The 226988-nt window shown below is 66.7% G+C and carries 202 protein-coding genes, 3 tRNA genes and 1 riboswitch (2 of these 206 cut by a window edge); of the genes, 81 read left to right on the forward strand and 124 right to left on the reverse strand.

Annotation, left to right across the window (positions count from 1 at the left end):
* From FHS82_RS11720 to FHS82_RS11730, 3 genes are all read right to left on the reverse strand, one after another.
* Positions 1 to 1181: the start of a DUF3772 domain-containing protein gene (locus FHS82_RS11720; RefSeq protein ID WP_166952918.1), read on the reverse strand. Its footprint begins 1363 nt before the window's first position; 1181 of the gene's 2544 nt are visible here — the first part of the coding sequence; its start codon is at positions 1179 to 1181; its stop codon lies off the left edge, out of view.
* Positions 1171 to 2337 (reverse strand): 3-dehydroquinate synthase, encoded by a 1167-nt coding sequence (gene aroB, locus FHS82_RS11725; RefSeq protein WP_166952921.1) that lies wholly within the window; start codon positions 2335 to 2337, stop codon positions 1171 to 1173. Before aroB ends, FHS82_RS11720 begins: the two co-directional genes overlap by 11 nt.
* 77 nt (positions 2338 to 2414) lie before the next feature.
* Positions 2415 to 3098 (reverse strand): shikimate kinase, encoded by a 684-nt coding sequence (locus FHS82_RS11730; RefSeq protein ID WP_377700241.1) that lies wholly within the window; start codon positions 3096 to 3098, stop codon positions 2415 to 2417.
* Positions 3099 to 3318: 220 nt separating this feature from the next.
* On the opposite strand from FHS82_RS11730, the gene FHS82_RS11735 reads away from it, so the two are divergent.
* The 3 genes from FHS82_RS11735 (at position 3319) to FHS82_RS11745 (ending at position 5990) form a co-directional block, all read left to right on the forward strand.
* The gene (locus tag FHS82_RS11735) at positions 3319 to 3462 is read left to right on the forward strand and encodes a histidine kinase (protein WP_166952925.1); all 144 of its coding nucleotides are present in this window, start codon (positions 3319 to 3321) and stop codon (positions 3460 to 3462) included.
* Positions 3463 to 3484: 22 nt separating this feature from the next.
* Positions 3485 to 4462 (forward strand): site-specific tyrosine recombinase XerD, encoded by a 978-nt coding sequence (xerD, locus tag FHS82_RS11740; RefSeq protein ID WP_166952928.1) that lies wholly within the window; start codon positions 3485 to 3487, stop codon positions 4460 to 4462.
* A 202-nt stretch (positions 4463 to 4664) separates the two neighbouring features.
* On the forward strand, positions 4665 to 5990 hold the full coding sequence (locus tag FHS82_RS11745) for a hemolysin family protein (protein ID WP_166952931.1): 1326 nt from the start codon (positions 4665 to 4667) through the stop codon (positions 5988 to 5990).
* Between the two features lie 17 nt (positions 5991 to 6007).
* On the opposite strand, the gene FHS82_RS11750 is transcribed toward FHS82_RS11745, so the two are convergent.
* Both FHS82_RS11750 and FHS82_RS11755 read right to left on the reverse strand, forming a co-directional pair.
* Entirely contained in the window at positions 6008 to 7210 is a 1203-nt protein-coding gene (locus FHS82_RS11750; protein ID WP_208394206.1) for an alpha/beta fold hydrolase, read from the reverse strand.
* A gap of 136 nt (positions 7211 to 7346) precedes the next feature.
* Positions 7347 to 8465, reverse strand: a complete 1119-nt coding sequence (locus FHS82_RS11755) for a coiled-coil domain-containing protein (protein WP_166952937.1) — start codon at positions 8463 to 8465, stop codon at positions 7347 to 7349.
* A 228-nt stretch (positions 8466 to 8693) separates the two neighbouring features.
* Between FHS82_RS11755 and FHS82_RS11760 the strand changes: the two genes are divergently transcribed.
* The 10 genes from FHS82_RS11760 (at position 8694) to FHS82_RS11805 (ending at position 16354) form a co-directional block, all read left to right on the forward strand.
* Positions 8694 to 9092, forward strand: a complete 399-nt coding sequence (locus tag FHS82_RS11760) for a hypothetical protein (protein ID WP_166952940.1) — start codon at positions 8694 to 8696, stop codon at positions 9090 to 9092.
* A 17-nt stretch (positions 9093 to 9109) separates the two neighbouring features.
* Positions 9110 to 10921, forward strand: coding sequence for a hypothetical protein (locus tag FHS82_RS11765; protein ID WP_166952942.1), 1812 nt, complete (start codon positions 9110 to 9112; stop codon positions 10919 to 10921).
* Between the two features lie 79 nt (positions 10922 to 11000).
* Complete coding sequence (gene sctX, locus FHS82_RS11770; protein ID WP_166952945.1) at positions 11001 to 11381, forward strand: type III secretion apparatus assembly protein SctX; 381 nt, start codon at positions 11001 to 11003, stop codon at positions 11379 to 11381.
* Positions 11378 to 11791, forward strand: a complete 414-nt coding sequence (locus tag FHS82_RS11775) for a hypothetical protein (protein WP_166952948.1) — start codon at positions 11378 to 11380, stop codon at positions 11789 to 11791. The genes sctX and FHS82_RS11775 overlap by 4 nt, the downstream gene beginning before the upstream one ends.
* A 153-nt stretch (positions 11792 to 11944) precedes the next feature.
* Positions 11945 to 12526: a hypothetical protein gene (locus FHS82_RS11780; RefSeq protein ID WP_166952951.1), complete on the forward strand. Its 582-nt coding sequence runs from the start codon at positions 11945 to 11947 to the stop codon at positions 12524 to 12526.
* Positions 12527 to 12603: 77 nt separating this feature from the next.
* The gene (gene sctE, locus FHS82_RS11785; protein WP_166952954.1) at positions 12604 to 13569 is read left to right on the forward strand and encodes a type III secretion system translocon subunit SseC family protein; all 966 of its coding nucleotides are present in this window, start codon (positions 12604 to 12606) and stop codon (positions 13567 to 13569) included.
* A gap of 120 nt (positions 13570 to 13689) precedes the next feature.
* The gene (locus FHS82_RS11790) at positions 13690 to 14634 is read left to right on the forward strand and encodes a hypothetical protein (RefSeq protein ID WP_166952957.1); all 945 of its coding nucleotides are present in this window, start codon (positions 13690 to 13692) and stop codon (positions 14632 to 14634) included.
* A 39-nt stretch (positions 14635 to 14673) separates the two neighbouring features.
* A complete protein-coding gene (locus FHS82_RS11795) occupies positions 14674 to 15156 on the forward strand; it encodes a hypothetical protein (protein ID WP_166952960.1) in 483 nt (160 codons plus the stop codon).
* A 42-nt stretch (positions 15157 to 15198) separates the two neighbouring features.
* The gene (locus FHS82_RS11800; RefSeq protein ID WP_166952963.1) at positions 15199 to 15684 is read left to right on the forward strand and encodes a hypothetical protein; all 486 of its coding nucleotides are present in this window, start codon (positions 15199 to 15201) and stop codon (positions 15682 to 15684) included.
* 58 nt (positions 15685 to 15742) lie between these two features.
* Positions 15743 to 16354: a hypothetical protein gene (locus FHS82_RS11805; RefSeq protein ID WP_166952966.1), complete on the forward strand. Its 612-nt coding sequence runs from the start codon at positions 15743 to 15745 to the stop codon at positions 16352 to 16354.
* A 14-nt stretch (positions 16355 to 16368) separates the two neighbouring features.
* On the opposite strand, the gene FHS82_RS11810 is transcribed toward FHS82_RS11805, so the two are convergent.
* The 5 genes from FHS82_RS11810 to FHS82_RS11830 form a co-directional block, all read right to left on the reverse strand.
* Entirely contained in the window at positions 16369 to 17154 is a 786-nt protein-coding gene (locus FHS82_RS11810; RefSeq protein ID WP_166952969.1) for an ABC transporter permease, read from the reverse strand.
* 3 nt (positions 17155 to 17157) lie between these two features.
* Complete coding sequence (locus tag FHS82_RS11815) at positions 17158 to 18351, reverse strand: ABC transporter permease (protein WP_246225311.1); 1194 nt, start codon at positions 18349 to 18351, stop codon at positions 17158 to 17160.
* A complete protein-coding gene (locus tag FHS82_RS11820; RefSeq protein ID WP_377591842.1) occupies positions 18348 to 19460 on the reverse strand; it encodes an ABC transporter ATP-binding protein in 1113 nt (370 codons plus the stop codon). The genes FHS82_RS11815 and FHS82_RS11820 overlap by 4 nt, the downstream gene beginning before the upstream one ends.
* 55 nt (positions 19461 to 19515) lie before the next feature.
* Entirely contained in the window at positions 19516 to 20550 is a 1035-nt protein-coding gene (locus tag FHS82_RS11825) for an ABC transporter substrate-binding protein (protein WP_246225325.1), read from the reverse strand.
* An 84-nt stretch (positions 20551 to 20634) separates the two neighbouring features.
* The gene (locus FHS82_RS11830; RefSeq protein ID WP_166952981.1) at positions 20635 to 22029 is read right to left on the reverse strand and encodes an aspartate aminotransferase family protein; all 1395 of its coding nucleotides are present in this window, start codon (positions 22027 to 22029) and stop codon (positions 20635 to 20637) included.
* Between the two features lie 465 nt (positions 22030 to 22494).
* Here FHS82_RS11830 and FHS82_RS11835 point away from each other — a divergent pair, with 465 nt between their 5' ends.
* Together FHS82_RS11835 and FHS82_RS21435 are read left to right on the forward strand one after the other, a co-directional pair.
* A complete protein-coding gene (locus FHS82_RS11835; RefSeq protein WP_377591848.1) occupies positions 22495 to 23058 on the forward strand; it encodes a cupin domain-containing protein in 564 nt (187 codons plus the stop codon).
* A 350-nt stretch (positions 23059 to 23408) separates the two neighbouring features.
* Positions 23409 to 24539 carry a LuxR C-terminal-related transcriptional regulator gene (locus FHS82_RS21435; RefSeq protein ID WP_166952987.1) on the forward strand — a complete coding sequence of 377 codons (1131 nt, stop codon included), beginning with the start codon at positions 23409 to 23411 and terminating at the stop codon, positions 24537 to 24539.
* A gap of 84 nt (positions 24540 to 24623) precedes the next feature.
* Here FHS82_RS21435 and FHS82_RS11845 read toward each other — a convergent pair whose 3' ends face one another.
* The 3 genes from FHS82_RS11845 to uvrC form a co-directional block, all read right to left on the reverse strand.
* Positions 24624 to 26051, reverse strand: a complete 1428-nt coding sequence (locus tag FHS82_RS11845; protein WP_166952990.1) for an MATE family efflux transporter — start codon at positions 26049 to 26051, stop codon at positions 24624 to 24626.
* 96 nt (positions 26052 to 26147) lie between these two features.
* Positions 26148 to 26792: a CDP-diacylglycerol--glycerol-3-phosphate 3-phosphatidyltransferase gene (gene pgsA / locus FHS82_RS11850; protein ID WP_166952993.1), complete on the reverse strand. Its 645-nt coding sequence runs from the start codon at positions 26790 to 26792 to the stop codon at positions 26148 to 26150.
* Between the two features lie 43 nt (positions 26793 to 26835).
* Positions 26836 to 28791, reverse strand: a complete 1956-nt coding sequence (gene uvrC / locus FHS82_RS11855; protein WP_246225327.1) for an excinuclease ABC subunit UvrC — start codon at positions 28789 to 28791, stop codon at positions 26836 to 26838.
* A gap of 192 nt (positions 28792 to 28983) precedes the next feature.
* Between uvrC and FHS82_RS11860 the strand changes: the two genes are divergently transcribed.
* Together FHS82_RS11860 and FHS82_RS11865 are read left to right on the forward strand one after the other, a co-directional pair.
* Positions 28984 to 30108 carry a metallophosphoesterase family protein gene (locus FHS82_RS11860; protein WP_166952996.1) on the forward strand — a complete coding sequence of 375 codons (1125 nt, stop codon included), beginning with the start codon at positions 28984 to 28986 and terminating at the stop codon, positions 30106 to 30108.
* The gene (locus FHS82_RS11865; protein ID WP_166952999.1) at positions 30105 to 32786 is read left to right on the forward strand and encodes an AAA family ATPase; all 2682 of its coding nucleotides are present in this window, start codon (positions 30105 to 30107) and stop codon (positions 32784 to 32786) included. The genes FHS82_RS11860 and FHS82_RS11865 overlap by 4 nt, the downstream gene beginning before the upstream one ends.
* Positions 32787 to 32792: 6 nt before the next feature.
* Here FHS82_RS11865 and FHS82_RS11870 read toward each other — a convergent pair whose 3' ends face one another.
* Both FHS82_RS11870 and FHS82_RS11875 read right to left on the reverse strand, forming a co-directional pair.
* Complete coding sequence (locus FHS82_RS11870) at positions 32793 to 34040, reverse strand: multidrug effflux MFS transporter (RefSeq protein ID WP_166953002.1); 1248 nt, start codon at positions 34038 to 34040, stop codon at positions 32793 to 32795.
* A gap of 160 nt (positions 34041 to 34200) precedes the next feature.
* Positions 34201 to 34842: a LysE family translocator gene (locus tag FHS82_RS11875; RefSeq protein ID WP_166953005.1), complete on the reverse strand. Its 642-nt coding sequence runs from the start codon at positions 34840 to 34842 to the stop codon at positions 34201 to 34203.
* Between the two features lie 350 nt (positions 34843 to 35192).
* Here FHS82_RS11875 and aztA point away from each other — a divergent pair, with 350 nt between their 5' ends.
* Complete coding sequence (gene aztA / locus FHS82_RS11880; protein WP_166953008.1) at positions 35193 to 36044, forward strand: zinc ABC transporter ATP-binding protein AztA; 852 nt, start codon at positions 35193 to 35195, stop codon at positions 36042 to 36044.
* A gap of 7 nt (positions 36045 to 36051) precedes the next feature.
* Positions 36052 to 36936 (forward strand): metal ABC transporter permease, encoded by an 885-nt coding sequence (locus FHS82_RS11885; RefSeq protein ID WP_166953011.1) that lies wholly within the window; start codon positions 36052 to 36054, stop codon positions 36934 to 36936.
* 22 nt (positions 36937 to 36958) lie between these two features.
* On the opposite strand, the gene FHS82_RS11890 is transcribed toward FHS82_RS11885, so the two are convergent.
* From FHS82_RS11890 to FHS82_RS11905, 4 genes are all read right to left on the reverse strand, one after another.
* On the reverse strand, positions 36959 to 37333 hold the full coding sequence (locus tag FHS82_RS11890; RefSeq protein WP_166953013.1) for a flagellar export protein FliJ: 375 nt from the start codon (positions 37331 to 37333) through the stop codon (positions 36959 to 36961).
* Positions 37334 to 37469: 136 nt separating this feature from the next.
* Positions 37470 to 38303 carry an exodeoxyribonuclease III gene (locus FHS82_RS11895; RefSeq protein WP_166953016.1) on the reverse strand — a complete coding sequence of 278 codons (834 nt, stop codon included), beginning with the start codon at positions 38301 to 38303 and terminating at the stop codon, positions 37470 to 37472.
* Between the two features lie 245 nt (positions 38304 to 38548).
* Positions 38549 to 39496, reverse strand: coding sequence for an outer-membrane lipoprotein carrier protein LolA (locus tag FHS82_RS11900; RefSeq protein ID WP_166953019.1), 948 nt, complete (start codon positions 39494 to 39496; stop codon positions 38549 to 38551).
* 146 nt (positions 39497 to 39642) lie between these two features.
* Positions 39643 to 42903: a DNA translocase FtsK gene (locus FHS82_RS11905; RefSeq protein ID WP_208394207.1), complete on the reverse strand. Its 3261-nt coding sequence runs from the start codon at positions 42901 to 42903 to the stop codon at positions 39643 to 39645.
* Positions 42904 to 43238: 335 nt separating this feature from the next.
* Positions 43239 to 43428: riboswitch (cobalamin riboswitch) on the forward strand.
* Between the two features lie 133 nt (positions 43429 to 43561).
* Here FHS82_RS11905 and FHS82_RS11910 point away from each other — a divergent pair.
* The 9 genes from FHS82_RS11910 to FHS82_RS11950 all read left to right on the forward strand — a co-directional run bounded on the left by FHS82_RS11910 (position 43562) and on the right by FHS82_RS11950 (position 55021).
* The gene (locus FHS82_RS11910) at positions 43562 to 45517 is read left to right on the forward strand and encodes a TonB-dependent receptor plug domain-containing protein (protein WP_166953025.1); all 1956 of its coding nucleotides are present in this window, start codon (positions 43562 to 43564) and stop codon (positions 45515 to 45517) included.
* 59 nt (positions 45518 to 45576) lie between these two features.
* The gene (locus FHS82_RS11915) at positions 45577 to 46443 is read left to right on the forward strand and encodes an ABC transporter substrate-binding protein (RefSeq protein ID WP_166953032.1); all 867 of its coding nucleotides are present in this window, start codon (positions 45577 to 45579) and stop codon (positions 46441 to 46443) included.
* Complete coding sequence (locus tag FHS82_RS11920) at positions 46440 to 47444, forward strand: FecCD family ABC transporter permease (protein ID WP_166953037.1); 1005 nt, start codon at positions 46440 to 46442, stop codon at positions 47442 to 47444. Before FHS82_RS11915 ends, FHS82_RS11920 begins: the two co-directional genes overlap by 4 nt.
* A 2-nt stretch (positions 47445 to 47446) precedes the next feature.
* Positions 47447 to 48202, forward strand: coding sequence for an ABC transporter ATP-binding protein (locus tag FHS82_RS11925; protein ID WP_166953040.1), 756 nt, complete (start codon positions 47447 to 47449; stop codon positions 48200 to 48202).
* A 186-nt stretch (positions 48203 to 48388) separates the two neighbouring features.
* Positions 48389 to 49351 carry a metal ABC transporter solute-binding protein, Zn/Mn family gene (locus FHS82_RS11930; protein ID WP_166953051.1) on the forward strand — a complete coding sequence of 321 codons (963 nt, stop codon included), beginning with the start codon at positions 48389 to 48391 and terminating at the stop codon, positions 49349 to 49351.
* 159 nt (positions 49352 to 49510) lie between these two features.
* Positions 49511 to 50185 carry a TetR/AcrR family transcriptional regulator gene (locus tag FHS82_RS11935; RefSeq protein ID WP_166953054.1) on the forward strand — a complete coding sequence of 225 codons (675 nt, stop codon included), beginning with the start codon at positions 49511 to 49513 and terminating at the stop codon, positions 50183 to 50185.
* Positions 50186 to 50392: 207 nt separating this feature from the next.
* Positions 50393 to 52093: an electron transfer flavoprotein-ubiquinone oxidoreductase gene (locus tag FHS82_RS11940; protein ID WP_377700240.1), complete on the forward strand. Its 1701-nt coding sequence runs from the start codon at positions 50393 to 50395 to the stop codon at positions 52091 to 52093.
* A gap of 207 nt (positions 52094 to 52300) precedes the next feature.
* Positions 52301 to 54064: an acyl-CoA dehydrogenase C-terminal domain-containing protein gene (locus FHS82_RS11945; protein ID WP_166953056.1), complete on the forward strand. Its 1764-nt coding sequence runs from the start codon at positions 52301 to 52303 to the stop codon at positions 54062 to 54064.
* A gap of 162 nt (positions 54065 to 54226) precedes the next feature.
* Complete coding sequence (locus FHS82_RS11950) at positions 54227 to 55021, forward strand: YdcF family protein (protein ID WP_166953058.1); 795 nt, start codon at positions 54227 to 54229, stop codon at positions 55019 to 55021.
* Between the two features lie 12 nt (positions 55022 to 55033).
* On the opposite strand, the gene FHS82_RS11955 is transcribed toward FHS82_RS11950, so the two are convergent.
* A complete protein-coding gene (locus FHS82_RS11955) occupies positions 55034 to 55486 on the reverse strand; it encodes a hypothetical protein (protein ID WP_166953060.1) in 453 nt (150 codons plus the stop codon).
* 245 nt (positions 55487 to 55731) lie between these two features.
* Here FHS82_RS11955 and FHS82_RS11960 point away from each other — a divergent pair, with 245 nt between their 5' ends.
* Positions 55732 to 56652: a glycosyltransferase family 8 protein gene (locus FHS82_RS11960; RefSeq protein WP_166953062.1), complete on the forward strand. Its 921-nt coding sequence runs from the start codon at positions 55732 to 55734 to the stop codon at positions 56650 to 56652.
* A 44-nt stretch (positions 56653 to 56696) separates the two neighbouring features.
* Here FHS82_RS11960 and FHS82_RS11965 read toward each other — a convergent pair whose 3' ends face one another.
* From FHS82_RS11965 to FHS82_RS11980, 4 genes are read right to left on the reverse strand one after another with little or no spacing between them, the layout of a single operon-like run.
* On the reverse strand, positions 56697 to 57494 hold the full coding sequence (locus tag FHS82_RS11965; RefSeq protein ID WP_166953064.1) for an ATP12 family chaperone protein: 798 nt from the start codon (positions 57492 to 57494) through the stop codon (positions 56697 to 56699).
* Position 57495: 1 nt separating this feature from the next.
* The gene (locus FHS82_RS11970; RefSeq protein ID WP_166953066.1) at positions 57496 to 57858 is read right to left on the reverse strand and encodes a lipid-A-disaccharide synthase N-terminal domain-containing protein; all 363 of its coding nucleotides are present in this window, start codon (positions 57856 to 57858) and stop codon (positions 57496 to 57498) included.
* Positions 57859 to 57863: 5 nt separating this feature from the next.
* Complete coding sequence (locus FHS82_RS11975) at positions 57864 to 58598, reverse strand: glycosyltransferase (RefSeq protein WP_166953068.1); 735 nt, start codon at positions 58596 to 58598, stop codon at positions 57864 to 57866.
* Positions 58599 to 58600: 2 nt separating this feature from the next.
* Positions 58601 to 60367 carry an ArnT family glycosyltransferase gene (locus FHS82_RS11980; protein WP_166953070.1) on the reverse strand — a complete coding sequence of 589 codons (1767 nt, stop codon included), beginning with the start codon at positions 60365 to 60367 and terminating at the stop codon, positions 58601 to 58603.
* A 171-nt stretch (positions 60368 to 60538) separates the two neighbouring features.
* Here FHS82_RS11980 and FHS82_RS11985 point away from each other — a divergent pair.
* The 3 genes from FHS82_RS11985 (at position 60539) to FHS82_RS11995 (ending at position 61185) form a co-directional block, all read left to right on the forward strand.
* A tRNA-Pro gene (locus FHS82_RS11985) sits at positions 60539 to 60615 on the forward strand.
* A gap of 98 nt (positions 60616 to 60713) precedes the next feature.
* Positions 60714 to 61022: an ETC complex I subunit gene (locus FHS82_RS11990; protein ID WP_166953072.1), complete on the forward strand. Its 309-nt coding sequence runs from the start codon at positions 60714 to 60716 to the stop codon at positions 61020 to 61022.
* Positions 61023 to 61108: 86 nt separating this feature from the next.
* Positions 61109 to 61185: transfer RNA gene (locus FHS82_RS11995), tRNA-Arg, on the forward strand.
* Positions 61186 to 61277: 92 nt separating this feature from the next.
* Here the strand turns inward: FHS82_RS11995 and FHS82_RS12000 are convergent.
* Entirely contained in the window at positions 61278 to 61511 is a 234-nt protein-coding gene (locus FHS82_RS12000) for a hypothetical protein (protein WP_166953074.1), read from the reverse strand.
* Positions 61512 to 61616: 105 nt separating this feature from the next.
* On the reverse strand, positions 61617 to 62102 hold the full coding sequence (gene ruvX, locus FHS82_RS12005) for a Holliday junction resolvase RuvX (RefSeq protein WP_166953076.1): 486 nt from the start codon (positions 62100 to 62102) through the stop codon (positions 61617 to 61619).
* A gap of 106 nt (positions 62103 to 62208) precedes the next feature.
* Here ruvX and FHS82_RS12010 point away from each other — a divergent pair, with 106 nt between their 5' ends.
* Positions 62209 to 62907, forward strand: a complete 699-nt coding sequence (locus tag FHS82_RS12010) for a metal-dependent hydrolase (RefSeq protein WP_166953078.1) — start codon at positions 62209 to 62211, stop codon at positions 62905 to 62907.
* A 38-nt stretch (positions 62908 to 62945) separates the two neighbouring features.
* On the opposite strand, the gene gatB is transcribed toward FHS82_RS12010, so the two are convergent.
* The 18 genes from gatB to FHS82_RS12100 form a co-directional block, all read right to left on the reverse strand.
* The gene (gene gatB / locus FHS82_RS12015) at positions 62946 to 64418 is read right to left on the reverse strand and encodes an Asp-tRNA(Asn)/Glu-tRNA(Gln) amidotransferase subunit GatB (protein WP_166953080.1); all 1473 of its coding nucleotides are present in this window, start codon (positions 64416 to 64418) and stop codon (positions 62946 to 62948) included.
* Positions 64419 to 64511: 93 nt separating this feature from the next.
* Positions 64512 to 64805, reverse strand: coding sequence for a chorismate mutase (locus tag FHS82_RS12020; RefSeq protein ID WP_166953082.1), 294 nt, complete (start codon positions 64803 to 64805; stop codon positions 64512 to 64514).
* Positions 64806 to 64809: 4 nt separating this feature from the next.
* Positions 64810 to 66288, reverse strand: coding sequence for an Asp-tRNA(Asn)/Glu-tRNA(Gln) amidotransferase subunit GatA (gene gatA / locus FHS82_RS12025; protein ID WP_166953084.1), 1479 nt, complete (start codon positions 66286 to 66288; stop codon positions 64810 to 64812).
* A complete protein-coding gene (gene gatC, locus FHS82_RS12030) occupies positions 66288 to 66575 on the reverse strand; it encodes an Asp-tRNA(Asn)/Glu-tRNA(Gln) amidotransferase subunit GatC (protein ID WP_166953086.1) in 288 nt (95 codons plus the stop codon). The genes gatA and gatC overlap by 1 nt, the downstream gene beginning before the upstream one ends.
* Positions 66576 to 66668: 93 nt before the next feature.
* Entirely contained in the window at positions 66669 to 67904 is a 1236-nt protein-coding gene (gene dprA, locus FHS82_RS12035; RefSeq protein ID WP_166953088.1) for a DNA-processing protein DprA, read from the reverse strand.
* A gap of 172 nt (positions 67905 to 68076) precedes the next feature.
* On the reverse strand, positions 68077 to 68694 hold the full coding sequence (gene plsY, locus FHS82_RS12040) for a glycerol-3-phosphate 1-O-acyltransferase PlsY (protein WP_166953090.1): 618 nt from the start codon (positions 68692 to 68694) through the stop codon (positions 68077 to 68079).
* A 12-nt stretch (positions 68695 to 68706) separates the two neighbouring features.
* Positions 68707 to 70014 (reverse strand): dihydroorotase, encoded by a 1308-nt coding sequence (locus FHS82_RS12045; RefSeq protein ID WP_166953092.1) that lies wholly within the window; start codon positions 70012 to 70014, stop codon positions 68707 to 68709.
* Positions 70011 to 70970, reverse strand: a complete 960-nt coding sequence (locus FHS82_RS12050) for an aspartate carbamoyltransferase catalytic subunit (protein WP_166953094.1) — start codon at positions 70968 to 70970, stop codon at positions 70011 to 70013. Before FHS82_RS12050 ends, FHS82_RS12045 begins: the two co-directional genes overlap by 4 nt.
* Positions 70971 to 71274: 304 nt before the next feature.
* Positions 71275 to 74220, reverse strand: a complete 2946-nt coding sequence (locus tag FHS82_RS12055) for a bifunctional [glutamine synthetase] adenylyltransferase/[glutamine synthetase]-adenylyl-L-tyrosine phosphorylase (RefSeq protein WP_343042562.1) — start codon at positions 74218 to 74220, stop codon at positions 71275 to 71277.
* On the reverse strand, positions 74217 to 75590 hold the full coding sequence (locus FHS82_RS12060; protein WP_166953417.1) for a sensor histidine kinase: 1374 nt from the start codon (positions 75588 to 75590) through the stop codon (positions 74217 to 74219). Before FHS82_RS12060 ends, FHS82_RS12055 begins: the two co-directional genes overlap by 4 nt.
* Positions 75591 to 75624: 34 nt before the next feature.
* Complete coding sequence (locus FHS82_RS12065) at positions 75625 to 76308, reverse strand: response regulator transcription factor (RefSeq protein ID WP_166953096.1); 684 nt, start codon at positions 76306 to 76308, stop codon at positions 75625 to 75627.
* Between the two features lie 142 nt (positions 76309 to 76450).
* On the reverse strand, positions 76451 to 77971 hold the full coding sequence (locus FHS82_RS12070) for a Do family serine endopeptidase (RefSeq protein ID WP_166953098.1): 1521 nt from the start codon (positions 77969 to 77971) through the stop codon (positions 76451 to 76453).
* 211 nt (positions 77972 to 78182) lie between these two features.
* Positions 78183 to 78635, reverse strand: a complete 453-nt coding sequence (locus tag FHS82_RS12075; RefSeq protein WP_166953100.1) for a cytochrome c-type biogenesis protein — start codon at positions 78633 to 78635, stop codon at positions 78183 to 78185.
* An 11-nt stretch (positions 78636 to 78646) separates the two neighbouring features.
* Positions 78647 to 80650, reverse strand: coding sequence for a heme lyase CcmF/NrfE family subunit (locus FHS82_RS12080; protein ID WP_166953102.1), 2004 nt, complete (start codon positions 80648 to 80650; stop codon positions 78647 to 78649).
* A gap of 30 nt (positions 80651 to 80680) precedes the next feature.
* Positions 80681 to 81148, reverse strand: a complete 468-nt coding sequence (gene ccmE, locus FHS82_RS12085; RefSeq protein ID WP_166953104.1) for a cytochrome c maturation protein CcmE — start codon at positions 81146 to 81148, stop codon at positions 80681 to 80683.
* Complete coding sequence (gene ccmI / locus FHS82_RS12090; protein WP_166953106.1) at positions 81145 to 82299, reverse strand: c-type cytochrome biogenesis protein CcmI; 1155 nt, start codon at positions 82297 to 82299, stop codon at positions 81145 to 81147. Before ccmI ends, ccmE begins: the two co-directional genes overlap by 4 nt.
* 68 nt (positions 82300 to 82367) lie before the next feature.
* The gene (locus FHS82_RS12095; protein WP_166953108.1) at positions 82368 to 86021 is read right to left on the reverse strand and encodes an AsmA family protein; all 3654 of its coding nucleotides are present in this window, start codon (positions 86019 to 86021) and stop codon (positions 82368 to 82370) included.
* 164 nt (positions 86022 to 86185) lie between these two features.
* Positions 86186 to 88138 carry an ABCB family ABC transporter ATP-binding protein/permease gene (locus FHS82_RS12100; RefSeq protein WP_166953110.1) on the reverse strand — a complete coding sequence of 651 codons (1953 nt, stop codon included), beginning with the start codon at positions 88136 to 88138 and terminating at the stop codon, positions 86186 to 86188.
* A gap of 274 nt (positions 88139 to 88412) precedes the next feature.
* On the opposite strand from FHS82_RS12100, the gene pepN reads away from it, so the two are divergent.
* Positions 88413 to 91052: an aminopeptidase N gene (pepN, locus tag FHS82_RS12105; protein ID WP_166953112.1), complete on the forward strand. Its 2640-nt coding sequence runs from the start codon at positions 88413 to 88415 to the stop codon at positions 91050 to 91052.
* A 12-nt stretch (positions 91053 to 91064) separates the two neighbouring features.
* Here the strand turns inward: pepN and FHS82_RS12110 are convergent, their stop codons facing one another.
* Positions 91065 to 92144, reverse strand: coding sequence for a quinone-dependent dihydroorotate dehydrogenase (locus tag FHS82_RS12110; RefSeq protein ID WP_166953114.1), 1080 nt, complete (start codon positions 92142 to 92144; stop codon positions 91065 to 91067).
* Positions 92145 to 92400: 256 nt separating this feature from the next.
* Between FHS82_RS12110 and FHS82_RS12115 the strand changes: the two genes are divergently transcribed.
* Together FHS82_RS12115 and rnhB are read left to right on the forward strand one after the other, a co-directional pair.
* On the forward strand, positions 92401 to 93033 hold the full coding sequence (locus tag FHS82_RS12115) for a S24 family peptidase (RefSeq protein WP_166953116.1): 633 nt from the start codon (positions 92401 to 92403) through the stop codon (positions 93031 to 93033).
* Positions 93018 to 93647 carry a ribonuclease HII gene (gene rnhB / locus FHS82_RS12120; RefSeq protein ID WP_166953118.1) on the forward strand — a complete coding sequence of 210 codons (630 nt, stop codon included), beginning with the start codon at positions 93018 to 93020 and terminating at the stop codon, positions 93645 to 93647. The genes FHS82_RS12115 and rnhB overlap by 16 nt, the downstream gene beginning before the upstream one ends.
* A 68-nt stretch (positions 93648 to 93715) precedes the next feature.
* On the opposite strand, the gene FHS82_RS12125 is transcribed toward rnhB, so the two are convergent.
* The 3 genes from FHS82_RS12125 to FHS82_RS12135 all read right to left on the reverse strand — a co-directional run bounded on the left by FHS82_RS12125 (position 93716) and on the right by FHS82_RS12135 (position 97732).
* Complete coding sequence (locus tag FHS82_RS12125; protein WP_166953120.1) at positions 93716 to 94201, reverse strand: peroxiredoxin; 486 nt, start codon at positions 94199 to 94201, stop codon at positions 93716 to 93718.
* A 70-nt stretch (positions 94202 to 94271) separates the two neighbouring features.
* Positions 94272 to 95864 (reverse strand): bifunctional phosphoribosylaminoimidazolecarboxamide formyltransferase/IMP cyclohydrolase, encoded by a 1593-nt coding sequence (purH, locus tag FHS82_RS12130; RefSeq protein ID WP_166953122.1) that lies wholly within the window; start codon positions 95862 to 95864, stop codon positions 94272 to 94274.
* A 143-nt stretch (positions 95865 to 96007) separates the two neighbouring features.
* The gene (locus FHS82_RS12135) at positions 96008 to 97732 is read right to left on the reverse strand and encodes a heparinase II/III family protein (RefSeq protein WP_343042563.1); all 1725 of its coding nucleotides are present in this window, start codon (positions 97730 to 97732) and stop codon (positions 96008 to 96010) included.
* 452 nt (positions 97733 to 98184) lie between these two features.
* On the opposite strand from FHS82_RS12135, the gene FHS82_RS12140 reads away from it, so the two are divergent.
* The gene (locus FHS82_RS12140; protein WP_166953124.1) at positions 98185 to 99219 is read left to right on the forward strand and encodes an aspartate-semialdehyde dehydrogenase; all 1035 of its coding nucleotides are present in this window, start codon (positions 98185 to 98187) and stop codon (positions 99217 to 99219) included.
* Between the two features lie 117 nt (positions 99220 to 99336).
* On the opposite strand, the gene FHS82_RS12145 is transcribed toward FHS82_RS12140, so the two are convergent.
* A complete protein-coding gene (locus FHS82_RS12145) occupies positions 99337 to 99699 on the reverse strand; it encodes a helix-turn-helix domain-containing protein (RefSeq protein ID WP_166953126.1) in 363 nt (120 codons plus the stop codon).
* Positions 99700 to 99797: 98 nt separating this feature from the next.
* On the opposite strand from FHS82_RS12145, the gene FHS82_RS12150 reads away from it, so the two are divergent.
* Entirely contained in the window at positions 99798 to 100133 is a 336-nt protein-coding gene (locus tag FHS82_RS12150) for a hypothetical protein (protein WP_166953128.1), read from the forward strand.
* A 23-nt stretch (positions 100134 to 100156) separates the two neighbouring features.
* Here the strand turns inward: FHS82_RS12150 and FHS82_RS12155 are convergent, their stop codons facing one another.
* The 12 genes from FHS82_RS12155 to rplU all read right to left on the reverse strand — a co-directional run bounded on the left by FHS82_RS12155 (position 100157) and on the right by rplU (position 111218).
* Entirely contained in the window at positions 100157 to 100708 is a 552-nt protein-coding gene (locus FHS82_RS12155) for an RNA pyrophosphohydrolase (RefSeq protein ID WP_166953130.1), read from the reverse strand.
* Positions 100709 to 100778: 70 nt separating this feature from the next.
* Positions 100779 to 102257, reverse strand: a complete 1479-nt coding sequence (locus FHS82_RS12160) for a S41 family peptidase (RefSeq protein WP_166953132.1) — start codon at positions 102255 to 102257, stop codon at positions 100779 to 100781.
* Positions 102257 to 103660: a murein hydrolase activator EnvC family protein gene (locus FHS82_RS12165; RefSeq protein ID WP_246225312.1), complete on the reverse strand. Its 1404-nt coding sequence runs from the start codon at positions 103658 to 103660 to the stop codon at positions 102257 to 102259. The genes FHS82_RS12160 and FHS82_RS12165 overlap by 1 nt, the downstream gene beginning before the upstream one ends.
* 49 nt (positions 103661 to 103709) lie before the next feature.
* Positions 103710 to 104189 (reverse strand): 23S rRNA (pseudouridine(1915)-N(3))-methyltransferase RlmH, encoded by a 480-nt coding sequence (gene rlmH / locus FHS82_RS12170; RefSeq protein WP_166953136.1) that lies wholly within the window; start codon positions 104187 to 104189, stop codon positions 103710 to 103712.
* A 6-nt stretch (positions 104190 to 104195) separates the two neighbouring features.
* A complete protein-coding gene (gene rsfS / locus FHS82_RS12175) occupies positions 104196 to 104645 on the reverse strand; it encodes a ribosome silencing factor (protein WP_246225313.1) in 450 nt (149 codons plus the stop codon).
* Between the two features lie 253 nt (positions 104646 to 104898).
* On the reverse strand, positions 104899 to 105540 hold the full coding sequence (locus FHS82_RS12180; protein ID WP_377592122.1) for a nicotinate-nucleotide adenylyltransferase: 642 nt from the start codon (positions 105538 to 105540) through the stop codon (positions 104899 to 104901).
* Positions 105541 to 105635: 95 nt separating this feature from the next.
* Positions 105636 to 106877 (reverse strand): glutamate-5-semialdehyde dehydrogenase, encoded by a 1242-nt coding sequence (locus FHS82_RS12185; RefSeq protein ID WP_166953425.1) that lies wholly within the window; start codon positions 106875 to 106877, stop codon positions 105636 to 105638.
* Between the two features lie 186 nt (positions 106878 to 107063).
* Complete coding sequence (gene proB / locus FHS82_RS12190; protein WP_166953138.1) at positions 107064 to 108239, reverse strand: glutamate 5-kinase; 1176 nt, start codon at positions 108237 to 108239, stop codon at positions 107064 to 107066.
* A 111-nt stretch (positions 108240 to 108350) separates the two neighbouring features.
* A complete protein-coding gene (gene obgE, locus FHS82_RS12195) occupies positions 108351 to 109385 on the reverse strand; it encodes a GTPase ObgE (protein WP_166953140.1) in 1035 nt (344 codons plus the stop codon).
* Positions 109386 to 109488: 103 nt separating this feature from the next.
* Positions 109489 to 110028, reverse strand: coding sequence for a GNAT family N-acetyltransferase (locus tag FHS82_RS12200; RefSeq protein ID WP_166953142.1), 540 nt, complete (start codon positions 110026 to 110028; stop codon positions 109489 to 109491).
* A 427-nt stretch (positions 110029 to 110455) separates the two neighbouring features.
* A complete protein-coding gene (gene rpmA / locus FHS82_RS12205; RefSeq protein ID WP_166953144.1) occupies positions 110456 to 110722 on the reverse strand; it encodes a 50S ribosomal protein L27 in 267 nt (88 codons plus the stop codon).
* A gap of 97 nt (positions 110723 to 110819) precedes the next feature.
* Entirely contained in the window at positions 110820 to 111218 is a 399-nt protein-coding gene (gene rplU, locus FHS82_RS12210; protein ID WP_166953146.1) for a 50S ribosomal protein L21, read from the reverse strand.
* Between the two features lie 268 nt (positions 111219 to 111486).
* Here rplU and FHS82_RS12215 point away from each other — a divergent pair.
* Positions 111487 to 111576 (forward strand) — tRNA-Ser (locus FHS82_RS12215).
* Positions 111577 to 111715: 139 nt separating this feature from the next.
* On the opposite strand, the gene FHS82_RS12220 is transcribed toward FHS82_RS12215, so the two are convergent.
* From FHS82_RS12220 to secA, 3 genes are all read right to left on the reverse strand, one after another.
* On the reverse strand, positions 111716 to 113146 hold the full coding sequence (locus FHS82_RS12220; RefSeq protein ID WP_281351125.1) for a putative bifunctional diguanylate cyclase/phosphodiesterase: 1431 nt from the start codon (positions 113144 to 113146) through the stop codon (positions 111716 to 111718).
* A gap of 283 nt (positions 113147 to 113429) precedes the next feature.
* Positions 113430 to 113849 carry a lysozyme family protein gene (locus tag FHS82_RS12225; RefSeq protein ID WP_166953151.1) on the reverse strand — a complete coding sequence of 140 codons (420 nt, stop codon included), beginning with the start codon at positions 113847 to 113849 and terminating at the stop codon, positions 113430 to 113432.
* Between the two features lie 5 nt (positions 113850 to 113854).
* Entirely contained in the window at positions 113855 to 116641 is a 2787-nt protein-coding gene (gene secA, locus FHS82_RS12230; protein WP_166953153.1) for a preprotein translocase subunit SecA, read from the reverse strand.
* Between the two features lie 418 nt (positions 116642 to 117059).
* On the opposite strand from secA, the gene FHS82_RS12235 reads away from it, so the two are divergent.
* The 3 genes from FHS82_RS12235 (at position 117060) to FHS82_RS12245 (ending at position 119835) form a co-directional block, all read left to right on the forward strand.
* A complete protein-coding gene (locus tag FHS82_RS12235) occupies positions 117060 to 117995 on the forward strand; it encodes a peptidylprolyl isomerase (RefSeq protein ID WP_166953155.1) in 936 nt (311 codons plus the stop codon).
* A gap of 172 nt (positions 117996 to 118167) precedes the next feature.
* Positions 118168 to 119409: a bifunctional glutamate N-acetyltransferase/amino-acid acetyltransferase ArgJ gene (argJ, locus tag FHS82_RS12240; RefSeq protein ID WP_166953156.1), complete on the forward strand. Its 1242-nt coding sequence runs from the start codon at positions 118168 to 118170 to the stop codon at positions 119407 to 119409.
* A gap of 9 nt (positions 119410 to 119418) precedes the next feature.
* Positions 119419 to 119835, forward strand: a complete 417-nt coding sequence (locus tag FHS82_RS12245; RefSeq protein ID WP_166953158.1) for a (deoxy)nucleoside triphosphate pyrophosphohydrolase — start codon at positions 119419 to 119421, stop codon at positions 119833 to 119835.
* A gap of 25 nt (positions 119836 to 119860) precedes the next feature.
* On the opposite strand, the gene FHS82_RS12250 is transcribed toward FHS82_RS12245, so the two are convergent.
* The 4 genes from FHS82_RS12250 to trxA form a co-directional block, all read right to left on the reverse strand.
* Positions 119861 to 120565, reverse strand: a complete 705-nt coding sequence (locus FHS82_RS12250; RefSeq protein ID WP_246225314.1) for a transglycosylase SLT domain-containing protein — start codon at positions 120563 to 120565, stop codon at positions 119861 to 119863.
* A gap of 99 nt (positions 120566 to 120664) precedes the next feature.
* Positions 120665 to 120874 carry a Trm112 family protein gene (locus FHS82_RS12255; RefSeq protein ID WP_166953160.1) on the reverse strand — a complete coding sequence of 70 codons (210 nt, stop codon included), beginning with the start codon at positions 120872 to 120874 and terminating at the stop codon, positions 120665 to 120667.
* A gap of 102 nt (positions 120875 to 120976) precedes the next feature.
* Complete coding sequence (locus FHS82_RS12260; RefSeq protein ID WP_166953162.1) at positions 120977 to 121657, reverse strand: LON peptidase substrate-binding domain-containing protein; 681 nt, start codon at positions 121655 to 121657, stop codon at positions 120977 to 120979.
* 188 nt (positions 121658 to 121845) lie between these two features.
* On the reverse strand, positions 121846 to 122736 hold the full coding sequence (trxA, locus tag FHS82_RS12265; protein ID WP_166953164.1) for a thioredoxin: 891 nt from the start codon (positions 122734 to 122736) through the stop codon (positions 121846 to 121848).
* A 343-nt stretch (positions 122737 to 123079) separates the two neighbouring features.
* Here trxA and FHS82_RS12270 point away from each other — a divergent pair, with 343 nt between their 5' ends.
* The 3 genes from FHS82_RS12270 to proC all read left to right on the forward strand — a co-directional run bounded on the left by FHS82_RS12270 (position 123080) and on the right by proC (position 125252).
* Entirely contained in the window at positions 123080 to 123385 is a 306-nt protein-coding gene (locus FHS82_RS12270; RefSeq protein WP_166953165.1) for an accessory factor UbiK family protein, read from the forward strand.
* A 429-nt stretch (positions 123386 to 123814) separates the two neighbouring features.
* Positions 123815 to 124321, forward strand: a complete 507-nt coding sequence (locus FHS82_RS12275) for a type III secretion system chaperone family protein (protein ID WP_166953167.1) — start codon at positions 123815 to 123817, stop codon at positions 124319 to 124321.
* 52 nt (positions 124322 to 124373) lie between these two features.
* Complete coding sequence (proC, locus tag FHS82_RS12280) at positions 124374 to 125252, forward strand: pyrroline-5-carboxylate reductase (protein WP_208394209.1); 879 nt, start codon at positions 124374 to 124376, stop codon at positions 125250 to 125252.
* Positions 125253 to 125264: 12 nt separating this feature from the next.
* Here the strand turns inward: proC and FHS82_RS12285 are convergent, their stop codons facing one another.
* From FHS82_RS12285 to FHS82_RS12295, 3 genes are read right to left on the reverse strand one after another with little or no spacing between them, the layout of a single operon-like run.
* Complete coding sequence (locus tag FHS82_RS12285; RefSeq protein WP_166953169.1) at positions 125265 to 126650, reverse strand: ATP-binding protein; 1386 nt, start codon at positions 126648 to 126650, stop codon at positions 125265 to 125267.
* 6 nt (positions 126651 to 126656) lie between these two features.
* Positions 126657 to 127439 carry a response regulator gene (locus FHS82_RS12290; RefSeq protein WP_166953171.1) on the reverse strand — a complete coding sequence of 261 codons (783 nt, stop codon included), beginning with the start codon at positions 127437 to 127439 and terminating at the stop codon, positions 126657 to 126659.
* 6 nt (positions 127440 to 127445) lie between these two features.
* A complete protein-coding gene (locus FHS82_RS12295) occupies positions 127446 to 128012 on the reverse strand; it encodes a MarR family winged helix-turn-helix transcriptional regulator (RefSeq protein ID WP_343042564.1) in 567 nt (188 codons plus the stop codon).
* A gap of 253 nt (positions 128013 to 128265) precedes the next feature.
* On the opposite strand from FHS82_RS12295, the gene FHS82_RS12300 reads away from it, so the two are divergent.
* Entirely contained in the window at positions 128266 to 129153 is an 888-nt protein-coding gene (locus FHS82_RS12300; protein ID WP_166953174.1) for a branched-chain amino acid aminotransferase, read from the forward strand.
* 319 nt (positions 129154 to 129472) lie between these two features.
* Entirely contained in the window at positions 129473 to 131167 is a 1695-nt protein-coding gene (locus FHS82_RS12305) for an Eco57I restriction-modification methylase domain-containing protein (protein WP_166953176.1), read from the forward strand.
* 119 nt (positions 131168 to 131286) lie between these two features.
* Here the strand turns inward: FHS82_RS12305 and FHS82_RS12310 are convergent, their stop codons facing one another.
* The 3 genes from FHS82_RS12310 to FHS82_RS12320 form a co-directional block, all read right to left on the reverse strand.
* Positions 131287 to 131580, reverse strand: a complete 294-nt coding sequence (locus FHS82_RS12310) for an ArsR/SmtB family transcription factor (RefSeq protein ID WP_166953431.1) — start codon at positions 131578 to 131580, stop codon at positions 131287 to 131289.
* A gap of 67 nt (positions 131581 to 131647) precedes the next feature.
* Positions 131648 to 131854 carry a YgaP family membrane protein gene (locus tag FHS82_RS12315; protein ID WP_166953178.1) on the reverse strand — a complete coding sequence of 69 codons (207 nt, stop codon included), beginning with the start codon at positions 131852 to 131854 and terminating at the stop codon, positions 131648 to 131650.
* A gap of 382 nt (positions 131855 to 132236) precedes the next feature.
* Complete coding sequence (locus tag FHS82_RS12320; protein WP_166953433.1) at positions 132237 to 133007, reverse strand: SDR family oxidoreductase; 771 nt, start codon at positions 133005 to 133007, stop codon at positions 132237 to 132239.
* Positions 133008 to 133164: 157 nt separating this feature from the next.
* On the opposite strand from FHS82_RS12320, the gene FHS82_RS12325 reads away from it, so the two are divergent.
* The gene (locus FHS82_RS12325; RefSeq protein ID WP_166953180.1) at positions 133165 to 134076 is read left to right on the forward strand and encodes a LysR substrate-binding domain-containing protein; all 912 of its coding nucleotides are present in this window, start codon (positions 133165 to 133167) and stop codon (positions 134074 to 134076) included.
* 43 nt (positions 134077 to 134119) lie between these two features.
* Here the strand turns inward: FHS82_RS12325 and FHS82_RS12330 are convergent, their stop codons facing one another.
* On the reverse strand, positions 134120 to 134902 hold the full coding sequence (locus FHS82_RS12330) for a VOC family protein (RefSeq protein ID WP_166953182.1): 783 nt from the start codon (positions 134900 to 134902) through the stop codon (positions 134120 to 134122).
* Between the two features lie 10 nt (positions 134903 to 134912).
* Positions 134913 to 135266, reverse strand: a complete 354-nt coding sequence (locus FHS82_RS12335; protein WP_166953184.1) for a DUF1428 domain-containing protein — start codon at positions 135264 to 135266, stop codon at positions 134913 to 134915.
* Between the two features lie 180 nt (positions 135267 to 135446).
* On the opposite strand from FHS82_RS12335, the gene FHS82_RS12340 reads away from it, so the two are divergent.
* A complete protein-coding gene (locus FHS82_RS12340) occupies positions 135447 to 135893 on the forward strand; it encodes a MarR family winged helix-turn-helix transcriptional regulator (RefSeq protein WP_166953186.1) in 447 nt (148 codons plus the stop codon).
* A gap of 18 nt (positions 135894 to 135911) precedes the next feature.
* On the opposite strand, the gene FHS82_RS12345 is transcribed toward FHS82_RS12340, so the two are convergent.
* The 5 genes from FHS82_RS12345 to glnH all read right to left on the reverse strand — a co-directional run bounded on the left by FHS82_RS12345 (position 135912) and on the right by glnH (position 139982).
* Positions 135912 to 136832, reverse strand: coding sequence for a MurR/RpiR family transcriptional regulator (locus tag FHS82_RS12345; RefSeq protein ID WP_166953188.1), 921 nt, complete (start codon positions 136830 to 136832; stop codon positions 135912 to 135914).
* Positions 136786 to 137808, reverse strand: a complete 1023-nt coding sequence (locus FHS82_RS12350) for a C45 family autoproteolytic acyltransferase/hydrolase (RefSeq protein WP_166953190.1) — start codon at positions 137806 to 137808, stop codon at positions 136786 to 136788. Before FHS82_RS12350 ends, FHS82_RS12345 begins: the two co-directional genes overlap by 47 nt.
* The gene (gene glnQ, locus FHS82_RS12355) at positions 137798 to 138526 is read right to left on the reverse strand and encodes a glutamine ABC transporter ATP-binding protein GlnQ (protein ID WP_166953192.1); all 729 of its coding nucleotides are present in this window, start codon (positions 138524 to 138526) and stop codon (positions 137798 to 137800) included. The genes FHS82_RS12350 and glnQ overlap by 11 nt, the downstream gene beginning before the upstream one ends.
* Positions 138523 to 139179, reverse strand: coding sequence for a glutamine ABC transporter permease GlnP (glnP, locus tag FHS82_RS12360; protein ID WP_166953194.1), 657 nt, complete (start codon positions 139177 to 139179; stop codon positions 138523 to 138525). The genes glnQ and glnP overlap by 4 nt, the downstream gene beginning before the upstream one ends.
* 65 nt (positions 139180 to 139244) lie before the next feature.
* Positions 139245 to 139982, reverse strand: a complete 738-nt coding sequence (glnH, locus tag FHS82_RS12365) for a glutamine ABC transporter substrate-binding protein GlnH (protein WP_166953196.1) — start codon at positions 139980 to 139982, stop codon at positions 139245 to 139247.
* 153 nt (positions 139983 to 140135) lie between these two features.
* On the opposite strand from glnH, the gene FHS82_RS12370 reads away from it, so the two are divergent.
* The 3 genes from FHS82_RS12370 (at position 140136) to FHS82_RS12380 (ending at position 144485) form a co-directional block, all read left to right on the forward strand.
* The gene (locus FHS82_RS12370) at positions 140136 to 141464 is read left to right on the forward strand and encodes an aspartate aminotransferase family protein (RefSeq protein WP_166953198.1); all 1329 of its coding nucleotides are present in this window, start codon (positions 140136 to 140138) and stop codon (positions 141462 to 141464) included.
* The gene (locus FHS82_RS12375) at positions 141461 to 142258 is read left to right on the forward strand and encodes a beta-keto acid cleavage family enzyme (RefSeq protein ID WP_166953200.1); all 798 of its coding nucleotides are present in this window, start codon (positions 141461 to 141463) and stop codon (positions 142256 to 142258) included. The genes FHS82_RS12370 and FHS82_RS12375 overlap by 4 nt, the downstream gene beginning before the upstream one ends.
* A gap of 271 nt (positions 142259 to 142529) precedes the next feature.
* The gene (locus tag FHS82_RS12380) at positions 142530 to 144485 is read left to right on the forward strand and encodes a DUF4214 domain-containing protein (protein WP_166953201.1); all 1956 of its coding nucleotides are present in this window, start codon (positions 142530 to 142532) and stop codon (positions 144483 to 144485) included.
* 102 nt (positions 144486 to 144587) lie between these two features.
* Here FHS82_RS12380 and FHS82_RS12385 read toward each other — a convergent pair whose 3' ends face one another.
* The gene (locus FHS82_RS12385; RefSeq protein ID WP_166953203.1) at positions 144588 to 145856 is read right to left on the reverse strand and encodes a DUF763 domain-containing protein; all 1269 of its coding nucleotides are present in this window, start codon (positions 145854 to 145856) and stop codon (positions 144588 to 144590) included.
* Between the two features lie 234 nt (positions 145857 to 146090).
* On the opposite strand from FHS82_RS12385, the gene FHS82_RS21355 reads away from it, so the two are divergent.
* From FHS82_RS21355 to FHS82_RS12400, 3 genes are all read left to right on the forward strand, one after another.
* Complete coding sequence (locus FHS82_RS21355) at positions 146091 to 146213, forward strand: hypothetical protein (protein WP_281351126.1); 123 nt, start codon at positions 146091 to 146093, stop codon at positions 146211 to 146213.
* Positions 146214 to 146415: 202 nt separating this feature from the next.
* Positions 146416 to 149517 carry a UvrD-helicase domain-containing protein gene (locus FHS82_RS12395; protein ID WP_166953205.1) on the forward strand — a complete coding sequence of 1034 codons (3102 nt, stop codon included), beginning with the start codon at positions 146416 to 146418 and terminating at the stop codon, positions 149515 to 149517.
* A gap of 113 nt (positions 149518 to 149630) precedes the next feature.
* On the forward strand, positions 149631 to 150065 hold the full coding sequence (locus FHS82_RS12400) for a YybH family protein (protein WP_166953207.1): 435 nt from the start codon (positions 149631 to 149633) through the stop codon (positions 150063 to 150065).
* A gap of 10 nt (positions 150066 to 150075) precedes the next feature.
* On the opposite strand, the gene nadC is transcribed toward FHS82_RS12400, so the two are convergent.
* Both nadC and FHS82_RS12410 read right to left on the reverse strand, forming a co-directional pair.
* Positions 150076 to 150912: a carboxylating nicotinate-nucleotide diphosphorylase gene (gene nadC, locus FHS82_RS12405; RefSeq protein WP_166953209.1), complete on the reverse strand. Its 837-nt coding sequence runs from the start codon at positions 150910 to 150912 to the stop codon at positions 150076 to 150078.
* A gap of 48 nt (positions 150913 to 150960) precedes the next feature.
* The gene (locus FHS82_RS12410; protein WP_166953211.1) at positions 150961 to 151797 is read right to left on the reverse strand and encodes an aldo/keto reductase; all 837 of its coding nucleotides are present in this window, start codon (positions 151795 to 151797) and stop codon (positions 150961 to 150963) included.
* A 108-nt stretch (positions 151798 to 151905) separates the two neighbouring features.
* On the opposite strand from FHS82_RS12410, the gene FHS82_RS12415 reads away from it, so the two are divergent.
* From FHS82_RS12415 to FHS82_RS12425, 3 genes are all read left to right on the forward strand, one after another.
* A complete protein-coding gene (locus tag FHS82_RS12415) occupies positions 151906 to 152877 on the forward strand; it encodes an NUDIX hydrolase (protein ID WP_166953212.1) in 972 nt (323 codons plus the stop codon).
* A 260-nt stretch (positions 152878 to 153137) separates the two neighbouring features.
* On the forward strand, positions 153138 to 154190 hold the full coding sequence (gene nadA / locus FHS82_RS12420) for a quinolinate synthase NadA (protein ID WP_166953435.1): 1053 nt from the start codon (positions 153138 to 153140) through the stop codon (positions 154188 to 154190).
* A 13-nt stretch (positions 154191 to 154203) separates the two neighbouring features.
* Complete coding sequence (locus tag FHS82_RS12425) at positions 154204 to 155712, forward strand: L-aspartate oxidase (protein WP_166953214.1); 1509 nt, start codon at positions 154204 to 154206, stop codon at positions 155710 to 155712.
* Positions 155713 to 155738: 26 nt separating this feature from the next.
* Here FHS82_RS12425 and FHS82_RS12430 read toward each other — a convergent pair whose 3' ends face one another.
* The 8 genes from FHS82_RS12430 to FHS82_RS12465 form a co-directional block, all read right to left on the reverse strand.
* Positions 155739 to 157841, reverse strand: a complete 2103-nt coding sequence (locus FHS82_RS12430) for an exonuclease domain-containing protein (RefSeq protein WP_166953216.1) — start codon at positions 157839 to 157841, stop codon at positions 155739 to 155741.
* The gene (locus FHS82_RS12435) at positions 157838 to 158203 is read right to left on the reverse strand and encodes a response regulator transcription factor (RefSeq protein WP_166953218.1); all 366 of its coding nucleotides are present in this window, start codon (positions 158201 to 158203) and stop codon (positions 157838 to 157840) included. Before FHS82_RS12435 ends, FHS82_RS12430 begins: the two co-directional genes overlap by 4 nt.
* Positions 158200 to 160881: an ATP-binding protein gene (locus FHS82_RS12440; RefSeq protein WP_166953220.1), complete on the reverse strand. Its 2682-nt coding sequence runs from the start codon at positions 160879 to 160881 to the stop codon at positions 158200 to 158202. Before FHS82_RS12440 ends, FHS82_RS12435 begins: the two co-directional genes overlap by 4 nt.
* 5 nt (positions 160882 to 160886) lie before the next feature.
* A complete protein-coding gene (locus tag FHS82_RS12445; RefSeq protein ID WP_166953222.1) occupies positions 160887 to 161096 on the reverse strand; it encodes a hypothetical protein in 210 nt (69 codons plus the stop codon).
* 8 nt (positions 161097 to 161104) lie between these two features.
* Entirely contained in the window at positions 161105 to 162634 is a 1530-nt protein-coding gene (locus FHS82_RS12450; RefSeq protein ID WP_343042567.1) for a DUF294 nucleotidyltransferase-like domain-containing protein, read from the reverse strand.
* Positions 162609 to 164336 (reverse strand): cation acetate symporter, encoded by a 1728-nt coding sequence (locus FHS82_RS12455; RefSeq protein WP_166953226.1) that lies wholly within the window; start codon positions 164334 to 164336, stop codon positions 162609 to 162611. Before FHS82_RS12455 ends, FHS82_RS12450 begins: the two co-directional genes overlap by 26 nt.
* Positions 164333 to 164641, reverse strand: a complete 309-nt coding sequence (locus tag FHS82_RS12460) for a DUF485 domain-containing protein (protein ID WP_166953228.1) — start codon at positions 164639 to 164641, stop codon at positions 164333 to 164335. The genes FHS82_RS12455 and FHS82_RS12460 overlap by 4 nt, the downstream gene beginning before the upstream one ends.
* Positions 164642 to 164896: 255 nt before the next feature.
* Positions 164897 to 165649, reverse strand: a complete 753-nt coding sequence (locus tag FHS82_RS12465) for a sulfite exporter TauE/SafE family protein (protein ID WP_166953230.1) — start codon at positions 165647 to 165649, stop codon at positions 164897 to 164899.
* Between the two features lie 100 nt (positions 165650 to 165749).
* Here FHS82_RS12465 and FHS82_RS12470 point away from each other — a divergent pair, with 100 nt between their 5' ends.
* A complete protein-coding gene (locus tag FHS82_RS12470) occupies positions 165750 to 166661 on the forward strand; it encodes a LysR family transcriptional regulator (protein WP_166953437.1) in 912 nt (303 codons plus the stop codon).
* A 107-nt stretch (positions 166662 to 166768) separates the two neighbouring features.
* On the opposite strand, the gene FHS82_RS12475 is transcribed toward FHS82_RS12470, so the two are convergent.
* From FHS82_RS12475 to FHS82_RS12485, 3 genes are read right to left on the reverse strand one after another with little or no spacing between them, the layout of a single operon-like run.
* Positions 166769 to 167653 (reverse strand): DMT family transporter, encoded by an 885-nt coding sequence (locus FHS82_RS12475; protein WP_166953232.1) that lies wholly within the window; start codon positions 167651 to 167653, stop codon positions 166769 to 166771.
* The gene (locus FHS82_RS12480; protein ID WP_166953234.1) at positions 167650 to 168297 is read right to left on the reverse strand and encodes a glutathione S-transferase N-terminal domain-containing protein; all 648 of its coding nucleotides are present in this window, start codon (positions 168295 to 168297) and stop codon (positions 167650 to 167652) included. Before FHS82_RS12480 ends, FHS82_RS12475 begins: the two co-directional genes overlap by 4 nt.
* Before the next feature lie 25 nt (positions 168298 to 168322).
* On the reverse strand, positions 168323 to 169246 hold the full coding sequence (locus FHS82_RS12485; protein ID WP_208394210.1) for an alpha/beta hydrolase family protein: 924 nt from the start codon (positions 169244 to 169246) through the stop codon (positions 168323 to 168325).
* A gap of 76 nt (positions 169247 to 169322) precedes the next feature.
* On the opposite strand from FHS82_RS12485, the gene FHS82_RS12490 reads away from it, so the two are divergent.
* The 4 genes from FHS82_RS12490 to bioB all read left to right on the forward strand — a co-directional run bounded on the left by FHS82_RS12490 (position 169323) and on the right by bioB (position 172328).
* Entirely contained in the window at positions 169323 to 169943 is a 621-nt protein-coding gene (locus FHS82_RS12490; RefSeq protein ID WP_166953237.1) for a TetR/AcrR family transcriptional regulator, read from the forward strand.
* Between the two features lie 3 nt (positions 169944 to 169946).
* Positions 169947 to 170630, forward strand: coding sequence for a GntR family transcriptional regulator (locus FHS82_RS12495; protein ID WP_166953240.1), 684 nt, complete (start codon positions 169947 to 169949; stop codon positions 170628 to 170630).
* Between the two features lie 94 nt (positions 170631 to 170724).
* The gene (locus FHS82_RS12500) at positions 170725 to 171291 is read left to right on the forward strand and encodes a biotin transporter BioY (protein ID WP_166953242.1); all 567 of its coding nucleotides are present in this window, start codon (positions 170725 to 170727) and stop codon (positions 171289 to 171291) included.
* Positions 171288 to 172328: a biotin synthase BioB gene (bioB, locus tag FHS82_RS12505; protein ID WP_166953244.1), complete on the forward strand. Its 1041-nt coding sequence runs from the start codon at positions 171288 to 171290 to the stop codon at positions 172326 to 172328. The genes FHS82_RS12500 and bioB overlap by 4 nt, the downstream gene beginning before the upstream one ends.
* On the opposite strand, the gene FHS82_RS12510 is transcribed toward bioB, so the two are convergent.
* Both FHS82_RS12510 and FHS82_RS12515 read right to left on the reverse strand, forming a co-directional pair.
* A complete protein-coding gene (locus FHS82_RS12510) occupies positions 172298 to 173044 on the reverse strand; it encodes a YggS family pyridoxal phosphate-dependent enzyme (RefSeq protein ID WP_246225315.1) in 747 nt (248 codons plus the stop codon). The genes bioB and FHS82_RS12510 overlap by 31 nt on opposite strands.
* 11 nt (positions 173045 to 173055) lie before the next feature.
* Entirely contained in the window at positions 173056 to 173760 is a 705-nt protein-coding gene (locus tag FHS82_RS12515) for a glutamine amidotransferase (RefSeq protein WP_166953248.1), read from the reverse strand.
* 117 nt (positions 173761 to 173877) lie between these two features.
* On the opposite strand from FHS82_RS12515, the gene pdxR reads away from it, so the two are divergent.
* Complete coding sequence (gene pdxR, locus FHS82_RS12520) at positions 173878 to 175332, forward strand: MocR-like pyridoxine biosynthesis transcription factor PdxR (RefSeq protein ID WP_166953250.1); 1455 nt, start codon at positions 173878 to 173880, stop codon at positions 175330 to 175332.
* A 10-nt stretch (positions 175333 to 175342) separates the two neighbouring features.
* Here pdxR and FHS82_RS12525 read toward each other — a convergent pair whose 3' ends face one another.
* Entirely contained in the window at positions 175343 to 175837 is a 495-nt protein-coding gene (locus FHS82_RS12525) for a cupin domain-containing protein (protein WP_166953252.1), read from the reverse strand.
* The gene (locus FHS82_RS12530) at positions 175834 to 176967 is read right to left on the reverse strand and encodes a GlxA family transcriptional regulator (protein ID WP_166953254.1); all 1134 of its coding nucleotides are present in this window, start codon (positions 176965 to 176967) and stop codon (positions 175834 to 175836) included. The genes FHS82_RS12525 and FHS82_RS12530 overlap by 4 nt, the downstream gene beginning before the upstream one ends.
* A gap of 113 nt (positions 176968 to 177080) precedes the next feature.
* On the opposite strand from FHS82_RS12530, the gene FHS82_RS12535 reads away from it, so the two are divergent.
* From FHS82_RS12535 to pstB, 5 genes are all read left to right on the forward strand, one after another.
* On the forward strand, positions 177081 to 177644 hold the full coding sequence (locus FHS82_RS12535) for a cysteine hydrolase family protein (RefSeq protein WP_166953256.1): 564 nt from the start codon (positions 177081 to 177083) through the stop codon (positions 177642 to 177644).
* Between the two features lie 432 nt (positions 177645 to 178076).
* The gene (locus tag FHS82_RS12540; RefSeq protein WP_166953258.1) at positions 178077 to 179108 is read left to right on the forward strand and encodes a substrate-binding domain-containing protein; all 1032 of its coding nucleotides are present in this window, start codon (positions 178077 to 178079) and stop codon (positions 179106 to 179108) included.
* 80 nt (positions 179109 to 179188) lie between these two features.
* On the forward strand, positions 179189 to 180559 hold the full coding sequence (pstC, locus tag FHS82_RS12545; RefSeq protein ID WP_166953441.1) for a phosphate ABC transporter permease subunit PstC: 1371 nt from the start codon (positions 179189 to 179191) through the stop codon (positions 180557 to 180559).
* 1 nt (position 180560) lies between these two features.
* Positions 180561 to 181925, forward strand: coding sequence for a phosphate ABC transporter permease PstA (pstA, locus tag FHS82_RS12550; protein ID WP_166953261.1), 1365 nt, complete (start codon positions 180561 to 180563; stop codon positions 181923 to 181925).
* Positions 181922 to 182791 (forward strand): phosphate ABC transporter ATP-binding protein PstB, encoded by an 870-nt coding sequence (gene pstB, locus FHS82_RS12555; protein ID WP_166953263.1) that lies wholly within the window; start codon positions 181922 to 181924, stop codon positions 182789 to 182791. Before pstA ends, pstB begins: the two co-directional genes overlap by 4 nt.
* 17 nt (positions 182792 to 182808) lie before the next feature.
* Here pstB and FHS82_RS12560 read toward each other — a convergent pair whose 3' ends face one another.
* Positions 182809 to 183249 (reverse strand): hypothetical protein, encoded by a 441-nt coding sequence (locus FHS82_RS12560; protein ID WP_166953266.1) that lies wholly within the window; start codon positions 183247 to 183249, stop codon positions 182809 to 182811.
* 142 nt (positions 183250 to 183391) lie between these two features.
* Here FHS82_RS12560 and FHS82_RS12565 point away from each other — a divergent pair, with 142 nt between their 5' ends.
* From FHS82_RS12565 to FHS82_RS12575, 3 genes are read left to right on the forward strand one after another with little or no spacing between them, the layout of a single operon-like run.
* Positions 183392 to 184957: a putative B6 ABC transporter ATP-binding protein gene (locus FHS82_RS12565; protein ID WP_166953269.1), complete on the forward strand. Its 1566-nt coding sequence runs from the start codon at positions 183392 to 183394 to the stop codon at positions 184955 to 184957.
* Positions 184954 to 186009 carry a putative B6 ABC transporter permease subunit 2 gene (locus FHS82_RS12570; RefSeq protein WP_166953273.1) on the forward strand — a complete coding sequence of 352 codons (1056 nt, stop codon included), beginning with the start codon at positions 184954 to 184956 and terminating at the stop codon, positions 186007 to 186009. Before FHS82_RS12565 ends, FHS82_RS12570 begins: the two co-directional genes overlap by 4 nt.
* Positions 186010 to 186011: 2 nt before the next feature.
* Complete coding sequence (locus FHS82_RS12575; protein ID WP_166953276.1) at positions 186012 to 186944, forward strand: putative B6 ABC transporter permease subunit 1; 933 nt, start codon at positions 186012 to 186014, stop codon at positions 186942 to 186944.
* A gap of 4 nt (positions 186945 to 186948) precedes the next feature.
* On the opposite strand, the gene msrA is transcribed toward FHS82_RS12575, so the two are convergent.
* From msrA to FHS82_RS12605, 6 genes are all read right to left on the reverse strand, one after another.
* Positions 186949 to 187650: a peptide-methionine (S)-S-oxide reductase MsrA gene (gene msrA / locus FHS82_RS12580; RefSeq protein ID WP_208394211.1), complete on the reverse strand. Its 702-nt coding sequence runs from the start codon at positions 187648 to 187650 to the stop codon at positions 186949 to 186951.
* A 14-nt stretch (positions 187651 to 187664) separates the two neighbouring features.
* Positions 187665 to 189539, reverse strand: a complete 1875-nt coding sequence (locus tag FHS82_RS12585; protein WP_166953295.1) for a cytochrome c biogenesis protein DipZ — start codon at positions 189537 to 189539, stop codon at positions 187665 to 187667.
* A gap of 10 nt (positions 189540 to 189549) precedes the next feature.
* Positions 189550 to 190050: a peptide-methionine (R)-S-oxide reductase MsrB gene (gene msrB, locus FHS82_RS12590; protein WP_166953298.1), complete on the reverse strand. Its 501-nt coding sequence runs from the start codon at positions 190048 to 190050 to the stop codon at positions 189550 to 189552.
* Between the two features lie 104 nt (positions 190051 to 190154).
* A complete protein-coding gene (locus tag FHS82_RS12595; protein WP_166953301.1) occupies positions 190155 to 191204 on the reverse strand; it encodes an amino acid ABC transporter substrate-binding protein in 1050 nt (349 codons plus the stop codon).
* A 43-nt stretch (positions 191205 to 191247) separates the two neighbouring features.
* The gene (locus FHS82_RS12600; protein ID WP_246225317.1) at positions 191248 to 191919 is read right to left on the reverse strand and encodes a L,D-transpeptidase; all 672 of its coding nucleotides are present in this window, start codon (positions 191917 to 191919) and stop codon (positions 191248 to 191250) included.
* A 16-nt stretch (positions 191920 to 191935) separates the two neighbouring features.
* Positions 191936 to 192424 carry a hypothetical protein gene (locus FHS82_RS12605; RefSeq protein ID WP_166953305.1) on the reverse strand — a complete coding sequence of 163 codons (489 nt, stop codon included), beginning with the start codon at positions 192422 to 192424 and terminating at the stop codon, positions 191936 to 191938.
* A gap of 344 nt (positions 192425 to 192768) precedes the next feature.
* Between FHS82_RS12605 and FHS82_RS12610 the strand changes: the two genes are divergently transcribed.
* Positions 192769 to 195048, forward strand: a complete 2280-nt coding sequence (locus FHS82_RS12610) for a mechanosensitive ion channel family protein (RefSeq protein ID WP_166953307.1) — start codon at positions 192769 to 192771, stop codon at positions 195046 to 195048.
* Between the two features lie 31 nt (positions 195049 to 195079).
* Here FHS82_RS12610 and FHS82_RS12615 read toward each other — a convergent pair whose 3' ends face one another.
* Together FHS82_RS12615 and FHS82_RS12620 are read right to left on the reverse strand one after the other, a co-directional pair.
* Complete coding sequence (locus FHS82_RS12615) at positions 195080 to 195481, reverse strand: VOC family protein (RefSeq protein WP_166953311.1); 402 nt, start codon at positions 195479 to 195481, stop codon at positions 195080 to 195082.
* Between the two features lie 66 nt (positions 195482 to 195547).
* Positions 195548 to 196765, reverse strand: a complete 1218-nt coding sequence (locus tag FHS82_RS12620; protein ID WP_166953314.1) for an MFS transporter — start codon at positions 196763 to 196765, stop codon at positions 195548 to 195550.
* 142 nt (positions 196766 to 196907) lie between these two features.
* Between FHS82_RS12620 and FHS82_RS12625 the strand changes: the two genes are divergently transcribed.
* The gene (locus tag FHS82_RS12625; RefSeq protein WP_166953318.1) at positions 196908 to 197873 is read left to right on the forward strand and encodes an AraC family transcriptional regulator; all 966 of its coding nucleotides are present in this window, start codon (positions 196908 to 196910) and stop codon (positions 197871 to 197873) included.
* Positions 197874 to 197912: 39 nt separating this feature from the next.
* On the opposite strand, the gene FHS82_RS12630 is transcribed toward FHS82_RS12625, so the two are convergent.
* A complete protein-coding gene (locus tag FHS82_RS12630) occupies positions 197913 to 198791 on the reverse strand; it encodes a LysR family transcriptional regulator (protein WP_166953322.1) in 879 nt (292 codons plus the stop codon).
* A 140-nt stretch (positions 198792 to 198931) separates the two neighbouring features.
* On the opposite strand from FHS82_RS12630, the gene FHS82_RS12635 reads away from it, so the two are divergent.
* Positions 198932 to 199369, forward strand: coding sequence for a CidA/LrgA family protein (locus tag FHS82_RS12635; protein ID WP_377592034.1), 438 nt, complete (start codon positions 198932 to 198934; stop codon positions 199367 to 199369).
* Positions 199341 to 200054 carry an LrgB family protein gene (locus FHS82_RS12640; protein ID WP_166953324.1) on the forward strand — a complete coding sequence of 238 codons (714 nt, stop codon included), beginning with the start codon at positions 199341 to 199343 and terminating at the stop codon, positions 200052 to 200054. The genes FHS82_RS12635 and FHS82_RS12640 overlap by 29 nt, the downstream gene beginning before the upstream one ends.
* A 42-nt stretch (positions 200055 to 200096) precedes the next feature.
* Here FHS82_RS12640 and dld read toward each other — a convergent pair whose 3' ends face one another.
* Together dld and FHS82_RS12650 are read right to left on the reverse strand one after the other, a co-directional pair.
* On the reverse strand, positions 200097 to 201824 hold the full coding sequence (dld, locus tag FHS82_RS12645) for a D-lactate dehydrogenase (RefSeq protein ID WP_166953326.1): 1728 nt from the start codon (positions 201822 to 201824) through the stop codon (positions 200097 to 200099).
* 172 nt (positions 201825 to 201996) lie between these two features.
* Complete coding sequence (locus FHS82_RS12650) at positions 201997 to 202728, reverse strand: UTRA domain-containing protein (RefSeq protein WP_166953328.1); 732 nt, start codon at positions 202726 to 202728, stop codon at positions 201997 to 201999.
* Between the two features lie 153 nt (positions 202729 to 202881).
* Between FHS82_RS12650 and FHS82_RS20920 the strand changes: the two genes are divergently transcribed.
* Entirely contained in the window at positions 202882 to 207729 is a 4848-nt protein-coding gene (locus tag FHS82_RS20920; protein WP_208394212.1) for a metallophosphoesterase, read from the forward strand.
* An 84-nt stretch (positions 207730 to 207813) separates the two neighbouring features.
* Here the strand turns inward: FHS82_RS20920 and FHS82_RS12665 are convergent, their stop codons facing one another.
* Positions 207814 to 209217, reverse strand: coding sequence for an aspartate aminotransferase family protein (locus tag FHS82_RS12665; RefSeq protein ID WP_166953330.1), 1404 nt, complete (start codon positions 209215 to 209217; stop codon positions 207814 to 207816).
* Between the two features lie 12 nt (positions 209218 to 209229).
* Entirely contained in the window at positions 209230 to 210708 is a 1479-nt protein-coding gene (locus FHS82_RS12670) for an NAD-dependent succinate-semialdehyde dehydrogenase (RefSeq protein WP_166953332.1), read from the reverse strand.
* Between the two features lie 133 nt (positions 210709 to 210841).
* Here FHS82_RS12670 and FHS82_RS12675 point away from each other — a divergent pair, with 133 nt between their 5' ends.
* Entirely contained in the window at positions 210842 to 211309 is a 468-nt protein-coding gene (locus FHS82_RS12675; protein WP_166953334.1) for an Lrp/AsnC family transcriptional regulator, read from the forward strand.
* Positions 211310 to 211321: 12 nt separating this feature from the next.
* Here FHS82_RS12675 and ehuA read toward each other — a convergent pair whose 3' ends face one another.
* The 11 genes from ehuA to FHS82_RS12730 form a co-directional block, all read right to left on the reverse strand.
* A complete protein-coding gene (ehuA, locus tag FHS82_RS12680; RefSeq protein ID WP_166953448.1) occupies positions 211322 to 212113 on the reverse strand; it encodes an ectoine/hydroxyectoine ABC transporter ATP-binding protein EhuA in 792 nt (263 codons plus the stop codon).
* Between the two features lie 71 nt (positions 212114 to 212184).
* Positions 212185 to 212877 (reverse strand): ectoine/hydroxyectoine ABC transporter permease subunit EhuD, encoded by a 693-nt coding sequence (gene ehuD / locus FHS82_RS12685; RefSeq protein WP_166953336.1) that lies wholly within the window; start codon positions 212875 to 212877, stop codon positions 212185 to 212187.
* Positions 212874 to 213539, reverse strand: coding sequence for an ectoine/hydroxyectoine ABC transporter permease subunit EhuC (gene ehuC, locus FHS82_RS12690; RefSeq protein ID WP_166953338.1), 666 nt, complete (start codon positions 213537 to 213539; stop codon positions 212874 to 212876). The genes ehuD and ehuC overlap by 4 nt, the downstream gene beginning before the upstream one ends.
* Before the next feature lie 168 nt (positions 213540 to 213707).
* On the reverse strand, positions 213708 to 214598 hold the full coding sequence (ehuB, locus tag FHS82_RS12695) for an ectoine/hydroxyectoine ABC transporter substrate-binding protein EhuB (protein ID WP_166953341.1): 891 nt from the start codon (positions 214596 to 214598) through the stop codon (positions 213708 to 213710).
* 85 nt (positions 214599 to 214683) lie between these two features.
* Positions 214684 to 215688, reverse strand: a complete 1005-nt coding sequence (doeB, locus tag FHS82_RS12700; protein ID WP_166953343.1) for a N(2)-acetyl-L-2,4-diaminobutanoate deacetylase DoeB — start codon at positions 215686 to 215688, stop codon at positions 214684 to 214686.
* Positions 215689 to 215692: 4 nt separating this feature from the next.
* The gene (gene doeA / locus FHS82_RS12705) at positions 215693 to 216871 is read right to left on the reverse strand and encodes an ectoine hydrolase DoeA (RefSeq protein WP_166953345.1); all 1179 of its coding nucleotides are present in this window, start codon (positions 216869 to 216871) and stop codon (positions 215693 to 215695) included.
* Between the two features lie 67 nt (positions 216872 to 216938).
* On the reverse strand, positions 216939 to 217937 hold the full coding sequence (eutC, locus tag FHS82_RS12710) for an ectoine utilization protein EutC (protein WP_166953347.1): 999 nt from the start codon (positions 217935 to 217937) through the stop codon (positions 216939 to 216941).
* Positions 217930 to 218931 (reverse strand): hydroxyectoine utilization dehydratase EutB, encoded by a 1002-nt coding sequence (eutB, locus tag FHS82_RS12715; RefSeq protein WP_208394213.1) that lies wholly within the window; start codon positions 218929 to 218931, stop codon positions 217930 to 217932. Before eutB ends, eutC begins: the two co-directional genes overlap by 8 nt.
* An 87-nt stretch (positions 218932 to 219018) precedes the next feature.
* The gene (ehuR, locus tag FHS82_RS12720; RefSeq protein WP_343042568.1) at positions 219019 to 220401 is read right to left on the reverse strand and encodes a MocR-like ectoine utilization transcription factor EhuR; all 1383 of its coding nucleotides are present in this window, start codon (positions 220399 to 220401) and stop codon (positions 219019 to 219021) included.
* Between the two features lie 236 nt (positions 220402 to 220637).
* A complete protein-coding gene (locus FHS82_RS12725) occupies positions 220638 to 221939 on the reverse strand; it encodes an NAD(P)/FAD-dependent oxidoreductase (RefSeq protein WP_166953353.1) in 1302 nt (433 codons plus the stop codon).
* Positions 221936 to 222622 (reverse strand): GntR family transcriptional regulator, encoded by a 687-nt coding sequence (locus FHS82_RS12730; protein WP_166953355.1) that lies wholly within the window; start codon positions 222620 to 222622, stop codon positions 221936 to 221938. The genes FHS82_RS12725 and FHS82_RS12730 overlap by 4 nt, the downstream gene beginning before the upstream one ends.
* A 756-nt stretch (positions 222623 to 223378) precedes the next feature.
* Between FHS82_RS12730 and FHS82_RS12735 the strand changes: the two genes are divergently transcribed.
* From FHS82_RS12735 to FHS82_RS12745, 3 genes are all read left to right on the forward strand, one after another.
* The gene (locus FHS82_RS12735) at positions 223379 to 224695 is read left to right on the forward strand and encodes an LLM class flavin-dependent oxidoreductase (RefSeq protein WP_166953357.1); all 1317 of its coding nucleotides are present in this window, start codon (positions 223379 to 223381) and stop codon (positions 224693 to 224695) included.
* Between the two features lie 153 nt (positions 224696 to 224848).
* Entirely contained in the window at positions 224849 to 226411 is a 1563-nt protein-coding gene (locus FHS82_RS12740) for an ABC transporter substrate-binding protein (RefSeq protein ID WP_166953360.1), read from the forward strand.
* Between the two features lie 2 nt (positions 226412 to 226413).
* Positions 226414 to 226988: the 5' portion of an ABC transporter permease gene (locus FHS82_RS12745; RefSeq protein WP_166953362.1), read on the forward strand. It continues 442 nt past the right edge of the window; the window shows 575 of its 1017 coding nt (coding positions 1-575); its start codon is at positions 226414 to 226416; the stop codon falls past the right edge of the window.

The raw sequence follows: 226988 nt of genomic DNA on the forward strand, positions 1-226988 counted from the left end.
TCGGCCAGCGCCACCAGCGCGAGATTGGAGTCGATCGCCGCGACGATGTCCTGCAGCAGATTGCCCACCACGAGCACGACGGTCAGCGTCGCACTGGCCCGATAGAGCCACATCGCAGTGTCGTCATCGAGGGCGAACAGCCGCCATGACGGCAGCCCTGGCGCGAGCAGAGCCCGTGTGAGGGCGCGCATGAAGAAGATGAAGCCGACGCTGAGCAGCAGGCCGACGACGATGGTTTCCATGCGCCCCTGGGTCAGGCCCTCGGCGTCGAGCGCCATGAACAGGGTGATGATCGCGGCAACGAACGGCAGCGTCACGCCGATGATGAGGCCGAGCGCCTTCATGACGCGCCGCAGCCGTTCCGGATTCTTCTCCTCCCGATCGCGATGCGTGAGCTGGGGCAGGAAGCGGCGCTGAAGCCGGTATAGGCCGGCCCAGACGGCGAGAGAGGCGAGCGTGGCCGCCGCCCTGCCGCTGCGCGTCCGCTCGACGGCCTGTCCCAGCCAGTTTCCGAACAGGCCGCGGGCCGTTTCCAGCGCCTCCGGCACACCGGCCATCGCCTCCTTCCACAGCCACGGGCTGAGCAGGCTCGGGCGCTGTTCGAACAGCTCGTTGGCGAAGACGAGGCGGCGGTGGTCGTTGATCGCGGTGGTCAATTGCGCTGTCTGGACGAGCAGGGCCTCCGCCAGGCTGATGCCCGCCTGCAGCTCCGCGAGGTTGCGCTCCCGCTCCTCGCGCTCGCGTGCCGTCGTTTCGGCCTCCGGCGGCGCGCCTTCCGCCGGGCGCGGCCCGAGCTGCGCGAGCTGGGCGTTGATGGCGGCCGCCCGGGGCGACAGGTCGTTGACGACGGCGCGGATGCGCGTTGCCGTTTCGCCCGCCTGGCCGCGCATTTCAAGCAGTTCGTCCTCCGACGGCGTTTCGGACGCGAGCCGGTTTTCCAGCCCTTCCAGCTGTGTGCGGGCGGCGTTCAGAACTTCGGCTGGAGCGGGCGCATTGACGGGCTTGGCGTCGGCCGCGGCCTTGCCGGAGGATGCCTTGGCCGGCGCCGCAGTGGGGCTACGGACGTCGTCGGCGATGACGGCGGAGAGTGCGCCGAAGGTCAGGAGCACCGCCAGCATGAGCATGCCGAGGACGCGGGACAGAAGCGCCCCCGGCGGTGGCGGCGTCCGTCTATCGCGCATTGGCGAACTCGTCCTCCAGGAAGGCGCGCACATCCTCCCGCGCCACATCCCGGGCGATGAAGCTCTCGCCGATGCCGCGCGCCAGAATGAAGGTGAGTGCGCCGCGCCGCACTTTCTTGTCCTGCGCCATGGCTTCCAGCAGGCTGTCGGCGTCCCCGATGTCGCCCGGCACGTCCTGCAGCAGTGTCGGCAGGCCGACGGCTTCGAGATGGCGGGCCACGCGCTGCGCGTCCTGCCCGTTGGCGAGGCCGAGCTTCACCGAGAAGCGGAACGCCAATGCCATGCCGATCGCCACCCCCTCGCCGTGCACGAGTCTGGCGCCGTCGTAGTTGCAGGCGCGCTCCAGCGCGTGGCCGAAGGTGTGGCCGAGGTTCAGCAGGGCGCGGTCGCCGTTCTCGTGCTCGTCACGCGCCACGACCGCCGCCTTCGCGGTGCAGCTTTTCGCCACCGCGCGGGCGCAGGCCTCCCCGGCCTGGAAGACGGCGCTGCCGTTCTGCTCGCACCAGGCGAAGAACGCCGGGTCGTCGATGAGTCCGTATTTGACCACCTCGGCATAGCCGGCGCGGAACTCGCGCTCACTCAGCGTATCGAGCAGCGCCATGTCCGCCACCACGAGCGAGGGCTGGTGGAAGGCACCGACGAGGTTCTTGCCGTGGGGCGAGTTAATGCCCGTCTTGCCGCCCACCGACGAATCGACCTGCGCCAGCAGCGTCGTCGGCCATTGCACGAAACGCACGCCCCGGCGCACAGAGGCGGCCGCGAAGCCCGCCAGGTCACCGACGACACCGCCGCCCAGCGCCAGCACAAGGTCGCCGCGCTCGATCTTCGCCGCGATGATCGCATCGCAGACGGCGGCGAACTGCGCGTAGGACTTGCTGCCCTCGCCCGGCGGCACCGTGACGCGCGCCACCCGCAGGCCCTGCTCTTCGAGGGCAGCCGCGATTCGTGCTCCATGCAGCGCGCCCACCGTCTCGTCCGTGACGATGGCGACCGCCCCGCCCGGCGCCAGCGCCGCGACGCGACGCACCGCGAAGGCGGAGATGTCGCGGCCGATCAGGATGTCGTAGGAGCGCTCCCCCAGCGCCACCGGCACCGTCGTGACGGCGGCCGCGCCGGCACCGGGCTGCGATACGGGCGGAACGGGGGCATCGGTCATGGTCGCTGTGTCTCCAGTAGGGGCCGGTCTGCCGGGCAGCGATACGACGCAAACGCCTGTACCGCCGGCCCCGGTTATTACAGACTGGCGTCCAAAAGCGCCACAAGTTCGTCGACGATCACTTCGTGCGCCACCTCGCGCGAGACGACCGTGAATTCGGCGAGCGCATAGATCGGGTAACGCTCGTCCATCAGCCGCCGCAAGGTTGCCTCCGGATCGTCGGTCTGGAGCAGCGGCCGGGTCGGGCGCTTGCGCACGCGGCGCATCAGCGTCTCGGCGTCGGCCTTCAGCCAGATGGCGGGCCCCGATTCCGCGATCCGCGCGCGCGTCTGCGGGTTGAGATAGGCGCCGCCGCCCGTCGCCAGCACCTGCGGCCCTTCCTGCAGCAGCCGGTCGATCACCCGTTTCTCGCCCTCGCGGAAATGGGCCTCGCCGTGGGTGGCGAAGATATCCGGAATGGACATGCCGGCGGCGGTCTCGATCTCCGTATCCGCGTCCACGAACGGCAGGTCGAGGCGCTGGGCGAGGCGACGGCCGATGGTGCTTTTCCCCGCCCCCATCATGCCGATCAGCGTGATTGTCCGCTTGCCGAGCCGGTCGCGGATCTGCCGGGCAACCTGCGCCTCCTCCGGCGCCATCGGCCGGGCGGCCTGTTCGGAAGACGCCGGCTCCCGTCCGGGGTCGTCGCGAGAGGAACCTGCGTCCGCCGCGTCCTCTGTTTCCGGATCGGAGAGGCCTTCCCGTGATTCCTCTGCTGTCATTTCCGGACGCCCCCGTCCGGGCCCCTGTGCGCCCTCACCCGACTGTCCTTTCTCCCTCCAGCAAGCCATGCCGGCAAATATCCCGCACGGGAGAATGCGTCAGATGGCGATGTTTGTCGATCATCGCTTGTTTACTAACATGGGATAAAAGCAGCCTGGCGTCCCGTGGGGCTGCGATCCCCGGACCCGTCGTCATCGCCGTGTTGGGCCAGGAGCGACCATGCCGACACTCTTTCGTCTTCTCGTCACCCTGGGGATCCTCGCCGGCCTCGGCTATGCGGGCATGTTCGCGCTGGCGACGTTCGTCACCCCGCAGCAGCGCGAGATGTCGGTCTCGATTCCCGCCGAACGCCTCAACCGCTGATTCCATTGCCCGGCCGTTCCTCATGCGCGCAGACCCCCTCGCCCCCCTTTCGACCGCAGCGGCCGTTGCGCTCTACCTCGACATGCTCGCCTCCGAACGGGGCGCCTCGCGCAACACGCTGGACGCCTATCGCCGCGACCTCGACGACTATACCGCCTTCCTCAAGGCGCATCGCCGCTCTCCGGACGACGCTGCCGCCGACACGATTCGCGCCTTCCTCGCCGAACTGGACGATCGCGGCCTGAAGGCGACGTCGGCGGCGCGCAAGCTTTCCGCCGTGCGCCAGTTCCACCGCTTCCTCTACAGCGAGGGCCATTGCCGCACGGACCCCTCCGCCGCAATCGACGGGCCGAAGCGCGGGCAGGCGTTGCCGAAGGTGCTGTCCGTGGCGGAGGTCGACCGGCTGCTGGCGCGCGCGCACGACGGCGTGGACGACGAGGCGCTGCCGCCGGCCCGGCGGCTGACCCGCGCCCGGATGGCCTGCCTGCTGGAAATGCTCTACGCGACGGGCCTGCGCGTGTCGGAACTCGTCTCCCTGCCCATCGCGGCCGCCCGCACACGCGAGCGTTTCCTGATCGTACGCGGCAAGGGCGACAAGGAGCGCCTCGTGCCGCTCACCGATGCGGCGCGTGACGCGGCGCGAATCTACCTCGCGCTGCTCGAGAGCGTGCATGGCGGAGCGCGCGCCGGCTGGCTGTTCCCCGCCGACAGCGCCTCCGGCCACCTCACGCGCCAGGCCTTTGCCCGCGACCTCAAGGACCTTGCCGCGCAGGCGGGGCTTTCGCCCGAGCGTGTCAGCCCGCACGTCCTGCGCCATGCCTTCGCCAGCCATCTCCTGCACAACGGCGCGGACCTGCGCGTGGTGCAGGAATTGCTCGGCCACGCTGACATCGCCACGACGCAGATCTATACGCATGTTCTGGACGAGCGCATGAAGGCGATGGTGCGGGACCTGCACCCGCTGGCCGACGAATTATCAACCTCCACCGGCCAAGCTTGATATTGCGCGCCACCCTGCGCGCGTGCAATGCTGCCGCCGGCACGTGAGCGACGACTGTCATCTGTTCGGGATATTTGTGGGTCCATAAACATCCGGCGGCGGCAGCGTAGGCTGCGAGCCTCGCATGATGGTTGGACGGCCGGCGTCCGCGATCCCTCCGATCGCGTCCCCGCCGCCGACGCAGGACAGGCCCGAGGAGATTATGGCAGGCGTTGAAGCTGGCTGGACCGATGTCATCAGACTTGCCGCGGTCTTTTTTCTCGTCCTCGCCAACGGATTTTTCGTCGCCGCAGAGTTCTCACTCGTCGCCGTCCGGCGCAGCCGGGTCGCGGAACTCGTGGCGTCAGGCCAGCGTAATGCCGCTGCGCTGCAGAAGGCCATCGATCACCTCGACGGCAATCTCGCCGCTACGCAGCTCGGCATCACCATATCGTCGCTGGCGCTGGGGTGGATCGGCGAACCGGCGCTGGCGCACCTGATCGAGCCGCTGCTCGCCTTCCTGCCCGGCAACCTCGCCTCCATCGGCTCCCACACGCTGGCCGTGGTCATCGCCTTCACCATCATTACCGCGCTGCATATCGTGCTCGGCGAGTTGGCGCCCAAGAGCCTCGCACTCCAGCGCAGTGAGGCGACTGCGCTCGCCGTGGTGCAGCCCCTCGCCATCTTCCAGCTCATCTTCCGCCCGGCCATCGTCACGCTGAACGGCATGGGCAACCTGGTGCTCAGGCTCGTCGGGCTGCACGCCGGCGAGGGGCCGGCATCGAACTATTCGCCGGAGGAACTGAAGCTGCTCATGGCCGCGAGCCAGCGCGCGGGCGTTCTACAGCAGGCGCAACTCGAAGTCGTGGAGCGGGTGATCAACCTGAGCAACCGGCGAATCGGCGATTTCATGACGCCGCGGCTCGATATCGAGTGGGTTGATGCCGACGATCCGCCCGAGGAAATACTCAAGACCATCCGCGAATGCCGCCACGCGCAATTGCTCGTCAGCCGCGGCGAGCTTGACGAGGTCATCGGCATCGTCCTGAAGGAGGACCTGCTCGACAACGCCCTCGACCACCGGAGCATCGATGTCGCGCGCCTGGCCCGCGAGCCGCTGGTGGTGCACGAGGCAACGCCCTTTCTGCGCATTCTCGAACAGTTCAAGCAGAAGCCCGTGCGGCTTGCGGTCATCGTCGACGAATACGGCGGGATCGAGGGCATCATCACGCAGACCGACTTGCTGGAAGCCATCGCCGGCGAGCTACCCGGTGTCGACGACGAGGAGCCCTCCGTCGTGGAGCGCGCCGACGGTTCACTGCTTATCGACGGCATGATGCCCGCGCACGAGGCTTTCGACCGGATCGGACTGCGCGACCTGCCGCAGACCGGCGACTTCCACACCATCGCCGGCTTCTTCCTGCACGAGTTGGGGCGTATCCCTTCTGTCGGCGACACGGTGACGTGGCAGGGCTGGCGCTTCGAGGTTGTCGACATGGACAGCCGGCGGGTCGACAAGCTGCTCGTTTCCCGCGTCGAGACGGACTGACGCCCGCGCCGCCGCGATCAGTTGTCGGCGAGCCATTGGCCGACGCCCGGCCAGATGTCCCTGTTGACGTCGGCGCCGACGAACAGGCCGAGGTGGTTGCCCGGCACGATGATCTTGCGGATATCTGCCTTCGCCGTGCCGATGAAGCGCTCGGCGGCGAAGAGCTGTTCGCTGCCGACCACCTCGTCCTGCTCGGCCGCGATCAGCGTCACCGGGGAACGGACCCGTTTCAGATCGATCGGAACGCCGAGCACCTGAAAGTCGCCGCTGACAAGCCCATTATTCTGGAGCAGCCTGCCCACCACGTCCAGAAAATACCGCCCCGGCAGGTTGATGGTCGCGCCGAACCAGTGCGTGAAGCGCTCCACGAGCGCCGCGCGCTGCGCTGGCGACGCATCCGCGCCGAGTTGCAGCGACATGGCGGCGTATTCGTCGTTGATTCCCGCCGGCGCCCAGAACTTGAGGAAGCGGGCGCCTTCGACGATGCCGCGATCGAGCGCCACCAGCCGCTCCACCACGGCGAGCGGTATCCCGGCGGAAAGGGTTGTCAGGCGCGTCGTCTGCGCGCTCATGTCGACCGGCGCGCCGACGAGCACCAGCTTGTCGACCTTCTCGGGAAAGCGGGCGGCATAGGCGAGCGCCATCCAGCCCCCCTGGCAAAGGCCGATGAGATGCACTGGCGGATCGAGATGGTCGACGACAACGTTGAGATCGCTGAAATAGCTGTCGAGCGACTTGTTCCGCATTTCGTCGGTCGCCGACCGCCAATCGATGACGAACGTGTCGGACAGGCCGGCGTCGAGCAGGCTGGCGACGACGCTATGACCCGGCGCGAAATCCGCGATCAGCGCGCGGACGAAGGCGAGCGGCGTGCAGATGAGCGTGGCCGGGCCGCGGCGCTCTCCCCGCGCGAACTCCCGCAAGGTCACGGCTTCGAGTTCGAGCGCCACCTTGTGATCGGTCGTCCAGTCCGGCAGGATGCAGGCACTTTTCTCGGCTTCGACGGCGGCCAGTTCGGAAAGGCTCTTCGCCATGGCGGTCGCCATGCGGCCGGACGCATCCATAGCCAGCGCGGTCCAGATCAGGGGCAGGCGAAACGGGGTGAACGTCGGCGCGGCGGCCTTGGAACGCGCGTCGTCTTCCGTTGGACCGGAATGGTGCCTCGTCGCATTCACCGGCGTGCCTCCTCCCATGTCATCGCGGTACAGCGCGTCTGTCACGCGCGATGCGCCGATATCCGGTTTCTGCATCTGCGCGTGCGGAAAACCGCACCCGCATTTGCGACGACCGGTATACGCAGAATTATCGCACGTCCTTCACAGGGAAGATAGTCCGTCCGGCCGGCTCCGCCATTCGTCAAAGGTCGAGGCGGACCCGCGTATTCCTGTTCTCCGACACATCGGCGGTCAGCATGGACAGCGCATCGATGATGCCGCCGATGGAAAGCGCGAGACGCTCCGCATGCCTTGCGATGTCGGGCGAGCGGGCGTCGCCGTAGACCGCCGCGCGGCGCTTGACGCCGTTGTCCTGATACTGGGTGGCGCGCTCCTCGGCCGTGTGGCCCCAATGGACGGGCTGGTTCGCGGCGCGCTCGGCGGCATCCAGTTCCTCAAGCATCTTTTCGAGGATAAGGTCGTTCAGCGCGGCGGAAGCGCCATTGGACAGAACCCGGTTCCGCAACTGCGCCTTCTCCGCGGAAACATTCGTCGGCGTGCCGCCTGCCTGGAGGAACTGGAACTCGGCGTTCTTGCCCGCGAGCAGGGCCTCCTGCCGGGTGATCTCGTCGATAGTGGCCGTCAGGCCGGCATCGAGATTTGCGATGTCCGCATCCGCGCGCTCCTTTTCTCCGTTGAGTGCGGCAAGGGCTGCCTCCAGCGGGACGAGGCCGTCCGTCAGCGCGGCGATTTCCCTCTCGATGGCTTGCCGCTCGGCCTGCGTGGCGCCGCTGTCCAGCGCCGTGAGCCGGTTCCGGGCGTCGCGCAAGCGCTCCGCCTGTGTGTCAACCGCAGCCTGAGCGGCAACGATCCTGCCGCCGAGGCTCGTGCTTTCCACCTGCCGGGTCTGCAGGCTGGCCTGAAGCCCCTGCTTCCACGTGTCCAGCGTCGCGATGTCGTTCTCAAGGACGGCGGCCTCGTCCTCCAGTCTCGCCAGCATTTCGGCCACAGAGGGGCTCTCGGCCGCGATTGCGCGGATGCGTGCGCTGAGGGCGCCGTTCCGGGTGCCTTCGTTCACGATGCGCAGTTTCTCATTTTCGGCCAGCACCTGCGCAGCGACGACGCTTGACAGGGCGGCATTTTTCGGCGCGCTGATGCCGAGCCGGCCGACCGTTGACCGCCCGAGGCCGAGGTCGAGATAGGGCATCGTCTGCGCTGCGGAAACGGGCGGAATCGAAAGCGCCCGCCCCGCGGCAGCAAGCTGTTCGTCGGACGCCGCGGCGGGCGTCGATACGCCGCCGGAGATTGCAGAAGTCGACATGGTGCGGCCCTCCAGCATGAAACGGAGAGAAGGGTTTCGGCCGGCGCTCCGGCCCGTTTCGTCCGATTATGCACGCAATCGCCACCTTCCCTGTGCCGTTCGGCACAATTGGCGGACGGATCGTTCGCTATGGTCGCGAAACGTGAGGACGCCAACCCCCGACGGCGCCAGCACGGCGGGCAGCATATCGGCCGCACGAGGCAAACCGAGCGCAAGAGGAACGCCGGCATGAGTACGCACACCCACGCCGCAGGCCAGTCGGCGTCGCACGGCTTATCCGGCCATGATGACACGGTCGCCGTCATCGGGATGATTGAGGACTGGCTGGCGGAACGCGGGCAACGGCCCGGGCAGGACTGGCATGGCCTGCTGACGACGATCTGCGACCGGTTGCGCCAGATTCGGGAAAATCCCGTCATGCGGGACGATCCCGTCGTAAGGCGCGTTTTCGATGACATGCTGGCCGCCGAAGGGATAGCGGGCCTTGCCGCGCAGATCGACCGCCTCGGGGTGCGCGCCGCCTACATCATCGCCCGTCTGGCGGAAGCCGGGCCCATCGGCGCGGCGCGAGCCCCCTCGCTGTCTTCGCCGAAAAAGCCCGCCGGACGCATCACACTCCGGCTCTGATCGTTCAGGAGAACGCCATGTCCATCTCGTCGGTGAAGGATACTCCCCTGTTTACCCCGGCGGAAATACCGGTCGCCGAAGCCACAGGAGAGGTGCGCCCGCTGGAAGAGGTTCCGCAGAACATCGGCGCCGGTGCGGGGGAAATGGCGTTTGGCGACGAGGTGCCGCTGCTCGTCACCCCCGCCTCTGCATCGCTGCTCTCCGCGCTAGCGGCGACGCAGGGTTCCATCATCGAGGACGGTGACAGGGTCACCTTCACCTCCCGCGCACAGGCCGAGCTGATTCTGGGCATCTCGCTGCCGGCGGACGTCACCACCAACACTTTCATGGCGCTGAGGAACGGCGATGGCTCGACCTCATGGCTGCCGGTGACACTGAAGCGCACCGGCACCGGCAGCATCCTCAACTCCGGCCAGAACGGTGTGACCGCGGAACCCGCGGGCGCCGTGATCACGCTGCCCGGCGGGCAAACGCCGCCCTTCACCGCGGACGCCTTCCTGGCGATGCATTCGGACGAACAGGTCGCGGCGATATTGCGCTTCGGCACGGTCACGACGAGCCCGCCGTCGACCTATCTGGAGATGACAGGCGCCACCGCAGTGCTCGACGATACGCACACGAAGGCCATCATCGTCGAACAACTGGACAGTCGTTCCATCAACACCCTGTCAGCGGCCGAGCAGCGCGCTGTCAATGCAAGGCCGGCATTCTCAGAGATCAAGTCGGCGCTGGGCCTCTCTACTGCAAAGCCATCAGCGGTTCAGGAGGCGATCAGCAGCATCAACTCGTTTCCGGTTCCGACGGGCACGAGCCTGACGCAAATGACCGAAAGCGACAGGAATCTGTTTATCGAGCAACTGAACATTATCCAGCAGAAGCTGGACAAACAGGTGTTCTTCAGCACGAAGACAGTGAATGAGGAAGTATCGGCCATTCTGAACCGCTTCAAGACCGCGCATGCCTACGGGAGCGTCAACGGAGAGTCCGGTGCGCGTGAGTACAGCCACTGGAAGAATCCGGACAATCACAGCGACGGCACGTACGACGCCAATAGGGCTTACCGGGTCGACAACATAATCAGCCTTGACAAGGGAGCCTCGGTGGCGACCGCGTACAAGACGTTCATCGAGCAGGAGAAACGCCTGCTTGAGCTGGCGCTTTCGCGTCAGAATACTGAAACGACGATTTCAGGCGGAAAGAATCTGGACCTGCCGAGCATCATATTCAGGCTTCAGCTTTACTATAACCTGCAATCCGAGAGCCTCATATCCATAAAGTCGGAAGAGGTCAATCAGCAGAACGAGTTAATAAAGACATATGGATATATGCAGCAGCGTGTGAGCTATATCACGAGCAAGGGCAAGGATAGCTCCAGATATGTTATTCCGGAAGATTTTCACGATCAGGGTGCCACCGCTTTTTATCAGTTCGAGGATCGCTACAAGGATGTCGATGACCTTTTGTACTTTGGCATGCCGAGTATGTTCGACTCGAAACCCGTAGCGCGATTCAATGAAACCTCTGTCTATGCGACGCAACAGCATCCGATAGAGGCTTTGCGCAATATCACCAGACCGAGCTTTTCCTTCTTTACGGATGCCGATTCACAGCAGAACAGCAGAGGACAATACGCAGACTACAAGATGAGCGCCTGGTCCACTTTCGGCACACAGCTTTCGGATACCGTCACCCTGATCAATCAGGAAACTCAGATCCAGATGAACGCCATCAGCACTCTCGAAAAGGAGAAGAACCGCTATTTCGAGATGGGGAACAATGCGCTCTCCAAGCTGAACGAGATCATTCAGAGCATTGCCCGGGCCGTCTGACACGCCGGGCCGCATTGGCAGATAATGAGCCTTGCCGTGAGCGGGCAAGGCGGAGCATTCATTCCGGGGCATCCATCCCATGCGCATCAAGAACCTGGACACCGGTATCGAATCCATCTCGCGTTGGCGGGTTGACGACGAATTTCATCTGCCCGACGAGCCGGGACAAGCCGCCGCCTATCTGCCGGTTTATCGCCCCCTGCACGAGGTTCTCAACCGGCCGACCCTGGACGAGCGCCTGCCGGACCTGCTTCAGCCGGCAGCGGTGGACCCGGAACTGATGGAGCCGGCGCGGCTCGCGGACGCGCGGGTGGACGTGCGCACCCTGCTCGCCCAGCACGCCGCCGCCGCCGCCGGCGCGCGGAAAACAGCCTTCGAGCGCGCTCTGGACCTGATCGATCGCGACCTGCTGCTGGATTCCGAGGTGCGCGCATCCCTTGCGGCGTTGTTTCGCGGATGAGCGACATCGTCCCCCATCGGCCGCCGCACGCGGGCAGCCCGCGTCGGCGGGAGCGCGACTTCCTGTTGCTCAACATCTTCGTGTTCGCGCAGCATGGTTATGTCGGGCGGGCGCGCACGCTTGCGGACGCGCTGTATCTGATGGGTGATTCGAGCGCCGAGGTGCTCTTCACCCGCGCCGTGACGCGCTTCCTCACGCAGGACTGGGCCGACACGCTCCGGACGCTGGAGGAACTCGACCGTGCCGACCCAATCGAGCGTTTCGGCACCTATCGCCCCACCCCGCAGCATCGCATGCGCCGCTACATGAAGGCGCGCAGCCTCTTTGCGCTCGATCTGCGCGACAGCGCCGGGGATACGCTTGAGGCCTACCTGCGCCATGGCGTCAGTGGCGTAGAGGAGCCGGAATAATGCCGGAGGCCGGGTCCTGATGGACAAGGCGGAATATAATTCGAAAAAGGCGCGTATCTGTCATTTGCGTCACAGATGAGCGGAGATAACGGCGATATTGTCGGGAAACCGGGCGGGAAGTGTACTGCCGGACGACCCTTGAAGGAGCAACAGATGTCATTCCTCGACCGCGTGGCTATCCCGCCGGACGCATCAAGCACTTTCACGGCGGCGGCCAGCCCGGCTATAGGGAAGTATTTCCGTGACGTCTGCGGTATCGATGGAGATCCGCGGGAGTACGTCTGCGAATGGATCGGCCGGATCGCTGCCGGCAACACGCCAGCGAAGGCTCTCGGCCTGACGGAGGAGCATGTCGACGCCCTGCTCTCCCAGGCGCGCGATCTCATCCAGGCCGGTGCACCCGCCAGGGCGCGCGACAAGCTGCTGCTCGCGCTGCTGCTCGATCCCATGGAGGAGCGCGCGCTCTACGCTGCCGCAGTCACCCTGCAAATGGAAAGCCGCTTCGCCGACGCGGGCCGGGCCTATGCCTTCTACATCTGGCGCAAGCCGCTCGACCCCTTGGGGTACCTGCGTGTCGGCGAATGCCTGCTGGGCGACGGCGTCCTCGACGAGGCGAAGGAATTCGTCGAGGCCGCGCGCTCCGCCGCCGATGAGTTGCAGGACACGCAGACAGTACAGCACGCGACGACGCTGCTGGCGTTCATCGACAGCCGCCGGGCCGTCATCCAGGGCTGATCCGGCACCGCCTTGGCCTTCATCCGCAAGTCGAGCGGCCCGGTGGTCACTCGACTGTCTCCCGGAGGAACATACAGATGTCCACGACTCTCACCAATCAGGCTGTTACGTCGCGCGGAGTCTCCGACAGCGCGACTGTCGTCCCCACTGTCACCGGCGAGGTGACTGAAACGACGGTGGGTGCCGGCGTCGCCACGCAGGCTGGCGCCGTGCCGGATGCGCAGGCCCAGCAGGTTGCCGCCGGCGTGCTCGCGGCGTTGAACTTCCAGTCGCTGCTCGCCTCCATTAACGAGAAACTGCCGCGTATCAACAATGACGACACGGCAGTGCTCATTTTGCAAGTCGCCTCCGCAATCGACAAGAATCAGAAACTGATTCAGGAAGAGAGCGTCAAGAATGCCTCGGCCAAGCGGCGCGACGACATTGCCGAATATGGCGACAAGCTCAGGAAGGCGCTTGAAGCGCAGGAGAAGGCGGCCAGCAAGTCTTTCTTCGGCAAGCTGTTTTCCCGCATCGCCAGTTACATCAGCGGTGCCCTGATGGTTGCTGTGGGTGGTGCGCTGGCCGCGACAGGCGTCGCCACCCTGGCCGGCGGCATCATGATCGGCGTCGGCGCGCTGATGATCGCCGATCAGATCACGAAGGACGCAACCGGCTCCGGCATTGGCGCGAAACTCGGCCGCTACGGCGATCTGGTTTTCTCGCTCGGCCTGGCCGCAGCCTCCGTCGCGGCCGCCGCCCTGACCGGCGGCTCAACGCTTGCGACGGCAGTTACGGCCACATCGAGCGTTATAAACGGCGTGGTGCAGGTGGCTTCCGCTGGCATTAACCTCGACGCTGCCCTAGCACAGGTCGATGCCACGAAGCAGCAGGCCGAAACGAAAGAGTTTGAAGCCAAGACCCAGGCGGAGCAGAGCTTTACCGACCTCGTGCTGCAGATACTCGTGGAAACATCCAAGCGGATCAACGGCATCATCGATGCGGGCTCCGAAGCCATCAACGAGCGCGGCAATGTCCTCAGCCGCGCCAAGCTGACGGCCTGACCGCCGGATGTTCGGTTCTCGTATTATTTATTCCAGGGAGTTTTCATCATGAGCATTGCCAACACGCAGACACCTCCCACGTCTGCAGTTTCGGGCTACAACGGTGCAGCCGCTCTGTCCATGACCGGCGCGAAGGAAGCGGAGAAGACGACGGGCAAGGGCAACGCAGGCGACGAAGAGAGCGCATTGCCCCCCGCAGGCCGTCAGCGGGTTGCCGCCACGGGCAAGGCAGCCGGCGCGCCGGCAACCGCCGCCGACGTCGCGCAGCTCGAAGAGGCGATCAACCGGCTGAACGCCCTGATGAGTCAGAGCAACGGTATTGATTTGCTCGGGCGCCTGGTCATCGAAGCCACCAACGCAGGCTATCAGTCCGAGCGCCTCGTCTCCCAGCTTGAGGCCAAGAGCGCGGAAATCGAGTTTCTCAATCAGGCCGACAAGATGTCTGATGCCTCAAGCAAGATGCTGACATCGGCAATCGTCACGGCAACGCTTTCGTTCGTTTCGGGCGGCATACAGATCGCCGGCGGCGCCTCGGGGCTTCGCTCGGCCAGCAAGGCCGCGTCCGGTGCCGGCAAGGTGGACAAGGCCGCCGATATCACCGACAAGGCCGCCGCGGCGTCGAACAATGTCGCTGCCAGCCCCGCCCCGACTGTTGCCGAAAACGCCGTTGCGGCATCGAACAACGTTGTGGCCAATCCCGCCCAGACTGCGACTGACAGGGCTGCTGCCGCAGCAAACAACGTTGCTGCCGACGCCGTCCAGACGGCGGCCAGCGAGGCAGCGGCCCAGAAAGCCAGATCTCTCCAGTCGGTGCTCGCGGGCGTGACGGGCGCGATTGATGGTTCGGGGATGCTCACCAAGGGTATCCTCGATTCCGATGTCAAGCGCGACGAGGCGCAGGGCGCCGTCTATGCGGCCGCCGCTCAGCGGCACAACGCCACCCGGGAGCAGGAAAGCGCCGTCGTCCAGGCGCTGACGGCGACGCTGCTGTCGCTTCTGTCCGGCATCAAGGAAGTGCAGGAGGCCGAAGTCGATGCCATGCGCGCCATCACGGCAAGGGGGTGAACCGACGATGCCGGGGATGTGCAGCAGGGAAGCCGCCTGATGAACGGCTTCCGCGACATCATTGCCAGATTGTGGGACACGCTCGATCTGGGCGCCCCCGCCTTTGCCGCCGACAATGCGGTGGAGCTAGAGACCGACGAGGTCGTCGTGAGGCTGAGCCCCGCCGTCAGCGGATACGAGATGGTACTTTCCGCCACTGCCGGCCATCTCGCCTCCGACCCCGTGGAGCGGATGGCACAGACGCGGCAAATGTTGAAAAGCAACCTGCGCCATCTGACGATAAGCTCAGCGCTGGTTGCACTCGGCCGTGGCGACATGGCCGAAACGATTTTTATTCGCAAGAATATAACCTATACGAGTATTAGTATTTCTCGTATAATTTCGCTAATAGAAGAATTTATTGTTCATTATAGACATATAAAAGAAATTATTTATAATAAATACAATGATAAATATGATAGATATCGTGAGATATCTACTTTAAATAAATCTCATAAAATGAATTTTATTTTCCGTCCGTGAAGGTGTAAACTTGCGGTGAACTTCATCGCGAGAGGCGTAATAATGGCTATCATCGAATCCGCCCCTATCGAACCCTCCGGCATCGAATCGCTTGCGCCGGGGCAATCCATTCGTGAGTATCTTGGCCTCCAAATCGCACATCTGCTTCCCGGACTGGACGTTGCTGCCGGCATGCTACGGCGCGGCGAACACGATCAGGCGCTGCGGACGTACGCCACCCTCGTCCTGTGCGATCCCTCCGAAATCCGCTTCCAGATCGGGCTGGCGACCTGCGCGCTGGAAATCAGGGAGTTCCACATCGCTCTGCAGGCGGCTTCCGCCGTCATTGCCTCGGCGCCGGACAGTCCGATGGGCTATTTGATTTCAGGCCGCGCCTCCCTCGGCCTGCTCGATTTCGATGCGGCTATCGATGATCTGCAGGACGCCATCCGCGTGGCGCGGGAGACGGGCGACGATGCCGTGGCGAAAGAGGCTGCCGCCCTGCTGCAGCGTGCCATCGTCGCGAAGGAAGTCCAGGCCCGGAACTGATAGTCAGCCACGTTCATCGAGGCCCACGGCTCGGGGCCTGCCAATTCCGGAGCAACCCATGGCGCTACGCCCTGACGATGTCACCCTCGCCCACGCTACTGCCCGCCTCGGCGTCGGCGGCGATGATCTGGCGGCTCTGGGGGAGACGTTTTGTCAGGCGATGGCCGCGCTCGGCATCGATGGCGCGCCGGTGTTCGAGCATCTGGCGGCGGGAAGGGATATCGGACAGGCGCTGTCGGTTTCGTCTGAGGTGATCGATGCACTCTATGCCCGCGCTCACGGCTGGTTCGCGCTGGGGCGGGCCGGGCGCGCTCTGACGCTGTTCCGGGCTCTCTGCCTGCTCGACGCCGGCAATGCCGACTACTGGGTCGGTTACGGCGTGTGCCTGCGCCTGACGCAGCAGCCGGAACACGCGCGCCGGGCCTTCACCGCCGCCGCGCGCCTGCGTCCGGCGTGGGCAGTCCCGCATTTCCATGCCCTTGAACTCGCTATCGCGATCAAACGCCCGGATGAGGCGCGTGTCAGCCTGGCCGCCTATGAGGAACGTGCGAGCCGGGAGACGCCGCCCGCCATCGTGCAGGAGGCGCGGCGCCTGCGCGCATTTCTCGCCTCCTGGCCGGAGGTCCCGTGCAGGTCGGCCGACACACCGCATCCTGCAGGGTCTCCGTGAGCGTCGCCGCCGGTCTACGCCAGCCCGGTGCGACGCTGCCTCTGCTTCTTCAACACGATGGCCGCCGCGGCGGCGAGCAGCGTGCCGACGATGAAGAGAAAGGCGGCGGCGGCGATCGCCGGGCTGATGTTCTCGCGGATCGTCGAGAACATCTGGCGCGCCAGCGTGCGTTGGTTGGGGCCGGCGACGAACAGTGTCAGCACGACCTCATCGAGCGAGGTGGCGAAAGCCAGCACCGCGCCGGACGCAATTCCCGGCATCGCCAGCGGCAGCGTCACGCGCTGCAACACCGTGAAGGGAGAGGCACCGAGGCTGAGCGCCGCGCGCTCCACCCGCCGGTCGATGCCCTCCAGCGAGCCGGAAACGCTCACGACCACGAAGGGGATGGCCACCACCGTATGGGCGGCGATGACGCCAAGATAGGAGTTGGCGACGCCGAGCCGCACGAACAGGATCTGCATCCCGACGCCGAGCACCACCGCAGGAACGACCATGGGCAGCAGGAACATCGTCCGGAACAGTCCGCCGAGTACGACGCGCCCGCGCAGGCCCAGAGCGGCCGTCGTGCCAAGCACCGTCGCGAGCATCGTGGTGCCGCAGCCGATCACCAGGCTGTTGACGATGGATCGCCGCCAGGCGTCGGCGGTGACGAGTTCGTTGAACCACCGCATCGAGATGCCCGGCATGGGATAGGTGAGGAATGCCCCGGATGTGAAGGCCAGCGGCAGGATGGCGATGAGCGGAACGATGAGGAAGAACACCGCCGCTGCGCCGAAAAGCACCTGTAACGTTTTCAGCATCGCTTACGCCCTCGCCGTCTTGTCGGAGGAAAGCCAGCCGTAGACCATATAGAGAAGCAGCGTCGCGGCGAGCAGAACGATGCCGAGCGCCGCCGCCATGCCCCAATTGGCGGAGCCGGTGGCGTAGAATGCGATCACGGACGAGATCATCTGGTCCTGCGCGCCGCCGATCAGGGCCGGCGTGATGTAGTAGCCGATCGCGGCCATGAACACGAGCAGCGCCCCGGACGCGACGCCACGCAGGCTCAGCGGCAGCAGAACCCGCAGGAACGCCAGCAGCGGGTGCGCCCCCAGCGAGGCGGCGGCCGGCATCAGCGTTTTCGGAATGGTGATCAGGACGCTGTAGATCGGCAGCACCATGAACGGCAGCAGGATGTGGGCCATCGCGATGACCACGCCTACACGGTTGAAGATGAGGCGCAAAGGCGCGTCCGTCAGCCCGAGGGACTGGAGCGCATCATTGACGAGGCCGTTGTCCTGCAACAGGATATACCACGACGCGGTTCTCACCAGCAGCGAGGTCCATAGCGGCAGCAGCACGGCGCCGAGCAGAAGCTGGCGCCGCCAGCCGGTCATCGCGGCGGCGAGCATCGCATAGGGCAGCCCGATGGCGAGGCAGACAAGCGTCACCAGCGCCGAGACCCAGAAGGTGCGCAGCAGGATGGTGAGATTGGCCGATTCATCGGCGCCGAGCGCGACGATCGCTCCCGTGCCGTCGCGGGAAAGGTCGACAGCCGCGAGAAGATGCTGGTCGGTGAACGGCGAGAGCGTGCCGGCGATGGCCTGCCAATAGGCAGGATTGCTCCAGCGCTTGTCGATCTCCTCCAGGTCGACCGCCTCGGGCGCGGTCGTCTCTCGGGACTTGTCGACGGCGGTGCGTGTCTTCGGCAGCAGGGTGCGGAAACCTGCCTGCGCGCTGTTCAGGCGCCGCACCAGGTCGCCGAACAACTGCTGGTCCTCGATACCGCGCAGGTCGGTGACGAGGGCGGCCTTCATGGCGGCTGTGGGCGGCGATTGCCTGTTCCAGTCAGCGGCGGCGTCCACCATCGTCGGCAGGGCGTGGCTGACGGTGGCGTCCGACACGGACTCCTTCAGCACGGTCACGAGCGGCCAGACGAAGAACAGGGCGATGAAGAGCGCGAGCGGTGCGACCAGCGCGAGCGCTCCGACCCGTTGTCGGAAGCTGACCTCGCTCATGATGCGATCACCCAGCAGTCTTCGGGCTGGAAGGAGGCGACGACGGCCGCGCCCTGCGGCCATTCGGCCGTGCGGCGGTCCGAGCGCACGATGAAGCCGTGCGCGCCGTCGTCGAGCTGCACGCGCAGGTGGTCGCCCTGATAGACGCTGTCGACGACGGTGGAGCGCAGTGCGTTGCCGCGTTCTCCCGCGTCCGGACCCAGGTGGATGCGCTCCGGCCGTACCGATACGAGTACTTTGGCTGAGGTTGTGGCCGCCGTGCCGGCCTGTACCCTGATCTCGCTTCCGCCCGCGAGGCGCACCGTGGCCATGTCGGCCTCGACCCGCTCGACGGTTCCCTCGATGAGATTGGTTTCGCCGATGAATTCGGCGACGAAGCGGGTCGCCGGGTGATCGTAGATTTCGCGCGGGGTGCCGATCTGCTCGATAATGCCCTTGTTGAACACAGCGATGCGGTCGGACATGGTCAGCGCCTCGGACTGGTCGTGAGTGACGAAGACCACGGTGAGGCCGAGCCGCATGTGCAGCTTGCGGATGTCGAGCTGCATCTGCTCGCGCAATTGCTTGTCGAGGGCGCCGAGCGGCTCGTCCATCAGCACGACGGCCGGCTCGAACACCAGCGCGCGGGCCAGGGCGATGCGTTGCTGCTGGCCGCCGGAAAGCTGTGCCGGATAGCGCTCGCTCATGGCGCCGAGCTGGACCATGTCAAGGGCGCGCTTGACCCGTTCCGCGATCTCCGCCTTCCTCACGCCCCGCATCTGCAGGGGAAAGGCGATGTTGTCCGCCACCGTCATGTGCGGGAACAGGGCGTAGTTCTGGAACACCACGCCCATGTCGCGTCGGTAGGGCGGCAGATGGTCGATCCGCTTGCCGTCGAGCCACACCCCGCCGCCTGTAGCGGATTCGAAGCCCGCGAGTATCATCAGGAGCGTCGTCTTGCCAGAGCCGGAAGGCCCGAGCAGGCTGATGAATTCTCCCTTTGCGATGTCAAGCGACAGGCCGTCTATAACCCGCAGGCTGCCATAGGATTTCGTGATTTGATCGAAACGGATGCGTGGAATCGCCAATGGGAGCGCTCCTTCCGGCAACGAGAATTGAACCCGGGACATTTGCAATCCGCTGCCGCGCGGACGGTTGTACCGTGCGGCAGCGATTTCGCACCGCTTACCGGGCGAGCCACGCATTGAAGCGCTGGGTCAGCGCCTCGGCATTGTCGATCCAGAAGTCAACGTCGAGCGCAAGTGCGTGCTCAAGGTTCGCGGGCGCGGTCGGCAGGTCGGCCTGAAGCTCGGGCGTCACCGCCGCCGCCGCCGCCTTCACGGGAAGGCCGTAGGCGATGTACTGGGGCAGCTTCGACTGGTTTTCCGGCTTGCTGGCGAAGGCGATGAAGTCCATGGCCGCGTCCTTGTTTTCCGCGCCCTTGAGGATCACCCAGCTATCGACAGCGTAGATGCTGCCTGGCCACACGATCTTGAAATTCTTGCCCTCGGAGCGGTTGATACCGGTGATGCGGCCGTTGTAGACGCTGGTGAACGCAACCTCGCCGGAGGCGAGAAGCTGCAGCGGCTGGGCGCCGGCCTCCCACCACACGAGGTTCGGCTTCAGTTCATCGAGCTTGCGGAAAGCGCGGTCGACGCCCTCCGGCGTGGCGAGCACGTCGTAGACCTCCTTGACGGGCACGCCGTCGGCGAGCAGCGCGAACTCCAGCGTGTACTTGGGGCCCTTGCGCAGCGCGCGCTTGCCGGGAAACTTCTTCGTATCCCAGAAATCCGCCCAGGACTGCGGGCCTTCCTTCAGCTTGTCGCCATCGTAGGCGATTGCCGTGGACCAGACGATGGCGCCCACGCCGCAGTCGCTGACTGCGGAGTCGAGGAAGCTGTCGCGCCCGCCCAGCTTGTCCCAGTCGATTTCCTCAAAGAGGCCGTCGTTGCAGCCGAGCGCAAGCTCCTCCGCCTCCACCTGCACCGCGTCCCAGTTGGGGTTGCCCGCCTTGATCTTCGCTTGCAGGATGCCGATGCCGCCATCCCACGCCTCGTCCAGAACGGGTTTGCCGGTCTGCGCGGCGAAGGGCTTGAAGTAGATTTCCCGCTGCGCATCCTGATAGTTGCCACCCCACGAGACGACGGTCAGATCGCGTGCGGAGGCCGCGCCCGGCGCAATGGCCGCAGCAAGAGCCATGATCGCGCCGGACAGGAGCATAACGCTACGTTTTTTCATGTCATATCCCTCTGTTCACAGATTTCGCTTGTGTTTTATTATTGTGATATCGGCCGGGACCAATGTTCAAATTTGCTTTGCGACGGTGTCGAGTGTCAATGCGAAGCGCGACAGCAAATCGTCTACCTCGCTCTCGGTGATGATCAGCGGCGGGCAGAAGGCGATGGCATCGCCCATGGCGCGGCTGATGACACCGTTGGCCTGCAGACCTGCGTTCACCAGCCCGCCCAGCGTGCCGGCGGGTTCGAGAGCCTTCTTCGCGGCCTTGTCCGTCACCAGTTCGACAGCCGCGATGAGGCCGACGCCGCGAACCTCGCCGACGAGGGGATGGCCGGCGAGCGCGTGCAGCCCCTCCAGCAGACGCCTGCCGCTTGCCACGGCGTTCGCCACCAGCCCCTCTTCCTCGATGATGCGGACGTTCTCAAGCGCCACCGCCGCCGCGACCGGATGCCCGCCGGCCGTGAAGCCGTGGCCGAAGGTGCCGATCGTGTTGCTCTGGTCCATGATGGGCGCGACGAAACGCTCGTTGGCGATGATCGCCGAAATCGGCAGGTAAGAAGACGACAGCGCCTTGGAGACGACCATGACGTCCGGCTTCAGGTTGAACGTCTCGGTGCCGAACATCCGCCCCGTGCGCCCGAAGCCGCAGATCACCTCGTCGGCGACGAACAGGATGTCGTATTTGCGCAGCACCGCCTGGATCTTGTCCCAATAGGTCGCGGGCGGCACGATGACGCCGCCGGCACCCATCACCGGCTCGGCGAAGAAGGCGGCGACCGTCTCCGGCCCTTCCGCGAGGATGAGCTGTTCGAGTTCGTCTGCCCGGCGGGTGGCGAACGCCTCCTCCGTCTCTCCCGGCAGCGCGTCGCGCCAGAAGTGCGGGCTGCCCGTGCGCAGGATGCCGGCCAGCGGCAGATCGAACGACTTGTGGTTGTTGGGCAGGCCGGTGAGGCTGGCGGAGGCGATGGTCACGCCGTGATAGGCGCGCTCACGCGCGATGACTTTCTTGCGTTCGGGCTGCCCCAGGGCGTTGGAGCGGTACCAGATCATCTTCAGGACAGTGTCGTTGGCTTCCGAGCCGGAGTTCGTGAAGAACGCCTTGCTCATCGGCACCGGCGCCATGGAGACGAGCTTTTCCGCGAGGTCGATGACCGGGCCGTGCGATTTGTGGGTAAAATCATGATAATACGGCAGTTTCTCGAACTGCCGCGCGGCGGCGGCGGCAAGGCGCTTGTCGCCGAAGCCGACCGCCACGCTCCACAGGCCGGCCATGGCCTCGATATAGCGGTTGCCGGCGTGATCGAAGACGTGGATGCCCTCGCCGCGGTCGATCACGAGAGGGCCGATCTCCTCATGCTTGCGGGCGTTCGTATAGGCATGAAGGTGATAGGCGATGTCGCGCGCCTCGGCGGAGTTGGGGGCGACGGGCGACACAGTATCGGATGTTGAAGTGGTCGACATGGCTTCCTCTCGTGATGCGTCTTCCGGGCATCGTGCGGCGTCGGGATGGCGCCGGACCGATCGCGGGGCCCGGCGGGGTTCGCGGCGAAGGGTACACAGCCCGCTGTAACGGCTGGACATGTCCGCCGCCGCGCGGCAGGCTCCGATGATGGCACCGGGACCGACGGCGTGCAAACGTTGCGGACGGGCGGCGATGGCGTAAGGCCACGAGACCGGTTGCCGCGGACTGCCGACCGCGCTCACCTGCCAGGCGGCAGCAGCCATCAGACCGCGATGCGCGGCTGCCTAGATGGACAGGCGCGCCCCCATGTCGATATTGCCGAGCATTGTGCTCCCCTCGAATATTATGCGTTAACGACTATCACCGTTCAAAAAAATGAGCAAGCGTTTTTGCTCATGTTGTAAGACGACCGGCAAGCCGCTATTCTTTCTGCATAAGGGGGGATTTGAATGCAGGACTTCGATGTGGGCGGCCGGCTGAAGGAATTACGGGTCGCCATGAATCTTTCCCAGCGGCGGCTAGCCGAGTCGTCCGGGGTTCCGCATGGCCAGATTTCGATGATCGAGACCAATAGAAGCAGTCCTTCTGTTGCATCTTTGCGCAAAATTCTGGGCGGTCTTGGGATATCGTTGTCAGAGTTTTTTGAGCCGGATTCAGCGATTCCTGCTGACGTGTTCTTCAAGCCGCAGGATCTGCGCGACCTGACATCCCGGCTTTTCACCACGCTCGGAGAGCCGACGGGACATATGTCCCTGCGGCAGGTTGGCGACGCGCGGGCGCACAATCTCCAGATACTCTACGAGCGTTACGATCCTGGCGCGGACACGGGCGCCTCCATGCTGGAGCACGTGGGCAGCGAAGGCGGCATCGTGATATCCGGCGAAATCGAGCTGATAGTCGGCGACCGCTCCGCGATCCTGAAGGCGGGCGACAGCTATCTGTTCAACAGCTCCGAACCGCACCGCTTCCGCAACATCAGCGACCGGGAGGCCGTCGTCGTCTCGGCCTGCAGTCCGCCCTACCTGTGAGCGCCGGGAGAGCCCCTGTCGCATCAAACCAAAAGCGTATGCGCTTCTTGGTTTGATGCGTTGACAAAGAGATGTAGTGGCAGCACGGTTCGGCTTGAAGGTGCGACTTCTTAGCCTTCCATGCACGCGGTGCGTGCAGGTGATCCATCCCGAAACTGCGGCAGACCCTCATTCACATATGTTAAATATAGCATTATAAATGTATAGTTCATGTTCAGGCGTGTGAGTAGCAGCGAAGGGCTTTCTTGTCGTGGTCGAAATAGTTGTACTGGAAGGGCCCCGGACGGCGGCCGGTTCCGGGCAGCGGAGCAAGACGCAGGCGTAGCATGCGAACGCGAAGCATTCGGAAAGTGTACGCCGAACTGGGCGAATTGATCGAGGCGGCCGCGCTGCAGCCCGACCGCTGGACGGATGTCGTCGCCGCGCTGCAGGTCGCTACCGGAGGAACGCGGATATCGATGCAATCGCACGATATGTCCCGCCCCACGGCCGAGCCGCTGATCGCTTCCGGATGGGATGAGAACGATCTGGACACGTATGGCCAATACTATGCCAACATCAATCCGTGGGCGGGGCCGCTGCAGAAGATGCCGCTGCTCGTGCCGACGCTGTCCGACCACGTCCTGCCTCTCTCGCAGCTTCGCAAGAGTGAATTCTACAACGACTGGCTCAAGCCGGTGCAGGCTGCGGACAGCGCCACGGGCGTGCGCCTGATCGATCGCGACGGACGCTTCGCGGTGCTCGCGGTGCACTACAGCTCGCGCCGAAGCGCACAGTTTCATCCCGAGTTGCAGAAGCTTCTCATGACGCTGGCGCCGAAAATGCGCGATGCGCTGGAGATGAACAGCCATACGTTCAGGCGCACGATCGCCGTGCCAACCGGATCGCTGGTGCATTCCATGTTCGAACCCGCGATCTGCGTCGACCGGGAAGGGCATCTGCTGGATTTCAACGCCGCCGCGGAAACCGGCCTGCTGAACCCCCGGATCATCCGCCTGTCGCCCGACAGGACGCTCTCGTTCGGCGCGGCGCAGGAGAATGCCGCGATCTACGGCGAGCTGCATAATGTCTGCGTGCACGGCAGGCCGTCGGTCGACAGCCCCACCATCTCCTTCGGGCCGTTCCGTTTCGCAGTGTCCTTTTTTGCACTCAACCGGCGTTTGATCCACTCGCCCCGCCGCGACGTCGGCAGCTTCTTCGCGGACAGGATCGTCGCGCTGCTCGTTTTCCGCGACATCCCGCAGCTCCGACAGAGCCGCGCGGAAAGCCTGCGAACGCTCTATCGTCTGACGCCCTCCGAGATAAGGGTGGCGGAAGCCTTCATGAACGGCAGCTCCCCGCAGGAATGCGCGAACGCAATCGGGATGAAGTACGAGACTTTCAGAAGTTACCTGAAGAACATCTACAAGAAGGTCGGCGTGCACAGCCAGAAGGAGCTGCTGCGCCTGCTGCAGGACAAGGACCGCTTGCCGGCCCGTTAAACCCCCGAGGTTTTGTCAGGGGTTCCAGAGCGCGTTCCGATCAGATGGAAGCATCCGACCGTTTCCGTGGAATGGCGACACGCTCTACGGCACCGGACGCGGGAAGCGTACGAGACCGAGGCGTTCGCGCCTCGTCCAGCGCACTATCATCAGCGTGGCGACGGTCGCCAGGCCGACGGCCAGCCCCATCCAGATGCCGGCGCCGCCCAGCCCGGCGCCGAACGCAAGCCCCACGCATAACGGAAGCCCGATGAACCAGTAGCCGACGATGGCGTAGATCATCGGCACGCGAGTGTCGTGCAGCCCGCGCAGCACCGCCGCGCCCAGTACCTGGCCGCCGTCGGCGAGCTGGAACAGCGCCGCGAAGGCGAGAAAGGTGACCGCAAGCTCGACCGCCCGCGCATTGAGCGGGTTGTGAATATCGAGGAACACGCTGACCAGCGTCACCGGCATGACCGTCATCAGCATGGCGGCAATGGCCATCGCCGCCATGCCGAGGCCGATGCCGATCCAGCCGGCGCGCGTCACGCCGTCCTTGTCGCCCGCGCCATGGGCGCGTCCCACACGCACGGTAACCGCCTGCGACAGCCCGACCGGCACCATGAAGGTGATGCCGGCGAGCTGTATCGCGACCGCATGCGCCGCCAGTTCCGCCTCGCCGAGCCAGCCCATCATGAAGGCGGCGGCGTTGAAGACGCTGATCTCGAAAGTGGAGAGGGCCGCGATCGGCAGCCCGAGCCGCCACAGAGCGCGAAAGCGCGGCCAGTCCGCCCGCCAGAAGAACCCGAAAAGGTGGTAGCGCCGGAAGCGTCTGTCCCGCAGGACGACGACCGCCATGGTCGTGAACAGGACGATGTTGGCGATCGTGCTGGCAAGACCGGAGCCGATCATCTCCAGCCGGGGAAAGCCAAGATTGCCGAACACCAGCAGCCAGTTCCCGAGGATGTTGAACAGAATGGCGGCGACGGCCGCGCCGAAGGCCCATTGCGGGCGTTCGAGCGCGGAAACGAACGACCGCAGCACCAGATAGCCGAGAAACGGCAGCAGCCCCCACATGAACACCCGCAGGTAGCTGCCCGCGAGGCGCGCAAGCTCCGGCGGCTCGCCGATGGCGCGCAGCACGGCGCCGCCGTTCCACAGGAGCAACGCGCAGGGAATGAAGACGATGATCGCCGACCACAGCCCCTGCCGCACCGTGCGCCGGACTTCGCGCACCGCGAAGCGGTTCTTACCCAGTTCGCGCGCGATCATCGGCGAGACCGCCGTCAGCAGGCCGAGCGAGAACAGCATCACGAGCGTATAGAGATTCGTGGCGAGCGTGCCGGCGGCGAGCGACTGCGAGCCGAGGCGGCCGATGAAGATGACATCCGTCACCGTGATGGCCATCTGCGCGAGCGTCGTCAGGACAAGCGGCCAGCCGAGCGCCGACGTGGCGCGCAATTCGCGCCGCCATGCGGGAAAGCCGCGGTCCGGCGAAGAGGTGGAAGTCGCCAATGAGGAAAGCTGCGTCATGATGAGGCACATCTAGCTGAAAAAATGTGCAATCGCCATGACCGCTGCCGGCAGGGCTGGCGGTTCTGCCATGCGCGCCGGGCGGTGCGCGGCGCGTCAGCCGCGTGAGCGCTCGTCTTGCGCGAGAATGTGGCGGACGCCGTGGTTGAGATAATCCCAGCCGGTGTAGAGTGTCAGCACAGCGGAAATCCACAGCAGCGCGATGCCGATTCGCAGGGTGCCGGGCAGAACCGCCTCGCCCGCCTGCCCGGCGATGAGGAACGATAGGGCCACGAGCTGCGCCGCCGTCTTCCATTTCGCCACCTTGGTGACGGGCACGCTGACCCGCAGGTCCGCGAGGAACTCGCGCAAGCCGGAGACCAGTATCTCGCGGCAGAGGATGATGAGCGCCGCCCACAGGGACCAGCTCTTGATGGTGCCGTCCGCCACCAGCATGAGCAGGGAGGCCGCCACCAGCAGCTTGTCGGCGATGGGATCGAGCATCCGCCCCAGCGCCGATTGCTGCGACCATGCGCGGGCGAGATAGCCGTCGAGATAGTCCGTCACCGCCGCCAGCACGAAAATGGCGAGCGCCACCCAGCGCATTTCCCGCTCGTTCGGCCAGAACAGGCACACGACAACCGCCGGTACGGCGAGGATGCGTCCGTAGGTGAGCAGGTTGGGCAGGTTCATCGCGCTGGAGGGACGCTTAGGTCCGGAAGCGGGGGAACTGGCGGAACTGTTCAAGGGGGGCGTGCTCATGCGTATCCACCAGATCGGCTTGCAAACAAACTCCGGAGCGGGATCACCCTTCCCGCTCGTGAAAAAACCCATAGACCATTTTCGCCGTCGCCGCATTGATTCCCGGCGCGCCGCGCAAATCCTCCAGCGAGGCCTGCGAAACCGCCTTGGCCGTGCCGAAGTGCAGCAGCAGCGCCCGCTTGCGCGCCGGCCCGATGCCCGGGATCTCGTCGAGCGGGCTCTTTGTGAACTCGCGCTTGCGCTTCGCCCGGTGCGTGCCGATGGCGAAGCGGTGCGCCTCGTCCCGCAGACGCTCGACATAGTAGAGCGTCGGATCGCGCGGAGGCAAGCGGAAGGGCACACGCCCCTCGACGAAGAACGTCTCCCGGCCGGCGTCGCGGTCCGCGCCCTTCGCCACCCCGACGACGGGAACGTCGCTCACGCCGGTCTCCGCCAGCACGGCCCGCACCGCCGCCACCTGCCCCTGTCCGCCGTCGATGAGCAGCAGGTCCGGCCAGGTCGGGAAGGCGCCGTTGCCGCCCTCTTCCTCCTCCGCGGCGGTGTCGAAGGCCGGGCGCGGACCTTCCTTGACGAGCCGCGAGAAGCGGCGCTGCAGCACCTCTTTCATCATGCCGAAATCGTCCCCCGGCGTCAGCTCCGTGGAGCGGATGTTGAAGGTGCGGTAGTGCGTTTTCATGAAGCCGTCCCGCCCGGCGACGATCATGGCGCCGACCGCGTTCGTGCCCGAGATGTGCGAGTTGTCGTACACCTCGATGCGGCGGGGCGGATGCGTGAGCCCGAAGGCCTGCGCCACGGCGGCGAGCAGCTTGTCTTGCGAGGCGGTGTCGGCGAGCCTGCGCGCCAGCGCCTCCTGTGCGTTCTGCGCCACGTGGGCGACGAGCGTGCGCTTCTCGCCGCGCCGGGGCACGGCCAGCTCCACCGCATGCCCGGCGCTGGTGGAGAGGGCCTCCTCCAGCAGGCGGTGCTCCGTCGGCGTGTGCGACAGCAGCACGAGGTGCGGGCACGGCTTGTCGTCATAGAACTGCACGAGGAAGGCGGACAGAACCTCCTCCGGCGGCAAATTCCTGTCGGCGCGTGGAAAATACGAGCGATTGCCCCAGTTCTGGCCGTTGCGGAAGAAGAACACCTGCACGCAGAACAGGCCGGCCTCGGCGGCGATGGCGAACACGTCCGCCTCCTCCACGGAATGCGGGTTGATGCTCTGCGTGCCCTGCACGACGGAGAGCGCCGCGAGACGGTCACGATAGCGCGCGGCGCGCTCGTAATCCAGATTCTCCGCCGCCTCCTGCATCTCCTCCGCCAGCCTGCGCTTCACGGCGGACGACTTGCTGGACAGGAAGTCCCCCGCTTCCTTGACCAGCGTCGCATAGTCCTCCAGCGATATCTCGCCGGTGCACGGGGCGGAGCAGCGCTTGATCTGGAACAGCAGGCAGGGGCGCGTGCGGTTCTCGTAGTAGCTGTCGCTGCAGGTGCGCAGCAGGAAGGCGCGTTGCAGGGCGTTGATGGTGCGGTTGACGGCGCCGCTGTCCGCGAACGGCCCGTAGTAGCGCCCTTTGCGCACCCGTGCGCCCCTGTGCTTGACGAGCTGCGGCGCCGGATGATCCCCCGTGAGCAGGATATAGGGGAAGGACTTGTCGTCGCGCAGCAGCACGTTGTAGCGCGGGCGCAACTGCTTGATCAGGTTGGCTTCCAGCAGCAGCGCCGCCGTCTCGGTATCGGTGGTGATGAACTCCATCGCCGCCGTCTGCGCGATCATGCGCATGGTGCGGTTGCCGCCGTGGCCGATGCCGCGCACGTAGGAGGCCACCCGCTTCTTCAGGTCGAGCGCCTTGCCGACGTAAAGCACCTCGCCGTCGGCGTCGATCATGCGGTACACGCCGGGCAGATGCGGCAGCGTTTTCCAGAACCGGCGGATAACCTCCGCGCCGGCGCGCACCGAGACGGGCGCGTCCGCCTCATCGGCCCACAGTTCGGCGTCGGCTGCCTCCGTATTGGCCATCCCGGTGTCGACGGCGGAATCCTCCGCGGGAACGGTGCCGGGCGACGGGTCGTCAGAATGCATCATGATCTTTCAGAATGGATCCGGTTCGTTTCCCATGTAGGACAGCGCGGGACGGATTGCATCAGGAGCCTTCATCGGCGCACCATTTACGGCCATAGTATGCAGCCGTTCCCACAGTTCCCGACCGCGATGCGATTCATTCATACCGCCGACTGGCAAATCGGCAAGCCTTTCAGACAGTTCCACGAGCGCGAGAGCGTCCTGCGCCAGGCGCGGCTGGCCGCCATCGAGCGAATCGGCCAGTTCGCCCTTCGCGAGGGCGTTGCCCATGTGCTTGTCGCCGGGGACGTCTACGACAGCGAGCAGCCCTCCCCGCGCACCCTGCTGGAGCCGCTGGAGCGCATGCGCCAGTTCCCGCAGGTCGCGTGGCACCTCATTCCCGGCAACCACGATCCGCACCGCCCGCGCGGTCTGTGGGACCGGCTTCGCGACCACGGCCTGCCCGACAACGTCCACGCCCACCTTGCGTCGGAACCCGTGGCGCTGGGCGGCGAGGCGGTGCTGCTGCCCGCGCCCCTCACCCGCAAGAGCGAGACGGGCGATCTCACGCGCTGGATGGACGGCGCGCCGAGCGGCCCGGGGCTGCTCCGCATCGGGCTGGCTCATGGCGCCATAGCGGATTTCGGCACCGAAGGCGAGGCCGGCAACCCCATCGATCCCGCCCGGCCGGAGCGAGCCGCCCTCGCCTATCTCGCGCTGGGCGACTGGCATCGCACGGTGCAGGTGTCGGCGCGCGCCTGGTATGCGGGCACGCACGAGCCGGACCGTGCCGCGAGCCAGGAAACCGGCACGGCGCTGCTCGTCGACATCCCCGGCCCGCTGGCCGTGCCCGTCGTCACGCGGCTCGAAACCGGCAGCTACCGCTGGCTGACGCGCGACGAACATGTCGCCGGTGCCGCCGACATCGATAGCCTCGACGCACGCCTGCGCGGGCTCGGCAACCTGTCGGCGCTGGTGCTGCGGCTGCGGCTGTCCGGCGCTGTCTCGCTGGCGGACAGGACGGCGCTCGACCGCAGGCTGCTGACGCTCTCCGCCGCGCTGTTCCATCTCGACACCGACGTGACGAAGGTCGTCGCCCGCCCGACGGAGCAGGATCTCGAATCGATCGATTTCGGCGGCGTCCTGCGCCACGCGGCCGACCGGCTGCAATTGCTCGCACGGGACGAGGCGCGCGCCGCCGGTGAGCGGCAACTGGCGGAGGACGCGCTCGTCGAGCTTTTCACGCGCGTCGCCGGGGGGAGCGGGACGGCATGAGACTGACCGGCATCAGGGTCGAGGGCGTCGGCAGGTTCGCCGCGCCGGTCGCGGTTTCGGGGCTCGGGCCCGGCGTCAACATTCTTGCGGCGGGCAACGAGGCGGGCAAGTCGACACTGTTCCGCGCCGTGCGGGCCTGCCTTTTCGAGCGCCACGCCACCAGCCGCGAGGATGTCGCCGCGCTGGCGAGCGCCGGCCTTTCCTTGCCCGTCCGCGTCGCGCTTGATTTCGAGCATGGGGGACATGGCTACCGGATCGAGAAATCCTTCCTGCGCAGCCGTTCGGCACAGTTCTTCCGCGACGGCGTGCTCGTCGCACGGGACAGGGCGGCGGATGAGGCGGTGTGGGATCTGATCGGCATCGCCCCCGGCAACGGGCGCGCCGGCGTCGACGAAGCGGCCTTCGGCCTTCTTTGGGTGGGGCAGCGCCAGTCGTTCGTCACGCCCAGCCCGTCGGAGGCCGCGGCCGCCGCCCTCAATCGCGCCATCCACGAGGAGGTCGGCACGCTGGTCGGCGGTGAGCGGGCAAGGCAGCTGCTCGCCTCGCTCGCCGCCGACATCGACCGCCTCTACACCGCGCAGGGGCGGCCCAAAGCCGGCGGGCCCCTTGCGGCGGCGATCCAGCAGCGGGATGCGCTCGTGTCGGAACTGGCGGTCGTCGAGGCGCGCCTTGCCGATCTCGACACGCACCTCACCGAACTCGCGGCGCGCCTCAAGGAACGCGGCGAACTTAATGACCCGGCACTTGCCGCCGAGCTTGCCGCCGATCTCGCACAGGCACAGAAGGCGTTCGCCGACGGCGAGGCCGCGCATGCCCTTCTCACCCGTTTGGAGGTTGCGGAGCAGAAGGCGCGGCTGGCGTTCGACGCCGCCGAGAACATCCTCGCCGACCATCTCCGCCGTGCCGACCGCATCGATGCCGACCGTGCGCGTCTCGCCGAACTGGCGACCGAGCGCGCGCCGCTCGACGCGCAGGTCCAGACCGCCAACGCGGGAATCGCCGCCGTCGAGGCCGACAAGGCGGAGACGGACACGCGCATCCGCCGCGAGGAGGCGCAGGAGCGTGCCCTGCAACGCCTTGCCGCCGTCCGCGCGCAGGCAGCGGGGCTCGACGCTCTCAAACGCCGCAGGGCGGACCTCGCCGCGCTCAAGACGCGGATCGTCGACAACGACATCGCGCTCGAAGCCAACCGCGCCACCGCACAGGCCGTTGCGGAGCTGGACCGGCTGCAGCGCGAGATCGCCGTCAGCGACGCGCGCCTCGCCGCCGCCGCTGCACAGGTATCGCTGGTGCTAGGGCCGTCCGGCGCCGGGCGCGTGCGGCTCGATGGCGAAATCCTGCACGGGGACGTCGCGCAGGCCGCCGTCAGGCCGCTTGCCATCGCCATCGACGGCATCGCGACGATCACCGTCACGCCTCCGCCGACGGATGCGGCAACGGTGAAGGCGCGCGGGCAGCACGAGGCGGCCTTGAGCACGCTGCTGAAGGCAGCGGGCCACGGCAGCCCGGAGGATCTGCGCACCGGCCGCGCCGAGCGCGAGACGTTGGAGATGGAAGCCACGGCGCTGAAGGCAGAGCTGCGTTCGTTCGGCATCGCGGCGGACGCGCTGACGAAGAATATCGCCGACCTAGACGTCGACGTCGCCCGCATCGTCAGCCTGCAGGACTCGCTTTCCGCTGGAGACGGCGTGCCGCCGGACCTTCCGGACGCGGACATCGCCGCGCGGCTTGCGGCGATCCGGACGGGCCGCGAGGAGGCCCGCCAGCGGCGCCAGACGCTCGATGCCCGCCTCGCCGCCCACAATGGCACGCTCGCGGCGCTCGCGGCGCGGCGCGGCGAGATCGCGGGCTCGCTGGCCGAGATCGACACGCGCCTCGCCGCCGACCTCGCCCGCCTGCCGGACGACACCCGCGCCGCGCGGCACGCGGCGCTCGACGCGGCCCTTGCGCAGGCGCGGGAGACATTGCAGACGCAGGCCGCCGCGTTCGAAGGCCAGCGCCGACAAGCCCCGCCTGCGGACGAACTCGACAGGTTGCGCTTGCGCATCCGGCGGCTGGAGGACGCGCGCAACAATCGCCGGGCAAAGCTGGAGCAACTGGAGCGCATCATTGCCGGTCTGGAAGGGCAGATTTTGAATGCCGGCGGCGACGGCCTCGGCGAGCGCGCGGAGGCGCTGCGTGCCGATCTCCAACTCGCCGGGCAGGAGGTCGAGCGCGTGGAAAGACGTGGCGCATCGCTGCGGCTGCTGCGCGAGACGGTGGAAGACTGCTACCGCCAGCACCGCGACCGCCTCACCGCCCCGTTGCGCCGCCATCTCGCGCCCTATCTCAACGACGTGTTCCCGGCGGCGGAAGTCACGCTTGGCGACGGCTTCGGCATCGAGGGTATCAGGCGCGGCGCGCCCGATGCGGAGCGCTTCGAGAGCCTTTCCGACGGCACGCAGGAGCAGATCGCCGTGCTGGTGCGTCTCGCCATGGGCTCCCTGCTGGCGGAACGCGGCTTCGAGGTGCCGGTCATCCTCGATGACGCGCTCGTCTATTCGGACGACGGGCGCATCGCCAGGATGTTCGACGCCCTGAGCCGCGCCGGCGAGAAGCAGCAGGTGATCGTCCTCACCTGCCGCACCCGAGCGTTCGCGGCGCTCGGCGGGCGGCCGCTCGCCATCACTGACGTCTGAGCGCGGTTACGCGGCGCCATCGCGCCGGAACATCCTGCCGCGTTCCGTCCAGTAGACGACGGCCAACGCCAGCGCACTGAATACGAGGTAGCCCAGCGCCAGCGGCAACACGGTGCCGTCATACGCCTGCCCGACGAGAAGCCCGATGACGGTGCTCAACGCCGTCGTCACGGCGCCGATGAAGGATGAGGCCGTGCCCGCGATCCGCCCCATCGGCTCCATCGCCAGCGCGTTGAAATTCGGCACCGACAGGCTGAAGATGAAGTGCAGCGCGGCCAGCAGCATCGAGAACGGCACCAGCGGCGGAAAGCCGCCATAAGCGACCGTGAGCAGCACCAGCGCCAGCGATGTCAGCACGAAGGCCACCGTGCAGATGTGCGAGAGCCGGCGCGGGCCGACGCGCTGCACCAGTTGCGCATTGGTGAAGGCCGCGACCCCCATCACCGCTGCGATGAGGCCGAAAACGAGCGGGAACCACGGTCCCAGCTTGAAGACGTCCGTCTCGAACACCTGCTGGGCCGAGTTGATGTAGCCCATCAGCGTGCCCAGCATCAGGCTGATCGCCAGCGTGTAGCCGAGGGCGACGCGGTTCGTGATGCACTGACGCGCGCCCTCCAGCACGGCGCGCGGCGAAGCCTTCATGCGGTTGTGCGGGTTGAGCGTCTCCGGCATGCGCAGCGAGAACCAGGTGAGCAGCCCGACACCGAGCGCGAGCATGCTGACGAAGATCATCCGCCACGAGCCGAGCAGCAGCATCAGCGCGCCGCTGCCGGGCGCGATCACCGGGCCGATGATGAACACCATCATGACGAAGGACATAACCCGCGCCATTTCCTGCCCGTGATACCGGTCGCGCACGATGGTCATCACCAGCACCCGCGAGGCGGCGGCACCCACGCCCTGGACAACGCGCGCTATGAGCAGGGTTGTGAAGCTGCCGGCCGTGAGCGCCATCAGCGTGCCCACGAGATAGATCGCGAGGCCGATCAGCATCGAGGGGCGGCGCCCGATGGAGTCCGACAGCGGGCCATAGACGAGCTGGCTGACGGCGAAGCCGATCATGTAGCTGGAAATGATGAACTGTGCGTCGTTGGCGCTGGCGAGCTGGAACTCATGCTGGATGGGAACGAAGGCCGGCAGCAGGTTGTCGATCGATAGAGCGACGAGCGACATCATCAGCGCGATCAGCGCAACGAATTCACCGAAGGGAGGGTATCGGACAACGCGATCGGACACAGGCGCTGTTGAAGTCATGATGGGGAATATCCTGAACCGCAAGGCGCCGGCCGGCGCCGTTGGGATGAACAAAAAAGATCCGGAACGCATCGCGGGATGCGCCCGCGACACGGATTACGGCCTCCCGGTCACCCGGGCGGCCGTTGGCACATATGCACCGTTCGTGGAGAGCCGGTTGCTACCGGCCGACTGCGAGCTTGACACCCAGCCCGATCAGCGCCGCCCCCATCACGGCGTCGAACGGGCGGCGCAGCCGCGCGTAGACCATGCGGACGCTTCGTGACGAGAATATCACGGCAAGCGTCGAGAACCAGCCGAACGCCACCCCGGCCACGATGGCGACCGTCGCCATATACACGCCCTGGGGCGCGTTGACCGGCAGCACCGTGACGAACAGGCTGCCGAAGAAGGCGGCCGACTTGGGATTAGTCATCCCGACCAGCAGCCCGCGCCGCGCCGACGGCCAGAAGGCGGAACCGCCGTCGCCCCCTTCCACCTTCGCCTGCTGCACTTCCGGCACCCCGCCGCCGTGGCGCAGGCCATAGAACATGCGTATGCCCAGATAGACGAGATAGGCCGCGCCCAGAAGGCGCAGGAGATCGTAAGCCCAGGCGACCTTCGACAGCAGCACGCCGAACCCGAAGACAGCCAGCACCGCCCACATGGCGCAAGCCGCGCTCACCCCGAGCGCCGCGCCGAGGCCGAAGCGCCGCCCGAGCAGCGAATGGGAGGTGACGGCGATGAAATCGGGCCCCGGGCTGATGCACGCCAGCAGCATGACGCCCGCCAGGGTCAACAATTGTGGAAGAAACTCTACCATGCTCGACCTCGCTCCACCCCCGCCTCTTCCGGACGGTGCGCAGATGGAAGCGTCCGGCATTTTCCGTGAAACTAACAGATACCTTTCCATCCGGGTAGGAGCTTGCGGGATGGGTTCCATGCGCCATGCGCCTGACAGGTCGGAGACGGAACCGGATGGTTGTATTTCGCAGATGATATACTATAACGTTTACGAGGGTAACACGGGATGATGGGGGAGCGATTGCCCGGGCGTATCGGCAGGGAGCACGGTTCGGTTTTGCGCAGTTCGGTGCCGGGCAGGCTCTGGCTCGCGGCGTTCGTCTCCGCCTGCCTGTGGGGCGTGGCGTTCTGGGCGATGGACTGGATCTGATGGCGACGAACCGGCATGCACATGCGCACGCGCATCCCTTCGGGAATGGTCATGAGGGCGGCTGCGCGCACGAGCCCGGGCCTCTCCCCCGGCGGGACGGCAGCACGGCAGCGCCGGGCATCCGGCTGGAGAATGTGACCGTCGCCTACCGCCGCCATCCGGCCGTGCACCATCTTTCCGGGGAGTTCGCGCCCGGCTCGCTGACGGCTGTCGTCGGCCCCAACGGCGCCGGCAAGTCCACGCTGCTGAAGGCGATCATGGGGACGCTGCGTCCCGAATCGGGCCGGATCGAGATTTCCGGGATCGACCGGCGCGACATCGCCTATCTCCCGCAGATCAGCGAACTCGACCGCACCTTCCCGATCACGGTGCTCGACCTCGTTTCCATGGGTCTGTGGCGCAAGTGCGGTGCCTTTGGCGCCGTGACGCGCGCCATGATGCAGCAGGTCAGGGAGGCAGTCGCCACGGTGGGGCTCGCCGACCTCGCGGATCGCCCCGTCGGCACGCTGTCCGGCGGCCAGTTCCAGCGCGCGCTGTTCGCCCGCATGCTGCTGCAGGACGCCCGCCTCCTGCTGCTCGATGAGCCTTTCACCGCGCTCGACATGAAAACCACCGCCGACCTCCTGCGGCTGGTGAAGGACTGGCACGGCGAAAACCGCACCATCATCGCCGTGCTGCACGATCTTGATCTGGTGCGGGAGCATTTTCCGCGGGCGATGCTGCTGGCCCGCTCCGTCGTGGCGTGGGGCGACGCGGCGAAGGTGCTCACGCCGGCGAACATGCTGGAAGCGCGGCGCATGTGCGAGGGCTTCGACGAAGATGCCCCCGTCTGCCGCTCCGACGCCGCGTGACCGCACGATGTTATACGATTTCCTGTTCGCGCCCTTTGCCGACTACGGCTTCATGCGCCGCGCGCTCGCGGGCTGTCTCGCGCTATCCTTCGGCGGATGCCCTCTCGGCATCCTGCTGGTGCTGCGCCGCATGAGCCTGATGGGGGACGCGATGTCCCATGCTATCCTGCCCGGCGCCGCCATCGGCTTTCTGGTCGCAGGCCTGTCGCTCGTCGCCATGACCATCGGCGGCATCGTCACCGGCCTGACGGTCGCGCTGCTCGCGGGCCTCGTCTCCCGCGCGACGCCGCTGCGGGAGGATGCCAGCTTCGCGGCCTTCTACCTGATCTCGCTGGGGCTCGGCGTGCTCATCGTGTCGATGCGCGGATCGAACATGGATCTGCTGCATGTGCTGTTCGGCACCGTGCTGGCGCTCGACGACGCGGCGCTCGTCCTCATCGTATCGATCGCCACGATCACGCTCGTCGCGCTCGCCGTCATCTACCGGCCGCTGATTCTCGAATGCCTCGATCCCGGTTTCCTGCGCGCGGTCGGCGGACAGGGCGCGATCGGGCTGGGGCCGGTCATCCATATGGGCTTCATCGCGCTGGTGGTGCTCAACCTCGTTGGCGGTTTTCAGGCGCTCGGCACGCTCATGGTTGTCGGGCTGATCATGCTGCCGGCCGTCTCGGCGCGCTTCTGGTCCCGGAACGTGCCGGGCCAGATGGCCGCCGCCGTGCTCTTCGGCGCGATAGCGAGCATAGCGGGCCTGCTCGCCTCCTATCACTGGAGCGCGCCGGCTTCCTCATCCATCATTCTTGCCGCGGGCGGCATCTACATCCTGTCCGTCATCGCCGGGCGCTTCGACAGCATCGCCGCCTCGGCGATCCAGTTGCGCCACCGCACCGGCTGACGGGCGGCAGCGCCTTTCCGGGTCAGGCGCTCACCGTGCGCAAGACGGCGGCGGGCCGTTCGCGCACGCCTTCGCGGTCGTCGAGGGCTTCGGCCTTGCGCAGTTCCGACAATGCCTCATCCAGATCGGCCATCGCGTCGGCGAGCTGGTTCTTGAGGTCGTCCGCCGATTGCAGCAGGTTGTCCCGCCTCTGCGCGGCAGCCCTGGCATAGGTGGGATAGGCGAAGTGGTTGACGTCGGCGATGCCGGAGCGCTTTTCTTCCGCCGCGATCTCCTTGTCGAGATCCTCCGCCATGCGCTGGAAGTCGGCGATCATCGCCTCGATCTGCGCGAGGCGTCGGCGTTTTTCCTGTACGCGGAATGTCTTCAACTGAATGATGCCGCTGCGAGGTTTCATCGCTGATATCGCTCCCGTCAGGCGCAAGCCGGCATTCCGGCTCCGGTTCTCTCTGGCGCCTATCTTTGCCGATACAGGTTGATCCTTCCTTACCGGAAACGCGCTGACGTCATTATTGTCGCGTCTTCTGCCGCATTCAGATATCGAGCGTCACCGTCACGGGTGCGTGGTCGGACGGCCGCTCCCAGCCGCGCGCATCCCGCGATATCTCGGAGGCCTGCAGCGCCGGCGCGAGGCTCGGCGCCAGCCAGACGTGGTCGAGTCGCCGGCCCTTGTTCGCGGCCGCCCAGTCGGGCGAGCGATAGCTCCACCAGGTGAAGACCTTCTCGGGTTCCGGGTGCAAGGTGCGCACAGCGTCCACGTAGGTGCTCGCCTGCCGGAACGCTTCCAGCCGTTCGGTCTCCACGGGCGTATGGCTCACCACACCGAGCAGCGCCTTGTGATTCCACACATCCGTCTCGTAGGGCGCGACGTTGAGGTCGCCAACGAGGATGCTCGGCTTTCCGGCTGGCCGCACGTCCTCATTCCACAGCATCAGTTCGTCGAGGAAGGCGAGCTTGTGGGCGAAGCGCGGATTGACCTCCGGGTCCGGAATGTCGCCGCCGGCGGGCACATAGAAGTTGTGGATACGCATGCCCTTGACGCGCCCGTTCGCGCCGCCAGGCGCGCCTGTTCCCGCAAGCTCGACCGAGATGTAGCGCGAATCGTCCTTGTCGCAAAAGTGCTTCACCTCGACATCGGCGAAGGGAACGCGCGAGACGATGGCGACGCCGTGATACCCCTTCTGCCCGTTCAGCGCGATGTGCTGGTAGCCGTGCGCCCGGAACGCCGCCGAGGGAAACTGGGCGTTGGGGCACTTCGTTTCCTGAAGGCACAGGACATCCGGCTCATGCTCGGCGAGAAAGCGGGTGACCTGATCGATGCGCAGGCGAACGGAATTGATGTTCCAGGTGGTGATGGAAAACGGCACGGCGGACTCTTCGGCGGGGATCGGAGCGGAATCGGGAGCGGCGGCAACTCCGTCAGCTTGCCCCTCATGTCCCGCCGATACAAGCGCGGAATGCGGGCGGGTGGATCAACTCGTCGCGGAACAGGCGGGCCGCCCGATATTCCGTTTCCGCCATCCGCGAGCTGAGTCCAGGGTGCTTTCCCGTCAGAATTCGCTCCAGACAAGGAAGCGCGGAGAGAGAACCGGCCCAATGATCGGTTTTCTATCTAGCGGCGCGTTACCTGTACGCCGGAGAGGGCGACGGTCGTCTCGTAGCCCTGCGGATCGACGACCTGCCACTGGCGCAGCACGTCCGTCCGCGCGTCGTAACGCAGTGTGACGGTCGAGGTGCCGCCCAGCGTGGCGCTGTCCTCCAGCGTGATATCGATCGCGCCGCCAGGGTCGATATCGACGTTCTTCACCTTTACGTCGCGCGCAAGATCGACGTTGTCGCGCAGCAGGAATTTCAGCGGCGTCTGGCCGATGGAATAGACGTCGTTCGTACGTAGTTTCGAATCCCGCACCGCGACCGAGCGGCCGTCCGCGACGATTTCGAGCGTGCTCGGCGGATCGTAGGCGAAGCGTAGCCGGCCGGGACGCTGGACGTAAAGCGTGCCGCCGACCTGACGCCCGTCCGCCCCCGTCTGCAGGAAGCGCCCGGTTAGCGTGCTGATGCCGTTGAGATAGGCGTTGACGCGCGCAACCGCCTCCGCAGGCGTACGCGGCATCGCCGCCGCAGCGGGACGCTGCGCGACGGCGGCAGGCGGCGCGGCCAACGCCGGCGCTTCAGCCGGGACTGGCGTCGCAGGCGCCAGCGCGGCGGCGCCCCCGAGACCGGACGGGCGGCGCGGCGGCAGCGGCATCGCGCTCTGCACCGCCGGGGCGGGCGAAGCCGCCGGCGCCGGTGCAGCGGGCGCAAGCGGGACAGCCGCAGCCGGGGAAGCGCGACGCGCTGGCGGCCCGGGCGGAGCTGAACCGGAGGCCGGGCGCGCGGGCGGCTGTTCCGGAGCGGGCGCCTGCGGCGCGGCCGCGGGGGCCTGCTCTTCCTTCTTGAACATGCCGTCGAGGAAGCGGCTGAGCGGATCCTGCGCATATCCCGCCACCGGCAGAGCCGTCGCCGCGAGGAACGCCGCACCCATGATCGCGGGCCTATACCATCGGAACCGTCTCGTCATATCACCATCTGCACCGGAACCGCCGCGTCAGTGCGGCGCAAGTCTTTAACACTGTTGATATGGCGAAAGCACGTCCTCAGTTGCAAGCCCTCTTCAGTTGCAAGCCCTCTTCACGCTGCAGATCCCCTTCAGGTTGCAAGTTTCCTTCAACCCTGTTCGGTGGGATCCTCGCCGCCGAGCAGGATTTCACGCTTGCCGGCGTGATTGGCGGGGCCGACGATCCCTTCGAGTTCCATGCGCTCCATGATCGAAGCCGCGCGGTTGTAGCCGATTTGCAGGCGGCGCTGGATATACGAGGTGGAGGCCTTCTTGTCGCGCAGCACGATGGCGATGGCCTGGTCGTAGAGGTCGTTGCCGCCGCCGGCACCGTTCGCGGTGTTGTCGAAGACGGCGCTGCCGTCCGATTCTGCAACCGCTTCCTCATCCGCCGTGACGGCTTCGAGATATTGCGGCCGGCCCTGCGTCTTGAGATGGGCGACAATCTTCTCCACCTCGTCGTCGGAGACGAAGGGGCCGTGCACGCGCACCACGCGCCCGCCGCCCGCCATGTAGAGCATGTCGCCTTGCCCGAGGAGTTGCTCCGCCCCTTGCTCGCCGAGAATGGTGCGGCTGTCGATTTTGGAGGTGACCTGGAAGGAGATGCGGGTCGGGAAGTTGGCCTTGATGGTGCCGGTGATGACGTCGACGGACGGGCGCTGCGTCGCGAGGATGACATGGATGCCGGCCGCGCGCGCCATCTGCGCCAGACGCTGGATCGTGCCTTCGATCTCCTTGCCCGCCACCATCATGAGGTCGGCCATCTCGTCGACGACGATGACGATGTAGGGCAGCGGATCGAGGTCCATCACCTCGTCCTCGTAGATGGCCTCGCCCGTATCCTTGTCGAAGCCGACCTGCACGGTGCGGGTGATGACCTCGCCCCGCGCCTTGGCGTCGCGCACGCGGGTATTGAAGCCGTCGATGTTGCGCACCGACAGCTTCGACATCTTCTTGTAGCGCTCCTCCATCTCGCGCACCGCCCATTTCAGCGCCACGACCGCCTTCTTGGGATCGGTGACGACGGGGGTGAGCAGGTGTGGAATACCGTCGTAGACCGACAGTTCGAGCATCTTCGGGTCGACCATGATCAGCCGGCATTCCTCGGGCCGCAGCCTGTAGAGCAGCGACATGATCATGGTGTTGATGGCCACCGACTTGCCCGAACCGGTGGTGCCCGCCACCAGCAGGTGCGGCATGCGCGCGAGATCGGCGATCACCGGCTCGCCGCCGATGGTCTTGCCGAGGCAGAGGGCCAGCTTGAATTTCGACCGCTGGAACTCCTCCGAGGCCAGCAGCTCGCGCAGGAACACGGTTTCGCGCCGGGCGTTCGGCAGCTCGATACCGATGGCGTTGCGGCCCGCGACGACCGCCACGCGCGCGGACACCGCGCTCATGGAGCGGGCAATGTCGTCGGCGAGCGAGATGACGCGCGAGGACTTCGTGCCGGGCGCGGGCTCCAGCTCATAGAGCGTGACCACCGGGCCGGGGCGCACGTGGATGATGTCGCCGCGCACGCCGAAGTCTTCCAGCGTGCTTTCGAGCAGGGCGGCGTTCTGTTCCAGCGCATCCTCGGAGATCGTGTCCTTCGGCCCCGCTGGAATCGCGAGCACGGAAAGCGGCGGCATCTGATACTCGCCGGAGGGCGCGACCGCCTGCGGCACGCGCCGTGTCGTCACACCGGCGGACGGCGCGCGCGTGGGCGCCGCGGCGGCGGTACGGACCATCGCTGCGCCGGCCGTTGCTCCCACGGCTGCGGCATTCACGCGCGGCTGGAGGGGCCTGCCGGCCCCCTCGCCTGCCGGGCGCGGGGCCGGTCGTGCCACGACGGGCGGCGGCGGCGCATACGGGTCGTCGTCATTGGAGGGCGCCAGCGCGGATGGGCGCGCCGTATGCCGCAGAAACACCGGCGGCGCTTCGTGCCCGGCGGCGAATTCCGCGTCCAGGGATGCGCTGTCGTGCTCCTCCGCCGCGTCGATATCCGCGATATCGTCGTCATGCGGGTCGACGCTGGCTTGCGCATCCTCCGCCCAGCGGTCGTCGGCATGCTCTTCCCCAGCATCCGCCTCGCCTGCGAAGGGCGCGAACGCATCGGCTTCGCGCCGATCCTCGGGATAGCCGGCGAACGCCGCCTCGTCGGCGGGTGCGAAGTCATGCGCCGCGTTGTCCGCCGCCAGGCTGTCCGCCGTCATCTCGCCGGCCATCATGCCGTCCGTCGCGACGCGCTGGCGCGCGGCCAGCTCGCGGTCCGTGCTGCGGGTGAAGCGCACATTCGGCGGCAACTGGAACGGCTTGCGCCATGCCGGAGTGCCGTCGGCCGAAACTGCGCCTTCGGGAGCGCCCAGAGGGGCGTCGAAAGACGGCGGCGCGGCAATCGGCTCCGGCGGTTGCGGAAGAACGGCGGCGGGAACGGGCGCCGCCGGCATGTGGACGCGCGACGGGCGCCCGCGCGTGGGTGCGAAGGCGGCGATTTCGGGCGGAATGTCCCCTGCCGCCTCGATGCTCCCGTCGCCGGTAAATGCGGGCGCGGCCTGTGGATAGCCTTGCGGAAAGTTCTGCGCGGGTGCCTGGTGCACAGCCTGCGGCTGGTGCGTGGCGTACGACTCGGCAAAGTCGTAATCGTCGCCGAACACGGGCTCCCGCGCCGGGTGCGCTGCCAGCCCTTCGGCGGGCTCGCGCCCGTCACGCAGCGGGTCGGGCTTGCGGAAGCGACGTGCGAGTGCCGTGCGCAGCGTCATCAGGCCATGGATGACGGCGCCCAGCGAGACGATCCCCCAGCCCGGCTCGTCGCGGCCGTCGTCGTCCGCGGCCGGCATCTCGTAAGGAGACTCGGGGGACGGAGAGCGCGCGGCTTGCGCGAGGCCGAAGCCGGAGGCCGCAGAAAGCGCGAGAATGGCGGTAGCGGCATAGAAAAGCCCGACGATCACGCCGCCGATGCCGCCCGTGCCGGCCAGGCCATGGCCGCCGAACAGCAGCGCATCGCCGACCACACCGCCAAGTCCGGACGGCAGCGGCCAGCGGGCGGTTTCCGGCAGCGCGCTCGCGACCGCCGAGGCAGCGCCCGTTCCCACCAGCCAAAGGCCGATGCGCAGCGCCGGACGCGGCAGCGGCCGCCGCCCCACGAGCCGGATGGCCCAGACCGCGCACGGCAGCAGCAGCGCGACGGAGCCGAGGCCGAATATCTGCATGATGAGATCGGCGAAGATGGCCCCCGGCATGCCCAGCATGTTGGCGACCCGCCCGTCCGTGGCGTGGGTCAGGCTCGGGTCCTCAACCGACCACGTCATCAGCGCCAGAACCGATGCACCGATGAACGCGAGCAGGAAAAGGCCGGCCAGTTCGACAGCACGCTGCACCATGAAGCGGCGCAACGCATCGGAAATATCCTCAGCGTGGGACGAGGTCCTTCGGATGGTTCGCATGTTTCGGGCAGAACTCGCAAATTGGCTTGATTCGAGCCAAGTGTAGTCCCCAGGCGGTTAAACCGGGATTAACTCTGGCGCGACGATTAACGTTAAGCCAGCGAAGCGCGATGCGAGCGAGGCGACGGTTGCGTCGCTCTTATGGCGAATGCGATCTATTTTTCGAATCATATGTCATTTTCTCCAGATATATGTCATATATGACGATATCATGCCTGTCACCGCCAGGAGAAAGGTTCCGGTGTTGACAATTGCGGCGGGTTTTTGACAGCGGTGCGTGCAAAGTGTAGCTTCATCGTGACGGTTCCTTCCGAGGATGAAAAGGGAACGCAGTGGGCGCGATGCGTGATACTGCGGCTGTCCCCGCAACTGTGAGCGGCAGGCTTGCGCCACGAGGCCACTGGATTTCGGTCCGGGAAGGCGGTGCAGGCGTCAACCGCGAGCCAGGAGACCTGCCGTCGGATGTGGTCACAGCGGACCATCGGTCGGGGTGTGCCGGTGCGGGCTTGCCGTTCTCGTCTTCGGGCGGGCGGGTGTGTCTTGTCGCGGTGACGTGCCACCTGACGTGCGCTGCCTCCGGGCCGGCGTTGCCCGAAGAGGTTCTGTCTTGTTCCCTCCCCTCCGCCTGTCGACGGCGCATGCGCTGCGCGTTGCTTTTCTGTTTTCCGTTCCGCCGGCGCTGGCGGCGCTCGCCATGCAGGCCGACCCGGTGCACGCCCAGCAGGCGGATGCAATGATGCTTGACGAGATCACGGTGACCGCGACCGCCGTACCGACGCCGGTGGCGCAGGTCGGCTCGTCGGTGACGGTCATCACGGAGCAGGAGATAGCCCGCGACCAGCGGCGCACGCTCGCGGACGCGCTCGCCACGGTTCCCGGCCTGAACATGGTGCAGACCGGTGGTCCCGGTGGGCAGGCATCCGTTTTCCTGCGCGGCACCAACGCCAACCACGTGAAGGTGCTGGTCGACGGCGTGCCGGTCAATGATCCGTCGACGCCGAATGGCGTGTTCGATTTCAGCCACCTGGCGACAGCCGACGTCGCGCGCATCGAGGTGCTGCGCGGCCCGCAGAGCGGCCTGTACGGCGCGGACGCACTCGGGGGGGTGATCAGCATCACGACGAAGGCCGGCAAGGGGCCGCCAAAGGCGGCGCTCATGCTCGAAGGCGGTTCGGCAGGCACCTTCAACCAGAGCGCGAGCCTGTCCGGCGGCGGCGAGCGGTTCGACTATTTCTTCTCCGCCGCTCACCTGCGGACGGAGGCGACGCCGGTGACGCCGCCGGAACTGGTGTCGCCCGGCCAGCGCATCAACGACGACTTTTATGACAACTGGAGTTTCGCCACGCGGCTCGGCTTCGCCGTCACCGACAATTTTCGCCTGTCCGTCGTCGGCCGCTACAGCGACGCGCTGCTGAAGAACACGACCGACGGAGGTTGGCCCGGCGCTCCGAACGCCGCCCGCAGCGAACAGCGCAACCAACGCTTCGTAACCCGTGCGGAGGGCGTGTGGTCGCTGTGGGACGGGCGCATCACCAACACCTTCGGCATCGGCTACGCCAACGAGGACCGCGAGAGCACGGAGCCCGCGACCGCGTTCGGCCCCGGCAGCGTGACGGAGTATCTCGGCGAGCGGACGATCTACGACTGGCGCGCGGATGTCGTCGTCGCGCCCGATCACAAGCTCATCCTCGGGCTCCAGCACGAACGCGAACGCTTCGACGACGCCAGCCTTACGGCGTCTGCCGGCAACAGCGCGGGATTCATCGAATGGCAGGGGAAGATTTTCGACCGCCTTGCCTTCGCCGCTAACATTCGCCACGACGACAACGACGATTTCGGTGCCCACACCACCTGGCGCATCGCCCCCACCTTCACGCTGCCGGTGCTGGAAACGCGCTTGAAGGCGAGCGTCGGCACGGGGTTCAAGGCCCCTACCCTGAGCCAGCGCTTCATGGATTCGCGCCCGCTCTACAACTTCTACGGCAATCCGGATCTGCGGCCGGAGGAAAGCACCGGCTACGATATCGGCTTCGAGCAACCGCTTGCCGGAGAGCGCGTGCTGATCGGCGCCACGTATTTCCACAACGATATCGACAATCTCATCAACACCAACACGGATTTCACGTCCTACGAGAACGTGGGCAAGGCGACGACGCGGGGCGTGGAAGCCTTCGCGGCGGTGGCGCTGACGCCGGCGGTCGACCTGCGCGCGGACTATACTTTCACCTTCGCGCGTGATGACGTTGCGCGGCAGGAGCTGCTGCGCCGCCCCCGGCACAAGGCGAGCTTCACCGCGCGCTGGCAGGCGACGGAGAAGCTGGGGCTTTCCGCGACCGCGCTTTATGTCGGTGCGTGGGTGGACGGCAACCGCGATTTCTCCATCCCGCGCCTGCGCACGTCGGGATATGCGACCGTCAACGTCGCCGTCGACTACAAGGCCGCCGACAGCACGGTGCTGTTCGCGCGCGTCGACAACCTGTTCGACCGCCGCTATGAAAACCCGGTCGGCTTCCTGCGGCCGGGGCTCGGCGTCTATGCCGGCCTGCGCTTCACGCCGCCATGACGCGGCGAGCGTCCCGACGGCAGGAGCCTTGGCGGCAACACGATGGGCAACGGCAATCCATGAAGGATCGGCGAACGCGAAAGAGTGCGGCGGGCGCGGCCTGCGGCCTCGCGGGTCTGCTGCTGTCCGTCTTTTGCTACGCTCCCGGTGCCCGCGCCGCCCGTTTCGTGTCCATCAACATGTGCGCGGATGAATTGCTGCTGCGGCTCGCCGATCCTGCCGACATCGCTTCGCTCAGTTATCTCTCGCGAGACGCGCGCAACAGTACGATAGCGACGCAGGCCGCCGCGTTTCCCGTCAACCGCGGGCGGGCGGAGGAGGTGATGGCGCTCGCTCCCGATCTTGTGTTCGCGAGCGCGTTCTCGGCGCCGGCGACGCTCTCCATGCTGCGCCGCCTCGGCGTTCCGCTCGCGGTGCTCGATGTGCCGACGACGTTCGAGGCGATCGTCGCCCAGGTGCGCGGCGTGGCCAGTCGCATCGGCCGGCCGGAGGCCGCCGAGCGGGAGGTGCACCTCATGAACGGGCGGCTCGCCGGCCTCCGGCGGGAATTGCCCCTGTCCCCGGCCACGGCGCTCGTCCTGCAGGCGAACAACATCGCCGTCGGCGCGGGAACGCTGATCGACAGCGTGCTCGCGGAAGCAGGCCTCGTCAATCTCGCCGCGCAGGCCGGTATTGTCGGCTATGGGCGGATGCCGCTGGAGGCGATCCTGATCCGCCCGCCCGATATCCTCATCGTCGAGACCGACAACGAGGGCGCCCCCGCGCTCGCCACGCAGGCGCCGCGCCATCCCGCGCTTGCGGCGCTTGCCCGGCGCGGCGCGATGCGGACCGTCGACATGCCGTCGCGGCTGTGGACCTGCGCCGGCCCTGGCACCGTGGAGGCCGTGGCCTATCTGCGCCGCGCGCTGCAGGGGAAAACGCCATGAGCACCCTGCGGCCGCTCACGCACCGGCAGACCGTCGCGGCGCTGGCGATGGTCGCGGCGCTGCTGACAGCGCTGTCGATGGCGGTCGGCGAGACGCGGCTCGACGTTTTCGCGGCCGCCGCCGACTTCGTCCACGGCCGGGACAGCCTTGCGTCGCTGATCCTCGTCGAACTGCGTCTGCCGCGCGCGCTGCTCGGTGCCGCCACCGGCTTCGGCCTCGGGCTCGCCGGCGCTGCCATGCAGGGGCTGTTGCGCAATCCTCTTGCGGAACCGGGCGTGATGGGCATCTCGGGCGCGGCTGCGCTGGGGGCGGTGGTCATGTTCTATGCCGGGCTCACCGGCGTTTTCGCCTTCGCCCTGCCGCTCGGCGGCATGGCGGGCGCGGCGGCGGCCAGTGTCATCCTGTTCGCGCTCGCCGGCCGGGGACTGGGCACGATGGCGCTGGTGCTGGCGGGCGTCGCCATCAACAGCCTCGCGGGCGCGCTGACGTCGCTGGCGCTCAACCTGTCGCCCAACCCCTACGCGGCGCTTGAGATCGTGTTCTGGCTGATGGGATCGCTCGCCGACCGCAGCCTTGCCGATATCGCCCTCGCGCTCGTGCCGGCAGCGCCCGGGTGGTGGCTGCTGCTGACCGCCGGCCGGGCGCTCGATGCGCTGAGCCTCGGGGAGGACGTGGCGCAAAGTCTTGGCTTCAACCTGCGATGGCTGCGCATCCGGCTCATCCTCGGCACGGCGCTCGCGGTGGGCAGCGCGGTGGCGGTGACGGGCATGATCGGCTTCGTCGGCCTCGTGGCACCGCATCTGGCGCGCCCCCTCGCCGGCCGTGAACCCGGCCGCGTGCTGCCGGCGGCGGGCTTCGTCGGCGCCATCCTGACGCTCGGCGCGGACATTCTGCTGCGCCTGCTGCCCACACAGCCGGAACTCAATCTCGGCGTGGTCACAGCCCTTGTCGGCGCGCCCTTCCTGTTCCTGCTCCTGCGGCGCCTGCGGGGAGAGGCCTGACGATGATCGTGACCGGACATCTCCGATTGTCGCTCAAGGGTGTGCCCGTCCTGCGGGGCATCGATCTCTCGCTGCCGCGCGGCCAGCTGGTCGGCCTGATCGGCTGCAACGGCGCGGGGAAATCGACGCTGCTGCGCGTGCTCGCCGGGCTTGTCCCGGCCGACGAAGGCACGGTGCTGGTCGACGGGCAGCCGGTCGGCACCATCGACCCGAAGGAGCGCGCGCGGCTGATCGCCTACCTGCCGCAGACAGGGCCGGCGCACTGGAACCTCTCCGTCGAGGCGCTGGTGCGTCTCGGCCGCCTGCCCCACTTCGCCAATCCCCGCCGTGACGGCGATGCCGTCGCGCGCGCGCTCGATGCCACCGCCACGGCGCATCTGCGTGGACGCGACGTCGACACGCTTTCCGGCGGGGAGCGCATGCGTGTGCTGCTAGCGCGGGCGCTGGCGGTCGAGGCGCCCGTCCTGCTCGCGGACGAGCCCATCGCCGCGCTCGACCCTCGCCAGCAACTGCTCGTGCTTGGCCTGCTGCGCCGCATGGCGGAGGCGGGCGGGCTGATCGTCGCCGTGCTGCACGATCTCTCGCTCGCAAGCCGGTTCTGCGACCGTCTCGTGCTGCTGAACCGGGGCGCCATCCTTGCCGACGGCCCTTGCGGCGCGGTGTTGACGGACGCCAACATTGCCGCCGCCTACGGGGTGAGCGCGGTCCGCGTGGATCATGCGGGCGAACGGTTCATCCTGCCGTGGCGGCCGGTATGAGCCGGGTTTTGCATACGAACGGCAGGCCCTCTATAGTGAGTGATATAACATATCGTTTCTCACGCCGCCGCATGGCGATTTTCACGTTTCATGCGGTTGCCCCAAAGGTTCTCCGAAAATCCCGGGGCTCTCCGAGAGTTCCTTGGGTTCTCTAAGGGTTCCCGGGATTTTCCAAGAGGTTGTCACATGCTGAACAGGCGTCTCCTGCTCGCGCTTACGGCGGGGCTTTCTCTGGCGGCCGTCGCCGCTTCCATCCCCGCCCATGCGGCCGGGGAGCGGGTGAAAGCGGTCGCGAGTTTTTCCATCCTCGGCGATCTCGTCCGGGAAGTCGGCGGTGACCGGGTCGAGGTCGCCACGCTTGTCGGCGCCAACGGCGACGCGCACGTCTACGAGCCCACGCCTGCGGACGCCCGCAAGCTGGGCGAGGCGCAACTTCTGTTCGAGAACGGCCTGGCCTTTGAGAGCTGGCTGCCGCGCCTCCTCAGGGCTTCGGGTTTCGCGGGCATCCGCGTCGTGGTTTCGGAAGGCATCACGCCGCGTGCCTTCCGGGGTGAGGACGATGGCCACGATCATGCGGACGGCCACGGCGGCGGACATGCGGATCATCGCCACGGTGTGGAGGATCCCCATGCGTGGCAGAATGTCGCCAACGCCGTCATTTATGTGAAGAACATCGCCGCGGCGCTGGAGAAGGCCGATCCCGACCATGCCGCCGCCTACCGCGAGCGCGCCACAGCCTATGCGGCGCGGCTCGCGGCGCTCGACGCGAAGCTGAAGGCGCGGTTCGGCGCCATCCCCGAGGCGCGCCGCAAGGTTGTGACCACGCACGACGCCTTCGGCTACTTCGGAAGCGCTTACGGCATCGCGTTTCTGGGCCCCAGGGGCGTCAGCACGGAAAGCGAGGCCTCCGCGAGCGACGTGGCGCGGATCATCGACCAGATCAGGGAAGACGGCATCACTGCCGTGTTTCTGGAGAACATCACCAGCCCGAAGCTGACGGAGCAGATCGCCTCCGCCACCGGCGTGAAGGTTGGCGGCCGGCTGTATTCTGATGCCCTCGCCGCCCCCGGCGAGCCGGCCTCGACCTACATCGGCCTTGTCGAATCGAACGCTGCCCGGCTCATCGAGGCGCTGGGCGGAACGCCCTGACGCCCCTCTCCCCAGCACGCCGCACGCGACATCTCCGCCCGGGAATATGGTTGCATCCGGATTGATGCGGACGCTTCCGTGTTGCATACATGGTGATCGAAAGTCGAACGGGAGGCATCCATATCATCGACAACAACGGATCATCGGGGGAAAGCGGGCATGGCGACTGACGGCGGGACAGACGGCGCGACGGCCCTGCCGCAGCTCGCCGAACCGGCGCCGGGCGCGCCGCGGCGCGCGCCGGGCGGCTCGGCGGGAGACCGCTATCACGATATCATCCAGGCCGCAGCCGTCCTCTTCGCCGAACGCGGATATCTGGCGACCTCGATGCGCGACATCGCGGAGCGCGTCGGCCTGCTCGGCGGCTCTCTCTATCATCATATCCGCTCGAAGGAGGAATTGTTCGTCGCGGTGCACGACTATGCGCTGCAATACGCCTCCGAGCAGATCGAGGCCGCCGTCGCCAGGGAGACGACGCCGTGGGAGCGGCTGAAAGCCGCATGCGTGCGCCATCTGGAACTGCAACTCAACCCCGAGGTCAACGCGGTTCCCTTCCTGTCTGACTTCCGCAACATCCCCGCCGAGCTGCATGACAAGCTTATCGCCCGGCGCGACATCTTCGAGCGCACCTATGCCGATCTGGTCGACGCGCTGCCCCTGCCCCCTCACATCGATCGCGGCGTTTATCGCTTGTTGCTGATCAGCCTGATCAATTCCGTCAGGTCGTGGTACCGGCCCGGGCGCATGACGATCGCGGAAATCGGCCTTCAGATACTCTACGTTTTCCGCCACGAGGCGGACGCCGGCGGCGGTCTCCACGGGCGCGACGCATGACGGGCCGGAGCCGCCGCAGGGCTGTTTGAAGTTCGGCATTGATTCAAGATTGGAATTCATTCAATTTCCTCGCGGCGAGCGTCCTGAGGGCTTGACCGTACGGAGAGCTTCTGGTTTGACCGGTCAGCCAAACATTTGTTTGGCGGCGTGTCGTCCGGGACGGACGTCGGTCTGCCCGGTGATGCGTTGGGCTGGGAGAGAAACTACATGACGGAAATGGACCAGAATCTCGAGGCCCAAAGCCGCGAGTCCATGGAATATGATGTGGTGATCGTGGGTGCGGGGCCGGCCGGGCTGGCCGCCGCCATTCACATCAAACAACTGGCGGCTGAAAGCGGCGCCGATATTTCCGTCGTAGTGGTCGAGAAGGGTTCCGAGGTCGGGGCGCATATCCTGTCCGGCGCGGTGGTCGATCCGATCGGCCTCGACGCCCTGCTGCCGGACTGGCGGGAGGCCGAGGACACGCCGCTGACCACACAGGTGACCGACGACCATTTCTATCTGCTCGGCCCCTCCGGCGGCATTCGCCTGCCGAACTTCCTGATGCCGCCGCTGATGTCCAACCACGGCAATTTCATCGGCTCGCTCGGCAACGTCGCGCGCTTCCTCGCGGCACGGGCGGAGGAGCTTGGCGTCGAAATCTATCCGGGCTTCGCCGCGACTGAGATACTCTACGGCGAGAACGGCGCCGTCGAGGGCATCGCCACCGGCGACATGGGCATCGACCGGCACGGCCATCCGCGCGCCGACTTCACACGCGGCATGGAACTGCGTGGCAAGTACACACTGTTCGCGGAAGGCGCGCGCGGCAGCCTGACGAAGCAGATCATACCGCGTTTCGGCCTGGACAAAGGCCGCTCGCCGCAGAAATTCGGCATCGGCCTCAAGGAGCTGTGGCAGGTCGATCCGTCGCGCTTCAAGCCTGGCCTCGTCCAGCACAGCTTCGGCTGGCCGCTCGACAGCGGCACGGGCGGCGGCTCGTTCCTGTATCATTTCGAGGATAACCTGGTCGCCGTCGGCTTCGTCGTGCACCTCGATTACAAAAATCCCACGCTGTCACCATTCGACGAGTTCCAGCGCTTCAAGACCCACCCGCTGATCCGCGATACGTTCGAGGGCGCCAAGCGGCTGTCCTATGGCGCGCGCGCCATCACGGAAGGCGGCTGGCAGGCAGTGCCGGCGCTCGCCTTTCCCGGCGGCGCGCTCCTCGGCTGCGCGGCCGGTTTCGTCAACGTGCCGCGCATCAAGGGCAGCCACAACGCCGTCGCTTCCGGCATGCTGGCGGCGCGCTCCGTCGTGTCGGCGCTCGCGGCTGGCCGAGCCTATGACACGCTGCAGGACTATGAGGATGGCTGGCGCGCGTCGAGCATCGGGCGGGACCTGAAGCCGGTGCGCAACGTCAAGCCGCTGTGGTCGCGGTTCGGCACGTTCATCGGCGTGGCGCTTGGCGGCTTCGACATGTGGACGACGACGCTGACCGGCGGCCGCTCGCTGTTCGGCACGCTGCGCCACCGCAAGCGCGACTGCGATTCCCTGCTGACGATCGACCGCGTGAAGCCCCTCACCTACCCGAAGCCAGACGGCGTGCTGACCTTCGACAAGCTGTCGTCGGTGTTCCTGTCCAACACCTCCCATAGCGAGGACCAGCCGGCGCACCTGAAGCTGACGGACCCCGCCGTTCCGATCAAGCGGAACCTGCCGCTCTATGGCGAGCCGGCGCGCCTCTACTGCCCGGCCGGTGTCTACGAGGTCGTCTACGGCAACGAGGAGGCGCACACCGATCCGCGCTTCGTCATCAACGCGCAGAACTGCGTGCACTGCAAGACGTGCGATATCAAGGATCCGTCCCAGAACATCACCTGGGTGCCGCCGGAAGGCGGCGGCGGTCCTAACTATCCGAATATGTAACGGCACGTATTCGGTGCAGCTCAGGCTGCACCGAATATTTACAATTGTAACTAGTTTTACTAAAAAGTATGACATAAACTTGCCGCCAGGGCAGGAAGCTTGTACTTTTCAGATGCATCCCCCTGTAACGATTGATATGACGCATGTCATGTCTGCTCCCCGCCGGTTATGGAGAGGGAGTCTTTCGCAGCACCCGGAGCGCCCGTCATGTCCGAATATACGCCCCCCATCGACGACATTTCCTTTCTCCTGTCCGAGGTCTTCGATATCGACTCTCTCGGGGCGTCGCTGCCCGGGTATGCCGAGGTCAACGCCGAGTTCGCCGTCAGCGTTCTGGAGGAAGCCGGCCGCTTCTTTGCGGAGACTATCCAGCCGCTGAACCTGCCCGGCGACGAGGAAGGCAGCCGGCTCGTCAACGGCGCGGTGCAGACGCCGAAGGGCTTCGCGGAAGCCTACCGGGCCTTCGCTGAGGCCGGCTGGTCGGGCCTTTCGGGCGACCCCGCCTACGGCGGCCAGGGCCTGCCGCGCGTGCTGCAGATTCTCTCCGACGAAATGCTGTCGGCCTCGAACCTGTCGTTCGGCCTGTTCCCCGGCCTGACGCGCGGCGCGACGGAGGCGATCGGCCACCACGCGAGCGATGAACTCAAGGCCACGTATCTGCCCAAGATGATCAGCGGCGAGTGGACCGGCGCCATGGCGCTGACGGAAGCCGGCGCGGGCACGGACCTCGGCCTGCTCAAGACGCAGGCCGAGCCGCAGGCGGACGGCTCCTACAAGATCACCGGCAGCAAGATCTTCATCTCGTCCGGCGACCACGACTTCGGCGGCAACATCATCCATCTGGTGCTGGCGCGCCTTCCCGATGCGCCCAAGGGCGTGAAGGGCATCAGCCTGTTCCTGGCGCCGAAGTTCCTGCTCAACGCCGACGGCTCGCTCGGCGAACGCAACAGCTTCTCGGTCGGCTCGCTTGAGAAGAAGATGGGCATTCACGCCCAGCCCACCTGCGTCATGAACTACGACGGCGCGACCGGCTGGCTGGTGGGGCAGCCGAACAAGGGCCTCTCGGCCATGTTCACGATGATGAACGCGGAGCGCCTGTTCGTCGGCATCCAGGGCCTCGGCATCGCCGACGCCGCCTACCAGAAGGCCGCGCGCTACGCGAAGGAGCGCCTGCAGGGCCGCTCCGTCGACGGCAAGGCGCCGCTCGTGCCGATCATCGAGCATGCGGACGTGCGCAAGATGCTGCTCACCGTCCGCTCGTTCGTGGAAGCGGCGCGCGGCCTGGCCGTGTGGACGGCGCTGGAGATGGACAAGGCGCAGCAGCTCGACGATGCGGCGGCGCGGGCGGTTGCGGACGGCAACGTGGCGCTGATGACGCCGGTCGTCAAGGCGGCCTTCACGGACCTCGGCTTCGAGGGCGCGGTGCTGGCGCAGCAGGTGTTCGGCGGCCACGGCTACATCCGCGAATGGGGTCTCGAACAGTTCGTGCGCGACGCGCGCATCGCCCAGATCTACGAAGGCACCAACGGCGTGCAGGCGCAGGATCTCGTGGGCCGCAAGCTCAGCATCGATGATGGCGCGCTGCCGAAGCACTTCTTCGGGCTGGTCGAGGCCGATCTGGCCGCCGCGCCGGCGGATGTCGCGGATATCGTGAAGCCGGTGCGCGAGGCTTTCGAGGTTCTGAAGCAGGCCACGGAGCGGCTCGCGGCGCGTGCGGCACAGAACCCCGAGGAACCGGGCGCTGCGGCGACGGACTACCTGCGCCTCTTTGCCCTCGTCTCGCTCGGCTGGATCTGGGTGCGCATCGCCACCGCGGCCGCCGCCAAGGCGGACGGGTCGGCGCTGCACAGGCACAAGCTGGCCGTTGGCCGCTTCTTCGTCGCGCGGGTCCTGCCGCAGGTCTACGGGCTCGACCGCGCGCTGGAGGCGGGCGCCGCGCCGATCACCGCGCTGGAGACGGAAGCGTTCTGACGTTCGCGGAAGCGGCCGGACAATCCGGCCGCGTTCCTGCATGCCGGGAGAGACGTTCGCGGCCGCCCGGGCCGCGGTGGTTGTGTCGCCGTTTCAATCGTGCTGCTATCCGCAATCGTCATTCACGATTCACGGTCGCGCTTCGCACGGGGACGCCGCTGCATGTTCTTTTTCGCCTCGAAGATCGTCTGGTTCTTCACGAGCCCGACGAACCTGCTGCTGATGGTGCTGATCGCGGCGAGCCTGCTGCTCTTCACCCGTTTCTACCGGGTGGCGCGGGTGGTCGTGCTCGGCGTCGGAATCGTGCTGTTCGCAGTTGGCGTGACGCCTTTTTCCCGCTTTCTCGTGCAGACGCTGGAGAACGTCTATCCGGATATCTCGCGTAACCCCGGCCATGTCGACGGCGTCATCGTTCTCGGCGGGTCGACGAGTTTCGCGCGGGGGCAGTTGCGTGTCGGCGAAGCGGGCTCCCGCCTCGTCGCGGCGCTGGAACTGGCGCGCGCATATCCGCAGGCGCGCATCATCTTCTCCGGCGGCAGCGCGCGCGTGCTGATCGCGGAAGAGCGGACGGAGGCCGAGGGCGCGCGTATCTTCTTCGATCTCGCCGGCCTTCCGCCGGGTCGGGTCATCTACGAGGATCAAGCGCGCAATACGTTCGAGAACGCCGTTTTCGCGAGGAGGATCGCCGATCCCAGGCCGGGCGAGCGGTGGCTGCTCGTCACCTCCGCGTTCCACATGCCCCGTTCCGTCGCAACCTTTCGCCGTGCAGGGTTCGATGTGGTGCCCTACCCGGTCGATTTCCGCTCGGATGGCCGTTTCAGCGATGACTTTCGTCCGTTCGCCACGGCGCCCGACGGGCTGGGACTGGCCGACATGGTCGTCAAGGAATGGATCGGGATGCTGGTCTACTGGCTGCGGAGCGTTGCCGATTCCGCACCGCAAGGGCAAGGCGGGTAGCCGGGTAGTTGTTCATGCGGCGTGGGCGCGGCGGCGGGCGGGCAATTCCAGCACGACCTCGTCCGTGTCCAGCAGACGCTGGCTCGTCAGGATGAAATTGAGCAGGATGCCGTCGACTTCCTGCGCTTCCCGCACGATCTCGTGTGCGGCACGCAGCGCGGTGCGCGTGGGGCCGCCGGCCGCGCCCAGCGAGGAAACGAGCCAGTGTGCGTCATCCCCCCGCACGATGCCGGTGGGGCGTTCCGCCCAGACGACGTAATCGACAAGCAGCGCGATCAGCGCATCGCCCCAGGCATTGCAGGGCTTCGGCACCAGCCGGTCGAGCGCAATCAGTGCATTGGCTTCTTCACGGTTAGCGATTCCATCCGGAAGTATATGCCGCAGCAGTGTACGCACATCCCATTCCGTAATGGCGCGATCGTCATACGCCTTGTCGATGAATTCACGAAGCTTATTGTTAATCATCTTTCAACGCCTCCCCATCCTGCTCGCAGGACAGCGATCAATCTTTGATGCGTTGAGTATTGCGCCCCGGCACCCACAATCCGGTTAACGGCAAAATCTGAATCCGTGTTCAGGTTAAGCGTTGCTAACCCGGCGTGGTTGACGAATCCTGACGATGCCGCCAAAACCCCGGCGGGCCTTGGGATTCGCGAATACCTGCCCGCAGCGTCGTTTCGCGTGTTTTTACGTCCGGTTGACCATCTTCCATGCCGAACAAACGCCTGATCTGCTTCACGCCTGACCGGAATTTCCTCCCTGCGGCCGTATTTGCGGCCCAAAGGTTACTGAGCCACGGACTCGCCGGAGACATCGACATCGCCGTCGTCTGTACGTCGCAGGACGTCGACGGGGACGGCGCCGGCCACGCCGGCGGGCGGTTGCAGATCATCACCAACTCCTTCCAGGGAACGGGAGAAAACGCGCTCGCGGGTCTCCCCCTCGGCCGCCACCTCACGGACGCGGCCTACAGGCGCCTGTTGCTGCCCTTCGTTCTGCCCGCGCATTACGAGCGCATCCTTTATCTCGACAGCGACACGCTGGTCGTGCGGCCGGGGCTTGGCCGTGTGTTCGATCTCGATCTCGGCGGCTGTCCCTTCGCGGCGGCGCTCGACATGATCTTCCTGAAGGATTTCGAGGATGGTCCGCTGACCGCCGCCTTCCGCGCCTATCGGGCAGGGCTGGGCTTCGCACCGGACACGCCCTACTTCAACTCCGGCGTGCTGCTGATCGACCGCGCGCGCTGGCGGGAGGAGATGCTGACGGAGCGGGCGGTCGCCTTCGCGCGTGCGCATCCGGAACTCTGCCGGTTCCAGGACCAGAGCGCGCTGAACGCGGTGGCGCGCGGCCGCTGGGCGCCGCTGTCGCCGCGCTTCAACTTCATGGGCGATTTCCTGCTGCTCGATCTCATGCGCGACATCGCGCCGGTCGTGCTGCACTTCGTCAACGACCCCAAGCCGTGGCAGCGCGAACGCTGGCGCGGCCCTGCATGGATGCAGGCGCTCTACAGGCCGGATGCGGACGACAGTGCCCTGCCCGCCGGCGTGCCGCTGACGCCGGCATTCCAGCGTTTCCGCGAGCGGCTTCTTGCCTTTCTCGGCGCCCAGCGCTTCATCGATGCCGCGCCCTGATCAGACTGTCAGAACGGTCATGCGCGGCGCCCGTGCGCTGCGCATCAGAATTGCCAGGTGTGGCGCACGAGTGTTGCGGCGGCGGTGAATTCGATAAGGCGCGCGGCGCGGCGCGCCATGGCTTCCTCGTCAGCGCCCCAGATCTCCGCCTGCACATCCTCGTCCACATGGGCCGCCAGCCACGCCGCCTCCGGCGTAATATGCTGGCGGGCGACGGCCAGCGCGATAAGCGCGGAGCCGCTCAGCGCGGTGAGAACGTGCAGCCCGCCGATTGCGTAGGGCGACGGCTGTTCCGCGACGATGCGGGCGATCGTCTCTATGCTTTGCGCCGGCTGCTCGACGAACATCACGCCCTCGGCGAGGAAGAAGCGGGCGCCGAGTTCCTCGCGCGCCCAGTCGAGCAGCGGGTCCCACAGTTGCGCCTGCCGCCGCACCAGCCTTTCCGGCGCGTCGGCGCGGTAGCACAGCAGGTCCGACCCCGCAAAGCGCACGATCTCCGCCGCGACCTCCGGCTGCGCCTGCGATACACCATCGATCACCGAATTGACGAGGCGGGTCATCGGCATGGTGGCGGGATCGATGACCTCCGCCTGCGCCTCCCACTCCTGCGCGAGTACTTCGGCGATGGCGGCGTGCGGTACGGCGACCGGCGCGCGTGCGGGCGTGCGGGCCGCGCGGCCGTCGAGCAGCAACGCATGGCCCTCGTCGCGCAGCTCGGTGTGGGCGCGCTGGTAAAAGCGCCGGGGAAGTACCGGCTTGTCGCCCCGGGCGACAGCCGGCGCCTGTTCGTCGCGTCCCGCGTCCGGCGGCGGCAGTATGCCGCCGGTGAAGTCTCCGCTCATGTCACCCTCCCGCGTCCGTGGCCTTCGCCGCGACGTCCGTGAGCCGCCTGCGCCGCCGTTCGTTGACGATCAGCATCAGGTTGCGTGCATAGATGAACAGGCTTAGCGACTGACCGAGAATGATCACCGGCTCGCGCTGCACAATACCGTAGATGAGCGTGATGAAGCCGCCGCCGATGGAAAAGAACCAGAAGGCGACGGGCACCACGCTGCGCCCGGCCCGCTCGCTGGCGATCCACTGCACCAGAAAGCGCGCCGAGAACAGCGCCTGCCCCAGCAGGCCGAGCGCCAGCCAGACGCTGAATTTCTCGATGAATACTTCGTAGAGATAGCCGCCGATGTCCCGCGACAGGGTGATCAACATGCGTTTTAGTCCTCAACGACCGTGGGGATGGCGCCGCGGCGTGCAATAAGCCAGCGCACGCCGACGAGATCGACGATGCCGACCCAGAGCCGGTCGAAAAACCCGTAGTTGGACGTGCCGGTGAAACGTGGCCGATCGATGACATCGACGAGCAGCACGGCATAGCCCTCGCGCTTCACCAGCGCCGGCATGAAGCGGTGCAGGGCCTTGAAGAACGGCAGCGCCAGATAGACCTCGCGATAGAACACCTTCAGCCCGCATCCGGTATCGCGAGTCGCATCGCGCAATATCCAGCGGCGCACGCGGTTGGCGATCCGTGACTGCATGCGCTTGAAACCGGTGTCCTTGCGGCCGACCCGCTGCCCCTGCACGAGGCCGCTGCCGGACGGGCCGCTCAACAGCGTGGCGACCATTTCGGGGATGAAGGCGGGATCGTTCTGCCCGTCGCCGTCGAGCGTCGCGATGACGGGCGAGCGCGCCGCCAGCACGCCGGAGCGCACGGCGATGCTCTGCCCGGACGAACGGTCGTGGCGGAGGATGCGCAGATGCGGGCGGGCACGCGCGAGCTTCGCGAGTTCCTCGCCGGTGCCGTCGGTGGAGCCGTCGTTGACATAGACGATTTCGAACGGGGAAAGCGGCGCGCAGGCCGCCTCGATCTCGGCGACCAGCGGCGCGATGTTGGCAATCTCGTTCTTCACCGGCACGACGATGCTGAGGCGAAGCGGTGTGGCGTCCTGCACGTTCAACGGTCCTGTTGCTGGCCCTGCGCCGCGGGCGGGGAAGCGCCCTCGCGGCCGGTCCTGTAGACGCCGATGTCGAGCTGGCGTCCGCCATTGATGTTGAAGCCCCGCACGCGCGTCACCAGCGCGGGCGTGAGGCCGGTTTGCGACAGGTGCGCCGCGAAGGCGTCCTCGTCGCGCTTTTCGACGAATGCCATACGGCAATTTCCGCCGGCGAGAAAGGCCGCCGCGCCGGCGCCGTCCGTGAGCACGAGGTCGGTGCGCGTGAGGAAGATCAGGCTGGGCTCCCGGTAGCTCGTGGTCGCGAGCCGCGGTTCGGCACAGTCGAGGCTGCGCGCGGCGGCCGCAAGGCGGGGCGACAGCTTCAGCGACGGAATGAGAGGCTGCGCCACGCCGAACACCGAAACCGACAGCGCAAGCGACGAAACGACGCCGAGAAGCGCGCTCGACACCGCCCTGTCGCGCACGAATGCGAGCCAGCTCCACAGCGCGAGGCCGACGGCGAGAGCAAACCCCGGCAGCGCCGGACCGAGCATCGTGCCGTCGTAGCGGAAGGCGAAAACGCCGAGCCCGGCGGCGATCGCGAGCGGAATGGCGGGAATGAGCACGGTGGCGATGGTTGCCAGCGGACGGCGGCGATGAACGTCGCCGTTGAGCAGGGCCCAGGCGGTGAGGATGGCGATGGCGGGATAGACCGGCAGCACGTAGTGCGGCAGCTTCGTCGGCAGGACCTCGAACACGAGCCATGCCGGCACGATCCACGCCAGGCAGAACGCCACCCACGCCATGCGCCGCTCGCGCCAGAACGCGGGAACGCCGATGGCGGTGAAGATCGCCGCCGGCCAGAAGGTGCCGAAGAAGGCCAGAAGATAGGTGCCCGGCGGCCCCCAGTGGCGCTCCTGCCCGCTCTGCGCCTTCGCCAGCATGTCCTTGCCGACGGATTCTGCGAAAAAGGCGCCGCCCGTCTTGAGCCAGATGGCGAGGAACCAGGGTACGGTGATCGCCGCGACGATCGCGAGCCCCCACAACGGCCGCAGGCCAAGCAACCAGCGCGCAGAGCGATCGCGAATCGACAGCACGGCGGCGGCCAGCCCGCCCACCATCAGCAGCAGCGGTCCCTTGATCAGGATGGACAGGCCGACGGCCAGCCAGAAAATGACGCTGAGCACCGCCGGCAGCGGAGAAAGCCGGTTGAGAAAAGCGCGTGCCAGCACGGCCATGGCAACGACCGAGCAGGCGGCGAGCGTCGCATCCGTCTTGGCGATGCGTGCCTCCACGCCGAGCAGGATCGCGCCGGCCATGAAGGCGCCGGCGAGAAACGCGGCCCGCCGCGCCGGCACCCCGACCTGCCCGGAGAGCAGAACCAGCGCCGCCCAGTAGGTGGCGAGTACCACGGTGATCGCGCCGACAAGCGACGGCAGCCGGTAAAGGGCAATGGTGGTGCGCGCCTCCGGCACGCCGGCGGCCTCCGCTGCCGAAACGACGGCGGCCTGCAGCCAGTAGATTCCCACAGGTTTCTTGTGACGCCCCTCGTCCTGAAACCGGATGTCGATGAAATCGCCGCTTTCCAGCATCTGCTTCGATGCCTGCGCGAAGCGCGGCTCGTCGCGGTCGAAAGGCTGCAACGTCACGAAGCCGGGCAGGAACGACACCAGCGACAGCACGACGAGGATGGCGAGCGCCCTGGCATGGCTCCTTTCCAGAAAAGCCAGCAGGCGCACGCCCCAACCTTCGGAGCGGGCAGGCAGCGGGAGCGATGGGGATGTCATGCGTCAGCAGATTCCAGAGTTCATCGGCTCTCATACCCCATCAGCGCGCGAACGTACAATCGAAACCGGGGGGCCTTCCCCCGCTGCGGCGCCGCAGAAGCGAGAAAGGTCCACGCACATCTTGCATCCGGCACGACAAGCCTCTAGGAGAAGAGTCACACGGTGATCCGGCGGGGCATAGCGCAGTCTGGTAGCGCATCTGCTTTGGGAGCAGAGGGTCGCAGGTTCGAATCCTGCTGCCCCGACCAGTTACCTTGTGCTATAGTGACAGCCGGAATTGCAGCGCTTCCGCTGGGATGCGCCGCGTCTCGCCTTCTGGAGGTCGCAAGGTTCGGATGCAGGAAAGATGACAGCAACGGCACGCATCTACAAACCGGCGCGCAACGCCATGCAGTCCGGCACGGCGCATCAGCGCTGGCTTCTCCAGTTCGAGGCTGGCCGTCCCCGCGAGATAGATCCTCTGATGGGGTGGACGAGTTCGGCCGACACGCGCCAGCAGTTGCGGCTCTGGTTCGACACGAAGGACGAGGCCATCGAATACGCGACGCGCGAGGGCATCCCCTTCCGTGTGGAGGAGCCGCACGAGGCGCGCCGCCGCACCCTCTCCTATTCCGACAATTTCAAGTTCAACCGCATCGGCGCCTGGACGCACTGATCCACCGCCGAAGGGCGAGTGGACCGTGCGCGGTTCGCAACGATGCAGCGTTTGAAAAGCGTCGCGGCTGTATGGCCGCGACATCCGGCCCCGTAGCTCAACCGGATAGAGCACTCGCCTTCTAAGCGAGTGGTTGCAGGTTCAAGTCCTGCCGGGGTCGCCATTGCCGGGCGCGCATAGCCCTTCTCCGGAAGCGGGCGCCACTTCCGGTGGCACGCCGCCCGTAGAGCCCGTTTGGCTCACCGGCAGCGATCGTCACTCCTGCTCGATGGATGACGCTTCCCGTCGCGCCATTTCAAGAAAATAGGCTACCGAATCGAGGCTGCAGAGGCGGGCCAGCGCGGCAAGCTCGCCGCTCATCTGGGATACGTAAGCCGCCGTTTCGGCACGTGAACCGCCGTTAGCCGGGTCCAATGCACCCGCTTCAGAAGGTTGGCCGGCTTGCGCCGTCAGTGTCTCCGCAACGCCTTTTCTGGGAGAAAACGACATAAATTACGCCCAATCGTGTCAATCAAACGACTTCGCCAGTCTAAGCATTGCTTCAAATACACTCAAGGCGTGTTTTGTGCATATTTTTTCCCATTCAGGTTGTATTCAGGCATGTTCATCCCCAGCGGCCAGATATGATAACCTGTCGAGAGCGCCCTGCAGAAGATAGGCTGCAGCCAGCTTGTCGACCAGTTCCGCCCGCCGCGCCCGCGAGGCGTCCGCCGAGATGAGCGTGCGCGTGACCGCAACCGTCGACAGGCGTTCGTCCCACAGCGCCACCGGAATGGGCGTCAGCTTGTGCAGATTGCGCGAGAAGGCCCGTGTCGCCTGCGCGCGGGGGCCTTCGGTTCCATCCATGTTGAGCGGCATTCCGATGACGAATCCGCCCACGTTGTGCAATTTCGCCAGTGCGAGGATGCGCTCGGCATCCTGAGAGAATTTCGTCCGGCGGATCGTTTCGAGCGCCGTCGCGATTCGGCGCTCGATGTCGGACAAGGCCAGCCCGATCGTTTTCGTGCCGAGATCGAAACCCATCAGGCGTTGGCCCGGCTGCAGGTCCTTGAAGGTTTCGAGAGATACGATATTTGTCATTTCTATCGCCTATCATGGCATGGAGGCCATGTCATTCCGGGCCCGCGTCTTTCCGCCGGAAACGCCTTGCACGGGCGTCCCGCATCGCACGAGGAGCATCGCATCGATGAAAATCACCTGGTTCGGCCATTCCGCATTCCGGCTCGATTTCGCTGACAAGGTCGTGCTGATCGATCCCTATCTCACCGGCAATCCGTCCTTCACCGGCGACAGGGCGGAAGCCGTGCGCGGCGTTACCCACATTCTGGTCACGCATGGCCACAGCGACCATTATGGCGATACGGTCGCCATCGCGAAGGAGACCGGAGCGACGGTCGCCACCAACGCCGACCTGTCGTCCTGGTTTGCGCACAAGGGCCTCAACCGGATCGAGCCCATGAACACCGGCGGCACCATCGATGCCGGCGGCTTCTCGGTGACGCTGGTGCGCGCCGACCATTCCGCCGCGACCATCGAGGACGGCGTCAGCCAGGCGCTGGGCAACGCCAACGGCATCATCGTCAAGGCGGTCGGCGAGCCCACCGTCTACCACCTCGGCGATACCGACATCTTCAGCGATCTCGCGCTGATCGCCGAAATTCACCAGCCGGACATTGCCTTCGTGCCGATCGGCGACCGCTTCACCATGGGCGCGGAAACGGCGTCGCTCGCCGTTCGGCGTTTCCTGAAGACGGAGCGCGTGGTCCCCATCCACTACGCTACGTTCCCGCTGCTCGCTCCCTCGGCCGACAAATTCGTGGCGGCGCTGGACGGCACGCCGACCACGGTGATCGTGCCCGAAAAGAACGCGGCCTTCGGCCTGTAAGCAGAACGGGGCCGGTGCGACCCGGCCCCATTCCCGCATCATTCGATGCCGAGCTTGTCTTTCAGGATGTCGTTCAACGCCTGCGGATTGGCCTTGCCGCCGGTCGATTTCATCACCTGACCGACGAACCAGCCGAGCAGCGTGGGCTTGAGCTTTACCTGCTCCACCTTGTCCGGATTGCCGGCGATGATGGCGTCGACGGCCGCCTCGATGGCGCCCGTGTCCGTCACCTGCTTGAGACCGCGCTCCTCGACGATGGCGCGCGGGTCGCCGCCTTCAGTCCAGACGATCTCGAACAGGTCCTTGGCGATCTTGCCCGAGATGACCTTCTCGCCGATGAGGTCGATGACCGCGCCGAGCTGATGCGCCGACACGGGCGAGGTGGCGACGGTGAGGCCTTCCTTGTTGAGGCGGCCGAACAACTCGTTGATGACCCAGTTCGCCGCCGCCTTGCCGTCGCGTGCCTTCGCCACTTCCTCGAAGAAGTCGGCGGTCTCGCGTTCGGCGACCAGCACGCCGGCGTCATACGCGGAAAGGCCGTAGTCGCTGACGAAGCGCGCCTTCTTGGCGTCGGGCAGCTCCGGCAGGCCGGTGGCCAGCCCGTTGACGAACGCCTGTTCAAAAGTGAGCGGCAGCAAGTCGGGGTCCGGGAAATAGCGGTAGTCGTGCGCCTCTTCCTTGGAGCGCATGGACCGCGTCTCGCCCTTGTTGGCGTCGAACAGGCGCGTTTCCTGATCGATGGTGCCGCCGTCCTCCAGAACGCCGATCTGGCGGCGCGCCTCGTATTCGATCGCCTGGCCGATGAAGCGGATCGAGTTGACGTTCTTGATCTCGCAGCGCGTGCCGAGCGCCTCGCCGGGACGGCGCACGGATACGTTGACGTCCGCGCGCAGGCTGCCCTTGTCCATGTCGCCATCGCAGGTGCCGAGATAGCGCAGGATGGTGCGCAGCTTCGTCACATAGGCCTTCGCCTCCTCCGACGAGCGCATGTCCGGACGGGAAACGATCTCCATCAGCGCGACGCCGGAGCGGTTGAGGTCGACGAGGCTCGCGCCGGGGCTCAGGTCATGGATCGACTTGCCGGCGTCCTGCTCCAGGTGCAGCCGCTCGATGCCGACGACGATCTGGCGGCCGTCCGGCACATCCACGATCACCTCACCCTCGCCCACGATCGGGTCCTTGTACTGGCTGATCTGGTAGCCCTGCGGCAGGTCGGGGTAGAAATAGTTCTTGCGGTCGAACACCGAGCGCAGGTTGATCTTCGCCTTCAGGCCGAGGCCGGTGCGCACCGCCTGCGCGACACATTCGGCGTTGATGACCGGCAGCATGCCCGGAAAGGCGGCATCCACCAGCGAGACGTGATCGTTCGGCGCGCCGCCGAACTCCGTCGAGGCGCCGGAAAAGAGCTTCGACTGCGACAGCACCTGCGCATGGATTTCCATGCCGATGACGATCTCCCAATCGCCGGTTGCGCCCTTGATCAGATTGTGCGTGGCCACAGGGGCGTTCATCGTCCTACTCCGTCTGCCGAACGGAACCTTCCCGCCATCAGGCGCGCGAATGGCTCCGGTCTATGGGTCTGGCGCGTTTTCGATCCGAAAACGCTATCGCGGCGACAGCCGCTCGTCCTCATATGCTATCACCCAATCCATCATCGTCCGCCATACGGCTTCCGCCAGATCGGGCGGGGCGCCGAGTTCGCCCGCGTGTCGGCGAACCTGTCCGGCGACCTCTTCCACCCGGGCGGGAATCAACGCCGGCAGGCCGTGCGACCGCTTGGCGACGATGACCCGGTCGACCACCGCCATGCGCCGCGCCAGCAGCGCGACGATCTCGGCATCGATGGCGTCGATCTCGGCCCGGAAGCCCGTCAGGGCGTTTTCGGGCGCGTCCGCCATGGCGCTACTTCCACCACTGCGGCGCCGACACCCGGCCCGCAGCCTGCTCGATCACCTCGCCGGCGGCGAGCAACGTTTCCTCATCGAAGGGGCGTCCGATGAGCTGCAGCCCGAGCGGCAGCCCCTGCGCGCCCAGTCCCGCCGGCACGGCGAGGCCCGGCAGGCCCGCCATGTTGACGGTGACCGTGAACACGTCGTTGAGATACATCTCGATGGGCGAGGCGTTCGCCATCTCGCCGATGCCGAAAGCGGGCGTGGGCGTCGCCGGGGTCAGGATGGCGTCGACGCCAGAGGCGTAGACGTTCTCGAAATCCTGCCGGATCAGCGTGCGCACCTTCTGCGCCTTGACGTAATAGGCGTCATAGTAGCCCGCCGACAGCACATAGGTGCCGATGAGGATACGCCGCTTCACCTCGCGCCCGAAGCCGGCCGCGCGCGTGTTCTCGTAAAGCTCGGCGATGTCCCTGCCCGGCACGCGCAGGCCATAGCGGACGCCGTCGTAGCGCGCGAGGTTCGACGATGCCTCAGCCGGAGCGACGATGTAATACGCGGCAAGCGCATAGGATGTGTGCGGCAGCGACACTTCGACCGCCTCCGCGCCCGCGTCGCGCAGCCAGTCGACGCCCTTTTGCCACAGCGCGTCGATCTCCGGCGACAGGCCCTCCAGCCGGTATTCCTTCGGAATGCCGATTCTCAACCCGCGGATCGAGCGCCCGACCGCCGCCTCGTAGTCCGGTACATCGCGTTCGACCGACGTCGAATCCTTGGGGTCGAAACCCGCCATGGAGCGCAGCAGGATGGCGCAGTCGCGCACCGTGCGCGTGATCGGCCCGGCCTGGTCGAGCGAGGAGGCGAAGGCCACCGTGCCCCAGCGCGAGCAGCGCCCGTAGGTCGGCTTCATGCCAACCGTGCCCGTGAACGCCGCCGGCTGGCGGATGGAACCGCCGGTGTCGGTCGCCGTCGCGCCAAGGCAGAGCCCTGCCGCAACCGCTGCCGAGGAGCCGCCCGAGGAGCCGCCGGGCGTCAGCTTCGCGTCCGAGCCGCCGCGCCGCCACGGGTTGACCACCGGACCGAAGAACGATGTCTCGTTCGACGAACCCATGGCGAACTCGTCGTTGTTAAGCTTGCCGAGCATCACCGCGCCGTCACGCCACAACTGCGAGGTGACGGTCGATTCGTAAGACGGCACGAAACTTTCCAGAATGCGCGAACAGGCGGTGGTGCGCACGCCATCGGTCGCGAACAGGTCCTTGACGCCGACAGGGATGCCCTCCAGCGGCCCGGCGTTGCCGGCCGCGAGCCGTTCGTCGGCCGACTTCGCGCCCGCGAGCGCCTTTTCCGGCGTCACCAACACGTAGGCGTTGAGCGCCCCGGCCGCGTCGATGGCGTCCAGGTGCGCCTGCGTGAGTTCCGTTGACGAGAACCGGCGGGCGGTGAGGCCGTCGCGCGCTTCCGCGAGGGTGAGCTGCGTCAGATCGGTCATTATTCCACCACCTTCGGAACCACGAAATAATTGTCCTCGGTCTGCGGCGCGTTAGCGACGATCCTGTCGGCATAGCCGCCGTCGTTCATCACATCGGCGCGCTGGCGCAGCGCCATGGGCAGCACCGATGTCATCGGTTCGACGTTGCTCACATCCACCGCATCGAGCTGCGCGACGAAACTGAGGATGGCGTTCAGTTCGCTTTGCAGATGCGGCACCTCTTCGTCGGTCACCGCGATGCGCGCGAGATGCGCGATGCGGCGGACGGTGTTCTCGTCAACGGCCATGGAATCCGGTCACTCTCGTTCTTGTCAGTGATTTCGAGATGTCAGGTTCTGGGCTATAGCCCCTCGCGCGCCGCGCCGCAAGTCGCCCGGCGGTTATGGCGCCAGCAGCGACACGCGGTTGCCGGGGTGGCGCGCGATGCGGCCGGCAAGCTCCAGGTCGAGCAGCGCCGCATGCACCACGCGGACGGGCAGCCCGGCGCTGCGCACGAGTTCGTCCACGTCGACGGGCGCCGTTCCCAGGAGATCGGCGATGAGGTGCGCGCCCTCCTCCATCCGGGCGGGGAACCGCGCGCGCTCGTCACCGGCAGCCTTGCCGCCGTCGTAGAGTCCCGGATCGTAGGCGGCGCGATCGGCGACGGGCGCGGGAGCGATCTCGGGCCAGTCGAATTCGTCCCACAACGGTTCGCCTGTTTCTTCGGCGTTGCCGGCCTCGAACAGCGATTTCTGCGCCGGCCCCCTGTCCACGAGCGGCGCCAGTGCCGTCACCACGTCATCGACCCCCGCGCAAAGGTTCGCGCCCTGCCGGATCAGGTCGTTGGGGCCGTCGGCGCGCGGATCGAGCGGCGAGCCTGGCACGGCGAACACCTCGCGCCCTTGTTCCATGGCGAAGCGGGCGGTAATGAGCGAGCCGGACCTGCGCGCCGCCTCGACGATGACGGTGCCGAGCGACAGGCCGGAGACGATACGGTTGCGCCGGGGAAAATCCCGCCCGCGCGCGGTCCAGCCCATGGGCATCTCGCAGACGGCCGCGCCTCCCTCTATGATCTTCATGAGCAGCGGCTCGTTCTCAGGCGGGTAGATTTTATCATGGCCGCCGGCGAGTACGGCGACGGTGCCGGTGACGAGGCTCGCGGCGTGGGCGCGCGCATCGATGCCGCGCGCGAGCCCGGACACCACGGTGAAGCCCGCCTCGCCCAGCCCGCGGGCCAGCCGTTCCGCGAAGGTCTGGCCGTTGGCCGAGGCGTTGCGCGATCCCACGATGGCCACCATGGGCTTCGCGAGCACGGAAAGGTCGCCGCGCACCGCGATGACCGGCGGCGCGGAGTCGATGGCGCGCAGCGCCTCGGGGTAGTCCGGCTCGCCGAGCGCCACGAAGCAAACGCCCATGCGCCGCGCGGTGGCGAGTTCCCGCTCCGCCTCCGCGCGGGAAGCGACGCGGACAGCGCGGCCGCTCTTGCGCGCCAGCTCCGGCACGGCCTCCAGCGCGGCGGAGGCTGTGCCGAAGCGCGCGATCAGCGTGCGGAAAGTGCGCGGGCCGACGTTGTCGGATCGGATAAGGCGCAGCCAGTTCAGCCGCTGCTCGTCATCAAGCCGTACGCCCGTCGCCATCCCGTATATCCCGCCAATGCACGCTCCCGTGAAGCGGACAGGGCTTCCGGGTAAAGATGTTGCTCAATAAACTCTCCAGACCGGGCAGCCTCCGGCGCACCCTGATCGATCAGAGTTCGCTCAAACTCAAAAATCTGCAAGCTGCCCCGCTTCAATACAAACAGGATGGATTTTAGCCCTGCTTTTTCTCGCCGATGCGCGGCTCCGTCTTCGTGGCAAGGCGTGCGATATTGCCACGATGCTTGTACCACAGAAGCGCGCCCAGGATGCAGTAAAGCACCGCAACCTTGCCCTGGCCTGTCTCCCACAGCACGACCGGCGTCGCCGCGCTGGCGGCGAGCGCGGCGAGGGACGAATAGCGATAGATCAGCGCCGTGATCAGCCAGATCGCCGCGAAGGCTAGCGCGGCAACGGGCGCGAGGCCGACAAGACAACCGATGAACGTCGCGACGCCCTTCCCGCCCCTGAACTGCAGCCAGACGGGAAACAGATGCCCGAGGAACGCGCCGAGCGCCGCATAGAGCGCGACGTCGCGCCCCGCGAAATCCTCGACGAGGATGACGGCGAGTGCGCCCTTCAGCATGTCGCCGAGCAGCGTCGCCGCCGCGAGCGCCTTGTTGCCGGTGCGCAGCACATTGGTGGCGCCGATGTTGCCGGAGCCGATCTGGCGGATGTCGCCGAGGCCGGCGAACCGCGTCAGCAGCAGGCCAAACGGGATCGAGCCCAGAACGTAGCCGAACAGCAGGGCAAGGACGCCCTGCGGCCAGAATTGCGCCAGCACTTCTTCCATGGGCGTCCCCGGTTATTGTTCGTCGTATGCGTACACGAGCCGGCCGGCGATGAAGGTCTTCAGCACGCGCCCGGTGAGCCGGGCCTCGTCGAACGGCGAGTTCTTGCTTTTCGAATGCAGCTTCAGCTTGTCGACGACATAGGGGAAGTCGATGTCAACGATGATGAGATCCGCCGGCTTTCCGGCCGAGAGCTGCCCGCCCGGCACGCCGATGAGCTGCGCGGGGCGGGTCGAGAGCGCATGAAGAAGGCGCGGCAGCGTCACCTGCCCCGCTTCCACCAGCCGCAGGCCGGCGGAAAGCAGCGTCTCCAGGCCCAGCGCGCCGTTGGCGGCTTCCGAGAACGGCAGGCGCTTGGTCTCGACGTCCTGCGGGTTGTGGTCGGAAACGATGACGTCGATCACACCCTCCGCCAGCGCCGCTATCACCGCCTGCCGGTCGTCCTCGTCGCGCAGCGGCGGCGACAGGCGCAGGAAGGTGCGGTAGTCGCCAATGTCGATTTCATTCAGCGTCAGGTTGTTGATCGACACGCCGCAGGTGGCCTTGAGGCCGCTGTCCTTGGCACGGCGCACGATCTCCACCGAGTCCGCGCAGGAGACGAGCGCGGCGTGGTAGCGCGCGCCGGTGAGCCGCGCGAGGCGGATGTCACGCTCCAGCACGACGGTTTCCGCCTCGCGCGGGATGCCGTGCAAGCCGAGCAGGCTCGCCCGCGCGCCCTCGTTCATCACGCCGTCTCCGACGAGATCGGGGTCCTCGACGTGGTTGATGATCAGCGCATCGAAATCGCGCGCATAGGTCATGGCGCGGCGCAGCACCTGCGCATTGGTGACGGCGCGCGTGCCATCGGTGAACGCCACCGCGCCGGCTTCCTGCAGCAGGCCGATTTCCGTGAGTTCCCGCCCTGCGAGTTCCTTGGTGAGCGCCGCCGCCGGGTGAACATGCACGATGGCCGTGTCGCGCGCGCGGCGCAGCACGAAGTCGACGATGGCCGGCTCGTCGATCGGCGGGTTCGTCTCGGGCATGCAGACGACGGTGGTCACGCCGCCCGCCGCCGCGGCCTCGCTCGCCGTCTTCAGCGTCTCGCGGTGCTCGGCGCCGGGTTCGCCGACGAAGGCGCGCAGGTCGACGAGACCGGGCGCGAGCACATGGCCGCCGCAATCGTGCTCCTGCGTGCCGTCTGGCCCGCTGCCCGCCATGAGATGCGGCCCGACATCGACGATGAGGCCGGCGCGCACCAGCACGCCGCCACGCTCGTCGCGCTCCGTCGCCGGGTCGACGATGCGGGCGTTGTGGAAGAGTTGCGGGGGAAGAAACGCGCTCATCGGTGGCCCCCATCGTTCGGAAGATGTTGCGCGAGCGCCTCCAGCACCGCCATGCGCACGGCGACGCCCATTTCCACCTGCTCGCGGATCAGCGACCGGGCGCCGTCCGCCACGCCCGAATCGATCTCCACGCCCCGGTTCATCGGCCCCGGATGCATCACCAGCGCGTCGGGCTTCGCCCAGGATAGCTTTTCCGCATCGAGCCCGTAAAAGCGGAAGTACTCCTTCACCGACGGCACGAACGAGCCGTTCATGCGCTCGCGTTGCAGACGCAACATCATAACGATATCAGCGTCTTGCAAGCCTTTCCTCATGTTGGTGAAGGTTTCGACGCCGAATTGCTCGATACCTTCCGGCAGCAGCGTGGACGGCCCCACGCAGCGCACGCGCGCGCCAAGGGCCTGCAGCAGGATGATGTTGGAGCGCGCCACGCGCGAATGCAGCACGTCGCCGCAAATGGCGACTGTCAGCCCCTCGATCCGGCCCTTGTTGCGGCGGATGGTGAGCGCGTCGAGCAACGCCTGCGTCGGATGCTCATGCGCGCCGTCGCCGGCGTTGATCACCGAGCAGTCGACCTTGCGCGCCAGCAGATGCACCGCGCCCGCCGCGTGGTGGCGCACGACGATGATGTCCGGCCGCATGGCGTTCAGCGTCATGGCGGTGTCGATCAGCGTCTCGCCCTTCTTCACGGAGGAGGAGGCGACCGACATGTTCATGACGTCCGCGCCGAGGCGTTTGCCCGCCAACTCGAATGACGATTGCGTCCGCGTGGAGGGCTCGAAGAACAGGTTGATCTGCGTGCGGCCTCGCAGGGTCGCGCGCTTCTTCTCGACCTGACGGCTGACCTCGACGGCCTTGTCGGCCAGTTCGAGAAGGGTCTCGATGTCAGGCCGGGACAATCCCTCGATGCCAAGCAGGTGGCGATGGGGAAACAGGAATGTTTGGTGCTCGCTCATTCTGAAGGCATCGCTATAGAGCATTCGCGCCCGGTTGGAAATCGCCCCGCGGGGGCTGCGCCGCACGCAATATGCACTTTCCAGAATTTTTTTGTGTGACTTTGTGGCGCACGTTTCGTGCGCAATCGCCGTATAAAATGATATGTCATTATGTTATCAAGGGGTTATATGAATAAGTGGATGTATTGATTTAGAGTGCCGGACGTTCCGATGGAATCAGACCGTGCGCTCCACGCCACGTTTAACATTTTACCGCAACTTGCCTTCAATTCGATGGATCGACTTGAATGAAAACTGCCATAGATCAGATCGGCCCCAGAAGCGCCTCGAACACGCCGCGCACCTTTTCGCGCGTTTCGCCGAGGTGCAGCGTCAGCACCCTGGCATCGGGCACGCCCACGGCGCTGGCGATGCGGGCGACCACGGCGGGAGAGACCTTCTCTGGATCGAACCGGCCTTCCACCGTCAGCCGCTGCCACTGGAAGACGTCCGACAGCAGCCGGTAGGCGGCGCGCAGCGTCTCCGCCGCCTCGGTGGCCAGAAGGCCAAGGCTGCCGGCCACGTCGAACACCCGCGCCGTCCCGACGTCCGCGACAAGTTCCGCATGATCGGCGGCGTGCGCCAGCACTAGATACTGGGCGATGAATTCAAGGTCGAACAGCCCGCCCCGTGCGAGCTTCATGTCCCAGCCGTCGGCGTCGCCCTTCTCGGAGGCGATCAGCGCGCGCATGTCGCGCACTTCCTTCGCCAGTGCCAGCCGGTCGCGCGGCCGGCGCAGGATGGCGCGAACGCCGGCGCTGACCTCCGCCGCGAGGCTTTCGTCGCCCGCGATCACCCGCGCGCGCGTCAGCGCCATCTGCTCCCAGATTTCGGCGTGGCTGGTGTAATAGTCCGGAAAGCCCCGGAACTGCGACGCCACCGGCCCCTGGCTGCCGGAAGGGCGCAGGCGCATGTCCACCTCATAGAGGCGGCCGCGCCGGGTCGGCACCGTGAGCGCGCTGACGAGCCGCTGCGTGAGTCGGGCGTGATAGACCGTCGCGTCCAGCGGCCGCACGCCGTCGCTGCGGTTGCGGTCGGGATCGAAATCGTAGAGCGACACCAGATCGAGGTCGGAAGACGCCGTCATCTCGCGCGCGCCGAGGCGGCCGAAGCCGAGCACCACCATGCGCGCGCCCGGCACGGCGCCGTGCTCGGCGGCGAAGGCCTCGCGCACCTTGTCGAGCGTCACGGCCACGAGCGATTCGGCAATGGCCGCATAAGCCTCGCCCGCGCGTTCGGGTGGAATGATGCCGGAGATGAGGCGCGCACCGGTGAGGAACGTTTCCTGCCGTGCGGCGTCGCGCGCCTTGTCGAGAAATTCCTCGAACGCGCCCTGTCCGTCGCCCGGCAGCGCAACGAGGCTCCGCACACGCTCGCCCACCGTGCGCGAATCCACGGCGGCGGAAAAGAACATGGGATCGATCACCGCATCCAGCACATGCGGGCTTTGCGCCACCACATCCGTGAGGCGTGGAGCGGAACCGAGCAGATCGGCGAAAAGCGCGAGCAGACGGTCGTTCGAGCGCAGGATCGATAACAACTCGACGACAGCCGGAATGCGCCCGAAAGCCTCGTCGAGCGCGGCCAGTGCCGCGTCCGGCGCGGCGGTGCGGCCAAGCGCGGTCAGCAGCGCCGGCGTGATCTCCGTCAGCACCTCGCGCGCGCGGGCCGTAGTGAATGCCTTGCGCCGCCCGAAGTGCCAGCCGCGCACCGTCTCCGCCACCCGCGCCGGATCGCGGAAGCCGAGCCGCTGCAGCGTCTGCATGGTTTCGGGGTCGTCCTCCGTGCCGGTGAACACAAGGCTGCCGGCCTCCGCCGCCAGCTCCGGCCCTTCCTCGAACAACAGCGCATAATGTTCCTGCACCACGAGGGCATGGCGCGTGAGTTCGGCCGAGAAGTCGGCGAGCGTCGCGAAACCGCAGAAGCGGGCGAAGCTCTCAAGTGACTGCGGATCGGTGGGCAGGCGCTGCGTCTGCTCGTCCGCCACCATTTGCAGGCGGTGCTCGACGGTGCGCAGGAAGATGTAGGCGGCGGTCAGGTCGTCCCGTGCGGAAGCCGTGATCCAGCCGTCCTCGACAAGCGCCCCGAGCATGTCGAGCGTGCGCCGTCCTCTTAATGTGGTACGTCTTCCACCAAACACAAGCTGTTGTGTCTGAACGAAAAACTCGATCTCACGGATGCCGCCGCGACCGAGCTTGATATCGTGGCCCGCCACCGCGATCTCGCTATGGCCGCGCACGGCGTGGATCTGACGCTTCATCGCGTGGATGTCGGCGATGGTGGCGAAATCGAAGTACTTGCGCCAGATGAACGGCCGCAACTCATCGAGAAAATGTTGGCCGAGCGCGATGTCGCCGGCAATGGCGCGGGCCTTGATGAAGGCGGCGCGCTCCCAGTTCTGCCCCACGGTCTCGTAATAGGAGAAGGCGGTGGGCAGCGCCACGGCTGGCGCGGTGGAGCCAGGATCGGGCCGCAGCCGCAGGTCGACGCGGAACACGTAGCCGTCGCCCGTGCGCTCCTGCAGCAGCTTCACCAGATCGCGCGCCAGCCGCACGAAAAAGGACGGCGGATCGGCGCGCCCCACGACCGGCGCATCGGGATCGTAGAACAGCACGATGTCGATGTCGCTGGAATAGTTAAGTTCGCCCGCCCCGTGCTTGCCGAGCGCCAGCACGGCGAGGCCCGATCCCGTCTCCGGATCGGCCGGGTCGGGCGGATTGAAGCGCCCGGTCTCTGCCGCCTGTTTCAGCAGGAAGCGGATGGCGCTGCCCACTGCCGCATCCGCGAAGGCGGAGAGCGAGGCGATGACGGCCTCAAGGCCCCACGCGCCGCCGAGATCGGCGAGCGCCACGAGCAGCGCATGCTCGGCGCGGGCCCTGCGCAGGTCGCGCATCAGGGCCGCCGCGTCGGCGGCATGGCGCCAGGCATTCGCGGTTTCGTCGAGGATGCGGGCGCGGCTTTCCCCGACGCCGGTATCGAGCAGGTGTTCGAGCCGCGCCGCATCGCCCGCCGCGAGCCGCCACAGGAAAGGCGAGTGTTCTGCCAGCGCGGCGACGAGCGTCTGCACGAGGGCCGGCCAGCCGGAGGCGCCCGGTATCTCCGCGAGCGCCGCGGCGGCGGCCTCCGGCTTCGCGAGCACGGGCGCGCGCGCGATGCGCTCCCGCAGCGGCCGTGGGTCCGCTTCCCGATCAGTTGGGCCTGCGATGGTCACGCGGTCGCCTCCTGTTCCGGCGACAGCGGCAGCGTCATCACCACGCGCAGACCGGGGGCGTTGTCCTCCAGGCTGAGGGTTCCCCCGTGCATGCGGACGACGGCGGCGACGAGACTGAGCCCCAGCCCGAACCCCGGCTTGGTGCGTGACGATTCGAGCCGCGCGAAGCGCTCCAGCGCCCGGGCGCGGTCGGATTCGGGAATGCCGGGACCGTGATCCGCGACGCTGATGACCGCCATTTCCCGCCCGCCTCCGTCGTGTTCGCGCCGCGCCGTGATCGCGATATGGGCATCATCCGCGTCCTCGGGCAAGCCGTATTTCAGCGCGTTATCGATCAGGTTGGCAAGCGCCTGCCCCACCAGTTCGCGGTTTCCGTTCACAGGCAAGGCGAGATCGGGGGCGATATCGATGGTGACGGGCGCATGCGCCTCGTCCGCCGCAGCTTCGTAGAGTTCGGCGACGGAGCGGGCCGTTTCCGCCGCATCGAAGGGCGCGGCCGCCGGCGCGGCGTCGCCGGCCTCAAGCCGTGCGATGGTCAGCAGCGCGTTGAATACGCGGATGAGGTTGTCCGATTCCTCGATTGTGGTGTCGAGTGCGCGGGCGTATTCTTCCGGCGTCGTCGCTGTACGCAGCGCCTCCTCGGCCCGGTTGCGCAGCCGGGTGAGCGGCGTCTTCAGGTCGTGGGCGATGTTGTCCGAGACTTCCTTCATGCCGGTCATCAGTTCGCCGATCCGGTCGAGCATGGCGTTGAGGTTGAGCGCCAGCCGGTCGAGTTCGTCGCCGTTGCCCGCCACCGCGAGCCGCCCGCCGAGATCGCCCGCCATGATGGTGCGCGTGGTCTCCGTCATGGCATCGACGCGCTTCAGTACCCGGCGCGTGATGAACCAGCCGCCGAGACAGGCCAGCACCGTCACGAGCCCGAGCGACAGGAGCAGCGCCTCGCGGATCACCTGGTCGAGCCGCTCCCGCTCGCCCACGTCCCGCCCTACCAGCATGCGGAAGCCGCCGGGCAGGACGAACACATGCGCCATCGCCTCGCGCGCATGCGCTTCCGTACCGTCGCCGGGGCTGTAGAAGGTCTCGTGCACGCCGGGCCGGTCGAGGATGTCGAGCGGCACCGAATCGACATTGCCGGTCAGGTATTCGCCGGCGAATGTCGTGACCAGATAGAGCGAGGCGCCAGGTTCGCGCGCGCGCCGGTCGATGATGCTGACGAGGCGGCGGATGCCGCCGACGCGGTACTGCTCCTCCAGCCCCCGGATTTCCGCCGCGATGGTGTCGCGGATCTGGTTGTCGATCACCTGGCGCGTGTTCCACGCCACGTAGCCGATGATGAAGCCGGCGAACAGCACGAACACCAGCAGATACATCGCAGAGAGCTTGAAGGCCGTCGTGCGGAAAAGCTTACCGAGCGCCGTCACGGATCATGTACCCCGCGCCTCGCACCGTGTGAATGAGCGCCGTTTCGTGGCCCTTGTCGATCTTGGCCCGCAGCCGCGACACATGCACGTCGATGACGTTCGTCTGCGGGTCGAAATGGTAGTCCCACACGTTTTCCAGCAGCATGGTGCGCGTCACCACCTGTCCGGCGTTGCGCATCAGGTATTCGAGCAGACGGAACTCGCGCGGCTGCAGCACGATCTCCTCATCCGCGCGCGTCACCTTGTGCGAGAGGCGGTCGAGTTCCAGATCGCCGACCCGGTAGACGGTCTGCTCGCTCGCCTGCCCCACCCGCCGGCGCGCCAGCGCCTCGACGCGCGCCAGAAGTTCCGAAAAGGCAAAGGGCTTGGCGAGATAGTCGTCGCCGCCGGCGCGCAACCCTTTCACCCGATCGTCGACCTGGCCGAGCGCCGACAGGATGAGCACGGGCGTTTCGATGCCCTGTTCGCGCAGGGACCGGATGACGGACAGGCCGTCGAGCTTCGGCAACATGCGGTCGACGACGAGCACGTCATAATCACCCTCGCTCGCCTGGGCATAGCCGTCCAGCCCGTCGGGCGCGTGGTCGGCCACGTGGCCGGCCTCCCGCAGCGCCTTGACAATGAAAGCGGCTGCGTCCGCGTCATCTTCGATCACCAGAATCTTCATGGGCACAAGAATATCCTCCCTCCTTCCAAAGAAAAGCGGCTGCGTCCGCTTGGCGGATCAGACGCAGCCGCTGGCTGATTTTTGCTGGGGATAGAGCGTCCCGCCGGTCTGGATCAGCCAGCCGGCCGGGACGCGAGAGGCGTCAGTTGCCGATGGGCAGCGCGATGAAGCGGGTGCCTTCCTGCGCCTGCACGCGGAACAGGACGGCCTTCTTGCCCTCCTTGCGCACGGCTGCGACGGCCTTGCGCACGTCGGCGGGCGATTCGACCTTCTGTCCCGAGACCTCGATGATCACGTCGCCCGTCTTGAAGCCGCGCTCGTCGGCAACGCTGTTGGGCTCAACGCCGACGACCACGACGCCTTCCTTGCCCGCGCCGCCGACGCTGCCGGCGGGCGCAAGCCGCAGGCCGAGGCTGCCGCCTTCGTTCTCCTCACCGGCGGAGGCGGACTGCGGATCATCGGGCAGCGCGGTGAGCTTCACCTCGATGGCGCGCTGCTTGCCGTCGCGCCACACGTCCAGCTTCACCGTGGTATCCGGGTTGAAGCCCGCGATCTCGCGGGAGAGTTCGCGCGCGTCCTTCACCGTCTTGCCGTTGACGGCGGTGATGGCATCGCCCGTCTTGATGCCGGCCTTGTCCGCGGGGCTGCCGCTCTCGACGCGGGCCACGATGGCGCCTTCCGCCTTGTCGAGGCCGAGGCTCGACGCGATGTCCTGCGTCACCGGCTGGATCTGCACACCGAGGAAGCCGCGGCGCACGGTGCCGTGATCGCGGATCTCGCCCACCACCTTCTGCACGGTCTCGGCCGGAATGGCGAAGGCGATGCCCACGCTGCCGCCCGAGGGCGAGGCGATGGCCGTGTTCACACCGACCACGTTGCCGGCGAGATCGAAGGCGGGGCCGCCCGAGTTGCCCTTGTTGACCGAGGCGTCGATCTGGAGGAAATCGTCATAGGGGCCGGCGCCGATGTCGCGGCCGCGTGCCGAGACGATGCCCGCCGTCACCGTGCCGCCGAGGCCGAACGGATTGCCCACGGCCAGCACCCAGTCACCTACGCGCGGCAGCGTGGCGGCGAAGGGCACGAACGGATACGGCCCCTTCGCGTCGACCTTCAGCAGCGCGATGTCGGTGCGCGGGTCGGTGCCGATCACCTTGGCGTCCAGGGTCTTGCCGTCATCCGTGCGCACCTCGACCTCGGTGCTCTTCTCGACGACGTGGTTGTTGGTGACGATGTAGCCGTCTTCCGAAATGAAGAAGCCGGAGCCCTGCGCCTCGCCGAAGCGGCGCGGGGCGCCGCGCCGGCCCGGACCCTGCTGGCGCTGGTCCGGCGCGCCGAAGCGGCGGAAGAATTCCTCGAACGGGCTGCCGGGCGGGAAGCCGAACTGCTGCAGCGAGGGGCCGTCATCCTGCTCGTCGACGGCGATCTTCACCCGCACCGAGACGACCGCGGGCTTCACCTTGTCGACCAGATCGGCGAAGGATGCCTGCCCGGGCACGACGACGGGCGCGGCGGGCGAGGTCGTGCCCTGCGCGTGGGCGGCGGGGGGCGGCGCCAGCGTCAGATTGGCGACCGTGCCGGCACCGGCAAGGGCGGCAAGCGCCACGGCGCCAAGCAGCATCGAACGGCGGCGGCGGCGCGGGGAGGACGTGTTGAGATCGGACATGAACTTCTCTCCTGAAAACCTGTGTGGGCGGGATCGGACACCAGGAATCGGCTGCCTTGGGCCAATGGCTTCCGCTGGCGGATCGGCCGCTCGGGCCGCTTGTCGGAAGACCATGGTGCAGGCTGCCCCGCCAACTGTCGATGTCGAATATGGAGTGCCGACCCTTACGGCGACATCAACGTCGTATGAAATATTGTTAACGCGGGAAAACTCAATCCTTGCGGAGCAGCGCGTCGAGGCGCGTTTTTTCGTCGTCCGTCAGGGCGGGCGTTTCCCGGCGGCGATGCCGGCCGGCGCCGTGCACCAGCCCCGCGATCCCCAGCGCCAGCAAGGCGAAGGGGCCAAGCCACAGCAGCGCCGTGTGCAGGCCGAACACCGGGCGCAACAGCACGAACTCGCCATAACGGTCCACGACGAAATCCTTCACCGCCTGGTCGCTGTCGCCGGCCATGAGGCGGTCGCGCACGAGCAGACGCAGGTCGCGGGCGAGTGGCGCGTCCGAATCGTCGATGGATTCGTTCTGGCAGACAAGGCAGCGCAAGCCGGCGGAAATCCCGCGCGCCCGCTGTTCCAGTTGCGCGTCCGGCAGCACTTCGTCTGGCTGCACGGCGCGGGCGGGCAACGCGGCCAGGAACATACAGAGCAGGATGATGAACGCGCGCATTCGCCGCCCCTTCAGGATGTCGCCAGCGCGTCGGCCTGCCCGTCGCCCGGCTGTGCGCGCCGCGCCTTCGCCCGTGCCGGCGCGCCGATCCGCAGTTGCCGGTCCGTCAGCGACAGCCCGCCGCCGAACGCGGTGACCAGCGTGCCGATCCAGATGAGCAGCACGAACGGCTTCCAGTAGAGCCGCACGCCGATGCCACCCGTGGGATCCTCCTCCCCCAGCCCGACGTAGAGCTGGCCGAGGCCGCGCGTCATCAGGCCGGCTTCGGTCGTCGCCATGCCGCGCGGCGTGTAGAGCCGCTTTTCCGCTTCCAGCGTTCCCGTCGGCACGCCGCCCCGGAACACCGAGAAGCGGGCTACATTCGCCCGGTAGGTGGGGGCCGTGTAAGGTGTCACGCCGTCGAGGCGTAGTGCGTAATGCCCGGCCGAGATCGTTTCGCCCGGCTTGACCACGGCCAGCGATTCCACCCCCCATGCAGTCGCCGCGATGCCGAGCACGGTGACGCCGATGCCCGCGTGGGCGATTGCCGTGCCCCACGCGGAGCGGGGAAGGCCCCTCGCCCGGCGCCATGCCGTCGACAGCGGCATGCCGCGCGACCACGAGCGGGTAACGATCTCCGACAGCGAGCCGAACAGAGCGAAGAAGCCGAGCCCCACGCCTAACAGCGCCAGCACCGGCCCGCCGCGTGTGACGGCGAGCACCACGAGTGCCAGCGCCAGCGCGAGCGCGAAGGCCGCCATCAGCCGTTGCGCCGCGCCGAGCAGGTTGCCGCGCTTCCAGGCGAGCGTCTGCCCCAGCGGCATGATGGCGATCAGCGGCATCGCGATCGGCAGGAAGGTCATCTCGAAATAGGGCGGCCCGACGGAAATCTTGCCGCCGGTCAGCCCCTCCAGCGCCAGCGGATAGAGCGTGCCGATGAATACCGTGGCGCAGGCCGTCGAGAGCAGCAGGTTGTTCAGCACCAGCGCCCCCTCGCGCGAGATGGGCGCGAAGATGCCGCCCTGTCGCAGCATGGGTGCGCGCCACGCGAAAAGCGCCAGCGAGCCGCCGATGAAAATCATCAGGATGATGAGGATGAAGGTGCCTCTTTCGGGATCGGTCGCGAAGGCATGTACCGAGGTCAGCACGCCCGAGCGCACCAGGAACGTGCCGATCAGCGACAGCGAGAACGTCAGGATGGCGAGCAGGATTGTCCACACCTTCAGCGCGTCGCGCTTCTCCATTACCACCGTGGAATGGATCAGCGCCGTGCCCGCGAGCCACGGCATGAACGAGGCGTTCTCGACCGGGTCCCAGAACCACCAGCCGCCCCAGCCGAGTTCGTAGTAGGCCCAGTAGGAGCCCATCGAGATGCCGAGCGTGAGGAACACCCACGCCGTCAGCGTCCACGGGCGCACGGCGCGCGCCCATACCGCATCGATCCGCCCGTCGATGAGGGCGGCGATGGCGAAGGCGAACGAGATCGAGAAGCCGACATAGCCGAGATAGAGCAGCGGCGGATGAACGGCGAGACCGACGTCCTGCAGCAGCGGGTTGAGATCGCGCCCCTCGAAGGGCGCCGGAACGGCGCGCGCGAACGGATTCGACGTGAACAGGATGAACAGCAGGAAGGCAATCGTCACTGACGCCTGCACGGAGAGCGTGAGCGCCTTCAACCTTTCCGGCAGGCTGTTGCGCGTCAGCGCCACCACGCCGCCGAACAGCGTGAGGATGCACACCCACAGCAGCATCGAGCCTTCGTGGTTTCCCCACACGCCGCTGATCTTGTAGAGGAACGGCTTCATCGAGTGGGAGTTCTCGACGACGTTGACGACCGAGAAGTCCGAAACGATGTAGGCGCAGGTAAGTGCCGCGAAGGCGATGGCGATCGCCGCGAAGGCGCCCAGCGCGGCCGGCGCCGCGACAGCCATCAGCGCGGGATCGCGGACGCGCGCCCCCCAGAACGGCAGCACGCACTGCACCACCGACAGGCCCAGCGCCAGCGTCAGCGCGTAGTGTCCGATCTCGACGATCATTCCATCCTCAGCGTCTGGCGTGGCGCCGCTTTATTGCGTGACGGTCGCGGCATCTCCGCCGCTTTCCGCATGTTGCCAGAGGCCCTTTTCCTTCAGGGCGTCCGCGACTTCGCGGGGCATGTAGTTCTCGTCGTGCTTGGCGAGCACGCTGTCGGCGGCGAAACTCCCGTCGGGCGCGAGCACGCCTTCCGTCACGACGCCCTGCCCCTCGCGGAACAGGTCCGGCAGCAGTCCCGTGTAGCGCACGGCGATGTCGCCCGCGCCGTCTGTCACGACGAAATGAATGGTCTGCCCGCCCGGCCGCGCGATCGAGCCTTCCTTGACGAGGCCGCCGAGACGCATGCGCGTGCCGGGCGCGATGTTCATGGCGGTGATGTCGGCGGGCGAGCGGAAGAAGACGATGGTGTCGCGCATGGCGAACAGCACGAGCCCCAGCGCCGTGCCGAGCACCGCAAGGCCTCCCGCGATCAGCGTCAACCGGCGCTGCTTCCTCGTCATGGTTCACCCTCCGTCTTGCGTTCCTCCGCCGGCGGGGCGGCCGATTCTCTTTCAATATGCAGTTCGCCGGCGAGCGTATCGAGGCGGCGCAGCGCCGCATCGTCGCCCGCGAGCCTTTCGCGCGCGGACGCCAGCGCCTTTGCCGCCTCGGTCCTGTCGCCGAGCACCGCGTAGGATCGTATCAGGCGCAACCATTCGTCAAGGCCGACTTCTCCGGCAGCCGCGCGGGCGGCGAGTTGCGCCACCATGCCGCGGATGGCCTGCATGCGATCTTCCGGCGCCATGCCGGCGATGGCCTGCCCGGCCTCGCTCCGTGCGGGGTCGGCGAGCGCCGCGATGCGGGCCTCGACCGCCGGCCGCCAGGGCGCGTCCGCCGGGGCGGAAGCGAGCAGTTCACGCAGGCGGGCGAGCGCGCCCGCCACGTCTCCGTCCTGCTCCGCGGCGAGCGCCAGATAAAAGCCGGCCTTCGCGTTGCCGGGCTCCGCCGCCAGCGCCTTGTCGAAAGCCGTCCGCGCCTCGGCGGAAACGACGCCGTCGCCGGCCATGACCATGGCTTCGCCGAGATTGGCGAGGCGCGTGCCGGACGCGCCGTTGAGCCGCAGCGCCTCTCCATAGGCGCGCACCGCGTCCTGAAAACGCCCTGCGCGCAGGTAGATGGGGGCGAGAACTTCCCAGCCGCGTCCGTCCTCCGGCTGGCGGGCGAGATGCCCTTCCACGCGCGCCACCGCCTCGTTGAGGTTGAGCGAGCGCGGATCGCCCTCCGCAAGGCGCTTCGAGAGGGGGGCATCCGGAACGTCCGGCTGCCCCAGCGCGCCGTAAAGCGTCAGCGCCACCAGCGGAATGGCGGAAAGCGCGATCGCCGAGGCCGCGCGCCGGCGCCGCAGCGCGGGCTCGCCCTTCTGGTCGCCTTCCTGCGTTTGCTGGTCCATGGCGCGCAGCAGGCGCCTGCCCGCCTCCGTCCGGGCGGCCTCGCCCTCGGACTCCGGCAGCAGGCCACGCGCCACCTCACGCTCGATATCGGCGATCTGCTGGCGGAAGAATGCCTTGTCGTCAACGCGGCCACCGGCGGCCTGCTGCCGGCGCGACAGCGGCCACAGCACCAGCAGCACGGAGGCGCCTGTCATTAGAGCGAATACAAACCAGATCGTCATGCGCCTTCATATCATTGGCCCTGCCGCCTTGCTGATGACCCTCAGCGGCGACATATGGTCACGGGGTATCAGGGATAAGCGGCGTCGGGCGCGATAACAAGCGGCGCGTTCGGGGACGGGGCGTCGCCGCCAGCGCCCGCGGGCTGCCGGGCCGGCGCCTGTTCCTGCTGCATCAGCCTTTCCCGTTCCTGACGCTCCCGCTCCAGCCGCTGCTCCTGCTGCCGCTGCTGTTCCTGCCGTTCGCGCTCCAGGCGCTGCTGTTCCAGCCGCTCCTGCTCCTGCCGCGCGCGCTCCTGCCGGGCCAGGCGCGCCTGCTCCACGCGCTGACGCGCCTCCGCCTCAAGCCGCTCGATGCGGTCGAGTTCGCGGGTCAGCCCGATGGCGGCGAGGGCATTGGCTGTGCTGCCAGCGTCGATGCTGCGTTTCAGGCCGGCGAGTGGGCCGCGCCAGGCGATGACGGCCTGCGGCGGTGTGCCCGTCCAGTCCTTTGGTGCGGTTGTCGCGGTGAGGTTCGCGCGTGCGTCGAGCGTCAGCGTGGTGAGATCGAGCGTGCCGTTGATGCCCGCCTTCGCTTGCGCCGCCTCCAGCGCCAGCGGGCCGAAGCGCACCGCCCCGCCCGCGACGGTGAGCGGAAAGGTCAGGTTCCGGATCGGCCATGCGGCTTTATCGAGTTCCGTGCCCAGACGGCCGGTCAGGCGCCCTATGTCGGCATCGATGGGCGCTTCGGCGTCGCCCGATCCGAGCCACTCGGGAACGAGACGCGCCAGCGCCGACGGATCGAGGCGCGGCAAGGCGGCATCGCCGACCTTGATCTCACCGCCGCCGGCAAGGTTGACCACGAGGCCGGCCGGGCTTTCCGCCGACGAACCGACGTCTAGGCGGCCGCTGAGGCGACCCGCCAGGGTGTCGCCGGTCAGCTGCCCAATGTCGGCCCCCTCGACGGCAAGGGCGGCGCGGAAATTCGCCAGCGTGCCGAAGCGGCGCAGCAGGATGTCCGCCCGCGCTGTCCCGCCGCCCGGCAGCGTGCCGGCGACTTCCTGAAGGCCGACTGTGTCCGGCGAGAGATCGAGCAGCAGCGAGACGCCGGTCAGCGCGAGCGCGGGGGCGACGGCAAGCCGTTCCGTCCGCACCCTGATCTTGCCCGCGAAGCCGGGGCCAGCGGCCTGAAAACGCTCGGCGGACCACAGGCGCCCCTGCGCCGGGCGAATCTGCGGGCCGAAGGAAAGCGCCAGAAGGTCCGTGAGCGATAATTGAGCGATGGCGAGTTCCCCGGCGATCTCACCGTCGGCGACGGCAAGCCTGCCGGCGATCTTGTCGTCCCCGAGTGTACCGCGCAGGTCGTCGAGGCGCAGTTCGCCCGCCCGCCAGTTCACGTTTCCGGCGAGGCTCGCCGGCGCCCCGCCGGAGAGGCCGGGCAGCGGATGGCCTATCAGGGCCGCGAAGGCAGCCGTATCGTCGCTGGCGGCGGTCAGTGTGCCGGTGAGTGCCGCCTCGCCGCCCTCGTCCCGCCACGTGCCGGAAACCGCTGCCCGGCTCGTGCCCAAATCCAGCGCCGCCTCGCCTTCCAGGCGGGAAAAGGAATTGCCGCGCGCATCGAGTCTGACGACCGCCTTTTCCTTGCGCTCGCTGGCGCGGACGGTGCCGCCGGCAAGGCCCGCGCGGCGCAGCAGGCCCTTCGCGTCGGGCGCCGTCAGCGTTGCCGCGATCACGGCGCGGTCGTGGTCCGCGCCAGCGGGGTCGCTGGTGACATGGGCGTCGATGTCCACGTCACCGGCGCGGCCCCTGAGCACGGCGACCAGGGGACGGCCGGCACCGGGCCGCGCGATGGTGGCGTCGAGCGCCAGCGGCCCCGCGAAGGGCACCGCGCGCGTCAGCGCCGTCCGCCATGTCCCGGGCAGGAAGCTGCGCGCGACTTCCACCACGCTTTCCGGCTTCTGCGCGTTCAGTTTCGCCACCACGCGGCCACCGTCGTCGTCGAGATGGCCGGAGGCGGAAAATGTTGCGCCCGCGGGATCGCGGATTTCGAAGCGCTCGATGCTGATGCCGGCGGAAGAGGTCTCGAATCGCGCGCGCAGCCGTCTGTCCGGCGAGGCTGCCTCGTCGCCCAGCCGCAGCCCCGTTGCCTCGATGGAGACGCCGAGATCGGTGCCCGCCTGCACGAGCGAGGCGGGATCGAAAGATGGCAGGGCAGAGAGATCGAGCCCCGTTGCGGAAAGCTGCGCATCGATGCGCCCGCGCAACTCTCCTCGCGCAGCCGTCTGGCGCAGCGAGCCCGCCACCGTCGTCCGTCCCGCGGCCAATTTGAAACCGTGTACGGCGATATCGTCCGCCGTGGCGTCGACCTGCCCGGCGAAGGTCAGCCCCGGCCATTGCAGCAGCGGCGCTGTCAGGCGCTCTGGCGCGCCGAGTTCGTGCAGCGCGCCCGCAAGCCGCAGCGTGTCGCCGCCGGTGAGGTCGACCCGGCCGGAGAAGGCGGGCCGGGCGCTCCATGCCGCGACGCCGTTCGCCCCGAACGTGCCGCCGCCCGGCAGCGTCAGCGCGAGGCGGGAAATGGCGATTCGCAGGCCGTCGGCCTCCCGTTCCGTCTTCAGGTCGATGGACACGGGCCCGGCCTCGATGCCCGAAAGCGCGACGCTGCCCACCGAGAGGGAGACGTCGGCCGGCATGTCCGCAAGACCGCCCGTGACGAGGCGCGCGCGCAGCGAGTCCAGCACACGCCGGCTGCCGGTGTCCGCTTGGCCTGCGATAGCGGGAAGCAGCGGCGTGATGTCGATGCGCCGGCTGGTCAGCGCCAGTTCCAGCAGCGGCTTGCCGCCCTTCAGCAGCGGACTGACGTCGAACGCCGCCTCGCCGCCGAGCGCCAGCGCGCCGTTCCCGTCGCCGGTCCGCAGTGTGACGTCCTTCGCGGCGATGCGCCAGCCTTCGCTGCCGATCATCGCCGCGAGGGTGAGGCTGACGGTTTCCGGCGCGGCGCCATCGGCAGGCGGCGCTACCGGGATCTCGGGCAACGGCACGGAGGCGGCGATTCGTCCCGATAGCGCGGGAATGGCGCCGGGCAGCAGATGGCCGTCGAACTCGCCCTGCGTTTCGCCCGCTTCGCCGACGCGCACCTTCATGCGGAGGCGGCCGTCGTTCTCGAACGCGCCGGTCGCCAGATGGACGGTATGGCCGGCAATCGTGCCGTCGACGCGCCAGGGTCCGGCGAACGTGGTTGCCTGGGCCGTGAAATCGATGGGGCCGATATCGTGGCGCATGCCGCCCGCACCGGCATCGCCGACGATCCGCACGATACCGCCGTCGACGACGAGCCGGTCGATGCCCGCGTTCCTGAGCTGCAACAGCGGCGTGTCGGAAGCGGCCGGCAGGTGGAAGGCGCCCGCCGCGTCGACGCGCACGGAGACCGTCGGCCGCACGAGCCGCGCCTCGTTCACCCTGACCTTGCCGCCGAGCAGCGGCGGCGCCTCCAGCGAGACGTTGAGTGCCTCCGCGGTCAGGAACGGCGCTGCGCCGCCGAGGGCGACCCTGTCGAGCGCGAGGCGCGGGGTGGGCAGCAGCCGCACCGTGATCGCGCCTTCCGTATGCACCGGCACGCCGAACGCCTTGCCGAGGGCCGCCTCGACATCGCCGCGCCACGCCTGCCAGTCGACGGCATAAGGAACCGCCAGCGCGGCGCACAGCACAGCGACGATGAGAACGGCGACAACGGTGAATAGATCGCGCACCCTTTACCCGACCCGTGATTGACGGCGCTTGCCGTGCGTAAAGCGCAGACACGCGCGGGCAAAAACCGGAACAGACGAAGTATCGGCGAGCCAATGCAAGCCTGCCCGATGTCTAAGCGCGTCTAGACCCTGCGGCAACTGTTGTGTGCTATAGCACAAATCGCCTACACCGTCTCGGCCAGTTTCTCCTGTTCCAGCCCCTCGCCCACCTTTTGCGGCAGTGATCCCGCGTTGGCCTCCGCGTTGCGGGCGAGCGTCGCGCGGGCGGCGTCGACCTGGCGCTGGCGGTTCCACAGGGCGGCATAGACGCCCCCGCGCGCCAGCAGTTGCGCGTGCGCTCCCCGCTCCACGATCTCGCCCTTGTCGAGCACCAGAATCTCGTCCGCGTTGACGATGGTGGACAGGCGGTGCGCGATGACCAACGTGGTGCGGTCTTCCGAGATCTTGTCGAGCGCCTGCTGGATCTCGCGTTCCGTGAAGCTGTCGAGGGCGGAGGTCGCCTCGTCGAGCACCAGAATGCGCGGCGACTTCAGGATCGTGCGGGCGATCGCCACGCGCTGCTTCTCGCCGCCGGAGAGCTTGAGGCCGCGCTCGCCCACCTGCGTGTCGTAGCCCTGCGGCAGGGAGCGGATGAAGTTGTCGATCTGCGCGAGCCGCGCGGCCTCCGCCACCTCGGCGTCCGAGGCGTCGGGACGTCCGTATCGGATGTTGTAGCCGATGGTGTCGTTGAAGAGCACGGTGTCCTGCGGCACCATGCCGACTGCTTCGCGCAGGCTTTCCTGCCGCACGGCGGCGATATCCTGCCCGTCGATGAGGATACGCCCGGACTGCGGTTCGTAGAAGCGGAAGATGAGCCGCGACAGCGTCGACTTGCCCGCGCCCGAAGGCCCGACTACCGCCACGGTGTTCCCGGCCGGCACCGTGAAGCTCACGCCGCGCAGGATGGGGCGCTCGGGCGTGTAGGCGAAGCGTACGTCCTCGAAGCGCAGCTCGCCCGCCTCGGCGTCTAGCGGCGGCGCGTCGGGTCTGTCCCTCACCTCGGGATCGCGCGAGAGGATGGTGAACATTTCGCCGATATCGATGAGCGCCTGCCTGATTTCGCGGTAGAGCATGCCCATGAAGTTCAGCGGCAGGTAGAGCTGCATCAGCATGGCGTTGACCATGACGAAGTCGCCCACCGTCGCCGTGCCGGCGCGCACGTCGTAGACGGTCATCACCATCACCGCGGCGAGGCCCAGGGAGAAGATGACCGCCTGCCCGCCGTTGAGATAGGCGAGCGAGACATAGGTATCCACGCTCGCGCCTTCGTAGCGGGCAAGCGACACGTCGTAGCGCTCGGCCTCGCGCCGCTCCGCGCCGAAGTACTTCACGGTTTCGTAGTTGAGGAGGGAGTCGATGGCCTTCGTATTGGCGTCGTTATCCGATTCGTTCATGCGGCGGCGGATGTCGATGCGCCACTCCGTCACCCTGTAGGTGAAGACGAGATAGGCCGCGACCATCACGAACACCACCGCCGCGAATCGCCAGTCGAACTGCCACCACAGCACGCCGAGAACGAGCACGAACTCCAGCACCGTCGGCAGCAGGTTGAGGACGGCCATGCGCACCAGTTCCTCGATGCCCGTGCGTCCGCGTTCGAGCACGCGCGTCAGCCCGCCCGTCTTGCGCTCCAGATGGAAGCGCAGCGACAGCGCGTGCATGTGCCGGAAGGTTTCCAGCGCCAGCCGGCGGACGGCATTCATGGCGACCGAGGCGAACAGGCCGTCGCGCCATTGCGTCAGCAGCGCCATGACAATGCGCATGGCGCCGTAGAGAAGCGTCAGGAATATGGCCCCCGCGAGAAGCGTCGCCGTAGCGGTGCCTCCGGTTTCGCCTGTCAGCGCATCCACCGCCCACTTGAAGCTGTAGGGCATTGCGACCGTGACGATCTTTGCCGCCAGCAGCAGCAGGAAACCGAAATAGATACGCTGGCGCAGATCGGCGCGGTCGTGCGGCCACAGATATGGCCACAGGCCCTGCAGCGTCTGCCTGAAGCCCTGCTTGCCGGCAGCCGCCGGTCCGGCACCGGCCCCCACGGCGCCTGCGTTTTCAGCGGGCCCGCTGTTTTGATCGGACATTGCTTTCGTTCCCAGCTCTGTGGATTCGCCGATGTGCAGACGAGCGGCACGGGCATGGAGGCGGCCTGCGCCTCAATTTACAGCCCATATAGTGTTTTATTCGCCGCGCGACACCCCTTGGGCTGCGAATGGCAGCCATCCCTCAGCGGCGTTGCAAACGGGTTGCGGCGGGGCACAATGGCGCATAAGAACAGAGTGAAAACATATCCCCGCCGAAATCCGGCCAGAGTCGCCGGCCAGAATCGCTGGCCATGAGCTGTGGAGTTCCGAACAGATGCGCGCCGACAATGCCCCTGTCATCCGCCTCGAGGATTATCAGCCGACCGATTATCTGATCGATACGGTGTCTCTCGCCATCGGCCTGCATCCGACCGAGACGCGCGTCACGGCGACGCTTGCGTTGCGCCCCAACCCGGCCGGCCACGCCGGTGCGTCGCTCGCGCTCGACGGTGACGAACTCGTCTTCGTATCGGCCGCGCTCGACGGCTCGCCCCTCGCCGCCGACGCCTACACGGCATCACCGGAGAAGTTTGTGTTGCACCGGCCGCCACAGCAGCCGTTCACGCTCACCATCGAGACCTGCGTCAACCCCACCGCCAACACGAAGCTGATGGGTCTCTACCGCTCCAACGGCACCTATTGCACGCAGTGCGAGGCGGATGGCTTCCGCCGCATCACTTATTTCCTCGACCGGCCGGACGTGCTGTCCGTCTACACGACCCGAATCGAGGCGGATGCCGATACGCCGCTGCTGCTCGGCAACGGCAATCCGGCCGAGGCTGGCGCGCTCGCGGACGGGCGCCACTTCGCCGTCTGGCACGATCCTTTTCCGAAGCCCTCGTATCTCTTCGCCATCGTCGGCGGCGATCTCGATCATGTCGAGGACGTGTTCACGACCGCGAGCGGGCGCAAGGTGAAGGTCGCGGTCTACGTGGAGCGCGGCAAGCGCGAGCGCGCCCGCTACGCGCTCGACGCCCTGCAGCGCGCCATGCGCTGGGACGAGGAGGTCTTCGGCCGCGAATACGATCTCGACGTGTTCAATATCGTCGCCGTGTCGGCCTTCAACATGGGCGCGATGGAGAACAAGGGCCTCAACATCTTCAACGACAAGTACGTGCTGGCGAGCGCGGATACCGCCACCGACAGCGACTACGCCAATATCGAGGCCGTGATCGCGCACGAGTACTTCCACAACTGGACAGGCAACCGCATCACCTGCCGCGACTGGTTCCAGCTTTGCCTCAAGGAGGGGCTGACTGTCTTCCGGGATCAGGAGTTCTCGTCCGACGCCCGCTCGCGCCCCGTGAAGCGCATCGCAGATGTGCGCGTGCTGCGTTCGGCGCAGTTCCCGGAGGATGCCGGGCCGCTCGCCCATCCCGTGCGCCCGCGCGCCTACAAGGAAATCAACAACTTCTACACCGCCACCGTCTATGAGAAGGGCGCCGAACTGATCCGCGTCCTGAAAACCCTCGTCGGCGGCCAGCATTTCCGCCGGGGCATGGACCTCTATTTCGAGCGTCACGACGGCACCGCCGCCACTATCGAGGAGTTCATCGCCTGCTTCGCCGAGGCGAGCGGGCGCGATCTTTCCGCGTTCTCGCAGTGGTACGAGCAGGCCGGCACGCCCCGCCTCTCCGCGCGCGGACGCTATGACGCGGGCGCGAAAACCTACACGTTGACACTGGCGCAGACGACGTTGCCGACGCCGGACCAGCCGGAGAAGCGGCCGATGGTCATCCCGGTCGCGCTCGGCCTCATCGGCGAAAGCGGGCGGGAGCTGCCGCTCACGACGGCGGATGGCGCGACCGACGGCGGCGTGCTGGTGCTCGACGGCGCCGAACGTACCGTCATCTTCACCGATGTGGAGGAGCGGCCGGTGCCGTCGCTGCTGCGCGGCTTCTCGGCGCCGGCGATTCTCGACCTCGACCTGACCGACGACGACCTGCTGGTGCTGTTCGCCCACGATACGGACGCCTTCAACCAGTGGCAGGCGGCGCAGACGGTGGCGACCCGCATCATCGTCCGCGCCGTGGAAGCATTGCACGCAGGCGGCACCGTGCAGGTGCCGGTGGGCCTCGCGCAGGCGCTGGGCCACTTCCTTGATGCACGCGCCCTGCGCGACCCCGCTTTCGCCGCGCAGGTGCTGTCGCTGCCGGGCGAGGCGGATATCGCACGCGAGATCGGCGAGAACATCGACCCCGAGGCCATCTTCACCGCCCGCAAGGCCGTGCGCGAGACGCTGGGACAAGCCCTCGCCGGCAAGCTCGCACACCTCTACGGCGAACTCGCCATCGACGCGCCCTACAGCCCCGATGCCGCGCAGGCCGGCAAGCGGGCCCTGCGCAACGGCGTGCTGGGCCTGCTGACGGCAGGCGACGCGGCGCGCGGCGAAGCACTGGCGCGGGCGCAGTTCGACGCCGCCACCAACATGACGGACCGGCTCGGCGCCCTCTCCGTGCTTAGCCTCGTGGCGGGTGAGGCGCGCGAGGCGGCCCTGCAGGCGTTCTACGACCGCTACCGCGACGACCCGCTCGTGCTCGACAAGTGGTTCGCCCTGCAGGCATCCATCCCGGAAGCCGGCACGCTGGAGCGCGTGAAGCGCCTGCTGTCGCACCCGGCCTTTTCCCTGTCGAACCCGAATCGCACACGCGCGCTCATCGGCAGCTTCGCCATGGCGAACCTCACCCAGTTCGCGCGGGCGGACGGCGCCGGCTTTGCCTTCGTGGCCGATGTCATCCTGCAGCTCGATCCCGCGAATCCGCAGGTCGCCTCACGCCTTTCCACGGCCTTTCGCACGTGGAAGACGCTGGAGCCGGGCCGGCGCGCCCATGCGGAAGCGGCGCTGCGGCGCATTGCCGCCGCCACGCCGCTGTCGCAGGACGTGGCGGACATCGTGACCCGCTCGCTCGCGTGATGCGGCGATGCGTCAGGGGGACGTCGCCGCGACGGCGGCGGCGTCCTTGCCGACGGCCTGCGCGAGTGTCGTGTTCTCGCGCCCCAGCGTGGCGAGCAGGCCCTGCTTGATGTCCCGGATGAGGCTGGGCCCTTTGTAGACCATCGCCGAATAAAGCTGCACCAGGCTCGCGCCGGCGCGAATCTTGCGCCACGCCGCTTCCGGCGAATCGATGCCGCCCACGCCGACGATGGGAAAGGCGCCTTCCACCCGGATGAACGCCTGCGCCAGCACCCATGTCGACAGCGGAAACAGCGGCCGGCCGGAAAGCCCGCCCGTCTCCCCCGCATAGCGCGTGTCGATGAGCTTCGGGCGCGAGACCGTGGTGTTCGAGACGATCAGGCCATCGATGCCGCGCTTGCGCCCCACGGCGACGATGGCATCGAGTTCGTCCAGCGAGATGTCGGGCGCGATTTTGAGCAGCAGCGGCCGACGCGGATGCTGCCCGGTTGCCTCATCGCGCGCGGCGACGGCGCGGGCGATGAGGTCGTCGAGCGCGGCCTCCTGCTGGAGATCGCGCAGGCCCGGCGTGTTGGGCGAGGAAACGTTGAGCGTGAAATAGCTGGCGAGGGCGGAAAACGTCCGGATGCCCGCGACATAGTCGGCGGCACGGTCGACGGAATCCTTGTTCGCGCCCACATTGACGCCGACGATTCCCGGCCGCCCCGCCCGTCCCGTAAGCCGTGCCAGCGCCGCTGCATGGCCTTCGTTGTTGAAACCGAAGCGGTTGATGACGGCTTCGTCACGTACCAGCCGGAAGATGCGTGGGCGCGGATTGCCGGGTTGCGGCCGCGGCGTCAGCGTGCCCACTTCCGCGAAACCGAAGCCCAGGGAGAGAATGGCGTCGGGCGCTTCGGCGTTCTTGTCGAAGCCGGCGGCGAGCCCCACCGGATTGGGGAACTTCATTCCGAAGGCCTCGACATGCAGCGAGGCGTCGTCGGGCGCGGACGGAGGCAGGCGCGTCGCGGCAAGCGTGCGAATGGTCAACCGGTGCGCGGTCTCCGGGTCCAGCGCAAACAGGAGTGGCCGAATCAGCCGCTCGATACTCCGCATCGCGATCTCCTCTTTCCGTGGGCTTGTCACGCTGGCTGTATGATCCCCCGCCGCGGCGAAAACAAGCCGCCGCGCGCCACGCCCGCAGTGGTGTGGAGCTAACGGGCGCCGATGTGGCAAATTCTGTACAGGAAATGCACTGTGGCCTTTGTTGGAATGAAATATATCCCATGATAAGAATTGAGTCCTAGATTGCTTTCTGATTATATACAAGGCGTCCGGCGAACCCGCCGTATCCTCAACATGGCTTTCGATCATGCTGTCTCATGACCAGATCTGGTCGGCTCTCGACGCCTTCGCGGCGCAGCGCGGCCTGTCGCCATCCGGGCTGGCGCGCAAGGCGGGGCTCGATCCGACGGCCTTCAACCGGTCGAAACGCACGGCGGCGGACGGTCGTCCGCGCTGGCCGTCGACCGAATCCATCGCCAAGGTGCTCGATGCGACGGGTGCGTCGCTTGATGAGTTCATGGCTCTCGTTTCGCGTCACGGCCGGTATACGTCGACGCGGAACCTGCCGCTGATCGGCTTTGCCCAGGCCGGCAAGGGCGGCTTCTTCGACGACGGCGGTTTTCCCGTCGGCGGGAGCTGGGATGAGGTCGCCTTTCCGGACATGGGCGAGGACAAGGTGTTCGCGCTCGAAATATCGGGCGATTCGATGCTGCCCATCTACCGGGACGGCGACGTCATCATCGTCTCGCCCACCGCCAGCGTCCGCCGGGGCGACCGCGTCGTGGTGCGCACCGCGCAGGGCGAGGTCATGGCGAAGGAGTTGAAGCGCCGCACCGCCAGGACTGTCGAGCTGAGGTCGTTCAATCCGGAGCACGAGGACCGCGTCCTCGCCGAATCGGACATCGCCTGGATCGCCCGTGTCATATGGGCCAGCCAGTGAAGGTTGCAGCGACCTTCGATATGGAGTCCGCCCTGCTCGCGCAGGGGTTCGGCCCCGTCGTCGGTATTGACGAGGTGGGGCGCGGGCCGATCGCCGGTCCCGTGGTCGCCGCCGCCGTCGTGCTCGATCCTTCCTGCGTGCCCGAGGGACTTGCCGATTCCAAGCAGATCGACGGGCGTCGGCGCGGACAATTGTTCGCGCAGATCCTCGCCACAGCCCATGTCGGTATCGCCTGCGTGCCGGCCGCCGAGATCGACCGCGTCAACATCCGCCAGGCCACGCTGACGGCCATGGCGCGCGCCTTCGCCGCCCTGCCCCTCTTCCCCGCGCCGGAGCACATGGTCGCGCTGGTGGATGGCAACGACCCGCCGCCGCTTCCCTGCCGGGTGGAGACGATCATCAAGGGGGATGCGCGCATCGCGTCGATCGCCGCCGCCTCCATCGTGGCGAAGGAGACGCGGGACGGGATGATGCGCCAGCTCGGCACGGTCTATCCCGCCTACGGCTTTGCCGGGCATGTCGGCTATCCGACGCCGGCCCATAAACGGGCGCTGGCCACGCACGGCCCCTGCCCGTTCCACCGCTTCAGCTTCGCACCGCTGCGCGGCACTTGAGAAGCGCCGGCAAGACTGGCGTCACAGCGGCGAGCGTGAACTGAGCCGCGCCCGCCGCTTCACTACGATTACAGGCTTTCCAGAAGATGTTCGGCGCTCGTCACCTGCACCTGGCCGGCCGCCTCTTCCACGTTGAGCACCTCGACGACGCCGTCGTTCACCACCATGGCGTAGCGCTGCGAGCGCGGCCCCAGCCCGAAGCCGGAGCCGTCGAACAGCAGGCCCGTGGCGCGGGCGAAATCGGCGTTGCCGTCGGACAGAAACTCGATTTGCCCGTCTGCGCCCAGCGCCTTCGCCCATGCATCCAGCACGAATGCATCGTTCGTGCTGGTGATGAGCACGGCGTCTATGCCCTTCTCCTTGAAAGCATCGAGATTGGCGATGAAGCCGGGCGCGTGGTTGCGGTGGCAGGTGGGCGTGAAGGCGCCGGGCACGCCCACGAGCACGACCCGCCTGCCCTTGAAGATGTCATCGGTGGTGCGAGGCGTGGGCCCTTCGCTGGTCAGGACGCGGAAGGTGATTTGCGGCAAACGTTCCCCGACGGCGATGGTCATGGCTTCATCCCTGAATGATGTGAACCTGTGGCTGGACTGTCGGGACCATATCACCCGATTTCGCCACAATTCAATGGCGGAAATGCCGATGCCCCGTGAACACCATCGCCAGGCCGGCATCGTCGGCGGCGCGAATCACCTCGTCGTCGCGGATGGAGCCGCCGGGCTGGATCACAGCCGTCGCGCCCGCCTCCGCCGCCGCAAGCAATCCGTCGGCGAAGGGGAAGAACGCATCCGACGCCACGACGGAACCCTTCGCGAAGCTCTCCGTCGCGCCTGCGGCGGTCGCCGCCTCCTGCGCCTTCCATGCGGCGATGCGCGACGAATCGACCCGGCTCATCTGGCCGGCGCCGATGCCTACCGTCGCGCCGTCCCGCGCATAGACGATCGCGTTCGATTTCACGTGCTTGGCGACGCGGAAGGCGAAACGCAGGTCGGCGAGTTCCGCCTCGGTGGGCACGCGCCGCGTCACGACGCGCAGATCCATGTCGTCGACCACGGCGTTGTCGCGTGTCTGCGCCAGGAAGCCGCCGGCGACGGTGCGCACGGCAAGCCCGCCGCCGCGCGGATCGGGCAGGCCTCCGGCGAGCAGCAGCCGCAGGTTCTTCTTCCCGGCGACGATGGCGATGGCCTCCTCCGTCGCGTCGGGGGCGATGATCACTTCCGTGAAGATGGAGACGATGCGTTGCGCCGCCTCGGCGTCGAGCGTGCGGTTCAGCGCCACCACGCCGCCGAAGGCGGAGACGGAATCGCAACGCAGCGCCTTTTCGTACGCCTCGGCGAGGGAGTCTCCCTCGGCGACGCCGCAGGGGTTGGCGTGCTTCACGATGACCACGGCCGCCGTGCGCTGCGGATCGAACTCCGCCACCGCTTCATAGGCGGCGTCCGTATCGTTGATGTTGTTGAAGGACAGCTGCTTGCCCTGCAGCTGGCGCGCGGTGGAGACGCCGGGCCGCTGCTCGGGCGTGGCGTAGAAGGCCGCCTGCTGGTGCGGGTTCTCGCCATAGCGCAGGTCGAGCGCGCGCCGGCCGCCGATGGCGCGGAAGTCGGGCGTGCCGATCCCCTCGATGCCGGCGAACCAGTTCGACACCGCCGCGTCGTAGGCGGCGGTGCGCGCATAGGCCTTCTGTGCCAGCCGCCGGCGCAGGGGCAACGTGGTGGCGCCACCGTTGGCGGCGAGTTCCGCAAGCAGGGCCTCGTAGTCGGCGGGATCGACGATGACCGCCACGTCCGCGTGATTCTTGGCTGCGGCGCGAATCATGGCCGGGCCGCCGATATCGATGTTCTCGATGCAGTCGTCGAACGAGCCGCCGCGCGCCACCGTCTCCTCGAAGGGATAGAGGTTCACCACCACGAGGTCGATGGTCGAAATGCCGTGCGCCAGCATGGCCGCCTGATGCTCGGGGTTGCCGCGCACGGCAAGGATGCCGCCGTGGATAGCCGGATGCAGCGTTTTGACGCGCCCGTCCATCATCTCGGGAAACTGCGTGACCTCCGCCACGTCCTTCGCCGCGAGGCCTGCCTCCACGAGCGCCTTGTGCGTGCCGCCCGTCGAGATCAGCGCGATGCCGCGCTGCGCCAGCGCGCTGGCGAAGCCGATGAGGCCCGACTTGTCCGAGACGGACAGAAGGGCGCGCGTGATGATTTTGCGATCATGGGGCATGGGACAGGTCCAGCTCAAGGAAAAGGCGTATTCCGACAAGAACATCCGGCCGGGCGGAGAATTCGCTCCACGACGTGGCTCTAACCCATTTTTCCCGCTGGCGGAACGGAAAAATGCCGCAATGCAGCCACGCGGGCGCGCCGTTACACCTCCAGCCGCGAGAAGCGCCAGCGCAGCAGCGTCACTTCGGCAGGGTCGACGGTGACGACGATCTGCTCTCCGCGCCGGGCGCCGTCGACAGCCGAGAGGAACACGCTTTCCTCGATGGAGAGCGTGCCGTGTTCGGCCTCGAAGGACCAGCCCTGCCCGTCCGGCAGCAGCATCAGCACGGAATGGCCGTCGTGCGAGCGGCTGGTGCGCACGAGCGGGTGCAGGTGAAAGCGCACTGTCGCGGCGGCCGCTTCCTGCATCGGGTCGGCGGCGATGAACGCATCCTCGCCGTCCAGCGTGCCGCGCGCGCCGTCCAGCCGCCAGCGCCGCTGGTGGACGAGGCCGAAGCGCGCGCTGTAGCCGTCATGCGCGGCGCCCAGCGTCTGGGTGCCGGAGGACGCCGCGCCGCGGTTGACCTCGATATTTTCGATGCCGCCCAGGATGGGCGTGCCGAGCCAGCGGCCCAGCCAGCGTTCGAGGCGCGCCGCGAGCGACGCGCCGCTCCCCGCCCCCGCGAACAGGCAGGACGACGTGTCGCCCACGGTCACCGTGGAATGCGCGGCGGTGGAGCGCGCTGCGAAAAGCGGAAACAGGCTGCCGTGGCGCGGCGCGCCGCAGTTGACGATGAGGCGCGAGCGCCCCACGCTCAGCTCGAAGGAGAGGCAGCCCGCGTGCGCCTCCGTCGAGCAGGCGGGCGGCGGCGGCGCGCCCACGTCCGCGATCAGCACGAGGTCCTCCGCCTCCAGCCGCTCGTAGCCGGAATGGGGCGCGTGCTGGATAGCGCGCGAGCGCGTGTCGTCGTAGGCCAGCAGCGTCGCGATGAGGTCGACCTGCGTGCGGCCCATGCCGTTGAACAGGGCCAGCGATCCCTCGCCATGGCGGAACATGCGCAGCATCGGCATCATGCGGTCGATGGCGCCCAGCATCTGCGGCGGCGGCGAAACCCCGCGCGCCGCATAGACCTGCCGCAGCGGTAGCAGTTCCGTAAGCAGGGTGACGAGTACGCGCGGGTTGCGGCTGATGTGGCCGCCGTCCGGCAGGATCTGGCGCGCCAGTTCCTCCCCCAGCTTGCGGCTGGCGTTGCGCTGCAGGCGGCCGAGATTGTCGAGGCACAACCCGGCCATGGCGAGCGCGATCAGCGCCAGCAGCTTCTTCTCGCCCTGCAGCGCGCCGCAGACGCTGCCCGAGAGCTGGCGCACGCCGCGCGCCAGCGCGCGCATGAAGCGGCGGTAAAAGGCATGGTCGGCGCCGTCCAGCACCAGCGGCGACTGGCTCAGGAAGACGAGCAGGCGCCGCGCGACGACGGCCGGCCGGGTGGCGATGCCCCGCCGGTCCAGCCGCGCCGCGAGGAAATCGTCGACGAGTGCGCGGGCGTTGGCGCGCGCGAGTGCAGAATCCGCCGCCCCGAGGTGCCGCAGCCAGGTGAAGCCCGCCAGCGCCTCCGCCCAGGCTTCGGACGGCGGCTCGACCTCGAAGGGCGAACGCCCGCGGCAGTCGATGCTCTGCCCGGCGAGCGAGAAATGGCCGGCATAAATGTCGGAGGCTTCCGTGGGATCGGCCGTGCGCAGGTCCTGCGGCGCTATCACGACCCGCTCGGGCGCGCGGCGGCGCAGCGCATCCAGCGTCTCGAAAGTTCGCAGGACAGTGCCGAGCGCCAGCCGCCCCGCCTTGGCGAGGGCGAGCTGATAGAGCCGCAACCGGTGCTGGTCTACCCCCACGACGTCCGACAGTCCTTTCCGCGCCCCGACTCGCAATGCGGGCCGAACGCGCCCTAAATGATACGCCGAGGGCCTTTGATAAAGCGAAAAAGTTAATTGAACCGTATCTGTGGCCCCATGGTGGTCATATATGACGCGCTCGCTCCTGGACGGGCGGCGGGCTGGAAAAATCGGCTTGACAAATGACGTGGCCGGTGGTGGAGATAGCCAGCTTGAAGCGAAGTTCCGGTCGCTTCATGGGCGTGCTTCAACACAACGCAAGTGGCGGACAGTCGGTGATGGCTCTCGTTATTACGAAAAAAACGAAAACCATCTTTGTTGTCACGACGATTACGTCGACGACACGCTGACCTCTGCCCTCGTTCCCGGACCTCTCTCCCCCAGGCACGAGAGAGGTGATGCCGAAGGCGGCATCGGTTCCCCGGGAGAGGTTGAACAGGAGATATCGTACAATGGGCTTCAAGATCGCCGTGGTTGGCGCCACCGGTAATGTGGGCCGTGAAATCCTCGACATTCTGGCCGAGCGCGCGTTCCCGGTGAGCGAGGTCGTGGCCCTCGCCTCGCGCCGCAGCATGGGACAGGAAGTTTCCTTCGGCGACAAGACGTTGAAGGCCAAGGACCTTGCCACCTACGATTTCTCCGATACCGATATCTGCCTGATGTCCGCCGGCGGCGACGTCTCGCGCGAGTGGGCGCTGAAGATCGGCGCGCAGGGCGCGGTCGTCATCGATAACTCCTCCGCCTGGCGTTACGACAGCGACGTGCCGCTGATCGTGCCCGAGGTGAATGCGGATGCGATCGTTGGCTTCTCGAAGAAGAACATCATCGCCAACCCCAATTGCTCCACCGCCCAGCTCGTTGTCGCGCTGAAGCCGCTGCATGACGCGGCGACCATCCGGCGCGTCGTCGTCTCCACCTATCAGTCGGTTTCGGGCGCGGGCAAGGATGCGATGGACGAGCTGTTCTCGCAGACGCGCGCCGTCTTCACGACCGGCGAGGTCAAGCCCGGCAAGTTCACCAAGCGCATCGCCTTCAACGTCATTCCCCACATCGACGTGTTCATGGAAGACGGTTACACGAAGGAAGAGTGGAAGATGATGGCCGAGACGAAGAAGATTCTCGACCCCGCCATCAAGCTCACCGCCACCGCCGTGCGCGTGCCGGTGTTCATCTCGCATTCGGAAGCCGTGAACGTGGAGTTCGAGAAGCCGATCACGGCGGACGAGGCGCGTGAAATCCTGCGTCAGGCGCCGGGTTGCCTCGTCATCGACAAGCGCGAGAACGGCGGCTACATCACGCCTCACGAGGCGGCCGGCGAGGATCCGACCTATATCTCGCGCATCCGCGAGGACGCCACTGTCGAGAACGGCCTTGCCTTCTGGGTCGTGGCGGACAACCTGCGCAAGGGCGCGGCGCTGAACGCGGTGCAGATCGCGGAAGTTCTGATCAACCGCAAGCTCATCAGCCCGCGCCAGCAGGCGGCCTGATCCCTTCCGCCAGCCGGATAAAGCAGTTTCAGCAAAGGCGGATACTGCTTTTGCGCCCGGTGTGAAAACAAAGAAATGGCCTGGGCAAATGCGCCGTCCCCGCGACGGCGCATTTTTTTATGGATCTTCGGCGTCCGGGTTGCCGTGCGTTTCGCGGGTGTGGCGCGCCATGGTTTCCGCCAGCGCGACGAGCAGCGAAAGCTCGCGCTCGGGAATGGCCCGGGCAACGGAAACGAGACGGTCTATGGAACTGGAGCGGGGCGTGGCGGCCTCGCCTTCGGGCGAGAGCCCGAGAAGCCAGTTCGGCGTGGTGCCGAGCGTGTGGGCGATCCGCATCAGCGTCGCGAGGTCGGGTTCGCTGCGCCCAGCTGCATAATGAGCATAGCGGCGTTCGTCCAATCCGCATCGCCGCGCAGCTTCGGCATTCGATATGCCGAGGTGCTCCGCACGCTCTTTCAGCTTTCGTGCAAAAACGTCCATAGGAACATTTTGTTCCTAAATGACGCCAATATTGCTACGAACAAATTTGGATGGTATAGGTACGAATTTGCACCTTTGTTCATAGGATCGTATCGACCATGACGTGGACAGCCGCCATCTGGGTCACCTGCACGATGCCGATCTGGGGAGTGGCGCTCGTCTTCGGCTGGCAATATGCCATCTGTCCGCACCTGATCCCCGCGCGCAGGATCGAGGCCTTGGCCGACCTGATGCTCGCGGCTCACGGCGAGGATGCGGAACACGAAGCTTTCGAAAAAGAGGTGGACGCCTGGTATCGCAGTGACCTGCGGGCGCAGGGCGCGTGGCGGCGCATACGCCGCAGCCTGCGGCGCCGTGGCCGACCGGCGGCATCGGCCCACGCAACGTCCATAACGGGAAGCGCCCCGCACATGGCCCGCCGCGCATCCCGTTAACAGTGACAGGCGGGTATGGGACGTTATGCCCGGATGTGAGTCAGCGCCGCGAAGTGCGCCACCACCTGCTCATATACGCGCCGCTTGAACGGCACGATCAGCTCCGGCAGGTGCTGCGCCTCTTCCCAGCGCCATGCATCGAATTCCGGCGGCACGCTGCCGTCGCCGGGGTGCAGCACGTCGATTTCCGATTCGTCGCCGGTGAAGCGCATGGCGAACCATTTCTGCTTCTGCCCGCGGAATTTGCCCCGCAGGCCAATGCCGATCTGGTCTTCCGGCAGGTCGTAAGTCAGCCAGTCGGGCGTCTGGGCGAGAACCTCGACGGAGCGCACGTTCGTTTCCTCGAACAGCTCGCGCCGCGCCGCGTCCAGCAGGTCCTCATGCTTGTCGACGCCGCCCTGCGGCATCTGCCAAGTGTAGGCAGGCGGCACCGTTCCCTCGGCGATGTCGCCCTTCTGGCGGGAGCCGATGAATACCCTGCCGACTTTGTTGAGCAGCATCACGCCCACACATGCGCGATAGGGCAAATCCTCTGCCCGCACCTTCCCGCGAATGTGATTGACCTTGTCCGACATGGCGCCGCCCCGTCCGCTATCAACCGCCGATCGGGGGGCACACTAGCCGGAAAAGCTCACCCGGGGAAGGTCATTCCCCGTCCTTTTTCGTGTCGCCGCCGTCGACGGCCGGCTTGTCAGCCGGCTTCGCGGCGTCCTTCTTGCCGGTCACATTGGCGGCCGATTCGGTCTTCGTGCCGGCATCGGCATTCACCTTGCGCACCACAAGCGCCGGGTTCTCGACACCGCGCAGCAGGTCATAGGCGGCATTGAGCTGCGTGTCCTGCGTCGGATCGGTCGGAACGTAGGCGGAGGAGCCGGAGGCCTCCTCCTTCTTGCTGTCGGTCGCCTCGACTTCCGTCGCGGCGCTCTTGTCCGCGCTGGCGTCCTCGCCGTTCTTCAGGTGGCCGCGCAGCCCCGCCTCACCCTTGATCTGGTCCTTGCCCTTGAGATCGTCGGGAATGACTTCCTCGATGATGAAATCGGGCTCGATGCCCTTGGCCTGAATCGAGCGGCCGGACGGCGTGTAATAGCGGGCCGTGGTGAGGCGCAGCGCCCCGTTCTGGCCAAGCGGAATGATGGTCTGCACGGACCCCTTGCCGAACGAGCGCGTGCCGATCAGCTTGGCGCGCTGGTGGTCCTGCAGGGCGCCCGCCACGATCTCGGACGCCGAGGCCGATCCGCCGTTGACCAGCACCACGAGCGGCTTGCCCTTCGTGATGTCGCCCGAGCGGGCGTTGAAGCGCTGCGTCTCGTCGAGGTTGCGCCCCCGCGTCGAGACGATCTCGCCACGCTCCAGGAAGGCGTCGGAGACAAGCACCGCCTGATCCAGCAGGCCGCCAGGGTTGTTGCGCAGGTCGATGACGAAGCCCTTCAGCTTGTCGGCCGGGATTTCCTTGGTCAGCTTCTCGACGGCGCTGCTCAGGTTGTCGAACGTCTGTTCGTTGAACTGCGTGATGCGCAGATACCCGATGTCGCCCTTGTTCTCGAAACGCACGGAGCGGATGCGGATGATGTCGCGCTTCAGCTTGACCTCGAACGGCTCGCTTCGTCCGGTGCGCTGGATCTTCAGCGTGACCTCGGAATCGACCGCGCCGCGCATCTTCTCGACCGCCTGGTTGATGGTGAGCCCCTGCACGGGTTCGTTATCGATGGCGACGATGAGATCGTTTGCCAGAATGCCCGCGCGCGCGGCCGGCGTTTCATCGATGGGGCTCACGACCTTGACGAGGCCGTCCTCCATCGTCACCTCGATGCCGAGCCCGCCGAAGGAGCCGCGCGTCTGCACCTGCATGTCGCGGTAGCTCTTCGCGTCCATGTAGCTGGAGTGCGGATCGAGCGACGACAGCATGCCGGTGACGGCCGATTCGATCAGCTTGCTCTCATCCGGCTTTTCGACGTAGTCGCTGCGCACCTTGTCGAAGACATCGCCGAACAGCGTGAGCTGCCGGTAGGTGTCCACGGAAGCGGCGATGGCGCTCGTACTGGAAAACAGCCGTGACTGCGTGCCCACGACCGCCACACCCGCGCCGATGAGGGCACCCACCATCACGAGAGAAATCTTGCGCATCATCCGCGAACCTTTTCGCCTTTTGTCCTGGCCCACCACGGCGACGGATCGATGGATCCGCCATCCTTGCGAAACTCAACATACAGAATGGGGCCCGTGGCGCCACCCGCAAAAGCACTGGCTCCCGCCAATGCACCGGTTCCCGCTGGCGCCCCCTTGCCCATCAACCCGACAGGCTCGCCCGCGAGCACGAACTGGCCCAACGTCACGTTGATCCGTTCCATGCCCGCCAACAATACATAATATCCCTCGCCCGCGTTGATGATCAAGAGCTGGCCGAAGGATCGGAACGGACCAGAGTAAACGATCCAGCCATCCGTGGGGGACGAAATGACGGCTTCCTCGCGTGTTGCGATGGAGATGCCGTTCGTCGCGCCGCCGAAACCGTCCGATGCGCCGAAGCCGCGCACCACCTCACCGCGCACGGGAAACGGCAGCAGTCCCAATGCCTTCGCGAAAGAAATCTTGGGTTCGAGCCGGGCGGGATCGCCGAAGGGCGCGGCCGCCAGCCTGTCATCCACGGCCTTGTCGCGCGCCTGCACGGCTTGCGCCGCATCCTCGGCGGCCTTGCGGGCGGTGGTGATTTCCCGCTCCATGCGGCCAATCAAATCCTTGAGACTTTCCGTGCGGCTCGCGAGATCGGCCACCTGCGCGCTCTCGCCGGCGTCGATCTTCTCCGCCTCCGCGATGCGGCGCTGGCGCTCATCGATGAGGGCGGCAAGCCGCTCCTGCTCGCCATTCAGGGTCTGGATATCGGCCTTCAGCGCCTCCCGGTCGGTGGCGATCTGCGCGCGAAGGCGCGCGAGTTCCGCAAGGTCGGACGCAAGAGCCTCCACCTCCGTCCGCAGCTCGGGAACCGTTGCCCCCAGCAGGATGGCGCTGCGCACGGCCTGCAGCACGTCCTCGGGCGCGACGAGAACGGCGGGCGGCGGATGGCGGCCCATGCGCTGAAGGGCGGCGAGCACCTCGGCGATAACGTCGCGGCGGCTTTCCAGCGAGCGGCGGATGGCCTGCTCGCTACCGTCGAGCGTCGCCAGCCGTTGCTCGATGGCGGACACGCGCTCCTCCGCCGAACCGATGCGTTGGGCGGTTTCGAGCAGGATGCGGTTGAGTTCGGCCCGGTCCTTGCTCAGGCCCTCGATCTCGGTGCGCAGTGCTTCCCGCCGCGCGCCGCGTGCCGCGAGATCGGCCTGAACGGCCTCAAGCTCCTGCTGGCGCTGGCGCTTGTCCGCCTCGGTTCCCGCCCAGGGCGCCGCCCCCTCCGCCTGCGCGCCGGAGGGCTCCCGCGCCTGCTGCTGCGCCTGCTCCTGCCCCGCCGCGGGCAGCACGGCGACGCCGAGCGCCACGGCGAACGCAAGCCCGCAGGTCAAGAACCGTCCCGATCGCTGGATTCGAAATGCCATCAGTGCCTTGCAACACATCGACCGACCGGCGCAGCAACGCAACCGGCCGTCAAACACGGTGATAGGGGTGTCCCGCGAGAATCGTCAGGCAACGATATACCTGCTCAAGCACCAGCGCACGCACAATCTGGTGCGGCATGGTCATTGCGCCGAAGGACAGGATCAGCGCAGCCTTCTCCCGCACCGCGCCATCGAGACCGTCGGGACCGCCGACGATCAGGTTGACGCCGGCCTCGCCCGCATCGCGCCAGCCGGCGAACTTCCGAGCCAGATCGTCGCTGGAAAGGCTCGCGCCGCGTTCGTCGAACGCCACGATCATACCCGGCAGGCAGCGCGCCAGCAACGCCCTGCCCTCCTCCGCCTTGCGCTGGTCGGCGTGGCGGGCGCTGCTTTCCGAAAGCTCCAGCACATCGACGGTGCCGAACCCCAGCGAGCGGGCCAGCGGCTGCGCCCGCTCATGATAGCGCTCGACCAGCGCCTTCTCGGGGCCCGCCTTCAGCCGGCCCACCGACACAACGGCGATGCGCACGGCGGCTCAACCGGCGCGCGGCTCTTTCGGCCGGTCGGGGCTCCAGATCTTCTCCAGATTGTAGAAGCTGCGCACTTCCGGGCGGAAGATATGCACGATGATATCGCCCACGTCGATCAGCACCCAGTCGCAAGCCGGGAATCCCTCGACGCGCACCGGCCCGAAGCCCGCCTGCTTGAGAGCGGCAGCGACCTTTTCCGCGATGGCGCCGACATGCCTGTCCGACCGGCCGGACGCGACGAACATCGTGTCCGCGATTGTCGTGCGACCGACAAGGTCGATCTCGACGATCTCTTCCGCCTTCATTTCTTCAAGCTGGAACCGCGCGATCCCTGCCGCCTCGCCGGCCGGCGGCGTCTCCCCGGCCGTCCGTGTTCCGTCCGTCTGGTTGAGCGGCGCCGGCTGGGCGCCATATTCCGAAAGCTGGCTCAGTGCCCGGTCCTCACACTTGAGCATGATCCCCAAAAGAGGTGCCGCCTTCTGGAAAAATCATGCATTAACAAAAAGATAGGGCGAGAATCGCGATTCGGCGAAAGGTCATCCCGCTTCAGGGCGACTTCGGGACAAGCGGGCATCGCCTCTCCGGCTCGAAATCGCATCGTAACATTGACTTGAAGATAGTCGCACATCCCCGACGCTTCAACGACTACCGACAGCCAATCACATGAATCGGCAGGAAAAAGAAGCCGCCCGCGTCCGCGCGGGGGCTTCAGGGCGCGGCTATCGTGTTCCCCGCCGCGCGCAGCATGGTGGACGACAGCGGCGATCGCGGACCGTGCAGAAAGACCCATCCCGGTACGTCTCCCCGTGACAGCAGTCCCGCGTCCTTCTCAGCGAATCGGTAACGCGCCAGCGCGATCGCCGCCCGCGAGCGCGCCGCCTTCAGGGTGGAGCCGGGGCGGTCGATGATGGCGAGCGGAACGAGGCGGGCGATGTCGCGCCAGCGCTGCCAGCGGTGAAAACCGGCGAGATTGTCCGCGCCCATGATCCAGACGAAATCGACCTGCGGACAACGCCGTGTGAGCCACGCGATGGTGTCGTAAGTGAACTGCGTCTCGATTTCAGCTTCGAAACCGGTGATGTCGATGCGCGCGTGGCGCGTCAGCGCACGGGCAGCGGCCATTCTTTCCGCCAGCGGCGGCAGCGCCGTGTTGTCCTTCAGCGGGTTTCCGGGGGTGACGATCCACCATACCCTGTCGAGCCGCAGATGCTTGAGGGCGACGAGACTCGCCAGGCGATGCCCCGCGTGCGGCGGGTTGAACGAGCCGCCGAAAAGCCCGATCCGCAAGCCCGGCGCGTGCGGCGGGAGAGACGGCGAATGCCGCTTCGGCAGGTTTCTCAAAACCGTGATCCCGCTGCTCCCGGGCGCGCCGGTCGCATCGATGCGGGCGACGCCGGGCGGCGCATCCTCGCCCTCCTCGATGAAGCAGGAGCCGGCCTCGCTCCTCAAGGCCGCGTCTGCCCGTTGCCGTGGATGCGGTACTTGAACGAGGTCAGTTGCTCTACGCCGACGGGGCCACGCGCGTGCATGCGCCCGGTGGCGATTCCGATCTCGGCGCCGAAGCCGAACTCGCCGCCATCGGCGAACTGCGTTGAGGCGTTGTGCGCCACGATGGCCGAGTCGACCTCGCGCTGGAAACGCGCCGCCGCTTCCTTGTCCTGCGTGATGATCGATTCGGTATGGTGCGAGCCGTAGGTCTCGATGTGATCGATGGCCTGCGAAAGATCGTCGACCACGCGCGCGGAGATGATGGCATCCTCGTATTCCGTGCGCCAGTCCTCCTCGGTCGCGGGCTTCACGCGCGGATCGACCGCCTGTGTCTCCGCATCGCCACGCACCTCGCAGCCGGCCTCGATCAGTGCCGTCACCAGCGGCTTCAGATGCGTGTCCGCCACCGCCCGGTCGACAAGCAGCGTCTCCGCCGCGCCGCAGATGCCGGTGCGGCGCATCTTCGCATTCAGCAGCACCTTGCGCGCCATGTCGAGATCGGCGTCGCGATGCACGAAAACATGACAGATGCCGTCGAGGTGCGCGAACACCGGCACCCGCGCCTCCGCCTGTACCCGCGCCACCAGGCCCTTGCCGCCGCGCGGTACGATGACGTCGACATTGCCATCGAGCCCGCCGAGCAGCAGGCCGACGGCTTCGCGGTCGCGAACCGGCACGAGCTGCACGGCATCGGCGGGCAGGCCCGCGTTTTCCAGCCCGGAGCGAACGGCCGCGACCAGCCGCTGGGCCGAGCGGAAGCTCTCCGACCCGGCGCGCAGGATGGCGGCATTGCCCGCCTTCACGCACAGCGAGCCCGCGTCCGCGGCGACATTCGGCCGGCTTTCGAAGATTACGCCGATCACGCCGAGGGGTACGGAAACACGCTCGATGACAAGGCCGTTGGGGCGTTCGAAGGTTGCCAGCACGCGCCCGACGGGGTCCGGCAGGCCTGCGACGAGTTCCACCGCCTTCGCGATGGCCTCGACGCGGGCCGGGGTGAGTTGCAGGCGGTCGATGAACGCCTCGCCGCGTCCGGCCGCGCGGGCGTCCGCGATGTCCTCCGCATTGGCCGCGATCAGGCCTTCCGCGTCCTCACGGATAGCGCTCGCGGCACTGTTGAGCGCCTGCGTGCGGGCGGCGTCGGATGTCAACGCCAGTGCGCGGGCGGCCTTGCGGGCGCGCCGGCCGATGTCGGCCATCAGCGAGGCAAGCGGCAGCGGCGCGTCGGCAGCGCCGCCCAGCACCTCGCTCTTGTCCGTAACATCAGCAGCTACACTCGCCATGATCCTCATCCTCCAGCCGGCGGCCAATGCAACGCCGTGCGATACATGTCTATTTTCTACGCAAGAGGGATGCGCGGTCAAGCGCGCCCGGCAGCATGGCTTTCATGCACCTTCGTGCGAATCGCCGCCGAACAGGACGAGATCGTCCCTGTGCACGATGGTGGCGCGCCCGCCGTGGCCGAGCAGCGTCTCGATATCCTGCGTCGAATGGCCCGCGATCAGCCCCGCTTCGTCCGCGTCGTAGCCGACGAGGCCGCGGCCGATTTCCCGCCCCTCCGGCCCGCGCACCGAGACCGCGTCGCCCCGGTGAAAATCGCCCTCGATGCGGCGCACACCAGCAGGCAACAGGCTCGCGCCACGCCGCAGCGCCTTCTCCGCTCCCGCGTCGACATGCAACGCGCCGCGTGGCTGCAATGTTCCGGCGATCCACTTCTTGCGCGCCGTGACGGGGTTGGAGGGCGAGAGAAACCACGTGCAGCGCCCGCCGTTCATAACCGTGCCGAGCGGCCCCTCCACACGTCCGTCAGCGATGATCATGCAGGCGCCGCCGGCGGTCGCGATCTTGCCCGCCTCCACCTTGGTGCGCATGCCGCCGCGCGACAGCTCTGACGCCGCACCGCCCGCCATGGCCTCGATCTCGGGCGTGATATGCGTGACGAGCGGGATATGGCGCGCATCCGGGTTGCCGTTGGGCGGCGCGGTATAGAGGCCGTCGACGTCGGACAGCAGCACGAGCAGGTCCGCCCCCACCATAGTCGCGACACGTGCGGCGAGCCGGTCGTTGTCCCCGTAGCGGATTTCGCTCGTCGCTACCGAATCGTTCTCGTTGATGATCGGCACGGCGCCGAGTTCCAGCAGTTTGCCGATGGTGGCACGGGCGTGCAGATACCGGCGGCGCTGCTCCGTATCGGAAAATGTCAGCAGAATCTGCCCGGCGACGATCTCGTGGACGGCGAGCGCCTCCGTCCAGCGGCGCGCCAGCGCGATCTGCCCCACGGCGGCGGCGGCCTGGCTCTCCTCCAGCTTCAGCGGCCCCGAGGGCAGCCGCAGCACGGTGCGCCCCAGCGCGATGGCGCCGGAGGAGACGACGATCACCTCCGCGCCCCGTTCGTGCAGCCGCGCGATATCCTGCACCAGCGCCGAAAGCCAGCTACGCTTCAGGCGCCCGCGCTCGCGGTCCACCAGCAGCGACGAGCCCACCTTGACGACGATGCGCCTGAACTGCGCCAGCTCGGGCAAGCGCGCGGCCAACGCGGGAGAGACGGAATGATCGATCATGATGCTTCATTCGGACATTCGACGCGGCGCATACTTAACCGTAATCCGCGTGCAGGAAAGGAAAAACCGCATGCAGCGGCGGCAGGACTGGCACCCGGGCCCGGCTTTGCCTCACGGCTGCCAGTCGGCCGGGACCTCGCGTTCCTTTTCCTCCGCCCCGGCCTCGCGGATGATGTCCGCGAGGCAACGCAGCGCCGTGTCGACGCCCTCGCGCGAGGCGGAGGACAGCAGCAGCGGCGCCTGCCCGGCGGCTTCCGCAAGATCCGCCGCGCGCGCGGCGCGGGTCTCGGCGTCAAGCGCATCGATCTTCGACAGCGCCACCACCTCCGGCTTGTCTGCGAGCCCGCCGCCATAGGCTTCGAGTTCGGCCCGGATGGTTTCGTAACTGCCGGCGACGTCCTCGCTCGTCCCGTCGACAAGATGGAGCAGCACGCGGCAGCGTTCCACATGGCCGAGGAAGCGGTCGCCGAGTCCCGCGCCCTCGTGCGCGCCCTCGATCAGCCCGGGAATATCCGCGAGCACGAACTCGCGCCCGTCGATGCCGACGACGCCGAGATTGGGATGCAGCGTCGTGAACGGATAATCGGCGATCTTGGGCTTTGCCGCGCTGACCGCCGCGAGAAAGGTGGACTTGCCGGCGTTCGGCAGGCCGACGAGCCCGGCATCGGCGATCAGCTTCAGCCGCAACCAGATCCACATTTCGGTGCCCGGCAGGCCGGGGTTGGCGTGGCGTGGCGCCTGATTCGTCGAGGATTTGAAGTAGGCGTTGCCGAAGCCGCCGTTGCCGCCGCGCGCCAGCACCACCTGCTGGCCAACCTCGGTGAGGTCGGCCAGCGGCGTCTCGTTGTCTTCAGCGAAAACCTGCGTGCCCGCCGGCACCTTCAACACCGTGTCCGCGCCGCGCGCGCCGGTGCGGTTCTTGCCCATGCCGTGCTGGCCGGGACGGGCACGGAAATGCTGCTGGTAGCGGTAGTCGATCAGCGTGTTGAGGCCGTCGACACATTCGACCACGACGTCGCCGCCGCGCCCGCCGTCGCCGCCGTTGGGGCCGCCGAACTCGATGAACTTCTCGCGCCGGAACGAGACACAGCCTGCCCCGCCATCGCCGGAACGGACATAAACCTTCGCCTGATCAAGAAACTTCATCGCCTGCTCGAACCCGTCAACGGGCGGAGCCCCTGGCCCCGCGTCTGTACATATGTCGCGCCGCCGGGATGTCTCCCGGCGGCCTGTCTTCTGTCCTGCCGCCCTATGCGGCGAGCCGCCGCGCATGGCGCTCGCGCCCCAGCACCGTCTCATAATAGGGCAAGGGCCGCCCCTGGGGGCGTGAGTAGCGCATGGTATCGCCCACGGTGACGAAACCGAGCTTCTCCTGCACCCGCAGGGAAGCGCCGTTGCCGGCGAACACACCGGAGATGATGTGCATCACCCCGCTGCAGGCAAAGAAGGCGTCGACGAAAGTCTCCGCCGCCTCGCTCATCAGCCCCTGCCCCCAGTACGGCTCGCCGAGCCAGTATCCGAGGCTCAGCGCGCCATCCCTGGGATGCAGGGTGATCATGCCGCACGGTGCGCCTTCGGCCTCGATGGCGTAGTTTGCGCTGATGCCCGCTTCGTTCTCGGCGGAGGCATGCACGATGTAGTCCTGCATGTCCTCCAGCGTGAGCGGCCAGGGAACGGATGCGAGCCAGCGCGCGACGTTCCATGTTTCCAGCCCGATGAGCGTCTGCGCGTCATCCATCCGCACCGGCCTCAGCAGCAACCGGTCCGTTCTCACCGCTTCCCTCAGCATGGCCCCCGCCCCCCCGCTCTCGCCGGCAGATGCGCCCGCGTGCGGGCGTTCGCGAGATGGTGTGCGCAGGCGGCATCCATGCCTGGATACGCACAAACGGGAAGGTATTTGAGGCCACCGCGTTCGCATCCACGACCATCGTGACGCGGCAGGGCCGGAGCAAAACGCCATACGCGACCTGCATCGAAGGCTGCCCCTTGCGTGAAGCCCGTTGCACGGGCGATAGCGGCAGTGGCGTTGGCGATGATGGTGCGAATGGTCATCTGTCTGCTCCGATCCTATAGCCCGGCCCGGCCGGGTGTTGAAACGACAAAGGGGAAATGGCATCCCATTTCCCCTGATCGCTGGATCGCGAGCTGACACATGCCGCTTTCCGCCGGGGATGGAATACCGGCGAAAGCTCTTTGTCGGACAGCTTCCGCCTGAGTTACTCTGCTGCTTCCTGCACCACGTCGATGCGTACGTACGAACGCCCCAACCGCGTGAGGAACTCGACGCGCCCTTCAACGAGAGCAAACAGCGTGTGGTCCTTGCCGATACCGACGTTGTCGCCCGGGTGGACCTTCGTGCCGCGCTGGCGGATGATGATGTTACCCGGAATCACCTTCTCGCCGCCATACTTCTTGACGCCGAGGCGGCGGCCGTCGGAATCGCGCCCGTTACGGGATGAACCGCCTGATTTTTTGTGGGCCATGATAGAACTCCCAAATATCCTGATCTGATGCGGAGCGCCCGGAGGTCATGCGGTTAACGCGACAACTCCGGAACGCCCGGGAAACGGTTTCCCGCGCTTACTCGGCAGCCGCCGGGGCTGCCTCGGCCGGTGCGGCGTCGGCGCTCTTCTCAGCCTTGGCGGGGCGCGGAAGCGCCTTGCCGCCGACGAGAATGTCGGTGATGCGCACGACGGTGAACGCCTGACGGTGGCCACGCTTGCGCTTGGAGTTCTGCCGGCGGCGCTTCTTGAAGGCGATAACCTTCTTGCCGCGCGTCTGTTCCACCACCTCGGCCGAAACCGAAGCGTCGGCGACGACGGGCGCGCCGACCACGATCCCTTCAGCTCCGCGGGAAAGCACCAGCACGTCGTCGAACGTCACGGCGGCGCCGGCCTCGGCCTCAAGCTTCTCGATGGTGATGACATCGTCAGCGGCAACAGTGTACTGCTTGCCACCAGTCCTGATGACTGCGAACATCTTTCTTTCCTGTGTTCGGAACCGCTCTTGCCGCCAGCAGGATTGCACCTCCCGGCCACAGAGCGGCTTTTTCTCAGTTTTGCAAGAACGGAAAGGCGCCGGACCAGAATCACCGACGCCTCGCGTTCCCAATGAATGCAGATTAAACTGCATGGAAGCATTCCGCATAATCGCCGGCGTGAAAATTGTCAACGAAATATCCCGAAAATCCGTTCGAAGGCCTCTTGATATTCGGCGCGACTCGGCTATTAAGGTCACCACCGCGAGCGGAGAGGTGGCAGAGTGGTTGAATGCACCGCACTCGAAATGCGGCATGGGGGCAACTCCATCGGGGGTTCAAATCCCTCCCTCTCCGCCAATTTGCTTGGCGCAATGCGCCTTGCAGAGCTGGAATGGCTGCAGAAACTTCGGCAATAGGCAAAGCTGCCGGATTTCTGTCATCTATACATCGTATTATCAGCGGTTTTCTTGCGACGCGCCCTTCCATCCGGTGACGATTATCCGGCGTGGCAGTCGCCTGATGCGCAAAAGCGCTGGGCATAAGCCATGAAATCCGGCATCGACATCGGCCGTGCGAACAGGAAGCCCTGAACCTCGTCGCATCGCTCCGCGCGCAGGATGGTGAGTTGATCGGCCGTTTCCACCCCTTCGGCGACGACCTCGAAATCCAGCTCGTGGCCAAGATGGATGATCGTGCGCAGAATCGCCCTGTCGCTGCCGCTGACGGCGAGATTGCGCACGAAGTCCCGGTCGATCTTCAGTCTGTCGGCGCGCAGCTGCTTGATGGAACGCAAGGACGAATAGCCTACGCCGAAGTCGTCGATGGAGACCGAAACGCCCAATGACCGCAGACTGGCGAGATCGCTCCCCACGCGCTCGATATCGTGCATCACGGCCGTTTCCGTCAGTTCGATGTCGAGGTAGCGTGGTTCGAGGCCCGTTTCCTGTAGCACGCGGGTGACGAGCGCCGGTATGTGGCGCTGCGCGAAGCGTGCAGACGACATGTTGACGCTGATTCGCAGCCGCATTCCCGAGTCGTGCCAACGCCGTGCCGCGTGGCAAGCCTGTGACAGCACCCATTCGTCGATGGCTGCGATCAGCCCGCTTTCCTCCGCATAGGGCAGAAATGTATCGGGTGGCATTACCGTGCCGTCCGGGCAGCGCCAGCGAACCAGCGCCTCCGCTCCGGAGAGCTTTCCCGTCAGCAGCGAGACCTGCGGCTGGAATTGCAAAAAGAACTGCTGTGTCGCCAGCGCGTTGCGCAAGTCTATGTCGAGTGCGGCGATGCGGCGCGCGTCCGCGAGAATATCCGAGTGGTAGCGCGCTATCGGCTGGCCGCCCTTGAAGGCATGATCGACAGCGAGCCCGGCGCGGTGCGCGAGCGCAGCGAAATCGCCACCGTCGTCGGGGCGGGAGGCAATGCCGATCGTCGCCGCGATGCTGATGCGATGTCCCCATATCAGATAGGGCGCGGTCAACTGGGTCAGTATCTGGCGGGCGAGCGCGGCAACCTCGGGACATTCCTTCCCGGTCCGCTGCAGCACGGCGAAACCGTCCGCGCCGTAGCGGCCGGCAAGGCAGCCGCCATTCAGGCTGTTGCGCAGCCTGTTCGCGCACACCTGAAGCAGCTGCCGTCCGGTTTCAGGCCCAAAGGCGTTGTTGACCACGCTGAAATTGTCGATCCGCACGATATGCAGCGTGAACGCCGCACCCGTGGAGCGGGCCATCTGCCGCTCCACCTCCTCCGCGAAGAAACGCTGATCAGGCAAATTCGTCTGTTCATCAAGATCGGTACGGCCACCCGCTGCCGTCCACTGCCTCAGGGAAGAGGGATTCTCCGGCGCAGCATCATGAACCCGGGCAGGAACCGGCGTCTCACTTGGAGATAATCCCGTCTCCCGTTGCTGCGGGACTGTGATCGCCACCATGATGCACTCTCGATTTTACCATGCACCCCTCCGTGCGTCATTCATGATAACCGAGAACAACTTTGGCGCAATGCATAAATTAATTGCCTGAAGCGTTTTCTGAAACATGATTACAACATTTTTCGCAAGTCGTCGTCCGGATTCGGTCTGTTGAAGTAATGTAGTGGGGTATGTAAAAAGAAAAAAATAAATGTAAGTTTTTTAACAAATCAATATGGTTATTGTCGCTGCCGGATATCAGTGTTCCAGACTGGAGACATGCTTGCCGGTCGCGCCCGCCCGATCACTCCTTCAGCGGGTTCTCGGAAAAATAGATGGCTGCAGCCCTGGCGAACGCATCGGCGTCGGACGAATTGTCCCGGGCGCGTTCCCGCTCGTAAATCCGCGCGAACAGGGCAGTGCCGATGCGTACATTGAGGCAGGGATCGATAACGGCCATGTCGATCCCCGACGGATCTTCCGCCGCGAGATGCGCGGGAAAGCGTGTCAGCCCAACGCGCACATCCCCGCCGGCCGATACGAAGTGGCGCACGATCCGCAGCGCTTCATCTTCCGACGGCGGGGGTGGAATGTCGAGTCTGCGACCGTCGATGGTTATCACGATATCGAACGGTGAGCGCGCCCCCGCCGTGGCTATGAATTGCTCGACGATTGCGGGCAGCAGACTGTCAACGGCGCATTGCCGGATCAGGTCGGCGTCCATCCGCGTCAGGCGAACCGGCCGTGGCAATGCTTGAACTTGCGCCCGGAGCCGCATGGGCAGGGGTCGTTCCGGCCCACCTTGCCCCACGTCGCGGGATCGTCGGGGTCGACGTCGGCGTCGTAGGCATAGGGTGCGGCAAACGACGCTTCCGCCCCCTGCACGGCAAAATCGGCCCCCGCCAGCGCCGGTGCGTGCGCCAGCGCAGCCTCTTCCTGCTCCGGCGCCCGCATCACGATCTCGACGCGCGAGACCTGCCGCGTCACCTGTGTACGCAACTGGTCGATGAGCCCGTTGAAGAGCTGGAACGCCTCGGCCTTGTATTCGTTGAGCGGGTCGCGCTGCGCCAGTCCGCGCCACCCCACCACCTGCCGCAGATGGTCCAGCGTTACCAGATGTTCGCGCCACAGATGATCGAGCGACTGCAGCAGCACCTGCTTTTCCACATAGGTGGAGAGTTCCGGCGTGTTGCGTTCGACGCGCGCCGCATAGGCTTCGTCGGCGGCCGTCCTGATCCGTTCGCGAAGTTCGTCGTCGGCGATGCCGTCTTCCTTGACCCAGTCGGCGATCGGCAGGTCGAGGTTGAGGACGTCACGAACCGCCTCGGCAAGCCCTTCCGCATCCCACTGTTCCGGATAGGCGTCATGCGGAATGTGGCGCGCCACCAGATCGTCGATCACGCCATGGCGCATCTCGTCGACTTCCTCGCGCACGGAATCGCGCGACATGAAATCGCGCCGCTGCTCGAAGACGACCTTGCGCTGGTCGTTCATGACGTTGTCGTACTTCAGGATGTTCTTGCGGATATCGAAGTTGCGCGCCTCGACCTTGCCTTGCGCCTTTTCGATCGCCTTGTTGATCCAGGAATGGACGATGGCTTCGTCCTCCTTCAGCCCGAGGCGCGTCAGCATGCCGTCCATGCGGTCCGAGCCGAAGATGCGCATCAGGTCATCCTGCAGCGACAGGTAGAACTTGGAGCGCCCGGGGTCGCCCTGGCGGCCGGAACGACCGCGCAGCTGGTTGTCGATGCGCCGGCTCTCGTGCCGCTCCGTGCCGACCACGTAGAGGCCGCCGGCGGCGATGGCGCGCTGCTTGAAGGCCGCGACTTCTTCACGGATGGCAGCCTCGCGCGCGGCCCGCTCGGGGCTGTCGGCGCCCTCTTCCGGCTCCGGTCCCAGTTCCTGCTCTATGCGCATGTCGGCGTTGCCGCCGAGCTGGATGTCCGTGCCGCGACCGGCCATGTTCGTGGCGATGGTGATCGCGCCCGGCACGCCGGCCTGGGCGACGATGAAGGCCTCCTGCTCGTGGAAGCGCGCGTTCAGCACCGCGAAGTGCTTGCTGGGCTTGCCCGTGCGTGCCGCCTCGAACACCGGGCGCAAGGTGTCGGACGTCGCGAAGTCGATCTGCCGGAAGCCGTGCTCGGCGAGGTAGCGCGCGAGTTCTTCGGACTTCTCGATGGAGGTGGTGCCGACGAGAATGGGCTGCCCCTTCGCGGACGCCTCCTCGATCTCGCGTGCGATGGCCTTCAGCTTCTCCTTTTCGGTGCGATAGACCTCGTCGTCCTCGTCGACGCGGCGCACCGGCAGGTTGGTCGGCACCTCCACGACGTCGAGGTGGTAGATGTCGGCGAATTCGTCCGCCTCGGTCGCGGCGGTGCCGGTCATGCCCGCGAGCTTGCCGTAGAGGCGGAAATAGTTCTGGAAGGTGATCGAGGCGAGCGTCTGGTTTTCAGGCTGCACCTGCACGTGCTCCTTGGCCTCCAGCGCCTGGTGCAGGCCTTCCGAATAGCGCCGCCCCTGCATCATGCGGCCGGTGAACTCGTCGATGATGACGACCTCGCCGTTGCGCACGATGTAGTCCTTGTCGCGCTGGAACAGCGTATGTGCCCGGAGCGCCTGGTTGACGTGGTGCACGAGTGAGGCATTCGCCGCGTCGTAGAGCCCCGCGTCCTCCTTCAGCAGGCCTGCCTCGACGAGGATTTCCTCAATCCGCTCGTTGCCCTTCTCGGTGAGGGAGACGGCGCGCTGCTTCTCGTCGAGGTCGTAGTCGTCGCGCGTCAGGCGCGGGATCAGGGCGTTGATGGTGTTGTAGAGATCGGAACGGTCGTCGAGCGGCCCCGAGATGATGAGCGGCGTGCGCGCCTCGTCGATCAGGATCGAATCGACCTCGTCGACGATGGCGTAGTTGTGGCCCCGCTGCACCATCTGCCCGAGGTCGTACTTCATGTTGTCGCGCAGGTAGTCGAAGCCGTATTCGTTGTTGGTGCCGTAGGTCACGTCCGCCGCGTAGGCCGTGCGGCGCTGGTCGTCGTCGAGGCCGTGGGTGATCACGCCCACGGACAGCCCGAGGAAGCGGTAGATGCGGCCCATGGTGCCGGCGTCGCGGCTTGCCAGATAGTCGTTGACGGTGACGACGTGGACGCCCTTGCCCGTCAGCGCGTTCAGATACACCGGCAGCGTGCCGACCAGCGTCTTGCCCTCGCCGGTGCGCATTTCCGCGATGGCGCCCTCGTTCAGCACCATGCCGCCGACGAGCTGCACGTCGAAATGGCGCTGGCCGAGAACGCGCCTCGCTGCCTCGCGCACCGTGGCGAAGGCGGGCACCAGCAGGTCGTCAAGCGGCTTTCCATCGGCGAGCTGCTGGCGGAACTCCGCCGTGCGCGCCCTCAGCGCCTCGTCGGACAAGGCGGCGATCTCGGGTTCGAGCGCGTTGATGGCAGCCACCCGCCCCCGATAGGACTTCAAGCGCCGGTCGTTGGCCGAACCGAAGAGTTTTCTCGCAATGCCGCCTAACATGGAAAGCCTTCCAGAACAGAGAATATCGCGTGCGTCAGCACGCCGCCCCACACGGTTTAACCGGCGAAAAGGCCACGGTCCAGAGCAGCGACGCGCGCAATGCCACCATGAACATCGGGATAATGGTCAAGGCGGCATGGACGACACAAAAGCGAGATGGGCGCATCCGGGCCTGCTGTCAACAGGCGGCGGGCGACAATCGGAATCCGTCGATGAGGACGGACGGCCGGAATGCCTTTTTCCCATGAATCTCCTTTCCGCTGAACTTCTGTTTCCGAGGAATCCCCTTTCCGACAAATTTCCTTGCCATTGTCGGCGGGTTACGCCACTCATTCATCGGTTCGCAGCCGGGAAGGTCGCGAATCTGCCCTGCCCCCCCGGCGGCGTCCAACCACGCCACTATTTTCTGGATTGCACCATGATCGCGCGCCGTTTCCGCCTTCCCGCCCTTCTGGCCGCCTCGCTCGTTGCGTATTCGGGCGTGGCGGTGGCCCAGCAGCCAGCCGCTTCTTCTCCCGCATCCGCCGAGACGCAGGCCGGCGACAAGGTTCTCGCGCGCGTCAATGGCGCCACGATCACCGAGCGCGACCTCGCCCTCGCTGCGGAGGAGCTGAGCGACCGCCTGCCCGCTATGCCGGAAGCGCAGCGGCGCGATTATCTCGTGGGCTATCTGATCGACATTCGCCTCGGTTCCGCGGCGGCGCAGGCGGAGAAGCTCGACGAATCGGCCGGTTTTGCCGGGCGGCTCGCCTATGCCCGCGACAAGGTGCTCGTCGACGAGTACCTTGCGAAGGTCGCCCGCGATGCGGCCACCGACGAAGCGGGGCGCAAGCTCTATGAAGAGACCATCAAGAACCTGACGCCTGAGGATGAGGTGCGCGCACGCCACATTCTCGTTCCGGACGAGGCCGCCGCGAAAGCCGTGGCCGAGCGCCTGAAAAAGGGTGAGGATTTCGCGGCTCTTGCCACCGAGCTGTCGAAGGACCCCGGCTCCGCCAAGGAAGGCGGCGACCTCGGCTATTTCACGCGCGACCGCATGGTGCCCGAGTTCTCCGAGATCGCCTTCAAGCTCGATCCCGGCAAGGTGTCCGATCCCGTCAAGAGCCAGTTCGGCTGGCACGTGATCAAGGTCGAGGACCGGCGCCAGAAGCCTGTGCCGACCTATGAGGAGGTCAAGGACCAGATCGAGACCTTCATCGTTCAGCGTGCCCAGCAGGAAGCGGTTCTGGCGCTGCGCGAGAAGGCAAAGATCGAGCGGCTGGACAAGCCCGCCGGCGCCGAAAAGGGCGATGCGCCCGCGTCCGGCAACGGTGCCGCCGATGCCGCGAAGCCTGCCGCGCCGGCGAAGAAGTAACATGCCGGCGCAGCGCACGGCCACGTGAACCCCGGGCGGCGGACTTCAGGCCAAAAGCGAGCCTGCCGCTCCATTTCTTTGGGTATGCACAATTTTTTTCAGGATGGCCGGGTTCGGTTTGCGGCCCGATGCGCCAGACGGCTTCCTTCCGCATAACGGTTGACGAAACATCATGTCCACGACGATATCCCCGCTCGCGCCGAAGACTTATCCCGACCTGCCCGCCATTCCCGGTGCGCGTTTCGCAACGGCGGCGGCGGGCATCCGCTATGCCGGGCGCACCGACGTGCTGCTTGCGGTCTTCGATCCCGGCACGGTGGTTGCCGGCGCGTTCACACGCTCGCGCTGCCCCTCGGCGCCTGTCGACTGGTGCCGTGCCAATCTGCCGCACGGCACGGCGCGCGCCCTCGTGGTCAACTCCGGCAATGCCAATGCCTTCACCGGCAGGAAGGGCCGCGAGTCAACGGCGCTGACGGCGAAGCTCGCCGCCGGCGTCGTCGGATGCGCGGAGGAAGAGGTTTTTCTCGCCTCCACCGGCGTGATTGGCGAGCCGCTCGATGCCACGAAGTTCGGCAACGTGCTGGCCGACTGCGCGCACGCCGCCACGGAAACGGCCTGGATCGACGCTGCCCGCGCCATCATGACCACGGACACGTTTCCGAAGGTCGCGACCCGCACCGCCACCATCGGCGGCGTCGCTGTCACCATCAACGGCTTCGCCAAGGGCGCGGGCATGATCGCGCCCGACATGGCGACGATGCTGGCCTTCGTCGTCACGGATGCGCCGCTGTCCGCCAGCGCGCTGCAGGGCCTGCTTTCACGCGGCGTGCAGGGTTCGTTCAATGCCGTCACCGTAGACAGCGACACGTCGACATCCGACACGCTGCTTGCCTTCGCCACGGGGGCGGCGGCGAAACGCGGCGCGCCGCTGATCGAGACGGCTGGCGATCGGCGCCTGTCCGGTTTCCGCGCCGCCCTCAACAAGCTGTTGGTCGACCTCGCGCAGCAGGTGGCGCGCGACGGCGAAGGGGCGCGCAAGTTCATCACCGTGAAGGTGGAAGGCGCGGTCAGCGCTGCCTCCGCCAAGCGGGTCGCGCTTTCCATTGCCAACTCGCCGCTGGTGAAGACCGCCGCCGCAGGCGAGGATGCCAACTGGGGCCGGGTCGTGATGGCGGTTGGCAAGGCCGGTGAGCCGGCGGATCGCGACCGCCTGTCCATCTCCTTCGGCGGCATCCGCGTGGCGCACGAAGGCGAGCGTGATCCCACCTACGACGAGGAAGCCGTATCCGCCTACATGCGCAACGACGAGATCGTCATCGGCGTCGACCTGGGGCTTGGGCGCGGCGCCGCGACCGTTTGGACCTGCGACCTGACCAAGGAATATGTCATCATCAACGGCGACTACCGTTCGTAAGGTTCGATCATGACGGCCGACGCCCCCCGGAAGCTGCTGCTCGTTGTCGCCTGCGCGCTGATCGATGCCGATGGGCGCGTGCTCATCGCGCAGCGGCCGGAAGGCAAGGCGCTTGCGGGGTTGTGGGAGTTTCCGGGCGGCAAGCTGGAGCCGGGCGAAAGCCCAGAGGAGACGCTCATCCGGGAGCTGGCGGAGGAACTTGGCATTGTCGTCAAGGAAGCCTGCCTCGCGCCGCTTACCTTCGCGAGCCATACCTATGAGAACTTCCACCTGCTGATGCCGCTCTACGTCTGCCGCCGGTGGGAAGGCACGGCCTCTTCGCGCGAGGGCCAGGCGCTCAAATGGGTCGCGCCCCGCAGCCTGCGCGACTATCCCATGCCGCCTGCGGATGCGCCGCTCATCCCGTTTCTCATAGATTTGCAGTAACCTGCTGGAAAACCTGTCGAACAGGTTATTGCATGATCATCAGGCTGGCGGAATTGATCTGCCCGGTGACCTTGCGCCAACGGGCATCCGCCGCCGTCCAGTTCAGCCGGCTCTTCTTGCGTATCTTCCCCGCGACGCGCGTTCCGCCGCCGACCGGTTCGCCGAAGGTGGCCTTGGGCACCTCGCCCGTCACCGCATAGCCGCGCGCGGCAAGGCCGCGCCTTACCCTGATGCAATAATCCACGGAGCGATGCGAAAACCGGCTCTCGCCATGGCCGGCGCGGTACTTCATTACCGTCGTGCAGACGTCGTTGCCGGAAAGCCGCCACGCCTGCGCGAGATAGGTTACCCCGTAGTGGATGTTGGTTTCAGGCTCGAACAGGTCTTTCGTCGGCCCCGAGAAGCCGAGCATCCGCGCGGTCGAAGGCAGCAGCTGCATCAGGCCGACCTCACCGACGCCACCGACAGCTCCGCGATCGTAGCCGCTCTCGACTTCGGCCACGGCGTCTGCCAGTTCGAAGGGCACGCCCGCTGCTGCTGCCTTTTTCCGCAGGATCGCGCGATAGCCGGCCTTGCCGTCCGCCGGCTGTATCGACTGCACCGGTGCCGCCGCTTCCGGCGGCGCCGTTTCCGTGACTGCGACTTTCGTTGTGGCTTCCTGCGCCGGCGTGCCCTGAGCCCATGCTGCTGAAGACAGTGTCAGCATGCCAATGACAAGTATGCGGCGCATGGTTTATCCGATCCTGCAAGAGACTTTCCGCAACGTACAGACGAGCTGTACGCTACAGCACTTTCCTTAAAACTTCATGTTAGTGATCAGGCGCGGAAATCAAGAAAGCGTGCGCGCCTCTTCCGGCAGCATGATCGGGATCCCGTCGCGGATCGGATAGGCGAGCTTCGCCTGCCGGCTGATGAGCTCCTGCTTTTCTGCGTCGTACTCCAGCGGCGCCTTGGTCAGCGGGCAGACGAGCAGTTCGAGCAGCTTGGGATCGATTCTGGTCGGCGAAGCGGCTTCTGCTTGTGAATTCTGATGGCTCATGCTTGTGCTCTCCTGCGCGCCTGCTGCGCGGATTTTCATGCGGGAGTAAGCAGGATCGGCGCGTGCCGTCAACAATTACCGTCCCTGTCTTACTGCGCCGTGTCACTGCAATGTGGTGTCGGGCGCGTCGCCGGAGCGCGCCAGCTCGATTTCCGTGATCGCCACGAGCGTGTCGGCGCGCGCCTTCAGGTCCGGGGCTTCGAGCAACGCCTGCTTTTCGCGCACGCCGTACGGGCTCATCATCGACAGGGCGTTGACGAGCGCCTCATTCGACGCTTCCTCGATGCTTTTCCAGTCGATTCGCAGGTCCTTCGCTTCCGCGAAGCGGTGCAGCACGTCGATCACCGCCTGGCGGTCGACCTCATCCTCGCCGGCGCGGGCGTTGAAGTCCTCCCGATAGGGCTCGTAGTCGACGCGCGCCTGCCGGTAGGGCGTCAGCACCGGCAGTTCCTCGATCAGGCGGAAGCGGGAAATCCCCGTCAGGGACACGAGATAACGGCCGTATTCCACCTCGACGAATTGTGTGATGCGCCCTGCGCATCCCACCTTGTAGAGTGGCGGCACGTCGACGTCGGCGGCTTCTGCGTCGGGCTGGACGATACCGATCACGCGCTTGCTGCCGATCACATCGTCCACCATGGCGAGGTAGCGCGGCTCGAAGACGTTGAGCGGCAGTTGCCCGCGCGGAAGCAGCAACGCCCCGGCGAGCGGGAAAAGAGGGATCACGCCCGGGCAATCGGCCGCGGACCAATGGACCGGATTCGAACGCTGCACAGGGTTCATGGCCACCTCCCATAGTGCTTTCGCGGCAGGAGCGGATACCGCATTCCAGCCCGAAAACGCATCAGATCCAAAAAGCTCGCGTCGAACGCCGAAAGCCGGCGTCAAACGCGAGGCCGGAGCAATCCGGAGGCTTCGGCGAGAAGCGGGAATGCTCCGGCCGGCTTGCGGCCGGGCCCTCCGAAGGTCCCTTACGAGAACAGCACCGACGAAAGCCGCCGCCGCCCGAGGACGGACGCCGGATCGGTCGGCCCCCAGGCCTCGAAGAACTGCAGAAGCTGCTTGCGCGCGCTGTCGTCGTTCCAGCCGCGATCGCGGCGCACGAGTTCGATGAGCTGCAGCGCCGCCTCTTCGCGCCGGTTCCGGCCGTTGAGCGCCAGCGCGAGGTCGAAGCGAGCCTGATGGTCGTCCGGAGAGGCGGCGACGCGCTGCTCCAGTTCCCGGACGTCGCCCAGGCCCTCCGCCTGCGCGGCCAGCTCCAGCGCGGCGCGGGCGGCGGAAATATGGGGATCGTTCGTCTTGTCGGCGGGTACCATGTCCAGAAAGCGCTGTGCGCCCTCCAGATCGCCCAGCGTCACGTGCAGGCGCGCCAGCGCGCCGATGGCGCGGGTGCTCTCAGGCGTCTGCGCCAACACGGCCGCATAGATTTCGGCCGCGCCCGAGACATCTCCGGCCGCCGCCCTGGCGTCCGCTTCGTCGAGCAGGGCGTCTGCGCCGCCAAGCGGCCCGACCAGGCGTTCGATGAAGGACTTGACCTGGCTTTCGGGCAGCACGCCGACGAAGCCGTCGACGGGCTGGCCCTTCTGGAACGCGATGACGGCTGGAATGGACTGGATGCCGAGCTGCCCGGGAATTTCGGGATGATCGTCGATGTTCAGCTTGACGAGCCTGACACGTCCCTGCGCCGCCTTGACCGTCTTTTCGATGATCGGCGTGAGTTGCCGGCACGGGCCGCACCACGGCGCCCAGAAATCGACCAGAACCGGCTGGCTCATGGACTCGGCGATCACGTCCTGGCGAAAATCGCGCGTGGTCGTATCCTTGACCAGAGCAGCGGACGGAGACTGTGTTTCGGCAACCATAACGTTCCCCTTCGACGATCCTCGATGATGACGGCAAACCCGGCAGACAGGCGAAACTCTTTAGCGCACCAATCCATGCTCGAAAAGAAGTCCTTCGTCGCCGGAAGGCGCCGGAGACCGTCCCGAAAGAGCGCCCCGCCCTGCCGCCTCCGCGAAACCCTTCGCCGGGAACGCATCCCGACGCCTGGAAAATGGGGTCCTTGCTTTCCGAGCGCAATCTCTATCGCGCTCATCGCCGTCGTTTCCGTGCGCGGTCCGTACCCTGCCCCGCCGAGGTGGAACGATGGCGAATTATGTTATATTAGACGACCGAGTTGGTGCAGGGGCGGAAAGGAATAATGCCATGACACAGACGAGCGGCCGGATTTTCGACGATTTTGCACGCCTCATCACCGATGCCGCCGGCTTGGCTGACGGCGCGCGGCGCGAGGTGGAAACGGCGGCGCGCGTGCAGGCGGAGCGTCTTCTGCGGTCCCTCGACGTCGTCTCCCGCGAGGAATTCGAGGCTGTGCGCGAGATCGCCATCGCGGCGCGCGAGGAAAACGAGAAGCTCCTCGCCCGTATCGAAGCCCTTGAGGCGCGTCTGGCTGGTCCGGAAGATGTGCGGCAGAATGCCGCATCCGAGGATGCTGCCACTACGTCTCCATAATGTATTGACAACCGTAACGTCGCGGGCGTTCTCACGTTTCATGGGAACGGGCGGCAGGGTTGCATTTTCTTTTTGCCGGCTTATTCTGAATGTTTGTGAAAAATACGGGTGTGGAAACCTGTCGGGGGCCCATTGTGGGAGAGGAGCGAATCCCTGACGATGATCCTGCATTGCATGCAATGCTCTTCGTTGGTATCTCCCTTGATTATAAGGGTGATTCGCCATGGATGTACTGCTGCGGCACGTCCTGAACACAGGATCGGATGCATATGAGCAGATTGAGGTACAACCGGAAGGTGCCCTGTGGCGACAGGGCGAATGTCTTCTTTTTTCCACCGTCCCGCAATATCGATGGCGTGCGCCCTGCTTGCCCGCACGGCCCATCGTATTTTGTTTCAGTGCGAGCCGAGGGATCGGCGAGGGAACGATATGACACATCTCGACTTTGAAATCGTCCCCGAGCGGGACGAGCACCCGCTGGATGTCGTGGAGCGTTATGCGTCGATGAACGACTGGACGTTTGATCGCGCCGACGACAACGAGATGTCGGTCTCGATCACGAGCGGCTGGGCAGATTATCATATCGCCTTTACCTGGATTGAGGAAATGGAGGCGTTGCACCTTGCCTGTGCCTTCGACCTCAAGGTGCAGGAGCGTCAACGGCCCGAAATGCTCAAGCTGATCTCGCTCATCAACGAACAGTTGTGGGTCGGGCATTTCGACCTGTGGACGCGGGAGAACGTCGTCATGTTCCGCCACGCGCTTCTGCTGTCGGGCGGCGTGGAACCGACTCGCAACCAGTGCGAGACGATGCTGCAGGTGGCGGTGGAGACGTGCGAGCGTTATTATCAGGCGTTCCAGTTCGTGCTCTGGGCCGGCAAGAGCGCGCACGAGGCGTTGGAAGGTGTGCTGTTCGAGACGGAGGGCGAGGCCTGAGCGCCTGGCTCCGGCTGTTTTCCAGGACTGGCTACAAACGAGGGATGATGAGATGACGACGGGAGTGCAGACTGTGCAGCGGTTTTCCGACATTCTGGAAAGCCCGCCGCCCGATGCCGCGCTTCCGCTGTCGCTCGTTCTGGTTGGCGCGGGCAAGATGGGCGGCGCCCTGCTCGACGGCTGGCTGAAATCCGGCCTCGATCCTGTCCGGGTGACGATCATCGATCCCCACCCCTCCGCCGATATCGTGCGGATCGCGGCAGAGCGCGGCATCGGCCTCAATCCCGCCTCCGGGGATATCGGCGCACCGGAGGTTCTGGTGCTGGCGGTGAAGCCGCAGTTCCTGGACGAGATCGCGCCCGATCTTGCGCGGCTTGCGGCGCCCGGCACTTTGGTTCTGTCGATTCTCGCCGGCAAGACGCTGGATAATCTCTCGCAGCGGCTTCCCGGCACGCGCGCCATCGTCCGGGCGATGCCCAACCTGCCTGCCTCCATCGGCCGGGGCATCACCGGCGTCGTCGCCGCTTCTGGGACGAGCGAGGCGCAGCGCGCCACGGCAACGGTGTTGCTGTCGGGAGCCGGCGCCGTCGAATGGCTCGACGACGAAAGCCTGATCGACGCCCTCACCGGCGTGTCGGGATCGGGACCTGCCTACGTGTTTTATCTCGTCGAGGCGCTGGCAGAGGCTGGCGTGGCGGCCGGCCTTCCGGCGGCGCTTTCGCAGCGGCTGGCGCGCGCCACGGTGACGGGCGCCGGCGCGCTGCTCGACCAATCCCCGCTATCGGCGGCCGAGCTGCGCGAGGCCGTGACCTCGAAGGGCGGCACCACGGCAGCAGCGCTTGCGGTGCTGAGCGGCGAGAACGGCATCGGCCCGATCGTCACGCAGGCCGTGGCCGCCGCCAGGCGAAGGGCCGGCGAGCTTTCCGGCTGACCCGGGCGCGGCTCATACGGGCACGCGGATCGTTGCCCGCAGCCCGCCCATGGGGCTGTCGGAGAGGATGACGTTGCCGCCGTGCGAGCGGGCGATGTCGCGGGCGATGGCGAGGCCAAGCCCGGTGCCGCCGTCGTCGACGTTACGCGCGGAATCGAGACGCACGAACGCCTTGAACGCCTCCTCCCGCAGCTCGGGAGGGATGCCCGGGCCGTCGTCGTCGACCGTGATCGCGAGCCAGCGCGGCAGGCGGGTCGCCGCGATGCTGACGCGGGTACCGTAGCGCACGGCGTTGGCGACGAGATTGCCGACGAGGCGCTGGAAGGCGAAGGGACGCACCGTCACCGTCATGTCGCCGGATGCCCCGATCGTCACCTCGCGCCCTTGACGGGCATAGTCCGCGCGCAGGCTTTCCAGAATGGCGCGGATATCTGTAGGCGCTGCCTGCTCCCCGGTGTCGCCGCGCGCGAAGGCGAGATAGGCTTCGAGCATCCGCTCCATCTCGTCGACATCCTTGCGCAGATCCTCGATGTCCGGGTCGTCCGCCATCAGCGCCAGCGACAGCCTGAAGCGCGTGAGGATCGTACGCAGGTCGTGGCTGACGCCGTTGAGCATGGTGGTGCGTTGCTCCATCGCCCGTTCGATGCGCCGTTTCATCTCAAGGAACGCGACGCCGGCCCGCCGTACCTCGCGCGCGCCCCGCGGGCGGAAATCCACCTCGCGCCCCTTGCCGAAGGATTCAGCCGCGTCCGCCAGCCTTAGGATGGGGCGTATCTGGTTGATCTGGAACAGCACCGCGATCGTCACCAGCACCAGCGAGGTGCCGAGCATCCAGATCAGGAAGATATGCGAGTTCGACGCATAGGCGAGGCTGCGCCGCGCGAAGACGCGCATCACCGTATCGTCGTCGAGCTTGATGCGGATTTCGAGGACATTGGAACGCCCTACCGTGTCGATCCAGAAGGGCCGGCCCACCTGCTTGCGGATTTCGTCGCTCAGCACTTCGTCGAGAATGGAGAAGAACGGTTTCGGCCCCGGCTGCGGCAACTCCGTGCCGGGCATGAACTCGATATCGAGCCCGAGCCGCTCGACGGCAATGCGGACGAGGTCTTCCGCGTTATTGGGTTGCGGATAGGTGTCGTAGATGTCGATCAGCGCGGCGATGTCGGCGCTCACCGCCGACGACAGCCGGCGCGTCACGAGTTGCCAGTGGCGTTCCAGGAATACATAGGCCACCACCGACTGCAGGATCACAATCGGCGCGATGATGATGATCAGCGAGCGGACGAACAGGCCCTTGGGCATGGCGCTGCCCAGCCAGCGCGCCAGCCGCCGTGGGCCGGTGAACAGGCGCCTTGCGATCCCTCTTCTTTCTTCCGTCGCGCCCGCGCTGCTCATGGCCGCCTAGCCGTCGATCAGCAGGCGATAGCCGACGCCGCGCACGGTCTGCAGATAGACGGGATTGGCAGGATCGCGCTCGATCTTGCGGCGCAACCGGTTGATTTGGACATCGACATTGCGGTCACTGGCAAGTCCCCCGGCCGCGACCGGTGCGTTGCCCGCGAGTTCCTCGCGCGGCACCTGCCCGCCCGCCGCCTCGCCCAGAATGGTGAGAATTTCCCGCTCCCGCTCCGTGATGCGCACGATCTCGTCGTCGTGGCGCAACTCCCCGCGATCGAAGCGGAAGACGAAGCCGCCGAACCGGATCACCTCCGGCAGGGTGCGGGCGGGCGCCTGCGCCTCTCCCGCCGCCGTGTTGCGCCGGATGATGTTGCTGAGGCGCAGCAGAAGCTCGCGCGGCTCGAAGGGCTTGCCGAGATAGTCGTCCGCGCCGATCTCCAGCCCCTTCACACGGTCTACGCCATCCGTGCGCGCCGTCAGCATCAGGATGGGCACGGACGACGTCTTGCGCCAGCGCTGGGCGAAATCGAAGCCGTTCTCGCCGGGCATCATGACGTCGAGCACCAGCGCATCGAAGACAAGATGGCTAAGCGTCGATTCGGCAACCGCCGCACTAGGCGCGACGGTGACGCGAAAGCCGTTGTCGGTGAGGAAACGTGACAGCAGCGCCCGCAGCCGCCGGTCGTCATCCACGACGAGGATATGCGGCGCGTCGTCCGGCAGCCCGCCCGCGCCCCGCCGTGCGGAGCTTGCTGTTTCCGTGGTGTCCGCTTCCACTTCCGTCATGGCCTGCTACTCCGCGTCATGTCCGTCCGTCGCCGGTTCCGTCCACACGAGACGCGCCACATGCGCGTGGTCGTCCGGATCGATCATGGCGAACAGAAACGCCGTCACTTTGGCCCGCACGTCCGGCTCTGTCCCTGCGAGAGCGCGCGCGATGCGACCGAGCTGCGGCTTCGTCAGGTCTAGCGACAACGCGCGCCCCTTGTCGGTCGGAAACAGCAATCGCTGCCGCCTGTCCACCGTGCCGGTACGTTGCACGATGTAACCTTTCTCGACAAGGTCCTTCAGAATCGGATTGAGGCTCTGCTTCGTGATGCCCAGGATATCGAGCATTTCGGCGATCGTCATGCCCGGCTGGCGCTCCACGAAGTGTAGCACGCGGTGATGCGCCCGGCCGAAACCGTATTGCGTCAGCAGCCGATCGGGGTCGCTGACGAAGTCCCGATAGGCGAAGAAGAGCAGCTCGACGATGTCGTTTCCCGGCCGCCCGGCCGTATCGTCCGCGCCGGCACTGCCGGACTCGGGGAGAGACGAAAAGGCCGCGGGGCTGGTTCGCGGCGAACTGGCGATACTCACAGGACATTCCCCGGATTGCATCTGATGAGAATTTGTGCAGTCATGATACGAGAGGAGAACGGAAAAAAGTTATCACGCAATTTACGTCAGGCTTATTGACATATTTCAGGAACATCGTTACCCGTCAAGTGGGTTCCGCGAAAGGAAATAACACGGAGCGGCCCTCGCACGGCGACATTGCCCGCCGTCACGACCGTCGCGGCCCGCGTCCTGATTCCCGAACCAGTCTCAAGGAGCTTTTCGGAGTAGTTCTATGTCGGTCACACCGCATGATAAAAAAGAAAATGTCGTCTGGTACGATGGCAAGCTCGTGCCGTTGAGCGAGGCAACGGTTCCCGTGCTCACCCACGGCTTGCATTATGCTTCCGCCGTTTTCGAGGGCGAGCGCGCCTACGGCGGCGTCATCTTCAAGTCGCGCGAGCATACCGAGCGCCTGAAAAAATCCGGTGAGTTGCTCGACTTCGAGATTCCCTACAGCGTCGATGAAATCGAAGCCGCCAAGGCTCTGGTGCTGAAGGAAAACGGCTTCGTGGATGCCTACGTTCGCCCCATCGCGTGGCGCGGCGCGGAGGCGCTCGGGGTTTCGGCACCGAAGAACACCATTCATCTCGCCATCGCCGCCTGGGTGTGGCCGAGCTACTTCACGCACGAGGAACGGCTGAAGGGCATCCGCCTCGATATCGCCGAATACCGCCGTCCGGACCCCGCGACCGCGCCGTCGACTGCCAAGGCGGCGGGCCTTTACATGATCTGCACGATCTCCAAGCACAAGGCGGAACGCAAGGGCTATTCGGACGCCATGATGCTCGACTGGCGCGGGCGGGTGGCCGAATGCACCGGCGCCAACATCTTCTTCGTCAAAGACGGCGAACTGCACACCCCGGCGCCCGAAGGCTTTCTGAACGGCATCACCCGGCAGACAGTTATCGAACTGGCGAAGAAGCGCGGTATCCCGGTCATCGAGCGTACCATCATGCCTGAGGAACTCTCCGGCTTCACGGAAAGCTTCGTCACCGGCACGGCTGCCGAGGTCACGCCGGTTTCCGAGATCGGTCCGCACCACTTCACGCCTGCTGACATCACCAAGACGCTGCTGACAGACTACGACAACCTCGTGCACGCGGCGAAGAACGCCGCCTGAGCGAGGGCATGACGATAGGCGACCCCGCGCCGGAACCGGCGTGGGGCCTTTTCTGTCAATATCTTGCGAAATATTTCTCTACCAACTTCCGATAACCGGGGCGGTCTGCGACAGACGATCCTGCCGATCGTTCGGATCTATCCGGCGTCTCTCAGCGCGGCCACTATCGCATGGCGGCGGCGAGAGCTATCGCGTTGTCTCCCCGCCCTATCTTGCCTGGCACAAGAGCGCCGCGAGCGTGACGCGGACCGTGCCGTCCGCGCCTTGACCGCGCAGGCGTGGGGTAACATATTGGGCGGACAATAAAATCGAGAATCGCATGCACCTCCCCACCGTTCCGGATGAAGCCCGCCGTTACCGGATCGTCAGTGCGGAGAAGGCGCGCGGCGCGACCTACACACCGGAGCGGTTGGCGCGGTTCGTGGCGGAGAAGATCGCCGACAATGCCAATATCGGCGGCCGGACGTCCCTCACCATTCTCGACCCCGCGATCGGCGACGGCGCACTCGTCCTCGCGTTGCTCGGCGTGCTGCGGGACAGGTGCGACGCGGCCCTCGACATTCGCGGCTTCGATACCGATGCGACGGCGCTGGATGTGGCCGCGCGGCGCATCCGGGCGGCGTTTCCCGATGCTGATGTTCAGCTCACGCGGGGCAGCTTTCTCGATTTTGTGCTGGAGACGCGCGGCAGCGGGGCGCCTGGGTTCGATCTTATCATCGCCAATCCGCCCTACGTCCGCACGCAGATCATGGGCGCGGCCGTTGCGCGGCGGCTGGCCTCGGCATTCGGCCTTGCGGGGCGCGTCGACCTCTACCACGCATTCCTGCTCGGCATGGCGCAGGTACTGACCCCGGACGGCGTGGCGGGCATCATCGTATCGAACCGCTTCATGACGACACGCGGCGGCGGCACCGTGCGCGCGGCCCTGCGCAGCCGCTTCAGCCTCCGGCATATATGGGACCTGGGCGACACACGGCTTTTCAGCGCGGCGGTGCTGCCCGCCGTCATCGTCGCGCGCGGCACGGCCGCGCCGCTGTCCGGCGCTCCGCTATTCTCCTCCATCTACAACGTGACTGAAGCCGCGACGGCGCGGGCGCCTGACGCCGTTGCCGCGCTCGACCGCGACGGTGTCGTCGCCATCGACGACGGCCGGCGGTTCCGCGTCCGGCATGGCAGGCTGGATACTGCCGGCACGGCGCGGGATGTCTGGCGGCTTGCGTCCGGCGCGGCGGACGAATGGCTTGCCACGGTGGACCGCCATACGTGGAAACGATTCGGCGGCATCGGCAAAATCCGCGTCGGCGTGAAGACATGCTGCGACCGGGTGTTCATCCGCCACGACTGGGACGAGGCCCTCGGCGCGGACAGGCCGGAACTGCTGCGTCCCCTCACCACCCACCACGCGGCTGGTCGCTTTCGGGCCATTCTGCCGGATAAGGCCCGCGCCATCCTCTATCCGCACGAGGTCGCGCAGGGACAAAGGCGCCCTGTTCCGCTCGATGGGTTTCCGAAAAGCCGTGCCTATCTCGAAGCCCACCGTACCATCCTTGAGCGCCGTACCTATGTGACGGAAGCGGGGCGACAGTGGTATGAGCTGTGGGTGCCGCATGACCCGCGAGCATGGGCCGCGCCCAAGCTCGTGTTCCGGGATATCGCCGAGCGCCCGGCCTTCTGGATCGATCTCGACGGGACGGTTGTCAACGGCGACTGTTATTGGCTCGCGACAGGCGAAGAACAGACGGATCTGCTGTGGCTTGCCGCCGCCGTCGCCAACTCGACCTTTGCCGAGGCGTTCTACGATCGCCGCTTCAACAACCGGCTCTATGCCGGGCGGCGGCGCTTCATCACGCAATACGTCGAGCAGTTTCCGCTGCCTGACCCTTCCCTGCCGTCCGTATGTGAGATCATCGCCCGCGCCAAGGCGATCTATGACGCCGACCATGCCGCCCAGCTGCCGGCGCTGGAGGCGGAACTGGACGATCTGGTCTGGCAGGCGTTCGGGCTGGCGCGGTAACGAATCCTAGAGTGCGTAACGGTCAGATGGAATCATCTGATCGTTCAGAATTCGCTCAAGATCAGGAGCCTGGATCGCGTCATCGTTTCTGCGGAATGCTGACATGATCGCCAACAGCCTCAAGAGGCCGGAGACGGCGCGCAGAATAGCTGGTGCATGGTCGACATGAAGGCGCGTACGCGCGGATCGGCCAGGTGGTAGAACACCTCCCGGCCTTCCTTGCGGCCCTCGATCAGCCCTGCCGTACGCAGTTCCGCCAGCTGCTGGGACAATCCCGGCTGGCGAATGCCGAGCAAGTCCTCCAGTTGGCGCACCGACAACTCGCCATCCACCAGCGCACAGGCCACGAGCAGGCGATCCGGGTTCGACAGTTTCTTGAGAAACTGCGAGGCCTCCCCCACACTCGCGCGCAGCGCCACGACCGCAGGAGAGAGTTCGCCGGAAAGGACGGATGCGTTGCCAGTCAACGATGGTTCCCGATCAGTTGCGCGGCCCTTTCACCGGGCAGCTTGAAATCCCGAACAGCGTGTAGAGCGGGCAGGTGCGGAACAGGCCCGTCGCCAGCGGCACCAGACCGACCAGCCCCCACCAGCGCGCGCTGCCCTCCAGAATGAACACGAGCGACAAGATAGCAATTCCCGCGACGATACGCAGGATGCGATCAATACCACCAACATTGCCAGTCATGAAACCCTCCTCCGGAAACAAGCATGCCCCGCGGCGGATGAACCGGTCGGCGGGCACAATCGTGTTAATTTCATAAATATTATTAGATAAAAATGCAATTATAATATCGAAATTTATTGCCGGCCGTTTCGCGTGGCGCCGGCCTCTTTGCTCGCTGTTTCAATTGAATGAACATAACAGGCAGAATGCGAAATCCGTGCCGTAAGCGCATGGTGCGGCGGCGATCAGGGCGCGGAAAACAAAAGCGTGCAGCCCGTGCAGCCACTGAGGATGGATTCATACCATCATCACGCAATCGTGACAAGTTCGTCGTGGGCTTGTTATATCTGACAGAAGGCTCCGATGTTTCGGGCGGGATTGCCTGTCCCGCCCGCGCCTTGCATCACTTGGTCGTGTAGCCGCCGTTGACGAGGATCGTCTGGCCCGTCATCCACCAGCCTTCGGAGGCGAGGAAGCGGATGTAGGGAACGATGTCCTCAATGTCGGTCAGGCCGGTCTTCGAGAACGTCGACAGCGCTGCCGCCGTTTTGTGATAAGCCTGCGCCTCCGCGCTCTCCTGCCCGTAGAAGAACGGCGTATCCATGGGGCCGGGGCCAATGGCCGTCACGGAAATGCCGCGCTCGCCGAACTCCTTCGAGGCCGCGCGCGTAAAATGCTCCACCGGCGCCTTGGTGCCGGCATAACCCGCGTAGAAGGGCGTATAGGCGCCGAGCAGCGAAGTGACGAGCGTGATGATCTTGCCGTTGTCGTTGACGTGCCTGCCCGCTTCCTTCAGGAAGAAGAACGCGGACTTGGCGTTGATGTCGCTCAGGTCGTCGTATTCCGCTTCGGAAATCTCAAGGATCGGCTTCTTCAGCACCTTGCCGACGGTATTGATGGCGATGTCCGGGCGGCCGAGGGCGGCGACGGCTTCCGCGAACAGCTTTTCCACCGCGCCCGCAGTGGTGAGATTAGCCTGGAAGGCGGCGGCTTCCGCGCCCAGCGCCCGGACGGCGGCAACCGTTGCTTCCGCGTCGGGCCTGGCAGCGTCGCTGTGGTAGTGGATAGCGATCGCCTTCGCGCCCTGTTCGGCGAAATCGCGGGCGATGAGCCCGCCGAGGTTCTTGGCGCCTCCCGCGATGATGACGGTCTTGCCCTTGATGCTGTGGTCGATTTTTGCGTTGTTCCCGGTCACGGCATTGATCCTTTCGTCACGCGGCGCGCCCTGCAGCCGCTTTCGGTCGGACACGATATCGTCTATGAGAAGCGCATAAAGGCGTTCATTCTGGTTTCACCTGTCGGCTCATCCGATCAATCAGAGGCAATTCGCTGTGGACCGCATCGACCTGTTCCGCATCTTCGCCCGCGTGGTGGAGTGCTCCAGCTTCACGCGCGCGGCCGATACGCTGCGGCTGCCGCGGTCGTCGGTTTCCGCCGCCGTGCAGGAACTGGAGGGCCGGGTCGGCGCGCGCCTGCTGCACCGGACGACGCGCAAGGTATCGCCCACGCTGGACGGCGCGGCGTTCTACGAACGCTGCCTGCGCCTCATCGCCGATGTCGAGGAAACCGAAAGCCTGTTCCGGCAGACGGCGGCGCGCCCTTCTGGCAAACTCAGGATCGACGTGCCCGGGCGCATCGGCCGCCTGATCATCGCACCGGCGCTGCCGGGGTTTCTCGACCGCTATCCGGATATCGACATCGAACTCGGCGTGACCGACCGGGCGGTGGACCTCATTGAGGATCGCATCGATTGCGCGCTGCGCGTGGGGGCGCTGGAGGATTCGGGTCTGATCGCCCGCCCGCTCGGCGAGCTGCCGCTCATCAACGTCGCAAGCCCTGCCTATCTGGCGCGCCATGGCACGCCCTGCACGCTGGACGACCTGGTCGATGTTCATCAGGTGGTCCACTACGCCTCGCCGTCGACCGGGCGGGTCGAGGACTGGGAATGGATGGCCGACGGCGCGCGGCACACGCTGCGCCTGCGCGGGCGCGTCACCGTCAACAGCGCGGAAGCCTATATCGCCTGCTGCCTCGCGGGCCTCGGCCTCATCCAGATCCCGGCCTATGACGTGCGGGCGCCGATCGCCGCCGGCGAACTTGTGGAAGTGCTGGCATGCCACCGCGCGCCGCCCATGCCGATGACGCTGCTCTACCCTCACCGGGGGCATCTCTCCCGCCGCCTGCAGGTCTTCGCCGAGTGGCTGGAGAACCTGCTGGAGCGGGAGTTGCGGCCTTTCGCGTGAGTGCGCCGGAGGCGCTGCGTCACCCTGGCGGAGACAGGCTCCCTCAGGCCTTGCGCGGCCCTACCAGCGAGAAGACCGCGCCCTGCGGATCGCGGCCGATGACGATGAACTGTTCGCCGGGCACCGCGTGCGGACCGTGCAGCAGCGCGCCGCCGCCCGCCGAGATCCGGGAGATGGCGGCATCGATGTCGGGAACGCCGAAGTAGAATGCCCACACCGGGTGCGGCACCTCCGGCCCGGCGGGCGTCACCGCGCCGAAGCTGATGCCGTCACGGTCGAGAATCTGATAGACGCCCGCCTCGCCCATCGGCATGGCCTCGCCCTTCGTCCAGCCGAAATGCCGGGCATAGAACGCATAGGCGGCCTCGGGATCGGTGGTCGTCAACTCGTTCCACTGGCAATGGCCGGCGCGGTCCGGCGAAAAGGCCCGGCTCTCGCCGTCCATGGCGCCCTTCATGATGGTGAACACGGCGCCTTGCGGATCGGCGACCACCGCGAAACGCCCGACACCGGGAATGTCCGTCGGCGGCACGTGCTGGCGGCCACCGTCGGCGACGATGGCGGACGCCGTCGCGTCGACGTCGCCCACGCCGATGTAGCCTATCCAGCCGGGCGCGGCGTCGGGCGGGCATTCCTCGCCCTGCGGCAGGACCATGAGGCCGCCGACCTCCGTCTCGCCCGTCGAGAAGAGATGGTAGCCGTCGGGATTTCCGGCATCGAAGGGCCGGCTGGACCAGCCAACGACATCGCCATAGAAGGCCCCGGCGGCCTTCACGTCGGTGGTCAGCAGTTCGTACCAGATGAAAGCGCCGTGCTGCGAAGTCATGGCCATCTCCTTAAACGTCGAGGATCGGCGCGAAGCCGCCGAAGATCATGCGTTTTCCGTCGAAGGGCATCTGGTCGCCCATCTCTTTCATGCGCGGGTCGGACATTATCCTGGCATTGGCGGCGTCACGAGCCTCCTTCGAGGGATACTCGATCCAGCTGAAGACAACGACCTCGCCCTCCTCCGCCTTCACCGCACCGCGAAAATCCGTGATCTTGCCATCCGGCACGTCATCGCCCCAGCATTCGACAACCCGCGTGGCGCCGAACTCCCTGAACAGCGGCGCGGCCTCCGCGGCGTGCTTGCGGTAAAGTTCCTTGTTGGCGACCGGTACGGCCGCAACAAATCCGTCGACATATTTCATTGCGTTTTCCCTCCGTTTATCCGGGCCGAACGGGCTTGCTACGCCCGATTTCCTTTTACGGACCGCGCGTTATTCCGCGCGCGAAGTGATGGTATGCCGCCCTCGCATGCCGTTCCGTTTGACGTTCCGATATTAATGTTGATATCAACGTTATTGCTCAACGAATGTCAACCCCGGACCATGAAACTCTTCATCGATCTTCCTTTCGAAACCACGCTCCTCGTCCGCGACACCTGTCTCTGCCTGCATACCCAGCGCGCTGCGCGGGCCCTCGCGCGTCGCTTCGACATTGCCCTGCGTCCCGTCGGTATCACCAGCGGCCAGTTCTCGCTGCTGATGTCGCTCAACCGGCCGCAGCCGCCGAACCTCGGCAGTGTCGCTTCCCTGCTGGCGATGGACCGCACCACGCTGACGGCGAATCTGAAGCCGTTGGAACGGCGCGGCCTCGTCGAGACGGAGGCGGACCCGAAAGACAGGCGTACCCGCCTGTTGCGCCTCACCCCGGCCGGACGGGCGGCCCTGCTGGAGGCCACGCCGATCTGGAAACAGACCCACGCCGACATCGAGGCGCATCTCCCCGACCCCGGCCGCCTGCGCGCCGAACTCGGCATCCTGTCGACGGCATGAGCGTGGCCTGCCGGCGGGTCAGAGTTCTATCTTCAGCTGCTCGATCATCTTGTCGCGCGCGAGCAGCGCGTTGCGGGTCTTGGCGGGCCGCGCCGCCGCGCAGGCGTTGATGAGGCACTCCGCCACCACCATGAAGGCACCGATGCTGTTCGAGATGAAGCTCGACTCGTGCCTCACCAGCAGTGCCGCGCGGGAACTGCCGACGAGCGGCGAACTCGCCCGATCCGTCAGCGCGACCGTCGCAATCCCGAGATCGTTGGCAACGGCCGCCACCTCGACGACCTGCGCCGAATAGGGCTCGCAACTGGCCGCCACGAGCACGTCGCCCTTGGACAGCATCGCGAGTCCTTCCGCGATGCCGAGGCTGTTGGCGTCCAGCAGGCTCACGTCCGAGCGGATCATGCGCAGCCCATACACGAGGAAGGCCGCCAGCGCATGGAACTGGCGGATTCCGTAGACGGCGACACGTGGCGCCGAGTCGATCAGATCGACGGCCGCGTCGAACGCCGCCGCATCGAATTGCTCGATGAAGCGGTCGATGTTTGCCTGGTTCTCGCGGCAGAGCTGGACCGCGCGGGACTGGCTGCCACTCCGTCCGGTCAGCGCGCTTCGCGCCTGTCGCGAATAGAACTCGCCCGGCGCCGACATCGAGGCCGAAAGCAATACCTGCTGGAAGGCCGGGAATCCCGAATAGCCGAGGCTGTAGGCAAGGCGCGTCAGCGTGGAAGGGCTGACGCCCAGCACCTCCGCCAGCGCCGTGATCGACAGCAGCGCGGGGTTGCCCGTGAGGTCCAGGATGGCGCCGAGCGCCGCGCGCGCCTTGGCGCCGAGGTTGATCGGCGCTTCCCCGCGCGCGATGGCGAGCATCAGCGCGCGAAGCTCGGCAAGCGTCTCAGGTGGTCTGGCCGCGGCAGGTGGCGGCGCCGGTGCTGCTGTCATAGATGCTCCACTCGATCCCGTGCCGGGAAACACGAAGAATAGCGGTCGCAAGCGTGTTCTCGTCGTCCGGATCGTCGGCTGCGTCGCGGCGGATGGGCAGGCCGGGGCCGCCGGTGTCGCGCAGGATGGCGAGCGGATCGGCGACGCCTTCCGCCAGCAGAAAATCGCCGCGCGCCTGCCGGTCGGCGGAAGAGCGGGTGACGATCTGGCGGCCGAGCCCGCGCTCTTGATGCAGCGCGTGGTTTGCATGGATAGCCGGCGCCGCGATCTCCCGTACCGACACTTCGCCCCCACCGAACTCGACCGAAAGGATGCGGCGGTCGGCCACGTGGCTCAAGGCGAAGTGAAACCCGCCGGAATTCGGGTGCGTCCGCAGGATGGTGAGCGCCTCTCCGAGGGTGGCGGCGGCCAGCACGGCCCGCCCCAGCACCATGCGAGGCACGTCCGCCTCGACGCCGGTCAGGCGGATGTTATTCACCGTCTGTGCCAGCCCTGCGTCCGTGAAAGCGAAGGTGTGGCCGGGGATCGATCCCGGATAGCAGAAGGCGTGGAATGCGGGCGCGGAAGCCGGCGTTACCTTGGCGATGAAGCAGGCGCCGCGGAGGAACGGCAGCCCGTCCTCGTTGTGCGCCAGCACGGGCGCCTCGCCCGGCAGCAGCACGGTGGTGCAGCCGTCGGGGACGGAGGCCAGCAGGTCTCCCCGGTAGTTCCACGCCGCCACCTGCTCCACCGGCAGGCCGAGACCTTCGGCCAGGCCCTCGATCTCCGTCCAGATCGCGGGAAAGCGCTCTTGCACCGTGAGCGTCATCCGTGCCACGCGCGCCGCGTGCGCCTCGGCGGTGACGAGTTGCCAGATGCCGGAAGGGATCAGGCGGCCGTGTACCGCATCGCGCCCGGCGCGCCCCAGCGCAAGGCCGATCTCGCGCGGCCCGCCGCCGAGATCGATCCATCCGAGGTCTTTCGTGTTACTCGACATGTTGCAGGAAATCCCTCAATCGTTCGTTCGGCGGGTTCTCCAGTATCTCGCGGGGCGGCCCGTCGACCGATATCTTGCCGTGTTCCATGAAGATCAGCCGGGTGCCGACCTGCTTGGCGAAGGCCATCTCGTGCGTGACGACGATCATCGTCATGCCTTCCTGCGCCAGCTGGCGCATGACGTTCAGCACCTCCTGCTTCAGCTCCGGGTCGAGCGCCGAGGTGGGTTCGTCGAACAGCATCACCTTGGGCTTCACCGCGAGCGCCCGAGCAATGGCCACGCGCTGCTGCTGGCCGCCCGAAAGCTCGGACGGGTAGCGTTCGGCCTTGTCCTTGAGGCCCACCTTTTCCAGCAGCGCCAGCGCCTGCGCGCGCGCCTCGGCGGCGGAAACGCCGCGCACCTTGCGTGGGCCAAAGGCGACGTTCTCCAGTGCCGTCATCTGCGGAAACAGGTTGAACTGCTGGAAAACCATGCCGGCTTCCTGCCGGATGAGGCGAAGCTGTGCCTTGCCGGCGCGGACGCTGATGCCGTCCATGAAAAGGTCGCCGCCCGTTATCTGCTCCAGCCCGTTGATACAGCGCAGCAACGTGGATTTGCCCGATCCAGAGGGGCCGATCAGGACCACGACCTCGCCGATGTCGATCGACAGATCGACCTCGTCCAGCACCTTGAGATCCCCGAACTGCTTCGAGGTCTTGCGAAATTCGACGATGCTCACAGGATCCTCATGCGTTTTTCGATGGTGCGGAGCACGATGGTCATGGCGCCGGTCAGGAACAGGTAGATCACCGCCACGGCCGTCCAGATTTCCACGGCGCGGAAGTTCGATGCCATGATCTCCTGCCCGGTGCGGGTGAGTTCGCCCACGCCGATCACGATGAACAGCGACGTGTCCTTGAGGCTGACGATGAACTGGTTGCCCAGCGGCGGGATCAGGCGGCGGAAAGCCAGCGGGCCGACGATGTAGGCCAGCACCTTCCACTGCGGCAGGCCGAGCGCGAGCCCCGCTTCAGTCAGCCCCTTCGAGATCGAGAGGAAGGCGCCGCGCACGATTTCGGCGATATAGGCGCCGGCATTGACGACGATCGCGAGAACAGCCGCCGACATCGGATCTATGCGCAGGCCAACCAGTATTGGCATCGCGAAATACAGGAACATGACCTGCACCACGATCGGCGTGCCGCGGATCAGTTCGACGTAGACGAAGGCGATGGCGTTCAGCACCGGTCCGCCATACGCGCGCATCAGGCCGGCGATCGTGCCGATGATCGTCCCGCCCAGGAGGCCGATGACGGTGATTAGGATCGTGATCTTCGCGCCCGCGAGAAGCTGCGGAAGAAAGGTCAGGATGACGGACCAGTCGATTTGCAAGGAAGCCTCCGGCAACAGGAAGGAAGGGAGTGGCGGAAGGGCCGCGCCCTTCCGCCGGGCCGGGATCAGTTCGCGGGCTTCGCGCCGAACCACTTGGTGTAGATCGCCTCATAGCGGCCGTCGGCCTTGATCTTGGCCAGCGCCGCATTCACCTTCGTGGTGAGTTCACTGCCCTTGGGCAGGCCGATGCCGTACTGATGCGCCATCATCTGCGAGCCCACGGCCTTCACCTGGCCGTTGCCCGCCGTGGCGACGTAGTAGAGCACGTTCGGCGTGTCGTGCATCGCCGCGTCGACGCCGCCCGTGCGCACTTCCAGATAGGCGTTGTCGATGTTCGGGAACTTGCGCAGCTTGGTTTCCTTGAAGTTCTCTTCCGCGTAGTCGGAAGACGAGGTGCCGGTTTTCACCGCGATCGTCTTGCCCGCGAGATCGGCCGGCCCCTTGATCGGGCTGTCGCTGGGCACGATGAGCAGCAGGCCGCTGTCGTAGTAGCCGTCCGAGAAGTCGATCACCTGCTGGCGTTCCGGCTTGATGGTGATGCCCGCCAACGCTACGTCCACCTGCCCCGTCTGCAGCGCGGGGATGATGCCCGCGAAATCCATTGGGCGCAGTTCGTAGGTCACGCCAAGCTCCTTGGCGACGGCGTCCCACAAGTCGATATCGAATCCGACGTATTTATCCCCCTGTTTGAATTCGAACGGCACGAAGGCCGTGTCGGTGGCCACGATCAGGTCTTTGGCCGAAGCGACCGTCGCGCTGAGCGCGAGGACGGCGGCACCCACCAGCTTGAGAAGCGTCTTCATGGTGATCTCCTGCGTTGGACTTATTGGACCGGCCCTGTCGGGTGCGCCAGTCACGCAAAAAGATTTGCATATATGAAATCTTGATGCAATAAATTTGCGACAACGCGGATCGCGGCAGCCGTGCGGCGGCTTGCGTTCCTGAAGGAGATCGAGATGCCCAATCACGTTTTCGGCCGTTCCACCAAGGGGACCCTTCCCGTCGCCGTGCGGGGCGAAGGTTGTTATCTGATCGATGCAACCGGGAAGCGTTACCTGGACGGTTCCGGCGGAGCGGCGGTTTCGTGCCTCGGTCATTCCGATCCGGATGTGCGTGCGGCGCTGCATGCTCAGCTCGACCAGCTCGCCTTCGCCCATACCGGCTTCTTCACCTCCGTCCCGGCCGAGACCCTGGCCGACACGCTGGTCGCCAGCGCGCCGGCGGGCATCGAGCGCGTGTATCTGGTCTCTGGCGGTTCCGAGGCGGTGGAAGCGGCGATCAAGCTGGCGCGCCAGTATTTCATGGAGATCGGCGAGACCGGTCGTCATCGTGTGATCGCGCGGCGGCAGAGCTATCACGGCAACACGCTCGGCGCGCTGGCTGCCGGCGGCAACGAGTGGCGCCGCGCCCAGTTCGCACCGCTGCTGATCGAGACGAGCCACATCGCGCCCTGTTACGAATACCGCGACCGCCGGCCTGAGGAAACCGTGGAGGCCTACGGCTTGCGCGCCGCCGACGAGCTGGAGGCCGAAATCCTCCGCCTTGGGCCGGAGACCGTGATGGCCTTCATCGCCGAGCCGGTCGTCGGTGCAACCTCGGGCGCGGTTCCGGCCGTGCCGGGCTACCTGAAGCGCATCCGCGAAATCTGCGACCGCTACGGCGTGCTGCTGATCCTCGACGAGGTGATGTGCGGCATGGGCCGCACGGGCTATCTGTTCGCCTGCGAGGAAGACGGCGTCGCGCCGGACATGATCACCGTCGCCAAGGGGCTCGGCGCGGGTTACCAGCCGATTGGCGCGCTGCTGGTGCAAGGGCGCATCTATGACGCCATCGCTGCGGGAAGCGGCTTCTTCCAGCACGGCCACACCTACATGGGCCATGCGATGGCGGCCGCGGCGGCGAATGCGGTGCTGGGCGCGATCTCCGGACGGGCGCTGTTGCCGCGCGTGCGGACGCAGGGGGCGAAGCTGCAGGCTGCGCTGGAAGCCGCGCTCGGCCAGCATCCGAATGTCGGCGATATCCGCGGGCGCGGGCTGTTCCGTGGCGTCGAGATCGTCCGCGATCGCGAGACGAAGGAGCCGTTCGACACCGCGCTTGGCGTCAACAAGAAGATCAAGGCACTGGCCTTCGAGGCGGGGCTCATCTGCTATCCGATGGGCGGCACCATTGACGGGCGCCGGGGAGACCACGTGCTGCTCGCGCCGCCCTTTATCATAGAGGACGCGCAGATCGGCGAACTCGTCGACAAGCTCGACGGCGCCATCCGCGGGGCCGTGGGCGCATGAAGCCGCTGCCGGTGCTGATGGTCGCCCCGAACGGCGCGACAAAGACCAAGGCCGATCATCCCGCCCTGCCAGTCACCATCCCGGAAATCGTGGCATGCGCCCGCGCCTGCCACGCGGCGGGCGCTGACGGCCTGCACGCGCATGTGCGGGACGCGGCCGGCCGGCATGTGCTCGATGCGGGCCTTTACACGGAACTGCTGGGCGAACTGGCGCGGCAGGTGCCGCGGATGCAGGTGCAGATCACCACCGAGGCGGTGGGACGCTATTCGCCTGCGGACCAGCGCGCGCTGGTCGACAGGCTTCGCCCTGCCTCCGTATCCGTCGCGCTACGCGAGATCACGGCGGAGCCGGACGAGGCCGTTACGCGCGCCTTTTTCGCGCGTTGCGCGGAGTCGGGAATCGCGGTTCAGCATATTCTCTATGATGTCGACGACATCGCCCGGCTCGGCGCGCTGCTCGCCGGGGGCATCGTGCCGGTGGCCGGCCTTCAGGTGCTGCACGTGCTTGGCCGCTACACGCCCGGCCAGGTCTCCTCCCCGGACGAGGTTGCCGTGCGGCTTGCTGCGCAGGCCGCTCTGGGCGTGACGCCGGACTGGGCGGTCTGTGCTTTCGGTCCGGCGGAAACCGCCTGCCTGCGGGCGGCGCTCAAGGCTGGCGGCAAGGCGCGTATCGGCTTCGAGAACAACCTGCTCAACGCCGATGGCCGGCCCGCCCGCGACAACGCCGACCGCGTCGCTGAACTCGTCGGCCTGATGCCGGATATTGTCGCAGGGCGCCGCACCGCCGGCGCATGACGCGCTTGAACAATATTGACGGCATCAAACCCAAAATGGATACCCTTTTTGGATAAATTTGATGCACAAACAAATGGATAGAGCAAAATAGCGATTCAGGTTTAATGCATTTTTCTCTGGTATATATCGACCCCGACACACGCGCGAGTTGCCGTCAGACAGAAGAATTCCGGACGCGGACCGCGACGACAGTGCAATGTTAACTATAGCGTAAACGCTGTCTGGCCTATGCTTATCGCTTGGTTGTGATTCGCATTGGAGAAAGTGACAAATGGGTGTCGGAAAAGAAACGGCCCTTACGCAAATTGACAGGATACTCCGCGTTGATGCCGATGATCTGGCCGGTACGATTGCCGGCGCCAGGTTCAACCAGTCGGGCAATCTCGATTCGGCGCTGATCGATCTGGCGAAGGTGGTCGTGCACCCGGTCGTGGGATTGTATCAGATCGCTTTCGGGCGGGTGCCGGACAGCGAGGGACTTGACTACTGGGTACACCGGTTCCTGGATGGCCACATCGTTCCCGATAGCCCGGAGACACTGAAGGCGATCTCCGCCGCGTTTACGGAAACCCCGGAGTGGAGCGATTTCGTCAGGGGCAAGAACAACGAAGGCGTCGTGATCGCCCTGTACCAGCAGGCGCTGGGGCGCGCGCCGGATGACGCAGGACTTGCCTATTGGGTCGGCGAGCTGGAAAGCGGTCGCTCGGCGGGCGATCTTCTGGTTGATTTCTCGCTGTCGCTTGAGTTTATCACGCGCGCGACGCCGTTTATCGAAGATCTGCTGGAGGACGCCGCGGCCGGCGTCGAGCCCGGCGGCAAGAACCCGCTGATCCCCGGCGGCACCGCGCCCGCAACGGAGGTGCCGGCGTTGCTGGCGGCCGATGTCGTGGCCGACCATATCGCGTCGATCCTGCGGCTGGCGCCTTCCGATTACCTCGTCCAGTCGTTCCAGAACCGCTACTACAGCGTTGGAGATTTGGACAGCGCCCTGCTGGACGTCGCCGCCGTGACCGTGGCGCCTGTGATCTCCCTCTACCAGATCGCGTTCAACCGGCTGCCCGATGAGGCGGGCCTCGACTTCTGGGTCGGCCAGCTCGGTGGCGGCGAACTTGGCGCCGTGGACGTGGCTAAACTCACCGCGATTTCCGAGGCGTTCGTCAACTCCGACGAATGGCGGCAGGAATATGCCGGCGACTCCACAACGGAACTCGTCACCTCGCTGTACCGGCAGGCGCTGGGGCGCGCGCCGGACGACGCAGGCCTCGCCTACTGGGTGGACCAGATCGATCACCACGGCCTCTCGCCGGCCCTGTTCCTGATCGATTTCTCGACGACGCCCGAGTTCGTGGGCCGTTCGGCGCGGCTGATCGATGGCACGCTGCAGGGCTCCGTTTCCGGCGTCATCGATGACAGCCGTTCGCTGTTCACACTTGATCTCGTCGATCTCGACAACGGCATCGGCAGCAGCGTGGACAGCGTCGTCGGCAACGATATCGCGGACTGGGCCACGGACCGCCAGGCGTTGAAGGAAATCCGCACCGGCCAGACCACGGGCGATCACAGCAAGGTCGTCGAGTTCGTCGTGGATCGCGACGGGCCGACCGGCGCCGACAACTTTTACCGCTATCAGGGCGCCAAGTTGCACGACGCCGGCGCACCGGAAGGCAACGACGGCTATCTCGACCTGCATCACGGCGCCGAGTTCTCGTTCTCCTTCCACATCGAGGAATGGTGGGGCGGCGACGGCAAGCAGCAGTTGAGCGGCGCCTGGGTGCAGTTGCAGAACGAAGACAAGGACCTGGACTCTTCGGGCCTGTTCTCCATCGTCGAATACGTCGATCCCCAGGCCGCTGCGGCCCTCAATGTCAAGATCGGGGACGGCGATACGTTCAGCGGCGGATTCCGCTTCTGGAATTCGGATGTCGGCTGGGTGAAGTATGTTGAATACGACGCTTCCGGCTGGGTTTCGCTCTCCTTCGCGTTCACGGAAGGCGCGCACGTCTGGAAACTGAACGGCGAGGAAGTCTATCGCCAGACGGCGATCGGGGACAGCGGCAACGCGCTTCCGAATGCCGTCGACAAGACCGATGTCATCGAGACCGTGATCTTCAACAGCCAGAACTTCGGCGCTGACGAGACCTATCGCTATGACGACATCAAGCTGACGGGCGTATCCGCAAACCAGAACTTCTATCCGTTCGGCATCGACGACCTCGCGCCGGTCTGATCGCAGGCGGCGGTCTGTCCGCTCCGCTTCACCCTCGATGACGGCACCCGATCACCGGTCGGGTGCCGTTTTCATGGCGCATACGCCGACGACGCCGGCGGGTCATCGCTGCTTCCGCTCCGCGTTCTTCCCGTCCGCCGGCGGTTGCTCCCAGCCGAAGACGCTGCGGCCGCCGTAAGCATGCGAGCGCTGCCGCTCGCCCTCGATGAACTGCGGCAGCGTGGGGCCGCCGGCCGTCCGCTCCAGCCGCCGCGTCTGCTCGTCGAGGCGGCGGATGGCGTCGAGCTTTTCGTCGTTGCCCAGCTTCGCCCTGTCGACTGCGGCCTTCAGCACAGCGATGGTCTGGTCGTAGACCTTCGTTGCCACGGGATAGGGATGGCGGTCCTTGCCGCCGTGCGAGAGCGAGAAGCGCGCCGGATCGGCGAAACGGCAAGGCGCGCCGTGCACCACCTCCGCCACCATGGCGAGCGACTCGACCGTGCGGGCGCCGACGCCCGGCACGAGCAGAAGCTCGGCAAAATCCGCCGGGGCGCTGTCTGCGGCGGCGGCGAGCGCGCCATGCAGACGGCGGATCATCACGTCCTTCGGTCGCACATCGTGATGCGCCGGCATGACGAGATGCGGCAGGAAGGGGGCATCGGGCGGCGCTGCCGTGGCCGGCGTTCCCCTCAGGGCCGCCACCTCGCCGGCGATTCGGTCAGGCCCGAGATCGCGCAGCAGGTCGAGCTGTCCCTGGCGGGAGGCGGCGGCGCGCGCGTCCGTCAGGTTGACGATATTGCCCTGGTTGCGGCCCTCGATGGCCGCATGCGGCGCCTCGACGAAGCTCCGCAGGTCCTCGGAAAGCCAGTGGTAACGGCGCGCGTAGCGCGTGTCGCCGTTCATCCCCTGCTGGATGACCACCCACTTGCCATCATCGGCGACAATGAAGCCGTGCAGGTAGAGGTCGAAACCGTCCTGCACGGCCGCGCTGTCGACCTTGGCGACAAGGCGGCTTGCCCTGGCCAGCGCCGCCCCGTCGAGGCCGACGCGCTCGCCGATCGCCGCGAGTTCCTCTGGCGTCTTGCGGGAATGGCTGCCGCGCCCGCCGCAGACGTGGAGGCCGAGTTCGGCGGAAAGCGGCGGCAGGCCGCGCTTCAGCGCGCCGATGACGCTGGTGGTGATGCCGGACGAATGCCAGTCCATGCCCATCACGGCGCCGAAGGACTGGAACCAGAAGGGATGCGCCAGCCGCCGCAGAAACTCGTCGCGGCCGTAATGGTGCACGATCGCTTCCGCGATCAGGGCGCCTAGCTTCGTCATTCTCTGGCCGAGCCATGCCGGCACGCGGCCATTGTGCAGGGGCAGGTCGGCGCTGCCGGCGCGACGGGCCATCGAATATCCTCGGCTATGAAACAGGAACGCATGCCGGAGTTGCAGACGGAACACTCAGTCCCGCCGCAGCTCTGGCCGCTTGTCAGCACATCGGATCGTGCTGAAAAATGCGCACGCTCTCCAGCCCGGTATCGTAGCACCCGGCGCTGCCAGCCGCCACTGCCTGTTGTTCTCAGCGGCCCGGCATCGCCTGCAGTTCCTCGACGAGAAAATCCAGAAACGCGCGCAGCGACGGTGGCGAATGTCGCCGGCCTGGCGTGGCTGGGGCTGGTCGGCGCGGCGCTGACCTATATCCTCTGGTTCCGGGAGGTGGCACGGCTGTGCTGCTCGGATGTATGGTCCTGCGCCAGACATTGACGGCGCCGCAGATCGCCGGTGTCGCGATCGTGATGGCCAGCCTCTAGCCAGCGTTTCCAGCGCATGGCGGCGTCGGCCGCCGCAGCACCCCTGCCACGTTCCGCGCCCTCGACGAACCCGCGCGGGATCGAATAGTCTGATCCGATTGCGGCCGAGACGATTCGTTTGCCTTTCGGCCGCGCGAGCGGAATAACGTTGAGTCATGAGCTTTTACGCCGATCTGCACGTCCACTCGAAGTACTCCCGCGCCACGAGCCGGGACCTCGACCTCGAACATCTGGCCTGGTGGGCGGCACGCAAGGGCATCGCCGTGGTCGGCACCGGCGATTGCGTGCATCCGGCATGGCTCGCCGAAATCCGAGACAAGCTGGTGCCGGTCGACGGCGGCCTTTTCCGCCTGCGGCCGGAGATCGAGAAGGCGGTGTGGGAGACCCTGCCGCCCGCCTGCCGGCAGCCGGTGTCCTTCATGCTGTCCACCGAAATCTCGACGATCTACAAGAAGGGCGACAAGACCCGCAAGGTCCATCACCTGATCTATGCCGCGGATCTGGATGCAGCCGACCGGCTGGCGGCGAGCCTCGCGCGCATCGGCAACATCGCGTCGGACGGGCGGCCGATCCTCGGGCTCGATTCGCGCAACCTGCTGGAGATCGCGCTGGAATCGGGCCCGGACTCCTATTTCGTCCCGGCCCATATCTGGACGCCGTGGTTCGCCGCGCTCGGCTCGCAGTCCGGCTTCGATTCCATCGAAGAATGTTATGGCGACCTCGCCGGTCACATTTTCGCGGTGGAGACCGGCCTGTCGTCCGACCCGGCGATGAACTGGCGCATCTCCTTCCTCGACCGTTACCGCCTCGTCTCCAATTCGGACGCGCACTCTCCCGGTAAGCTCGGCCGCGAGGCGACGCGCTTCTCCTGCGAGGCCGACTACTTCGCCATCCGCCGCGCGCTGGAAACCGGCGAGGGCTACGGTGGCACGGTCGAATTCTTCCCCGAGGAAGGCAAGTACCACATGGACGGTCACCGGGCTTGCGAGGTCCGGCTCAATCCGAAGGAAACGCTGGCGCTCGGCGGCATCTGCCCTGTCTGCGGCCGTCCGGTCACCGTCGGCGTGGCCCACCGTATCGAGATGCTGGCCGACCGCAGCGAGGCGGAGGCAGTGCCGCCCGAGACGGCTGGCGAGGTGTCGAGCCTCGTGCCGCTGCCGGAGATCCTGTCCGAGATCGCGGGGAGCGGCGTCGCCTCCAAGACCGTGGCGGGCGCCTGGGACCGCGCCACCGCCGCGCTCGGCCCGGAACTGTCCGTGCTCGGCGAAACGCCGGTCGAGGATATCGCCAGGGTCCATCCGCTGATGGGCGAGGCCATCGCCCGGCTCCGGCGCGGCGCGGTGATCCGGCAGGCGGGCTACGACGGCGAATACGGCGTCATCCGGCTGTTCGAGGAAGGCGAGCTTGGCCGCCTGTCCAGGGGCGAATTGCTGTTCGACACGCCGCTCGCCCGCCGCGCCGGACAGCCGAAACGGCGGGCGAAGGCCGCCGCGCCCGCCGGGGCGCCCGCGCCTGTGGAGCCCGCCTCACCCACGCCGTCCGGCCGCGCGGGCCTGCTGGCCGGCCTTGACGCCGATCAGGCGTGCGCGGCGGAGGCGACGGGCGTGCCGCTGATGGTGATCGCCGGCCCGGGCTCGGGCAAGACGCGGATGCTGACCCACAGGATCGCCCATCTCGTGCGCGAGTGCGGCGTGCCGGCCACTGCCTGCCTCGCCGTCACCTTCACCCGCAAGGCGACGGAGGAGTTGCGCGCGCGACTTGCGGCCCTGCTCGGGCAGGAAGCGCGGCAGGTGGCCGTGCACAGCTTCCATTCGCTGGGGCTCGCGATCCTGCGTGCTCACGCTGCCCGGGCAGGCCTCGCGCCGGACTTCGGCATCGCCGCCGAGGCGGAGAGGAAGGCCGCGCTGGCGCAGGCGCTCGGCGTCAGCGAGAGCCGGGCCGGCCGGTTCCTCAAGGCGGTTTCGCTGCTGAAGCGGACGGGAGCAACGGGCACGGACGAGGAAGAAAATGCGCGCGCCGCCCTTCGGCGGATAGCCCGCGAGCAGAACCGGCTCGATTTCGACGATCTCGTGGTGCAGGCGGCCGATCTGCTCGAAACCCATCCGGACATCGCCGCCCTCTGGCGGGAGCGTTTTTCCCATGTCTTGGCCGACGAGTTCCAGGATATCGACGAGCAGCAATACCGCCTGCTGCGGCTGATCGGGGAAGACGGGGGCGATCTTTGCGTCATCGGCGATCCCGATCAGGCGATCTACGGCTTTCGCGGTGCCGATGCCGCCTGTTTCGCCCGTTTCGGGCAAGATTTTCCATCCGCCCGCACCCTGCGGCTCGCGAACAACTACCGCTCGACCGGCACCATCGCGACCGCTGCCGCCCGGTTCATCGGTGCGCCGGTGGCGGGCATCGTCCGGCCCATGCAGGAGCCGATCGCGCTCCACGTCGCCGCTACCGAGGCGGCGGAGGCGGAGTTCGTCGCCGCCACCATCGAGGATTTGCTCGGCGGGCACGACATGCTCGCCGCCAACCGCGGCGGGCGCGCCGGCGCCGCCGACAGGCCGCTGGGCTTCGCGGACTGCGCCGTGCTCTATCGCACCGATGCGCAGGCGGCGGCACTGCGGGCCGCTTTCGACCGTGCCGGCATTCCCTTCCGGAAAAGCTCTCCCGCCCCCATCCAGGACCATCCGGGCGTGGTGGCAATCCTTGAAGCACTGGAAGACGTGGCTGCAGGCCCAGACCTGTCGGCACGCATCGCGGCGGCGGCCGAGACGGCGCGCAAGCAGGGAAAGGCCGACGCGCCGGCGCTCGCCGAAGCCAGGGGCTGGCTCGCCGCTCTCGCCGCATCGGATGCCGTCGCCGGCGATGCCGGCCGGCTTGCTGAAGAAATCGCCCTGTCGACGGAGGCCGATTTCCGTGACGCGCGGGCCGACCGCGTCTCCCTGCTCACCATGCATGCGGCGAAGGGGCTGGAGTTCGCCGTTGTCTTCGTGATCGGCATGGAAGCGGGCCTTGTACCGTTCTCGTGGGGGCCGGAGGATGACGAGGTGACGGAAGCCGAGGAACGGCGCCTGTTCTACGTCGCCATGACGCGCGCCCGGGACAGGCTTTTCCTCACGCGCGCCGCGGAACGCTTCTGGCGGGGCGAGACGCGCCTGCGGGCGCCCTCGCCCTTCCTCGGCGCGATCGACGCCGCGTTGACGACGAGCACCGGCACGGACGGCCGCAAGAGGCGGCAGGCGAAACAGCTCAGCCTGTTCTGACACCGCCTCACCCGTCACGGGTGTTGCCATGGCTTCAGCGTATCCGTTTCCGTTGCAAAACGGGCCGATGCCGGTCATGCTTGCGCAGATGACAGCTTATCCGGAGGCTTGGCATGTTTTTCCGTCGGCTTGCCGTCGCTCTTGCCGCGATCCTCACCTGCGCCTCCGCCCGGGCGGACGCGACGGCGGAAATCAGGCAACGGCTCGAACAATGGACCGCCGATTTCAACGCCGGCCGCAAAGCCGAGGCCTGCGACCTGTTCTCGAAATCGCTCATTTCCGATTTTCGCGGACAGGGCGAAGCCGGCTATGAGGCGCGCTGCGCCATCATCTCGCGCGCGCTCGACGACAGCAGCCGGAAACTGCACTACGCGGCGGACATCAAGGAGATCATCGTCGAAGGCGCCCTCGCGGTCGTGCGGCTGACGTGGACGCTGAAGGTGACGCCGGGCGACGCCATCAGCATCGAGCCGGGCCTCGATGTCTTCCGCCGGGAGGACGACGGCCAATGGCGCATCATCCGCTATATGGCCTATACCGAGGATTGACGAGGCCCGGTCAGGCCGCGTCGTCCAGCCCTATGTCGACGGCGGGTGCGGACTGGAACGGGCGGCTGGTGGAGATGAAGTCGACGCCCGTTTCCGCCACGGCGGCAATCGTATCGAGACGGATGCCGCCCGAGGCTTCGAGCTTCGCGCGGCCCGCGACATGACGGACGGCTTCTGCCATGTCCGCGATGCTCATGTTGTCAAGCATGATGACATCCGCCCCCGCCGCCAGTGCTTCCGCGACCTGATCGAGACGGTCGCACTCCACCTCGATCCGCGTCAGGACCGGCGCCCGCTGCCGCGCGATGCGGACGGCGTCGGCAATGCTGCCGCAGACGGCGATGTGGTTGTCCTTCAGCATGATACCGCTGTCGAGCCCGAGGCGGTGGTTCAGGGCGCCTCCGCAACCGGCGGCGTGTTTTTCCAGCATCCGCAGGCCTGGCGTCGTCTTGCGGGTGTCGAGCAGCCGGGCGGGCGTGTGTGCGATGGCGCCGACATACCGCGCCGTCTCCGTCGCGATGCCGGAAAGGCGCTGCACGATGTTGAGCGCCGTGCGCTCGGCCGTCAGCAGCGACTGCGCCGGACCGGAGACGACCGCAAGCGCCGCCCCCTTCCCGACCGCATCGCCCTCCGCGACCTGCAGCGCCACCCTGCAGGACGGGTCGTAGCGCGTGAACACCATGGCGGCGACCTCGACGCCGGCGACCGTCATGGGCTCGCGCGCCTTCATGTAGAATCTCGCGGTCGCTTCCGGCGCGATCATGAGCTGCGCCGTCAGATCGACATGGCCGATATCCTCGGCGAGCCACTGGTCGATAAGACGCAGAACGCTGAATTTGTCGTACATGGCCGTCCCTTTGCGCCGCCGGCTTCCAGAATCGTCATTGGCCCCGCATCAGAGCATCTCAAGCGGGCGCTTGCGCGATGGCGGCGCGAAAGCGCGGTCGAGGCGCGCGAAGTCCTCGCCGTCGAGCCGCAAGGCAGCCGCGCCATGGTTCTCCCGCATATGGGCCGGGCGCGCGGCCTTCGGGATGGCGATGGTCTGCGGGCGGCGCAGCACCCACGCCAGCGCCACCTGATACGGCGTCGCCCCATGTTTCGCGGCGATCTCCGCCAGCGCGCCGCCCTTCGGCAGGCCGCCCTGCTCGATGGGGCTGTAGGCCATCAGCGTTACATCGTGATCCGCCAGCCACGGCAGCAGGTCCCACTCCGGCCCGCGCCGCGTGAGATTGTAGAGCACCTGATTGACCGCGCAGGCATGGCCGCCGGGCGTGTTCCACAGTTCCTCCATGTCGTCGGTATCGAAGTTGCTCACGCCCCAACGGCGGATCTTGCCCGCCGCGATCAGCGCCTCGAACCCGGCCACGGTCTCTTCCAGCGGCACGCCGCCGCGCCAGTGCAGCAGATAGAGGTCCAGTCGGTCGGTCCGCAGCCGCTTGAGGCTGCGCTCGCAGGCGTCGATCACGCCCGCGCGGCTGGCGTTGTGAGGATAGACCTTGCTGACGAGGAACACGCCGTCGCGCAGCCCCTGCAGCGCTTCACCCAGAAAGGTCTCGCAGGCGCCGTCGCCGTACATCTCGGCGGTGTCGACCAGCGTCATGCCAAGTTCGACGCCGAGCCGCACCGATTCGGCTTCCTCCCGCGATGCGCCGGGCCGTTCGCCCATCATCCACGTGCCGATGCCGAGCGCCGGAACCGCCTCGCCGCCGGGAAGAACCACCTGATTGCCCATTATTCACCTCCCGATGCCGTTACAATGCGAATGCCATTGCCGCGCGGCGCGCGCAAGCGTGCTATTGATGGCGGCATCGTTTCCGAACCACCCGTTTCGCGCAAGAGCATGTCGACCCAGACCCCTTCCCGGCCGGAGGTCCGCCAGCAGACCGATCTCGTCATCGGCCTGAGTGCCGTCATCGTGGCGGTGACCGGCGACGATCCCAAGGTGCTGGTCGTCCGCCACTGCGGCGGCCGGGAGGCGCTGCCCTCCGGCCCGCTGGAACGCGGCCATCGCACGCTGGAAACCGGCCTGAGGAACTGGGTGGAGCGCCAGACGCTTCAGAAGCTCGGCTATGTCGAGCAGCTCTACACCTTCGGCGACCGCGACCGTAGCGAGACGGACGGCGCGAACGCGACGCGCGCGCTGTCCGTTGCCTACCTCGCTCTGGTGCGCGAGGCACGGCCGGCGGGCGACGCCGATGCGGCCTGGCAGAGCTGGTATCGCTACTTCCCTTGGGAGGATTGGCGCGACGGCCGTCCGCCGGTGCTGGACGCGCTGGAGCCGGTCCTGCGTGACTGGGCGGCCGCGGATGTGCGGGCCACCCGCGGCGAGCGGCTCTCGCTCGCATTCGGCTTCGGGGAGCGCGGCGTGTGGGACGAGGAACGCGCGCTCGAACGCTACGAACTGCTCTACGAGGCCGGGCTGGTGGGCGAAGCGCTGCGCGAGCAGAACGCCGGCCGCGCCGCCCCGCTCGCCGGTAGCGTCGAGATGGCCGTCGATCACCGCCGCATGCTGGCGCTGGCCATCGCCCGCCTGCGCGGCAAGATCAAGTATCGGCCCGTTGTGTTCGAGCTGATGCCGCCGAGCTTCACGCTGCTTCAGCTCCAGCGCACGGTCGAGGCACTCGGCGGGGTGCGGCTGCACAAGCAGAACTTCCGCCGGCTGGTGGAGCAGCAGCGTCTCGTGGAGGAAACAGGCGAGGCCACAGCCGAGACCGGCGGACGCCCCGCCCGCCTCGTGCGCTTCCGCCGCGAGGTGCTGCTGGAGCGCCCCGCGCCGGGCGTGCGCCTGCCCGTCGCCGGCGGCCGGCGCTGAGGCGATCCTCGTATTGCTGAAAAATATATTTTCCGCGATTTTCATGACATTCAGTTGACAAAGCCTTATGCTCAATTTTAGCATAACGGTCTGTCGGGCAATTCTGCCCGGCGTTTCAAGGGCGCGTTCCGATCCAATGGGATCATTGGATCGCTAAGAATTCGCTCAAAATCAAAGAATTAGAGCATGCCGGCGTTTCCGTGAAACGATCGTATGTTCTGCACCCCTATTATGCTCATTATGAGCACAAGGAAGATGCGATGCTCTACGCCAACTTCGCACCCCGTGAGGAAACAGCCCCCGCCTCCCTTGCCGCCGCGCGCCCGGAGGAAGGCTTTCCGCTGCCGCAACTCTATGCGCGCGTGTCGAAACACCTGTTGCCGGGCGAGTGGCCGGCGGTCGCACGCGAGGTCGAGGCCATCGAGCGCCTGAAGAAAGAGCGCAACGCCGTCGTGCTCGGCCACAACTATCAGGCGCCCGAGATCTTCAACACGGTGGCGGATATCGTCGGCGACAGCCTCGCGCTCGCCCGCGAGGCCGTGAATGTGGATGCTGACGTCATCGTGCTGGCCGGCGTGCATTTCATGGCCGAAACGGCGAAGCTGCTCAATCCGTCGAAGACCGTGCTGATTCCGGACGACGGTGCCGGCTGCTCGCTCGCCGATTCCATCACCGGCGCGGACATCCGCCTGCTGCGTCAGCGCTATCCCGGCGTGCCGGTCGTCACCTACGTCAACACTTCCGCCGAGGTGAAGGCCGAGAGCGACTATTGCTGCACGTCGGGCAATGCCGTGAAGGTGGTGCGCCACGTCGCGCGTGAGTGGGGCGTCAACCGCATCCTGATGCTGCCGGACGAATATCTGGCGCAGAACGTGCAGAAAGAGGTTCCGGAGATCGAGCTGATCGCCTGGAAAGGCCATTGTGAGGTGCACGAGCGTTTCACCCCGCAGGACATCCGCGACCTGCGCGAGAGCTATCCGGGCATCGTGGTGCTCGCCCATCCGGAATGCCCGCCGGAAGTGGTGGCGGAAGCCGATTTCGCCGGCTCCACGGCCGCGATGGCGGACTATGTCGGCGACCACAAGCCGGGCCGCGTGGTGTTGATCACCGAGTGCTCCATGGCCGACAACGTTTCGGTCCATAACCCGGAGGTGGAGTTCGTGCGGCCCTGCAACCTGTGCCCCCACATGCGGCGCATCACGTTGCCGAAAATCCGCCGCGCGCTGGAGACCATGAGCGTCGCCGTCGAGATCGACGCGCGGGTGGCCGGGCGCGCCCGTGCCGCCGTCGAGCGCATGCTCGCCGTCCGTTGAAGGGGCCGATGTCATGTTGCAGGATTGCATTCTCGTGGTCGGCGCGGGTGTCGCCGGGCTTGCCACGGCGCTACGTCTCGCGCCCCTGCCGGTCACCCTGATCGCCGGCAGCCCCCTCGGCCATGGAGCCGCGACGGCGCTGGCGCAGGGTGGCATCGCCGCTGCCCTCGGAGACGACGACGCGCCCGAATTGCATGCCGCCGACACGCTCGCGGCCGGCGCGGGCCTCGGCGATCCCGCCGTCGCCCGGCGCGTCGCGGAAGCGGCCGACGAGGTCGTCGCGTGGCTCGCCGGGCTCGAAACCCCGTTCGATCGCGATGCGGAAGGCAGGCTGGCGCTCGGCCTCGAAGCCGCCCACGGCCGCCGCCGCATCGTCCACGCGCGTGGCGACAGGACCGGCCTTGCCGTGCTGGAAACGCTGATCCGCGCGGCCCGCGGCGCACCCCACATCATGATCGCCGACGATCTGCGCGCCGTCGCCCTGCTGCGCGATGCGCACGGCCGCATCGCCGGGCTCAGGGCACGTGCGCCTTCAGGCGAAGTCGCCCTGCCCGCCCGGGCCGTGGTGCTTGCCACCGGCGGGCTTGGCGCGCTCTACGGCTCGACCACGAACCCGCCGGGCGCGGTCGGCTCGGGGCTGGCGCTCGCCGCCCGCGCCGGCGCGGTAATGCGCGACATGGAGTTTGTGCAGTTCCATCCCACAGCAATCGCCGTTGGCGCCGATCCGATGCCGCTCGCGACCGAGGCTTTAAGGGGCGAAGGCGCGATCCTGCTGGACGAGCGAGGCAAACGCTTCATGGAAGACGTGCCGGGCCGGGAACTCGCTGCGCGCGACGTGGTGGCGCGCGCCATCTTCAGCGAGATCGCGGCGGGGCGGCAGGTGTTTCTCGATGCCCGCCTGAAGGGCCTCGACGGCCGCTTTCCCGGCGTCGTGGCGCTCTGCCGCGCCCATGGGCTCGATCCCGCGCGCCAGCCTATCCCGGTGCGCCCGGCCGCGCATTACCATATGGGCGGCATCCGGGTGGACGCGGCGGGCCGCAGCACCGTCGCCGGACTCTGGGCCTGCGGCGAGGTGGCATCGACCGGCCTGCATGGCGCCAACCGGCTCGCCAGCAACTCGCTGCTCGAAGCGCTCGTCTTCGCGGGCTGGAGCGCGGACGACATACGCGGCAACCTTGCCCTGCCCGGCGCGCCGGAGACGCGCACGGCGCCGCGCGGCACCATACCCGCGCCTGCCGATATCCGCGCGCTGATGGACGCCGGGGTGGGCGTGGTGCGCGATGCCGCCGGGCTCAGCCATGTCATCCGCCGGCTTCACGATGTCGCGGCGGACGACCGCGCCCTCGTGGCGCTGATGGTCGCGGCCGGTGCCTTCGCGCGCCGGGAAAGCCGCGGCGGGCATTTCCGCGCCGACTGTCCCGCGGCCGATGCCATCGGGCGGCACAGCGAGACAACGCTCGACGCCACCCTGCGTTTCGCCGGGGAATTGTGCGGCGCGCCTCAGTCGCGGCAAGTAGCCTGACAGACAGACGTGGCGCGGCGAACGCCTCAATACCTGAGGCGCGCGTAGAAGGACCCGGCCGAGGCTGCCCGCGCCTCGCCCAGCGTGGTGATGCCCTTCTGGGCCAGCAGCGGCAGCAGCTTCAGGAAGATGGCGGCGGTCGTCAGCGCGTCACCGACGGCCGTGTGGCGGGCGGCGAGGTTGATGCCGAGCCGCGCGGCCGTCGCTTCCAGCCCGTGTTCCGTCTCGTGCGGATGCACGATTGAGGCAAGCAGCAGCGTATCCAGCACCGGCTGCTCGAAGCGCACGCCGCTGACCGCCTCCTTGATCTGCAGGAAGCGCATGTCGAAGGCAACGTTGTGGCCGACGAGCACGGTATCGGCGGCGAAGGCGTGGAACAGCGGCAGCACCTCCGCGATCGGCGGCTTGCTGCGCACCATCTCGGGGCGGATGCCGTGGATCGGGATCGAGGCTTCCGGAATATGCCGGCCGGGGTTGACGAGCTGGTCGAAGCACTCCCCGTCGAGCAGGCGGCCATTGACGATCCGCGTCGCGCCGATCTGGATGATCTCGTCGCCGCCCGCCGGATCGAGCCCGGTGGTTTCGGTATCGAAGACCGTGTAGCTGATCCCGGTGAGCGGCCGCTCGTCGAGCGTGCTGCCTTCGGCGCTCGCCCTGAACAGGTCGAAATCGTAATAGACCGGGCGGCTGTCGGAGGGCGCGAGGGGCGCCTGCGGCGCGCCCGACGCCAACGGCAGCAGGAAGCGCACGAAGCGGTCGCTGCCCTCGCGCTGCCGGCCGAACCACACCTCGCCGCCATGCCGCTCGGCAACGTCGCGCACCGTCAGCGGCAGACGCTCGTCGCCGACCTGCATCGGCTCCGTCTGCCAGCCGGGCGCGGGCTCCGCGCTCTCCCCCCGCCAGAGCAGGTCAAGATGCGCCCGCCCCTCCGCGCGCCGCAGCCGCAGCGCCGGCCTGCCCGCCGCCGCGCCGTGCCGGCCGGCCAGAAAGGCAAGGGCGCTGATAACGGCGAAGCTGTCTACCCGCAGCCACAGCCCGGGCTCGGCGTCGGTTTCGGCCGCGTCCCCCGACGTGGCGGCAATCCGCCGCGCGGCGGCGGCGAGGAGGTCCGCGCCCAGCATGTCCTGCAGCGGCCAGCGGCCCTTCAGGTCCTCGGATGTATCGGCGGCGAGCGCCTCAAGCCGCCGGCCCATCGCCGACACCTCGTCGCGCACGATCGCCTGGAAGCGCGCGCGTTCGTCCTCCGCCAGATCGGGATAGTCCATCAGGTCGAGCGCCGCCTGCATGGCCGCCAGCGACGCGCGGCTCGCCTCGGTGAGCGTCAGCAGCCGGGCGTCGCGGCTCGCGTGCGCGCGCTGTTCCTCGGTGATGTCGTCGACCAGCAGCACGAAGCCGGTCAGCGCGGCGGTGGCGCCTTCGCCCGCCGGGCGCACGCCTGCCATGCCCACCCGCAGCAGGTGGCCGTCGGGAAGCCCGGTCACGAAATGGGCCGGCGCCCCGCCGGCGCCCCGCTGTTCGAGCATCTCGCGCGCATGGGCGATGAGCGCGGGGTCTAGCAGCGCATCGATGGACCGTCCAAGGCCCACGGTGCCCCCGCAGGACGCGAAGAGACGGCTGCTTTGTTGGTTATAAAGCAGGATGCGGCCGTCGAGGTTGCAGACGATCACGCCCTGTTCGAGCTCCGCCATCAGCGCCGCGAGCTGGTCGCGCTGATAGGCGACGGCCTCGCTGGCGTCCGCGATCCGCTCGTCCATGTCGCTACGCAGCGTGCGATGCCGGTCGGCGAGGGTGTTGATGGCCTCGGCCAGAGCCCGCAGGGTCGCGTTGCCCTGAGGCGGAATGGCGGGCGCCTGCGGATCGCCGGCCAGTACGCGCGTCGCGTCCGCGAGCCGGTCTGCGCCAGCCACGAAGACGGCATGCAGGCGGTAGAGGCCGAAGGCCGCAGCGGCCGCGGCCGCGAGCCACCAGACGGCGAGCACGGGCGCCTGTGTCGAGAGCGCGGCGCCGAGGCCGGTCCGTGACTCGGGCGCCGCGCCGGTGAAGAGCAGAAGCAGCGCGACCGCCTCCCACGCCGCCAGCAGCACGCCCGGCGCGAGCAGGGCCAGGAGAAGGCGGCGATCTCCCCTCACGCCAGCATCTCCCGCACCTTTTCCAGCAGTTCGCGCGTCGAGAACGGCTTGGTGACATAGGCATCGGCACCGGCCCCGAGCCCGCGCGCCATGTCGGTCTCGCGGCCCTTGGCGGTCAGCATCAGGATGCGGATGTCGCGTATCGCGGGATCGGCGCGCACGGCCTCGCACACCTCGAAGCCGGAATGCACCGGCATGGTGGCGTCGAGCAGCACCAGCGCCGGCCGCTCGCGGCGGATCGCCTCCAGCGCCTCGGCGCCGTCGCGCGCCACCAGCACCCGATGCCCCTCGCGCTTCATCATGAATTCGAGCGATATGACGATGTTCGGCTCGTCGTCGGCGATCAGCACCGTGGCGCTCATTTCTTCTCCCCCTCCGGCGCGGGCGGAAGCGGCAGCCGGAAACCGAAGCACGCTCCTTCGCCCGGCTCCGATTCGAGCCACATTTCTCCCCCCAGATGATTGACGATCCGTCGGCTGATGGGAAGCCCGAGCCCGGTGCCCGGTGGCCGCGTGAGGGCGTCACCGCCCTGGCGGAAACGATCGAAGACATGGGCGCGGTCCGCCGAAGGCACGCCGGGACCGTTGTCCCGCACCCGCACTTCCAGACTGTCGCCGGCGATCTTCAACGATACTTCGATCCGTCCCCTCCCTTCCGGAACGAACTTCGCCGCGTTCGACAGCAGGTTCAGCAGCACCTGCGTCAGCCGGTCCGCGTCGGCGCGCACCGGCGGCACGGCTGGCGGCAGATCGAGCGCGATCGCGGTGCCGCGCTCGGCGAACAGCGCCGACATGCCGCCCGTGGCGGAGACGATCAGCGCGCCGAGGTCGACATCGCTGTTATGCCATTCGGCCTGGCCGGATTCGATCTTCGCCATGTCGAGCACCTGGTTTACCAGCCGGCTCAGGCGCTCGCTCTCACCCACCACGATGCGCAGGAATTCGGCGCGCTGGGCCTCGTCCATGTCGGGCGTGTCCAGCATGAGTTCGCTCAGCGCGCGGATGGAGGTCAGCGGCGTGCGCAGTTCGTGCGTGACGGAGGAGATGAAATCGTCCTTCATCTGGTCGAGGCTTTTCAGTTTTTCGTTGGCTGCGCGCAATTCGCTCGCCTCGCCGAGAATGGCGATCACGTCGTCTAGGTCGAGCGCTTCCTCCTCGACAACGGAGGCCACCATCACCCGCGCCGATGCCGAGCCCACGGCACCCGCAAGCTGCCGCTCCACCCGGTCGACGAGTTGCGCGTCCGCCAACGGGCCGGCGCCGTGGCCTGTGGACTGACCTGCCTGCCCGCCTGCGAACAGCAGCCGGCCGCGCTCGTCGCCCAGCACGCGGACGGCCAGCGCTTCAAGGTCCGCAATCCGCGCCCGGCCGCGCCAGAAGACCGGCGCCTCGCCGGCGTCGCCACGCTTCATGATATCGACGAACAGCAGCGCCTGGCTCGTTTCCCGCGCGCCGGGCGCCCGCCACAGCGACAGGCCGACATAGAGGCCGACGTTGGCCAGCAGGCTCCAGAACAGCGCATGGGTGAGATTGTCGAGCCCGGCGAGGTCGAAGAGGCGCTCCGGCGCCAGCATCTCTATCCCCCAAGGCCCGTGCGCGACGAAATCCGCCGAAATCCAGCCCGAGCGAGCGACGGATGGCAGCATCAGCGTATAGGCCCAGAGCGAAAAGCCGCCGATGAGGCCGCCGAGCGCGCCGAGCCGCGTGCCGCCCTTCCAGTAAATGCCGATGAGCAGCGCCGGGCCGAACTGCGCCACCGCCGCGAAGCTGATGAGGCCGATGCTGACGAGCGCATAGGCATCCCCGGCCATGCGAAAATAGAGATAGCCCAGCAGCAGGATGCCGAGAATCGCGGCCCGGCGGATGTTGAGCAGCAGGCCTGTGAGATCGCGGCCGGAATAGGCCCCGAACCCGCGCCCGCGGAACAGCGCCGGCATGACGAGATCGTTGCAGACCATGGTGGAAACCGCGATCGTCTCGACGATCAGCATGCCCGTCGCCGCCGACAGCCCGCCGACATAGACGAACAGCGCCAGTGCCCGCGCGCCGTCCGCCAGCGGCAGCGTCAGGACATAGGTTTCGGGATCGACCGTCTCCATGCCGAAAATGAGCCGCCCGCCGATGGCGATGGGCAATACGAATACGTTGATCAGGAACAGATAGGCCGGAAACACCCAGGCAGCGCGCTTCAGATGTCGCTCGTCGACGCACTCCACCACCATCATCTGGAACTGGCGCGGCAGCAGCAGCACGGACAGCATGGCGAGAACGACGAGCGCGAACCATTGCGCATGGCCGAAGCCGCCCTCCCCGGTGCCGCTGCCGAGCCGCGCGAGCGCCCGCAACTCCGGCAGCACGGCGGCACGCGCCCAGATGTCGGCCGGGCCGTCGAACAGCCCCCAGGTGACGAAGACGCCCACCGCGAGAAAGGCGCCGAGCTTCACCACGGATTCGAAGGCGATGGCCGCCACCATCCCCTCGTGACGCTCGGCGCTGTCCAGATGGCGGGTGCCGAAAAGGATGGTGAACGCGGCGAGCGCCATCGCGACATAGAGCGTGCTGTCCCGCCACCACACCAGCGCGCCGCTGTCGGCGGGCGCCGCCGTCATGATCTGGTAGCCCGTCGCCACGGCCTTCAGCTGCAGCGCGATGTAGGGCACGATGCCCACCACGGTGATCAGCGTCACCAGCGCGGCGAGAAGCGGGCTCTTGCCATAGCGACTGGCGATGAAGTCCGCGATGGAGGTGATGCGGTATGTACGCGCGATGCGGATCATGCGCAGGATGACCACGCCGGCGAGCAGCATCGCGAGCATGGGGCCGAGATAGATGGGCAGAAACCAGATGCCCTCGGCCGCCGCCTCGCCGACACTGCCGAAATAGGTCCACGCCGAACAATAGACGCCGAGCGACAGCGCATAGACCAACGGGTTGTCGATCACGGAGCGCCCTTCCGCCGCGCGCCGGTCGGCAAGGGCCGCGATCGCGAACAGCAGCAGCAGATAGCCGAAGGAGACGCCGAGGACGAGCGGGGCGGACATGGGCTTCAGCCGGAAGGGGGCGGCCGGCGTGCCGGGCGCGCCTCCGCCACGAAGGCAAGAAGCACGATCAGCAGCGCCCAGATGACGAACATCGCGACCGGCAGCAGCGGCAACCCGGCCACCGTGACGTCGCGATCCCAGATGAGGATCAGCGGAAAATTGAACAGCAGCGCGGCCGCGGCCCAAAGGCCGAGCGAAAATCGCGTGTGTGGCATGCCTCCCTTCACAGCACATCCAGCCTGTAATGCCGCTCCAGCCACTGGCGGAAGCGGCGGACGATGGCGAGCGAATCCTTCAGCGCCTGTTTGTCGAGTGTGCCGAGTTCGTCGAGCCGCACCATCGTATCAGGCGCGCGGCCAGCCGCCATCTGCCGCAGATTGCTCGACAGCTTCATCCCCATCAGGAAATGCAGTGCGTCCGCGAGATCGCGGACGAAGGGCGTATCGATGCGGCCGTCGGCCTCCAGCGCCGCCAGCCGTGCCACGGTCGCCGTCTCGCCCACCCCGTATTGCAGCGCGAGCGCCCGGACACCGTGAACCAGCGGGAACAGGCCGCGCTTCTTCAGGTCGATCTGCGCGGAGGCACGGCCGCCGAGGCCCGGCAGCCGCGACCACCAGCCCCCGCTCTCGAACTGCTCGATGGCGGCGGCGAAGCGGGCGTAGTAGCCGTCGTCGTTCATCATCAGCTCTCTCACCCGCGTACGCGCCGCGTCGAGCAACGTCGGATCGCCCGCCACAGGCGCCGCATCCAGAAAGATCGCGAGGTTCATCGGCCCTTCCGGATCGGCGCCGTGGATCCATTGGCGGAGCGTCTCGCAGAAGGTGCCGACGTGCTGGCGCCAGAGCGGACGGCTCAGCATGATGCCGCCGGGGCACGGCGGATAGCCCATCGAGATCAGCGCTGCGGTGAAGGCCTCCGTCACCGCCTCCAGATCCGGATGGGAAAAGCCGTCGCGCAGCAGCAGGGCGTTGTCCTGATCGGTCTTGACGATCTGCTCGCCGCGCCCCTCGCTCCCCATGACGATGAGGCAGCTGTTGGCACGCAGCTCGGCTGGCGCCAGCAACTGCCACAGACGGTCGAAAATCTGGCGGTTCAGCGCGCCCACGAGCCGCGCGATCACCTCAATGCGCACGCCGTCCTCATGCAGCACGGTAATCAGGCTGTCGACCTGCCGCGCGGCGGTTTGCAGCGCGGCGATATCGGGCGCCTGCGCCACCTGCAGGGCGGTGAGCTGCGAATGGCCGGTGATGAAGGCCATCAGATCATACTGGCTGAGCAGCCCGGCGACCTTTTCGCCGTCCATCACGATGACGCGGTGAATTCGGTGGCGCAGCATCAGGATCAGCGCCCGGTAGAGTTCGTCATCGATGGAGACGGAGATCGTCTCGAAGGTCGAGACGGCCCTCACCGGCAGGCTCGCGGGCGGCTCCGGCCGCAGCAGCGCATCGCGCAGGTTGGTGGTGGTGAAGATGCCGAGGCGCTCGCCGTCCCGCACCAGCGCGTCGCCCAGCCCGCGCGCGGACAGCAGGCGGCACAGGCTGACGAGATCGGTGCCGCCATCCACGACAAGAGGCTCGCGGACGCGGGCATCGCCCACCCGTGCTGTCATCAGCGATACCAGCTCCCGCCGTTCGCGCGCGATGCCGATCCGCCCCGCGGAGGGAGGACCGGCATCGTCGCCCGGAGCGGGGCCTCCCGCCGGCGTGTCCGGCGGGAGGAAGCTGTCGTTAGTGAGAGGAGGCTTTCGCGGCACCGATGCCGGTCTCCGAGCGCACCTGCTGCGCCAGGAAGCCATCGCGGTCGATCTGCGCCCGGCGGCTCCTGTCGAGTACCGAGAACAGCCAGATCCCGACGAAGCCGATCGTCATCGAGAACAGCGCCGGCGAGGTATAGGGGAACGGCGCCGAGCCCTTTGCGTAGCCAAGCGTCGCTTCCCACACGGAGGGCGAGAGCACCGTCAGCACCACCGAGGAGATGAGGCCGAGGAAGCCGCCGATCACCGCGCCCCAGGTCGTCGTGTCCTTCCACAGGATCGACAGGAACAGCACCGGGAAGTTCGCCGACGCCGCGATGGCGAAGGCGAGCGACACCATGAAGGCGATGTTCTGCTTCTCGAACGCGATGCCGAGCGCGACCGCCAGGATGCCGAGCGCCACGGTGGTGATGCGTGAGACGCGCAGTTCCGAAGCGCTGTCCGCCTTGCCGTCCTTCAGGATGGTGGAGTAGATGTCGTGCGACACGGCGGACGCGCCCGAGAGCGTGAGCCCGGCCACCACGGCGAGGATGGTTGCGAACGCCACGGCCGAGATGAAGCCGAGGAAGATGTTGCCGCCCACGGCATGCGCCAGATGTACCGCCGCCATGTTGCTGCCGCCGATAAGGCCGCCGCGCGGGTCGAGGAACGACGGATCCGTCAGCACGAAGGTGATGGCGCCGAAGCCGATGATGAAGGTGAGCAGGTAGAAGTAGCCGATCCACCCCGTGGCCCACATCACCGATTTGCGCGCTTCCTTGGCGCTGGGCACGGTGAAGAAGCGCATCAGGATGTGCGGCAGGCCGGCCGTGCCGAACATCAGCGCCATGCCGAACGAGATGGCCGAGATCGGATCGGTGATGAAGTTACCCGGCGCCATGATTGACAGGCCGCTCTGGCGCGCCTGCTCCGGCGCGGCGCCACCCGCAGAGGCGATTCCCGCCTTCACGTCGACGGCGCTGGCGAAAAGCCGCTCGGGGCTGAAGCCGTAGTTCCACATCACCATGAAGGCCATGAAGCTCGCGCCGCCCAGCAGCAGGCAGGCCTTGATGATCTGCACCCACGTCGTCGCGGTCATGCCGCCGAACAGCACGTAGATCATCATCAGCGCGCCGACGATCACGACCGCGATCCAGTATTCCAGCCCGAACAGCAGCTTGATGAGCTGGCCCGCGCCGACCATCTGCGCGATCAGGTAGAAGGCAACGACGACGAGCGTGCCCGAGGCCGCGAAGATGCGCACCGGCGTCTGCGCGAAGCGGAAGGCGGCGACGTCGGCGAAGGTGAACTTGCCGAGGTTGCGCAGCCGCTCCGCCATCAGGAAGGTGATGACCGGCCAGCCGACGAGGAAGCCGATCGAGTAGATGAGGCCGTCGAAGCCCGAGGCCATCACCGCCGCCGAAATGCCGAGGAACGAGGCGGCGGACATGTAGTCGCCGGCGATGGCAAGGCCGTTCTGGAAACCGGTGATGCCGCCGCCCGCCGTGTAGAAGTCCGCCGCGGACTTGGTGCGCGCGGCCGCCCATTTCGTGATGAAGAGCGTGCCGATCACGAAGACGGCGAACATGATGATCGCCGTCCAGTTGGTCGGCTGCTGCTCGGCCTGGCCGCCGAGGTCGCCGGCGGCGAGCGCGACGGTCGGGGCGGCCAGAAGGGCCGCGCCGCCCAGAGTCCTGAAGAGATTTCTGGCAAGGCTGCTCATTGCAGCACCTCCCGCTTCACCGTTTCGGAAAGAGCGTCGAATTCGCCGTTGGCCCGCCGCACATAGACGGCGGTGATGACGATGGTGAAGATGATCACGCCGAAGCCGACCGGGATGCCGAGCGTCGTGACGCCGTCTCCCAGCGGGGTTGCCAGCAAATTCTTGCCGAACGCGATCAACAGGATAAAGCCGTAGTAAACGATCAGGATAGCGATCGTCAGCGTCCAACTGAACCGGGATCGGGTGGCTTTCAGGGACTGATATGTTGGGTTGGCCGCAACGCGCTCGGCCACGGACGTGTCCATCTTGGTTATCCTCCTTAAAACTATTTCAGATTCAAACGAATCCGTGCGGATTGCGGTGTTTCCGCTCCGCTTTTTTATTTGCGCCCGTGGCGGAAAGCTTTCCGCCCCGTACGGTCACTCTTTTCATTCGGCCGCTTATGCAGAAAACCGATCGGCCAATATATGAGGTATCTTTCATGCGTGCCGGTTTAGCAACCTATACTCTTGGCTGATACGCGGAAAGTTCCGGCGGGCGCCCCGGCGAATGGCGCCGCTCTATGAAACCAGCGGCCGCAGCAGCATTTCCGCGCCGAGGACGATCAGACAGAACAGGAACCAGCGGCGGAAAGTCTGCGGGCTGATCTTTTGCCGAATAATCTGTCCCGCCCACATGCCCGCGAGCGCGGGGGCGACTGCCAGCGCGGACAGGACGAGGCTGTCGGCGTGAAACGCGCCGCGCGACGCCAGGCCGATCGCCAGCGCGACGGTCGAGACGGTGAAGGAAAGGCCGAGCGCCTGCACGAGATCGTCCCTGTCGAGGCCAAGCGCCTGCAGGTAGGGCACCGCCGGGATGACGAAAACCCCCGTTGCGCCGGTCACGATGCCGGTGATCGCGCCGACGGCCGGCGACAGCCAGGCCTCCAGCCGCGCCGGTACACGGATCTGGCGGGCCAGGAGCGTAAAGGCGGCGTAGAACACGAGCGCCGCGCCGAGCGCGCCCGTTGTCAGCGCCGTATCGCCGTGGGCGAGCAGCGAAGTGCCGGCGAGCGTCCCGGCGCCGATCGCCAGCATCATCGGCCAGAGCCGGCGCGCGAGCGGCCCGAAGCTTGGGCCGGCCGCGAGCTGCCAGACGTTGGTCACGAACGACGGCACGATCAGCAGGCTGGCCGCCGCGAGCGGCGAGACGAGCGCGCCGAGCACGCCCATGGCCACGGTCGGCAGGCCCATGCCGGTCACACCCTTGACGATGCCGGCGGCGAAAAAGGTCGCGGCAACCGCGACGAGGAGCAGGAGCGAGATATCCATCATGTCCGTCGGGATAAGGGATTCCGCGCCAGGCACAATGCGGATGATCCGAAGTCATGGCTTCGGCTGGTCCGAAGGCTCCATTTCGGCTATCCTCGCGGGCATGCGTTTCGATCTCACAGACCTTCGCCTGTTCCTTGCCGTGGTCGAGGCCGGCAGCATCACACGGGGGGCGGCGGACGTCGGCCTGTCTCTGCCGGCGGCCAGCGAGCGCCTGCGCGACATGGAGGCCTCCGGCGGCGTCCGGCTGCTCGAACGTGGCCGGCGCGGCGTCACCCCCACGCCAGCCGGCGAGGCGCTGGCCCACCATGCGCGCCTGATCGGCCGTCAGATGGCGCAGATGCGTGGCGAACTCGGCGAGCACGCAAGGGGCTTGCGCGCCACTGTCCGGCTCGCCGCCAACACGGCCGCCATCACCGAGTTCCTCCCCGGCAGGCTCGGCCCGTGGATGGCCGCGCATCCGCGGATCGATGTCGAGCTGAAGGAGCGGCAAAGTGCGGAGATTGCGCGGATGGTCGCGACCGGTTTGTCGGAAATCGGCATCCTCTCGGATGCGGTCGACACCGCCGGCCTGCGCGTGGTGCCGTTTGCTGTCGACAGGCTGGTCGTCGTCATGGCGCGTGATCATGCGCTTGCGGCGGCCCGGCGCCTCGCGTTTGCGGATGTGGTGCATTGCGAGTTCGTGGGGCTCGCCGGCGGTGCCCTGCAGGACCACATCGACGCGCAGGCCGCGCGGGCGGGCGTGAAGTTGAAGACGCGGCTGCGGCTGCGCACGTTCGACGGCATCTGCCGCATGGCCGCCGACGGCGTCGGTCTCGGCATCGTGCCCGAGACCGCCGCGCGCCGCTGCCGCGCCGCGACGGGAATCGCCTTCCGCCGCCTCGCCGACACCTGGGCGACGCGGCGGCTGTCGCTCTGCTGCCGGCCGGAGGACGAACTGACGCCGCCGGCGCGGGACCTCCTCGCGCATCTGGCGCAGGCCGGCCTGCCGTGTTCGGAGCCCGCCGCAGGATAATGATACTATAGCATTTCGACATTTCATTGAAACGCCGAAATGCTATAAGTTTTTGATATTACGCGCTATCTTCACGAAAACCGGTACCCGCTTTGCTTGAAAACGCTTTAGTCCGGATCGGCCTGCCGCAGGCCGGCGATCATGCCGGCGGTAACGAGTCCGACGCCGAGCCCGGCCGCGACGCCGGGCGTTTCCCCGAGAAGGGGAATGCCCGCCAGCGTCGTCAGAGCCGGCACGGCGGCGGTGAAGAAGGCAAGCCGGGTGGCGCCGAGCAGCACGATGGCCCGCGTGTAAATAACGATAGACGCGACGCCGATGACGGCGCCCTGAAAAATCCCCTGCACCAGCAGGTCGCGCCACGGTGTGTGGAACAGCGCCTTTCCCGGCAGAAGTGCGTAGACCGGCAGGAAAATCAGGGCCGAAAGGCCGGTGACGATGGCGGCGGCGCGCGTCGCCGGCAGGCCGAGGCGCCGCACGTAAAGCCCGTAGCCGGACCAGCAGAAGGAGGCAAGGAGCAGGCAGAGGTCGCCGGCGAGCAGCATCGGCGATGCGTTGGACAGGCCGTCCCACGCCATGGCGAGGACGCCCAGCGCGATGAGGGCGAGCCCCGTCCCTCGCCCCTCCGGCGCTTTGGCCCTCGCGAACGTCCGCATCAGCACGGCCGTGGTCAGCGGCAGCGTGCCATGGAGCAGCACCGTGCCGTGCGCCGCCGGCGCGAGCGCGAAGCCGGCATAGACGAAGAGCGCAAAGCCGAGCCCGCCCGAGACCGAGAGAACGGCGGCCTCGGTGGCGCCCAGGCCGCTGAGCCCGTGTTTCATCAGGATCGGCGACAGCAGAAGGCCGGCGATGCCGAAGCGCAACGCTGCGACATCCGATGGCGCGAGCGTGGCCGAAAGCCCGAGGCGGGATACGATCACGAAGCCCGCGAACAGTGCGACGACCGCGCAGCCATAGGCAACGCCCTGTGCGCGCACCCCGGACGGCTGTCTCATGGCTGGGCCAGCCCCTCCTGCGTGAGCGCCCGCCGGACGGCCGGGCGCGTCAGCACCTTGTCCATCAGGCCCGCCCACAGCGGCCATTCCGCCTCCATGTCGAAGCCGGCGTGCCTGCCCCACAGCCAGAATACAAGCAGATAGGGATCGACAACGGTGTATCCGCCCGGCACGGCCCAGTCACGTCCGTCCCCGAGGATGCTCTCTATGTGATCGTAGACGCGGCGGATGTTGTCCCGCCCCCGTTCAACCACGGCGGCATGCAGCGCCGGATCGCCGACAAAGCGGTGCGGACGCCAGAGCTGGCCGTAGCCGATGCCGTGCAGATCCACCGACAGCCACGACAGCCATTCGAGACAGCGCGCCTCTCCGGCGGGGTCGGCAGGCAGCAGCCCCGCTCCGGGATGGCTGCGGGCGAGATAAAGGAGGATGGCGACAGCCTCGGTCAGCAGCCCGGACTCGTCGCCGACGCCTGCCAGCGCCGGCACGCGGCCCTTCGGATTGAGCGCCAGATAGTCGGGCGTGGAAGTGCCCTCGCCGTTGCGGGCGGAGCGCACCTCCGCCTCGTAGGGCGCGCCGGTTTCCTCAAGCACGATGTGGACGGCGAGCGAACAGGCGCCCGGCGAATGGTAGAAGCGATGCACGAGACGAACTCCCGGTGATTGGATTTCAGGGGCCGATGAGGCGGCTTGGCCACGGGTTGCGGCTTTCCCGGAGCCATAACAGCGTATCGATCCAGAAACCGCTGGCGTGGCTGTCGTGGAAAAGGCTGAAGTGGCCGATGGCCTCGCGGTCGTAATCGGCCGGCGCGAGCAGCACGGCCTGCCGCGACGCGCCTGTGTAGTAGCGGAGCGCGCGCCGGATGGCCGGCACCGTGCCGAGTTCGTCGTCGGCCACGGCGACGGCAAGGATGGGCGCCTTCACCGCCGCCATGCGGCAAAGCGCCTTCGCCCGCTCATGGCGCGGATGGCTGCGCTCGAAGCGGCGGCCGCGAAAGCTCCACTCGTTGGCGACGCCGGCCGGCAGGTCTTCCAGCCAGCCGAACCGGCGGCCCGGAAAATAGCCGCAGAACGCCGTGGCGGCCGGCATGGCGACGTGCCATTTCAGGAGCAGGCCGAGCCGCCGGTGCGGGGCATAGTCGCCCCACCACGCATATTGCGCGCCCACCGTCAGCATCCTGTCGACCAGCGTCGCGCTTTCGGCAAGTCCGGGCAGGAAGCCGCCGATGCTGTGGCCGACCACCAGCAGCGGCCCGTCTTTCCGGCGGTCGCGCATGAAGCGGACAGCGGCGTCGAAATCCAGCTCGCCCCAGTCCCGCCAGCGATAGCGGCACCCTCTCAGGCGCGCCGGCCGCGACAGGCCGATGCCGCGATAGTCGTAGGTGAGAACGTCGAAGCCGTGCCGCACCAGAAAGCGCGCGTAACGGTGATAATAGCGCGCTGCGACACCGGTCGCGGGGTTGACGATGACCGTGCCGGCCGCGCCGCCGCCCGGAGCGGCCCACACGTGGCCGCCGAGCGTCACGCCGTCGCGGCAGGCGATTGCGACGGCCCTGCCATCCATGTCGGGTAAGGTGCGGATGTTCTCGTTCATGCCGGCGACGATAAAAGAAGAGCGCCGTCGTGTATATTCACTGGTCAGTATACATCAGCCTGTGCGATACATGCTTATGACCAGCAGTACGCTCCCCACACGTGAACGCATCATCCGGGCCGCCGGCAAGCTGTTCCACGGCGAGGGCATCCGCGCCGTCAGTGTCGATGCCGTGGCCGAGAAGGCCGGCGTCACCAAGCGGACGCTCTACTACCATTTCCGCAGCAAGGACGACCTGATCGCCGCCTATCTCGACACCCGCGACCAGCCGAATCTCGCCCTGTTCCAGCGATGGTTCGCCGAGACGGAGGGCGACGTGGCGGACAAGGTCGCAAGCCTCTTCAGCAACCTCGCCCGCGCCGCCCGCCATCCCGAATGGAAGGGATGCGGCTTCCTGCGCACCTCCGTGGAACTCGTCAACCTGCCGGGCCACCCGGCCATCACCATCGGACGCGCGCACAAGAAACGGGTCGAGGACTGGCTCTTTTCGGCCTTCACAGAGGCAGGCGTCGGCGAGAACGCGCTGCAGCTCGCGCGCCAGGTTATCCTGCTGCTCGACGGCTCCTTCGCGGTGGTGCTGCTGCACCGCGATCCGTCCTACATGGAGGCAGCCGCCGACGCGGCGTCGCGCCTCATCCGCACCGCCCTGCCCGGCAGCGCCGCGATCGACAGGCTGCCCGTTCCCGATTATCTATAAAACATGCGCGCGCAGAAAGAAGAGACGTTGAAGGAAGACACATTGGCCGTCCGCATCAGCCGCACGCTGGCGGAGCGCATCATCGCCGGCGAGATCGAACCGGGGACGCGGCTGCGGCAGGACCATATCGCCGGGGAATTCGGCGCCAGCCACGTGCCGGTGCGCGAGGCGTTCCGCCGCCTGGAGGCGCAAGGCCTTGCAGTGAGCGAACCGCGCAAGGGCGTGCGGGTGGCATCCTTCGAACTGTCGGAAGTCCGGGAAGTGGCGGAGATGCGCGCGGCGCTGGAGGTGCTGGCCCTTCGCCACGCCGCCCCGCACCTGACGCATGCCGTGCTCGACGAGGCCGAGGAAGCCACGAAGGCCGGCGACGCTTCCCGCGATGTCCGCTCGTGGGAGGCCGCGAACCGGCGCTTTCATCGGCTGATCCTCGAACCCTGCGGCATGCCCCGGCTGCTCGCGTCCATCGACGATCTCCACGCGGCCTCCGCCCGCTTCCTCTTCGCCGCCTGGCGATCGGACTGGGAGGCGCGCACCGATCACGATCACCGCGCCATTCTCGCCGCGCTGCGCAAGGGCGATACGGAAGCCGCCTGTGCCACGCTCGCACGGCATGTCCAATGGATCGGGCACCGGCCCGTTTCCGCCGCTGGCGGCCGGCAGCGGAAGGCGTTTGCCATCGTCGGCTGATGAATTATCTATAATTATGTTGCGACTCGCCCGCTTATGTGGATTCATTATAGATGAAATCACGAATTATCTATAATTATGAAGGAGCGATAGCATGAGTCAAAACCTCGTCCTGGCGGGCCCGGGCCTGCGTTCCGGCTTAAGGACAGTCGCCTTCGTCGCTCTCGGCGTCGCGCTGATCACCCTTGCCGCGAAGATCCAGATTCCCTTCTGGCCGACGCCGATGACCCTGCACACGCTCGCCGTGATGGCGATTGCCGTCGCCGCCGGGCCGCGCCTCGCCACCGCGACCTTCCTTGCCTATCTCGCAGCGGGCGCGGCCGGATTCCCCGTCTTTTCCGGCACGCCGGAGCGCGGGATCGGCGTGGCGTACATGGTGGGGCCCACGGGCGGCTATCTGCTCGGCTATCTCGCCGCGAGCTGGATCACCGGCGCGCTTGCACAAGGGCGCGGTGTCGTCGGCCGCGTGCTCGCCATGCTCGCGGGCCTTGCTGTCATCTATGCCGCGGGGCTGCTCTGGCTCGCGTTCTACGTGCCGGCGGGGCGGATCGTCGCGCTCGGCTTCACGCCATTCATTCTTGGCGATCTCCTGAAAATCGCGGTGGTCGCCGTTGCCGCGGTGTTTGTTCCGGCGCATCTTCTCGGGAAGATCGGCCGATGAGCGCCGCGATCCCGGCTGCCACCCGGCCCGCCCCGCGCGTATGCTGGACGGAGGAAGAAGCGCGCGCCGTCTACGGCCTTCCCTTCCCGGAGCTGCTGTTCCGGGCGCAGACCCTCCACCGCCGGCATTTCGACCCAACGGAGATCGAGACGGCGACGCTGTTGTCCATCAAGACGGGCGGCTGTCCGGAAGACTGCGGCTACTGCTCGCAGAGCGCTCACCACAAGACGGGCGTCGCGGCATCGAAGCTGATGGACGTCGACGCCGTGCTCGCGCAGGCGCGGCGGGCCAGGGAGGGCGGCGCCACGCGCTTCTGCATGGGCGCGGCCTGGCGCAGTCCGAAGGACCGCGATCTCGACAGGGTCTGCGCCATGATCGAGGGTGTGAAGGCGCTGGGGATGGAAACCTGCGTGACCCTCGGCATGCTGACCCCGTCGCAGGTGGAGCGACTGGGCGAGGCTGGGCTCGATTACTATAACCACAACATCGACACCTCGCGCGCCTATTATCCCGAGATCGTCACCACACGGACGATGGACGACCGGCTGGAGACGCTCGCCCATGTCCGCGCCGGCGGCATCAAAGTCTGTTGCGGCGGCATCGTCGGCATGGGCGAAACGGTGGAGGACCGCATCTCCATGCTGGTGACGCTCGCCAATCTCGACGTGCCGCCCGAAAGCGTGCCGATCAACATGTGGAACGCCATCGCGGGCACGCCGGTGATGGAGAAGGCGGAACCCGCCGACGCCGTTGCCTTCGTCCGGCTCGTCGCGCTCGCCCGCATCCTGATGCCGGAAAGCGTGGTGCGGCTCTCCGCAGGCCGCCACGCCATGAGCGACGAGATGCAGGCACTCTGCTTCCTCGCCGGCGCGAACTCCATCTTTACCGGTGACATGCTGCTGACGACCGGCAATCCGGCACGCGACCGCGACGCGGCGCTCATCGCCCGGCTGGGCATGCGGACAGCGGCGCCCCGGGCTCCGGAAGGAGCGCGCCGAGGCCGCCGTCAGCCGGCCCCGGCCGCGCCGGGCCAGTAGTGGGAGTCAGGCAGCGGTCGCGGGCCGAACACCGCCTGCCCGACCCGTACGACCGTCGCGCCCTCCTCGACAGCCCACTCGTAGTCGCCCGACATGCCCATGGAGAGCTCGGCCAGCGCTGCCCCCTGCGGCGCGTCGTTACGGGCGCGATCCCGAGTATCGCGCAGGCAGCGGAAACACCGCCGCACCTCCGCCTCGTCCGGGGTAAAAGTCGCCAGCGTCATGAATCCCTTCGGGCGTAGCGCGTGGAGGGCGGCGAGTTCCTTCAGGAACGCAGGCGTTTCCTCCGGGGTGAGCCCGTATTTGCTGGCCTCGTTCGACGTGTTCACCTGCACGAACACATCGAGGCCGGTACCGAGAAACTGCAGGCGCTTCTCCAGCGCCACCGCCAGCGAGAGGCGGTCCAGCGACTGCACCTCGCCGGCGAAACGCAGCACGTCCTTCACCTTGTTGCTCTGCAAATGGCCGATCATCGACCAGCGGACGGCCTCTCCGGCCAGCGCCTCCGCCTTCTGGCGGCCTTCCTGCACCTTGTTCTCGCCGAGATCGGTCTGGCCGGCGCGCACGGCTTCCAGTACGCGCTCGGGCGCGACCGTCTTGGTGACGAGCAGGAGGCGCACCGCCTGCGCGCTCCGTCCCGAGCGCAGCGCCGCCGCCGCGATACGGGCATGCGCATCCGCGAGATTGGCCGCGACACCCATGGTTGCGGTACTCATGATTGCGGTACTCATGGCTGCAATTGCTCCAGCCATTCCGCGAACATGGCGCGGCCGGCCTCCCGCAGGGCCGGGCCGCGACGGCGCGCATCGTCGCGGATGGCACGTGGATCTATCCCCGCAGCCGCAAGCTCGCAGGCATGGCCGATGAGCCAGGGTTCCAGCCCCGCGCAGGCGTCGGCTTCGGGATGGAACTGCACGCCGAGCACGTTCGGCCCACGGGAGAAGGCCTGAGTCGCGCAGGCCGGTGTCGAGGCCAGGTTGACGCCGCCCTCCGGAATGGCGAAGGCATCGCCGTGCCAGTGCAGCACCGCCACGCCATCGAGATGGCGCAGCGGGCTCTGCCGGCCTGCGTCCGTTAGCGTCAGGGGTGAAAAGCCGATTTCCTTGGCGCCGCCCGGCGCCACCGCCGCGCCGAGGGTGGCGGCGATCTGCTGCGCGCCGAGACAAATGCCGAAAAGCGGGCGCCCGGCATCGAGCCGCCGCGCGATCAGCGCCCGTTCCTCGGCCAGAAAGGGATAGGCGTCCGCCTCGTAGACTCCGACCGGCCCGCCGAGCACGGCGAGCAGATCGGGCTCCAGCGGGTCGAGCGCCGCGAAATCCGCCGCGCCCACATCGTGATAGTGCAGCTTGAAGCCCGCGCCCGACAGCACGGCCTCGAAAGTGCCGAGGCCCTCGAAATGGATATGGCGAATGGCGATCGCGGTCTTGAGCATCGCGCCCTCTCTCCCCTCTCTATGCAGCGCCGGCGGATCGGCCGGGTTGCCGTTGCCGACCCTTCATGCGATAGCTCCGATCCGGACTGTTGTGGAGAGCCGGATTATGAAAAATGGATGGGCCGGGTGGGAAAAGGCGCGACACTCGCGATCGAGGTGAGGCCGGCGGGCAAGGAGCCCGTCTTTCTGGCACTTGCCCGCGCCATCGTCGCCGAGATAGAGCGGGGGCGACTGAACCCCGGCGACCCGCTGCCAGGCACCCGCGCCCTGTCGAAAAGCCTTTCGCTCAACCGCAACACAGTCGATGCCGCCTATCAGGAACTCGTCATGCAAGGCTGGCTCGCGGCCGAGCCGTCGCGCGGGACCTTCGTCGCCGGCGACCTGCCCGAGTCCGGACGGGCACCAGTCCGCGCCATGCCCGCCGCCGAGGCCGAGGTCGTCTGCGATGCGCGGCCCATGCTGAGCCTGTCGGACGGCGCGCCCGATCCCCGGCTCGCACCGGTGGCCGCGCTCGGGCGGGCCTTCCGCCGCGCGCTGGCCGCCCCGTCGTTCCTCGCGGGCGGCGGCTATGGCGATCCGCGCGGCAGCCCGGCCCTGCGCGAGGCTCTGTCGCTCTACCTCAGGGAGGAGCGCGGCCTGACGGTGCAAGCCGGTGACATTCTGATCACGCGCGGCAGCCAGATGGCGCTGTTCCTCGCCGCTGCCGCCGTGGCGGAGCCCGGTTCCGCGATCGCCGTGGAAACGCCAGGCTATCCGCTTGCATGGGCGGCCTTCCGCGCCGCCGGTGCGCGCGTCGTCGGCGTGCCGGTGGACGAAGGCGGGATCGTGCCCGACGCGCTCGAACGGCTGGCGGAGCGCGAGCCGCGACTGAAGGCCGTTTACGTCACGCCGCATCATCAATATCCGACCACGGTCACGCTCGGCGCGGCACGGCGGCTGCGGCTCATGGGGATCGCGCGGCGCTTTCGCCTCACCGTCATCGAGGACGACTACGACCACGAGTACCGTTTCGAGGGGCGGCCGGTGCTGCCGCTGGCTGCGCGGGCGGAGCCAGACGTCCCCGCGATCCATCTCGGCTCGCTGTCGAAGCTCATCGCTCCCGGTATCCGCATCGGCTATGCGGTCGCGCCCGCCGCTCTCCTGCGGCGAATGGCCGACCGGCGCGAAGCCATCGACCGGCAGGGCGATGTGCCGCTGGAGCAGGCTCTCGCCGGAATCATCGCCGATGGCACCCTCGCGCGGCATGCCCGCAAGGCGCGGCGGATCTACCATGCCCGCCGCGACAGCCTGGCGGCGCTGCTGACGGAGCGCCTCGGCGGTTCAGCCGCGTTCACGCTGCCGGCGGGCGGGCTCGCCATCTGGCTGCGGCTGCGGCAAAACGCGGAAACCCCGGCGGCGGAAAGCTGGGCCGCTAATGCGGCGCGCCTTGGCCTTTCCGTCCTGCCGGGCGTCCGCTTCGCGCTTGATGTCGCCCGCCCGCCGGAAGCCTTCCGCCTCGGCTTCGCCGGTCTGGACGAAGCCGAACTTGCCCGCGCCGTCGAGCTGTTCGTGAAAGCCGCGCACCGGGCGTGACCGCCGGCGGTCAATCCTCGCCGTCCCAGTAGTCGACACGGCTGTCCGCGCGCACGGTGAGGTCGACGCGCCTTGCGGCCTTGTTGCCGCCGGGCGGTGCGCCGGCGAAGACCGTCAGCTTGCCGCTGTCGGGATACTCCATCACATCCGGCTCGTGCATGGTGCTGACCGCGAGATATCTCAGCGGTTCATCGTCGGAAGCGATGAGCTGGTGAGCCGTTTCCGGGCCGCCTGACGGGCAGACGACGACATCGCCCGCGCTTACCGGATAGATCTCCCCGCCGAAACGCACCGTGCCGGAGCCACTGAGGATGACGAAAAGTTCGTCGTTCGCGTGGTGCGCGTGATAGGGCCATGCCTTCTTGCCGGGCGGCACCTCGACGTAACGGGCGCCGAGCCTGCGCGCGCCGAGCGGCGCCGCGACCGACGCGAAACGCGCCTCGAAGGAAGCGCCGTGGGACTGGGTGGCGAGAGCAAGTTCGTCGAGGCGGACAACGGGTCTCATGCGGCGGCATCCCGGTTGACGATGGGCCTGCGGGAGTAAGGGCCCCTTCCCGCTTCGGGCGAAATGGCAGCCGCATCCGCCCCGCCGGAAACCGGCGACCGCGGACACGCCCGATCGCCGTCGCGCGTGTCGCCATGGAAGGCGCCGAAGCGGCGGCGGTAGGCACCGGGCGTCAGGCCCGTGAGCTTCAGGAACAGCTTGCGGAACGAGGCCGGATCGCCGTAACCGACGTCCCAGCCGATCCGGTCGATGGCGGTGTTCGTGTTTTCCAGCAGTTCGCGGGCCTTGCCGATACGCAGGTGCTGGCAGTATTCGATCGGCCGCAGGCCCGTGGCGGCGCTGAAGCGCCGCAGAAAGGTCCGCTCCTCAAGGCCGGCCCGCGCCGCCATGTCGCCGACGGTGATCGCCCGCGTGCCGTTCTCCCGCAGCCAGCGCTGCACCTTCAGGATCGGCCCGTCGCCGTGGTCGAGGCGCGGTGAGAAGGCAGTGTAGTAACGTTGCTCGCGTCCCGGCGGATCGACGACCAGCAGGCGCGCCGTCTCGAACATAGCAGCGGAATCCAGGAGCCGGTCGAGGAGATGCAGGCCGAGATCGGTCCACGCCATCAGCCCGCCGGCGGTGACGATGTCGCCGTCATCGATCAGCAGCTTTCCGGCGTCGACGTGCACCGCCGGGAAGCGCGCAGCGAAGGGCTCGGCATAGATCCAGTGCGTGGTTGCCGTCCGCCCCGCGAGCAGCCCGGTTTCGGCGAGCAGGAACGCGCCGGCACAGACGGAGGCGAGGATCGTGCCGTCGGCATGTCTCTCCCGCAGCCAGTCGAGCAGCGACCCGAGGCCTGCGCCCGACGGCGGGCCGCTCGCAAGCGGCGGGTCGCCCAGGCTCGGCGGCAAGATGATGACGTCGGGACGGCCCTCTCCATCCGGATGCATGTCGAGCACCGTTTCAACCGCCTCGCCGTCCGGCGCGGGGGCGAGGTGGCTCACCCGCAGCAGCGGCTTGGTCGCGCCGAGGCGGCCGCATGCAAGGCGATCCGCCGTGACGAACAGATCGGTCAGCCCGAGGACGGCGGACATCTGCGCGCCCGGGTAAATCAGTATGCCGATATGCCGGGCGCGGTCCGCTGATGCCATTTGTCGAAAATGCCTCGTTCTTTGTCAGGATCGCCAATAGGCATCCTGCCATGGCTCGCCTATCCCTACAAGCGTGGAGGAACGCGCCACAGCGCGTATGCAAGGAGGCATTCATGACCAGACGTGCTCTCATTCTCATCGATCTGCAGAACGACTATTTTCCGGAAGGCCGGTTTCCGCTGGAAAACATCGACGCCGCTGCCGCCAATGCGGCGCGGCTGCTGGACGCCGCGCGCGCTGGCGGCGACCTCGTGGTGCATGTGCGCCATGAGTTCGCATCGGCGGACGCGCCCTTCTTCGCGCCGGGTTCCGAAGGCGCGACGATCAACACGGCCGTGGAGCCCGGCGATGGCGAGACCGTCGTGCTCAAGCACGCGGTCAACGCATTTCGCGGCACGGACCTGAAGGACGTGCTCGACCGTAACGGCGTCAGCGACGTGACGATTGCCGGTGCGATGAGTCATATGTGCGTCGAGGCAGCCGCGCGCGCCGCCGCCGACTACGGCTATACCACCACGGTCGTTCACGATGCGGTCGCCACGCGGGACCTGAACTTCAACGACACGACCATTCCGGCGGCGCAGGTTCATGCCGCCTCCATGGCGGCACTGGGCTTCGCCTACGCCACCCTGCGGTCGACCGACGAATACTTGACCGCCGAAAGCCCGGCGGCCTGACGCGACCATCGCTGCTGGCTGACAATCTGGATGCGCCCGGCCATCGAGCCGGGCGCATCTGTTTTCCGTACCCTCCGGCCCGGAAGGCAAGCTCTTTCCGCGCGCGACCGAATTCGACTTTTCTCTATATTGCAGTAATTTATAGCTTGCCTGTTTGAATTTTCAGGTCGTTGTATTTCAATTCCGCGCCGAGCGATTTTTGATATAAATCAAGACAATAAGGAAAATTTTATATTTTTGCACGTATTCAATTACCTGTAAATGATCTATTCGTGTCTCACAGATGTCACTTAAATGACATAGAAATATTGACAGCCGCCTCCGAGAGCTGTGCGGCGGCGCCCGCGAAGAAAAGCCGGCCGGTTCTTGCGATATCGCCGGCTCGTCGGGAGCTTCGCAACGTCCAACCGCTTCTAAGATGGAAGAACGATCATGAAGAACGCATTTCGGGCGAGCCTTGCCGCTCTTGCCGTTGCCGGCGTGTTTGTTGCTAACGGCGCCCTGGCCCAGAGCCGGGACACCATCCAGATCGCAGGGTCGTCTACTGTTCTGCCTTTCGCGTCGATCGTCGCCGAGGAATTCAGCGCGGCCTTCCCGCAGTTCAAGACGCCCGTCGTCGCCTCCGGCGGCACGGGCGGCGGCCTGCGCCAGTTCTGCGAGGGCGTGAGCCCCAGCACCATCGACATCGCCAACGCCTCGCGCCGCATCCGCGCCGGCGAGGTCGAGACGTGCAACAAGAACGGCGTCAACGACATCCGCGAAGTCCAGATCGGCTATGACGGCATCGTCTTCGCCGTCTCGATCAACAAGGGCGATTTCAAGCTTGAGCCGGTCCACGTCTACAAGGCCATCGCGGCCCAGCTCTACATCGACGGCAAGTGGGTTCCCAACCCCCACAAGAGCTGGAAGCAGGTCGACGCCTCGCTTCCCGACCAGCCGATCGCGCTTGCCATTCCCGCCTCCAACCACGGCACCCGCGAGGTGTTCGAGGAGCGCGTGATCGCCGCCGGCTTCAAGGCGAGCAACCCGCCGAAGGATGCGCCTAAAGATGCGCAGACCGCTTTCCGCAAGGACGTGGTCATCGAGATCGCCGGCGACTACACCGAGACGCTGGCGCGCCTGCAGTCCGACCCCAACACGGTCGGCGTTTTCGGCCTGTCGTTCTATGACCAGAACCGCGACACGCTGAAGGTCGCCACCGTCTCCGGCATCGAGCCGACACTGGAAACCATCGCCGCCGGCAAGTATCCCGTGTCGCGTCCTCTCTTCTTCTATGTCAAGGGCGAGCACATCGGCGTCGTGCCCGGCATCGACGAATACGTCGCGTTCTTCCTGTCGCCGGAGATCGCCGGCGTTGGCGGCCGCCTCGAGTCCGCCGGCCTGATCCCGGCTCCGGCCGCGGAGACCGCCGGGTTCCTCGCATCATTCAAGGCGGGCAAGAACCTCAAGGCTTCCGACCTCTGAGTCATTCCCGGAGGCGGCGGATATCCTCCGCCGCCTTCCCACCGCGCACGAAAAGACAAGCACGAAAAGACAAGAACGTGATCCCCCTCCTCGTCGCCGCGCTGCTTCTCGTTCTCATGGGTATTGCCTACACGCAGGGCTTCTCGCGCAGCCGGGCGATCGCCGCGACGGGCGTGCGTCTGCATTCGCGCCCCGCCTACCACGGCTCCCTCGTCGCCATTCGGTGTCTCCTGCCCGCGCTCCTCGTCCTCGGGCTGTGGGTGCTGTTCGGGCCGGGGATGACGCGCGCCTTCATCGTCGCGCAACTACCGCCGGACGTCGCGGCCCTGGACGAGCCCGCATTCCTCACCGCTGTCCGGCGTATCGAGGCCATTGCCTCGGGCTTCGGCGTCGCCGGGCAGGTGCAGCCGTATGAGGCGGCAGCCGGCGAGGCGGTGCGCCGGTTCCATACCTTCGCGCTTCTGGTCGTCATGGCCGCCGCTGCCGGCGTCGGCATTCTCGGCCTGCTGGCGGCGCTGCGGCGCATTTCGCCCACGCTGCGGGCGCGCAACAAGGTCGAGTCCGTGGTCAGGGTGCTGCTGCTCGCCTGTTCCGCCCTCGCGATCCTCACCACGGTCGGCATCGTGGTTTCGCTCTTCAACGAGGCGTTCCGCTTCTTCAGTTTCGTCGCGCCGGCGGATTTCTTCTTCGGCACGGTCTGGAATCCGGGCTTCGCCACCACCGGCACGGCGGCGATCGGGGAATACGGCCTGCTGCCGCTGCTGTGGGGCACGGTGATGATCGCGATCATCGCCATGCTCGTCGCCATCCCCGTCGGGCTCATGACGGCAATCTACCTGTCGCAATATGCCTCCGCCCGCCTGCGGAACGTGGCGAAGCCGATCGTCGAGGTGCTCGCGGGCATCCCCACCATCGTCTACGGCTTTTTTGCGCTGGTGACGGTGGGGCCGTTCCTGTCTGACACGGGCGCCGCCATCGGCCTCGACATCCGCGCTACCAGCGCCCTGACAGCGGGGCTCGTGATGGGGATCATGATCATCCCCTTCGTCTCTTCGCTGTCGGACGACATCATGCGCCAGGTGCCGCTGTCGCTGCGCGACGGCTCGCTGGGGCTTGGCGCAACGGAATCGGAAACCATCCGCCGGGTGTTGCTGCCCGCGGCGCTTCCCGGTATCGTCGGGGCGCTGCTTCTGGCGATCAGCCGGGCTATCGGCGAGACGATGATCGTCGTGCTCGCGGCCGGCAACAGCCCGGTCCTGCGTTTCAATCCGGCGGAGCCGGTTTCCACCATCACCGTCACGATCGTCAACCAGTTGACGGGCGACGCCGATTTCGCCGGTCCGCAGTCGCTTGTCGCCTTCGCGCTCGGCCTCACCCTCTTCGTGATGACGCTGCTGCTCAACATGGTCGCTCTTTACATCGTCCGCCGTTTCCGGGAGCAATACGAGTAAAATGGCCGATATCGCCGTCGATATAGCCGAGCTGGCCAACCGCCGGCGCCTGTGCGTCAGGGCCAGCCTTTCCCGCCGCCATCTCATCGAGCGCCTGTTCCGGGCCGGGGGCCTCACCGCCATCGTCATCGCGCTGGGCCTCGTGGCGACCCTTTTCGGGATGATGGCCTCCAAGGGCGCGCCCGCCTTCATGCAGGCCACGCTGTCGCTCGACGTCACCTTCGATCCCGCGGTCATCACCGTCGCGCCGCCTCCCGCGCGCGCTGCCGGGCAGTCCGAAGCCGACTATCGGGCCGCCATGCTCGTCTGGCAGCGGCAGGTGACGCTCGCGAACTGGAGCGCCATCGTCGAGACTGCCGTGCGCAACGCCGCGCCGCCGGGCTTCGAGATCGACAGGCGAGGCGCGCTCGCGCTGGTCGAGACCAACGAGCGACACCGGCTGCGCGACATGTTCGTGGCCGATCCCGGCCTGCTCGGACAGACGGTGCGGGTCGACATGCTGGCCTCCGCCAACACGGACAACTGGCTCAAGGGCACCATCAACCGGGCGTTGCCGGACTCGCGCCAGCAGCTTTCCCGGCAGACGCGCACGCTCGCCGACACCCTGCTCGCGGAAGGCAAGATCCGCTTCGCGTTCGCGTGGCACCTCTTCACCAACACGGATTCGCGTTCCGCGCCGGCGGCGGCCGGGCTTGCGGGGGCGTTCGTCGGCTCGCTCTACATGATGCTGATCGTCATCGCCCTCGCCGTGCCGATCGGCGTCGCGAGCGCCATCTACCTTGAGGAATTCGCGCCCCGGCACCGCGTCACCGATCTCATCGAGGTCAACATCAACAATCTGGCCGCGGTCCCCTCCATCGTCTTCGGTCTGCTGGGCGCGGCGGTGTTCATCCGCTACTTCGGCCTGCCCATGTCCGCGCCCGTCGTCGGCGGGCTGGTGCTGACGCTGATGACGCTGCCCACCATCATCATCGCCACCCGCTCGGCGCTGCGGGCCGTGCCGCTCTCCCTGCGGCAGGCGGCGCTCGCTGTCGGCGCGTCGCCCACGCAGACGGTGTTTCACCATGTGCTGCCGGTCACCTTCCCGGCGATCCTCACCTCCGCCATCATCGGCGTGGCGCAGGCGCTGGGCGAGACGGCGCCGCTGCTCCTGATCGGCATGAACGCCTTCGTGGCCTCCATTCCGGCGACGCCGTTCGACCAGTCCAGCGCCCTGCCGGCGCAGATCTATCTGTGGCAGGGCAACGAGAACCGCAATTTCTTCGAGGCCCGCACCTCGGCGGCCATCATGGTGCTCCTCGGCCTGATGATCACCCTGAACGCGCTCGCCATCTTCCTGCGCACACGACTGGAGCGTCGCGTATGACCGTTTCGATTCCGCCTGACAACACCGGCGCGCCCCACGCGCCGGTTTCCGCGAGCGCGGCAGGGCCGGCATACGGCGAGACCGTGCGCACACCGGACACCGTGCCGCGCGACGTCCGGCTCCGGGCCCGGCACGTCGACGTCTTTTACGGCGACAAGCAGGCGCTGTTCGATGTCTCGCTGGACATTCCGGAAAAGGCCGTCACCTCGCTGATCGGCCCTTCCGGCTGCGGGAAGACGACCTTCCTGCGCTGCGTCAACCGTATGAACGACACCATCGAGGATTGCCGCGTCACCGGCGAGATCACACTGGACGGCCAGAACATCTACGACCCCTCCCTCGACGTCGTCGAGTTGCGCTCCCGCGTCGGCATGGTGTTCCAGAAGCCCAATCCATTCCCGAAATCGGTCTACGAGAACGTCGCCTACGGTCCCCGCATTCACGGGCTGGCGCGCTCCCGGGCCGAGCTTGAGGATATCGTCGTCGCGAGCCTCAGGAGAGCCGGGCTGTGGGAGGAGGTCAAGGACCGCCTGCGCGAGCCCGGCACCGGCCTTTCCGGCGGGCAGCAGCAGCGCCTGTGCATCGCGCGGGCCATCGCCGTCAGCCCGGAGGTGATCCTGATGGATGAGCCCTGCTCGGCGCTCGACCCGATCGCAACCGCCGTGATCGAGGAGCTGATCGACGAACTGCGCCTGCTGTACACCATCATCATCGTCACCCACTCCATGCAGCAGGCGGCGCGCGTCAGCCAGCGGACGGCGTTCTTCCATCTCGGGCGGCTGGTCGAGGAAGGTCCGACCGAAGTGATCCTCCGGCATCCGCAGGCGAAGAAGACGCAGGACTACATCACCGGCCGCATCGGGTGAGGAATCGCGCGCCTGCCTCAGCGCGCCTCGCAGATGACGTGATCTTCCGCCTGCCGGCAGAGGAAGTCGCCCGGCGGCGGCGATACGCCTGCCCGTCGCGCCAGTGCGATGGTCGCGCGCGTCTCCCACGACCTGCCGGCGATGCCGCACCACAGCGACTCCACGGGCATGCGGTCCTCGCTGCCGTTCAGCAGGAAGATCGCGCCGCTCGCCGTATCCGCCCAGAGATCGAAGGCGATGCTGCCGCCAGCCTCCGCTCGGCCGAGATCGAGCGAATGCCAGTGCGCGATGGCGCTCGCGCAGGCCATGGAGGCCGGGCCGGCGTTGGCGAATGTCATCGGCACGCGCGTGAGCCCCTCGCGGCCGCGAGGCGCCGGGCGACCTTCCTCCGCAACGGCCCCGCCCGCAAGCATGACTGCAAACGCGGCCGCAAGCGGCGGAACGGGAGAAAACTGCATCCGACACCTCCGGAAAAACAGAAAATTTCTTATCTTCTGTCCGACGATTCACCTAGAACCTGTCCTGTTTACGTTGAAAAAGGACAGGTTCTAGATTCTTTATTTTGAGCGCTTTCCGGGCAGGATACAGAGTTCGAGGGGTATGGTGGGCAGTTCCGTTTCAGGCGCCACGGCGCGGGAGGCGGTCGTTTCCCTGCGCGGGGTGACGAAGCGTTTTCCCGGCGTCGTGGCGAACGATCGCGTCAGCATCGATTTCCGGCCGGGTGAGGTTCACGTCCTGCTCGGCGAGAACGGCGCGGGCAAGTCAACGCTCGTTGCCATGCTCGCCGGCCTGCAGCGGCCGGACGAGGGCGGTATCGTCGTCGGTGGCGAGCCGATCGACATCTCCTCGCCGCGCAAGGCGCTCGATCTCGGCATCGGCACGGTGTTCCAGCATTCCATGCTCGTGCCCTCGCTGTCGCTCGTCGACAACTTCATCCTCGGTGGCCCATGGTGGAAGCGGCCGGACCGCGCCGGCGCGGCGGAGCGTATGCGCGCGCGGGCTGAAAGCATCGGGGTGCGGCTCGATCCGTTCGCACTCGCGGGCTCGCTCTCGCTGGGCGAGCGGCAGCAGGCGGAGATCGTCCGCGCGCTCATGCGCGGCAACCGCTGCCTGATTCTCGACGAGGCGACGGCCATGCTGACCCCGCGCGACGCCGAGCAGCTTGGCGCGCTGATGTGCCGTCTTGCGGCAGGCGGCCTCGCCGTCGTCTTCATCACGCACAAGCTCGACGAGGCAATTGCCTGGGGCGACAGGATATCGGTCCTGCGGCGTGGCCGCAACGTCGCTTCCCTGGGGCCGGAGGACCTGAAGGCGGGGGATGTAGCGGCTGTCACCGCCGGGCTCGTCCGCACCATGTTCGGCGCCGACGCGGCCGACGGGACGCGCGGCCCGGAAGGCCGGCGGCGCGCGACGCCCGCGGGGCCCGTCGTGCTGGCGGCCGGCGATCTCGCCATCGACGACGATGCCGTGCCGGTCAGCGGTGTCGGCTTCACGATCCGGGCGGGAGAAATCCTCGGCATCGCTGGCATCGATGGCAACGGGCAGAAGCAGCTCGCCGAGGCGCTCGCCGGCCAGCGGCCGATTCGCGCCGGCTCCCTCACCCTGAACGGCCGTCCCATCGACAGGGCCGGCGTCGGCGAGCGCCGCGCCCTCGGTTTGCGCTACGTCACTGACGACCGGTTGGGCGAAGGCACGGTCGGTCCGTTTTCCGTCGCCACCAATCTGGTGCTGAAGCAGATCGGCGAGGCGCCCTTCTGGCGCAAGGGTGTCGAGCAGCCAGCCGCGATTGCCGATCACGCCCGCCGCCGCGTCGGCGCGTTCGACGTGCGCACGCCCGGCGTCGGCACGCCGGTGGCGCGGCTGTCGGGCGGCAACATCCAGAAGGTGCTTCTCGCCCGGGAGCTGACGGGCACGGCGGAGGCCGTCGTTTTCGCCAAGCCCACCTACGGCCTCGACGTGCGGAACACCCACGCCACCCGCGGACGCATTCGCGAGGCGGCTGAGGCCGGATGCGCCGTGCTGCTTATCTCGACCGACATCGGGGAACTGCTCGAACTGGCCGACCGGATCGCCGTCATGTCCCGGGGCCGCATCGTCGGCACGGTCGACAACGACGCGGACGCGCGCCGCAGGATCGGCGAACTCATGAGCGGGACGACGCAATGAACGTGGAACGGACGACCCGATCCGCCGCATGGGCGCGCGCGGCGCTGTTCGCGCTCGGGCCGGTCGCTGTGGCGCTGCTCGCCGGCGCGCTGCTGCTGCTCGCCATGGGCGTCGATCCGCTGGCCTACTACGGCTATGTGGCTGGCCGTGGCCTGCTTTCCCCCTCTGGCCTGCAGGCGACGCTCACGCGCATGGGGCCGCTGCTGTTGATCGCGGCGAGCCTGATCGTCGCCTTCCGGGCGGGCATCTGGAATCTCGGTGGAGACGGACAGTTCCTGCTCGCCGCCGTGTCGGCCGCCGCCGCCGCGCCTGCGCTGGCGGCTCATGCGCCGGTCTGGCTCGTGCTGCCCGCCTGCCTGGTGCTGGGCGCCGCCGTGGCGGCGCTCTGGTCCCTGCTGCCGGCGCTGCTGCGCGCCTTTCAGGGCATCAACGAGATCATCACCACGCTGATGATGACGTTCCTTGGCGTGTCGCTCGCCAATGTCCTCATCAAGCTCGTTTTCCGCGATCCCGCGACGACCGTGCCGCAGACGCGCACGCTGCCGGTGGCGGACAGGCTGCCGCGCCTGTTCGACACCACCGTCTCCTCCGGCCTGCTGATCGGCCTTGTCGCCGTCGTGGCGGTGCATCTCGTCATGACCCGTACGGCATTCGGGCTGAAGCTGCGCACCGTCGGCGCCAATCCGGGCGCGGCGCTGCACGCGGGCCTGCCGGTGCCCATGCTCACCGTTGTCGTTTTCGGCATTTCCGCCGCCCTCGCCGGCCTCGCGGGCGCTGTCGACGTCCTCGGCACGCAGGGCAATGTGCGGGCGGACTGGAATCCCGCCTACAGCCTGACCGTGGTACCTCTCGTCTTTCTGGCGCGTTTCAACGGCTTCGGCACCATCGCCTTCGTCTTCCTGTTTTCCGTGCTGTCGATCGGCGGCGAGAGCGCGGCGCGGCGGCTCGGCGTGCCGGGCTACTTCTCCCTTGTCATCGTCGCGATCCTGCTGGTCGTGCTGGGCCTCGCCGAGTATCTCGACCAGCGCCGCCAGCGGAAGGGGGAGGACTGAGCATGGGCCTGTTCACCGAAGCCTTCGTCGCCTCGCTCGTGCTCGGCGCTGTCGTCGCGGGCGTTCCCTTGCTGCTCGGGGGGCTTGGGGAGCAATTGTCGGAGAAGGCCGGCGTTCTCAACATCGGCCTCGAAGGCATGATGCTGATCGGAGCCTACGCCGGCTTCGTGCTGGCCTACGAGACGGGATCGGCGGCGTCCGGCTTCCTCGCCGGCGCGGCGGGCGGCATGGCCGTGGCGGCCCTCATGGCGGTGCTGTGCGTCCGCCTCGGCCTCAACCAGATCGTTATCGGCATCGCGCTGACGCTGGGCGCCGAGGGCATCACGGCGCTTCTGCACAATGTGCGGTTCGCGACAACCTATCCGCGGCTCGATGCGCCGGAGACGCTGGCAATCCCCGTGCTGTCGCGCATTCCCGTGGTCGGCCCGGCGCTTTTCGACCGTCCGGCGATCGTCTATCTGGCGGTGCTGCTCGTCGGCATCATGATCTACGTCTACCGGTGCACCTATCTCGGCATCGCGCTTCAGGCGGCGGGCGACAGGCCTGCCGCGCTCGATGCCGCCGGTGTCGATGTCGTCGGCACGCGCACCGTCGCCGTTCTGTGCACGGGCCTGTTCGCCGGGCTTGCCGGCGCCTTCATGTCCATCGTCGCCAGCGGCGTCTTCGTTCCCTTCATGACGCATGGAAACGGCTTCATCGGCATCGTGCTCGCCATGCTGGCGCGCGGCAGGCCGCTGCGGGTGCTGGGCGGGGCGCTGCTGTTCGGCGTCTGCCTGTCCCTGACGACGGCGCTGCAGGTGGCTGGCGTCGACGTGCCGACGGACGTCATCCAGATGCTGCCCTTCGCCACGGTAATGCTCGTGCTGGTCGTCGCCGGCCGCCGCGCCAGCCTGCCGCCGGCGCTCGGGTCGAGTTACGAACGCGGCGCGCGCTGACGGTTTACCCGCCTGCGAAGACGAGCACGGGCTTCTCCCGGTACAGGTCGGAAAACAGCTTCGACAGGTTGTCGACCTTCGGTGCGTCGTTGATGACGATATAGGGCTGGCGCGGGTTTCGCGTCATGTAGTCCTGATGATAGTCCTCGGCGGGGAAAAATCCGTTCAGGGCTTCCACCTTCGTCGCGACGGGCTTCCGGTACGCGCCCGAGGCGTCGAGCTGCGCGATATAGGCCGCCACGACCTTGCGCTGGGCCTCGTTGGCGGGGAAGATGGCGGAACGGTACTGCGGCCCCACGTCCGGCCCCTGGCGCATGAGCTGGGTGGGATCGTGCGCGACGGAGAAGAAGATCTGCAGGATGCGCCCGAGGCTGATCTGGCGGGGATCGTAGGTCACCTCGACGGCTTCGGCGTGTTCGGTCTGCCCGGTCGACACCAGCGTGTAGCTCGCCGTCCGGGCATTGCCGCCCGCGTATCCCGACACGGCGGACGTCACACCCTTCACGTGCTGGAACACGCCCTGCACACCCCAGAAGCAGCCTCCCGCGAGCACGATGCTCGCGGACTGCATCTCCGCTGCCGGCAGGTCCTGCGCCGGCGGGTCGATCCGGAAGGCCTGCTCCGCCGTCAGCGCCGGCCCCGCGAGGAGCAGGAACCCCAGCGCCGCCAGCGCCGGCCACTTCCTGCCTGCTTTCCTGCTTGCCATGGTCCTCTCCTCCCTCATCCGAAGGTGAATGCGTAGGCGCTCGCGCCCGGTGCCAGAAACTCGATCTCGAACGTGCGTTCGCGAACCTCGCCCGTTGTGCGCACGAGTTGGTAAAGCCGCTGCTGGCGCACGGTGCCGTTGCCCTCGTCGTCGACGTCGAGGCCGTGGTCGGCGCCAGGCGGGTTGCCGTCGACGCGCACCCGGAACTGCACGGGCCGATCGTCGCCCTCGCTGCCGAGCACGAGGTTGAGATCGCGTGCATGGAAGCGGAATACGATCCGTCCGCCGGGCGCCCCGGTCTGCGCGGCCTCCGGCCCCACTGTCCAGCGTCCGTCCAGCGCCCACTGGTTGAGGGCGAGCTGGCCCGGCTTCGTGTAGGCGGCGCTGCCGTCCCTCGCCACCGGCTCGGCCGAGGCGAAATGATCCATGCGTGCGTAGCCGAGATAGGTTTCAGGCGAGCGGATATTGCCCCAGTCCGCCGCCTGCATCACCCCGCCCTGCACCGGCGACACAGTCGCGTCCTGCGCCGGCGGCACGGTGCCTGTTTCGGCCAGCAATTGCCGGATAACCTCCTCCGACTTCGCATAATCGCCCTCACCGAAGTGATGGTGGCGAATGTTGCCTTGCCCGTCGATGAAATAATGGGCGGGCCAGTAGCGGTTCTCCAGCGCGCGCCAGATGGCGTAGTCGTTGTCGATGGCCACGGGATAGGCGATGCCGAGCTGGCGCACCGCCGCGCGGACGTTGCCGATGTCCTTCTCGAAGGCGAACTCCGGCGCGTGGATGCCGATGACGACGAGCCCGCGGTCCCGGTACTTCTCCTCCCACGCCTTCACGTAGGGCAGCGTGCGCAGGCAGTTGATGCAGGAATAGGTCCAGACGTCCAGCAACACCACCTTGCCGCGCAGTTGCAGCGGCGTCAGCGGTTCGCTGTTCAGCCACGCGACAGCGCCGGAGAACGAGGGAATGCGCCCTTCCACCGGCAGGACGGAAGCCTCGCCGCCCTGAGGCTGCATGGCGCCGGGTGCCGCCATCATGGCGCTGCCGGGTGCCGCCATCATCGCCCCGCCCTGCATCATCGCGCCGCCCGCCATCATGGCGTTGCCCTGCATCATTGCACCGCCTTGCATCATGGCGTTGCCGGGCGCTGACGCCGTGTCCCCTTCTCCGCGCCCGCCGAGGCCGAGGCCGTTCATCAGCGCTTCCTCGATGCGCGTCGTGCTGGCCGTCGAGACGCGGGCGAGCACGCCGGTGTCGAGCCCCATCGAGATTGCGGCGACGGCCACGAGCACGGCGACGCCCGCGCCGCGCCGCAGCCCTTCCAGCGTGCCCATGCGCGCCCGGAGCGCCGCCAGAAGGCGCCCGCCCGCAAGCAGCGCCACAGCGAGGGAAGTCGCGGCGCCAGCCGCATAGGCGACGAGCAGCAGCGAGGTCTGCGCGTTCGCGCCCTGAAGGGCCGCGCCGGTGAGGATGAGCCCCAGGATAGGCCCCGCGCAGGGCGCCCACAGCAGGCCCGTCGCCACGCCGAGCAGGAGCGCGCCGCCGATGCTGTGGCCCTGCCCCGCGCGCCGGTTCAGCCGGTCGCCGGCGGCCACGAAGGGAGCCATCAGCCGATCGCCCAGCGACGGAAAGAGCAGCGCGAGTCCGAACAGCGCCATCAGAAGCAGCGCGATCCGCCGGCCCCAGGTATTCGCCTCCACCGCCCATCCGCCGGCGACGGCGGCGAGCGACGCGACGGCGGCGAAGGCCAGCGCCATGCCCGCGAGCATCGGCAACTGGAACCGCGCGAAGGAACGCCCCGTTCCCGCGAACACGAAAGGCAGCACGGGCAGGATGCAGGGGCTCGCGATGGTGAGGACACCGCCGAGATACGACAACAGAACCAGCATGCGGCTCTCCTCACGCCCCGGCGGGGGCGAACGTCAGCGCGAGGCCGTTGATGCAGTAGCGCAGGCCGGTGGGCGGCGGGCCGTCGTTGAAGACATGGCCCAGATGGCCACCGCATCGCCGGCAGTGCACCTCCGTGCGCACCATGCCGTAACTGGTGTCGAGGCGCGTGCCGACCGCCTGCTCCAGCGGCTGCCAGAAGCTCGGCCAGCCGGTGTGGCTGTCGAATTTCGTCGTGGAGGAAAAAAGCGGCACATCGCAACCCGCGCAATTGAACGCGCCTTCCCGATGCTCGTCGTTGAGCGGGCTGGTGAAGGCCTGTTCGGTGCCATGCCCGCGCAGGATGCTATACTGCGCCGCCGACAGGCGGGCGCGCCACTGCGCGTCCGTCAGACTGAAAGGAAAAGCTTCCTCTGGCGTTCGCGCGGCGGTCGGCGCCGTCAGGCGCCATGAAACCGCCGCTCCGCCGAGGACCGCCGCCGCTCCGAGGAGATACCTTCTGGAAATGGCCATGACCCGACTCCTGAGGCCCGCCTCCCGAACCCGCGCAGATGTTGGCACGGGCGGGTCCGGAAGTCCTCAGGCAAATTGTAACAAGTCCGTGTCGATGGCGTGCCTCAGCGCACGGCGGGAACGTAGAGGATGCCGCCCATGTTCCAGAGTTGGTTGAGGCCGCGCGGAATGGCGAGCTTCGAGCCCGTGCCGAGGTTGCGTTCGTAGATTTCCGCATAGTTGCCGGTGGCCTTCACGGCGCGGATGGCCCAGTCCGGAGCGAGGCCGAGCGCCTTGCCGAAATCGCCCTCCGCCCCCGTGAAGCGGCGCACGTCGGGCTTCTGCGACTTCAGCGCCTCGTCGATGGCCGCCGAGGAGATGCCGAGTTCCTCTGCGTTGACCAGCGCGAAGTTCACCCACTTGACGACGTTGAACCAGGCAAAATCGTCGTTGCGTACGACGGGGCCGAGCGGCTCCTTCGAGATCACGTCCGGCAGCACCACCGCGTCCGCCGGCCGCGCGAGACGCAGGCGCTCGCCGTAGAGGGCCGACTGGTCGCGGGTGAGCACGTCGCAGGTGCCGGACTCGAACGCGGCAAAAGCCTCTGCCGCGTTGGGGAAGGCTTTCTCCTCATACGTGATCGAATTGGCGCGGAAGAAGTCGGCCAGGTTGAGTTGCGTCGTCGTGCCGCTCTCGACGCAGATTTTCGCCTTGTCGAGTTCGAGCGCACCGTCGACGCCGAGCGCGCGGTTCGCCAGGAATCCCTGCCCGTCGTGGTAGGTGATGCCGGCGAAGGCGAGCCCGAGTTCCGCCTCGCGGCCGAGAGTCCACGTCGAGTTGCGCGACAGCAGATCGACCTTGCCGCTCTTCAGCGCCTCGAAGCGCGCGCTCGCCGAAAGCGGCGTGAACGCGACCTTTTCCGGATCGCCGAGGGTGGCGGCCGCGACGGCGCGGCAGAAATCGACGTCAAAGCCCGACCAGTGCCCCTGCGCATCCTGATCGGAAAAGCCGCTGATCCCTTCACTGACGCCGCAGTTGAGCGTGCCGCGCTGCTTCACGGTGTCGAGCGTGCCGGCCAGTCCCGGCGCCGCGAGCGCAAGGGAAAGGACGCCGGCCAGCCCGAAGGCAAGGCGGCTGTGCGGGCGGCGAAGGCGGTTTCCGGCGGTCTCGTTCATGCCCCTCGGGCTCCCTGTTTCGAAGTGCGGCCTGCGGTCGCTTTTACAGCGTCGCCTTGTGCCGGATGATGACCTTCGTTCCGACAGGAACGCGCTCGTAAAGATCGATCACATCGCCGTTGGCGAGGCGGAAGCAACCGGACGAGATGGCCTCTCCGATCGTCTCCGGCTGGTTGGTGCCGTGTATGCGGAACACCGTGGAGCCGAGATAAAGTGCGCGCGCACCCATTGGATTGCCTGGGCCGCCGGCCATGAAACGCGGCAGATAGGGCTGGCGCTGCAGCATTTCCGGCGGCGGACGCCAGTCCGGCCACTCGGACTTGCGGCTGACCTTGACGAGCCCCGACCACTGAAAGCCGTCGCGGCCGACACCGATGCCGTAACGCAGGGCGCGGTTGTTGCCCTGCACCACGTAGAGGAAGCGCTCCGACGTATGGATGACGACCGTGCCCGGCGCCTCGCTGGAGCGGAACAACACCATCTGGCGGGCATACGGCCCTTCCGTGATGATGACCTCCTCCGTCGAGACGCGGCCCGGCTCGTCGCTGATGTCCATCGTTTCCTCGAACGGCGGCTGCGCGGCCGCCGCCGGCTGGGCGCGCGCGGCGCCCGGGGCGGCGACGGCGAGCGCCAGCGCCACGCCGAGGCATGCAGCCCCCGCGAATGCCGTCCTCGAAAACGCCGTCCATGGGAAAGTCTTGCAGGTCGCGGTCATGCCTGTTCGGTCTCGTTTAGCTGCAGCGGATAAAGACGAAGGTGCCGTAGCGCCGGTGCGCGTCCGGATCGACGAAGCGCATGATCAGCTCGGTGTCGGTGGCTGAAAGGATTTGCCGGTCCTGCGGATCGCCGGCGGGCGCCTCGAAGCCGATATAGGTCGTGCCGTCGGCACCGGCCTTCAGCCGCAGCTCATAGATCTTGGCGTCGTCCGCGACATGCATCATCACGCCGTCGGTCGGTCCCAGGCTGATGACGTAGGGCTGGCGGCACTGCGCACGCGCCTCTGCCTCGGTCCGCTTGCGGTCCTTCTCGTTGTGGAAGGAGGCGATGCCCCAGCTGCCGACGATCGCCTCACGCGGCAACTGGGCCGGAGCCGGCCCCGTGTTCCGCGACATCGAGCCGCCACCGCAACCGGCGAGCAGGAGCGAAACCAGACATCCCGCGGCCATGGCCGCCTTGCCGAGATGCCCTTGCGTTCCACGCCACAAAACTGCGTCTCCCATCGCCCCTCCCGCATCGTTGGCATTCTTGTGCGGCAGGGCGCTGCGCAGCGCCTCCCATCCGCATCCGGCACCGGCGACTATATAGTCGAGTTGCGTCGTGTCAACGCGCCGGACCAGTCCTGAACACGGTTGTACAGATTAAATATAAATTCCGTGCAACAAAGAGAGCGGCTAGACTGCCGTTCTTCGCGCCTGCAATAGCAGCGTGCATCGCCTGCGTGCCGTTGACGCCGTGACGGCACCGCCTCATACAGAGAGATGAAACTGTCGGCATCCGGCAAGAAGCCGGAAGAGACATGGTCGAGGGGACTTGGTCGAGAGGACTTGGTCGAAGGGGCTTGGTCATGGTGGAGGCTGTGTCTGCAGGTGTCGCCAGAATCGCCGGGTTGCTTCTGCTGCTGTTGCTGATGTTCTGCGGCCACGCCGTCGCGCAAGGCGGGACGCCGCCGGCCGCGCCGGCGCATGAGGCCGCCGGCCAGCCGGTGCAGGTGCGCGCGTTGCTTGACCTGCTGGCCGACCCTGCGGTGCAGGACTGGCTGCGGCAGGCCCGGGAAACGGCCGCGCCGGCGGCGCCGGCGGCGGTTGCCGAACCGCGGCAGAACCCGCCCGCCAGCATCAGCACGTCCGCCAGCCTTGCGGAGCGCATTGCCCGCTCCCGTGCGCACGTACGGGAGATCGTGGCGGCGCTGCCGCATCTGCCGGCGCGGATGGCGGAGGCCGGCGACCGGCTGGCCGAGGCTGTCCACGGCAGCGACACCGAGCACGGCGGCGAACTTGCGTTGCTGGCGTTCGCCCTCGGCGCGGCCGGCGCGTTCGCCACGCGCAGACTGGGGAGCAACGCGACGCGCGCGTGGCAGCAAGCCCATCCCGATCCCCTGATCCGGCTTGGGCGGCTCGGCCTGCGGCTGCTGATCGCCGCCCTGCCCGCCCTGGCCTTCACGGCGGGCGTCCTGATCGCGCTCATGCTGTTCGAATGGCCGCCGGTGCTGAAGACCGTCGTGATCGCCTATGCGCTCGCGGTCGTCGCCATTCTGCTCGCCTATCACGTGCTGCGGGTGCTGCTCATCAATCCGGCGCCGCAACCGCAGCCGGCGGCCGAGGCCGGTAGCGGCGAGGAAGCCGCCCTCGCCGCTCCGGCAATGGCCGGGCCGGTCAACGGCGAGCTGGCGAAGGCCGTGTTCTGGCATCGCCGGCTGGTGCTGTTCATCGGCTGGTTCGTGCTCGCCGCCGCCACCATCGAAACCCTGGACGTGCTGGAAGTGCCGCGTGTTTCAGTGCAGGCATGCGCCTATCTGCTCGGCCTTGTCCAGCTGGCGATCGGTCTGGAGGCCGTCTGGCGGCGTCCGGCGGGCGAGGTCAGGAAACAGCTTGGAAAGCGCACCGTCAACATCCTGCTGACCGTGCTGGGTGTCGTTTTGTGGTGGCTTTCGGCGGTGAGGTTCAGCGGGCTGTTCTGGCTGCTGACCTTCGCCGTCGTGCTGCCGGTCACGATCAAGGCCATAGACTGGCGCGTCAAGCGCCTGCTTCGCCCGGCGGGCGGCGTCCAGGCGGGGTATGCCGGCGTGCTCGAAGTCTGCCTCAATCGCGGCGCGCGGCTGGTGCTGGTGGTCGGCGCGGTCTACTGGATGTCCCAGGTGTGGCACATCGATCTCATCGCCCTCACCGACCAGACCACGCCCCTGAAACGGCTGATGCGGGGCATCCTGAACGCCGTCATCACGCTCTTCCTTGCGGATTTCCTGTGGCAGCTGATCAAGGCGGCCATCGATGCGCGGTTGGCGCAGGCGGGGCCGCCGGGTGCGCATGGCGAGGATGCGCTGGTTGCCGCGGGCGAGACCGGCATCGGCCATGGCGACGATCCTGTGCGGCAGGCGCGCCTGCGCACGCTGCTGCCGATCTTCCGCAATATCCTGCTGGTAGTGATCGCGGTGATCGCCATTCTGATGGCGCTCTCCGGGCTCGGCATCGAGATCGGGCCGTTGATAGCGGGCGCGGGCGTCGTGGGCGTCGCCGTTGGCTTCGGCTCGCAAACGCTGGTCAAGGACGTGATCAGCGGCATCTTCTACCTGCTCGACGATGCCTTCAGGGTCGGCGAATACATCCAGAGCGGCAGCTACAAGGGCACGGTCGAGTCCTTCTCGCTGCGCTCCGTCAAGCTGCGCCACCATCGCGGTCCCGTCTACACCGTGCCCTTCGGCCAGCTCGGCGCGGTGCAAAACATGAGCCGCGACTGGGTGATGGACAAGTTCACCATCAATGTCGCCTACGACACCGATCTGGAAAAGGCGCGCAAGATCATCAAGAACATCGGCCAGCAGCTCGCGGAAGATCCGGAGCACGCGGCCAACATCCTGCAGCCGCTCAAGATGCAGGGTGTCGAGCAGTTCGGCGAATACGGCATTCAGATCAAATGCAAGATCATGACGCGGCCGGGCGAGCAGTTCATGATCCGCCGCATGGCGCTGCGACAGATCAAGCAGGCTTTCGACGAGGCCGGTATCCGCTTCGCGCTGCCGCAGGTGCACGTGGCCGGCAACGGCCCGGCCGGTAACGGCGATGCGGCCACGGCCGCTGCGGGGCAGATACGCGACAGCCTCGCCGCCGCGCGGGAACGCGAGGCTTGACCCGCGCGCGGCATCCCGACGCGCGCCGGTTTCATTCGCTCCGGGATGCGCCGGCGTGGCAGACGGCTTCGATGTTGTAGCCGTCCGGGTCGAAAACGAAAGCTGCGTAGTAGCGCGCATGATACTGGGGTCTTAGCCCCGGCGCGCCGTTGTCCCTGCCGCCGGCCGCCAGCGCTGCTGCGTGGAAGGCATCCACGGCGTCGCTGCTGGCGGCGTTGAACGCCACATGGACGAGCGGCGGAACCGGCTTGCCCCGGGCAATCCAGAGATCCCCGCCGGGATCGCCGGACTTCCCCTCCCCGTCCGATACGCCGAAGCCCGCCGCTTCCGGCAGTTCGGTCATCAACCGGTAGCCGAGCGGATGCAGGACGGCTTCATAGAACCGTTTGCTGCGGGCGAAATCAGAAACGATGATACTGATATGGTCCAGCACAGGTATCGTCTCCGGCAGGGATGAGAACGGCGCACACTTACCCCATCCCGGCCGGAAACGCCACCGTCACACGGCCGCGCGCACGGCGAACTTTGTCCGGACGCCGGCGAAGACGGTCATCGACGCCAGGCAGAGCACGACGCCGCTCAGCATGAAGACGGTACCGACGCCCGTCGCGTCGACGATCAGCCCGCCGACCGCCGCACCCGTGGTGATCGCCAGATTGATCGCGGCGACGAGAAGGCCGCCCGCCGTTTCCGCCTCGTCGGGCACCGCGCGGGCGATCCAGGCGGACCATCCGACGGGAATCGTGCCGAAGGCCAGGCCCCACAGCGCGATGATCGCCGCGTCCGTCTCGACATGGCCGCCGTACCCGACGAGCATGAACGCCAGCGCTCCGATGACGAGCGGCGTCGCGGCAAGCGTCAGGCGCATGGAGTGCTGCAGCAGCCACCCGCCGAGATAATTGCCGAGGAAGCTCGCGATGCCGAATGCGAACAGCATGATCGAGATGCCGGTCACGTCGGTATTGGTGACCGATTCGAGGAACGGCCTGACATAGGTGAACATCGCCATATGGCCGCCGAACACGAGCAGCGCGGCGACCAGCGCGATGGCGATGTGGCGGCGGGACAGCAGCTCGCCCAACGTTCCGAATCGCGAGAGGCTGCGCGAAGGCATCGCCGGCAGACTCGCGAACTGGACGATCACGGTGACGAGGCCGAGAACCGCCGCCACGAGGAACACGGACCGCCATCCCCACAGATCGCCGAAATAGCTGCCCAGCGGCGCGGCGAATATTGTGGCCGCGGAGACGCCGGACACGACCATCGCGAGCGCACGCGGCACATGGTGTTCCGGCACCAGCCGCATGACCGTGGCTGTCGACAGCGCCCAGAAACCGCCTAGCGCCACGCCGAGCAGGACGCGCCCTGCAAGCAGCAATGGCAGGTTGGGAGACAGCGCGACGACAAGGTTCGAAATAATCAGCAGGATCGAAAATCCCATGAGCACGATGCGCCGGTCCAGCCGGCGCGTCAGCACCGCGATCAGCAGGCTGCTGAGGACGGCGGTGACCGCCGTCGCCGTCACGGCCTGCCCGGCCATTCCCTCGGTGATCCCGAGGTCCCTCGCCATCGGCGTCAGCACGCTCGCCGGGAGGAACTCGGCCCCCACGAGGCCGAATACGCCAAGGCCCATCGAGACCACAGCCGCCCAGGCGGGTTCGGACTGAAGCTCCGGCTCGGACTCGTACTCGGGCTCGGGTGTGCGACTGTCGTTCATTGCTGTAGCGTTGCCCACATTCGGGCTCCCTTGCTTGAGGAGTGAATGGGGAGCATGTGGGTGGCGCTTCCGGACGATCTATGCCATTTTCGCCGAACTATGTAACCGATACTCCGGAAGTCGCGAGGAGGAGCCCCACCCCATGGATCTTGTGAGCGAGCTGCTGTCGGGCATGCGCCTTCGCGGCGCGAGCTACAGCAAGCTGCGGCTGGCGCCGCCCTTCGGCATCGGCTTCGCACCCACGGACGACGCGCATTTCCACTTCGTCGCGACCGGTACGCTCCGCTTGCGCCCGGCGGACGGCGAGATGACCGGTCTGAGCTGCGGCGACGCCGTGCTGCTGCCGCGCGGCGATGCACACGCCCTCGTTTCGGCGCCGGGCGCGAGGGTTCGCCCCTTCGACAGCTACGAGACCGTTCCCCTCTGCAGCAACATCTGCATGATCGACGATCTCGCGCAAAAGGCGTGCGAGAACGGCGAGACGCTGATCTTCTCCGGCCGGATGCAGTTTGAGCTGGATACGCTGCATCCGCTGGTCAGCCTGATGCCGCAGGTTCTGTCGGTGCGTGCGCTGACGGGCCGCCAGCCGGAACTCCACCCCCTGCTCGCGGCGATGGAGCGGGAGATGGCGGCCGAGCGCGCCGGCGCTGCGGGCATTCTGGCGCGGCTCGCGGATGTGGTGGCGGCGAGCATCGTCCGCGGCTGGGTCGAGGGCGGTTGCGGCGATGCCACGGGCTGGGTCGAGGCGCTGCGCGATCCGCGCCTCGGCCGCGTGATCGCGGCGCTGCACCGCAAGCCCGGCCATGACTGGACGATCGAGGAAATGGCTGCGGAGATGGGCAGTTCGCGCTCGGTGTTCGCGGAGCGGTTCGTCGCCGTCACCGGGACCACGCCGTCCCGCTACCTGCTCGCGCTGCGGATGCGCCTCGCCGCCCGGTGGATCGGTAATGACGGCCTGTCGATCGATGGCGCCGCGCGGCGTCTCGGCTACGGCTCGCGCGCCGCATTCAGCCGTGCCTACAAACGGGCGACCGGCACCTCGCCCGGGCAGTTGCGGCGCGCCGGCGACCCGGCGCTCGAAGAGGAACGATCCGCCGTCCCGTCCTGAGGCCGCCATGCCGGCGCATCGCCGCCGGGCGGGAACGCCTCATGCCGCTTCCTGCCGCGCGATCTCAAGCCACGCCCGCGAGCTGTGGGAGAGATAGGCGCCGTGCCGCCAGATCAGGGCCATGTGCCAGTCCGTCAGCGGGTCCTGCAGCGGCACCGCCTTGACCTGCGCATGGGGGCGCTGGCCGGCGATCATGCGCGGCAGGAAGGCGATGCCGAGACCGGCAGCGACGAGGCCGACGATGAAGTCTATCTGGCTGCTGCGCGCCGCGATGGTGGGCGCGATGTCGTTGCGCTTGAAGAAGTCCATGATGATGCGGTTCAGGCCGAAACCGCTTTCGAACAGGATGAACGACTGCCGACGCAGGATGTCGACATCGATCGCAGGCGACTGCGCGAGTTCGTGGTTCGCGGGGACAAGGGCCATCAGCGGCTCGATCCGCACGCTCTGCCATTCGAAATCGTCGGAAACAGGCAACAGGGATGCCGCCAGATCGATCTCGCCCGAGAGCAGGATTTCCTCAAGCCTGTCGCTGCCTTGCTCGACAAGCCTGATGTCGATCCCCGGATAGAGCTGGCGATAGCGGGCGAAAAGCGGCGCGAACAGGATGCTGCTGCCGATGCGCGGCAGGCCGAGCCGCAGGGTGCCGCTGTTCAGCCCGCGCAGTTCGCCGATCTCGGCGAACATGTCGTCCCGCTCCGCCAGAATGCGCTGGGCGCGGCGATAGACGATCTCGCCCGTCTCCGTCAGCACGCTGCGATGGCCGACGCGGTCGAAGAGCGGCGCGCCGACTTCGTCCTCCAGCCGCCGCACGGCCTTGCTGACCGTCGACTGCGTGGAAAAGACCGTCTTTGCCGCCCGGGAAAAGCCACCTTGCCGGACGACCTCGACGAATGCATGCAGGACACGCAGTTCCATGGTGCGCTTTCAGCTCTCTTCATTCCGGATTGGAATTTCCAGAAGTCCTTTAATTCATTTGAAGAATGATTTGCCGTCACCTACCTTCTGTCAAGCAGCCGTTTCATTCCGTTTCGCATTTCCCCGGTCGAGTGTCCATTATGTCCGCCTTCAACGCCGCCGCCAGCAACGCCATGTCCTTCGTGCGCCGCGGCCTGCCTGAAAACAGGTGGGCGCAGGCGGCCGTTCTCGTTGCCTTCTGGCTGGCGGGGGAAGGCGCCGTCCGCCTGCTGCCGATACCGCTGCCGGGCAGTCTTCTCGGTCTCACGGCGCTGCTCGTGCTGCTGTCGACCGGCTGGCTGCGGCTGTCGCGCGTGCAGCGCGGGGCGGAGTGCTTCCTGTCGGACATGCTTCTGTTCTTCGTGCCGGCCGTGCTCGCCATCATGGATCACCGCGAGTTCCTGAGCCTGCTCGGCGTGAAGGTGCTTGTCGTCATCCTCGCCAGCACCGTGACCGTGATGATCGTGACCGCGCTGACCGTGGACCTGTCCTACCGCTGGATTTCCCGCCATGAACATCGCGACGCAGTTGTGGAGTGATCCCCTCGCCCGGGCGGCGTTCTGGTCTGTGACGACCATCGTCTTCTACCTGTTCACGAAAGCACTCTATCGCCGCTGGCCACGCTGGTGGCTGCTGCCGATGGGCTCCACGCCGGCGCTGCTCGTCGTCGCCATGCTTCTGCTCGACGCCAGCTATGCCGACTACATTCGCGGCACGCACTGGCTCATGGCTCTGCTCGGCCCGACGGTCGTCGCTTTCGCGGTGCCGATCTACCAGCGTCGGGCGCTGATCAGGCGTCACTGGCCCGTGCTGGCGCTCGGCATGGTCGTGGGCAGCATGACGGCGCTGGCGTCGTCGTGGGCCATCGCCACGGTGTTGGGGCTTGACGGCACCCTGCGGCTCAGCCTGCTGCCGCGCTCCATCAGCACGCCATTCGCCATGACGGTGTCGAGCGAGATCGGCGGCATCCCGGACCTGACGGCGGTGTTCGTCGTCGCGACCGGCGTGGCGGGGGCAGCCATCGGCGGCGTCCTGCTGTCATGGCTGCCGCTGCGGTCGAGCATCGCGCGCGGCTCGCTGTTCGGCATGGGTGCGCACGGCGCGGGAACAGCGAGGGCCTACGAGGTCGGCGCGGAGGAAGGCGCCGTCGCCGGCCTCATCATGGTGCTGGTGGGCCTGCTCAACGTCCTCATCGCGCCGGTTCTCGTCCATGCGTTCCAGTGATCGGGAGGCCGACGCGGCCTCCCTTTCTTCCGGCGCCTGGCGTCAGCGCCCTGCTTCCGCCGTCTGCGCGTCCTCGGCCCAGCAGAAGAACTTCGAAGTGTGGCCGATGCCGGGGTTGAAGACGTTGCAGGGGTCGAGGCCGCGGTAGAACGCCTTCAGCGCCGGCTTCGCGTGATAGAGATGCCCGACGTTGTGCTCCGCCGGGTATTCTGCGCCGCGCCCGTCGAGCAGCTTCCACATCCCGTGCTCGATCTGCAGCGGATCGTGCCCCTTCCGGACGATGTAGTCCTGATGGAAGACGTGGCAGAAGAAGTGCCCGTAATAGAGTTTGCTGACGAGCTTGTCCTCGATGTCCGCGGGAAGTTGTTCGAACCAGTCCTGGTCGTTGCGCCGCAGGGCGATGTCGAGTGCGACGATATCCTCGACCGTGCTCCTGTGCGTTTCGCGATAGCGGATCGCGGCGCTCGCCACGGCGAAGCGGTGCAGGAACGCCTTGCGGCCCTCATTGTCGTCGCACTCGAAGAAGTCGCCGTCGTTCGTGGCGAAGAAGGTTTTCAGAAAGTCCCGCGTCCCGTCGGCAGTGTCCAGCGAGACCCGGAGCAGCAGGTGGTGTTCGTAGCGGTCGCGGAATTCCTTCATCCGCGCCGGCAGATGGCCGGGCAGCAGCGACACCGCCGCCTGCAGGACCTTGTCGGTGAAGCCGCGCAGGCCGATGCCCTCGAAGAAGGCGTCCATCCGGCTTTTCAGCGCGAAGGCGCGTGGCATGTATTCCGTCCCCAACCGGTCGATGATCAGGAAGATGTCCTTGCCGTAGGTCTCGCCGATGTCGAAGGCGTCGCGGTGGATGTACTCGCCGGAGACCGGCAGCGTCGAGAAGGCCGTCAGCATGTGGCGGCGCACGCCGGTGAGGCTGCGTGTGTCGTTGGCGCCGATGTAGAAGACCCGGCTCTTCTCCATCGGAAACGTATCGAGCCGCACGGCGAACAGCGCGAGCTTCCCGGCCGAGCCGGAAGCCTCGAAAAGCCGGCCGGGATCGGCATTGAAGCGCGCCGGCGTGTCGGCATCGACCTGCCGCACGTGATCGCCGTAACCGTGGTCGGATGCGGCGAGACCGTCGTCGTGAACGATATCCTCCGGGCGGTAATCGCCCTTCTCCAGCCGTTCGAGGATTTCCTCCGGCGCGTCGCCGAGCGCCACGCCGAGATGGTTGACGAGGCCGAGCGCGCCGCTCTCGTCCACCCGCGCATAGAGCGCGAGTTGCGTGAAGGCGGGGCCGCGCCGCACCAGCGCGCCGCCCGAATTGTTGCACACGCCGCCCAGAACCGACGCACCGATGCACGACGAGCCAATGACAGAATGCGGCTCGCGTCCCAGCGGCTTCAGTGTCTTTTCCAGGTTGTCGAGGGTCGCGCCAGGCAGGCAGATGACCTGCCGCCCCTCGTCGATCACCTGAATCCCGGTAAGCCGCTGGGTGCTGATCAGCACGATCTCGCGGTCATAGGTGTTGCCGTCCGGCGTGGAGCCGCCGGTCAGGCCCGTATTGGCTGCCTGCATGAGGACGATCTTGCCGGCCGCGACCGCCGCCTGCAGGACGCGCCACTGCTCGACGAGCGTGCCGGGTCGCACCACCGCGAGGACATCGCCCTCGCCGAAGCGGTAGCCCTTGCGGAAGCGCCGCGTCTGCCGCGCGCCGGTGAGGACGTTGCTGCTGCCGACGATGCTCCCGAACTTTTCCAGAAGCGCCTGGTTGCTGACGGCGGATGTGCTCATGAGACCTTGTCCTGTATCGCCCTTCCGGCACGCGAGGCGCCGGCGCGGCTCAGGCCCGGCGTCCGGCAACGTTTCATCTTTCTGGCACAGCCCGGCCGGCTTGGCCACACGCCCGCGGCAACATTGGAGCGTTTTCAGGCAAGGCCGGGAACCGTGCCTGGATCCGCTCCCGTCAGTTCTCGACCTCGACTTCCACCAGAACTGCGTCGTGGCGCCAGTATTCTAGGTCGCAGTCCTTCGCGCGGCCGCTTGCTTCGTGGTTGACGCGCCGCACCAGCAGCGCTGGGCCACCGTTCGCGAGGCGGAGCACCTTGGCGGCATCGTTCCGCACCGCCGTCGGAATGATCTGATACCGCATGCGCCCGTAGTGGAAGCCGTATCTGTCGCGGTACAGCTCCGTCAGCGAGCCCGACAGATCCTGCTCGAACAGATCGGGAAACACGGTGGGGCTGAAATAGTGCTCGACGTAAAGCACGGGCCGGCCGTCTATGGAGCGCACGCGGCGGATGCAGGCGAGTTCCGTTTCCGCTGCAAGCTCCAGCAGTTCCGACACCTGCTGAGGCGCGGGCGTGAGGCGCTTGTCGATGACCCGTGTGCTGGGCCGCCGCCCCTGCTCCACGGCGGACTGTGTGAAATGCCCCCGTGACTGCGGGTTATAGAGAAAGCGCGGCGGCGACACGTACCATCCCCGGTTCGTCTCCCGGTAGATCAGGCCCTCCGCCTCCAGTTGCACGAGACATTCGTGCAACGACACGCGCGGCATCTCGAACTCGTTGCTCAACTCCCGCTCGGAAGGCAGACGCTGCCCCGGTCCGTAGAGCTGCTTCTGAATGCGCTTACGAACTTCAAGCTGTACGGCCCCGAGACGGCCGCGGATTTCACCCCTCACCCCAACTCTGCTCATCAGCAACTCCGGCAGGAAAACGACGACTTGTCATCCGGCATTCAAAGAGCACGACTATAGTCTGCAGGTGGACTAGTCCACATAAAAATATGTCAATCATATCAATAAGTTAAATTTCATATCGCTAACGACCCCCTGCTGGAGTGTTCAATCATGGCAGCATCCCCTCAAGACGCCGCAATCGCGACGCCCGTGAACGCCTTCCTTGTCAGGAAGGGCGAAGAACCGCAAGTTATCGATCTGAACGGAAAGTTTGGCACCGGCTACACTTTTTCCGTCCAGACGTCGAACGGCGATAGCGTGGCGGCCACCGTCGACGCCAACGGCCTCCTGAAGCTTTCGTTCGGCGATTACGGCCATTCCGACATCCGCATCACCGCGACCGCCTCCGACGGCTCGGCGATTGTCGACGATTTCCGCGTCCGCGTCGCGGGCGAGAACGCCTACACCATCGCGGTGATTCCCGACACGCAGGACTACACCGCCAACTACGCTTCCCCGTCGATCTTCAGCCGGATGACGCAGTGGCTGGTCGACAACAAGGAAAGCCTCAACATCCAGTTCGTGACCCACGTCGGCGACGTGACCTATCACAACACGGACGCGGAATGGCAGCGCGCGGAGGAGTCCCTACGCATCCTGGACGGCAAGCTCCCCTACTCCATCCTGCCCGGCAACCACGACCTCGCCTCCGGCGGCAGCGCGGGTTCGCGCACGCTGGACAACCTCAGCAAGTACTTCACGGTCGCGGAACAGTCGAAGCTCCCGGGTTTCGGCGGCGTCTATGACAAGGAGCCGGAGAGCTTCTGGAACAGCTACCACACCTTCACCGCCCCGGACGGCACGAAGTGGCTCAACCTGTCGCTCGAATTCGGCCCCCGCGATGACGTGCTGCGCTGGGCGGCCGAGGTCATCGAAGGGCATCTCGACCACCGCGTCATCGTCACGACGCATGGCTACATGGCGGGCGACGAGCGCGTCGGCTCCATGACGCCCCAGCTCACCGGCGAGAACGCCGGCCCGGCCTATGGCGTCGGCAACGACGAGCGCGGCTCCTCGGACGGCGACGGCATCTGGGAGAAGCTCGTCAGCAAGTATCCGAACGTCGCCTTCACGTTCTCCGGCCACAACTTCATCGACGGCGCGCAGACGCAGATCAGCTACGGCGCCGGCGGCCAGCCCGTCTTCCAGATGATGGTCAACTACCAGAACGGCGTCGCGGCGGAGACCACCGGCAACGGTAACGAGGCCAATGGCAGCAACGGCGGCAATGGCGCCATCCGCCTGATCACCATCGACCCCGAGAACGACGCCGTCTACACCGAGACCTACTTCACGGAATTCGACGACTATCTCGATGGCTACCGCGGCAAGCCGGAGCTGGATCGCGACGGCCTGACGGGGTATTACGCCGGCCACCAGGAAACCTTCACGGGTGTCGACCTGTCCACGCCGCTGGACGTGCCCGTCGCCAAGGCCGGCAAGGACCTCTTCGTCGAAGCCACCGGCGATGTCGCCCACTTCAGGCTCGATGCCTCCCAGACGATCCTGCCCGCCGACGCCGATGTCAGCTACGTGTGGAAGGACTCCGAGGGCACCGTCGTCGCCACCGGCCGCAACCCCTTCATCTATCAGGAAGCCGGCTCGCGCGTCCTGACCCTTGAGGTGACGGACGCGAACGGCTACACCAGCGCCGACGACGTCCGCGTCACGGTCATCGGCAAGAACACGCTGCTCTCCGACAACTTCAATGACGGCAACACCAACGGCTGGTCCGCGCCGACCGACATCAAGCTCGCGGAACTGGGCGCCCCGTCCGATTTCGGCCTGCCCGAAATGACCGGCGGCGAGGCCGAGATCCTGAAGTTCCCCAAGTACACGAAGCAACAGCACCTGCTGTTCAAGCCGGAACTGGCGAACGTGCCGGCAAACGGCCTCGTGACGTCCTACACCTTCGCGTTCGACGTCCTGCTGCCCACCAACTCCGGCGGCTGGTGGTCGCTGTTCCAGACTGACGTCACGAACAACTCCGACGCCGAATTCTACCTGCGCAACGACAACGACGGCACGGGCAGCCTCGGCATCAGCAGCGTCTATCAGGGCGATTTCAAATACGGCTCCTGGCAGCGCGTTGCCTTCACCTTCGAGAAGCAGACGGACAGCAGCTACATCATCAAGAAGTACATCGAGGGCCAGTACGTCGGCCAGCAGACCGACAGCTACCGTGGCGGGCGCTTCGATATCGACCCCACCAAGGGCGTGCTGCTGTTCACCGATGACGACTCGGACACCACCGGCGGCTATATCAACAGCTTCCTGTTCGCCGACCACGCGCTGAGCCAGCAGGAAATCACCTCCTTCGGCAAGGCTTCAGCCGGAGGCATCTCCTCCCAGGCCATTGCCGGCGCGACGCAGTTCGACTTCACGAACGGCAAGCTCAGCGCCACCTTCGGCACCGGCACGCTGAACGTTCCGGACGTCGTCGTCAGCTCTCCGCTGAAGGTTGTGGGTACGGTCAAGTCCGGCGAGACCGACGGCGAAGGCACCCTGAAGGACCTCACCAACGGCGGCACCAACATCCTGGTGTGGAACAACGTCGAGGCGAAGCAGTGGAATGACTACGTCTACGACCTCACGCTGAGGACGAACGACAACTCCGGCCAGATCGGCGTCGTCTTCCGCTATCAGGACCAGAGCAACTACTACCGCGTCACGTTCGACATCAACGGCAACGCCCGCTCGCTCGTCAAGGTGCAGAACGGCCAGACGACTGTTCTGGCGCAGGTCGAGAAGGGCATCGTCATGGATGCCGACGCCGAGCTGCGCGTGGCGGTCATCGGCAACGAGATCCGCGTGCTGCTCGACAACCACGACATCTTCGGCGGCCCCGTCACGGACAGCGCGCCGCTGGCCGGCGGCACCGTTGGCGTCTACTCCTCCGCGCAGGACACGGCGTCGTTCGACAACGTTCTCGTCAACAAGGTCGCTCTCACGGCACATGGCGAGACCGGCGCGCGCGTGCTCGACTCGGATGGCGACGGCAACGTGCAGGTGTCCGTTTCGGCGGCCTCCAGCTTCGGCCCGCGCGAAATCGTAGAGTATCGCTGGGTGCTTGGTGACAAGGTGGTCGCCACCGGCAAGAACGCTGTCGTCACGTTGCCCGTCAATGCCGCCGACATCACGCTTGAGGTCCGCGACGCCGCCGGAAACTGGGCGAGCGACAAGGTCCTGGTCGACATCGCCGCGCAGAAGGATATCCTGCTTCAGGAAGACTTCAGCGCCGGCACGGCCGGTTGGCGCTTCGTCGACGAGGGCGAGTACAATGCGGACGCCAACTGGCGCGTGACGAACGGCGAGCTGGTGCAGGACGCAAACGTGTACTCCCGCCAGTTGACCAGCGGCTGGAACGCCACCTCCTCCAACCTCTGGGATCGTGGCTGGAGCCCGCTGGGCGACGGCGACTACATCCTGCGCAAGGGCACGTACGCGGTCTACGAGGGCGCGGGTGCGAGCCAGTGGCAGGACTACTCCGTCGAAACGCTGCTGAACGTCGGTCAGGGCAAGTCGACCGGTGTCCTGTTCTACTATCAGGATGAAAACAACTACTACAAGCTCGACATCAACAAGGAAAACCAGCTCATCCAGATCACCCGGCTCGTGGACGGTATCGAAACCATCCTCGGCCGGACGGGCGGTCATATCTCCCGGCAGCAGGATACGCTGGTGCGGGTCGATATCGAGGATCACGTCATCACCGTCACCATCGACGGCGAGAAGATCTTCGCCAACGTGATCGAGGATCGCTCCCTCGACCACGGTACCATCGCCCTCTACAACTGGGGCGCGGCGAACGGGCTGTCCTATGACGACGTCAAGGTCGTCAGCCTCAAGGACGTCCCGGTCGACACGACGCCGCCGACGATTGCCGGCATCCGCGCGCTCACCGATGACGTGGGTGCGGACACGGTGGTGTTCGAGGTCACCTTCGACGAGGCCGTGAAGGACGTCGACGCGGCCGACTTCGCGCTCATCGCCACCGGCCTCAAGGACGGCTACGCCATCGACAAGGTCGAGGGCGAGGGCAGCACCTGGACCGTCACCGTCACCGGCGTCGTCGGCCGCGGTTCGCTCGCGCTCGCTCTTGCGCAGGACGTTGCCATCACCGACGCCGCCGGCAACGCCCTTGCCTGGTCGGACGTCTCGGCCGCGCATCAGGTCCTGTCGCCTTATGAGATCGTCAAGAACCAGTTCGGCGGCAACGACATCTACCTGTACGATGCCGACGCACTGGTTGCCGACCTCGGCACGAACGCCATCGACCGCGTGTTCTACGACGGCGAGAAGGCCACTGTCGTCCTGCCCGACAACATCGAGCAGGGCACCCTCCTCGACGCCGCGAAGGACAGCAGCCTCTTCGGCGGCGCGGGCGACAACACGCTCACCGGCAATGCCTTCGACAACGTCATCCGGGGTGGCGCCGGCCGCGACGTCATGACCGGCGGCAAGGGCGCCGACACCTTCCTGTTCGATGCCGCCGACCAGTCCGGCGCGCGCCAGATCGACCTCGTCACCGACTTCAACATCGGCGAAGGCGACAAGCTGGCGTTCGACGGCCTCGGCGTGCACCAGCAGGCGAGCGGCCGCGGCACCTCGCAGGCGTTCACCAACGGCGTGCTGACCAACACGATCTCGAACATGCTGAGTTCGCTGACCAACGACGTGGCGCTGGCGACGACTTACGTGGCGAGCGTGATGGGCCAGAACAGCGTGGCGGCATTCCGCTTCGACGACAACTGGTATGTCGTTCAGACGGGCGACCGCACGGGCAACATCAACGGGCTGAGCAACGCGCTGACGATGCTGAACCCCACGGGCCTGCGCACGGTGAACAACATGGCGGAAGGCAACCTGTCGATCGAGAACGTGGTCGAACTCGACCTGGTGGGCACGACCGCGATCCGCGACCTCGGCCAGATCGTCGGCTACGACCTCGTGGGCTGACGGCAGACGCCTGATCCAGCGACAAGATATCGGCGGGGCACGCAAGTGCCCCGCCTTTTCTTTTCCGGGCCGTCCTCAACGGAATCAGATCTTACGCCCCTCGCGCACCAGTTCGTCCATGACCTCGCGCACGGATGCCCCGGCGATCTCGACGATTTCGTCGATTTCCTCCCGCGTGACGACGAGGGGCGGCGCGAAGCCGAGGATGTCGCCGTGCGGCATGGCGCGCGCGATCAGGCCCCGGTCGCGCGCGGCCTTCGAGACGCGCGCACCGATCTTGAGCGCCGGGTCGAAGAGCGTCCGGCTTTCGCGGTCGGCCACGAACTCGATGGCGGCCATCAGGCCGACGCCGCGCACCTCGCCGACGATGGGCAACTGGGCGAATGTCTCCTTGAGCTGCGCCTGAAAATAGGCACCCACCGCGCGGGCGTTGCCGGGCAGGTTTTCCTTCTCGACGATGTCGAGCACCGCGTTAGCCGCCGCCGCGCCGATGGGATGGCCGGAATAGGTGTAGCCGTGCGAGAACGCCCCCACCTTGTCGGCGGCCTCCTCAAGCACCGCGTAAACCTTCTCGCCGACAATCGCGCCCGACAGCGGGAAGTAGGCCGAGGTGAGGCCCTTGGCGACGGTGATGAGATCGGGCTCGATGCCATAATGCTGCGAGCCGAACAGCGAGCCCGTGCGGCCGAATCCGGTTATTACCTCGTCGGCGATCAGCAGCACGTCGTGCTTCCTGAGCACGGCCTGGATCGCCGGCCAGTAGCCTTCCGGCGGCGGCGTGATGCCGCCGGTGCCCAGCACCGGCTCGGCGATGAAGGCGCCGACGGTGTCCGGCCCTTCGCGCTCGATCAGCTCGTCGAGTTCGGCGGCGCGGCGGTTCGAGAATTCCTGTTCGGTCTCGCCGGGCCGCGCGCCCCGGTAGTAATGGGGAACGCCTGTATGAAGGATGTTCGGGAGCGGCAGGTCCATATGGTCGTGGTAGAAGCTCATCCCGGTCATCGAACCAGAAATGACGCTGCATCCATGGTAGCCGCGCTCGCGCGCGATGATCTTCTTCTTCGCCGGCTTGCCGCGCAGATTGTTGTAATACCAGACGATCTTGGCCTGCGTCTCGTTCGCGTCGGAGCCCGACATGCCGTAAAAAACCTTGCTCATCCTGCCCGGCGCCATCCGGACGAGACGGTCGGAAAGGATGGCGAGTTCTTCCGTCGTGTGTGCGGCGTAGGTATGATAATAGGCGAGCTTGTAGGCTTGGCGCGCAATGGCCTCTGCCACCTCCGTGCGGCCGTAGCCGATGTTGACACAGTAGAGGCCGGCAAAGCCATCGATCAGCTCGTTGCCGGCGGCGTCCCTGATGCGGATGCCCTTTCCGGTCTCGACGATGGTCGGATCGCCGATCCGGCCGGTCGCGAAATCCTTGAGTTGCGTGAAGGGATGCAGGACGCTCCGCCGGTCCAGTTCACTGATTTCCTTGATGTTCAATGACATGTCGTTCTCCTTTCACGCGGCCGGATGACCGATGCAGACGTATTTCGGCTCAAGGTATTCGGCGAGGCCGTGTCTCGATCCCTCGCGGCCCAGTCCGGATTGTTTCCAGCCGCCGAACGGGATCGGCGCGCCGGTGAATTTTGGTGTGTTGACGGCGACCATGCCGTATTCCAGCCGGTCCGTGAGACGCATGGCCCGCGCCAGATCGGCCGTGTAGACATAGGCGGCTAGGCCCATCTCGGTGTCGTTCGCCCGCGCGATGACCTCCTCTTCGCTGTCGAAGGGCAGGATGGCGGCAACCGGCCCGAACGTTTCCTCGCGGGCGATCAGCATGTCGTCCGTCACGTCGGCGAGCACGGCCGGCGTGACGAAGTTGCCGGCGAGCGGGCTGTCCTGCGTGCCCGTGACGAGGCGCGCGCCGGCCGCGAGCGCCTGCGCGATCTGCTGGCGGCATTTGTGCGCGACCGAAGGGCGGGTCATGGGGCCGATGTCGACGCCGTCCGCGAGGCCGTGCCCTACCTTGAGCGCAGCCGTTGCGCGCGCGAATACCTCCGTGAAACGCTCGTAGCAGGCCCGCTGCACGTAGATGCGGTTCGCGGCGAGGCAGTCCTGCCCGGAAGTCGCGAATTTCGCGGCCATGCAGCCGTCGACGGCGTTTTCGAGAGGCGCGTCATCGAACACCACGAACGGCGCGTGGCCGCCCAGTTCGAGCGACGCCTTCTTGATCGTCAGCGCGGACCGGGTAAGAAGAAGCCGTCCGATTTCGGTGGAGCCGGTGAACGAGAAGGCACGCACTTCCGTGTGGTCCAGCAGCCGGCGCGCGAGCGGCGCCGCCTCTCCCGTGACGACCTGCAGCACGCCCTCCGGCACCCCGGCCTCCTCCGCGAGGCGCGCCAGCGCCAGCGCCGAAAGCGGGGTTTCGGGCGCCGGCTTCACGATCATGGTGCACCCGGCCGCCAGCGCGGCCCCGGCCTTGCGCGCGATCATGGCGGAGGGAAAGTTCCACGGGGTGATCGCGGCCGTCACACCGACGGGCTGCATCTGGACCGACAGGCGACTGCCGCGCAGATGGCTCGGGATCGTCTCGCCATAGGCGCGCTCGCCCTCGGCGGCGAACCAGTCGAGAAACTGCGCCGCATAGGCGATCTCGCCGCGCGCTTCCGCCAGCGGCTTGCCCTGCTCCGCAGTGATCAGCACCGCAAGATCGTTGGCGTTGCGGCGCATCCCGGCCGCCCAGGCGCGCAGGATGGCGCCCCGCTCGGCCGGCAGCACATCCCGCCACGCAAGGAAAGCCGTATGCGCCGCTTCCACGGCCCGGTCCACATCCGCGGCGGAACAGGCGGCGACATCGACGAGATGCTCGCCCGTGGCGGGGTCGATGACCGGGGTCGTCTCCCCCCGCTCGATCCAGCAGCCGGCGACGAAAGCGCGGCGCTCGGGGAAATCGGGCCGTTCGAGGCGTTTCAGGGCTGCGATGGCAAGGCCTTGCATCGAAATACTCCAGCTTGCGGAATCCGTTTCGCTGAGAAGAACTGTATCGCCGCTTGCACGCATGTTGACGGCGATAATAGCGATTGATATACAGAATTTCTGCGATATATGAAATTCTACGCAGGATTAATGCATGACAGAGCTTGATCGCGCCGACGTTGCCCTTCTCGAAGCCGTGCAGCGAAACAACAGGCTGACGTCCGAGGAACTGGCGAAGATCGTCAATCTGTCGCCCACGGCCTGCCAGCGGCGGCTGAAGCGCCTGCGGGCGGAGGGCGTGATCGAGGCCGATGTCTCGATCGTGTCGCCCAGGGCCGTGGGACGCCCCGTTTCCATGATCGTGCTCGTCTCGCTCGAACGCGAGCGGGCCGACATCGTCGACCGGTTCAAGCAGGCGATCCGCAATACCCGGGAGGTGATGATCGGCTACTACGTCACCGGCGATGCGGATTTCATCCTCGTCGTCACGGCCCGAGACATGGAAGACTACGAGCAGTTCACGCGGCGGTTCTTCTACGAAAACCCGGACATCAAGGGCTTCAAGACCATGGTCGTGATGGATCGCGTCAAGGCCGGTTTCGCCTTTCCAATCGACGTATAGACAGCATTCGGATCACGCGAGCACCGATTGCAGGAAGGCGCGCGTTTCCGGGTGCTCCGGGCTTCTGAACATCCGCTCCGGATCGCCCTGCTCCACGATGCGCCCCTTGTTGAAGAAGCAGACGCGGTCGGAGACCTCGCGCGCGAAGCGCATCTCGTGCGTGACGAGCAGCATGGTCAGGTCGTGCTCATGAGCGAGGCTGCGGATGACGCCCAGCACCTCGCCGACGAGTTGCGGGTCGAGCGCCGAAGTAGGCTCGTCGAACAGCAGCACGCGCGGACGCATGGCGAGCGCCCGCGCGATGGCGACACGCTGCTGCTGCCCGCCCGAGAGCTGTGCCGGGAAGTGGTCTTTCTTGTCGGCAAGGCCCACGAGGCCCAGCAGGTCGAGTGCCCTGCCCTCCGCCTCCGCGCGTGGCACGCCGTGGGCCCGCGGCGCCTCGGTGATGTTGCGCAGCACGCTCATGTGCGGAAACAGGTTGAAGCTCTGGAAAACCATGCCGACGTTGCAGCGGATGGCGCGCAGGTGCTTTTCCGACGCGCGGAATGCGCCGGCGCCGCCCGGCTGGTGATAGCCGTGGCCGCCCAGCGTCAGCGTGCCTTCCTGAAAGGGCTCCAGCGTCATCAGGATGCGCAGCACCGTGGACTTGCCGGAACCGGAGGGGCCGATCAGCGTCACCTTCTCGCCGGGCGCCACGGCGAAGCTGAAATCGTCGAGCACGGTGAGTGCGCCGAAGCGCTTGGTGACGCCGTCGAAACGGATGATGGGCGCGGCGGCCTCTGCCACCGCCGCCGGACTCTGCATCGCCATGACGGCCTCCATGCGGCTGTTGATTGTGTCGGGTTGTCTCGAATGGATCATGTCTGCAACGCTTCTCATTTCAGCGGAACGCCCGCTTTCGGCAGCCGGCGTTCGAGCTGATGGATGGCGGCGGAGCAGATGAGCGTCAGCAGCAGGAAGATGAGGCCGACCATGGTGAGCGGCAGCAGATATTGATACGTCTGCTCCCCGATCATGTTGGCGAGGCCGAGCATCTCCAGAATGGTGATGACGGACAGCACCGGCGTCTCCTTGAACATCGCCACCGCGTAGTTGCCCATGGCGGGCACGATGCGCGGCACCACCTGCGGGATGACGATGTCCCGGTAGACCGTGAGCCGGGAGAGGTTGAGCGCCGTTGCCGCCTCCCACTGGCCGCGCGGAATGGCGTCGATGCCGCCCCGGTACACCTCGGACGTGTAGGCGGAATACTGCAGCCCCAGCGCCAGCACGCCGGTGAGGAACGCCGGCATCACGACGCCGTAGTCCGGCAGAACATAGTAGAGGAAGAAAAGCTGCACCAGCAGTGGCGTGTCGCGCAGGAATTCCACCACGAACGCCGTCGTCCACGAAACAGCCCTTATCCGGCTGCGGCGCAGCAGGGCGAAGACGAGCCCCATGACGATGGCGATGGCGAAGCCCGCGAGCGCCGCCTTCACCGTGACCGTCAGGCCGATCAGCAGGATCGGCAGGATGGATGTCGCGAACGCCAGCGGCGTCGAGGTATCCCATGCAAGGCCGTACATCATGCGTGCGCCGCCTTCGGAAATGCCGCCCCGCGCCTGACCAGCCGCTCGATGAGCCGCATGATCGCCGCGAGGACCAGCGCCATGAGAAAGTAGCCGATCAGCGTCAGCGTGTAGACGGTCGTGCTGTCGAGCGTGAGGTTGCGGATGGACTGCGCCCGAAAGGTGAGATCGGCGATCGAGATCAGCGACACCAGCGACGACAGCTTCAGCGTGTCGATGGCGAGGTTGCCGAAGGCCGGCATCATCTCGACGAGGCTCTGCGGCAGCACGATATGGAACAGCGTGTGCCGGCGGCTGAAGTTCAGCGCCCGCGCGGCTTCGAGCTGCTGCTGCGGCACGGCCAGCAGCGCCCCGCGCACGATTTCCGCGCCATAGCCGCCCGCGTGCAGGGACAGGCCGATGATGCCGGTCGTCACCGGATCGAACGACAGCCCGATCAGCGGCAGGGCGTAGTACAGCCAGAACAGCTGCACGAGCAGCGACGTGCCGCGGAAGATTTCCGTGTAGCACAGGGCGACGAAGGCCGGTATCCGCCCGCCCTCGACACGGGCGATGCCTGCCGCGAACGACAGCAGCCCGCCGATCACGATGGAAACGAACGTGATCTCGGCGGTGACCAGCGCACCCTGCGCCAGCGATGGCAGGTAGGAAAGCCAGTTCATCGGCGCCCCTCCTTTATGGCGTTTTCGAGCGAAGCGGATGCCCGCCCGCGTGAGGAAAACACGTTAAACCAGAAAATCAGAGCGTTTCGGCGTTTCCGTGAAGCGACGAAACGCTCTCATGAAGATAAGGGAGCTGGCCCACCGGCGCGGCCCGGCAACCACGCGCCGTCACTTGCCTGCGCACAACTCCGCGACATTGACGGACTGCGCGGCCGTGATGCTTTCCTCGCTCAGGCCGTAGGTCTTCAGAATCTGGCGGTAGGCATCCGTCTTCCGGAAGGCGACCAGCGCCTCGTTGAAGGCGTCGCGCAGTTCCTTGTCCTCGGGCCGGAAGGAAAAGCCACCGTAGTTACGCACCGGCTTGCCGTTCACAACCGGGTCGGCGAAGGGGCTCACCTGCTCCACATCCTCGCGCCCCTTCGCCAGGTTGAACACCGTGAGTTCGGTCGCGGCATAAGCGTCGGCGCGGCTTTGCACGGTGGCGAGCGCGTCGGCGTTGGCCTTGATGAACACCACCTGATCGTCCTTCACGCCAACGGCGCGCAGGAAGTCGATGTTGTTGGCGCCCGATACCACCGCCACCTTCAGGCCCGGGTCCTTCGCGACATCGGCATAGGTGGTGAACTTCTTCGGGTTGCCCTTCTTGACGAGCAGCCCCTCGCCGTAGCTGGAATTGGGCTCGCTGAAGCTCACCTGCTTGCAGCGCTCCGGCGAGATGTTCTGCTCCGCCGCCACGAAATCCCAACGTCTGGCCTTGAGGCCCGGAATGAGGGTGCCGAAGGGCGTCACCGTCCAGTTGATCTCCGCGATGCCGAGCGTCTTCAGCACCGCGATCGCAACCTCCGGCCCGATGCCGGCGGCCGTGCCGTCTTCCTTCATGAAGCCGTAGGGCACCTCGTTGGCGGTGGCGACGCGGATGTAGCCCTGCTTCTTCGCCTCTTCCAGCGTCAGGGCCCGGGCGCCGGACGCGAAGGCGGTGGCCAGCGCCAGCGATGCGACCGTGCACGAGATGACTTTCTTCCACGATACAGCGTTTTTCCGGAATGTAGCTTTTTTCATCGTTGACTCCTCTGGTTGTTCTGATTGCCGGGGCCGGGTTGTCCCGGCTCCGCGTTTTCCCGGGGCGACCGGCCGATCTGCCCCGTCAGCTTGCCGTTGTCGCGATCACGAACAGGCAATCGCCCTGCTGGACGAGGCCGGGGAAGTGCCGGGCCGCGAGAACCCCGTCAAGCGCCGCGCGTATTTCCGCCGGCGCCGCGCCGGTGCGATCGACGGGATGGATGCGCGCGATCACCTCTCCCCGCGCGACGGGCTCTCCGAGATCGCGGGCGAAGGCGACGAGCCCGGCGTTCTCCGCGAAGGCGAAGCAGTCCGGCGAGGGCATGGCGAGGAAGCGGCCCGGCGCGCCCTCGGGATCGCCGGCGAGAATGCCGGCGTGCTTCAGCACGTTGCGCGCTCCCCGCCGCGCGATCGCGGCCGTCGTGGCGGAAGCCGTGCCGCCGCCGCCGAGTTCCGTTGTCACGAAAACCTTGCCCATTGCCTCGACCGTGGTGTCGAACATGCCCACGGCGTCGATCTCACGCATGCGCATGGCATAGGGCGCGGCGAACGCCGCCACGGCCTCGAACGAGCGGCGCTCCTGTTCCTTGTCGTCAAGTTCATGGGCCGCCGCGTAAGGCAGGAAATCCAGCGTGCGGCCGCCCGAGTGGAAGTCCAGCACGATATCCGCGCGCGGCACGAGATGCCGGGTGACGAAATCGGCGATCTTGCCGGTGACCGTGCCGGTGGGGCTGCCGGGAAAGCTGCGGTTGAGGTTGCCCCTGTCGATGGGCGACGTGCGCGTGCCGGCGCGGAAAGCGGGGTAATTCATGGCGGGCAGGATGATGACCCGCCCCCGCACGGCCGCGGGGTCGAGTTCCCGCGCCAGCTCGAACAGGGCAATGGGCCCCTCGTATTCGTCGCCGTGGTTGCCGCCGGTCAGCAGCGCCGTGGGGCCGTCGCCGTCGCCGATGACGGCGATCGGTATCATCACGGAACCCCAGGCGCTGTCGTCGCGGCTGTAGGGCAGGCGCAGGTAGCCGTGCTGCGCGCCGCCGCCATCGAGGTCGACGGTGGGCGTCACGGGAGAGGGAGGCAACAGATCGCTCACGGTCTCAGTCCTTCACGAACAGCCGGCGCGGCACGTCGGCGAGGCATTCGACCCCGGTTTCGGTGATGAGGATACTCTCGGTGATCTCGATGCCCATGGTATCGAGCCACAGGCCGCTCATGAAATGGAAGGTCATGCCCGGCCGGAGCACGGTCCGGTCGCCCTTGCGCAGGCTCATCGTGCGCTCGCCCCAGTCCGGCGGGTAGCTGAGGCCGATCGAATAGCCGGTGCGGTTGTCCTTGACGAAACCGTGCCGTGCCAGCGTGGCGAAATAACGGTTGGCGATGTCCTCGCAGGTATTGCCGGGCCGGGCGGCGGCGAGCGCCTCCTCCATGCCCTCCAGCGTGGCTTTTTCCGCATCCAGAAAACGCTGTCCGGGCTTGCCGAGAAACACCGTGCGCGATAGTGGGCAGTGATAACGGCGATAGCAGCCGGCGATCTCGAAGAACGTCCCCTCACCCGCGCGCATCGGCGCGTCGTCCCATGTCAGGTGCGGTGCGGAAGCGTTCTCTCCCGAGGGCAGCAGCGGCACGATGGCCGGATAGTCGCCGCCGAAGCCGTCCGTGCCCCGGATGCCGGCATCGTAGATTTCCGCCACCAGATCGCACTTGCGCATGCCGGGCTCGATCACCTCGACGATGCGTTCGTGCATTCTGGCGACAATCTGGCCGGCCTTGCGCATGTAGTCGATTTCGGCCTGGCTTTTGACGGCCCGCTGCCAGTTCACCAGATAGGTGGCATCGTGGAAGCGGGCGTCCGGCAGGTGCTTTTGCAGCGAGGCATGGGCCGCCGCGCTGAAATAATAGTTATCGAGTTCCACGCCGATCCGTGCGGTCTTCCAGCCGCGATCCGCGATGAGCTGCGCCAGCAGATCCATCGGGTGGCGTTCCGTCGACTGCACATAATGGTCGGGATAACTCAGGATGTGGCTTTCGCCCAGGCTGGTCGTGAGCTGCGCGCCGCGCGCGTCCTGCAGGCGCCCGTACCAGAACACCTCGCCGCCGGGGGCGACCAGCACGCATTGGTGGACGTAGAACGACCAACCGTCGTAGCCCGTCAGCCAGTGCATGTTAGACGGATCGGTGACGATGAGCAGGTCTATCTCCGCCTGTTCCATCGCCTGCCGGGTGCGGCCGAGGCGGGTGGCGTATTCGTCTGCGGTAAAGCCGGGCTCCTGAGACATTGACGGTATGATCCCTTGTTGTCGTCATTCGGGCGGCGCGCGGGCGACGGCCTTCGCGCGCCGGTGTTCAGGCCCTCGCGCCGCCGGTGTCGAAGCGGACGCCCGCACCCACCGCGCGGGCGCGCGTGAAGGCGAGATGCGCGATGGCGGTATCCTGCACACCCGTGCCTGTCAGATCGCACAGGGTGATCTCGTCGTCGCGCCGTGAGCGCGGCTGCGCGACCACGTCGCCCAGCTCGGCAAGATCCGTGCCGGGTGGCAAGGTACCGGCGGCGACGGCATGGTGAAGTTCGCCCAGCAGGCGCGTCTGCGGCAGGCAGTCGGCGAAGTAGCACGCCTTCCGGAACAGCGCCGGGTCGATCTCGTTCTTATGGCCTGCGTCGGACCCCATCGCGGTGATATGCTGGCCGGGTGCGATCCATTCTGCCTGCAGCACCGGCTCCGCCGCCGGCGTGGTGGTGACGATGACATCCGCGCCGCTCGCCGCCTCCCGCGCATCGGCCACGAAGCGGACGGGGAAGCCGAGTTCCCGCGTCAACGCGGCGCTGGCGGCCGCTCCCTTGCCCGCGTCGCGCGCCCACAGCCGCGCCTCGCCGATCGGGCGCACGAGCGTGAGCGCCTTCAATTGCAGCCGCGCCTGCGCACCGGCGCCGAAGACGGTAGCGACCCGCGCATCGGCGCGCGCCAGATGCCGGGCCGCCACAGCGCCCGCCGCCGCCGTGCGCACCTCCGTCAGATAGCCGTTGTCGAGCAGCAGCGCCTCCACCAGCCCGGTGCGGGCGGACAGCAACACCATCAGGCCATTGAGGCTGGGCAGGCCCAGAAGCGGATTGTCGAAGAACCCGGGGCTGATCTTGATCGCGAAGCCGTCGAGGCCCGGCACATAGGCCGTCTTGACGTCCACCTCGCCACGATGCTCCGGTATGTCGAGACGCAGCACGGGCGGCATCGCGACACGGCGCGTCGCCAGCGCCCGGAAGGCATCCTCGACGCAATCCACCGCCTCGGCATCGAGCGCCACAACCTTGCGCAGATCCGCTTCCGTCAATACCAGCATGTCAGCCATTGCCGCCTCCCCCGCTCCCGTCCGCGCCGTTGATGGCCCGGTGCAGCGCCGCATCGATGTTGGCACCGGACAGCAGCACCGCCGTTGGCCCCGCCGGCCGGACCTTGCCCGCGAGCAGCGCCGCGATGCCCACGGCGCCGGCACCTTCGACGGTTTCACCCTCCTCGCGGAAAGCGTGGCGGATGCCCGACGCAATCTCGTCCTCGTCCACCAGCACCACATCGTCGAGCAGGTCGCGGCACAGGGCGAACGTGTAGCGGTTATCGAGGCCGATGCCGCCGCCGAGCGAGTCGGCGAGCGTCTCCTCCTCCAGCACCTCGACGGGGTGGCCAGCCGCGAGGCTTGCGTGCATGGCCGCGCCGCGCCGCATCGAGACACCGATGACCCTGGCCTCAGGCCGCCGGAAGCGCACCGCCGCCGCGACGCCCGCCGCGAGGCCGCCGCCGGACAGCGGCACGAGCACGGTGGCGACATCCGGCATCGCCTCCACGATTTCGAGGCCGGCGGTTCCCTGTCCCGCGATCACGTCCGGGTGGTCGAAGGGCGGCACGGGCGTCAGCCCTTCATCGCGCGCGAGCCGCGCCACTTCCTCCATCGCCTCGTCCTGCGAGCGGCCCACGATACGCACGTCCGCGCCAAGCGCCCGCACCGCCTCGACCTTGTTGGCGGGCACGAGACCCGACAGGCACACGACAGCACGCACGCCCTGCCCCCGCGCCGCATGGGCGAGCGCCCGGCCGTGGTTGCCGGTCGAAGCGGTCACGACGCCGCGCTGGCGCTGTTCCGCGTCCAGCCGCAGGATGGCGCAGGTCGCGCCCCTGATCTTGAAGCTGCCCGTCAGTTGCCGGTTTTCGAGCTTCAGCCCCACCGTCTGCCCATGACGGCGCGATAGCACCGGCGACGTTCTCAGGCCGGTTTCGGCCACATGCCCGGCAAGCTGGCGCCGGGCGAGAGAGATGTCCTCGCCGGTGCCGGGCCCATAACGGATTGGCATGATCCGCACCCTCTGCATTTGTTCTTGCAGGGATGGTTGCGCAGTCCAATTATCATGTCAATCAATACATTAAATCATTACAATTTTTCAATCGAGGATGTCGATGTCGTAGACTGGCGGCAATTGCTCGAAGATGCCCCGGATAGCCATCAGCACCTGCCGCAGACCGGCGGACGAGAGGTGGCCGCCGATGCAGATGCGGATTCCGCCGCATGGACGATCCGGACTCGCCACGAAGGGGTCCGACGCGGTCACGGCAATGTTGTTCCGCGCCAGTTGACGCACCAGACCCCCCTCGTCCCAGTGGTCCGGTACCTTCAGCCACGCACTTGGCGACACGGGGTGGCTACCGGCGATGAAGGGGCCTAGCGTCTCCCGCACGACGGCCTGCCGCGTCCGGATTTCCCGCCGCTGGACGTCGAGAAGGGCCTGCGCCGTGCCGTCCTCGATCCAGCGCGTGGCGATGTCGGCGGTGAGATAGGTGGCACTCCAGCCGGTCACGCGCAGGATGCTCGCCACCTTGATGGCGTATTGCTGGGGCACCACCAGATAGCCGGTGCGCAGGCCGGTCATCACCGATTTAGTGAAACTCGTGACGAAAAAACCGAGATCCGGCAGCAGTTCGGTATAGGAAGGCAGCGGCTCCTCGATCAGCGGCTTATAGACCTCGTCCTCGATGACATACACGCCATGACGGCGCGCGACCTCGGCGATCGCCCGCCGCCGCTCGGCCCCCGCGAGATGGCTCGTCGGGTTGCCCAGCGTGGGTACCATGACGAGCGCCGCCACCCCGCCGGCCCGGCAGGCCGCCTCGAACGCCTCGACAATCACCCCCTCCCCATCGACCGGCAGACCGCGCAGGGAGAAGCCGAGCAGGTTCGACAGGCCGATGATGCCGTGATCCGTCAGTTCCTCGGTCAGCACCACATCACCGCGCCGCAGCAGCGCGGCGCAAGCCAGAAACAGCCCATGCGCGGCCCCGTTGGTGACGATGATGCGCTCCTGCGGCACCTCCACCCCGAGCCCCCGCAGCCAGTGCTGCGCGCCGGCGCGGTGCGCGTCGAGCCCGACGATCGGCCGGCAAGGCTGCATGAAGACGCTGCTGTCGTCCCGCGACATGGCAGCGAACAGGCGGCGCATGGCCGCCTCGTGCTCTTCGGAATAGACGCACCGCACAATGGAGAGATCCGCTCGATCGCCGCTGTTGCGATCGAGCATGAAGCGATCCGCCTTTTCGGTCACGCGGTTGCGCACGAACGTGCCGCGCCCCACCTCGCCCGTCAGAAAGCCCAGCCGCTCCGCCTCCTTGTAACTGATGCTCACCGTCTGCACCGAAACACCGAGCTGCCGCGCCAGCTCGCGATGCGTCGGCATGCGCGTGCGCGGCGGCAGGATACCCGTCTCGATATCCGCGACGATCTTTTCCGTGAGCAGCCTGTGCTTCGTCGCTCCACGCCGGGGCGTCAGCACGGGAAGCCAAGAATCGCCGCCGCCTCCGGAATCGGCAGTTGCCTGAGAAACAGGCTGCAATCTGGCGGATAACGAAGCGCGAGGAGATATCATGATGCAGGACAGTTCAAGCTATGACTTACATCATGACAATATGCGGGTGTCCTGACCAGATCAAGAGATCAACGGCGGGTGCCGATACGCGGAGCAAGACCGGATAGCCGGCGCCACGCTGACCGGAGCAACGGCATCCTGGCTCATGCGACGAGATCGAGAAGGCGGAAGAAATGCGTGGCGCTCACGACGCCCAGATCGCGCAGGGGCTTGGGGGGCATGGTGGGCGCGGCGGTATCGGGCACCGGCAGCTTGCCGAGCGATCCGTTAGCCAGAATGGCCTTCCCCATCAGTGTGCCATACGCCGTTGCCATGGCCACGCCGCGCCCGCAATAGCCATGGGCGGTCCACAGGCCGGGCTCAGGCTCGTTGATGTGGGGCACGAAGTTGCCCGTCAGCGCGATGCGGCCGGACCAGCGGAACTCAATGGGCTGCCCCCTGAGCTGCGGATAGACACGGTGGAGCGCCGCTTCGACATGGGCGAAATCGGCATCGGATCGTGGCCCGCCCAGCGTGCCGCGCGTGCCGAAAAGAACGCGGCCATGAGGATCCTTATGCCAGTAGAGCAGGATGCGCCGGATATCGGAGACCGCCTGCTCTCCCGGCAAGATTGAGTCGGCGATGTCCCCCGGTAACGGAACTGTCGCGACGATATTCGTATGTATCGAGGCGAAGCTGCGGTCGACGCTGGGCACGAGGCCACCGGAATAGGCATCGGTGGCGACAACCACCTTTTCGGCGGTGATGGCGCCGCGCGGGGTGTCGACGCGCCAGCGCCCCCCCGTGCGGGAGAGTCTGTCCGCCCGCGTCTGCCCATGCACGCCGGCGCCATGGCCCAGCGCTGCGCGCGCAAGGCCGCGCGCATAGGAAAGCGGATTGAGAGATGCGCCATGGGAATCGATCATGCCGCCGATATAGGCTTCGGAGCCGATCATCCGGGCCAGCGTATCGCGGTCGATCATGGCGAGGCCGGGAAAACCGTCCGCCGTCCAGGTATCGACACGGTCGCGCACGCGGCGCAGCCCGGCCTTGTTGTGCGCCGGCAGGAGCCAGCCGCTGCGAACCAGATCACATTGGATATCATAGCGCGCGATGAGATCGAACACGATATCGCACACCCGGCCGCCGAAGTCGGCCATGGCGCGGCCACGTTCGTCACCGAACTCCTTAACCAGTGCGCTGCGGCTGTTCTTGAAGCCACGGATCACCGCGCCGCTGTTGCGCCCCGAGCCCCCCCAGCCGGGAAAGCCGCCATCGATGATCCGGACATTCGCGCCTCCGCGCGCAAGTTCGATCGCCGTGGCGAGGCCGGTATAGCCCGCGCCGATGACGGCGACATCGCAGGAGGCATCACCGTCCAGCGGTTCCGAAAGGTCGCGCTCGACAGCCGTGGCGAGCCACAGGGACGGAAAACGATTCTGGCAGTCGCGGGCATAGTCGGTCATCGGATGTCCTGAATGGCAGCCCCGGCCTCATATCCGTTGAGCCGATGCAGACGGACGGTCGTGGCGAAGTGGTAGTTGAGTTCGGCTTTGGCGACCCGCGCATCGCCGCGCTCCAGCGCGCCAAAAATGCGGCAATGGTCGTTATAGGCGCCCTTTGGGCCGGAATCGCGGGCGATCTCGTCACTGCGAATCAGCCGTACCCGGTCGAGCACGAGTTCCAGTTCACGCACCAGCATCGCCACACCGCCGAGTTCGGCGACGGCGAGATGGAAACGCGCGTCGAGCTGGCTGAAAGCGCCACGCGAGGCGCCGCTAACAGCCTGGCGCTGTTCCTCAAGAATCGCCGCGACCGGTCCGAGCGCATCGCGCCCCGCCGCGATGGCATATTCGACGGCCATGTATTCCAGCGCCGCGCGCTGGCGATACGTGAGCACGACCTCGTCATAGCTGTAGCGGCGGATGATGTAGCGCCGTCCACCACGCTCGACGAGCCCCTCCTGTTCCAGCCGCCGCAACGCATCGCGCGCCGGGGCGCGGGAAACGCCGAACCAATCAGCGACATCCTCCTCCCGAAGCGCGTCGCCCATATGGAACTCATGGTCGAGAATGCGCTTTTTCAGGCCGGCGTAGACAGCCGGGCCGGTACTGGCATCTGAGCGCGTCGCGGTCGAGGGGATGTTCATCGCTGTTTTATGCTGTTTGTCGGCCAAATGGCACCTCTTACATTTCAGTATACGGAAATTGCATCGCGTTTCAACCCGATTCAGCGAAGCTCATAAAAACGCCATTATAGAGACCGGATATATATGGAATGATCGCGTTTTACACTTATTGAATTATATAAATAGACAGTTTTGCGTGTGTTGATGCCTCTATGTGCACCTATGAAGCGTGCATAAGAAGCATCCACGTTTTTCATCAACGTCAGGATATCTGTCCCACGCCGCTTCAGAAGCGCAGGCGCGCCTTCACGGGTCAGAGGCGCGTTTCGTTCCGCGCCGATGCCTGTCGGAACCGTGCTGCCGCGCCATGAAATGGTCTGTCGCAGTGAACCCCGGTTTACGGGACGGCCGTTGCATACTCGTAGGAAAACGATTGCTGAAACTATAAAAACTATTGTAAATAAAAGATATTTCAAGGCTTCTCTATCGCGGTCCTCCGCGCGCATCCGGCTCCGGGTAGCCGGCAACTCCATATTGCGGCCATCGCCGCATCTCGAAAAATGATGCATGACCCATCATCCATGTTTGGCCTATGTTCCGGAAGAGCGGGCGCGATGAGTCCCATTGACGGAGCGGTCGTCCGCTTTGCATCGAAATCGGAAAAAAAGTAATTGCACGCAGGGCAAAGTCGTGCTGATACTAATTGGGTATACTGAAAAACGACACTGAGCGGACGCTACGCACCATGATCGCGTCCAGCAGCCAGGCGGGAACACGATGTCAAGAATAAAACTCGGTCTCTCCATGCGCTATCTCGGCTATCATATCGCCGCGTGGCGCCACCCCGATTTCGATCCCGGGAGTCTGTCGCGGTTCGAAGCGTATCGCGACATCGCGCAGAAAGCCGAGGCGGAAAAGCTCGACATGATCTTTTTCGCGGACGGCCTTGCCGTGCGCAGCGAGGATAAGCCTGCGGGCTCGTTGTCCCACGACATGCGGAACGCTGAACTGGAGCCGATCACACTGCTTTCGGCCATCGCCGCCGTCACCAGCCGTATCGGTCTGGTCGCTACCGCCTCGACAACTTATAACGAGCCCTATCACGTCGCCCGCAAATACGCTTCGCTCGACCATATCAGCGGTGGGCGCGCCGGCTGGAATGTAGTGACGTCCTGGTCGGAGCAGGAGGCATTGAACTTCAGCCGCATCTCGAACCTGCCCAAGGATGAGCGCTACGATCGGGCGCTGGAGTTCGTGGAAGTGGTGCGGGGGCTGTGGGACAGCTTCGAGGAAGACGCCTTCACGCATGACAAGACGAGCGGACAGTTTTACGATCCGGACAAACGCCACGTTCTCGACCACAAGGGCAAATTCTTCCAGGTTCGTGGACCGCTGACGTCCGCGCGTCCGCCGCAGGGTCATCCGCTGATCGTGCAAGCCGGCGCTTCCGATCAGGGCCGCAACATCGCCGCGCAATATGCCGACGTGGTTTATACCGTGTCGCACAGCGTGGAGGAGGCGCGCGAATTCTATGCCGATCTGAAGGCACGGGCGGCGCATTTCGGCCGCCGGGACAACGCGCCGCTCATCATGCCGGCGCTGGCGTTCTATGTCGGGGAGACAACGGCGCAGGCGCAGGCCAAGCTCGACGAATTGCAGCGGCTGATCGACCCGCTGGCCGGCCTCGCGCTGCTTTATACCTATGTCGGCGATCTGTCCGCCTATGACATCGACAAGCCGATCCCAGAGGAGCATTTCGCCAACGGAATTTCGATCGGCAGCAGCCTGATCAAGCGCGCCCGGGACGAAGGCCTGACCATCCGCCAGCTTTATGAACTGATCGGTGCAGGTTACACGGTGCGCTATGTCGTCGGCACGGCAGAGGAAATCGTCGACGACATGCAGCTGTGGGTGGAGAGCGGCGCAGCGGATGGCTTCAATCTTTGCCCGCCGATCCTGCCCCACTCGCTCGACGACCTGTCCGCCTTCATACTGCCGGAACTGCGCCGTCGCGGACTTTTCCGCACCGAATACGAAGGCAGGACATTGCGTGAGAACCTGGGACTGACGTCCCCTCTCCCTTCCGGCGCGTGAGCGGAAAAACGGAGCGCGTCCCCGGGGGTCGAGATGCCGCGCGATTGAAGCGGGAGCGGCACAAGCTTTCCGGCGAGGTCATCGAGCCCGATTCCTTGCCACCGAATTAGACAATAGGACGGAAGATAACGTCCAGCAGAGGAGAACATAGAGATGAACGATGCGTTTCGTATTCATCGCCGGGATCTGTTAGGGGGACTGGGCGCTGCGGCGGCGCTCTCCGCATTCGGATACGGCCCGCGGGCGGCAATGGCCCAAACGGCCAGCCTGCGCGCGGCAATTACCGGCTATGGCGTGGTGAATACTCTCGACCCGGCAAAAGCGTCGCTGATACCGGAGTTCTATGTGATCTGGTCGCTTTTCAACGGCCTGCTGAAATTCGATGACACGATGAAAATCGTGCCTGATCTGGCGGAATCCTACAGGATACTGGAAGGAGGTTCGATCGAATTCAAGTTGCGTGCGGGCGTCACGTTCCACGACGGTTCGCCGTTGACCGCCGACGACGTAAAATTCTCGCTCGAACGCCTGCTCGATCCGGCTACGGCCTCGCCCAACGCCAGCAAGGTGGCCGCCGTGGATCACGTCGAGGTCATCGATGACCTGACGGTCGTCGTGCGTACGAAAACGCCTTTCGCGCCGCTGCTGACCTTCCTCACCAACGCACGCACGGGCACGCAGATCCTGCCGCGCAAGGCCTTCGAGGCGATGGGCGCGGAAGCCTTCGCCAGAAAGCCTGTCGGCACGGGCCCTTACAAGCTGGCGAGCTGGGATGTCGGCTCGGGGCTCAAAATAGAGGCTAACGAAGCGTATTTCGGGGGCGCGCCGACGATCAAGACCGTGGAGATTCCGCTGATTGCGGAAGAGGCGTCGGGTGTTACGGCGTTGCTCGGCAACCAGATCGATCTGACATCGACGGTGCCGACCGCCGATGTGCCGCAGCTGATGCGCAACTCCGCCGTGACGGTATTTCGCCAACTCGGCTTCAATGTTCGCTACATCTCGATCAATCTCACCAAGCCGCCGTTCAACGATGTGCACTTCCGTCGCGCCGTCTCCATGGCTTTCCAGCGCGAAGCGATGGTGCAGACGGTGCTTTTCGGCGAGGGCGAGCCTCTGCGCGGCTTCTTTCCACCCTTGCTGGGCGCTAATCACACCGCGGCTGGCCACTCGGTGACAGGTTTCGACCCTGCGGCGGCCAAGGAGGAGCTTGCGAAATCGAAATACGGCGCCGCCGAGTATCCCGTCGAGGTGCTGACCTGGGGAGGCGGCTGGTGGAAGCGCTTCGCCGAGATTTTCGTCGCGCAGGTGAACCAGGTTCTCGGCACGAAGTTTTCCGTTTCGGTCACCGACAGTAACGCCGCATTCGCGCGGCAGCAGAAGGGCGACTTCACGGCCGGCGTGTGGGGCTGGCTCGGCATGATCGATCCGGATGAATACATGGGCGATATCGTTCATTCGGCCGGCTGGCGCAACTATGGAAAATTCAAGAACGCCGAGGTCGACGGGCTGCTCGAAAGGGCGCGCGCGGAACTCGATCCGGCCACGCGCGCCAGGCTTTACAATCAGGCGGAGGCCCTGGCTATCGAGGAAGTTCCGATCATCCCCTGCTTCTGCTCGAACATTCACAACCTGTTGCGCAAGAATATCAAGGGGTTCGTCCAGAAACCTTACTCCAACTTCGGTGATCAGTTCGCACATATGAGCATCGTCTGACGATGTCGGATACCAAGGTTCATCTTGCGGCAAGAATTGCGACTGCCGATTTCCGGCAGTCGCTTTCCCGCAGCCTGAAAGCAACTGCCAGTCGGCTCGCCAGCGCGTTGCTGGTGCTCCTTGTCGGTTCTCTGGTCGTGTTCCTGACCATCAAGGCCGCACCCGGCGACCCTGCCCTTTCGGTACTCGGCGAGCAGGCGTCTCCTGAGGCGATCGCCGCCTTTCACAAGGAGCACGGCCTCGATCGTCCGTTGGCGATGCAGTATCTGTCCTGGCTCGGCGGTGTACTGACGGGAGATTTCGGCGCCTCCCTGACAGTTGCTGCCCGCCAGCCGGTTTCCGCGCTTCTGTTTGCGAAGCTGCCGGCAACGCTTTTCCTTGGCTTCTATGCGCTTTTCCTCGCGGTCGCCATCTCGCTCCTGCTCGGCACGCTTGCCGCCAGTCAGCGCGGCAAGCTTACCGACACGGTCTGCACGTCCATTTCGGTGTTCGGCATCTCCATGCCGGATTTCTGGCTGAGCTACGTGTTGATCTACTTCTTCGGCCTTGGTCTCGGCTGGTTTCCGACCTACGGTTA

The sequence above is a fragment of the Pseudochelatococcus lubricantis genome, assembly GCF_011762225.1.
Lineage (GTDB): Bacteria > Pseudomonadota > Alphaproteobacteria > Rhizobiales > Beijerinckiaceae > Pseudochelatococcus > Pseudochelatococcus lubricantis.

Bases quoted from the DNA above. Each gene is read 5' to 3' on its own strand.
- pstB (WP_166953263.1), top strand. From the start codon at position 181,922: ATGACCGTTTCGATTCCGCCTGACAACACCGGCGCGCCCCACGCGCCG.
- gatA (WP_166953084.1), bottom strand. From the start codon at position 66,288: ATGACCGATCTGACGCAGCTCACCCTCGCGGAAGCGCGCGACGGCCTC.
- FHS82_RS11920 (WP_166953037.1), top strand. From the start codon at position 46,440: ATGAGCACCCTGCGGCCGCTCACGCACCGGCAGACCGTCGCGGCGCTG.
- FHS82_RS12145 (WP_166953126.1), bottom strand. From the start codon at position 99,699: ATGGACGTTTTTGCACGAAAGCTGAAAGAGCGTGCGGAGCACCTCGGC.
- FHS82_RS12000 (WP_166953074.1), bottom strand. From the start codon at position 61,511: ATGTCGTTTTCTCCCAGAAAAGGCGTTGCGGAGACACTGACGGCGCAA.
- FHS82_RS11830 (WP_166952981.1), bottom strand. From the start codon at position 22,029: ATGTCGACCACTTCAACATCCGATACTGTGTCGCCCGTCGCCCCCAAC.
- FHS82_RS12370 (WP_166953198.1), top strand. From the start codon at position 140,136: ATGCCCAATCACGTTTTCGGCCGTTCCACCAAGGGGACCCTTCCCGTC.
- FHS82_RS12225 (WP_166953151.1), bottom strand. From the start codon at position 113,849: ATGGACGCCGACCTGATCCGGCAATGCGCCGTTGACAGTCTGCTGCCC.
- FHS82_RS12335 (WP_166953184.1), bottom strand. From the start codon at position 135,266: ATGAAATATGTCGACGGATTTGTTGCGGCCGTACCGGTCGCCAACAAG.
- FHS82_RS11900 (WP_166953019.1), bottom strand. From the start codon at position 39,496: ATGACGAGACGGTTCCGATGGTATAGGCCCGCGATCATGGGTGCGGCG.
- FHS82_RS11865 (WP_166952999.1), top strand. From the start codon at position 30,105: ATGAGACTGACCGGCATCAGGGTCGAGGGCGTCGGCAGGTTCGCCGCG.
- FHS82_RS12630 (WP_166953322.1), bottom strand. From the start codon at position 198,791: ATGGAACTGCGTGTCCTGCATGCATTCGTCGAGGTCGTCCGGCAAGGT.
- FHS82_RS12625 (WP_166953318.1), top strand. From the start codon at position 196,908: ATGGATCTTGTGAGCGAGCTGCTGTCGGGCATGCGCCTTCGCGGCGCG.
- FHS82_RS12010 (WP_166953078.1), top strand. From the start codon at position 62,209: ATGAAAATCACCTGGTTCGGCCATTCCGCATTCCGGCTCGATTTCGCT.
- FHS82_RS12110 (WP_166953114.1), bottom strand. From the start codon at position 92,144: ATGCGGAGTATCGAGCGGCTGATTCGGCCACTCCTGTTTGCGCTGGAC.
- dprA (WP_166953088.1), bottom strand. From the start codon at position 67,904: ATGGCGACGGGCGTACGGCTTGATGACGAGCAGCGGCTGAACTGGCTG.
- FHS82_RS12740 (WP_166953360.1), top strand. From the start codon at position 224,849: ATGAACGATGCGTTTCGTATTCATCGCCGGGATCTGTTAGGGGGACTG.
- FHS82_RS12515 (WP_166953248.1), bottom strand. From the start codon at position 173,760: ATGCTCAAGACCGCGATCGCCATTCGCCATATCCATTTCGAGGGCCTC.
- pgsA (WP_166952993.1), bottom strand. From the start codon at position 26,792: ATGAGCACGCCCCCCTTGAACAGTTCCGCCAGTTCCCCCGCTTCCGGA.
- FHS82_RS12380 (WP_166953201.1), top strand. From the start codon at position 142,530: ATGGGTGTCGGAAAAGAAACGGCCCTTACGCAAATTGACAGGATACTC.
- FHS82_RS12340 (WP_166953186.1), top strand. From the start codon at position 135,447: ATGAAACTCTTCATCGATCTTCCTTTCGAAACCACGCTCCTCGTCCGC.
- FHS82_RS12185 (WP_166953425.1), bottom strand. From the start codon at position 106,877: ATGGCCGACATCGGCCGGCGCGCCCGCAAGGCCGCCCGCGCACTGGCG.
- FHS82_RS12140 (WP_166953124.1), top strand. From the start codon at position 98,185: ATGGGCTTCAAGATCGCCGTGGTTGGCGCCACCGGTAATGTGGGCCGT.
- msrA (WP_208394211.1), bottom strand. From the start codon at position 187,650: ATGGCAAGCAGGAAAGCAGGCAGGAAGTGGCCGGCGCTGGCGGCGCTG.
- FHS82_RS11780 (WP_166952951.1), top strand. From the start codon at position 11,945: ATGTCATTCCTCGACCGCGTGGCTATCCCGCCGGACGCATCAAGCACT.
- FHS82_RS12045 (WP_166953092.1), bottom strand. From the start codon at position 70,014: ATGAGCGCGTTTCTTCCCCCGCAACTCTTCCACAACGCCCGCATCGTC.
- eutC (WP_166953347.1), bottom strand. From the start codon at position 217,937: ATGGCTGACATGCTGGTATTGACGGAAGCGGATCTGCGCAAGGTTGTG.
- FHS82_RS12315 (WP_166953178.1), bottom strand. From the start codon at position 131,854: ATGACTGGCAATGTTGGTGGTATTGATCGCATCCTGCGTATCGTCGCG.
- FHS82_RS11745 (WP_166952931.1), top strand. From the start codon at position 4,665: ATGGCAGGCGTTGAAGCTGGCTGGACCGATGTCATCAGACTTGCCGCG.
- FHS82_RS12020 (WP_166953082.1), bottom strand. From the start codon at position 64,805: ATGGCGGACGCGCCCGAAAACGCCCTGACGGGCTTCCGGGCCGAGATC.
- FHS82_RS11765 (WP_166952942.1), top strand. From the start codon at position 9,110: ATGTCCATCTCGTCGGTGAAGGATACTCCCCTGTTTACCCCGGCGGAA.
- FHS82_RS12115 (WP_166953116.1), top strand. From the start codon at position 92,401: ATGCTGTCTCATGACCAGATCTGGTCGGCTCTCGACGCCTTCGCGGCG.
- FHS82_RS11870 (WP_166953002.1), bottom strand. From the start codon at position 34,040: ATGACTTCAACAGCGCCTGTGTCCGATCGCGTTGTCCGATACCCTCCC.
- sctX (WP_166952945.1), top strand. From the start codon at position 11,001: ATGCGCATCAAGAACCTGGACACCGGTATCGAATCCATCTCGCGTTGG.
- FHS82_RS12610 (WP_166953307.1), top strand. From the start codon at position 192,769: ATGGTGGAGGCTGTGTCTGCAGGTGTCGCCAGAATCGCCGGGTTGCTT.
- rplU (WP_166953146.1), bottom strand. From the start codon at position 111,218: ATGTTCGCAGTCATCAGGACTGGTGGCAAGCAGTACACTGTTGCCGCT.
- doeA (WP_166953345.1), bottom strand. From the start codon at position 216,871: ATGTCTCAGGAGCCCGGCTTTACCGCAGACGAATACGCCACCCGCCTC.
- ehuC (WP_166953338.1), bottom strand. From the start codon at position 213,539: ATGAACTGGCTTTCCTACCTGCCATCGCTGGCGCAGGGTGCGCTGGTC.
- argJ (WP_166953156.1), top strand. From the start codon at position 118,168: ATGTCCACGACGATATCCCCGCTCGCGCCGAAGACTTATCCCGACCTG.
- FHS82_RS12510 (WP_246225315.1), bottom strand. From the start codon at position 173,044: ATGAGTACCGCAACCATGGGTGTCGCGGCCAATCTCGCGGATGCGCAT.
- FHS82_RS11990 (WP_166953072.1), top strand. From the start codon at position 60,714: ATGACAGCAACGGCACGCATCTACAAACCGGCGCGCAACGCCATGCAG.
- FHS82_RS12305 (WP_166953176.1), top strand. From the start codon at position 129,473: ATGCACCTCCCCACCGTTCCGGATGAAGCCCGCCGTTACCGGATCGTC.
- FHS82_RS11885 (WP_166953011.1), top strand. From the start codon at position 36,052: ATGTTATACGATTTCCTGTTCGCGCCCTTTGCCGACTACGGCTTCATG.
- FHS82_RS11820 (WP_377591842.1), bottom strand. From the start codon at position 19,460: ATGTCCCGGGTTCAATTCTCGTTGCCGGAAGGAGCGCTCCCATTGGCG.
- FHS82_RS12300 (WP_166953174.1), top strand. From the start codon at position 128,266: ATGTCGGTCACACCGCATGATAAAAAAGAAAATGTCGTCTGGTACGAT.
- trxA (WP_166953164.1), bottom strand. From the start codon at position 122,736: ATGGTTGCCGAAACACAGTCTCCGTCCGCTGCTCTGGTCAAGGATACG.
- pstA (WP_166953261.1), top strand. From the start codon at position 180,561: ATGGCCGATATCGCCGTCGATATAGCCGAGCTGGCCAACCGCCGGCGC.
- FHS82_RS11755 (WP_166952937.1), bottom strand. From the start codon at position 8,465: ATGTCGACTTCTGCAATCTCCGGCGGCGTATCGACGCCCGCCGCGGCG.
- FHS82_RS12665 (WP_166953330.1), bottom strand. From the start codon at position 209,217: ATGTCATTGAACATCAAGGAAATCAGTGAACTGGACCGGCGGAGCGTC.
- FHS82_RS12075 (WP_166953100.1), bottom strand. From the start codon at position 78,635: ATGCGCGCGTTCATCATCCTGCTCTGTATGTTCCTGGCCGCGTTGCCC.
- FHS82_RS12465 (WP_166953230.1), bottom strand. From the start codon at position 165,649: ATGATGGATATCTCGCTCCTGCTCCTCGTCGCGGTTGCCGCGACCTTT.
- FHS82_RS11735 (WP_166952925.1), top strand. From the start codon at position 3,319: ATGCCGACACTCTTTCGTCTTCTCGTCACCCTGGGGATCCTCGCCGGC.
- FHS82_RS11825 (WP_246225325.1), bottom strand. From the start codon at position 20,550: ATGCTCCTGTCCGGCGCGATCATGGCTCTTGCTGCGGCCATTGCGCCG.
- purH (WP_166953122.1), bottom strand. From the start codon at position 95,864: ATGCCCCATGATCGCAAAATCATCACGCGCGCCCTTCTGTCCGTCTCG.
- FHS82_RS11790 (WP_166952957.1), top strand. From the start codon at position 13,690: ATGACCGGCGCGAAGGAAGCGGAGAAGACGACGGGCAAGGGCAACGCA.
- FHS82_RS12730 (WP_166953355.1), bottom strand. From the start codon at position 222,622: ATGAACATCCCCTCGACCGCGACGCGCTCAGATGCCAGTACCGGCCCG.
- FHS82_RS12675 (WP_166953334.1), top strand. From the start codon at position 210,842: ATGACAGAGCTTGATCGCGCCGACGTTGCCCTTCTCGAAGCCGTGCAG.
- ccmE (WP_166953104.1), bottom strand. From the start codon at position 81,148: ATGACGAGGAAGCAGCGCCGGTTGACGCTGATCGCGGGAGGCCTTGCG.
- FHS82_RS12100 (WP_166953110.1), bottom strand. From the start codon at position 88,138: ATGTCCGATCAAAACAGCGGGCCCGCTGAAAACGCAGGCGCCGTGGGG.
- FHS82_RS11940 (WP_377700240.1), top strand. From the start codon at position 50,393: ATGACGGAAATGGACCAGAATCTCGAGGCCCAAAGCCGCGAGTCCATG.
- FHS82_RS12435 (WP_166953218.1), bottom strand. From the start codon at position 158,203: ATGAGCGCCACGGTGCTGATCGCCGACGACGAGCCGAACATCGTCATA.
- FHS82_RS12350 (WP_166953190.1), bottom strand. From the start codon at position 137,808: ATGTCGAGTAACACGAAAGACCTCGGATGGATCGATCTCGGCGGCGGG.
- FHS82_RS12525 (WP_166953252.1), bottom strand. From the start codon at position 175,837: ATGAGACCCGTTGTCCGCCTCGACGAACTTGCTCTCGCCACCCAGTCC.
- FHS82_RS11775 (WP_166952948.1), top strand. From the start codon at position 11,378: ATGAGCGACATCGTCCCCCATCGGCCGCCGCACGCGGGCAGCCCGCGT.
- FHS82_RS12235 (WP_166953155.1), top strand. From the start codon at position 117,060: ATGATCGCGCGCCGTTTCCGCCTTCCCGCCCTTCTGGCCGCCTCGCTC.
- FHS82_RS12460 (WP_166953228.1), bottom strand. From the start codon at position 164,641: ATGGACACGTCCGTGGCCGAGCGCGTTGCGGCCAACCCAACATATCAG.
- FHS82_RS11960 (WP_166953062.1), top strand. From the start codon at position 55,732: ATGCCGAACAAACGCCTGATCTGCTTCACGCCTGACCGGAATTTCCTC.
- FHS82_RS12260 (WP_166953162.1), bottom strand. From the start codon at position 121,657: ATGAACCCTGTGCAGCGTTCGAATCCGGTCCATTGGTCCGCGGCCGAT.
- FHS82_RS12290 (WP_166953171.1), bottom strand. From the start codon at position 127,439: ATGACGGAAGTGGAAGCGGACACCACGGAAACAGCAAGCTCCGCACGG.
- FHS82_RS12495 (WP_166953240.1), top strand. From the start codon at position 169,947: ATGCGCGCGCAGAAAGAAGAGACGTTGAAGGAAGACACATTGGCCGTC.
- FHS82_RS12635 (WP_377592034.1), top strand. From the start codon at position 198,932: ATGTCCGCCTTCAACGCCGCCGCCAGCAACGCCATGTCCTTCGTGCGC.
- FHS82_RS12475 (WP_166953232.1), bottom strand. From the start codon at position 167,653: ATGAGACAGCCGTCCGGGGTGCGCGCACAGGGCGTTGCCTATGGCTGC.
- FHS82_RS12200 (WP_166953142.1), bottom strand. From the start codon at position 110,028: ATGCTGAGGGAAGCGGTGAGAACGGACCGGTTGCTGCTGAGGCCGGTG.
- proB (WP_166953138.1), bottom strand. From the start codon at position 108,239: ATGATCGATCATTCCGTCTCTCCCGCGTTGGCCGCGCGCTTGCCCGAG.
- FHS82_RS12565 (WP_166953269.1), top strand. From the start codon at position 183,392: ATGGTGGGCAGTTCCGTTTCAGGCGCCACGGCGCGGGAGGCGGTCGTT.
- ehuA (WP_166953448.1), bottom strand. From the start codon at position 212,113: ATGCAGAGTCCGGCGGCGGTGGCAGAGGCCGCCGCGCCCATCATCCGT.
- FHS82_RS12620 (WP_166953314.1), bottom strand. From the start codon at position 196,765: ATGAACGACAGTCGCACACCCGAGCCCGAGTACGAGTCCGAGCCGGAG.
- FHS82_RS12410 (WP_166953211.1), bottom strand. From the start codon at position 151,797: ATGGGCAATCAGGTGGTTCTTCCCGGCGGCGAGGCGGTTCCGGCGCTC.
- FHS82_RS12455 (WP_166953226.1), bottom strand. From the start codon at position 164,336: ATGAGCAGCCTTGCCAGAAATCTCTTCAGGACTCTGGGCGGCGCGGCC.
- FHS82_RS20920 (WP_208394212.1), top strand. From the start codon at position 202,882: ATGGCAGCATCCCCTCAAGACGCCGCAATCGCGACGCCCGTGAACGCC.
- FHS82_RS12650 (WP_166953328.1), bottom strand. From the start codon at position 202,728: ATGAGCAGAGTTGGGGTGAGGGGTGAAATCCGCGGCCGTCTCGGGGCC.
- FHS82_RS12535 (WP_166953256.1), top strand. From the start codon at position 177,081: ATGACCAGACGTGCTCTCATTCTCATCGATCTGCAGAACGACTATTTT.
- FHS82_RS11970 (WP_166953066.1), bottom strand. From the start codon at position 57,858: ATGTTGATCACCCTGTCGCGGGACATCGGCGGCTATCTCTACGAAGTA.
- uvrC (WP_246225327.1), bottom strand. From the start codon at position 28,791: ATGGCCAATACGGAGGCAGCCGACGCCGAACTGTGGGCCGATGAGGCG.
- FHS82_RS11980 (WP_166953070.1), bottom strand. From the start codon at position 60,367: ATGACATCCCCATCGCTCCCGCTGCCTGCCCGCTCCGAAGGTTGGGGC.
- FHS82_RS11860 (WP_166952996.1), top strand. From the start codon at position 28,984: ATGCGATTCATTCATACCGCCGACTGGCAAATCGGCAAGCCTTTCAGA.
- aztA (WP_166953008.1), top strand. From the start codon at position 35,193: ATGGCGACGAACCGGCATGCACATGCGCACGCGCATCCCTTCGGGAAT.
- FHS82_RS11925 (WP_166953040.1), top strand. From the start codon at position 47,447: ATGATCGTGACCGGACATCTCCGATTGTCGCTCAAGGGTGTGCCCGTC.
- FHS82_RS12540 (WP_166953258.1), top strand. From the start codon at position 178,077: ATGAAGAACGCATTTCGGGCGAGCCTTGCCGCTCTTGCCGTTGCCGGC.
- pdxR (WP_166953250.1), top strand. From the start codon at position 173,878: ATGGGCCGGGTGGGAAAAGGCGCGACACTCGCGATCGAGGTGAGGCCG.
- xerD (WP_166952928.1), top strand. From the start codon at position 3,485: ATGCGCGCAGACCCCCTCGCCCCCCTTTCGACCGCAGCGGCCGTTGCG.
- FHS82_RS11890 (WP_166953013.1), bottom strand. From the start codon at position 37,333: ATGAAACCTCGCAGCGGCATCATTCAGTTGAAGACATTCCGCGTACAG.
- FHS82_RS11875 (WP_166953005.1), bottom strand. From the start codon at position 34,842: ATGGTAGAGTTTCTTCCACAATTGTTGACCCTGGCGGGCGTCATGCTG.
- FHS82_RS12670 (WP_166953332.1), bottom strand. From the start codon at position 210,708: ATGCAAGGCCTTGCCATCGCAGCCCTGAAACGCCTCGAACGGCCCGAT.
- FHS82_RS11810 (WP_166952969.1), bottom strand. From the start codon at position 17,154: ATGCTGAAAACGTTACAGGTGCTTTTCGGCGCAGCGGCGGTGTTCTTC.
- FHS82_RS12275 (WP_166953167.1), top strand. From the start codon at position 123,815: ATGACACATCTCGACTTTGAAATCGTCCCCGAGCGGGACGAGCACCCG.
- FHS82_RS12375 (WP_166953200.1), top strand. From the start codon at position 141,461: ATGAAGCCGCTGCCGGTGCTGATGGTCGCCCCGAACGGCGCGACAAAG.
- FHS82_RS12400 (WP_166953207.1), top strand. From the start codon at position 149,631: ATGTTTTTCCGTCGGCTTGCCGTCGCTCTTGCCGCGATCCTCACCTGC.
- FHS82_RS12250 (WP_246225314.1), bottom strand. From the start codon at position 120,565: ATGCGCCGCATACTTGTCATTGGCATGCTGACACTGTCTTCAGCAGCA.
- FHS82_RS12065 (WP_166953096.1), bottom strand. From the start codon at position 76,308: ATGAAGATTCTGGTGATCGAAGATGACGCGGACGCAGCCGCTTTCATT.
- FHS82_RS12445 (WP_166953222.1), bottom strand. From the start codon at position 161,096: ATGCCACACACGCGATTTTCGCTCGGCCTTTGGGCCGCGGCCGCGCTG.
- FHS82_RS12245 (WP_166953158.1), top strand. From the start codon at position 119,419: ATGACGGCCGACGCCCCCCGGAAGCTGCTGCTCGTTGTCGCCTGCGCG.
- FHS82_RS12605 (WP_166953305.1), bottom strand. From the start codon at position 192,424: ATGGGAGACGCAGTTTTGTGGCGTGGAACGCAAGGGCATCTCGGCAAG.
- pepN (WP_166953112.1), top strand. From the start codon at position 88,413: ATGCGCGCCGACAATGCCCCTGTCATCCGCCTCGAGGATTATCAGCCG.
- ehuD (WP_166953336.1), bottom strand. From the start codon at position 212,877: ATGATGTACGGCCTTGCATGGGATACCTCGACGCCGCTGGCGTTCGCG.
- FHS82_RS12425 (WP_166953214.1), top strand. From the start codon at position 154,204: ATGTTGCAGGATTGCATTCTCGTGGTCGGCGCGGGTGTCGCCGGGCTT.
- FHS82_RS12575 (WP_166953276.1), top strand. From the start codon at position 186,012: ATGGGCCTGTTCACCGAAGCCTTCGTCGCCTCGCTCGTGCTCGGCGCT.
- FHS82_RS12530 (WP_166953254.1), bottom strand. From the start codon at position 176,967: ATGGCATCAGCGGACCGCGCCCGGCATATCGGCATACTGATTTACCCG.
- FHS82_RS12470 (WP_166953437.1), top strand. From the start codon at position 165,750: ATGCGTTTCGATCTCACAGACCTTCGCCTGTTCCTTGCCGTGGTCGAG.
- bioB (WP_166953244.1), top strand. From the start codon at position 171,288: ATGAGCGCCGCGATCCCGGCTGCCACCCGGCCCGCCCCGCGCGTATGC.
- FHS82_RS12050 (WP_166953094.1), bottom strand. From the start codon at position 70,970: ATGAGCGAGCACCAAACATTCCTGTTTCCCCATCGCCACCTGCTTGGC.
- FHS82_RS12585 (WP_166953295.1), bottom strand. From the start codon at position 189,539: ATGCTGGTTCTGTTGTCGTATCTCGGCGGTGTCCTCACCATCGCGAGC.
- FHS82_RS12600 (WP_246225317.1), bottom strand. From the start codon at position 191,919: ATGACCGCGACCTGCAAGACTTTCCCATGGACGGCGTTTTCGAGGACG.
- FHS82_RS12415 (WP_166953212.1), top strand. From the start codon at position 151,906: ATGTCGACCCAGACCCCTTCCCGGCCGGAGGTCCGCCAGCAGACCGAT.
- FHS82_RS11845 (WP_166952990.1), bottom strand. From the start codon at position 26,051: ATGACGCAGCTTTCCTCATTGGCGACTTCCACCTCTTCGCCGGACCGC.
- proC (WP_208394209.1), top strand. From the start codon at position 124,374: ATGACGACGGGAGTGCAGACTGTGCAGCGGTTTTCCGACATTCTGGAA.
- dld (WP_166953326.1), bottom strand. From the start codon at position 201,824: ATGAGCACATCCGCCGTCAGCAACCAGGCGCTTCTGGAAAAGTTCGGG.
- FHS82_RS12285 (WP_166953169.1), bottom strand. From the start codon at position 126,650: ATGAGCAGCGCGGGCGCGACGGAAGAAAGAAGAGGGATCGCAAGGCGC.
- FHS82_RS12255 (WP_166953160.1), bottom strand. From the start codon at position 120,874: ATGAGCCATCAGAATTCACAAGCAGAAGCCGCTTCGCCGACCAGAATC.
- FHS82_RS12735 (WP_166953357.1), top strand. From the start codon at position 223,379: ATGTCAAGAATAAAACTCGGTCTCTCCATGCGCTATCTCGGCTATCAT.
- FHS82_RS11955 (WP_166953060.1), bottom strand. From the start codon at position 55,486: ATGATTAACAATAAGCTTCGTGAATTCATCGACAAGGCGTATGACGAT.
- ruvX (WP_166953076.1), bottom strand. From the start codon at position 62,102: ATGACAAATATCGTATCTCTCGAAACCTTCAAGGACCTGCAGCCGGGC.
- ccmI (WP_166953106.1), bottom strand. From the start codon at position 82,299: ATGACGATCTGGTTTGTATTCGCTCTAATGACAGGCGCCTCCGTGCTG.
- rsfS (WP_246225313.1), bottom strand. From the start codon at position 104,645: ATGCTCAAGTGTGAGGACCGGGCACTGAGCCAGCTTTCGGAATATGGC.
- aroB (WP_166952921.1), bottom strand. From the start codon at position 2,337: ATGACCGATGCCCCCGTTCCGCCCGTATCGCAGCCCGGTGCCGGCGCG.
- FHS82_RS11815 (WP_246225311.1), bottom strand. From the start codon at position 18,351: ATGAGCGAGGTCAGCTTCCGACAACGGGTCGGAGCGCTCGCGCTGGTC.
- rnhB (WP_166953118.1), top strand. From the start codon at position 93,018: ATGGGCCAGCCAGTGAAGGTTGCAGCGACCTTCGATATGGAGTCCGCC.
- FHS82_RS12220 (WP_281351125.1), bottom strand. From the start codon at position 113,146: ATGGTGGCGATCACAGTCCCGCAGCAACGGGAGACGGGATTATCTCCA.
- FHS82_RS12330 (WP_166953182.1), bottom strand. From the start codon at position 134,902: ATGACTTCGCAGCACGGCGCTTTCATCTGGTACGAACTGCTGACCACC.
- FHS82_RS12560 (WP_166953266.1), bottom strand. From the start codon at position 183,249: ATGCAGTTTTCTCCCGTTCCGCCGCTTGCGGCCGCGTTTGCAGTCATG.
- FHS82_RS11935 (WP_166953054.1), top strand. From the start codon at position 49,511: ATGGCGACTGACGGCGGGACAGACGGCGCGACGGCCCTGCCGCAGCTC.
- FHS82_RS12395 (WP_166953205.1), top strand. From the start codon at position 146,416: ATGAGCTTTTACGCCGATCTGCACGTCCACTCGAAGTACTCCCGCGCC.
- FHS82_RS12640 (WP_166953324.1), top strand. From the start codon at position 199,341: ATGAACATCGCGACGCAGTTGTGGAGTGATCCCCTCGCCCGGGCGGCG.
- FHS82_RS12345 (WP_166953188.1), bottom strand. From the start codon at position 136,832: ATGACAGCAGCACCGGCGCCGCCACCTGCCGCGGCCAGACCACCTGAG.
- FHS82_RS11930 (WP_166953051.1), top strand. From the start codon at position 48,389: ATGCTGAACAGGCGTCTCCTGCTCGCGCTTACGGCGGGGCTTTCTCTG.
- obgE (WP_166953140.1), bottom strand. From the start codon at position 109,385: ATGAAGTTTCTTGATCAGGCGAAGGTTTATGTCCGTTCCGGCGATGGC.
- FHS82_RS12440 (WP_166953220.1), bottom strand. From the start codon at position 160,881: ATGTCCGCCCCGCTCGTCCTCGGCGTCTCCTTCGGCTATCTGCTGCTG.
- FHS82_RS12595 (WP_166953301.1), bottom strand. From the start codon at position 191,204: ATGAACGAGACCGCCGGAAACCGCCTTCGCCGCCCGCACAGCCGCCTT.
- msrB (WP_166953298.1), bottom strand. From the start codon at position 190,050: ATGGCCATTTCCAGAAGGTATCTCCTCGGAGCGGCGGCGGTCCTCGGC.
- FHS82_RS11965 (WP_166953064.1), bottom strand. From the start codon at position 57,494: ATGAGCGGAGACTTCACCGGCGGCATACTGCCGCCGCCGGACGCGGGA.
- FHS82_RS12060 (WP_166953417.1), bottom strand. From the start codon at position 75,590: ATGTATCTGCTGGTGTTCGTGCTGTTCGCCGGCTTCATCATCGGCTAC.
- glnH (WP_166953196.1), bottom strand. From the start codon at position 139,982: ATGAAGACGCTTCTCAAGCTGGTGGGTGCCGCCGTCCTCGCGCTCAGC.
- nadC (WP_166953209.1), bottom strand. From the start codon at position 150,912: ATGTACGACAAATTCAGCGTTCTGCGTCTTATCGACCAGTGGCTCGCC.
- gatC (WP_166953086.1), bottom strand. From the start codon at position 66,575: ATGGCCGTTGACGAGAACACCGTCCGCCGCATCGCGCATCTCGCGCGC.
- FHS82_RS12270 (WP_166953165.1), top strand. From the start codon at position 123,080: ATGACACAGACGAGCGGCCGGATTTTCGACGATTTTGCACGCCTCATC.
- FHS82_RS11950 (WP_166953058.1), top strand. From the start codon at position 54,227: ATGTTCTTTTTCGCCTCGAAGATCGTCTGGTTCTTCACGAGCCCGACG.
- FHS82_RS12570 (WP_166953273.1), top strand. From the start codon at position 184,954: ATGAACGTGGAACGGACGACCCGATCCGCCGCATGGGCGCGCGCGGCG.
- gatB (WP_166953080.1), bottom strand. From the start codon at position 64,418: ATGAACGCCCCTGTGGCCACGCACAATCTGATCAAGGGCGCAACCGGC.
- ehuB (WP_166953341.1), bottom strand. From the start codon at position 214,598: ATGAAAAAAGCTACATTCCGGAAAAACGCTGTATCGTGGAAGAAAGTC.
- rpmA (WP_166953144.1), bottom strand. From the start codon at position 110,722: ATGGCCCACAAAAAATCAGGCGGTTCATCCCGTAACGGGCGCGATTCC.
- secA (WP_166953153.1), bottom strand. From the start codon at position 116,641: ATGTTAGGCGGCATTGCGAGAAAACTCTTCGGTTCGGCCAACGACCGG.
- FHS82_RS11915 (WP_166953032.1), top strand. From the start codon at position 45,577: ATGAAGGATCGGCGAACGCGAAAGAGTGCGGCGGGCGCGGCCTGCGGC.
- FHS82_RS12070 (WP_166953098.1), bottom strand. From the start codon at position 77,971: ATGTCCGATCTCAACACGTCCTCCCCGCGCCGCCGCCGCCGTTCGATG.
- eutB (WP_208394213.1), bottom strand. From the start codon at position 218,931: ATGCCAATCCGTTATGGGCCCGGCACCGGCGAGGACATCTCTCTCGCC.
- FHS82_RS12165 (WP_246225312.1), bottom strand. From the start codon at position 103,660: ATGGCATTTCGAATCCAGCGATCGGGACGGTTCTTGACCTGCGGGCTT.
- FHS82_RS12160 (WP_166953132.1), bottom strand. From the start codon at position 102,257: ATGCGCAAGATTTCTCTCGTGATGGTGGGTGCCCTCATCGGCGCGGGT.
- plsY (WP_166953090.1), bottom strand. From the start codon at position 68,694: ATGGAAGAAGTGCTGGCGCAATTCTGGCCGCAGGGCGTCCTTGCCCTG.
- FHS82_RS11730 (WP_377700241.1), bottom strand. From the start codon at position 3,098: ATGACAGCAGAGGAATCACGGGAAGGCCTCTCCGATCCGGAAACAGAG.
- FHS82_RS11945 (WP_166953056.1), top strand. From the start codon at position 52,301: ATGTCCGAATATACGCCCCCCATCGACGACATTTCCTTTCTCCTGTCC.
- FHS82_RS12485 (WP_208394210.1), bottom strand. From the start codon at position 169,246: ATGAACGAGAACATCCGCACCTTACCCGACATGGATGGCAGGGCCGTC.
- FHS82_RS12490 (WP_166953237.1), top strand. From the start codon at position 169,323: ATGACCAGCAGTACGCTCCCCACACGTGAACGCATCATCCGGGCCGCC.
- FHS82_RS12125 (WP_166953120.1), bottom strand. From the start codon at position 94,201: ATGACCATCGCCGTCGGGGAACGTTTGCCGCAAATCACCTTCCGCGTC.
- FHS82_RS12150 (WP_166953128.1), top strand. From the start codon at position 99,798: ATGACGTGGACAGCCGCCATCTGGGTCACCTGCACGATGCCGATCTGG.
- FHS82_RS12500 (WP_166953242.1), top strand. From the start codon at position 170,725: ATGAGTCAAAACCTCGTCCTGGCGGGCCCGGGCCTGCGTTCCGGCTTA.
- FHS82_RS11805 (WP_166952966.1), top strand. From the start codon at position 15,743: ATGGCGCTACGCCCTGACGATGTCACCCTCGCCCACGCTACTGCCCGC.
- sctE (WP_166952954.1), top strand. From the start codon at position 12,604: ATGTCCACGACTCTCACCAATCAGGCTGTTACGTCGCGCGGAGTCTCC.
- FHS82_RS12080 (WP_166953102.1), bottom strand. From the start codon at position 80,650: ATGATCGTCGAGATCGGACACTACGCGCTGACGCTGGCGCTGGGCCTG.
- FHS82_RS12385 (WP_166953203.1), bottom strand. From the start codon at position 145,856: ATGGCCCGTCGCGCCGGCAGCGCCGACCTGCCCCTGCACAATGGCCGC.
- FHS82_RS12155 (WP_166953130.1), bottom strand. From the start codon at position 100,708: ATGTCGGACAAGGTCAATCACATTCGCGGGAAGGTGCGGGCAGAGGAT.
- FHS82_RS11760 (WP_166952940.1), top strand. From the start codon at position 8,694: ATGAGTACGCACACCCACGCCGCAGGCCAGTCGGCGTCGCACGGCTTA.
- FHS82_RS11795 (WP_166952960.1), top strand. From the start codon at position 14,674: ATGAACGGCTTCCGCGACATCATTGCCAGATTGTGGGACACGCTCGAT.
- FHS82_RS12725 (WP_166953353.1), bottom strand. From the start codon at position 221,939: ATGACCGACTATGCCCGCGACTGCCAGAATCGTTTTCCGTCCCTGTGG.
- FHS82_RS11800 (WP_166952963.1), top strand. From the start codon at position 15,199: ATGGCTATCATCGAATCCGCCCCTATCGAACCCTCCGGCATCGAATCG.
- nadA (WP_166953435.1), top strand. From the start codon at position 153,138: ATGCTCTACGCCAACTTCGCACCCCGTGAGGAAACAGCCCCCGCCTCC.